Here is a 224,760-nt window from a genome sequence, read left to right as displayed (position 1 = left end):
TGGAGTTCTTCGACGAGCTCGCCGTCATGGTCGACACGTTCCGCCCGCTCGAGCTCGGCGAGGCCGGGACCGCGTCGGACGACGGCCTCTACGTCACCTCCTGGGTGCGGGGGGCGACCGAATGATTCCCCTCGTCCTTGATGACGCCGCCGTCTTCCCGCCCGGCAACCTGCCGCTCGCCGAGGCGGTCGTCGCCCACCGACGCCACCGGGAGAGCTGGTACGCCGACCTGGTCGGTCCGTTGGTGGTGCCCGCTGCCGCACTGGCCGCCCTGGCCGGTTCAGGCCCGCTCGACGTCGCTGTCGTCGTACCCGATGCGGAGGGGGCGGCTGCCGCGCTGGATGCCGCACCCGACGGCATCCGCATCGTGGGCCTCGAGGTCACCGACGCCAGCGTCGCCGGGCTGCGTGCCGCGATCGGCGAGCCCGCCGGCGTCACCGTCCACGTCGAGATCCCGCGCGACGACCGACGGGACGCGGTCATCGCGGACCTGGCCGGGACGTCGTACCTCGCGAAGCTGCGCACCGGTGGCGTCCGCGCCGACCTGTACCCCGACGAGGCCGAGCTCGCCGCGACCGTGCAGGCCCTCGTCGCTGCGGGCGTGCCGTTCAAGGCCACCGCGGGGCTGCACCACGCGCTGCGCAACACGGACCCGGACACGGGCTTCGAGCAGCACGGCTTCCTCAACCTGTTGGCGGCAACCGACGCCCGCGACGCCGAGGCCATGGCCGCCGTGCTCGCCGAACGCGCCGCTGCTCCGGACGTCCCGTCCACCTCGCTGCTCCGGTCCATCGGGACCTGCAGCATCACCGAACCGATCGACGAGCTGACCGCGCTCGGTCTCCTGGAGCTGGCCCGATGAACCCCCCGAACGACCTGTACGGCATCACCAACCTCCCCTACGGGGTCTACTCCGTCGCGGGCTCGGCGCCGCGCTGTGCGACCCGGTACGGCGACCAGGTGCTCGACCTCGCGCTGCTCCTGGAGGACGACGTCTTCGCGGAGCCGGGCCTCAACGCGTTCATGGCGCAGGGCAGGCAGCGCTGGGAGGAGGTGCGCACCCTGCTGACCGATCGCGTGCGCGGTCCGCTGCCCGAGGGCTGTGCCCACTCCGTCGACGACGTGACGATGCACCTGCCGTTCGCGGTGGCCGACTACGTCGACTTCTACGCGTCCGAGCACCACGCGTCGAACCTCGGGCGGCTGTTCCGCCCGGACAACCCCAACCCGCTGCTGCCGAACTGGAAGCACCTGCCCGTCAGCTACACCGGCCGGGCCGGATCCGTCGTCGTCTCGGGCACCGACATCGTGCGCCCGTGCGGCCAGCGCCTGCCGGCCGGCGCCGAGGCGCCCGTCTTCGGACCGTCCGTGCGGCTCGACATCGAGGCCGAGCTCGGCTTCGTCGTCGGCACCGGCAACCCGATGGGCACGGCCATCCCGGTCGAGGACGCCGCCGACCACATCTTCGGCGTCGCCCTGTTCAACGACTGGTCGGCACGCGACATCCAGGCGTGGGAGTACGTCCCGCTCGGCCCGCACCTGGGCAAGTCGTTCGCGTCGACGATCGCCCCGTGGATCGTGCCGCTGGCCGCGCTCGACGCCGCCCGCGTCAGCACCCCGACGCAGGACCCCTCGCCCCTGCCCTACCTGGCGATGGACGAGGCGTGGGGCCTCGACATCGACCTGGAGGTCGAGTGGAACGGCGACGTGGTCAGCCGGCCGCCGTACTCGTCGATGTACTGGTCGCCCGCCCAGATGCTGGCGCACCTGACCGTCAACGGAGCACCCACCCGCACCGGCGACCTGTACGCCTCGGGCACCATCTCCGGCCCCTCACCCGACCAGGTCGGCTCGCTGATCGAGCTCGGCAAGGGCTTCCTCGAGGACGGCGACGAGGTCGTCCTCCGCGCCAGCGCCCCCGGCGCCAACGGCACCCGCATCGGCTTCGGCGAGGCCCGCGGCCGGATCAGGTCTCGAGACGGTCGCAGCGCGACCTCCTCGACCAACGAAAAGGACCAGAAATGAAGGAACTGCTCGACCGCTTCGAGGCCAAGGCCCCCGAGATCGTCTTCGAGTGGCACGACGCCGAGACCGACGCGAAGGGCTGGGCGGTCATCAACTCGCTGCGCGGCGGCGCGGCCGGCGGCGGTACGCGGATGCGGGTCGGCCTGGACCGCCGCGAGGTCGAGTCGCTGGCCAAGACCATGGAGGTCAAGTTCACGGTCTCCGGTCCGGCGATCGGTGGCGCGAAGTCCGGCATCGACTTCGACCCGAACGACCCGCGCCGCGAGGGCGTGCTCGCGCGCTGGTTCAAGGCGCTGGCCCCGCTGCTGAAGACCTACTACGGCACCGGCGGCGACATGAACGTCGACGAGATGCACGACGTGATCCCGCTGACCGAGCGCTACGGCCTGTGGCACCCGCAGCAGGGCATCGTCAACGGCCACTTCGCCGCCGACGAGCGCGAGCTCGTGCAGCGCGTCGGCATGCTGCGCCTCGGCGTCTCGAAGGTCGTCGAGGACCCGCGGTACACGCCGGACCAGAAGGCGAAGTACACGATCGCCGACCTGGTCACCGGCTGGGGCGTCGCCGAGTCGGTCGTCCACTACTACGCGACGTACGGCGTCGCGCAGGGCCAGTCCCTCGAGGGCAAGCGGGTCATCGTCCAGGGCTGGGGCAACGTCGGCTCGGCCGCGGCGTACTACCTGTCCGAGGCGGGTGCCCGCATCGTCGGCATCATCGACCGCAACGGCGGCCTGATGAACCCCGACGGCTTCACCCGCGAGGAGGTGCACAACCTCTTCGTCAACAAGCAGGGCAACGCACTGGCCGCCGACGACCTGATCCCGTTCGACCAGCTGGACGACGCGATCTGGGACATGGGAGCCGAGATCTTCCTGCCCTGTGCGGCGTCGCGCCTGGTCACCGTCGAGCACGTGAAGCGCCTCGTGTCCGCGGGCCTGGAGGTCATCTCGGCCGGCGCGAACGTCCCGTTCGCCGACCCGGAGATCTTCTACGGATCGACCTACGAGTTCGCCGACCAGCACGTCGCGGTGATCCCCGACTTCATCGCGAACTGCGGCATGGCGCGCACCTTCACGATGCTGATGGAGGGCATCGCGGAGGTCTCCGACGAGGCCATCCTCGGCGACGTCTCGCGGACCATCCGCACCGCGCTGGAGAAGTGCCACGAGCGCTCGCCGCACCCGACGCTGCTCGCGGCCACGGCCCTGGAGATCGCGCTGGACCAGCTGGTCTGATCACCTACCGCCTCGGCAGGGACCGGACGTAGGCGTCGGACAGGTCCATCAGGTCGAGCACGTAGTCGTAGTCGTCCCGCATCCCCTTGATCGGGTACGACGACCCGTCGGCCAGTGACGTCGCCGAACCGTCGTCGAAGCCGCGCCCCGGGGCGAAGATCGCCTGGTCGTTGACGAACGTCCCGGTCGGGGCGTGGAAGCGCTCACCGAACGCGTGCCCGCCGGTGTTGAGCAGGTCGACCCCGAACGCGACGAAGCGCTCCTGGGCCAGAGAGATGCCGAGCAGGTTCGCGATCGTCGGCAGGATGTCGACCTGCGAGGCGACGTGCTCGCTGCGGGACGCCTCGCCGCCGGGGACGTGGATCACCAGCGGGGTGTTGAAACGGCGCTCGAAGCGGTAGTCCGGATCGAGTGCGCGGACTCCCGCGACCGTGTCCTTGTCGTTGAGCCCGGCATGGTCGCCGTACGCGACGAAGAGGGACTTGTCCCAGAGGCCGGTCTGCCGGAGGCCGCGGATGAACAGGCCGAGCGCATGGTCGGCGTAGTTCTGCGCCTGGAGGTAGGCGCCGACCTCGGTGCCCTCGAGCTCGCTGGGCAGCCGCAACCGCACCTTGTCGGCGGGCACCTTGAACGGGCCGTGCCCGGAGGCGGTGACGAGCTGCGTGTAGAACGGCCGGTCGGTGGCGTCGAGCTCCAGGAGGCGCACCAGCGAGCGCCCGTAGAACTCCTCGTCGGAGACTCCCCAGAAGTTGAACTTCGGGCCGGGGTACTCGTCCTTCTCGTGCCATCGGTCGAAGCCGAGCGCGCGGAACAGGTCGTCGTGGTCCCAGAACTTCGCCCAGTTCACGTTGAAGGTCTCGGACACGTAGCCGCGCGGGCGCAACAGCTTGGGCAGGCTCGGCAGGTCGCGGTCGCCGTACCCGGTGGACATGGCGACGTCCCCGACCGGATAGATCGACGTGTTGGAGATGAACTCCGCGTCGACCGTGTTGCCCTTGCCGATCTGCTGGAAGTGGTGCGGGAAGTAGGCGCTCTCGCCGACGAGGTCGTTGAGGTGCGGCGTCACCTCCTGCCCGTCGACCTCCAGCCCGATGACGAACTCCTGCATCGACTCCAGCTGCACCACGACGAGGTTCTTGCCTGCGGCGGCGCCGAACCCGCGGGCGCGGGCCGGGTCGGTGACCGTGGTGTGGTTGCGCGCCTTGAGCTCGGCCACGTCGTCGTACGCCGTGGCGAGGTCCAGCGTCTGCTTCGTCCGGAGCGCCCGGATCAGGGCGTCCGCCTCGTAGCCGAGCACCCCGAACTGCTCGGCGCGGTACTGCTCGTTGCGCACGTCGACGCCACTGCGAAGGACGACCGCGGTGACCAGGATCCCCGTGACCACGACGGCACCCAGGCGGCGCAGTCGGCGGGCCCCTGCCGGAGCGTGCGGTGGCAGCCAGCGGTCCCCGTGGAGCAGGAGCCCGACTGCAGGCGCGAAGGCGAGGTCGACGTAGAAGAACACCAGGCGCCAGTCCAGCAGGCTGGCGATGCTGGCCCGGACGTCGTCGGCCTGGTCGGCCTCGTCGAGCACCGTGAAGGTGGGCAGGGTCTGGTAGTAGCCGAAGTAGAGGACAGCGGCAGTGAGGAAGACGCTGACGGCCGCGTTGAGGGCCCACAACGCCGGAGACGTCGCAGGTCCTGGCGCGATCAGGGCGATCACCCCGACCAGGACGGCTGCCGCAGCCACGTCGGCGAGCAACATCGTGGGACCCGGAACCCCGAAGACCAGGAGCCGGAAGAGCACCAGCTTCGCCACGAGGAGACCCAGGATCAGGCGCTCCGGCCGGGGGCGCCGAAGGGTCGCGGCCATGGAGGAAATCTAGTCGCTGCACCCTCAGCTGAGCCCGGCCAGCCGCACCACCACTCTCGCCAGGTCACCCTCCTCGACCCAGACGGCTCGCTGCCGCGCGGCGCCGGTCCCCACGGCGAACAGCTCGTCGACGGCGTCCTCCACCCGCCCCAGGTCGCCGCTGGCCCCGAGTGCGCCGGCAACGTGGTCGACGAGCGCGTCGACGACTGCCCGAGCCGCTCGAGGTCGGTGCGTGAGCGGGTCCAGGAGGTCCCCGGAGAGTCCCCACCTGCCGGCCTGCCACATCGCCAGCCGCAGCACGGCCACCGGCGCATCCGCCGGAGGCCGGCCCGCGCGCCACTCGTCCGCGGCGGTCTCGACCAGCGCCCGGCACAGGCCGGCGACGAGGACGGCGACCTTCGGGTCCAGGCACACGTCGGCCACCCGGATCTCCAGGGTCGGGTAGTGCCGCGACGGCCGCGCGTCGAAGTAGGCCATCCCCTCGTCCACGGGGACTCCGGTGTCGAGCAACCGCTGCACGTGCGCCCGGTAGGCGCTGGCGGTGCCGTGGACCTCCGGTGGGCCTGCCGTCGGCCACCGGCTCCACACCTGGTTGCGATAGCTCTCGTAGTCCGAGTCGATGCCCTGCCAGAAGGGCGAATTCGCGCTCATCGCCATCAAGGTCGGCAACCACACCCGGATCCGGTCCATGGCCCCCACCGCCTCGTCGTCCGACTCGACCGAGACGTGGACGTGGCACCCGCAGGTCAGCTGCTCGCGCGCCGTCAGCCCGAACTTCCGGGCAATCTCCGCGTACCGCGGCTTCGTGGACGTCAGCGGCCGCACCGGCAGGGGCGAGGTTCCGCTGGCCACGACGAGGGCTCCGGCGTCGAGGGCTGCCGAGCGCGCCTTCTCCCGCCACGTGATCAGGTCGGTCTCCAGGGCCGCCAGGTCGTCCTCGGGTGGGGTGTCCGTCTCGATCATCTGCTGCTGGAGCTCGGGGCCCAGCGAACCTCCCACGGCACCGTGGCGATCGGTGTCGCCCCGGCCGCGTGCGACGCGAAGGACCTGGCTGGCGACCGAACGCGGACAGCCGGTCTCCGCATCGACGAGGAGGAGCTCCTCCTCCACCCCGACTGTCCGGAGCCGGCCGGGGGTACTGCCCGGGGAGCCCATGGGACTCACCACGACCTCGGTCCGGAAAGGCGCTGGGTGAGCTGTCGCAGTAGGGGCACGTCGCTGCGGTACCCCCGAGCCGGATTTCGAACGGACCGGGTGGTTCCGGGTCAGAGCGCGAAGCCCACGCCCGTCAGCTCCTCGCTGAGCGTCCACAGCTTGCGGCCGAGCTCGGCATCGCTGGCGTACGTGCTGAGCCTCGCGGGTCCGACCGGGCCGCGGGTCTCGCGGAACCGGCGCGAACCGCTGTAGGAACCGGGCTCGGCCAGCGTGGCGGCGTACAAGGACGGGTTGGCGCCCTTGGCGGCCGACTGCAGCACGATCGGCAGGACGTACGGCGCCAGGCGGGCCACGAGCTTGTTGGCTCCCATGCCGTCCGGTGACGCCACGAGGTTGGTGGCCGAGACGCCGGGGTGCGCGCCGGTGGAGGTGAGCTTCGCGCCGGCTGCCGTCGCACGGTGGTGCAGCTCGCGCATGAACAGGACGTTGGCGAGCTTGCTGTTGCCGTAGTACGCCTCGGGCTTGTACCCCGCCTCGGGGTTGGCCTCCAGCACCTTCCCGTTGCCGCCGTGGTGGGCGATCGAGGCGACCGTGACCACGCGCGGTGTCGGGGCGGCGAGGAGCGCCGGCAGGAGCCGTCCGGTCAGCGCGAAGTGGCCGAGGTGGTTGGTGCCGAACATCAGCTCGTGCCCGTCCTCGGTGGCCCGGTACGTCGGCGGGTTCATCACGCCGGCGTTGTTGATGAGCAGGTCGAGCGGGCCGTCCCACCTCTCGGCGAACGCCCGCACGGACGCCTGCGACGACAGGTCCAGCTGTTCGACGCGTACGTCGCCCTGCATGCCGGCAGCGGCCTGCTGTGCCTTGTCGGCGTTGCGGCACGCCAGCACGACCGTGGCGCCATGGGCGGCGAGCTCACGAGCGGTCACCTCGCCGATGCCGACGTTGGCTCCCGTGACGACGGCAGTGCGCCCGGTCAGGTCGGGCAGGTCGGCAGGGCTGAAGGTCATGGCGGCCACGGTAGCCCGCGCTGGCTGCTCGGGGGCTCGTCGGCTCCGCACAGATGGAAGCGTGAATCGGCACCAGTCGCCCTCGCTGATGCTGGTTGTCCGCCGTGATCCTCAGCCGAGCTTGCTCAGCGCGATGTCGACGATCATGTCCTCCTGGCCGCCGACCAGGCCACGCCGGCCGCACTCCATCAGGATCTGGCGTACGTCGACGTCGTACTGCTCGGCCGCACGCTCCGCGTGCCGCAGGAACGACGAGTAGACGCCGGCGTACCCGAGGGTCAGCGTCTCGCGGTCCACACGGACCGGGCGATCCTGGAGCGGGCGGACGATGTCGTCCGCGGCGTCCTGGAGGGCGAAGAGGTCGCAGCCGTGCTCGAACCCGGACAGATCGGCCACCGCGACGAAGGCCTCGATCGGGCAGTTGCCGGCACCGGCACCGTGCCCGGCCAGCGAGGCGTCGACCCGGACGGCACCGTTCTGCACGGCGACGACCGAGTTGGCGACGGAGAGCGAGAGGTTCTCGTGGGCGTGGATGCCGATCTCGGTGGCGTCGTCGAGGACATCGCGATAGGCCCGGACCCGGGCGGCGACGTCGTCCATGGTGAGCCGACCACCGGAGTCGGTGACGTAGACGCAGTGGGCGCCGTACGACTCCATCAGCTTCGCCTGCTTCGCGAGCTCCGCGGGCTCGGCCCTGTGGGAGAGCATCAGGAAGCCGGACACGTCCATGCCGAGCTCACGGGCGGCCTCGATGTGCTGGGCGGAGACGTCCGCCTCGGTGCAGTGAGTGGCGACCCGCACCGAACGCACGCCGAGGTCGTGGGCACGCTTCAGCTCGTGGACCGTGCCCACGCCGGGCAGCAACAGGGTGGTGAGCCTGGCCCGCTTGAGCACCGACGCCGCGGCCTCGATCCACTCCCAGTCGGTGTTGCTGCCGGGACCGTAGTTCAGCGAGCCGCCAGCGAGGCCGTCGCCGTGCGCGACCTCGATCGCATCCACGCCGGCCTCGTCGAGGGCGATCACGATGCGCTGCACGTCCTCGGGAGCGATGCGGTGACGGACGGCGTGCATGCCGTCACGCAGCGTGACGTCCTGGACGAAGATCGGAGTGCTCATGCCTGGGCCGCCTTCTCGTTGATGCGGGCTCCCGCGATCCGGTCGGCGACCTGCATGCCGGCCGAGGTCATGATGTCGAGATTTCCGGCGTACGACGGCAGGAAGTGTCCGGCGCCCTCCACCTCGAGGAACACCGACACCTGGTGTGTGGGTCGGTCCGCGCCCTCGGCCACCAACGTCTCGACCGGCTGGTCGGCGGGGATCTCGACGACCTGGACCTCCTGGACGAGGCGGTAGCCCGGGACGTACGCCGCGACGTCCGCCACCATCTTCTCCACGCTCGCGCGGATCTGCTCGTGCTGCGCCGGGTCCGGTGCATTCACGAGCGCGAGAACGGTGTCGCGCATCATCAGGGGCGGCTCGGCCGGGTTGAGGATGATGATCGCCTTGCCCCGATCGGCCCCGCCGACCTGCGTGATCGCCGCCGACGTCGTCTCGGTGAACTCGTCGATGTTGGCGCGGGTCCCCGGACCAGCGGACTTCGAGGCGATGCAGGCGACGATCTCGGCGTAGGCGACGGGCACAACCCGGGAGATCGCAGCCACCACGGGGATCGTGGCCTGGCCACCGCAGGTCACCATGTTCACGTTGGGGGCCCCGAGGTGCTCCTCGATGTTCACGGCCGGGATGACGTAGGGGCCGATGGCAGCAGGTGTGAGGTCGATCAGTCGCTTCCCGAGGGGCTGCAGCAGCGCGGCATTCGCCACGTGGGCCTTGGCCGACGTCGCGTCGAAGACGATCTCGATGTCGGCGAACTCCGGCATCGCGATGAGACCGTGCACGCCCTCGTGGGTCGTGGGGACGCCGAGGTCGCGGGCCCGCGCCAGACCCTCGGATGCCGGGTCGATGCCGACCATCGCCCCCATCTCGAGGTGCTTCGCCGTGCTCTGGATCTTGATCATCAGGTCGGTGCCGATGTTGCCCGAGCCGATGATCGCCACCTTGGTCCTGCCGATGCCGCTCATCGCGACACCTCGGCGAACGTGATCGACAGTGAGCCGAGGCCAGTGATGGTGACATCGACCTGAGCGCCCGGCGCCGCGGGGCGCATCGGCCCGAGCGCACCCGAGAGCACCACCTGCCCGGCGCGCAACGGCTCCCCGAGGTCACGGGCGGTCCGGGCCAGCCACTGCAACGCGAGCAGCGGGTCACCGAGGCAGTCCGCACCGGTGCCGGCGGAGGCCGCCTGGCCGGTCACGGTCATGGTCATCACGGTGTCGCGGGGGACGAACCGTTCGAGCGGCACGCGCTCGCGACCGAGCACGAACCCACCGGCCGACGCATTGTCGGCAACGGTGTCGGAGAACCGGATGTCCCAGTCGGCGATCCTGCTGTCGCAGATCTCGATCGCCGCGACCGCGTGATGGACAGCGTCCGTCACCTGGTCGAGATCGAGGTCGCCCTCGTCGAGGTCCGCCCCCAGCACGAAGGCGATCTCCGCCTCGACCCTGGGCTGCAGGAGCCGGTCGAGCGGGACGGGTACGGCGGCGTCGTACTCCATGTCGGCGAAGAGGACCCCGAGATCCGGCTGGTCCACGCCCAGCTGCTCCTGGACGGCCTTCGAGGTGAGCCCGATCTTGCGACCCACGACTCTTGCTCCCGTCGCCATCCGGGCCGCGTTGACCTCCTGCTGCACGGCGTACGCAGCGCGGATGTCGGTGGCGCCGATGAGGTCGCGCACGGGGTCGCTCGGGGTTCCGGTGGCGGATGCCTCGAGCAGTCGGCGGGCAGCACTCCGGATCGTCGTCGTTTCGTGGGTCAGCTCCGTCATGGGAACACTGTCCGCAGTGGACCCCCGGTGGAGGCAGGCCGTGTTCCAGCCAGCGGCACTCGGACCAGCCACGAGGTGGGTCAGGGCGTGCGGGCGGCGCCGCAGTCGCCGGAGGTGCTGGGGCTGCCCGGCTTGAGCAGTTGTCCAAGACCGTCGAGCGTGCACGCCAGGATCCCCCTGGTCGAGGTCAGCAGGCTCTCGAGCGGGGCGGTCGGCGAGCCCGGAATGGGCGCGGGAGCATCGGGCGCTTCGCCGGCAGTCGATCCGCCACTCGGGCCGGCGGGCTTCGCCGGTGCCGGTGCGGGCAGCTCCGCCTTCACTCCGGACTTCCTCGCGCCGGACTTCCGGGCGTCCCCGTGGCGGGCCGGAGCAGCGCGCACGGCCGAGCCCGTCGGGGAGACCACCCGTCCTGCGGCGGTCGGCACGAGGCCGCCCACGGCATAGGAGTCAGCGGTCTCGAGCACCAGGTCGGCGTACTTCAGCGAATGGTTGTAGCGGAGCACCGCAGCCCGCTGGCCTGCCGTCGTCGACAGGTCCTCGTCCCCGGAGCAGAGATAGACGGCAGCGGCGAGCGCCGCGTCGTCGACGTCCTGCGGGTTGCGCTCACTGTCGCTGTCGCCGTCGACCCCCACGACCGCCCAGGTGCTCGGGACGAACTGCATCGGGCCGACCGCACGGTCCCAGGCCTTGTCGCCGTCGAGCCGACCGCCGTCAGTGTCCGAGACCCTGGCCGTGGCTCGCGAGCCGTTGAGCGCGACACCGATGATGCCGGGAACGGCGACGCCGTCGTCACGCAGCTGATTGCCGTTGGCGTTGCCGTGATTGGACTCCACCTTGCCGATCGCGGCGAGGAGCGGCCACGCCAGGCCGCACTTCTCGTCTGCTTCGCGCATGACCGTCGACGCGCGCTGGTAGGCCGAGAGGGCGGGCGAGGGGATCAGCTCCGAGGTCAGGTTCGAAACGGCGACCAGGCGAACGGGCCGCGCGACCTCGGCGGATCCGACACTGACGCTGGCCGGCGACTCGACCGCCTCGTCCGGCATCGACACCTGGGGCAGCTCGGCGGCCGAGGTACCGAGGCCGGCGACGGGCACCACGCCGGCGCCTGCGATCGCGACCGTCCAGGACACCGACACCACGCCCAGGGGAAGGAGCATGGCGGCGCGGCGTACACGGCCATTGGCTGGCCGGCGGTGGCGGGCTGCTCGGAAACTCATGACCCGACGCTAGGCGGCGCAGCAGTCGCACACATCCGGCCCTGAGAGGAGATCCCTCTCTCTTACGGTAGGTGCGGCCGCCTCAGACGTCGGTGATGCGGACCCCGGCGTGCGCCTTGTAGCGCTTGTTCATCGCGATCAGGTTCGCGGTCAGCGCCTCGACCTGATGGGCGTTGCGCAGTCGACCGCCGAAGACCCCACGAACGCCGGGCAACAGCGCCGACAGCTCGATGACGACGTCGACTGCCTCGGCGTCGTCGCCCAGGACGAGAACGTCGGTGTCCAGGCTCGCCACGGTCGTGTCCTCGAGCAGCGCGGCGCTGAGGTGGTGGAAGGCACCGACCACCCGACTGTCGGGCAGCAACGCCTTGGCCTGCTCCGCGGCCGATCCCTCGAGCACCTGCAACGCGTAGGGACCCTGCTTGTCGAAGCCCAGCGGGTTGACGCAGTCGATGACGATCTTGCCCGCCAGCTCCGGACGCAGCTCGGTGAGCAGCTGGGCATGGCCGTCCCAGGGCACCGCCACGATCACGATGTCAGCGGCCGCAGCGGCAGCGCGGTTGTCGATGCCGACCACGCCGACGCCGTCCTCGCGCATCTCCTTCGCCACGACCTCCGCCCTGGCGGCATCGCGGCTCCCGATCACGACCTTCGCCCCGCCGAGCGCCAGACGCCGGGCGAGGCCCCGGCCCTGCGGTCCGGTACCTCCGAGGACAGCGAGAACGGTTTCAGGATTCATGGGCCCCAGTTTACGACAGAATGGTCTGACCATTCAGTGACGACCGTCACTGGCCGCCCTGCGCCGCGCTCCTGAGCTCGGGGAAGTCCTCGTCGCGCCACTCCTTCGTGAGTCGGTCGTCCGCATGGTCGTTCTCCCGCGCGCGGAGCTCGACGCGGCGGATCTTGCCCGAGATGGTCTTGGGCAGCTCGTAGAACTCCACCCGGCGGACCCGGAGGTACGGCGCCAGGTTCTCGCGCGCGTGGCGCAGGATCTCCAGCGCTGTCTCCCGGGTCGGCTCGTGGCCCGGCGCGAGCGCGACGTAGGCCTTCGGAACCGCGAGCCGGACCGGATCCGGGGCCGGCACGACGGCCGCTTCGGCGACCGCGGGATGCTCGATCAGCACGCTCTCGAGCTCGAACGGGGAGATCTTGTAGTCCGACGCCTTGAAGACGTCGTCGGTCCGCCCGATGTAGGTGATGTAGCCGTCCTCGTCGCGGGCCGCGACGTCTCCCGTGTGATAGAAACCGCCGGCCATCGCCTCGGCGTTGCGCTCCTCGTCGCCCTGGTACCCGGTCATCAGCGCGAGTGGTGAGGCCGCGAGGTCCAGGCAGATCTCGCCCTCGCCGACGCCGTCGACGAGCTCGCCACTGACCGGGTCGACCAGCACGCTGGGGATCCCGGGCAGCGGGCGGCCCATGGAACCGGGCTTGACGAGCGCACCCGGGGTGTTGCCGATCTGGCAGGTGGTCTCGGTCTGGCCGAAGCCGTCGCGGATGGTGAGTCCCCAGTGCCGGTCGACCTGCGCGATGACCTCGGGGTTGAGCGGCTCCCCCGCGCCGACCAGTTCGCGCAGCGCAGCCGGCTTGGTGCCGAGATCTGCGTTGATGAGCATCCGCCACACCGTCGGCGGGGCACAGAAGGACGTCACCCGCTCGCTGTCGAGTCGCCCGAGCAGCGAGCCGGCCTCGAAGCGCTGGTAGTCGTAGACCACGATCGTCGCCTCCGCGTTCCACGGTGCGAAGAAGCAGGACCACGCATGCTTCGCCCAGCCGGGCGAGGAGATGTTGAGATGGACGTCGCCGGGGCGCAGGCCGATCCAGTACATCGTCGACAGGTGCCCGACCGGGTACGACGCCTGGGTGTGTTGCACGAGCTTGGGCCGTGACGTCGTACCGCTCGTGAAGTAGAGCAACAGGGGGTCCTCGGGCGTCGTGACCGGGTGCTCCACCTCGGCAGCTGTCCCGTCGGCGGCGTCGGAAAGGGACTGCCAGCCAACGCGCTCGCCGACCACGATCCGGAGGTATTCGCCCGGGACCTCGTCGAACTTCGCCGCGTCCCCCGGGTTGCAGACGACCACACGCGCCCCGGTCCGTTCCATCCGGTCGCGCAGGTCGGCCGGGCCGGCAGCCATCGCGGTCGGCACCAGCACGGCGCCGAGCTTGATGACGCCGAGCATGACCTCCCACAGCTCGACCTGGTTGCCCAGCATCACCAGGACGGGGTCGCCCTTGCGCACGCCGCGCGAGGCGAGCCAGTGGGCGACCCGGTCGGACCGGGTGACCATGTCGTCGAAGGACACCGCCGTGCGCGAGCCGTCCTCGGAGAGCACCACCAGGGCGTCGCGGTCCTGACCACGTGCGATGACGTCGAACCAGTCGTGGGCCCAGTTCCACTGCGGCCCGACGTCCGGGAAGGCGAAGCCGGCGACGGCCGCCTCGTGGTCGCCCCGAAGGTCCAGCAGCTGGTCGCGCGCCTCGCGGAAGCGGGCACTGGCCCCCGTGCTGGACGCAGCGTTCGATGTCATCGGGCGCTCACTCCCCCAGGCCGAGGAACTGACCGATGACGTCGTTGAAGTCAGCGGCGCGCTCGATCTGCGTCCAGTGGCCGCAGCGCGCGAAGACGTGGAGATCGGCGTCGGGCAGCAGCCGCAACATGTTCAGGGCGATGTCGACCGGGACGATGTTGTCCTCGCGGCCGTGCACGAGCAGCGTCGGCCGGGTGACAGCGCGGACCTGCTCCTCGGAGATGGCGAGCTCGGCACCGGCGTGGTCGGGGTGGAAGAACATCAGCCGGTAGGCCTCGTGCGCGCCCGGAGCTGCGCTGGCCTCGTACCGGATCTGCACCAGTTCGTTGCTGATCAGCGACGGGTCCACGGCGAAGTGACCGCGGAGCAGGTCGCGCATGTTGTCGGGCGACGGCTCGTAGGCACGCAGTGCCTTGAGGCCGTCGGTGAGCGTCATGCCGACACCGGGCGAACCCATCAGGACCAGCTTGTCCAGACGGTCCTGGTCGTCCTCGGCCATCTGGAGGGCGATCCGGCCGCCCAGCGAGTTGCCGACGACGGAGACCTTGTCGATCCCGAGCGCATCGAGGTAGCCCCACACGTGGTCGGTCCAGGTCCGCAGGGAGTACCGCACGTCGGCAGGACGCTCGGTGTGGCCGAAGCCGACGATGTCGAGCGCCAGGGCGCGGGCGTTCTCCGCGACCACGGGCAGTGCGTGCTGCCAGTTGGCCCAGGCGGACACGCCCGGACCGGAGCCGTGCAGGAACAGGACCGGCGTGCCCTGCCCGAGGTCGTGGTGGTGCGTGGACGTCCCGCGGACGTCGATGAAGGCGCCGCGCGCCGCGTCGGGTGCCGGGGCTGCAGAGGTCGAGCTGGATGTCGTGGTCACGCGACCGACGCTAGGCACGGGCGAAGGCGGTCACAACGAGCGGTTCCAGCGACTAGAAAGGCGGAGCGGCGAGCCCGGCGGATGCCCGCCGGAATGCATCCAGCTCGATCTCCAGACGCCGGGGATCGCGGATCTGGGCCACCAGGTTGCGCCGACCGAGGCTCGCCGGGGCGGCGTCGTCGAGGAAGTGCCGGCGACGTTGCTCCGCCCACCGGGCGACCGCATCGTCGGGGTCACCAGCCAGCGCGCTCGTGAGAACCGGGGCCAGGGTGGCGGCATCGCACCAGCCCGACAGCGAGGTGTGTCCGGTCATCGGATGGGTGACGTGGGCCGCGTCGCCGACCAGCACCACCCGACCCGAGCGGTACGACGTGGCGCTCCGCTGGTGCATCCGGGCTGCGGACCACTCGAGGACCTCGGGCCGGGTTCCGGTCACTTCCTCCAACACCTCGACGACCCGCTGCTCGACGGCAGACTCCTCGTGCGACAGGGACTCCTGGAAGAGATACCGCCATGTGTGGTGGCCGGCCCGCTCGACGACCGCACCCCGGTGGCCGTCGATCTGGAACGTGGTGTCGGAGTACCCCATGGCACCGAAGTCGTGGCGCACCAGCGCGACGACGCAACGCTCGGTCCACGTCGTGCCCTCGAACGCGAGGCCGGCGTGGCGTCGTACGGCGCTGGCCGGACCGTCGGCTCCCACGACCCAGCGCGCACGCAATGACTGCGGACCGGACGCGCCCCCGTCCAGGAGGAGGTCGACGGTCTCCTCGTGCTGACGCAGGGTCTCGAGGTGCACGTCGTCGATGACCTCGACGTTCGGCAGGGCGAACAGCGCCGCGCGCAGGATCCCACGCAACGCGGCGGGTTCCAGGCGGAGGTTGAACGGGAGTCGCACCTCGGGACCGAGCTCGCGGACGTCGTACACATGACGCTCACCGGTGGCCAGGACGTGGAGTCCCCAGTGCGCGGTCGCCTCACCGGCGAGGAGGGCGTCGTCGAGGACGCCGAGCCCTTCGAGCACGGGGAGCACCGACCAGTGGTGAACGGCAGTCCAGGGCAAACGCGGCGCAGGGACCGTGTCGAGCACCGTGACGTCCACCCCGGATCGGGCGAGCCCGAGTGCCGTCGCGAGGCCGGCGGTGCTTGCCCCGACGACCGCGACGTCCGTCGTCCGCGACGTCACGCCGGCACCGCGGATCGGCGGAGCAGGTCCAGTCCGTTCGTACGGAACACCCGTTGGGCACCACCGGTTCCGAGAGCGCCGTCGAGTTCCGCGCCGGCGAGCATGCCCCGCGCTTCCGCCGTGAGCTCGGGGAAGAAGGGGTGGTCGGTGCCGAGCACGATGCGATCGGCACCGAACCGGTGCACGAGGATCCGCAGGTGCTCGGGGTCCAGGACCAGGCTGTCGACGTACAACGACCGGACACGTTCGTCGATCGCTCCCGGCGAACGGCCCTGGAGCAGCTCGGCACCCAACCGCAGCCGGGGATAGGACCACGCGAACCCGCCACACCCGTGCGCGAGCACGACGCGAAGTCCGGGGAAGCGCTCCAGGACACCGCCGAACACCAGCGCCCCCGCGGCAAGGGCAGTGTCGGTGTGCATGCCGAGTCCGAAGTCGTAGGGCTGGCCCGAGCGTCGAATGGTCCCGGACCCGCCGTCCGACGGATGCACGAAGACGAGCGCCCCGAGCGCCTCGGCTGCCTCGAAGAACGGCAGCAGCCGGGGGTCGTCGAGCTCGAGGCCCGCGACGCGTGCGCCGATCTCGACTCCAGCAAGCGGCTGCGCTCCGCCCATCACGTCCGCCAGTACGGCGACCGCGCGGCCAGCGTGGAGCAGCGGCACCGTGCCCAGCCCGGCGAGACGACCGCCGCTCCCGGCGACGGCGCGGGCGATGGACGCATTGGTGGCTTCGGCGTATGCCGTCGCTGCACCGGCATCGTCGACGTAGGGGAAGGTGACCGGGACCGGCGAGATCACCTGGAGCTCGACGCCCGCGGCATCGAGGTCCCGCAGCCGCGCGTCGACGTCCCACAGCGAGGGACGGACGTCGCGGAACGGACGGTCGCCGATCAGGATCCGGCCTCGTTCACCGGAGTCGACCACCAGTCGCGGCCAGTCGCCGGGCTCCTCGGCGGCAGTGAACACGTCGGTGCCCATCCAGTGGGCGTGCAGGTCCACACCACCGGTGAGCTCGCCCGCGTCCATCCCGACACGGTGCCCGCTGGGAGCCGATCCGGCAGGAGGGATTTCCGGGGACCGGAACGCAGGGCTGCCGCGCGCGACCGCGCAGAGGTACAGTGACGAGCATCACGGCAAATGGTTGGACCAAGGGGGTGGGCCCGTGACCCAACAGGTGATGTCGGAACCCGAACAGGACGCAGGAGCCGCTCCGGCCGCTCCGGCCACCGAGCCGCCGAGCATCCTGACCAAGGCCTTCGACCTGCTGCGTGCGTTCAACCCGCACGAGCGGGTGATGACGCTGAGCGAGCTGGCTCGCGCCGCGGCGCTGCCCAAGTCCACGGTCCACCGCCTGCTCGCACGACTCGTCGAGCTCGGTGCCGTCGAACACCACCGGTCCGGCTACAAGATCGGTCTCGGCCTGCTCCAGCTCGGTGCTGGCACGCCGGCCGGCTACATGCGCGACCTCGGCATGCCGCACCTCGGCCAGCTGCACCGCTGGAGCTCGGCGACGGTGCACTTCGCCGTGCTGAGGCAGTTCGACGTCGTCTACCTGGAGAAGCTCGCCACGCGTGAGTCCCCTGCCTCCATCACCAGCATCGGCGGCCGGTTGCCGGCCAACTGCACCGCGATCGGCAAGGCCCTGCTGGCCCACGAGAACTTCGACGACCTCGCCGACTTCCTGCCCAACCCGCTTCCGGGCATGACCACCCGGTCGATCACCGCCGTCGACACCCTCATCGCCGAGCTCCGCAAGGTCCGCGACGCGGGCATCGCCCGCGAGGAGGGCGAGGCCCAGCCGGGACTGAGCTGCATCGCCGCACCCGTCCTGCTCAACGGCTTCGCCATCGGCGCCGTCTCCCTCGGTTTCGCGACCGGGACCGAGCTGCCCCCGCAGGCCGAGCGGGCCCTCACCCTGACCGTTCGCCGCATCGCCGAGGACGTCGACAACGGACTGGCCGAGGGCCGCGAGCACTGGTTCCCCCGCGAGATCTGACCTACCGGGTCTCGAGACGGTTGCTGCGCAACCTCCTCGACCAACGAAGGGCCCTACCGGAACAGGGCGAAGGCCTTGTTGGAGTTGAAGATCTCGGTCACGACCCAGTCCGACCAGGACAGCTCCAGGCCGAGCTCGGACATCGCCCCGAGCAGGCAGAACCAGTTGAGCATCTCGTGCTGGCCGGAGTCGACGACCTGACGGCTCGTACGGGCGTTCCACGTGTCGTAGTCGCCAGCGAGCATCGCGTCGTAGAGCGCCTGGTCCGAGGCCGTGTCGGGACGGAGGTGCCACCCGGCGTCGTACAGGAAGGCATGCGACCAGCTGGACGAGGCCACCAGTGCGACCCGCTTGCCGCTGGCGGCGACCGACCGGCCGACGGCACGGCCGAACTCGAAGCAACGCTTCGGGCTGGGGCCCGGCGGGTCGAGCTGCTCGCCGGCGTTGATCTCGGCGAACCTGGCGATGCCGCCCTTGCGGGCGATGACGTGCTCGCCGTAGCAGTTCACGGCCATCGGCACGACCGGGTACGGGAACTTCGCGCCGACGTTGTCGTAGTCCAGGAACAGCTGGGTGTTGCCGAAGGCATGGGGGAAGTAGATGCCCTGGCGCGGCTCGTAGGAGTAGGCGACGTCGATGCCGTCGTTGAGCACGTCGATGGTGACCTGCTTGGCGAACTGGGGGTCGCCCTTCATGGTGAAGGTCGTGTCGGCCGGCAGCCCCCACACGTTGGGCACCTTGAGCTTCTGGGTGAGCACGCCGAAGGGCTCCACGACCGTGTCGTCGTAGGCGAGCATGCAGAAGGACGGAATGACCTCCTCGCGGAAGTTCTCGTACTGGTCGTCGCCCCACACGAGGAGCACGTCCGGCTCGAACTCGTCGATCGCCTCGCGGCAGATCCGCATGTCCTCCAGCAGGCGCGCCCGGTGCGCGGCAGCAGCGGCGGTGCCGCCGTCGTCGCCCCATTCCTCGCGGGCCAGGTCGCTCCAGGCCGCGCGGTCCTTGAACTCCTCGGGGATGTCAGGATCCTTGAGTGCGCTCTTGAGCAGGTTCGCCATGTGCTCGTCGGCTCCGGCGAGCGGGGGGTAGTGGGTCAGCCCCACACCAAGTACGTCGGCCACGTCGATGTCTCCTTCGATGGTGTTGTTCAGGCCGAGGTGGTGAGCAGCGACTGCTCGACCTCGGTGACGGGTGCGCCGGCGCCGATCGCCTTGCGCACCTTCATCAGCAGACGGGGGTCGTCGACGACCAGCGCCCCGACGATTCGACCGTCCGGGGCGGCGTACAGCGCGACCAGGTCGCCGCTCGCCATGCCGCCGTGGAAGACCGTGGCCTTGCCCTCGGACGGGCGGCCCACGATCTGGATGCGGTGACCGTACTGGTCCGACCACACGTAGGGCAGCGGTGCCGCCGGCCGCGGTCGGCCGGTCAGGTGGGCGGCCATGATCTGCGCGTGGTCGCCGGCGTTGGTCCAGTGCTCCATGCGGATCGGCCGGTCGTACGACGGGTGCGGCCAACGGGCGATGTCACCCACGGCGTACACGCCGGGGAAGCCGAGGACCTGGAGGTCCTCGTCGCAGTCGATGCCGTCCTGGACGGGCAGTCCCGAACTTGTCAGCCACTGTGTCGCGGGCGTGGCACCGATGCCGACCACGACCATGTCGGCGGCCAGTTCCGCACCGTCGTCGAGCCGGACTCCGACCGCTCGGCCGTTCTCGGTCAGCACTTCGGCGACGGTGCGGCCCGCGCGCAGGTCGACGCCGTGGGCCCCGTGGACCGAGGCCACCTCGGCGCCGACCTCGGCACCGAGGACGTGTTCGAGCGGAGCAGCCTGAGCCTCGACCACCGCGACGTCCATGTGCCGGGCGCGGGCCGCCGAGGCGAACTCCGCGCCGATGAAACCGGCACCGACGACCACTGCGCTGCGGCCGGCACCCATCACGGCCTGCAGCGCGAGTGCGTCCTCGAGACGACGGATCACGTGGACGCCGGCGACGCCTTCGGCTGCCGGGAGGCGGCGGGCCTCGACGCCGGTCGCGATCACCAACGCGTCGTACTCGATCTGCTCGCTGGTTCCGTCGACCTCGATCGTGAGGACCCGGGCGGCCGGATCGAGAGCCACCGCCCGTTGGCCCAGGCGGAGGTTGACGTCGAGGGACGCCACCTCGGCGCGCGTCAGCAGCGGGACCGGTTCGTCGGTCGCGTTCGCGAAGAGCATCTCCTTGGACAGTGGCGGCCGGTCATAGGGCAGGTGGGACTCGTCCGAGACGAGGACCAGCCGGCCGTCGTACCCGGCCCGGCGCAGGGCCTGGACCGAGCGGACTCCACCGGTCGAGCCACCGACCACGACAACGGTGCGCATCAGAGCACGTAGACCTTGCCGTCGTCGACGACGACCTCGAAGGTGGCCAGGGCGACCGTGGCGGGGAAGCACAGGGCCTCGCCGCTGCGGATGTCGAAACGTGCCATGTGGAGCGGGCAGACGACCTCGTTGCCCTCGAGGTCGCTGTCCTCGCCCAGGGACCAGTCCTCGTGGGTGCACGTGTCGGCGGTCGCGTAGTAGGCGCCGTCGTCGTTGCGGTAGACCGCCACGGCCACCGTTCCGGGCCCACTCCGCGGCACCGTCATCGACTCGCCCGGCGCCAGCTCCCCGTCGTTGCAGGCAAAGCGCCGCTCGACCGTCTGCACACTCTCCATCGGACTTCCTTCCATCTCCGGAGTCCCACTGTCGTCAGCGTGCGGGCCGGTCACCACGGCCCGTTCCGGCGTCCGGAACCACGCGATGCCCTACCGCTGCGGTTGCTGCACGGTGATCGCAATCCACTCTCAGAGACAAAGGAGTCGTCCGGTGTCCACCTACGTGAACGACGACCGTGAGACGCCGCGCTTCCAGGTGAACCGCGCGACCATGGTCGACCCCGAGGTCTTCGCGCTGGAGCGCGACAAGATCTTCAACCACACCTGGCTCTACATCGGCCACGAGACCGAGCTGAAGAAGAAGAACGACTACAAGACCCGCTCGGTCGCGGGCCGGCCGCTCATCTTCGCCCGCGACGCGAAGGGGGAGGTCAAGGTCTGGATCAACTCGTGCCCCCACCGCGGCGCGATGTTGTGCCGTGAGGACAAGGGCAACGCCCGCTTCCTCACCTGCTTCTACCACGGGTGGAGCTTCAGCACGGCGGGCGAGATGGTCTCGATGCCGAGTGACGAGTCCTACGGCGAGAACTTCGAACGTCCCGGGCTGGCGTCACCGGCGAAGGTGGACTCCTATCGCGGATTCGTCTTCATCAGCTTCGACCCCGACATCGTGGACCTCTCCACCTACCTCGCCGGCGCGAAGGAGTACCTCGACCTCGTCTGCGACCAGTCCGCGGTCGGCATGGAGGTCCTCGACGGCACCCACGAGTACTCCATCAAGGCCAACTGGAAGCTGCTCGTCGAGAACAGCATCGACGGCTACCACGCGGTGTCGACGCACCAGCGGTACTTCGAGATGGTGCTCGCCGCGCGCGGCAAGCTCGACCCGAAGGCGCTCGGCGACTCCCGGGGCATCGACCTCGGCAACGGCCACGCCGTGGTCGCGGGCGCACCCGCCACCGAGGGGCTCTTCGGCCGACCGCTGTCCGACGCGGGTGCCGCCGAGCGCGAGGCCCGCTTCGAACAGTTCGCCGAGACCTACGGACCCGGTTGGGTCGACCGCATGAAGGGCAACCGGAACCTGGTGATCTTCCCGAACCTGGTGATCGTGGACCTCGTCATGGGTGTGGTCGTTCGCAAGATCGACCCGATCACCCCCGACTACATGGAGGTCACCGCCTGGGAGCTCGCGCCGCCCGAGGAGGGCGACGAGCTCCGCAAGCAGCGCCTCGACAACTTCCTCACCTTCTGGGGTCCCGGCGGCCTGGCCTCGCCCGACGACGTCGAGGCGCTGGAGACCTGCCAGGTGGGCTTTGGTTCGGCCAGGGAGCTGGTCTGGTCCGACATCTCGCGCGGCATGAACAAGCCGGTCTGCAACACGACCGACGAGCTGCAGATGCGCACCTGGTGGCGCCGCTGGAACGAGCTGGTGACGGGCGAGCAGCTCCCCGCCGAGCCGAAGGCCCCGCTGGACGCGACCTTCACGGCACCGCGACAGGAGCGCGCCCCGGTGACGTCACCCGCGTCCTGACAGCAACGCACGAAGGCCGCCCCGCAGATCTGCGGGGCGGCCTTCGTTGTTCCGTGCTGCCGTTCAGGCGGCGCGCGACTGCCGCTCCCGCCACGACACGGCGAAGGGGGTGAGCCGGGCCGCCACGCGGGCGAGCAGCCACTCGACCGTGCGCTGCCATCCGTCGTACGACGCAGAGAAGCTGATGCCGTCCTCGGTGCGCCGGTGGAAGTCGGCCCCGACCCCGGGATAGACGACCACCCGACTGAAGATGTCTGAGCCCTCGTCGAGGACCTTCTGGAGCCGGACGAGCTCTGTCGCCGTCACATCGCCGGCGCCGGCCCCGAACAGGCCGAGCCACGGCGTACTCAGGACCGGTTCGGCAGCGACCGATGCGACGTCGGGAACGGGCGACAGGCTGACCGCGGCACCGAACTGCCGGGTCCGGGCCAGGTCGAGTGCGAGCGTTCCGCCTGCACCGATACCGACGATCCCGATCTGCTCGGCAGACCACCCGCACATCTTCGCCCGCGCTTCGGCGAGCGTCTCGACACCGGGCGAGACCCGCAGGGCGAGCGACTCGAAGCCCTCCATGGCGAAGGTGTTCATCGCCTCGATGACCTCGACCTCCGGGGTGGCATCGTCGGTCAGCAGCACGATCAACCCCCGCTGCGTGCCCCCGAGCCGGATCTCGAGTGCGGGCACGCCGTCGGCCAGCTCGGTTCGACTCGGTTCGATCAGGATCACGTCGGACATGTCTGCCTCCGGGGGCTCAGTTGGTCAATCAGCTCGTCGTTCAGTCGGTCGGGTGCGGGATCCACGGCCAGTACTTGGCCGTCGCGCCCGCATCCACGGTGATGTTGGTTCCGGTGACCATCGCCGACTCGTCGGACGCGAGGTAGACGACGGCACCGACGTAGTCGTCGGGAGTGGGCAGGCGCCCGAGCGGCAGCTGCGCCACGAAGTCGTTGCGGTACGCCGAAGGGCGGGCCAGCAATGCCTCCATGGCCTGCCGTGCTTCCGGGTCGGTCGGCGCGGTCGCCGTGGGGGTGAAGCCGTTGACGCGGATCCCGTACTGCGCCAACTCCATCGCGGTCGACCGGGTGAAGTTGATCAGCCCGCTCTTCCCGGTGGAGTAGCCGACGTTGCCGGGCTGGCCCTGCCAGGCCGCGGTCGACAGCACATTGATGATGCTGCCCTCGCGCTGCTGCTCGATCATCGAGCGGCCGACGGCCCGGGTGAAGAGGAAGGATCCACCCAGGATCACGTCGAGCTGGCGCCGGAAGGCGTCGTACTCCATGTCGAGGACGCCCTGCTGCTGGAAGAACACCGCGTTGTTGACGAGGATGTCGATGCCACCCCAGCGCCCGACGGCCAGGGCCACGGCTGCCTCTGCGTGCGCGGGGTCGGTGACGTCACCGGAGAGGTGGATCGCGTCGCCTCCGGCGTCGATGATGCGACGGGCTGAAGCGGCGGCCACCTCCTCGGACAGGTCGGTGCACAGCACCACGGCGCCCTCCGCTGCGAGACCGGCAGCGAGGGTGCCTCCGATGTTGGGGCTCGCGCCGGTGACGATCGCGACCTTCCCCTGCAACCGGTTCACAGGATGATGCTGACCTTGCCGTGCGGACGCAGGGCGGACAGATCGAGCACCGAGCGGCGGACGAGGTAGCGCAGGGCCCCGGTCTCGTCGCGCTCCAGGACGTGGCGGTAGCAGCCGACGTACGTGTCGAACGCCCCGTTGCGCATCCGGAAGACGGCGAAGTTGGCCCGGATGTGGACCCGGCCCTCGTCGTCCGCCCCGGCAACGACGTTGCTGATCATCCGGCGGGTGCGCGAGTGCGGGTACTCCGCGTGGGCCGAGCGCTTCATCAGCGAGCCGATCCGCTGCTCCAGCAGGAACCTGTCGTCCTGGACCATGAAGAGGTCCCGGCCGGGGTCGCCATCGGGCAGATCCGTGGACGGCACGAGGTACTGCCCCTCCGGCAGGAACAGCTCCAGCCACTCCGGCAGCCGCCAGTCGTCGAGGAGGTCGGCCTCCTCGTACAGGAAGTGTTCGGCCTCGGCCGAGAGCGCTGCGTCGTACACGGCGCGGAAGGAAGTCGTGGTCACGTCGGTCTCCTCGGGTCTGGCCGTCCCGGCGCGGCCGGCGGCACCCTCAGGTTGCCGCGTCGGCCGACGCCGGTGAACCAGGCGTTCCGGGGTCCGGAACCGACCGGACTGGTCGGCGTCAGACCCGCCGGAACAGGGCCGCCAGCGCCTGCCCACCGCCGATGCACATCGTGACGATGCCGAGCTCGAGGTCACGGCGCGCGAGGTCCTTGGCGACCCGCAGGGAGAGGATCGCGCCGGTCGCGCCGACCGCGTGACCGAGAGCGATGGCGCCTCCGTACGGGTTCACCTGCTCCGACGAGAGCCCGGCGTCACGGGCCACCGCCACCGCCTGGGAGGCGAACGCCTCGTTCAGCTCGATGATGCCGATGTCGGAGGGCTTGGTGCCGGTCTTCTCGAACAGCGACTGCAGCGCCAGAACGGGGGCGTAGCCCATCAGCTCGGGCTCCATGGCTGCCGTGGCGACCGCCTCCAGCGCCACGAGCGGCCGCAGCCCGCGCTCGGCGACTGCCGACTCCCGCGCCAGCACCACCGCTGCCGCTCCGTCGTTGATGCCCGAGGCGTTGCCGGCCGTGACCGTGCCGTCCTTCTGGAAGGCCGGGCGCAGCCCGGCCAGCGTCTCGATCGTGGTGTCGGGCTTGGGGTGCTCGTCCTCGGTCACCGTGTACGGCTTCCGGCCGCCCACCTCGACAGGAACGATCTCCTCGGCGAAGACCGCCTTCGCCTCCGCGGTCGCCGCGCGTCGCTGCGACTCGAGGGCGAACTCGTCCTGCTCGACGCGCGAGACGCCGTACTTCGCCGCAACGTTCTCGGCCGTGATGCCCATGTGGACACCGTGGAAGGGGTCGGTCAGCATCATCACGGTGCCGTCGACCAGGGACCGGTCGCCGAGCTTGTAGCCCGCCCGCGCACCGAAGTCGTAGAACGGCATCCGGGTCATCGACTCGTCGCCACCGGCAAGGGTGATGTCGAGGTCGTTCCAGCGCATCTCCATCGCGGCCGACCAGATCGCCTGCAGGCCCGATCCGCACAGCCGGTTGACGGTGTAGGCCGGAACGCTCTTCGGCAACCCGGCAGCGATCGCAACGCGACGGGCGTTGTAGGCGTCGGGACCGACCTGCCCGATGCAGCCCATCACCACCTCTTGCACGTCCTCGGCGGCGACGGCGGACCGCTCGAGAGCGGCCCGCGCCGCTGTGGCACCGAGCTCGAAGCCCGGGGTGTCCTTGAACACGCCGCCAAAGCTGCCCACCGGCGTCCGTGCGCCGTCCACCAGAAGAATCCGGTCGTTCATCACCACTCCTCGATCACCTTGTTCTTGCAGTCCCGGCACATCTCGACGCCCGGAGCCGACCCTGCGGGCAGCGGGAACGGGAGGTCGAGGATCCGTCGCCACGAGTAGGCCCACACACCACAGGCGGTGGTCAGCGTGCCCATCTCCTTGGCGTGCGCCAGGGAGACCGGAAGCGTCACCAGCGTGCCGCCCTCGTTACGGTGCTGGACGAACGCCGCCGTCACGTACCAGGGCCCACCTCGCAGGCGCCATCTCGTCGGCGCTTCAACTCCTGCGGTCACCGCCATGGGGATCACCTCATCTTCCACAGGGGTGCGCGCTTCTCGCGGAAGGCCGCGACGCCTTCCCTGATGTCTTCGGTCGTGAAGGCCAGCGCGAGCTGCGACTGCAGCGCCGTGAGCGCAGCGTCGAGACTCATGTCCCTGGTCGCATTGATCGCGTCCTTGCCCAGGCGCATCAGCAGCGGCGACTTGGCTGCCAGGCGATGAGCCCAGTCCCGCACCGTGGCGTCGAACTCGTCAGCGGGCACCACGACGTTCACGATGTCGAGGCGCTCTGCCTCGGCCGCGTCGATCGGTTCACCCAGCATCATCAACTGGTTGGCACGCATCCGCGGGACGTTGCGATAGATCAGCGCGGAGATCATGAAGGGGAAGACGCCGACGTTGATCTCGGGACAGCCGAACCGAACGCCCTCCTTGGCGATCACCAGGTCACAGGCCAGCGCGAGGCCGAAGGAACCAGCCAGGACATCGCCACCCGCCGCACAGATGACGGGCTTGCCCAGCCCGCCGATCAACCCGTAGAGCCGGGGGAAGCGGTCGAGTCCGGCGTACTTCTCGATCGTCGGCGCATCGCTCGCGAAGGCCTTCAGGTCGCCACCCGCGGAGAAGATCCGCTCGTGGGACGATCCGAGGACCACGACACGTACGCCGGCGTCGTCGCGGGCCCCCGTCAGCGCGCCCAGCAACTCGTCGAGCAGCGCGTCGCTCAGCGCGTTGCGGGTCTCGGGTGCATCCAGGGTGACGTAGGCGACCCCGTGGTCGTCGACCTCGTAGCGGACCTGGCTCATCTGCGCTCCTGGCTCAGATCTCGAGGACGACTTTGCCGAAACCGGCGCCGGACGCGAGGTAGGTGTGGGCATCGGCGGCGCGGTCCAACGGGAACGCGCGGTCGATCACGGGCGGGGGTACGTCGTGCTCGGCCATCAGGCCGAGCAGCCCGGCGAAGTCGTGCGGGCTGCCCATCGTGGTGCCGAGCAGGTCGTACTGGCCGAAGTAGAACGGGCGGATGTCGATCGGCGCCTGTTCGGCGCGGCTCGCGCCGAGCACGACCAGCCGGCCACCGGGACGCAGGGCGCGAATCGACTGCGTCCAGGTGCCCACGGAGTCGAGCACCACGTCGAAACCCGCCCCACCGTTGAGTTCCCGCGCGTCCTCCGGCCAGGAGTCGGCCCCGCTGCCGTCGTACCGGACCCCTCCGGCGGCGCCGATGTTCCGCGTCTGGTCGATCTTCTCGTCGGCCGAGGAGGTCACGACGACGCGAGCACCCACGGCAGCAGCGAGCATGACCGCCGTGGTGGCCACGCCACCCCCGGCGCCGAGGACAAGGAGACTCTCGCCCTTCTGGAGCCGGGCACGGGAGAACAGGGCGCGGTAGACCGTCAGGCCGACCAGCGGCAGTGCGGCCGCCTCGGCCCAGCTGAGGCCGGTGGGCTTGGGCGCTATGCACTCGGTCGGTACGGCGACACGCTCCGCGTAGGTGCCGGGACGGTGGTCGCCGAGGATCTCCCACTTGCTGCCGGGCGCGGACTCGTCGCCTCCCCACCACAGCGAGGGCAGGATCACGACCTCCTCGCCGGTGCTCAGGTCGATGCCGGCTCCGTCGGCACCGGGTGTGTGCGGCAGCGGGGAGGAGTACTTGCCCTCCCGGACCAGGACGTCGTGCCAGTTGAGTGCCGCAGCGCGCAGCTCCACCACGGTCCATCCGTCCCGGGCCTGCGGGTCGGGGCGATCGGCGAGGCGCAGGACATCCGGGGCGCCGTAGGCCTCCTGGATGATCGCCTTCACGAGACCGACACCAGTGAGCCCAGCCGATCGCGGACCTGGCCCGAGAGCTCGATCGCTTCGTCTGCGGAGTCGGAGATCGGGATCAGCGTGATCGTCCGCGCACCGCCCTCGATGTACGGGGCGATGAACTCGGCCACGTCGTCCGGCGTTCCGGCAGCGCTGATGTGCTGGAACTTCTCGGGAGGAAGGTTGTAGAGGGAGGACATTGCCCCGCCCAGTGCCTCGCGTGCCCGATCGGCGTCCTCACCCAGGCCCACCCAGATGTTGAGGCCGGCAAAGGTGGGGCCGGTGCGGTCGCTCTGCTCGAATCCGTCAACGATCTGCTGGTGGGTGGACGCGTAGCGGCGGGCCGAACACCACATGCCGAGCCAGCCGTCGCCGTACTCCACGGTCCGTCGGACAGCGACGTCGCCGCCACCACCGATGACGATCGGGACACGCGTCTCGGGCGCCGGAAGGATGCTCGCGCCCTCGAGCTGGAAGAACTCGCCGGCGTGGTCGATCACGTCGCCCGAGGCGAGGCGACGCAGCAGTCCGAGCGTCTCGTCCATCCGACGGCCTCGAGACGCCGGGTCCACGCCCATGTTGGTGACCTCGCGGCGGTCCTCGCCGGCAACTCCGACGCCCAGGGTCAGACGGCCCGGCGCGAGCTGGCTCAACGTTGCGATCTGGCGCGCGGTGCCCATCGGGTGCCGCAGGCCCGCGAGGTAGACGCCCATCAGGACATTGAGGCGCTCGCTGGCAACCAGCGCCGCTGTCGCCGCGACGAAGCCGTCGAAGCCGACCCCGCCGTGGAAGCTGATGTGGTCGCCGACGGTGAGGTGGTCCAGGCCGACCTCTTCCATCCTGGCGAGCAACGCGCGGCGACGTGCCGGGTCGGACACCAGGAAGTCGTCATTGAGGGCGATGCCGACCTCGATCTCGGAGTTCATCTGGCGATGCTCGCTCATTGTCGTCCACCTTCACAACTATTGGTCTGACCAAAAACTGGAGAACTCTCCAACCCGGCAAGGACCCCGGCGAACGCCTGGACCTCCCTTGCAAGGAGGCCCGGCACCTCGGCCGCGGCGAAGTGTCCGCCGCGGTCCAGCTCGCGCCAGTACCGCAGGTCCCGGTACTGACGTTCGACCGCGGATCGCGGGGGCCGGATGATCTCGCCCGGGAAGATCGAGCAGCCGGCGGGGACCTCGACCGGCGCCAACTGGCTGCGCCAGTTGACCTCGCGGTAGAAACGGGCAGCCGAGGCGCCCGTCGCCGTCAGCCAGTAGATCGAGACCGTGTCGAGGACGTCGTCGCGCGACAACAGCGAGGTGCCGTCCGGCCCGGTGTCCGACCAGGCCCACAGCTTCTCGACGATCCAGGCACACAGGGCCACGGGCGAGTCGACGAGGGCGTAGCCGATGGTCTGTGGGCGCGATCGCTGCAGCTGCGCATAGGCATAGCCGTCCTTGCGGTAGCGGTCCTCGCGCTCGAGGCCGCGCCTCTCGCTCTCGGACGCTCGAGCGCGGTCCTCCTCGGTCGCCATCGACACCGGAAGGGTGAGGTGAATTCCGCGCACGCGATCGGGGTGCCGGCGGGCGAGGGCGGTGCTGACCACCGCACCCCAGTCGCCGCCATGGGCGACGAAGGTCGGATACCAGAGGGTGTCCATCAGTGCGGCCCACGCGTCGGCCGTCCGCTCGATCCCCCAGCCGGCACTGCTCGGCCGCTCGCTCCAGCCGTAGCCGGGCAAGGACGGCGCGACGACATGGAAGGCCTGCCCCTCGACCGGGTCGGTGAGGAGCGAAATCAGGTCGAGGAACTCGAAGCAGGTGCTCGGCCAGCCGTGGGTCAACAGCAGGGGTACGGCGTCCGGCCGGCTCGAACGAGCGTGGATCGCGTGGATCCCCAGACCGTCGATCTCGACCCGGACCTGCGGCACGGAGGCCAGCCGCTTCGCCAGTCGGTCCCAGTCATACCCGTCACGCCAGTGGACGACCAGGTCCTGGAGATCACTCAGGGCGGGCCCCTGCGCCCCGCCGGGCTCGGTCGCCTCTTCGGGCCACCGAGTGCGCGCCAGCCGTTCCCGGAGGTCGGCGACCTGACGGTCATCGACCTCCGGGACGAAGGGCTGTGGCAGGCCTGTCTCCGGCAGCGGCAGGACGGGCATGGCGGGTGTCGAACGATCAGGCGTCGACGGGAGCAAGCTTCGACGCGATGTCGGCGCGCAGCAGGTGCTTCTGCACCTTGCCCGTCGCCGTCATCGGCAGCGTGTCCACGATCTCGATGCGCTCCGGGAGCTTCGGGGTCGCGACGTTGTGCTCGCGCAGGTAGGTCGTCAGCTGCTCCAGCGTGATCTCGTTGCCCGCGGCGGCCGGGACGACATACGCGCAGACCTTCTCGCCCAGGCGCTCGTCGGGCATGCCGACGATGGCGACGTTGGCGATCGCGTCGTGGGCGAGCAGGTGCTCCTCGAGCTCCCGGGCGCTGATGTTCATGCCGCCGCGGATCACGATGTCCTTGAGGCGCCCGGTCACCCGGACGAAGCCGTCAGCATCCATCCGACCGAGGTCACCGGAGCGCGAGAAGCCGTCCGGCGTGAACAGCGCCTCGGTCTCCTCGTCGTTGCGGAAGTACTCGATCATGTGGCTCGGGCCGCGGTAGGAGATGTCGCCCTCCTCGCCCCGTGGCACCTCGTGCCCGTCAGAGTCGACGACCTGGATCGCGGCACCGTCGAGCGCGGACCCGTCCGAGCTGGCCGACCGGGAGGCGTCGTCCTTGACCGTGCACATGGTCGTCAGGAAGTTCTCCGAGCGACCGTAGAGCGAGAGCGTCTGGCAACCGGCGAACAGCTTGCTGGAGGCCTCGACGACCGAACCGGGGATGGGCGATCCCGCGCAGACCCACAGGCGCAGGCTCGACGCGTCGTGCTTCGCAGGGTCGTAGGCACCCATCAGCATCTGCAGGAACGGGGTCGCGGTCACGGCGGCGGTACAGCCGTGCTCCTTGATCAGGTCGTGCGCCAGCACGGGGTCCCACGACTCCATGAGGTACGACTTCGCGCCTGCCAGCAGGGGCAGCAGCACGCTGGTCACCAGACCGGTGCTGTGCGTGATCGGGGAGGGACCGAACTGCACGTCGTCCTGGGTGTACTCCAGGCTCTTCGCAATCGCGGCCGCGCTGGACCGGACAGTGTTGAACGAGTGGAAGCAGCCCTTGGGGCGCGACGTGGTGCCCGACGTGTAGACGATGAGGAAGCCGTCGTCCGGCGACGAGTCGGTGCCGAGCTCGGCCTCCAGGTCGGCGACGTCACCCTCGACGAAGAGGCCGGACAGGGGACTGCCGTTCGTCGAGTCGTCCGAACGCGCCACGAACAGCTCGCGCACGCCAGGCGCACCAGCACGCAGCTCGGCGAACATCGCGGAGTGATCGAAGCCCTTGAACTCGCCGGACGTGACGGCGATGGAGGCCCCGGAGTGCTGGAGGACGTAGCCGACCTCGTCGCCGCGGTAGATGGTCATGATCGGCACCAGGATCGCGCCGATGCGGGAAGCCGCTGCGGCGATGATCGGGAACTCGACCCAGTTGGGCAGCTGGACCGCGATCCGCTCACCGCGCTGGAGGCCGGCCCGCTTGAGGCCGACGGCCATGCGCAGCACGCGGTCGGCGTACTCACCGAAGGTCAGCGTCGTGGAGACGTCAACGAGGAAGGGGGCGTCGGGGGTCGCGGCCGCCTGTGCCGTCACAAGGCCGTAGAAGCTCGATTCCTGCCAGTACCCCTGGTCATAGAACGACGCGATGTCCTCCTCGGAGTACCGATCGCGAACCGTCTTCAGCTGCTCAGCCATTCCGTAGCCCTCTTCCCAAGTGCGAGATGCACATCACACGATGTACGTCGCAGAATATAATGGTCAGTCCTTTAATGCAATGGGCTGTGCGACGCCCGGCACCCCACGTACTAGGACGTCGCGCTCGCCGTGCGGGAGGCGTCGAAGCCGGTCCGCGCGAGCCCGACGGCCACGCCGGCGAGGACCGCCACGACCGTGGTCAGGAACAGCTGCAGCAACGGCAGTTCGCCTGCTCCCGCCCGCACCAGGGGAATGATCATGAAGTAGCTGCCGACGGCCGCGACCGGCGCCTGCCGCCAGGCGAGGACCGGCGTTCCGCGCGGTGTGGCCGCGACAGCAGCGACCACGAAGGCGACCACTGCGACGAGCGGAAGCCACACGTAGCCGAGCGGCTCGACGAACTGGGCCACGGCCGGATGCACGAGCCCGCCGACCAGCAGGATGCCGAACCCGCGGAAGGCACCACGGATCACTGCGGCGTATCCGAGGGCGCGAGTGCTCATGCTCGGAAACCTAGATAATCACGCTCGCCGGGGCATCGCCCCTGGGGCGGATGCCCGTCACCCGAATGGATCAGACGACGGCGAGGACGGCCGCTCCGAGGAGCACCAGCCCCGCCAGGTAGCACGCGAAGGCACCCCTGCGCAGCGACCGGATCTTGCGCTCACGCTCGTAGACGCCGTAGTGCTCCGGCACCAGGACCAGGGCATTGGCCCGCCCCCAGTAGCCGAGCGCCCAGACCCCAGCGCCCACCAGCGCGAGCACCGCGGCGTGCAGCAGTTGCTCACCCATGGCTCAGTCCCCAGGGGTCACATCGGCCTGGTCGATGTCCGGAACCGCGCCCGGGTCGTCCGGCAGGTAGGCATCGGCGTAGGTCACCTCGTGGTCGGCAATGACGTCCGCGAGCCATGAACGCCACACCTTCAGGGACTTCTCGGCGAGAACGGTCTGGCGCAAGGCGTCGCGCAGCTCGGCGTACTTCGCCGGGGCCGCAGGGAGCTCCCTCTGGACCTTGCCCACGTTCCATCCCGACTCGGTCTGCACGGGTCCGAACAGCCCGCCGACGGGCGCCTTGAATGCCGCCTTCGCGTAGGCATCCTCCAGGTTGTCGGCAGGAAGGACACCCAGGTCGCCGCCGCTGTCGCGCGTCGCGGAGTCGAGACTGGTGGCCTTCGCGACCGCCGCGAACGGCTCGCCGGACCGGAGCTGGCGCAGCACCTGCTCGGCGGCACCGCGGTCGGCCACCACGATGTTGCTCAGCTTCCGACGCACCGGTGTGGCCAGCTCCTCCTTGCGGTCCTCGAACGTTTCCTTGAGCTCGGCCTCCTCGGCCGACACATCACCGGCGACGTCGTCGAACAGCTTGGAGACCAGGAGCTGGTCCCCGATCTCGCCGCGGACCTGGTCCTCGGTGGCGCCGAGCTCCCCGAGCGCCGCGACGAAGGCAGTGCGTCCGCCGTCCGGGTAGCGCTGATCGATCAGGCCCTGGAGCGTCTCGTCGATCTCCTTGGCCGCGATCACGATGCCCCGCTCCTTCGCTTCGTCCTGGAGCATCAGCTGGACGGCCATCGACTTCGCCGCATCGCGGAGGAAGTCCGACTTCTCCGACTCCGTCTCCGGAGCCTGCACGCCGTAGAGCGCCTCCAGCGCATCGATCCTGCGGTCGACCTCGTCAGCGGTGACCACCTGGTCACCGAGTCGGAACGCCGCGCCGTCCGGCAGGTCGTCGCGCTGGACGAACCACCACGACGCCGCACCGGCAACGACCAGGACGAGAGCGACCAGGACGGCGAGCGTGCGGCGGTCCGTCCCGCGAAGGCGGTCGGCCCAGCTCGTGGTCGTCTCGACCTTCACGACGGACACGGTGGCCTCGTCCGTCGGGGGTGTGTCAGTGGTGGACGGGCTCATGGTGCGCCTCCGGTGCGTTCGAGGAGAGGGGGACGGTGGAGGGCGGCGTCAGTTGCCCCGCCCGGAGGGTCGCCAACGCCAGGGCGATGAGGACCGAGATTGCCACCGAGCCGGACAGGGCGAGCCCGAGCTCGCGAAGGACGGGCAAGGAGGACGTCAACAGGACGCCGTAGCCACCCAGGGAGAGAAGGACGGCCAGCATGACCGAGCGTTGCATCGCCGGGTCCTCAGCGCGGCGGGCTGCGAGGAGCAGGACCGTGAACTCCGAACCGACGGCCGCCGTGAGCGCACCGAGAGCCAGGGTCAGCGGGTTCAGCGCGCCGATCACGGTCACCAGCAGGGCGATCGACAGTCCGGTCGCGATCGCGGCCGCGAACAACGCCAGCAGGGCGTCACGTCGATCGGGTAGGAGCACGACCAGCGCGAGGGCCGCTGCAAGGAGTGCGACCACGCTGGCCTCGTAGCGCTCACCGTCGACCAGGTCGTAACCGCGCTCGGCGGCAGCCGGAAGTCCGGAGACCTCCACGCTGTAGCCCGCCGGCGGGGGCGGCAACGCGTCCTTGACCGACTGCATGAGGTTGCGGTCATCGGCCAGGTCCGTCCAGGCCACGCCATAGCTCGCCAGGGCCTGGCGACGATCGAGCGAGACCACTGCCGAGGTGACGTACGACGGCAGGGCATCGATCCCGGCCTCGACCTGTTCGGCACTCGGCGCCTCCCCCAGGAAGGAGAGGAGCCCGCTGACCGTGACGACCGGCTGGACCCGGTCACCGAACTGGGTGACGATCTCCTGCTCGGCCGTCCGGGACCAGGCGAGCGCTTCGGGCGTGAGCACGTTGGCGCCGACGAGGCGGACGTCGACCTCCGCGCTGAAGCCGATCACCTCCTCGACGTGGACTGCTTCCTCGAGGGCGGGCAGCCCGGCCAGCAGCTGCTGCGGGTCCGTCTTCAGGTCGGTGACGGCCAGCGCACCCCAGCCGATGGCCGCGCCGAGCACACCGATGATGGCCACGCCGATCGCGAACCCACGGGGCATGGACCAGGACCCCTTCGGGGTCTGCCCTGCAGCAGGTTCCGGGGCGGTGTCGAGCAGACCCGGGCGCACCCAGGCCGCCAGCAGGCTGAACGCGACCACCAGGGCAAGACCGAGCGGCACGGCGTAGCCCAGCTCGGCCACGAAGGGCAGCGGCGACAGCAGGAGCCCGGCGAACGCGAGAACGGAGGAGACAGCGACAGCCAGGACCACTCGGCGGTGGCCGGTGCGCGAGAGATAGACGGGGTAGTAGCTGCCGAGGCCGAGGATGATCGGGAGGAAGGTCGCAGCTCCCAGCGAGAGGGGTTCGTCCCGCCAACCGAACGAGCCCAGCGTGCCCGCGGTCGCTCCGATCATCACCAGGAGGGGAGCGAGCCGCCAACGACGGCGGGTCCACGGCACCAGCAACAACGCAAGCGCGACGACCGCGAAGGCCGTGACTGCCAGGCGCGGGACCTCGCTGCGCAAGCGGTCAGCGAGACCGACGCTGACCACCGGAGCACCGGTGACCGTCAACTCGGCACCGTCCGGAACAGCACCGTCCTCACGCAGCACCTCGCGGACGTCAGCAGCCAACGCGGCGGCCGCGTTCTCGTCGAGGCTCTCGCGCGGCCGGAGGTAGATCGCCACCGTTTCGTCCGCAGGCAGGTACTGGCGCCACTGGGCGCGCACCCGTCCGGTCTTCGGGTCCTTCACGACGGACTGGACGAAGTCGGCGTTGCTCAGGGTCGGCAGGCCTGCAGGAAGTGCCTGGACCATCAACGCCCCATAGCGACGTTCGAACTGCTTGAGCTCCTCGGTCCGGCCCGCCTGCTTGAGGGCGTCGCGTTGGCCGCTCAGGTCAGCCAGCAACTGCTTGACCCGCAGCGCGATCTGGTTCAGCGTCGTCGCCGGTCCGAACGTCGCGACGACGTCGTCCAGCGCCGAGAGCTCACCTTCCAGCTGCAGAAGTCGCGGCAGCCGCTCCTTGTCGAGCGGGTCTCCGCCGCCCTCGACGAGCACCACGACCGGGTCCCCGCCGAACTGCTGCGCCATCCCCGCCAACGCCTCGACTGCCGGATCGTTGGCCGGGAGCAGCGACTCCAGGTCACTGTCGACCTCGAGCCGGCTCAGGCCGACGGCAGCCCACACTCCCGCCGTGACCACGAGGGCCACGGCGATGAGGAGACGCAGGCGGGTGCTCACTCCTCGTCCCGCTCCACATGCGGGTACGTGCCGGTGAACGGACCGGGGGTGACGGACTCACCCGGCTTCGGGTACCCGTTCGACTTGTCCAGGATCCCCGTGTTGAGCGGCAACGGGTTGCCCTTGAACGAGCCCTCGTTGAGGACCGGGAAGATCCGGAGGTAGTGACCGTTGACGTCCGAGTTGCCCAGCATGGCTGACCAGTTGGCGATGAACGCCGCGAGGTCGGGGCCGTAGGGCTTCATGAACGCCAGCATCGGGTTCACGTCTGCGAGCGCCGCACGCGTCGTCGGAATGATCCGCACGAGCTCCGTAGCCACGTCCGGGACCCGCTTGAGCGTGGCCGGTGCCTTGTCCAGCGTGGCATCCAGCGACGGCAGCAATCCGCGGAGGTCCCGCGTCGTTCCCGGCAGGTACGCGAGGGCCCTGGTCAGTGCGGGCGCCGCTCCGTTGATGCCCTTGGTCACCGGTCGCAGATCCGCAGCCAGCACGGACAGCTGGGTGGTGGCCTCACGGGCTGTGGACAGCACACCGGGCAGGGCCCGGACCGTGGCCTCGATGTCGCTCTTCTGCGACGCGGTGCTCGAGGTGAGCAGACCGGCGTGTTCGACCAGGTCGACGATGCGGCCCTGACCGGAGTCCAACGCGGTCATCACGCGACTCGAGGTCGACACCAGTCGCTGAAGGTCCTGGGACTGTGCCTCGAGGGCGTCGAGGACGTCGTACCCCTCGCGGCCGAGGTTGCCGAGGCCGGTCAGCGTCTGCTGGAGCTGCGCGCCGGTCTGTTCGGTGGAGGCACCGAGGGACTGGAGCGAAGCGATCAGGTCGGCGCGGGTGTCCTTGTCGAGCGTCGCCAGCAGGTCGTCGAGCTGCACGCTCGGGACCAGGGCGTCGGCCGGCAGGGCGACGCCGTCGGGCAGCTCGGCGCCGGATCCGTCGACGATCTCGACGTACGTCTCCTCGATGAGGGACTTCGAGCGCAGGTGCAGGCGAGCGCCCTCGTGGAGGGGCATCGCTGCGTCCTCGTCGATCTGGAGGAGGACCGTCGCGGTCCCACCCTCGGCATCGAGCTTGCGGACCTTGCCGACGCGAACCCCGGCAACCATGACATCGGAGTCGTAGACGAGGTTGTCGACGTCCCTGGCCTCGAACGACACCTGGTAGCCATCGCTGGACACCAGTGGCAGCCGGCCACCCATGTTGAGCCACAGGTAGCCGAACAGGAGCGTGCACGCCGAGATGAAGGCGATCACGGTCACCGCGCGAAGGCGCGGGATGGCGGCGTACGGGATGCGCATCAGTGGTCCTTTTCGATCGGGATTCCCAGCGTCGAGGTGTTGATCGAGGTCTGGCCGCGCAGGATGCCGCCGTTGGCGTCCTGGAGACTGACGAACGACGCGGTGTTGTAGACGAACGCCTGGAGGTCGACGAACCGCGACAACAGCACCTGGGTGCCGCGATCCAGCCGCGACGCAATCGGTACGACGTCGTTGAGCGTCGGCTGCAACGCGTTGACGAACGGCCGCAGGTCTGCGACCACCGGACGCAGCTGCTCGACGACGGGTCGGGCACGGACTGCCGTGTCCTCGACTTCCTGGGCCACGTCGCCCAACGACTCGAGTGCAGACGGCAACTCCCCGGACGCCTTCTTGAGATTCGCCAGGGCGGGGTCCAGCTCGGCGCTCAGGCCGGTGACGGCGGACGTCGCTTCGCGCAGCTCGTCGGTCGCTCCGGGCAACGCCTTGAGCGAGGCGCGGATGTCGTCGTCGTGCTCTGCCAGGGTCGCGATGGTGGTCGCGAGCGAGGTCACCAGGTGCTGCAACCGCTCGTCGTCCTTGCCGACGGCCGACGCGATCTGCTGGAGGGCAGTGACCAGGGAGGCGATCGACTCGCGACGCTGTGCCATCGCCTTGACGACCGGGCGGAAGGTGCCGAGCGTCTCGTCAGCAGCATCCAGACCCTTCGGCAGGTTGGTCGCCGCGTTCGCCAACGCCATGTCGGACTCCCCCAACAACGAGGTGAGGGCGGCCCGGGTGCTCTCGTCGAGGTGGCTGAGCACCTCGTCGATCTGGACCGGGTTGGAGGTCTGGTCAACCGGGATGACGGACCCGTCCTTGAGCTCGCCCGCCTGCTCGGTGCCCTGGCTCATCTCGACATACATGTCGTTGAGTGGCGTCTTGGGCCGAAGGACGAGGTGCGTGTCCTTGTAGACCGGGTGACCGGGATCGAGCGAGAGGGTCAGTCGCGCCCGACCGTCGTCGCTCACCTTGGCCTCGGTGATCCGGCCGACCGTGACGCCCGCGATCCGGACCTCCTGGCCGTTGCCGGGGCTGATGGCGGGGACGCTACGGAAGTCAGCCTTGAGGATGACCTCGTCCTGCCAGGGCCATTGCACCCGCTGCTTGGCGAGGATCACGCCGGCGACGAGCAGGCCCGCAAGGATCAGCGCCACGATGGCGGTGACGTCGCGGCCAAGACCCGGGACCGTGCGCGCACGTTCCCATCCACGGATGAAGCGGTTCCTGGTCACGGTGCCCCCTGGGGATAGGCGAGCTGCATCAGCAGCTGCTCGAAGCTGATGGGCAGGTTCGACACGGAGCCGACCCCGAATCCGGGCTGGAAGTGGATGGTCGAGCCGTTGCGGTCCGTCATCTTGCCGGCGTTGTTCATGCCGGCGATGAGGTCGCCGAACTCCTTGTAGAAGACCGTGTCGTTGCCACCGTCCTTGTACATGCCCTTGCCGGTGAAGCCGCTGTTGATCCTGTCGACGATCGGCCCCTTGATGCGGTCGATGGGCTTGCCGTCGATGTCGTCCAGGATCGTGGTGGCGTCGATGGCGGACGGAACCAGGTCGTCCATGAGCGGACGCAGGTCCGCCAGTGCGGGGCGCAGGTCCGCGAGGACCGGCTTCAGCTCGCGCAGCGCCGGGTTGAGCGCCCGGAGCGTGGAGCTGAGCCGACGGGCAGTCGGTAGCGCGTCGTCGGAGACGTCGCGCAGCTCGGTGAGGGTGTGGTCCAGCGCGCCGAGACCTGCCCGCGTCGTACGCAGGGTCTGGGGCAGGTCCTCGACCGCTTCGGCGACATCCGGGGATGAGGCAGCCAGGGTTCCGCTGACCTCGGCCAGGCCCGCAAGGGCGGAGTCCAGGCTTCCCTGCTCCTGGTTCAGGGTCCGCGCGGTGTCATCGAGGGACGCCACCAGCTTGCGCAGGTCGGCGGGCTTCTCCCCGCGGGCAGCGGAGAGGGTCACACCGAGCGGACGCAGCGTGTCGGGGGCGTCGTCGATGAGGCCGTGCACGGCCGCCTGGCCGTCCTTGTCCAGCGTCGCATCGAGATGACGGATGGTGCGCTGGGTGCTCTGGCGAGCCTCGGGCTTCAAGGTCTCCAGGACCCGGTCGAGCTCGACGGGCGTCGTCGTGCGGTCGACACCGATCGCGTCGACCTCGCCGGGGTCGCCGCCGGGCGCGAGCTCCACGTAGTAGTTGCCGCCCAGGAGCGTCGTCGGCCGGATGGCGGCGGACGGGTCCTTGCGGAGCTTCTTCGTGATGCCCTTCTCCAGGTGCAGGGTGGCAACTGCGGTGCCATCCTCCTTGTGCTCGACCTCGGTCACGATGCCGACAGGAACACCAGCGACCTTGACCCGCGTGACGTGGCTCCGGAGCTGGTAGTCCCGCGCGAAGGCGACCTTGATGTCGTCACCCGGGCTGAGGAACGTCTGGATCTGCGTCTTCTGGAACAGCGTGACGCCGAACACCATCAGCAGGGTGATCACGACCACCCCCACGCGGGGTGAGGAGAACCGCTCGAAGCGGTGCAGTGCCCTGATCAACATCATCGGCTCCCGAGGAGGCTCGTGGCGCGGTCGTTGTCTGCCTGACCGGGCGCCGGGTACGGGTTGCGGTGGACGAACGGGTCCCGCACGGGAACCACGCCGGTGATCGACTCGGGTCGCACCACCAATGCGATGCGCAGGGAGTGGCCGGACTTGTCGCCGTACTGGTTGGCGCTGTTCCAGCGCTCGAAGAACCGGATCAGTTCAGGGGTGTAGGGAGCGAGGACCGCGGTCGGCTCGGCCGTGCTGTCCAACGTCTTCTTGAGACGGGACACGAGCGGCCGCGCATCGTCCATGGCGCCTGCGAGCGAGTCGACAGCAGGGACCGCCTTCTTCGCGACGCCGGGCACCTTGTCCAGGACCGGCTTGCTCTCGCGCAGCACCGCACGCAACGTCGGAGTGGCCTGGCCCAACGACTTCGCGCCGGGACGCAGGGCGCGCATTCCGCTGTCCAGCTGCTGCAGCGGCTCGCGCAGGTCCCTCATGGCCTTCGTGGTGCTGTCGAGTGCGGGAGCGGCCTCTTCGATGGTCTGCTCGAGCGGCGCACCTCCGTCGACAGCCAGCGCGTCCATGGTGGTCGCCAGGTCCTCCATCAGGCGGCCGACCTCGTCGGTCCGCCCGTCGAAGCGACCCGACAGGGTCTCCGAGGACTGGAGGAAGGCATCGAGCTCGGTGTCCGGAGCGGCGAGGGTCTTCGCCACGACCCGCAGGTCGGCCAGCAGCTCGGGCGCCCGGGCGAGGAAGTCCGCGAGGTCCGGGGCATGTCCGGCCGCGCCGGTGCCGGTCTCGTAGAGCAACGAGGCGGTGGACTTGCGGGTCGGCTCGTCGAGCGCCGACAGGACCTGGTCGAGGTTGACGGGCGAGGTGACGCCCGCGTCGTCCAGCTTGCCGTCCTGCGGCATCTGCCCCGCGTCGGCCTTGCCGGGATCGATCATCACGAAGTTCTGGCCCAGTGCGGATCGGGCGACGATCACGGCCGTGGCGTCGCGATACACGTCCTGGCCGGAGTCGAGCTGCATGTCGACCCGCGCCTTGCCGTCCTCGTAGGTGATCGTGCGGACCTGTCCGATCCGGACACTGGCCGTGCGGACGTCGTCGCCTTCACGCAGCCCGCCGATGTCGTCGAAGGAGGCAGTGGTGGTCCGGAAGGACTGACCGGGAAGGCCGGTGCTCGCCGTGAGGGAGAGGTAGAGCGCAAGGGACAGTCCCAGAACCACTGCGAAGCCGACGAGTCGGAGGGTGTTCGTTCGTGCGAGGCGCATGGCTCAGCGCCCTCCGATCAGGTACGAGAGGAGGTTCTGCTCCTGGGACGAGGTGAGGCCGGTGGCGCTACCGCCCGAAGCGGCCTTGCTGGGCGACTTGCCGCCGAGCAGACCGCCAAGCACTCCGTCGAGCGGGTCCAGCAGACCGCCGACACCGTTGAGCAGGCCGCCCAACGGCGGGACCAGCTTGCCGTCCTTGGTCTTGGTGGGAGCGGCCGGGACTGCGCCCTTGGGAACCAGACCGGTCAGCACCTCGGTGGTCACGACCACGTGGGCACGGAAGTAGTGGGACAGGCCGTCCTGACCGTTGGTCGTGAGCGCCCAGTACTTCACGAAGTCGAGGATCGTGGTCAGGTTGTCGAGCGCTCCGGTGGCGATCCGGCGACCGTTATGGGCCGTGGACTTCATGTCGGGCGACAGGCTCGCCAACGACTGCGCGACCGGACGGGCCCGCTCGAGGAGCACCTCGGCCTTGTCGAGGACGGGGTCGAGGCCGTCGAGCGCGGGCTCGGCACTCTTCGCGAAGGCCTTGAGCTCCCGGCTGATCTTCACCAGGTTCTCGGTGGCCGGCCGGAGGGCGGCGAGCACGGGCGCTGTCGAACCGGCAGCACCGGACAGCGCGGACAGGGTCGACCGCGCTTCGCGCAGTGCGGCCGGGAGCCGCTCGAGAGTGTCGGCGAGGTCGCGATCGCTGCGCGCCGTCGCGCCGAGGGTCTTGTCGGTGGCGTCGACCAACTGGTCCAGTGCCTGGCCGTTGTCGGTCGCGAGCTGCTCGGCGACAGGGGTGACCGAGTCGACGAGCTCCTGGAGCACGGTGTTCTGATCGGCCAGGATCTGGCCCAGCCGATCCGTGTCCTGCAGTGCGGGAGCCAGAGCCTTGATGGCGCGGTCGGCATCCTCGCCGTGCCCCAGCATTCCCTGACCGAGCGTGGTGATCAGCATGGAGAGGGCCGTGCCCGTGGGCGCGTCCACCATGTTGAGGACCTCGTCGAGGTCGGTCGCACGCGTGGTCTGGTCGAGCGGCAGCGAGGCGCCGTCAGCCAACACCTCAGCATCGGGCGTGCCGCGGTCGAGCTCGACGAAACGCTCACCGAGCAGGCCGACGGGGCGAACCCGTGCGGTGGCGTCCTGGTGGATCGGGAGGACCTCGTCATTGAGGATCAGGCCCACCTTGGCGACGCCGTTCTCGACCTCGATGGAACCGATGGAGCCGACCTTGACGCCGGAAGCCTTGACGTCGTTGCCCTTGATGAGCGGACTGGCGTCAGCGAAGTAGACGTACATGTCGGGATCGTCGGTCGACATCATGTCGATCGTGGTCCGGCCGGTGATGGCCAGGCCGAGGACGGCCGCGATGGCCACCGCCGCGAATCTGGTCCGGGTCGCGCTCATCACTGCATCTCATTTCCGTGGGCATCGGTCCAGCGCTGTCCCTCGGACTCGCCCGGGTACCGGGTCAGGTGCTGGGTGACTCCGGGCGGCAGGATGCCGGGGTTGTTGACCAGGCTCGTCGGGCCTTCTTCGATGAACGCGCGCAGGTAGTGACCGTTGGCGTCGTAGTTGGCAGCGGCCGAACCCCAGTTGGACAACCAGCCCATCAATTCAGGCGTGTACGGCCGCAGGTAGGTCAGCGCAGGGCCCAGGTCACCGAGGACCTGGTTCGCCTGCGGCAGCACGCCCTCCGCACCGTCGAGCAGTGCCGGCGTGTGGTCGAGCAGCGTGCGGGCCGACGCGAGGGTCGGGCGGAGCTCGGCGATGGTGGGTCGCAGGTCGCGCAGCACCGGCTCCAGCTGCTTCGCCACACCGGGCAGCTGCTCGAGGCCGGGAGCGAGCGCCCTGAGCAGCGGGCTGGCGGCATCCACCGTGCCCGGAACCTGCTTGAGAGTGGCCTCGGCCGTCTTCAGGGTCTCGGGCAGCTCCGCGAGCGCCTTGGACAGCTGGGCGCGGTTGGCCGCGATGGTCCCCGTTGCCGTGGTCAGGTCCGTGATCGTCGACTCGAGGTCGGTGTCGTGCTTCTCCAGCGTCGCCATCAGGTTGGACAGCCGGGTGATCAGCTTGCGAATGGTCGGGCCGTCGTTGCCGACCGCGTCCAGCACCTGGCCGAGGGCCTCGACCGCCGGACCGAGAGTCTGCAGGGTGGACTGGACGTCGCCCTCCTTGCCCTTCAAGGTGCCGGAAAGACGGTCGAGCAGGCTCTGCAGCTTCTGCCGGGTGGGCTTGTCCAGGGCGGCCAGCACCTGGTCCAGCTCGACCCGGTCGACCGAACCCTCGACGAGCGCGCCGTCGGCCAGGGCAGGAGCAGCGTCCTTGCCGGGGAAGAGCTCGAGGATGCGCTCGCCGAGCAGCGCCTTGTAGGACACGCGCGCCGTCGTACCGTCGTGAAGAGGGGCGTAGTCCTCATCGAGGGCCACCGTGATGACCGCCTTCCCGTCACGGGTCTCGAGCTCCTTGACACGGCCGGCGGTAGCACCGTCGATCTCGACCTCCGAACCGGGCACGAGGTTCGTCGCGGCAGGCAGGACGACGTCAACCGTGTAGTCGTCACCGGTGCCGGTGATGACGACGGCCGACACCGCGAGGATCGCGCCGGCGCTGAGTGCTGCAATGAGTGGTCGAGGCATCTCAGTCCATCCCGAGCGGGCCGGCGGACTCGCCGGCCAGGAACTGCCGGACGAACGGGTCGTCGCTGTTGAACGCCTCGTCACAGTCGCCGTAGTGCACGAGCTTGCCGCCCCAGATCATGCCGACGTAGTCACTGACAGCACGCGCGGCAGCGATGTTGTGGGTCACCAGCAGGTAGGTCCCGCCGTGCTCTTCGTGCATCTGCTGGATCAGGTCACAGAGAAGGCTGGTGCGGACCGGGTCAAGGCCGGAGTCGGGCTCGTCGAAGAGCACGATGTCGGGGTTCATGATGAGCCCGCGCGCGAATCCGGCGCGCTTGCGCATCCCGCCGGACACCTCCGTGGGCAGCTTGTGGGCAGACCGCTCGAGCCCCACCTCCTGCAGGCGGCTCATCACCAGGTCACCGATGTCGGACTCGGACATGTCGGTGTGCTTGCGCAGCGGGAACGCGACGTTGTCGAAGATGTTCATCGACCCGAAGAGGGCACCGTCCTGGAACAGGACTCCGAAACGCTTGCGGAGCTCGTAGCGCTCGTCCTCACTGGCCTTCCAGATGTCCTGCCCGAAGACGACCACCTCGCCCTGGTCGGGCTCGAGCAGTCCGACGAGGTGCTTGAGCAGCACGCTCTTGCCCGTGCCGGACGGCCCCATCACCGTGGTGATGGCGTCGTCCACGAACGCGATGTCGAGGCCCTGGAGCACCTTGAAGTCGCCGAACGTCTTGTGCAGGTTGTGCACCTGCATGGTCGCGGTGCGTCCCGCCATCGCAGCATGGAGACCTGCGGTCGCCGCTGCAGTGGTGTCGAGAAGTGTGGTGTTCATGGAAACTCCAGAGGTCGGAGGGAGCGAGGGTCAAGCGCGGGGCGGCCGGGGTCCCGGCGGCTAATTCGCAATCGGAGCGTTGGGCGACAAGCCCCAGAAGAGTTGGGTGGTCAGCAACCCGATGACATGGATCAGGACCATGTTCACCATCATCGATTTCGCCGTGTTGATGCCGACGCCGGCCGGTCCGCCCTTGGCCGTGTAGCCGTAGTAGCAGCCGACGATGACGATCACCGTCCCCATCAACATCACCTTGATGAGCGAGAAGAGGAAGTCGTACGGATTCTGGAAGAGCCAGAAGATCAGCGAGTAGCCGCCGGGCGAGACGCTGCCGTACTGGAAGACGACGATCATCCACTGCGAGAGGTACATGAAGCCCAGGCCGACGACGTACAGGAACGGCATCGCGATCCATGCGGCGACCAGGCGGGTGCCGATGAGATAGCTGCGCGACTTGATCCCCATGACCTCCATCGCGTCGATCTCCTCGGCGATGCGCATCGAACCGATCTCTGCGACCAGGCCGCAGCCGACCTTCGCAGCCAGGATGTAGCCCCACATGTAGGGCGCCATCTCGCGGAGGCTGCAGTACGCCGTGAACACCCCGGAGTAGAGGGGCGCGCCGATCGCGCGAAGGGTGTAGTTCGCCTCGGTGCCACAGACGGTGCCGATGACGAACTCCATCATCCAGATGATCAGCGCGCTGGCGAGGATCAGGATGCCGCACTGACGGAACACCTCAGCGGTGTACATCCGGACCCGCGGCAGCTCGCGGAACGTCTGGGCAGCGAACTGGGCGATCTCGCCCGCGGTGCCGAACCCGGCCCTGATGCTGGCCATCATCGAGGAGGCGCTGACCTCGATGTCCTCCTTCTTCGGAGGCGAGAGGGGCGCGTCGTCGTCGACGGGGCGATTGAGCTCGATGGTCACTGAGCCGGCCTCACTTGTAGACCTGCATGTCGGGGTTGAGCCCGAGCAGGATGGCGGTGAACAGGGAGTTGATGATGAAGATCGCGGCGAAGGAGATCACCACGGCCTGGTTGACAGCGCGGCCCACGCCGATCGGCCCGCCCTTGACGGTGAGGCCCTTGTAGCAACAGACCACTGCGATCACGAGGCCGAAGATCGTGGTCTTCAGCACGCTCCCCCACAGGTCGGTGACCGTGGCGTTCGCGAAGAAGCTGGAGAGAAAGGCTCCCGAGGAGGCTCCGAGAATGGGAACCGCTGCGATGTAGCCGCCGATGCAACCGAAGATCAGCGCGACCAGGTCCAGCAGACCCGTCATGATCGTCACGGCAATGACCCGGGGAACGATGAGGTCGCGGATCGGATCGACGCCGAGGACCTCCATCGCATCGATCTCTTCACGGATCTTTCGGGCACCGAGGTCGGCCGTCATCGCAGCGCCCACGACGCCCGCGACGACCATGGCGTTGATCCAGGGGGCGAACTCACGGACGCTCGCCATGATGAAGAACGAGCCGAGTCGCTCCGGGATGCCGAACAGGTTGTAGATGTTGCCCCCCTGGAGACCCGGGGCGCCGAAACCGAACGTGACCGTCGAGATCACCATCGGGATCCAGCAGAGCTTGAGCATGCTGAACATCAGGTCGCGAACCTCGCCCCAGTAGCCCCGGGGGTGGCGCACTGCGCTCCAGACGACGACGCCCAGCAGGACGCCCATCTCGCCGGCAGGCACGAGAACGGTGTCGAACAACTTCGATCCGCCGCCACGCTTCGCGGTGGGACCGGCCGGCTCGGAGCCGGCGGTCACCGGTGGGGGCATCGTCGCGGTCATGGTTCTCCTTCGGCCGATCAGGCGGGTGTGTCCGCCGTCACCAATCTCGTTCCTGTGGACCATTCGGGGCATCCCCCCTCGGGCAGAGGGTGCTCCCCCGTGCGGTTCGGCTGTCGCGTTCCCCGCCAGTCAGGAAACGAGATCGCGCAGCGGGACCGAGGGGTCACCGAGCTGCACAGCGTCGACGTGGCCTGACGAAGCGATGAGCTTCTTGCCCACCATGAAGTCCGGCGCGCTGTTGACCGTCTCGACGGCCACCACCGCGTCACCCGCCAGGTGGAACACCGCGAACTTGCCGGCGGCCACGTCGCCGCGGACCACCGCGCGGTCGGCAAAGCCGACCAGTCCGGCGATCTTGATCTTCAGGTCGTACTGATCGGACCAGAACCACGGCACTTCATGGGCCCGGACCGGCTCGCCGAGCACGTGGGCCACGACCTGCTTGGCCTGCTCGACCGCACTCGGGATGCTCTCCAGCCGGTGCCGACCGGGGAAGTGGTCGAGAGGCCGCCGGGTGACGTCACCGACCGCGTAGACACCCTCGACGGAAGTGCGGCCGCAGTCATCCACCAGGACTCCGCCGTCACAGGCGACACCGGCCAGTTCAGCCAGTCCGGTCCGCGGGATCGCACCCACCCCGACGAGGACCGCGTCGCACTCGTGACGTGTCCCGTCACCGAGGACGACAGCGGCCACCTTGCCGGAGGCGTCCCCCTCCAGACGTACGACGTCGGCGCCGGTGCAGATCTCGGTGCCCCGGGCGGCGTGGTAGCCGGCGAGGAAGCCGGCCAGATCCGCTCCCGCAACCCGGGCCAGGGCACGGTCCTCACGTTCGAGAACGACGACCGATGCTCCGAGGTGGTGCGCAGAGGCAGCGACCTCGAGACCCACGTAGCCCCCGCCGACGATCGCGATCCGGGCACCGGCCACGGTCTCCGCAGCGATCCTCAGCGCGTCGTCGTGGTTGCGCAGGTAGTGGACTCCGTCCAGAGCGGCACCGTCGATCGTCAGGACTCGCGGAGCCGCTCCTGTCGCGAACACGAGGGCGTCGTAGGTGAGCGTCTCGCCACCCCCGAGAGTCACCGTGCGAGCCTTGGCGTCCAGGGCCTCAACTGCGTTGCCGAAGCGCGCATCGATGCGCTGGTCGGCGTAGAAGTCCTTGGGCTTGATGAGGAGTTCGTCCTCGCTCATCACACCCTTGAGGTAGTCCTTCGACAGCGGTGGACGCTGGTAGGGCCAGGTGTCCTCGTCGCCGACGAGGATGACCTCGCCCTCGTAGCCGTGCTGTCGCAGGAGCGCAGCAACGTTCGTGCCGCCGTGACCGGCACCGATGATGACGATGCGGCCAGGGTGAGTGGGCTGAGTGCTGTTCATGACGGAACTCCTGGGAGGGTGCGCGCTGCGCGATCCCTGATCGCTACAAGCTGGCGGTAGAACGGAAAGGCCTGTTCGAGGACGGGCAGCACCTTGAGCGCCTTGCTCACCTGGCCCTTGGCATGGACCTCCCCGCGGGCAAGGGCCTCCACGAGGTCGCGGTCCCCACGCATGAACCCGTCCAGGAACTCGGACGCACAGCTGAGCTCGACGTCCGCCGACCGGTCGGTCTCGTTCCACGAGACCGTGACGGGGTCGTGGAGATCCAGGGTGATGTGCGCGGGCACATCGGTGCAGGTCAGGCGGAGCGTGAGCGATGCAGAGGCGAGCTGCGGACCCAGGCAAGGGTCGATCGCAGCCAGCCTGAGCACCCCGCCCACGTAGCAGTCGACTTCGGCAGCGCTGGCGAAGAAGGGCATGTGACGCTCCGGTTCATCGGCGTCCCCCGGCGGGTTCCCGTCGGGAGTGCCGTCCGGAGGGACGGGCACGTCCGCAACCTAGGCGCGCAGGTGCCGTCCCCGAATCGCCCGTGGGGCGGATATCCGTACGTCGATCGACGTCAGGCGGAGGTCAGACCGAGGTCGGTGTGCGTCGTTCGCCGACCCAGGCAGCGACCTGTGACCGGGAGTGGAATCCCAGCTTGGAAAGGATGTTCTCGACGTGCCCCTCGGCCGTTCGCTGGGAGATGACCAGCTTCTCCGAGATGGCACGGTTCGACAGGCCGTCGGCGACCAGTTCGGCGATCTGCTGCTCACGCCGGGTCAGCTTGACGGCGCCGGAGTCGGCGAGCGAGGTGGGTGTCGGCACTTCCTTGCGTCCCAGTGCCAGCGCAATCGCATCTGCGCGTTCCATCTCGACGCCGGCCCGGAAGGCGGCGTCGAAGACGCGATCGCCGAGGTCTGCACGGCACAGCGCCTCGGCCTCGTGCATGCCCTCCAGCCAGTCCTCGGACCCGAACAGCCGGAGGCCGAAACTCGTCCAGAGGCTGTCGGCGGCGCCGAGCAGGCAGGCAGCATCCTGGAACCTGCCGGCATCGGCCTGAGCCCAGGCCAGCAGGTCCATGGTGGTCGAGAGTCCACACAGGTCACGGAAGAACCACTTGATGTCCAACGCCTCACGAGCCAGCGTGATCGCGACTTCCGTTTTGCCTTCCAGCTTCTCGACGAAGCCGAGCCCGTAGAGCGCGTAGGACAGCAACCATCGCTCACCGGTGAGGGTGCACAGGTCGCGGCACCAGTCGAAGTGCGCCCGCGCCTCGTCGAGCTCACCGCAGTAGAGATGGGCCAGGGCGAGCTGGATCCGGAGGCCCACGACCTGGTCGTCGAGCACGTCGTGCCCCGCGTACAGCGCCAGCGCCTTCGACAACAACGCCTTGGACCTGGGCGAATCGCGGAAGAGCTCGGACAGTCCGGCGACATGGGTGGCGTACGCCTCGACCCGGACGTCGGCCTGATCAACGGCGATCAAACGGGCCTGTTCGGCGGCGTCGTCCGCCCGACTCTGGTCGCCCTGGAGGCTGGCGATGTAGCTGAGCGTGCCCAGCGCGACGGCACGATTGATCGTCGGCTCGGGGCAGGCGGCCACCGCACGCTCCAGCCATTGCCTCCCCTCGTCGAGGAACATGGCGATCCAGAGGAACCACGGAGCTCCCACCAGCGTCAGCGAGCGTTCACGGCAGTCCTCGTGCGCCAGGCAGTGCTCGGCGGCGGCGCGAATGTTGGCCTGCTCGAGGCGCAGGATGGTGCACCACAGTTCCTGCAGCGGCCCGAACCACTGCAGACAGGCCTCACCCAGGAGCGCCTCGATCCACGACAGGTGTCGGTGGACCACCTCGTCGTACTCACCCCACGCCTGCAGGCGTTGGTGGCCGTGCTCCCTCAGTGGTTCGAGCATCCGGAAGCGCACGTGACCCTGGGTCTCGGTGCGACTGATGATCGACTTCTCCAACAACCCCTGGAGCACGTCGAGCACGGCGTGTCGCGGCAAGGACTCTCCGGCACACACGATCTCGGCCGCGTCGACGCCGAAGCCACCGGTGAAGACCGATGCGCGGGCCCACAAGGTGCGCTCGTCGTCGGTACAGAGGTCATAGGACCAGTCGATGGTCGCCTCGATGGTGCGGTGTCGTGACGGGCCTGTCCGCGACGAGTAGCGCAGCACCTCGAGCCGGGCGTCCAGCCGCTCGACGAGGTCCTCCAGTCCCAGCACGCGGAGCTTGACGGCCGCGAGCTCGATCGCCAGGGGGATTCCTTCGAGCTTGCGACACAGCTCGACGGCAGCCGCCTGATTGTCGGCGGTGAGCTCGAACCCGGGTACGACGGCGGCGGCTCGCTCGCGGAACAGCGCGAGCGACGGGAACAACGAGGCCACGCCGGCCTCGTCCGCCCGCTCTTTCGGCGGCACCGGGAGCGGCGCGACGCACAGCACCGTCTCCCCCGGTACGCCCAGGGTCTGGCGGCTCGTGGCCAGCACCCGCAGACCCGAACTGTGCCTCAGCAATTCGTCGACCATCTCGGCGACGTCGAGGAGCACGTGCTCGCAGTTGTCCAGCACCAACAGCATGCGGGTCCCGGCGATGTGCTGGAGCGCGACAGCCCAGGTGTCGCGGCCCGGCAGCTCCGGCAGGCCGAGCGCCTCGACCACACTCTGCCGGAGCATCCGCGGATCCCGGAGATCAGCGAGCTCCACCCACGCGACGCCGTCCGGGTGGCTGCGGGTGAGCTCTCGTGCGGCGCGGAGAGCGATCCGGGTCTTACCGACTCCCCCGAAGCCGGTGAGAGTGAGCAACCGGGTGTCGCCGAGCAGCTGCTTGACGTTGCTGAGGTCGGAACGGCGACCTTCGAAGCTGGTCAGGTCTGAGGGCAACCGGACGGCGGGCCCTGCGCGAAGGGTGTCGGGCGCGCTCACAGAACCCCATTTGTGCTCCGCCATGACGACCTCACTTCGCGTACCACTCTCAGCGCCCAGTTTCCTACAAATGGTCGGACCAAACAAGGCCCTACGCCGGGATACCTGGAAATCCTACTCAGGTACCTGTCCGGGGTGACTCCACGTGGCCTGGGTCATTGAAGGGGAGCATCGTGACGGTCGTCACAACATTTGGTCCAACCGTTTACTTCAGGAGGAATCGTGACCGCGCTCCCCGTGTCCACACCCCTACTTCTCGACCGGGTCGACCGACGTGATCACTCCCCGGCAGCCGCGCTCCGACGGGTCACCCGGGCGCTGGACGACCTCAAGGCCCTGACGACCGTCGACCAACTCGTGCAGCGGGCACCGGTTGCCCTGTGCCGGGTCGGCTTCGACCGGGCGATGATCTCCCGCGTGGTCGACTCGGACTGGGTGGTCGAGCGCTTCCACAGCGAGGTCGACCCCGTCCAGGCAGCGGAGATCACCGCTGCGGCACGCACCGAGAACCAGCGGCTCGGGCCGAATGTCATCGAGCTGGAGATGGTCCGGCGCCGGGTGCCGCTGCTCGTGGTCGACGTCAGCCGCGAGTCCCGCGTGAACCCCCGACTGGCCGCGATGACGGGCTCGAGCTCGTACGTCGCCGCCCCCATCGCACCTGATGGGGAAGTGGTCGGCTTCTTCCACGCCGACCGCCTCTGCGCCGCGCCCGTCACCGACTTCGACCGCGAGATCATCGCCCTGTTCGCGCAGGAGTTCGGGAACCTGATCGCGGCGGCCAGCCTGCGCGAACGTTTCGACCGGCTGCGCACGACGGTGGACAACCTCCGCTCGTCCCTGGGGGGGATGGTCGACGGATGTCTGGACGGTCCGATGGACCTGGTCAGCGAGAAGCAGGTGACGGGCGTCGCCGCCCACACGTCCGGACTGGCGCCCATGACGGGCCAGCGGCTCACCGGCGCCCCCGAGATCGACCGCCTGCTCTCCGAACGCGAGCGCGAGGTGCTCAAGCTGATGGCACTCGGCGAGACCAACGGACGCATCGCCAGCCGTCTGGTGATCACCGAAGGCACCGTCAAGTCCCACGTCCGGCACATCCTGCGCAAGCTCAATGCCGCCAACCGTGCCGAGGCGGTGTGCCGCTGGCTCCAGCGCCCCGGCGTGACTGTCTGAGCAGATCGACCACACGACCCCGGAGCCGGAGGCTTCGGGGTCGTGTTCCGTGCTGCAGCTCCTGGCTGCGTCTCGCGGCACGACGAAAGGCCCCGAACCCGGCAGGGATTCGGGGCCTTTGTCGGACCGTGTTCGTCAGCTCGTCGGTACGACGACCCGGGCGCCGCCGTTGCCTTCGCCCATGATCAGCTGGCAGGCCAGCCGTGAGTTCGGCTGCGAACCGTCGGCGAACTCGAGCAGGTCGCGCTCCTCGTCGGTCACCTCGTCGAAGTGACCCTCCCAGGCAGCGTCGACGTACACGTGGCACGTGGCGCAGGAGCAACTCCCGCCGCACTCGGCGACGATGCCCGGAAGGTTGTTCCGGACCGAGCCGTCCATGACGCTCTGGCCGGACGGGACGTCGATCGTCAGCTCGCGACCGTCGGCGAGCACGTAGGTCACCTCAGGCATGACTGGCCTCCTCGTCCTTCGCCAGCCGGAGAGCGCCGGTCGGGCACTCGTTGACGGCGTTCGTGACCCGCTCGAGGTCTCCCTCGGCGATCTCGGCGATCGCGACCTGGGTCTGGCCGTCCTCACCGATGACGAAGTAGTCCGGGGCGAGCTCGACACACGTCTCGACCCCACCGCAGGTGCCCTGCGTGTGCACGACCTTCATCGTCGTTCCTCCTTCTCCTGCGAGACGATCAGTTCAGCTCGAGGCGAACCGGGAGCCGCTTGATGCCCCCGACGAAGTTGGTCTGGGTCAGCTTGCGACCCTCGAGCAGCTCGATCGACTCGATACGGGGCAGGAGCTCTTCGAACATGATCCGGAGCTCCTGCTTGGCCAGGTGCTGGCCGATGCACATGTGCGGGCCGTAGCCGAAGGCGATGTGCTTGTTGGGACGGCGCTCGAGGTCGAACGAGTCCGGGTCCTCGAAGACGTCGACGTCCCGGTTGGCCGACTGGTAGAGCGGCATGATCCGGTCGCCGGCCTTGATCTCGACGCCGCTGAGCACGGTGTCGACACGGGCACGACGCATGAAGTGCTTGACCGGGGACGCCCAGCGCAGCGCCTCGTTGACCAGGTCCGGGATGAGTGCCGGGTTGGCCTTCACCTTGGCGAGCTGGTCCGGGTTCTGGCCGAGTGCCTCGATCGCGCCGGTGATGGTGGCCGACGTGGTGTCGTGCCCGGCCGTGGCAATCGCCATGAACCAGCCGTAGGCGAACGTGTTGGGGTAGAACTCCCCGTTCTCCATCTTGGCGTTGGCGATGAGCGACGACAGGTCGTCGCGCGGGTTGGCGCGACGATCGGCAACCATGCCCTCGAAGTACCCGCAGAAGTCCTGGAAGGCCTGCGCGAACTGCTGGGCCATTGCCTCGGGACTCTGGACGACGTCGTCACGCTGCAGGTCGGGGTCAGCGACTCCGAAGAACTCCTGGGTGAGCTTCATCATCCGCGGCTCTTCCTCCTCGGGAACACCGAAGAGGGTCATGATGACGTGGAGCGGGAAGTACAGCGCGAAGTCCTCGATGAAGTCGATCTCGTTCGTACCCTTCTTCAGGTACTTCTCGATCGCCTCCGTGGCGAGGGTCCGGATCTGGTCCTCCCACTGCTTGAGGTTGGTCGGACGGAACCAGGCACCGGCGATGTCCTTGACCGCGGTGTGCTCCGGCGGGTCGAGGTAGGGAAGCGCGTCCATGATCCGGAGGCTGCCGCCGGTCAGGCTCTTGGTGAAAGCGTCACCGGCCTGGTTGGTCAGGATCGGGTTGTGGTCGCCCGGCTCCTCGTGGCCACCCGCGGTGAAGAGCTCCGTGTTGCGCTCGACCTCCATGATGTCGGCGTGGGTGCTCACCAGCCACAGGTCGTCGAAGCCCTCGACGCTGGCCTTGCCGACCGGCATGTTCTCGCGCAGCCACTGGTAGGCCGCGAACAGCTTGTCGTGGTCGGAGTGACCCTCCGGCAGCACGATCTGTGCCGCGATGTCGTCCGGGACGATGTGCGTCGTCGTCTCATCGATGACAGTCATCTGGTTGCTCCTCGGTTCAGTTCGCCACGACGGGCGGGAGGTAGATGGTCTGGAGGGTCTGGAACGCGACGAGGCCCTCGGGGCCCAGCTCGCGACCCATTCCGCTGGACTTGATGCCACCGAACGGTGCGGTCGGGTCGTTGACGTAGTGGTTGACGCCGATCGTTCCGGTCCGCACCTTGCGCGCGAACGCCTCGCCACGCTCCATGTCGGCGGTCCACACGGACCCACCGAGGCCGTAGTCGGTGCCGTTGGCGATCTGCACGGCCTGCGCTTCGTCGCCGTAGGGGATCACCGCAAGGACGGGACCGAAGATCTCCTCCTGGGCGATCGTGTGGTTCGGGTCGACGTCAGCGAAGACCGTCGGCTGCACGAACCAGCCCCTGTCGCGGTCGGCAGGCCGACCACCACCCGCGACGAGCTTGCCGCCGTCGGAGCTTCCCTTGACGATGTAGGACTCGACACGCTCTCGCTGGCGAGCCGAGACGAGCGGGCCGATCTGCGTGGTGCGGTCGAGCGGGTCGCCGATCACCAGGTTCGACGCCAGACCGGCGATGGTGTCCACGACCTCGCTGTAGCGGCTCTGCGGCGCGAGGATCCGCGTGCCGAGCCAGCAGATCTGGCCGTTGTTGAGCAGGGTCGAGGCGAAGAAGCTCTCGATGTTGCCGAGCAGGTCCGCGTCGTCGAGCACGATCGCAGCGGACTTGCCGCCGAGCTCGAGCGTGACAGGGCGGAGAAGGCGGCCGCAGGTCTCGGCGATCGCCCGACCAGCGGCGGTCGAACCCGTGAAGCTGACCTTGTCGACACCGGGGTGCTCGACCAGGTAGGCGCCGAGCTCGCGACCGCCGGGGACGATGTTGAGGACACCCTCGGGCAGTCCGGCAGCAACAGCAGCCTCCGCCATCAGGAACGCGTCGAGCACGGTCTCGGGGGCGGGCTTGAGCACGACGGTGCAACCTGCGGCCAGCGCAGGCGCGATCTTGAGGAACGTGATCCCTTGCGGCACGTTCCACGGAACGATCGCAGCGACGACCCCGATCGGCTGGCGGCGAATGACCGCGGTGCCACCGAGCATTCCGGGACGACGCTCGTCGGCCTGGTCGACGACCAGCTGGCTGTAGTAGCGCAGCAGGAGGGGTGGGAAGGGGATCTCGAAGGCCTCGGCGACGACGATCGGCATGCCGTTCTGCTGGCTGACGCGCGAAGCCGTTTCGGGTCCGCGCTTCTCGAGCTCGTCGGCGAAGCGCAGCAGCACTTCCTGGCGACGAGCCGGCTCCCAGTTGCCCCAGGAGTCAGGTCCGTCGAACGCCCGGCGGGCGGCGTCGACTGCCGCGTCGATGTCGGCCTCGACACCCTCGGGAACGGAGCCGATCGTCGCCTCCGTCGTTGCCGAGCGGACGTCGATCCGGGCCGATCCGGCCGGCGTGCGCCAGTCTCCGGCCACGTAGAGCTTGTCGTATTCCATCGTGCTCATCTGGTCACCTCGTGAAGTCGTGGGGATGGGGGGTCAGCCGTGGGTGAGGACGATCTTGATGCCCTCACCTGCGTGCTGGGCCGCGATGGCCTCGTTGAGCTCGCTGAACGGCCGCTTGGTGATCAGGCGGTCGAACGGGAACTTGCCTGCGGAGTGCAGAGCGAGGAGCTCGGGGATGAACTCGTCCGGGTTGGAGTCGCCCTCGACGATGCCGATCACCTTGGCGCCGAGCACCTGCGCGCCCATCATCGGAACGAACATGACGGCTTCGGGGTCGGCCGGAACACCGATCAGGCCGATCGTGCCGCGGTAGCCCAGCGACGCGAAGGCCTCACCGAGTACGGCGACGTTGGCCGTGGTGTCGAGGACGTAGTCGACGCCCGCGGGGATGATCGCGCGGACCTGCTCGGAGACCGGACCGGCGGCGGGGTCGATGGCGTGCGTGGCGCCGAGCTCGAGAGCCAGCTCGCGGCGGGCAGCCACCGGCTCCACGACGATGATGGTGCTCAGGTTGCGGGCGACGGCGGCCAGGGCGCCCGAGAGGCCGACCGAACCGCCGCCCATGACGAGGAGTGCCTCGCCCGCCTGGGCGTCGAAGCTGTTCATCACCGCACCGGCACCTGTCTGCACGCCGCAGCCGAGCGGTCCGACGATGCTGAGGTCCGCGTCGTCGGCCAGCTTCACGACGTTGCGCTGGTTGGCGATCGCGGCCGTGGCGAAGGACGACTGGCCGAAGAAGTTGCTACCGAGCGGCGCGCCGCCCTGGGACAACGCAGAGGTGCCGTCGGGGCGGACGCCGCCGAAGTTGAGGGCCATGAAGCTGGCGCAGTAGCCGGGCTCGCCCTTCTTGCAGGACGCACACTCGCCACAGTTGTTGAACGACATGGCGACCTTGTCGCCGACGGCGACCTTCGTGACACCGTCACCGATCGCCTTCACGACGCCGGCACCTTCGTGGCCCACGACGCCGGGCATCGGGAAGGGCAGGTGCCCGTGCTGCGCGGCAACGTCGGTGTGGCACAGGCCGACGGAGGCGATCTCGACGAGGACCTCGCCGGACTGCGGGTCGCCGATCTCGACGTCCTCGATGACGAAGTCGCCACCGATCTCGTGAATGACGGCTGCCTTGATCTGCATGGCTGATCCCTTCGTGAGGTGCTCGAGAGTGTGCGGATGCCGGGCGGCCCACCGCCGCTCCAGGAACTCTTCGAAGTGTTTCCTCCGTCACATTGGCCGGGCATCCCCCTTCAGGCAGATCGCCATGTGCCGTTGGGCCCGCGAGAAGTGGCCGAGGTGTCTCGTTCGGGGGCTCCGGGTGGCGAGATCTCCATCGCCGGGCAGCCGTCGGCGTTGCCACGGATCGACACCTGCACGACAGTGAGGACGTGACGACACGAGGCATCACCGTGCTGGCCGGAGGGCTGGCGGAGACGGTGGAAATCACCAAGGCAGCCGACCAGGCCGGATTCGACGGCGCATGGTCCGGCGAGTTCCTCAACCGCTCTGCCGTGGTGTCGGTGGCCGCGATGGCGGCTGCGACGGAGAAGATCGGCGTCGGCACCGCGATTGCGTACGCCGTCGGCCGCTCGCCGCTGGTGCTCGCCAATGACGCGCGCTTCCTCGACGAGATGAGCGGCGGCCGGCTCACCCTCGGCCTCGGCACCGGGACCCGCGGCATGATGGTCGGGTGGCACGGCGTCACCGACCCCGACGGACCTGCCAGCCGCATGGAGGAGCTCATTCCCCTGCTGCGCCGGCTGTGGAAGCTGCACGAGGGTCCGGTCAAGCACGAGGGCCGCTTCTACACCTGCGACATCACCCCGACCGCCGACATCGAAGCGCCCCTGCGGCCCGAGATCCCGATCTACACGGCCGGGGTCAACGCACGGATGATCGAGGTCGCGGGCCGCGTGTCCGACGGGTTGATCTGCCACCCGACGCTCACCGACCAGTACCTCGACGAGATCGCGCGCCCGGCCATCGAGAAGGGGGCGCAGGTGACGGGCCGCAACGCGGCCGACGTCCACCTCAAGGGCGTCATCATCACCTCGATCCACGACGACCCAGCCGTTGCCCGGCGCGAAGCCGCAGCGCAGCTCGCGTTCTACATTGCACCGAAGGCCTACGGCCCGGTGATGGAGGCGTCCGGCTTCGGCGACGAGGCGGTGGCGATCCAGGCGGCGTTCCGTGCCAAGGACCACGAGGCGATGATCGCTGCGGTTTCCGACCGGATGCTCGACGAGATGGCGGCCGCCGGCACCCTCGACGAGGTGCGCGACCGCGTCGCACTGCTGGAGAAGCGCTACGACCACGCAGCGCTCTACTCGCCCAGCTTCACCATGGCCGCGGAGCGGGTTCGCGAGAACACCTTCGCCATCATCGAGGCCTTCCGCCGCTGAGGATGGACCGAAAGGCGGAGCGCTCCACCCCCGCGGGCTGATTCGACACCTCGGCGCTCTTCGTAGCGTGGCCGACATGACCACGAACCTCCGCCACGCGGCGTATCTCATTGCCGGAATCGTCGCCCTCGTGCTGACCTGGCCGCACGCCTTCGACTGGATGGACGACGGCGGCAACATCCTGAACCCGCTCGACTTCTTCGGCGATGCCATCGACGCCGGAGGGACCGCAGCCTTCCTCAGCATCGACATGCTGATCGCGTGGGCGGTCTTCATGGTCTGGGTCGTCACCGACAGCGTGCGCATCGGCCTGGGACAGAAGTGGGGCTGGTTCTTCGTCGTGCTGTCCTACATCGGCGTCTCGATGGCGTTCCCGGTCTACCTGGTCACGCGCGAGCGCTTCCTCGACCGCCAGGGGCAGCAGCACGGCGAGGCTTCCCTCACGCTGGCTGCGAGCGATCAGTCTCTCGGATAGGTCAGGTAGATCGACTCCCCGACCATCGCAGGGCGATCCTGGCCGTTGACCTCCACCTTCAGCGCGACGCGGTACTGGACACCGCCGTCCTCTCGACGTACGCCTTCGGGGATCGACGCGGTCAGCCGGATCTCCGCATCGACGGGCACCGCTGCGGTGAACCGCACCTTGTCGAGGCCGTAGTTCGTGCCGCGGCCGTGGTCGGTGATGACCATCAGCTTCTTCAGCATCGACGGCACCAGCGAGAGCGTGAGATAGCCGTGCGCGATGGTCTTGCCGAACGGCCCCTCGGCGGCACGCTCGGCGTCGACGTGGATCCACTGGTGGTCATCGGTCGCGGTGGCGAAGGTGTCGATGCGTTCCTGCTCGAGCCGCTGCCACGGAGAGGAACCCAGGTCCAGGTCCTTGGCTTCGGCGAGTTCGGCAACAGTGATCTCCAGCGTCATGGCCCCACCGTGGGCCAACGCGGCGCCGGGGTCAAAGAAGGAGTCACCCGGCGGCTGTCGCGGTCCACAGTGATGCGGCCCGCTCGGCGCGCCAACGGGCACAGCCACGTTCTAGGTTGCAGGGATGAGCACCACCGCCTTGCCGTCGTACGACGAAGTCCGCGAACTGCCTGCGCTGCTGGAAGGCGAGGTCACGCCCGACTTCATCGATCTCAACGGCCACATGAACATCCGGCACTACCTCGACGCCGGCGCCCTGAGCGCCGACCACCTGTGCCGCCAGATCGGGATCGACGACGCCTACCGCGCAGAGCGGCGCCTCGGTGTGTTCACCGCCGAGCACCACATCCGCTACTTCACCGAGATGCACGAGGGCGGGAGGTTCACCGTGCACACGACGCTCGTCGACCGCTCGGCACGGGCCGCACACCTGCTGTCACTCATCCTCGACCGAGAAGCCGAGGCCTTGTCGTGCACGGTCGAGATCCTCCTGGTCGGTGTGGGCATGGACACCCGCCGGCCGGCGGAGTTCCCGGAGGACGTCGCCGCCCGGATGGACGCCTTGATCAGGCAGGGCGCCGGACTCTCCTGGCCACTCCCGTTGTCGGGCGCGATGGGAATCCGGCGCACGGCCCGGACGTAAGACCGCGGAATTCCAACGCGTCGGGGCTTGTGAACGATCGTTTACAGGCCTATTGTTACAAATGGTCAGGCCAAAGCCGACCCCCGAAACTGCCGCCGACGGCAATCGACGAGAAGGACCGCCACCATGGACAACTTCACCGACATCACCTACGAGGTCGAGAACGGCCTCGCCTGGATCACCATCAACCGCCCCGACCGGTTCAACGCGTTCCGCGCGCAGACCGTCGACGAGCTCGTCCTCGCCTTCAAGCGGGCCTGGGCGAGCAACGAGGTCGGCACCATCTGCCTGACCGGCGCGGGCGACAAGGCGTTCTGCGCCGGCGGCGACCAGAAGCAGCGGATGGAGACCGGTGACTACGGCCCGTCGGTGAGCGGCCTGTTCGAGGTCGAGGCCCTCCACCGCGTGATGCGTGACGTCCCCAAGCCGGTGATCGCAGCCGTCAACGGCCTCGCCATCGGCGGCGGCCACGTCCTGCACGTCCTCGCGGACCTCACCATCGCCGCGGACACCGCCAGCTTCGGCCAGAACGGTCCCCGCGTCGGAAGCTTCGACGCCGGCCTCGGCTCGGGTTACCTCGCGCGCGTCGTCGGCGAGAAGCGCGCCCGCGAGATCTGGTTCATGCTCCGTCGCCTCAGCGCCGAAGAGGCGCTGGACTGGGGCCTGGTCAACAAGGTCGTCCCGGCCGCCGACCTCAAGGACGAGGTCCGCGCGTGGGCCGACAACATGAACTCCTTCTCCCCCACTGCACTCAAGGTGCTCAAGCAGTCGTTCAACCAGGACACCGAGCACTTCGTCGCCCTCGGCCAGTCCGCGGTCACCACCCTCAAGCTCTTCGGCGAGACCCCCGAGGCCAAGGAGGGCATCACCGCGTTCAACGAGAAGCGCAAGCCTGACTTCTCGCAGTACCGCGGAAACTGAGCGCCCGCGATGAGGTTGGACAGCGACCGCCTCGAGTTCGCCGAGCACGTCCACAACTTCAGCGAACGTGAGTGCGGCACCCTCGCGCAGCGTGATGCCCTCACCGACAACGAGACCAACGCGACCAGTTTCGAACTGCTCGCCAAGATGGCGAAGCTCGGTTGGCTCGGCGTCTCGCTGCCTGAGGAGTACGGCGGCGGTGGTGCCGGTTTCGTCGACGAGTGTGTGTTCATCGAGGAGGCGCACCGTGGCCTCATCCCTGGCCTCCTCGCCTACACGACAGGGCTGACGGCCGCTCAGACGTACCTCAAGTGGGGCAACGAGGAGCAGAAGAAGACGATCGTCACCAACCTCGCCTCGGGCAAGGTCGAGGCGATCGCACTCTCCGAGCCGGGCACCGGCTCGGACCTCGGCGCCGTCACCTGCAAGGCCACTCGCGACGGGGACGAGTACGTCATCAACGGCCAGAAGACGTGGATCTCCGTGGCCCATGTGGCCGAGCACATGCTCGTGCTCGTCCGCGAGGACTCCTCCGGCCCCAAGCACACCGGGCTGACCCTGCTGATGGTTCCGTGCGACACCCCGGGCATCGAGATGCGCGAGGTGCGGACCATGGAGGCACGCACCTGCAACGACGTCTTCTTCACCGACGTCCGGGTTCCGGTGTCGGCGGTCGTCGGCGAGGCCGGACAGGGGTGGAAGCACCTGATGCGTGGCCTGAGCGTGGAACGAATGATCATCGCGGCGTTCAGCATCGGTGCTGCACGACGCTCGCTGGACGATGCGGTCGCGTACATGCGCGAGCGTGAGGCGTTCGGCCAGTCGATCGCCTCCTTCCAGGCGCTCCGGCACCGGGTGGCGGACCTCGCCACCGACATCGCCACCACACGCGCGTTCATCTACGACATCGCCCAGGCGATCGACGACGGCCAGGAGGACGAGCTCGCCTCGGCCTCCGCCATGGCCAAGATGCGCGCCACGGAGGTCGCGAAGGCGGCTGCCCTCGAGGGCATGCAGCTGATGGGGGGCGCCGGCTACACGCGCGAGTACGGCATGGAGTTCCAGGTCCGTCGTGCCCTGGCCCCGCCGATCTTCGGCGGCACCAACGAGATCCAGCGGGAGATCATCGCCAAGGCGATCTTCTGAGTTCGAACGCAGAGCGCCTCCCCGTCTCCGGGGAGGCGCTCCGTGCTGTTCAGACCCCGACCGCCACGGGCACCTGCAGCGAGGCGACAAGGCCCTGAAGGACGTCGGCCGCCTCCTGCGCCATCCGCGGGACGAACTCGGCGACGTCGACGAGCTCGTTGATCGCCGAGGCCACCTGTCCGGTCATGACCAGGCTGTTGACGGTGTCGCCGGTCGTCTGCGCGCGCTGCATCGACTCGATCTTCCACCGGACCATGGCGACCGGATCGGCGGGAGCGTCGCTGTCTCCGTGGGCGAGCAACTCCTCGGACGCCGCGTTGCGCAGGCCGCGGCACGGTCCGTAGACACCGTCGAAGGCGACGTCGTCACCTTCCTTCGCGTCGAGCAGGGCCTGGATGTAGTCCGGGTGCCAGTCCGAATTCGCCGTGCTGGTGATGAAGCGGGTCCCCATCGCGACGCCGTCCGCACCCATGGCGAGCGCAGCCGCCAGTCCACGCCCGTCGCGGGCACCCCCGGTGAGCAGGACCGGTACGTCGACAGCCTCGGTGATGCTCGGCACGAGCACGTAGGTGTGGACCTTGGCCGCCGGCGCGTGGCCACCCATCTCGAATCCCGCTGCGATGACGACGTCGACACCGGCCTCTGCTGCCTTCACGGCCTGCCGGGTCGCACCCACCTTGTGCTGATGGATCATCCCGGCGTCCTTGATCATCGCGATGTAGTCGCCGGGGAAACCCGCTGAGGTCGTCATCACGGTGAGCCGACGAGCGATCTCACTGTCGTTGCGTCGCGCCTCGAGCACCATCCGGATGTAGCTGTCGGTGAAGGGGAGGACCTTGCCAGCCGCATCGACGCCGACGGGGATGTTGACGGCGAACGGTCGGTCCGTCAGCGACGCGCACTCCTCGATGTGCTCGCGGAACGTCCGCGCCCCGCTCTCGATGTCCTCGGGCATGCCGGGCATGGAGACCGTGCCGAGACCACCGGCGTTGGACACCGCAGCTGCGAGTCGCGGGGTCCGGAACGGCCCGAGACCCTCCTGCACGATCGGGTGCTGGACGCCGACGAGACGGGTCCAGCGGTTGCTGATGGGGCCTGCGTTGATGCTCATTCATTGCTCCTCAGGGGTTCACGAACCTTGTCCTCATGTTCTACACTCATGGTGACTGAATATCCAGATCCGTCAAACATGAATCTCAGGAGTGACACCCAGATGAGCGCCGGAACCACAGCACTGGAGGCATTGCGGGCCGTCGCCCGCGACCCACGAAGCCACATCCAGTCCTGGCGAGCTGCGCACCCGGACCGCAAGGTGCTCGGGGTCCTGCCGATGAACTTCCCGCGCGAGCTCGCCCACGCCGCCGGCGTACTCGCGGTGATCGTTCCCGACGACCAGGAGCCGGTGACCGAGGGCCGGGCGTTCCTGCCGGAGTTCTACTGCGGCTACACCCGCAACCTCGCCGACCAGGCCGCCACCGGCCGCTTCGACCTGTACGACGCCCTGTTCGTCGCCGACCACTGCATCCAGCTGCTCGGCTCGGCCGACGTCGTACGCGCGCTGGAACCGACCCGGCCGGTCTTCCTGGGCCAGCTCATCAGCTCCATGAGTGACCCGTGGGCCGGCCGGAAGACGGCGGAGATGATGGGCAACCTCCGCCAGGAGGTGGAGACCTTCGCTGGAGCGGCCATCGACGACAGCGCACTGCAAGCGAGCATCCGCTCCTTCAACCGCGACCGCGACCTGATGCGCCAGATCTTCGACGCACGCACCGCCGGGGACACCTCGTTCAGCCCGGTCGAGCTGCAGGACATCGTCGCCTCGGCGCAGGTCATGGACCCCGACGAGCACCACGACCTGCTCGCCCAGGTGGTCGCCGACCGCACGCCCCGGACCCGCGACGGCCGGATCCGGGTGCACCTGTCCGGCCACCTGTGCCACGCGCCGCGCCGCGAGCTGCTCGAGGTCATCGAGGAGGTCGGCGCCGTGATCGTCGACGACGACCTGTGGACCGGCCGCCGGTATCTCCAGACCGGCATGGACGAATCGCTTCCCCCGATGGACGCCCTCGCCCAGTGGTACGGCGGCCGCAACACGGCACTGCCCTGCCCGACCCGTGTCCAGCACGACGTCGACTGGGACCGCTGGCTCCTCGATGCCGTCCAGCGCAGCGGAGCCGAAGCCGTCGTCCACCTGATGCCGAAGTTCTGCGAGCCGCACATGCTCTATTACCCGGAGCTGCGCCGCGCCCTCGACGAGGCCGGCGTTCCCCAGCTCCTCATCGAGACCGAGCACGAGGGCATCCCCCTCGAGTCCTTCCGCACCCGGCTCGAGGCGCTGATCGAGCGCACCCATCGCAACCGTCCTGCCTACGCCTGACCCGATCGAGGAGTCCTGATGACCGCCACCCTGAACACCCCCGACGCCCCCACGACCGACCGCACGAACCGCCTCACCTCCACCCGCCAGGGCGGCCGCATGGTCGCGGAGTACTGGGACGACCTCTTCACCGCACGCGAGCGAGGCAAGCAGATCGTCTGGTACAACGGCGGTGCCTTGAACCCGATCTTCCAGGCTGCGGGCCTGGCCTGGTGCCACGGCGAGGCGTTCGCCGCCCGGCTGGCGGCCCAGGGGCTCGAGGGTCCGGCACAGCTCGCCGGAGCGGAACACGGCTACAACGCGGAGCTCTGCTCCTACTCGCGCACCCACCTGGGCTGCGCGGTCCTGACCGTCCAGGGCGACGAGGGCATCAACACCGGCGTGGTCGGCGCGCACGACCAGGCCGAGCTCGCCGCGCGACTGCCTGCCCCGGACTTCTTCGTCAACAACTACGCAGGTTGCAGCACCGGTCAGCAGTGGGACGAGATCTCGTACCGGGTCTTCGACAAGGAGGTGCCGATCTTCAACATCTCCCACCCGTTCCTGTGGGGAAACAAGCCCGACTCGGGCTACCTCAAGGGCGAGGAGTGGGAGTCCGCGTCCCACTACGTGCGGGACCAGCTGCTCGACCTGATCAAGTGGCTCGAGGAGAAGACCGGCAACCCGTTCGACTGGGACATGCTGCGCGAGTCGATGACCTACATCAAGAAGGCCGCCGAGCTGCGCCGCGAAGGCCTCGAGCTCTGCAAGGCCAAGCCGGCGCCGGCGACCTTCTGGGACTGGATCTCCGCCATCGCCCCGATCAACTTCCTGCCCGGCAACCAGGAGCTCGTCGACTACTTCCAGTCGGTTCGCGACGAGATCCAGGACCGCGTCGACAAGGGCATCTCCGGCGTCGAGAACGAGAAGTACCGGGTGTACTTCGACGGCATCATGAACTGGAACAAGCTCGGGTTCCTGTCGCGCAAGTTCGCCGAGCACGGCGTCGCGGTCATCGCCGGCCGCTACATCACCAACGCCTTCTGGCAGGAGCCGCAGCTGATCGACACCGAGGACCCGCTGCTCGGCATGGCCCAGCACTACCTGCTGTGCCCCACCAACCACGGCACCAAGACCCTCGACTACCTCACCCTGCGCGACTGCGAGGAGTACGGCGTCGACGGCATCGTCTTCCACTCGACCCGGACCTGCCGGGCGTTCACCGGACCGCAGCGCCTGCTGGCCCGATCAGCCCAGAACAACCTCGGGATTCCCTCGATCTTCTTCGAGGGCGACGTCGCCGATGCCTCCTTCTACAAGGAGGAGATCCTCGAGAGCCGGCTCGCCGCGATGCTGGAGGGGATCGACGTCAAGAGGACGCAGAACTCATGACGACAGGCCCGTTCTATCTCGGCGTCGACCTCGGATCGACGACGGCCAAGGCCGTCGTGATCGATGGCGACGGCGAGATCGTGTCGTCGAGCACCATCGCCATGGGCGCCGTGTCGCGGGCCGGCATGCAGAGGGCCGTCGACGAAGCGCTCGCCTCCGCCGGGATCACCACCGCCGACCTGTCCGGCACCATCTCGACCGGCTACGGCCGGCGACTGGTGCCGGGCGCGCAGCGGACCTTCACCGAGATCACCTGCCACGCCCGCGGCACGTCCGCGATGGTCCCGGGGGTGCGCCTGGTGATCGACATCGGCGGACAGGACTCCAAGGCAATCACCGTTGACGATGACGGCCTGGTGCAGGAGTTCGCCATGAACGACAGGTGCGCAAGCGGAACCGGCCGGTTCTACGAGGTGCTGGCCCAGTCCATTGACGTGCCGCTCGAGGAGGTCGGCGCACTGGCCCTGACCGGGAGCAACGACCTCGAAGTGTCGACGATGTGCGCCACCTTCGCGGAGACCGAGATCGTGTCGCTGCTCGCACAGGACGCCCCGATCGCGGACATCGCTTCGTCCGTCCACCGCGCCATCGCGGCGCGAACCCTCGCACTGGTGGCCCAGGTGGGGCGCCACACTCCCGTGGTGCTCACCGGCGGAGTCGCCCAGAACCCCGCAGCAGTGGCCTTCCTGGCCCGCGCGCTCAACACCGAGGTGCTCGTTCCCCCGCACCCGCAGATCACCGGTGCGTACGGCGCCGCACTTCTCGCCCGGGACGCCGACAAGCGCGGACGTGTCGTGGTGGACGACGTCGCCGGTGCGGACGAGCTCTTCCCGCGTCCCAGCCAGCCGCACTCGTGCGGCTCGTGCGACGGAACCCTGACCAGCGCCAGCACTCCCACCAGCGTGGACCTGGGACTGCCCATCCGCCTCGGCGGCTGACCCCAAACGACAACGCGCCCCGTCCGGTCCGGACGGGGCGCGCTGTCGTCGTTCGCGGCTCAGGACGCAGGCTGGCGCACCTCGTCGAACTGGAGGGCGCCGGCCGCGGCCTGGTCGCGCAGCAGGAACTTCTGGATCTTGCCGGTCGGCGTCATCGGCAGCTCGTCGACGAACGACCAGTACGTCGGCGTCTTGTGCGGCGCGATCTGCTCGCGGACGAACGCCGTCAGCTCCGCCACGGTCGGCCGCTCGTGGCCGGCGCGCAGGCGCAGCACGGCGCCCACCTGCTCGCCCCACCGTGCATCCGGGACACCGATCACGGCAGCGGTCTCGATCGCAGGGTGCTCGATCAGCACGGCCTCGATCTCGGCCGGGTAGAGGTTCAACCCGCCGCGGAGGATCATGTCGCGCACCCGGCCGGTCACCTTCAGGAAGCCCCGTCCGTCCATCGAGCCGACGTCGCCCATGTGCAGCCAGCCGTCGGCATCGATCGTGTCCGCGGACTCCGCGGGCATCTCGTAGTAGCCGCGCATGTTCTGGTAGCCGCGCACACAGATCTCGCCCTCGGCCCCGATGGGGACCGGCACCCCCGTCTCGGCATCGGCGATCTTCACCTCGAGCTGGGGAAGCGGCTGGCCGACGGTGTCGGCCTGGTCCTGTGGAGCGTCAGTGACGCGGGTCTGGCTGATCACGCCGTGCGTCTCGGTCTGGCCGAACAGGATCGTGAAACCGCAGTCGAGCTGAGTCGTCGTACGGCGAACGAGGGCCGCCGGCACGGAGGCAGCGCCGCTGAGGATGGTCTTCACGGAGGTGAGATCGCGGGTCGCGGAATCGGGGTGGTCGAGCAGCGCGATCAACATCGTCGGGACGACGAGCGTGTGCGTGCCGCCGTACGACTCGAAGGCCTCGAGCAGCTGCGCGGGGTCGAATCCGGGGAGCAGCACGAAGGTCCCGCGGCGGGCCCAGGCCCCGAAGGACGTCACCGCGCCGCCGCCGATGTGGTACATCGGCATGGCGTTGACGTAGACGTCGCCGTCGTCGAACGCGGCCCGGTCGGCGACGAAAGTGGCCTCGTTGACCAGGCCCATGTGGTGCAGCATCGCGCCCTTCGGGAAGCCCGTGGTGCCTGAGGTGTACTGGATCTGGATGATGTCCTCCGGATCGATCTCCGGCAGCACGGTTGCGGGATCTGCGCTCTCGAGGAATGCCGACCAGTCGCTGAACGAGTGGACGTCGTGCAGCTCGGGAAGGTCCCCGCGGATGCTCTCGACCATCGCGCGCATGTCGAAGCCACGGAAGTCGTCGACACAGAACACGGCGCGCGCGCCGGACTGCTTCAGGACGAAGGCCATCTCCCGGGTGCGGTAGGCCGGGTTGAGGGCGACGAGGACCATCCCGGCCATCGCGACGCCCTGCTGGAGGATGATCCAGTCGGCACTGTTCGGCGCCCAGACCGCGATCCGCTCACCGGGCTCATAGCGCTGGGTCAGGGCGCGCGCGACGCGCTCCACGTCCCCGACGAACTGCGCATACGTCCAGGTCCGGCGCTCCGCCGGATCGACCACGCAGTCCACGAGCGCAAGGCGCTCGGGCACCGTCTCGGCGGCGTGCCGCAGCAGGTCGCACACCGTGACGGCGCGTACCTCACCCGGCTCCGCGGGCCAGTGGGAAGTCTCCAACATCGGTCTCTCCTGAATGCAGCACCTGGATCGTCGCCCGCCCGAGTCGAGTGACCTGTGTCACGCCTACGTTAGGTTCAGAACACTAGACATGCAAGGGAACTCAGTTACCATTTCTGTAGAAATCAACAGGAGGTCGCCATGCCCACTCCCCTCGTCCGAAGCTACGCCGATTCAGCGGTGCTCATCGCGGGTGGCACGTCGGGCGTCGGCCTGGCCACCGCCCGCGCCTTCGCCGATGCCGGCGTACGACGAATCGCGCTCCTCGGGCGGGATTCCGGGCGAGGAGCGGCAGCTCGCCAACAGGTCGCCGAGCACTGCCCGGATGCCCAGGTCGAGTTCCTCGCGTGCGATGCCGGTGTGCTGGCACAGGTCGAGGACACCGTGAGCCGCGCCCACGAGCTGCTCGGGGGCCTCGACGTGCTGGTGAGCTCGACCACCGCGGCCTACCGTCCCGACCTCCTGCACCGCACCGACCCGGCTGACCTCGAGGCCATCCTCGTCGGCCAGGCGCTGCCGCCCATGCTGCTCACCCGCATCGTGCTGCCGTACCTCCAGGAGCAGGGCGGCGGCAGCATCATCAACATCGCCTCGGACGCAGCGAAGGTACCGACGCCCGGCGAGGCTGCTCTCGGCGGGGCGATGGCGGCGATCGTGATGTTCACGAAGGTGGCCGCCCTCGAGGCCAAGCGCAACGGTGTCCGGGTGAACGTGCTGACACCCTCCCTCATCGCAGGCACCACGACCGCGGCGAACGTCCTCAGCGACGGCTTCAGCAAGCGACTGTTCGAGAAGGCCGCCACCCAGGCGCACCTGGGCGTCGCCGAACCGGAGGATCTCGCCGCGATGGCGGTCTTCCTCGGCGGCCCCGCGGCGGCCCGGGTCACCGGCCAGACGATCAGCGTCAACGGCGGGGTCTCGGTCGCATGAGCGGCGCACCCACGGCACCGCTCGTCGTCCTGCCGGTCGGCCCCGAGGCTGCCTTCGGCGTCGGCGCCGTCTCACTCGGGCCCGACGGCGTGCACGGCACGATGCCGACAGGCCGTCCCTACCTCGGCCCCGACGGCCGTCCCTCGGTCGGAGCCCTCGGGGTGCTCGTCGACGACGTCACCGGATATGCGGTCATCCACGGCCTGATCGACGGCGCTTGGTCGGTCAGCACCGAGATCTGGCTGGACCTGCTCGGCCCGCTTCCCGACAGCGGCACACTCTCGGCGAGTGCCCGTGTCGTCCACGCGACCACGGTGTCGGGGTTCACCGAAGGATGGGTGGCTGACGACAGCGGTGTCCGCATCGCGCAGTGCCGCCAGCGGGGTCGTGCGATCCCGGAGACCCCCTTCGACCTCGAGCCGTCGAGCTACCACGTACGCACGGGCGCAACGGACGTGGCGGAACTGATCGGCCTCCAGACCGTCGACGGGCGTACGACCCTGCTCAGCATCACGCCGGACCTCGAGAACCCACGGCACATGCTGCACGGCGGTGTGTCGCTCTGCGCGTCCGAGGTGACGGCCGTCCTGAGCCGCATGGCCGCAGGCGTCGACCTGCCGACGAGCTCGGTCCACATCGCGCACACCCGCGGCATTCCCGCAGGGTCGGAGGTGCTCTTCCGGGCCGAGACCAGGCACGCCGGTCGGACGTTCTGGATCACCGAGGTGACCGGCTGGGTCAACGGCAAGGTGGCCTGCGTGAGCACCGTGTCCGCCCAGAAGCTCTGAAGCCAGTAGGCCCCGGAGTCAGGCCGACTCGTCGACGAGCTGCCAGAAGCGGGCGTGCGCCTGCTTCTCCCATGCGTGCCGCCGCTCAGCCAGGAGCGCGGCCGCTTCGTGACCGACCCACTCGGGAAGCAAGGTGGCCGGCAGCTGCGGGTCTCGCCGCATGAACCGCTGCTGGAGGTTGAGCAGGTCGAGATAGGTCAGCAGGATCTCGTCCGGGTCCGTCGGCTCCGGCGCGGAGCTCTCCTGATCGAGGAGGCGGCGGTACTGCGCGGCCAGCTCGCTGAGGTCCCAGGACTGCTCCACCAGCTGGGCGTCGGTCAGGCCGACACCCGCGGTGGGGCCAGTGATGGCGACCGCCGTGTCCTCGAGGCCGAGGTCGGTGACCAGTCGGCGCAGCTCGGGTGCCCGTTCGTTGTGCGGCGTGACCCACAGGCCGGGGGTCGGGTTGCCCATGCCGAGCCAGTCGAGCCCGCCGTACAGGCGCTTGCGGGTGGTCCGCTGCTGCTGGGGAACGCTCACCCACAGGAACAGCCAGCTGCCGTCCCACGTGTCGTCGGTCCCGAGGTAGGTCTCGGAGCGCCGCACACCTTCGGCGACCAGCTCGCGGCCGCGAGCGGCCAGGCGCCACCGGACGGCGCGTCCGACCCGTTCGCGTTCCAGCCAGCCCGAGGCGGCCGACCGCGCCAACACCTGACGACCCGCGTGGTCCTCGACGCCGAGGCCACCCAGGACCTTGAGCAGCGCGGTCGTCCACGCGCCCTCCGGACGGTCGGGCAGCATCTCGCCCGCCAGGGTCAGCAGCAGCGATCGCGCGCTCGGCGGGGGCAGCAAGGAGTCCGCGCCCCGCTGGCTCGGCAATACAAGTGCATCGGACATAGAGGACATGGAATCAGCCCGGCCTACCTGTTCGTCGGAGGGTCCACCTGGTGCGCGTGGCCGGTCCAGTCCAGGCCGCCGACGACTCCTTCGCCGACGGGGATCTCGTCGGCGACCACATTGACGTAGGCCTCGACGTGGGCTGTCATCCGTCGCTGGGCCAACTCCTTGTCACCAGCACGAATGGCGGCAGTGATGGCCTGATGGGCACGACAGGTCTCCGCCCGAACGTGGCCGTCGACGCTGCCGACGTAGCCGGTGGAGTCGTAGATCAACTCGGCCAGCGCCTCCATCAGGCCCGACAGCAGCTCGTTGCCAGCGGCCCGGGCCACGGCCATGTGCCAGTCGACGTTGGATCGCAGGAACCGGTTGACGTCCTGTGCCTCGGCCATCACGAGGTTGGTCGCGTCCATCGCGAGCAGGTCGGCTTCGGTGTGTCGTACCGAGGCGAGTCCGGCGCACGCCGGCTCGATCGTGGCCCGGGTCTGGAGCAGGGCCGCGAGCGACACCTGGGTGCCGCGCACCACCAGGCGCACCGTGCTGGCGATGTCGTGGCCGCTCGGGCGGCGCACGAAGGCACCGCCCGAGCGGCCTGATCGGATCTCGACGAAGCCCCGGATCTCGAGCACCCGCAATGCCTCGCGCACCGAGGTGCGGCTCAGGCCGGTCTGCAGGACCATTTCCCGTTCCGGTGGGAGGACGTCGCCCTCGCGGAGCTCACCCCGGCTGATCCGGCCGGCCAGTTCCTCCGCCAGCACGTCGCTGGCCTTGGGGACCCGGAGCGGGTGCAGCGGCGCCATGCTGTCAACCGCGTCGGGCGGAGGTGCCACCTGCGCACCATCGATGCTCATCGGGTCACCTCCGCCCTCGTCACAGCCTGTCCCGGATCAGTCGAGCTGGCAGGCCGGGTTGGGCTCCGGGTTGTTCTCCGAGGCCGGGATCGCGGCGGTCGCGACCAGGGCCAGCTTGCCGTCGTCACCCTTCTTGACGGTTCCGACGTACGTCGGCGCCTCGATCTGGTGGTCCGCGGCGCGCATCGTGACCTCGCCCTGGATCGAGTTGTAGGTCAGGCCTTCGAGGGCCTTCGCGACGTCGCCCGGAGCGATGCTGCCTGCCTCCTCGACTCCAGCGAAGAGGGTCTGCATGCCGAGGTAGCCGTTGCCCACATTCTCGGCCGGAGCGTGGCCCTTCTTCTCGGTGTAGGCAGCAACGAATGCCTTGGTCTCGGCGTTGTCAGCAGTGGGCATCCACGAGTTGGTGCCGAGCGCACCGATCAGGCGCTCGTCATCGAGAGCCTTGAGGGTGGCCACCGAGAGACCGGTGTTGACCAGCACGGTGTCGTACTTCTGGAGGACGCCGAACTGGAGGCCCTGCTTGAGGAAGTTGACCGCGTCGCCGCCGGCGAGCGACACGACGAGACCGCCCTTGCCGCTGAGCTGGCTCAGGTAGCTGCCGAAGTCCGCGGTGCCCAGCGGCGAGAAGAGCTTGGCGTTCAGCTTGCTCCCCTCCGCCTTGATGGTCTTCTCGACTCCCGCCGTGCTGTCCTTCCCGAAGGAGTAGTCGGCCGCGATGCTGTCCCACTGCGACTCGTCCTCCTCCTTGAGCCAATAGGCGAGCGTGTTGACCCCCGCGGTGTCATTGGCAGTCACGCGGAAGTATCGCGACGTGCACGACTTGCCGGTCAGGTCGTCGCTCTGCCCCTGGGTGCCGATCATCAGGGCGTCCCAGGCCTCGAGCTTGGGGGTGACCGCAGCCATCTCCGGAGAGGAGACCAGACCGATCACGAAGCGTGCGTTCTTCTCCTGGACCAGCTTCTGCGTTGCGGCGAGCGCTCCCTCGGCGGTCCCGAGGTCGTCGGCGAACTCCAGCTCGATCTTGTGTCCATCGATGCCACCGTTGGCGTTGGCCTCGTCGGCAGCGAACTGGATGCCCTCGCGCTGCTCCTCCCCATAGGCGGCGTACGGCCCGGACTCGGGTGTGACGACCGCGATCCGGATCGGGCCGTCGGCATCCTGTTCACTGGTGCTCGCCGCCCCTCCCGAACAGGCCGCGGTGACGATCATCAGCCCGGTCAGTGCAGCACCGAGGCAGACTCGTGTGTTCTTCATCTGGATCTCCAATCAGGTCGGCCGGACGGCCGGGCCAGGGGTGGGTGAGGAGTGGGAGTGGCGTGGGTCAGACCCCGACGAGATCGCGAAGCGACTCGCTCGAGGTGTCTTCGATGCGGCCCTCGGCGACCGTCTCGCCCTTGAGCAGTACGGCGTACCGGTCAGCGAGTCGGGTGACGAGGTCCAGGCGTTGCTCGATGAGCAACATCGACGTGCCTGCCGCCTTGAGGTCAGCGAGGCAGTCCCCGAGAAGGTCGATGACCACCGGCGCGAGTCCCTCGGACGGTTCGTCCAGGAGCAGCACACGCGGGTTGGACATCAGGGCACGTCCGATGGCCAGCATCTGCTGCTGGCCACCACTCAGGTGCGTGCCGAGCGAGCGCCGCCGCTCCTTGAGGTCGGGGAAGATCCGGTAGACCGCGGCGAGGTCCCACGGTCCCTTCCGGTTCGGCGCGGACCCGATCTGGAGGTTCTCCTCGACGGTGAGCGAGGACAGGATCCAACGCCCCTGCGGCACCAGGGCCGCACCCAGACAGGCCGCTTCATGAGGGGACTTGCCGCGCAATGACTTGCCGCCGACGGCGATGGTCCCGCCCTTGAGGTGGGCGATGCCGAACATCGTGTTGAGGCTGGTGGTCTTGCCGACGCCGTTGGGACCGAGCAGCGCGAAGGACTCGCCCTCGGCGACCGCGAAGGACAGCCCGTCGAGGATGAGCGCGTCGTCGTAGTAGGCACGCACGCCGTCGAAGGTCAGCACGTCGCTCATGCCGCACTCCTTCCGAGGTATGCCGCCATGACCTCGGGATCACGGCGAACCTGTTGCGGGTCACCGTCAGCGATCACGGCACCCTGGGCCAGCACGGTGAGCCGGTCGCAGACGCGGTAGACCACCTCGAGGTGGTGCTCGACCAGGACGACGGTCATGCCGCGCTCGCGCACCAGTGCAGCCAGGTGATCGGCCAGCGCGATGCTCTCCTCCCGGGACAGGCCGGCGGCCGGTTCGTCGAGGAGCACCAGGGCCGGGGCGCCGAGCAGGGCCAGGGCGATGTCGACGCGACGCTGCTCGCCGTACCCGATCTCGGCGGGCGTGTGCGGCAGGCACGGACCCAGCGCGAGAGCAGCGACGACGGCGTCGACGTCAGGCTCCCCCACCAGGTGGGCCGCGACGTCGAGCTGATCGGCAACGGTCAGCTCCGGGTAGACGCTGATCCGCTGGAAGGAACGGGCGATCCCGATGTGGCGGCGACGCGGCCCCGCCATCCGGGTGATGTCGCGACCCTGGAAGTGCACCGTTCCGGCGGTCGGCCGGAGTCGACCGGAGATCAGGTCGATGCAGGTGCTCTTGCCGGCACCGTTGGGGCCGATGAGTCCGTGGATGGAGCCCTCGGCCACCTCCAGCGACACCTGGTTGACGGCCTTGACGCTGCCGTAGGCGAAGGTCAGATCATCGAGTCTCAGCACGACGGCCTCCTCGAGTCGAGTGCGGGACGGTGGACGAATCGGGTGTGTCGCGCCGCGCGCGCAACCGGGAGGTGACGGCCGTGAAGCCTCGTTCGAGGATCTCGACGCATCCGCCGGGTGCCACCAGGACCACGACGATCAGGACGGCGCCCAGCACTGCCTGGTAGTGGTTGCCACTGCCCGCGAGGTAGTTCTGGAGCAGGATGAAGAGCACGGCACCGAGGGGCGGGCCGAGCACGCTGCGCACGCCACCGATCACCGCCACGATGAGGGCGAGTCCGGAGGTCGACCAGAACAGCGCGGTGAGCGAGATGAAGCTGGTCGTCACGAGGTTGAGGGAGCCGGCGATGCTGGCAACCAGGCCGGAGACCGTGAACGCCACCACCCTCGGCCAGTAGGTGGCATAGCCGGAGAAGCGCATCCGCTCCTCGTTGTCGCGGATCGAGGCGAGCCGTCGTCCCCACATGGTGCGGCTCAGCACCCACAGTGCGGCCATGGTGATCATCAGTACGCCCCACACGAGCGGCCACGCCTCGACCGGGTTGCCGTACATCACGACGTCCTTGCCGAGAAGTGAGCCTTCGAGCTGGACGTTGAGGCCATCGGCCCCGCGGGTGATCGAGTGCAGCTGTCCACCGGCCACCCAGGCGAGCATCCCGATGGCGAGGGTGAGCATCGCGAAGGCGATCCCGGGAACCCGGATCGTCACCAGCCCGACCACCAGGGCGGCGACCGTGCCGCCCCCGATTCCGGCGAGCAGGGTCAGCCCGATGGGGAGGTCGGCATGCTGCGCGACGTACGCAGTGCCGTAACCAGCGATGCCGTAGAAGGCAGCGTGGCCAAAGCTGAGCTGGCCGGTCTGGCGCAGCAACCAGCCGATGCTGAGGGCGAGCAGGCCCATCACCATGGCCTGCTGTGCCAGCTGCAGCTGGTACAGGCTGATCAACCACGGCGCCCCCAGCCCGGCCACGGCCAGGACGAGCCAGCCCAGCACCTGCCAGCGGGCCGAGCGGTTGGCGTGCCGCAGGGTCCCGGCAACGGTCTGGCCGGGAGCCGGCGGCGGAGTGACTGCGATGGGCTCGGCCACGTCGCCAGCGGTGATGTCGGTCAGGGAGCTGATCACAGCGCCGTCCTCCTTCCGGCAATGCCCTGCGGTCGCAGGAGCAGCACCACGAGCATCAGCAGGTAGGGCACGTACGCGGCGAGCGTGGGCAGCTGCACCGTGGCCAGCGCGTTGGCCATGCCGATCAGCAGCGCGGCGATCATGGGCCCACCGATGCTCCCGAGACCGCCGACGACCACGACGATGAAGGTGGTGATCAGGATCTCGGTGCCCATGGCGGGCGACAGCGTCAGATACGGACCAGCCAGCACCCCGGCCAGGCCGGCGAGGCCGAAGCCGAGGGCCACGACGGTGGCACTGACCCGGTCGACGTTGACACCCATCGCTCCCGCGGTCACCCGGTCGTCGCCCGAAGCACGCACGAAGAGACCGGTGCGGGAGAACTTGAGCCAGGCCATCAGGCCGGCGCAGACGAGGAGCCCCATCGCGATCACGAACAGGCGGTACGTCGGGTAGGTCGCGAACCCGAGGTCGGTCGTTCCGGCCAGCACCGCCGGCGGATCGATCGTGCGGGCCTCAGTGCCCCACACCGTCTGCACGACGTCGGCCACCACGAAGGTGATGCCGAAGGTCAGCAGCACCATGTCGAGCGGGCTGCGTCCGACCAGGAACCGCAGGCCGTAGCGGTCGACCAGCAGACCCGCGACAGCCAGGAGGATCGGCACGGTGACGAGGGCGATCCAGAACGAGGTCCGTTCAGAGATCGAGAGGGCGACGTACGCCGCCAGCATGTAGATGGCACCGTGAGCGAAGTTCACGACGCCGCGGAGTCCGAAGATCAACGCCAGTCCCGAGGAAAGGACGAGGAGGAGGACGCCGAACGCGAGGCCGTTCAGCACCTGGACAAACATGAAGCCTCCAGTGGATGGGACACAGATGTTCTGAGTGGGGTGGGCAGGGTGAACCATCCGGGGACCCGGGCGGGTCCGCGGTGGCGAGGGAGGAAACGGCGGCGGTGCCGGGCTACCCGTCGTTCTTCGTGGTCATCGAGCCACCTCCGCAAGCCTGATCCGGGTGGCGAACTCGAAGCCCGTCGCCGCTCGACGCAGGTCGTCCTCGACGGTCGGGTCGTGCAGGACGATGTCGACGCCGAGCCGGGACCCCGACTGGTCGAGACTGACCTCGGCGCCGGGATCGAACGAACGGGCGAGGTCCTCGACGACGCGGGTCACCGCGTCGGCGCGCAGCGCTGGCTTGGAGACCTTGCCGACCGGGGTCAACGGGATCTCGTCGATGACGACGACCTCGACCGGCACGGCGGCGCGCTCGTGCACGTGGGTGCGGCAGAACTCGAGCAGTTCCGCGGGATCGAGGGTCGCGCCGGAACGCGCCTCGACGTAGGCGATCGGCAACTCGCCCTTCGCGAGGTCGGGTCGGCCGATGGCCGCCACGAGGTGGACGTCCGGATGCTCGGCGAGGACGTCCTCGATCGCCCGCGGGTCGATGTTGTGTCCGCCGCGGATGATCAGGTCCTTCGCACGGCCGAACACCCAGATGTAGCCGCTCTCGTCAACGCTGCCGAGGTCACCGGTGTTGCCCCACCGCCAGCCCTCGGGCATCTCACCGGGCACACCGCTCGGGAAGTAGTCGCGGTCCAGCTCGGCATTGGCGTAGCCGGACATCACGGTCGGGGTCGCGGTCAGCAGCACACCGCGTTCTCCCGGCGCACAGTCCCGGACCCAGCGACCGTCGCCGTCGAGCTCGACCGCCTTGACCCTCACGAAGGGCAACGGTCGACCGACCGAACCCACGCGGGGCTGCGTGCCGTCGTTGAAGTGGCCGGTCGTCGTACCGTGCAGCTCGGTCATTCCCCAGTTCTCGCGCAGCCAGATGCCGAAGCGCTCGTGGAAGGCGAGCACCAGCTCCATCGGCGCGGCGCTGCCGCCGACATGGAAGTCACGGACCACGCAGCCCTCCGCGTTGCCGTCGCCGTGCAGGAGCGCGAGGGCCGTGGTGGGCGTGGCGAGGAGCGAGGTCACCCGGTAGTGGCGGGCGATGTCCCAGAAGGACGCCACCGCTTCGCGCGACCGGAAGCCGACCTGGGTGAGGGTGAGGAGCGTGCCACCGAAGATGACGGTACGCAGCCCGAGGGAGATCGTGCCGCCGCAGTGGAAGTTCGGCATCCCGTGCGCGGTGACGCCGTCGGGCTCGTTCCCCATCAGTGCGGCGACGTTCCATGCGACGTGCAGTTGTCCGGCCTGGTTCATCCGCACCAGCTTCGGCGTTCCGGTCGTGCCGCCGGTCGGCTGCATCAGGGAGTCACGTCGCGGATCCTGGTCGAACTCGGCGTCGAGGTGGCCGCCGTGATCGGCTGCCCGGCACCTGAGGTCCAGTGCGGGATCGACGTCGTCGACGTACAAGACCTCGAGGAGGGAGGGCACCTCGGCACGAAGCGCCGCAATGCTTCCCTTGGACTCGAGCAGGTCACGCGTCGTGACCAGCACGGTCGCCCGGGTCTCCCGCAGGATCGCCGCGACGGGCGCAAGGTCCAGGAACGGATTGAGGGGTACGCCGACGCCGGCCGCCTGCGCTCCCCACAGCGCGCTCAGTCCTTCGGGCACCATCGGCAGCATCAGCCCGACCACCGAGTCGGCCTCGCCGGCGATACGCCGGAACAACCCGCCCGTCGCCTCGACGTCCGCGACGAGCTCGCGATAGGTGACCGTCCGGTTCGGCGTGAGGAAGTCGGGCGCCTCGACCTGGATGATCGCCGGCTTGTCCGGGTGCTCCGCGGCGACGTACTGCAGGCAACCGAGGATCGTCTGCGCGGGGAGCAGGTCGCTCGCGTCGTACGTCGCCTCGATCTCGGCGACGTCCTGCGCACTGCGGATCCGCTTGCGGACCAGGGTCGGCTCAGACAACGGAGATCCCCCCGTTCACGCTGACGACCTGTCCCGTGATCCGGCGCGACCGGGGCGACGTGAGGAACAGTGCGGCATGGGCAAGGTCGCTGGGCTCGGTCATGCCGAGGGCGGCCTGGCGGGAGATCTTGTCGAAGATCTTCTTGCTGAACTCCTGCGACATGGCCCGGTCGAAGGACGCCGTGTCGGTGATCAGGGAGGGCGTCAGGACGTTCACGCGGATGCCGTCGCGCTTCGCCTCCACGGCGAGGGTCTGGGAGAAGGTGACGATCGCGGCCATCGCCGCCCCGATGCCGGTCTCGCCGGGCGTCGGCACCTTGGCCGCGTCGCTGGCGATGTTGACGATCGCGCCGGACCGCTGGCTGCGCAGGTAGGGCAGCACGGCCCGGGTCATGAGCAGCGGCCCCAGGGCCTGCTCGACGAGGATCTCGCGCAGCTGCTCGATGGCGATGTCGTGGAGCAACGTCGGTTGGTACGGCGCAACGGTCGAGCAGACGAGGACGTCGATCCGGCCGAGCAGGCGGTGCGCCGTGTCGGCCGCCTCCACCGCCGACGCGGGGTCGTTGAGGTCAGCGGAGATGAACTCGACGTGGGCCGAGGGTGCGTGCTCGAGCACCGCCTCGACCGCGCGCTTGCCGCGCTCCTCGTTGCGTCCGATGACCACCAGTTCCGTGCAGCCGGCGCGGACGTACTCGATCGCCGTCGCCAGGCCCACGCCCGAGGTTCCACCGGCGATGACAACGCCCTGGCCGGCGAACTCGCCTGCGGACTCCGTGGCACTCATCGTCTTCCTCCATCAACGTCGTCTGGTCCGACCATTCACTTGGTGCAAAGTGACGTACACCACTGACCAATGGAAACGAACCTAGACTGACGTTTGACAGTTATCAACCCCCAATGCACGAAATTGTCCAACCAAATGAAATCGGCCGCCACCGACTGTCGACTTTTCCAGCCACCACGGCCCCGCCCTCGGCCCGATCAGGACTCGCAGTGACACCATGGCGGCCCCCGATCCGAGGAGACCACCATGCCTTCGACCGCCACCTTCACCTCACCGAGCGACGGCACCGCCATCGCCACGTACACCTGGGGCGAGGAGCTCGAAGATCCCCGAGGGGTCGTCCAGATCGCTCACGGGCTTGCCGAGCACGGCTGGCGCTACGACCGGCTGGCCCGGGCGCTCGTCGCCGCCGGCTATCGGGTGCACGCCGTTGACCACCGCGGCCACGGCAACTCGGTCGCCTCGGCCGACCAGCTCGGGCACTTCGACTTCACGGCCCTGGTCGCCGACGTCGCAGCCTTCGGTGCCTCGCTGAAGGAGCAGTCCGACCTTCAGCTCTTCCTCGTCGCGCACTCGATGGGTTCCTTCGCCGCGCAGACGGTCATCCTCGACCACTCCGACCAGTACACCGGAGTGGTGCTGTCGGGCTCGACCGCACTCGATGTCCTCGGAGCCGAGCTCGCGAAGGCCGAAGGCCCCGTCGGCCTGGAGGCCTTCAATGCCGGATTCGAGCACCGGACCGGCTACGAATGGCTGTCACGCGACGACGCCGAGGTGGACAAGTACGTCGCCGATCCCCTTTGCGGCTTCGACCTGCCCGACACCGCCGTTCCCCAGCTCTTCGCGGGTGCCGCTCGACTGGGCGACCCGACGGCCCTGGCCGGCGTGCGCAACGACCTCCCGATCCTCGTCACGTCGGGCGACGCCGACCCACTGTCCGGCGGCGGCCAGCTGGTCCAGCTGCTCGGCCAGCGCTACCGGGACGCCGGGGTCACGGACCTCACCGTGAGCCTCTACCCCGGGGCCCGCCACGAGATCTTCAACGAGACCAACCGCGACGAGATCACTGCCGACGTGATCGAGTGGCTCACCCAGCGCAGCTGATCACCCGACCGCCGGGGTCCGTTCAGCCAACGTGTCCCGACGCATCCATAGTGCTCGCAGTGGGGCCACCTCAGGCCCAGATGCCGCCCGGTCGACCGCCATCGGCGGTGATCACGGCACCATTGGCCAGCCGGCCGCGGGGCGAGGCCAGGAAGGCGACGAGATCGGCCACATCGGCGGCCGAGACCGGCCGCCGCAGCGAGTTGCCCGACGCCAGGTCGGCATAGGCAGCGTCACCCTCGGTGCGTTCGGTCACCGTCAGTCCGGGGTGCACGCAGGTCACGGCGATGCCGTCCGGTCCGAGGTCGTCGGCGAGGTTCTTCGTCAACGCCACCACGGCGATGTTGCGCACCGAACCCGCGATCGATCCGGTGGCTCGCGCGTTCATGCCGCTGATGTTGACGATCGCACCGCCCTGGCGGCGCAGGTGAGGAACCGCCGCCCGCGCAACCCTCAGGTACCCCAGCACCTTGGTGTCGACGTTGCGGAGCAGGTCTTCGTCATCGAGGCCGGCAAGACCGGGGACCTGGCCGGGCAGCGCCCGTGGGGCCGCACAGTTGACGACGACGTCGAGGCGGCCCAGCAGCGCGGCGGCCTCGTCCACGGCCGCGCGGACCGAAGCGTCGTCGGTGGTGTCGGCCGCGACGATGCCCGCGGCCCCCACCTCGGCAGCGGCCGTGGTGAGCGTCGCGCGGTCACGGCCGAGCAGGACCACCTGAGCGCCTTCGCGTGCAAGTGCCGCTGCCACGGCCTTGCCGATACCGCGATTTCCGCCAGTGACGAGGGCGCCGAGTCCGGCAAGTCCGAGGTCCATCGGCTCAGTCAACCCGGTCGGTCAAGGCACTCAGACCAGCGTCGCCCGATAGCGGTACGACGACGAGCGGGTCAGTGCGAACTCGAAGATGCCCGAGCCCGGGCTGCCTGCCCAGTCGAACGAGCAGAGCCGGTCGGTCAGCGAGGAGTCGAGGGTCCGCTGGGTGACGGAGCCGTCGAGCGGGTACACCTCGCCCTCCACGTGGTCGCGACCGAGCGGCTTGCCGTGGTGGCCGCCGTACCCGCCGCCGGCCATGTAGCCGCCACCGGCAGAAGCGTCGGTGTCGATGGGATAGACGGCACCGGATGCGGTGGTGACCTGGACGCGCCCGGACTTGAGGTCGAGCTGGTCGTCGAAGACCAGGTCGTGCTGCACGTCGACGATCTCGTCGAGGGTGCCGTCGGTGTGCATGACCGCGCCCTCCAGCAGGATCCGGCCGCCGTCGCGCGACTCCACCAGGAGGAAGCCGACGGAGCGGTCCTCGAACTGTGCCTGGTACCAGATGTGCAGACCCTGCCCACCGGCCATCGTGCGGACGCCGCGGGACCGGTCGCGCTGGCTGTACCAGCGCTCCACCCGCTGCTCCACGCCGTCGATCGTCAGGGTTCCGGACGCCCAACCCGACTGGAAGAGGTGGGAGAACGAGGTCATCTCACCGGACGAGTTCGTCACGTCGATGTCGCCCCACCACGCGGGAGTCCGTGCCTCCCAGGTCAGGTCGAAGGTCATCCCGGTGGGGTTGTCGGAGAGGGTCGCGCGCCAGGTCTTGTTCGGCTCCACGACCTCGAAGCTGAACGGACCGCAGGTGCCGGGTGCCGTCGCCGAGAGCTCGGTCGAGTAGCGCGCATTGCGCTGCTCGGTCGGGGTCGAGAGGATCGCGAACCCGTCGACCGTGTCGCGGACGGGGTGCAGTCCCAGCCCGAAGAGCACCGACGGTGCCGTGGCATCGGTCGGGTGCACGTTGAAGACGAACCGGTCGAAGAACCGATCGGGCAGGCCCGCCGCCTCCTCGGCGCGAATGATCCGGTCGTGGAACGTCTCGTGGAAGCGGGTGCTCATCGGGTTTCCTCCAGGTCGGGTTCGGGTGGCGGCGGCAGGCCGGCCGTGCGATGGGCGTCCACCAGGAACGCCTGCACCAGGGCCTGGTCGGCGTAGTAGGGATCACCGACCCCGCGGACGGCACGCCTGCGGCCGTACTCGTAGAGCACCGCCAGCTTCCAGAGAGCGAGTGTGGTGTACCAGTTCAGGGCGGACAGGTCGGCGCCCGTGCGCTCGGCGTAGCGCGCCGCCAGCTCGTCGCGCGTCGGGTAGCCGTCCTCGAGCAACGCGGTGCTGAGCTCCTGGGTCGGGTTGACCGGAGCCCCGACCGGCACCGAGGCCAGGAAGTAGCCCAGGTCGAAGAGCGGGTCCCCGAGCGTGGCCAGCTCCCAGTCCAGGACTGCGGCGATCGTCCCGGGCGACTCGGCTGAGCACACCACGTTGCCGATGCGGAAGTCGTTGTGGACGATCGTGGCGCCCGACTCGGGAGGAACCCGGTCGCGCAACCACGCCTCGGCGGCGGCGAAGTGGGCCGGTGGATTCCCGTACTCGTCCGCCACCAGTCGCGCCATCCGGGCCAGGTGGCGGGCATTGAAGCCCTCCGGCCGACCGAGGTCGCCGAGACCGACGGCCTGCCAGTCCACGGCGTGCAGGTCGGCGAGGGTGTCGACCAGGGACTCCCCCAGGCGCCGACGCACCACGGGGTCGTCGAGTGGGGCAGGGGTGTCCGTGGTGATCACCGGGCCGGCCGAGAAGCCCATCACGTAGAAGTCCACGTCCAGCAGCTCGCCCGCAACGGAGGTGGCAAGGAGCTCAGCCACGGGCACCGGTGTGTCCGCCAGGGCACCGATGATCCGGGCCTCGCGCAGCATGTCGTGTCCGCCCGGCGGAGTCGGCGGCGGCGGCGGACGCCTGAGCACGACCTGGCTCCCGCTCTCGTCGGACACCAGATAGGTGAGGTTGGAGTGCCCGTCACCGATGGGCTTCGTCGTCACGGTCCCGGTGGTCAGGCCGCGCTTCTCCAGGAAGACAGCCAGGTCGTCGCGTTGGTCGGGCGACCAGTCCCAGTCACTCATCGGGACTCACTGGCCGGTGAAGCGAGGGGCCCGCTTCTCCTTGAAGGCCGCCAACGCCTCGGGCATGTCTGCGGTGCGTGTCATCAGTGCCTGGCCACGGTTCTCGAGCTCGAGCGCCGCGGCGTAGGACGAGATCTCCAGGTTGCGCTGGATCGCCCGCTTCGACATCCGCACACCCGCCGGAGAGTTCTCGGCGATCTGCTGCGCCAGCGCGACGGCGGCGTCGAACAGCTCGTCGGTCGGCACGACCCGGTTGACCAGCCCGATCCGCTCGGCCTCGTCGGCACCCACGACCCGCGCGGTGTAACCGATGTCCGCAGCCCGAGCCGGCCCCACCAGTCGGGTCAGGTGGTACGACGTCCCGAGCTCGCCCACGGACAGGCCGACCTTCACGAAGGCGGCGCTGAACTTGGCCGCCGGGTCGCACAGGCGGATGTCGGCAGCGAGCGCAAGCGCGAGCCCGCCACCCGTCGCCGGTCCGTGGACCGCCGCGATGACGGGGAACGGCAGGAAGTGCAGGCCCTGGATGCCGCCGGTGGCGGTCTCCTGGAACTTCAGGAACTCCCGCACCCCCATCTCGGTGATCTGGTGGATCTGCTCGAGGTCGAAGCCGGCGCAGAACGCACGCGTGCCGGTGCCGGTCACGATCAGCGCCCGCAGCGGCGCGTCGCGCAGCGCGAACGCCGCTTCGCCGTACTCGCTGAACATGCGGATGGTCTGGCTGTTCATCCGGTCGGGCCGGTTGATGCGCAGCACGCCGATGTCGCCGGGCAGCACCTCGAAGGTCAGTTCCTGGAGGTCAGGGAAGTCGATCTGCACAGCGGGCCTCTCGTCTGTCACGGTCATGACTGGTCACTCCCCCTTGAAGACGGGCTTGCGCTTCTCCTTGAAGGCCGCGAGGGCCTCGGGCATGTCGGTGCTGCGGGTGAGCAGCGCCTGTCCGCGGTTCTCCAGCTCCAGGGCGGCGGCATACGAGCCGATCTCCATGTTGGCCTGGAGCGCCCGCTTCGAGAGCTGGACGCCACCGGGACTGTTGGCGACCATCTGGCCGGCCAGCTCGAGTGCGTCCTCGATCAGCTTGCCGGGCTCGCTGATGCTGTTGACCAGCCCGATCCGGGCGGCCTCCTCGGCGTAGACCATCCGGCCGGTGAAGCAGATCTCGCTGGTGACCGCGGGGCCGACCAGGCGGGTCAACAGCCACGACGTGCCGAGGTCGCCAGCGGTCAGGCCGATCTTGACGAAGGCTGCGTTGAACTTCGCCTCCGGCGCCGCGAGCCGGATGTCGGCCTGCAGGGCGAGGGCGAGCCCGCCACCCGCCGCAGGGCCGTTCACTGCGGCGATCACCGGGACCCGGATGCTGCGGACCGAGACCAGCGACCGCGCTGCGCGCTCCTGCTGGTTGAGCATCTGGATCGCTCCGAGGTCGGCGAGGCCGTCGGCGTCGGCGAGGTCATAGCCACCGCAGAAGGCCGCGCCAGCGCCGGTCAGCACCAGCGCCCGGAGGTCATCCTCCTGGTCGAGGTCGAGCGCGGCCCGCTCGAGCTCGACGAACATCTCGTTGGTCATCGCGTTGTAGCGCTCGGGACGGTCCAGCGTGAGGACCACGACGCCGGGCGTCGCCTCCTCGAGCGTGAGCGTCTCGTAGCTGCGGTCAAGGCTCTTCATCGGGCAGCACTGCCTTCCTGGGTTGGTTCCCGAGTGATCGGCGTGGTCTGCGCGATGGCGCCCGCGGCCTCCCACTCGTCGATCTTCCGGGTGGGAATGCCCCATCCATCGAGGGCCTCCCGGGTGTTCTCGCCCGGCGCCGGCGGGGCGCTGTCGACGTACGCCGGCGTCCGGCTGAACCGGGGCTGGGGCGAGGGCTGGGTGACGCCGGCGACGTCCACGAAGGTCCCGCGCGCAAGGTTGTGGGGGTCGGTCCACGACTCCTCCACCTCGAGCACGGCCGAGATGCAGCCGCGACCGGCCGCGCGCTCGATCCATTCGTCACGGGTCCGCCTCCGTACGGCGTCGGCGAACACCTTCTTCAACTGTGGCCACTGCGTCCGGTCGTTCTGGTCGGGCAAGGCAGTGGGGTCGATCCCGAGGATCTCCAGCAGGTCGGCGTAGAAGTGCGCCTCGAGCGCACCGACCGCCAGCCACCTGGCGTCGGCCGTCTCGTAGGCGTCGTAGAACGGTGCGCCCGAGTCCACGATGTTGGTCCCTCGCTCGGTGTCCCAGGTGCCGGTGCTGACGAACCCGTGGAAGGCGGCGGCGAGCAGGGCTGAGCCGTCCACCATCGCCGCATCGATCACCTGCCCGAGACCCGAGCGCTGTGCCTCCCACACGGCGGCCACGACACCGAGGGCGAGGACCGCACCACCGCCGCCGAAGTCACCGGCGAGGCTCAGCGGCGGCGTGGGCGCCTGGCCGTTGCGGCCGAGGAGCGCGAGCACTCCGCTCTGGGCGATGTAGTTGATGTCGTGTCCGACGGCCTGGGCCATCGGTCCGTCCTGGCCGTAGCCGGTCATCCGCCCGTAGACGAGCCGGGGGTTCACGGCGGCACAGTCAGCGGGCCCGATGCCGAGCCGCTCGGTGACGCCGGGCCGGAAGCCCTCGATCAGTACGTCGGCACCCGCGACGAGGTCGAGGACCACTTCTCGGCCACGAGGGTGCTTGAGGTCCACGGCCACCGAGCGCCGGCCGCGGTGCATCACTTCGGTGCGGAAGTCGGCATTGGGTCCGACGAGGGCGGCCCCGCTGGTGCGGTCGACCCGGATCACGTCGGCACCGAGGTCGGCGAGCAGCATCGCGCAGTACGGCCCGGGGCCGATGCTCCCGATCTCGACCACCCTGAGCCCCACCAGGGGCCCGGTGAACGATCGTTCCGCGACGGTCGCAGACATCCCATCACCTCCACGGCGAGCGTAAGTCATGAACTAATGGTCAGGCCATACTTTTCCGGAGTCGAAGTGGAGACAATTCCATCCGCCTCAGCCCGGATCAGGCTCAGAGCGCGATCAGTTCCTGCACCGCACGGTCACTGAGCTGGGACACCGGCCCCTCGCCGGCCAAGCGCCCCTTGCGCAGTGCGAGGTAGCGGTCGGCGACCTTCTGGATCATCCCGATGTGCTGCTCCACCAGCAGCAGGGCGGTACCGCGGGACCGGATCTCCTTCAACGCTTCGACGATCGCGTCGATGATGACCGGAGCCAGCCCTTCGGTGGGCTCGTCCAGCATCAGCAGCGACGGCCCTGCCATCAACGCACGCGCAATGGCGAGCATCTGCTGCTCGCCGCCGGACAGTGACGTGCCCGGCCGCTTCTTCCCGCGTGCCAGGTTCGGGAACAGCTCGTAGAGATCGGGAAGGGTCCAGGTGGTCGGGCGGCCCGAGGCCTGGCCAAGGACGATGTTCTCCTCGACCGTGAGGTTGCCGAAGATCCGCTTGCCCTGTGGCACGAGGGAGACACCCCGGGCGGTGGGCACGTGGGCCTTGCGCCCGATCGGCTCGCCGCCGACGAGGATCTCTCCGGACACGGTCGGGACGCCGTACACCGACATCAAGGTGGTGGACTTGCCGGCACCGTTGCGCCCGACGAGGCCGACGGTCTCTCCCTCGCTGATGGAGAAGGACAGGTCCTGCAGGATGATCGATCCGGCATAGCCGGCGGTCACGCCACGGAACTCCAGGATCGGCGTCGTCATGCTGCGCTCCCGAGGTAGGCACGGATCACGTTCTTGTCGGCGCGGACCGCCTCGGGCGTACCGCTCGCGAGCACCTTGCCGAGGTCCAGCACGGTGATCACGTCGCAGGTGCGGAACACACCCTCGACGTCGTGCTCGACGAGCAGCGCAGCAACATTGCGTTCCTTGCAGACGTCGCGGACGTGCTGGAGCATCCGCACCGATTCGTCGTGCACCAGGCCGGCGCACGGCTCGTCGAGCAGGACGACCTTGGGCTGGCCGATCAATGCGATCGCCAGGTCCACCGATCGCTGGGTTCCGTAAGCGATCTCGGAGCAGACCCGGTCACGGATCCCGTCGAGACCCAGCGTGGCGATGATCCCGTCGAGATCCGATTCGTCGTTGCGGCGGGCGACCATGTCGAGCTGGTCGCCGACCGTCATCGATCCGAAGACGCTGGTGCGCTGGAAGGAGCGCGACAGGCCCTTGCCCCGCCGCCACCGCACCGATCGGCGGGTGATGTCGGAACCCTCGAACGTCACCCGTCCCGATGACGGACGCTTGCGTCCTGACAGGGCATCGATGAACGTCGACTTCCCTGCGCCGTTGGGGCCGATCACGCCATGGACCACACCGGGCTCCAGCGCGATGTCGACGTTGTCCAGTGCGACATGGGCGCCGTACTTCACGGTCAGGCCGTGTCCTTCGAAGATCGTCATCGCTGTCCCTTCCTCAGTCGGTGGTAGAGCTTCTGGAGCGTGCCGGTGATGCCACCGGGCATGAAGACGAGCACCAGGATCAGCGTCAGTCCGGTGAAGAGGTGGAGATTCCCACCGAAGTTGAAGTTCGCCTGCGCATAGACGTAGAGGAACGTTCCGACGATCGGCCCGGCCAGGAGGCCGAACCCACCGATCAGGGCGGCAATCAGCGAGTCGCCCGCTCGGGCGAAACCGAGGATGTCGGGCGAGATGTAGCCGGCGTTGATTGCGAAGAGCGCTCCGCCGATCGACGCCACGGCCCCGGAGAGGACGAAGGCCAGCAGGCGCGGAAGGAACGTGTCGTAGCCGGAGAAGCGCATCCGCTCCTCGTTCTCCCGGATCCCCTCCAGCGTGGTGCCGAACCGTGATCTGCCGACCAGCCAGAGCAGGGTCGCGCAGACGACGAGGGCGATCCAGGCCATCGGCCAGAACAGGCCCGGGTTCATCACGTCGGCCTGGCCGAGGCCGAGGAAGGTCATGTCCCGGTCGTAGGCCAGCAGCTTGCCGTCGTGGGCACCGGTCAGCGGCCGCGCCGATGTCTGCACGCTCAGGGCGTAGAGCGCCTGCGACAGTGCCAGGGTCAGCATCAGGAAGCCGAAGCCGGACGCGCGGACGACGAGCAGGCCCATCAGCAGAGCCATGCCGGTGCCGACGAGGATTCCGAATCCGACGGCGGCCGTCGGAGTCCAGCCCCAGTTGGTGGTGGCGATGCCGACGCCGTACGCAGCGGCACCGAAGAAGGCGCCGTGGCCGAGGCTGATGATGCCGAGGTGCCGGGCCAGGAACCCGATGCCGATGGCCAGCAGGCTCAGGATCGTGCCGTCGAGCACCAGGCTCATCTCGTAGGTGTCGGTCACCACGTGGGGCACCGCCAGCCCGGCGAGCAGCACACCCAGGGCGAGGCCGAGTCCGATCAGGGTGCCCTTGCGCCGTCCACGGGCCGGCGGGAGCACGTCCAGCATCGTCTCGGTCACGTCATCGGTGGGGGTCGTCGTGGTCATGACACCCTCTTTCCGGCAAGCCCGGTGGGCCGCCACAGCAGGACGATCGTCAGGGCGACGTAGGGGACGACCACCGCGAAGCTCGGGGACCACACGGTCGCGACGCTCTGGATGATGCCGAGGCCCATTCCGGCGATCATGGCGCCGGCGATGCTCCCGATGCCGCCCACCACCACCACGATCAGGACGGTGATGAGGAAGGCATTGCCCATGCCCGGGTCGAGCGCGACATAGGGCGCCGCGAGTGCACCGGCCAGGCCGGCGAGCGCGGCGCCGACGGCGACCACGACCAGGCTGACCTTGTCGACGTTGATGCCCATGATGGCTGCCGTCTCGATGTCCTGACTGGCGGCACGGATGTGGAGACCGATCGAGCTGCTCCGCAGCCAGACGATCAGCCCCGCGGCCAGGAGGAGGGCGATCACGATGATCGCGAGTCGGTAGCTCGGGTACTCGACACCGAGGAAGTTCGTCGTCCCCTGCAGGAACTCGGGCGGGTTGACCCGCAGGGTGCGCTCGCCCCAGACAAGGACCACGACCCGCTCTGCGATCAGCGCCAGGCCGAACGTGATCAGGCCGAGCTCGATGTGGGAGCGGTGCTGAAGGGGCCGGAAGAAGACGAGCTCCAGGATCGCGCCGACAACAGCCAGCGCGAGCGGCACCACGAGCAACGCAACCCAGAAACCGGCCACGTCAGCGACCGAGTAGGCGATGTAGGCCCCCGACATGTAGAGCGCCCCGTGGGCGAAGTTCGCCACACCGCGGAGCCCGTAGATCATCGCCAGGCCCGAGCTCAGCACCATCAGGAGCGACCCCAGGGCCACCCCGTTGAGAAGTTGTGCTGCGTTCACTTTCGTCCTCTCCTGACACCGGGACGCCGGTGTGCGGTTCCCCGCACACCGGCGTCCGTGCGCATCAGAACTTGCAGTCGGAGTTCGGCTCCGGGGTGGTCAGGTCGGGCGTGGTGTTGGAGAGGATCTCGAACGCGAGCCCGCCGTCACCCTTCACGACCTGGCCGACGTAGGAGTCGCGCAGGACCTGGTGGTCAGCGCCACGGACGGTGACCTCACCGACGATCGTGTCGACCTCGAGGTCGTCGATGGCCTTGGAGACCTTCGCCGGGTCCGAGCTGCCGGCCTCTTCGATCGCGGCGAAGAGGGTCTGCGCAGCGAGGTAATTGTCGGCCGGGACGTAGTACGGCGCGGACCCGTTGTCCTCGGTGTAGGCCTCCACGAACTCCTTGTTGAGCTCGTTGTCGCCCGCGGCGTCGTAGCCGACATTGTTGTAGTAGCCGACGATCGTGTCGCCCAGGGTCTTGAAGAGCGGCTCGGAGACCATGTTGAGCCCGAGCACGGTCTTGAGCTGCGCGTCGAGGTTGAACTGGTCGGCCTGCTGGACGAACGCGACGCCGTCAGCACCGAACTCGACGGCGAACACAGCGTCCGCACCGCTGTCCTTCAGCTTGGTGATGTAGGAGCCGAAGTCGGTGGTGTTGAGCGGAGCGAACTGCTCGAGCACGACCTCCTTGCCGGCCTTCTTCGCGGCGGCCTTGAACTTGTCGGCCGCGCTGTGACCCGTGGCGTAGTCCACCGCCTGGATGGCCCACTTCTCGCCGGGCAGCTCTGTCAGGGAAGCAGCGAGTGCGTTGACGTCCATGCTCGTGCTCTGCACGACGTGCACGGCGTACGGCGAGCACTGCTCACCGATGAGGGCGTCGTCCTTGCCGAGAGCGTTGAACGACATCGCGCCGAGGCCCTCGAGCTGCGCGTTCAGGGCACCGTGCTCCGGCGAGGTCATCACCGCTCCGATGAACTGGGCACCGTCCTTGGTCACCGCTTCCTTCGCGACCCGAAGAGTGGTCGCCGGGTCGGCGTCGGTCGACTTCACGACGAGCTCGATCTTGCGGCCGTCAATGCCGCCCTTCTCGTTGATGAGGCGGACCGCGGTCTTCCAGCCCTTCACCGCGTCGGTGCCGAACTGAGCCAGGGCTCCACTGGTCGGCGGGATCAGCGCGACCTTGATGGGGCCGTCCTCACTGTCACCACCCGAACTGTCGCTGGCCGCCCCGCAGGCGGCCATGGTCATTGCCAACGTGACAGCACTTGCAGCCGCCAGCAGTCGTCGCTTCATGCAGAAGATCCCCTCGGGTTTCGACACGACCGCCCATCGGTGTGTCTCACGTCACCAAGTATGGTCTGATAATTAAATCGGTTCGACCCTATAAGGGGGGGTTCTTCTATCCCCTAAGAGGTAGGCGGAACCCCCACCAGCCTGGAAACGGGCCGGATCAGCCCGGCGCGATCGTCTCGGGGACCCGCGTGTTGGCCGCGGCGCGCCGCTCGGAACTGATGATGAGGACGACCGCGCCGACCACGGCGCCCCCGCCCACCAGGACTCCCGGCCCGATCGGTTCGGCAAGGACGAGCCAGCCGAGGAAGACCGCGACGACCGGATTGACATAGGCGTGGGTCGCGACCAGGGAGAGCGGCACGTTCGCGAGCAACCAGGCGAAGGCGAGGAAGGCCACGATCGAACAGGCCACCACCAGATAGGCCAGCGCGAACCAGCCCTGCGCGGAGTAGTCGGTGCTGAACTGCTCGCGCGTCGCCAGGGCGAGCGTGGTCGAGCAGCCGGCGGCGACCAGCTGCTGATAGGCCGCGACGGCGACGATGTCCTGCGGCAGGCGCAGGCTGCCCTGGAGGAACGAACCGACGGTCCAGCTCACGCTCGCCGCCAGGCAGAAGACAGCACCCAGCAGGGGCAGCGCCTCCCCGGTGGTCTGCCCGACGCCGATGAGGGCCGCGAGGCCGGCGAAGCCCACCGCCACACCGCACAAGGTCGCCACCGGCGGACGATCGCCCGTCACCAGTCGGAGCAGTACGGCCCAGGCCGGCACCGTCGCGACGATCAGGGCGGCCACACCCGACGGGAGCCCGCGGACCTGCGCGAGCGCCTGGAAGCCGTTGCCGAACCCGAGGAGCAGGATGCCGGTCGCGAGCAGGCCGACCATCTCCGGTCGGCTCAGTCGCAGCGTTCGCCAGCCCTTGCGGAGGACGGCGATACCGGCGAGGACCAGCCCGGCCACGAGGTAGCGCTGGGCCATGGCCTGGAAGGGGTCGACCTCGTCGACGACCAACCGGATCGCCAGGTAGACACTCCCCCACAACAGCCATACGGCAGCCATGCAGACCACGAGGGTCCTGCGGTTGACCGCCTGCAGCCCCTCAGGCACGGAGCCGGGTCACGCGAAGTTCGGAGCGCGCTTCGCGATGAACGCAGCGATGCCCTCGGCTGCTTCACCGTCCTCGAAGAGGCCCTGCTCCTGCAAGCGTTCGAAGGCGATGCCCTCGGCCAACGGCATCTCGAAGGCGGCATCCACCGTGCGTACGACGGCCAGCTGGGCCGGGAGAGAGGACGTCACCAGGTCGCCGGCGAGCTCCAGCGCCGCCGCCACGGCGTCGCCGTCGGTGAGCCGGTCGACCAGTCCGATCCGGAGAGCTTCCTCGGCATCGACCTGGCGGGCGGTGAGCATGATGTCGAGCGAACGACCACGACCCACCAGCTGCGTCAGCCGCTGCGTGCCGCCGGCACCGGGAATCAGGCCGAGCTTGACCTCGGGGAGGCCGAGCTTCGCACGTGGTCCCGCCACCCGCATCGTGCAGGCCATGGCGAGCTCGAGGCCACCACCGAGGGCCAGTCCGTCGACTGCGGCGATCGAGAGCCAGGGCGACGCCGCGAGCCGGTCGTTCACCGCGCGCATCTTGTCGCCGTACGCCAGGAAGGAGTCGGCGTCGATGGTCGACATGTGCTTGATGTCCGCGCCGGCAGCGAAGAAGCCGTCACGGGCGGAGGTGAGCACCATGACCTTCACGTCGCCGGCCTTCTCGGCGGCGTCGATCGCGGCATGCATGCCGTCCAGGATCGGGATGCCCAGGGCGTTGGCGGGCGGCCGGTCCATGGTCACGACCGTGACGCCGGGCGAATCGGTGGTCCAGGTGACGACGGGGTTCTCGGACATCGGGTTCCTGCTTTCGGGGTTCGTCGATCAGGTACGGCGAGCGGTCAGGGCCGCCGCGGGAAGCGGGTGAACTCGGGGGTGCGACGCGCCTTGAACGCCTCGCGTCCCTCCTGGGCCTCGTCGGTGCCGTAGAAGAGGAGGTTCGCGTCGTGGGCGAGCTGCTGGATGCCGGCGTAGCCGTCCTCGTGCGCATGGAAGCTGAGCTTCGACATCCGCAGCGCTCGTGGCGAGAGCTCCAGCATCTGGCGACACCACCGCACGGTTTCGGCCTCCAGTTCGGCCAGCGGTACGACGGTGTTGACCAGGCCCATCTCCAGCGCCTCGCGTGCGTCGTACTGACGGCACAGGAACCAGATCTCCTTGGCCTTCTTGGGACCGACCAGGTCGGAGAGGATGCTCGATCCGTAGCCGCCGTCGAAGGAACCGACCTTGGGACCGACCTGGCCGAAGACGGCGTTGTCGGCGGCAATCGTCAGGTCGCAGACCAGGTGGAGCACGTGGCCACCGCCGATGGCCCAACCCGCCACCATGGCCACGATCGGCTTGGGGCACCGACGCATGGCGACATGCAGGTCGGTGACGTGGAAGCGCCCGGTCGCGTGGTCGTCGAGCTTGTAGCCGCTGTCCCCGCGCACCCGCTGGTCGCCACCGGAACAGAACGCCTTGTCCCCGGCGCCGGTGAGGATGATCGCGCCGACGGTCTCGTCCTCGCGCGCGACCATCAGCGCCCGGTCGACCTCGACCAGGGTCTGCGGACGGAAGGCGTTGTGGACCTCCGGCCGGTTGATCGTGATCTTCGCGATCCCGTCGTGGCTGGTCTCGTAGACGATGTCGTCGTACTGGCCGCTCGCGGTCCAGTCGACGGTGTCAGCGGGGTGGGTCATGGTCTCCTCGGGACGGGATGATCAGGCGCCGTAGCGGCGCGCGTAGGAAGGCAGGGCGGGCTCGCGACCGGTCCAGGTCAGGGGGTTCAGCAAGCCCGTCGTGAAGCTGACGGTGATCGGCGCAAACGACAGGCTCCCGACCAGGTCCGCCTTCGGCAGGACCACCCGCGAGCACACGCGCGTGTCGACCCTCGCGGCGCGGGCCGTGCCACGGTGCCTGATCGCGTCGATCATCAGGGCATAGGCAACCGGGTCGCTGGAGAGCAACGCGTGCTCGGCCACGTGGCCGGGACACACGTCCTGGACGAGGATCGTCCGGATCCCTCGACCACTGCTCGCCGACGGTTGCGGCGTGATCAGCTCATCGAGCCGCGTCGCGATCGACGTGACGGCCAGTCCCTGCGGCATCGGCGCCCGCTCCAGCGCCCGCATGGTGTGGCCCCCGCGGGACATCTGCCAGGCGATCGGAGCGCACCGGCAGGTCGCGCACAGTGCGTTGGCGACCGCCGTACCGCGCAACGGCCCGGCGATCGGTACGACGTCCGAGGCATGCCGCGCGACGTCGGGCCAGAACTTCGCGACCCACAGCACCATCGCGCCACCCTGGCTGTGCCCGACCAGCGCCACCTTGCGACCACTGCGTCGATGGGCCACCCGGGCGGCGTGCACGGCGTACTCCGCGGCGACGGTGAAGTCACCCAGCGCCCGCTTCGGCAGGCGCACGTCACACCAGCCGTAGCCGTCGGCAGTGAGCTGGCGTTCGAAGGCCCAACCCCAGACCTCGTCGGGTTCACTGGCCGTGCCGTGGACAAGAAGCACCGTAGGTCTGGGGTTGGAGCGGTTGGCCAGACGACTGCATCGCACGGCAGCGTCCAGACGGGCACGGGGCGTGCGGAGCACGGGGCTGGCGTCGCCGCCGCCGAGCGCGTGAGCGGAAGCGGCCCCCACCTGACTTCCTGCGCCAGGAGGCGACGGCGGCGACACCAGGACCAGGAGCGCGACGGTCAGCAGCGCTCCGATCCATCCCCGTACGGACATGTCGCTGTCCGTCAGGCCATCGTGAGGCCGCCACTGACGGACAGCGTCTGGCCCGTCACGAAGCCGGCGCCGTCCGAGGCGAAGAAGGAGACAGCCGGGCCGATGTCGTCCGGCGTGCCGAGGCGCTTCATCGGGACCGCGTTCGTCATGCCGGAGATGACCTTCTCGGCGTCGCCGCCGCCAGCACCGTCGGCGAACTTGCGCAGCGCCGGGGTGTCCGTCGGGCCGGGGCACACCGTGTTGGCGGTGACACCCTTGCGCGCGACCTCGCGGGCGAGGGTCTTGGTGAAGGCGATGATGCCGCCCTTGGCGCCCGAGTAGACCGCCTCCATCGACGAACCCACGCGACCGGCGTCGGAGCCGATGTTGATGACGCGTCCGAAGCCGCGCTCGGTCATGCCCGGCACCACGGCGTGGATGACGCGAAGTGCGCCCTTGTAGTTGATGTCGATGACCTTGTCCCAGAACTCCTCGGTCGTCTTCACGAAGGGCATGAAGTCGTCCCAGCCGGCGTTGTTGACCACGACCTCGATCGGGCCGAGCTCCTGCTCCACGGTTGCGACGGCGGCCTTGACCGACTCCGTCGACGTCACGTCGATCTGGACGGCGATGGCCTCTCCCCCGGCGGCGCTGATCTCCTTGGCGGTCTCCTCGGCGACGGCAAGGTTCAGGTCCGCCACGACGACCCGGAACCCGTCCCGACCCAGCGTGGTGGCGATGCCCTTGCCGATGCCCTGGGCACCACCGGTGACCAGTGCGACGCGGTTGCTCATTGTGTTCTCCTTCGAGTGGTGGGTTCAGCTGGCCGGGGACCAGATGACTGGCCCGGCGATGATCGAGTGGCTGGTGAGCTTGCGCCCGAGGGTGCTCTGGGCGTCGCGGGCGGCGTCGATGATCCGCTCGAGGTCGAGCCCCGTGTCGACGCCCATCTCGTGGAACATCGAGACGAGGTCCTCGGTGGCGATGTTGCCCGTCGAACCGGCCGGAACGGGGCAGCCGCCGAGCTCGCCGAAGCTGGACTCGAAGCTGCGGCAGCCGGCTTCCAGGGCGGCGTACGCATTGGCGAGGCCCTGGCCGCGGGTGTTGTGGAAGTGCGCAGTGATCTCGACTCCGGGCAGTCGTTCGATCGCAGCGGCGAAGAACCGGTGGGCGTACGCCGGGTTGCACATCCCGGTCGTGTCGCCGAAGCCGATCTCGGTCGCACCGGACTCGGCGAACTGCTCGGCGAGGTCCAGCACCCGATCCATCGGCACGGCACCCTCGAAGGGACAACCGAAGGACGTGGCGATCACCGCGCAGTAGGTGAGGTCCTCGGCGAGGATCCGTTTGCCCATCTGCATGACGTCATCCATGGTCTCCTGGACGCTGCGGTTGATGTTGCGCTTGTTGTGCGTCTCGCTGGCGCTGACGAAGAGGGCGATCTCCTCGAACAGATCACGGTGCCCGAGGGCGTTGTCCAGACCCTTGCTGTTGGGGACCAGGACCATCCGCTGGACATCAGCGGGGACGTCGATGCCCTGGAGCACCGCGACCCCGTCGGACAGCTGGGGGATCACGTCGGGGCGCACGAAGCTGGCGACCTCGATCCGCTTGACACCCGACTGACCAAGCGCGTTGATCAGCCGGATCTTGTCCTGGGTCGCGATCGTTTCCGGCTCGTTCTGGAAGCCGTCCCGGGGGCCGACCTCCCGGACGTGGACGGTCCGGCGCTCGTCCTCGGCACTGTTGGGGAACGTCACGGTCTTCAGGGGGGAATTCATCGGGTCTCCTGCTCTGCGAGGCTGCGTTCGAGGTGGTCACGGTGTTGGGGTGCGGCGACCTCGATGAGGCGCAGCGCCCGCTCGGCAACCGTGCAGCCGGTGAGCATGGCGACACCATGCTCGGTCACGACGGCGTCGACGTCGACGCGCGCTGTGGTGACGACTCCGCTGGCCAGGGTCGGCACGATGGTGGACTGCTCGCGCTCCCCTGAGCCGACCGTCGAGCGCAGCGCGATGATGGACCGCGAACCGGTCAGCGCTGCGGCCCGACTGAAGTCGACCTGGCCACCGACCGCACCGATGTGGACACCGCGCGCGAGCTCGGCGCCGACCTGGCCCAGCAGGTCGACCTCGATGGCGGAGTTGATCGAGATCAGGGAACCCAGGCGCGAGAGCACGGACGGAGAGTGCGTGTAGCTCGCGGGCCGGAACTCGACCGGGAAGTCGCCGAGCCGGTGGTAGCCGTCGGTGCTGCACAGGGCCGCACCGGTGACCACGATGCCGGCATCGATCTCCTTCTCACCACCGGTGATCACGCCCTTCTCCACCAGCGTCAGCACACCGTCGGTGATCATGCCGCTGTGGAAACCGAGCTTGCGGTGCCCGGAGAGCGCTTCCAGGACGGCGGACGGCAGCGAGCCCACCCCGATCTGGAGGGTGGCTCCGTCGTCGACGATGCCGGCCACGTTGGTCGCGATCGCCCGCTCGACGTCGTCGGCGGGCTTCGACGGCGCCTCTCGCAACGGCCGGTCGGTCTCGATGACGGCCGCGAAGGTCGACAGGGGCAGCCTCGGGCCGCCGGTGGTCCGGGGCATCTGCTGGTTGATCTCGGCGATGAGGGTGCGCGTGTGGTGCAGTGCGTCGGCGACGTACTCGACACCGGTGCCGAGGGTGACCATGCCGTCGCCGTCGGGGGGCGAGACCTGCACCAGGCCGACGTCGTTGGGGAGCTGGCCGGACGCGAACATCCGCGGAATGGCCGAGTAGTGGCACGGCACGACGTCGAGCTGGCCCTGCCGGCTCAGGCTCCGCAGCTGTCCCAGGCCGCCGTACGAGACGACGGTGAGCTTCTCCGGCAGGTCGCCCGAGAGTCGCTCGTTCCACGTTAGCCCCGAGAAGGCCCTGATCGGCCCGACACGGTCCACCGCGTCGAGCACCTGGTTGACGAGGGGCTCGGGCTCGGCACTGCCTTGCCCCCACCACACCCCGTCACCCGGGTTCAGGAAATCCGCCACGTCGAACATGTCGGCCTCAGACGCGCTGAACGAGAGTCGCCGTGCCGAGGCCGCCGCCGCAGCACATCGTGACCAGTCCGACCTCGACGTCGCGGCGTTCCATCTCCGCCAGCAGCGTGGCGAAGAGACGCGAACCGGAGGCACCCACCGGGTGGCCCAGGGCGATCGCGCCGCCGTTGACGTTGACCTTGTCCATGTCCGGCTTGAGCTCGCGCTCCCAAGCGAGGACGACGGAGCTGAAGGCCTCGTTGATCTCGACCAGGTCGATGTCGTCCATCGTCATGTTGTTGCGCTCGAGGAGCTTGCGGGTCGCAGGGATCGGACCGGTCAGCATGATCAACGGGTCCACGCCGACGGTGGTCTGGTCGAGGATCCGGGCGCGCTTGGTGAAGCCGTGCCGCGCCACCGCGTCGTCGGAGGCCAGCAGTACGCCGGCAGCCCCATCCGTCAGCGGCGAGGACGAACCAGCGGTGACCGCACCGACCTCGGGCCGGAAGATGGTCTTCAGGTCGGCGAGGCCCGCCACGCTGGTGCCCGGCCGGACGCTCTGGTCGCTCGTGCGGACCGAGCCGTCGAGCTCCATAGGGATGAGTTCGCGCTGGAACCGGCCGGCCTCGATGGCGGCCGCGGCCAGTGCGTGCGAGCGGACGGCGTACTCGTCCATCTCGAGGCGGCTGATCCCCCACCGATCGGCGATCCGCTCGGCGCTCTCGCCCATGGCCGGGAAGTCGTAGAGGGCCTTGAGCTCGGCGGGCCAGGCGGCGCCGTACAGCTCCTCGATCCTGACGACCGCGTCCATCGGGACGTGTCCCATGTTCTCGACGCCACCGGCGATGACCACGTCATGGGTGCCCGACGCAATCAGTGCAGCGGCCATCTCGACCGCGGTCTGGGCTGAGCCACAGCGGCGGTCCAGGACCGTTGCCGGGACCTCGGCGGGGTAGCCGGCCTGCAGCCAGGCGTTGCGGGCGACGTTGCGGGACTGCTCACCGAACGGCGCGGTGCACCCGATCAGGAGGTCCTCGACGTCGGCGGGCGCGAGGCCGGTGCTCTCGAGCAGGGCGGTGTAGACCGTGCCGAGCATGACGTTGGGGTGCACGTCGCGGAACCAGCCGCGGTCCGGGTGCGCGCGCCCCATGGGCGTGCGAAGCGCTTCGACGATCCAGGCGTCGCGACCTGTCAGCGGCATGTCAGATCACCGTCCCGCCGTCGACGGCCAGCACCTGGCCGGTGATGTACGACGCCGCGTCGGAGGCGAAGAACACGAAGGTCGACGCGATCTCGTCCGGTTCGGCCCACCGGCCGAGCGGGATCCGCGCGAGCGTCATCTCCGCGAGCTTCTCGTTGCTGCGGATGTTCTCGGTCATCTTGGTCGCCGCAAGCGGCGCGACGGCGTTGACCGTGATGTTCTTGCGGGCCAGTTCCTTGGCGAGGGACTTGGTGACGCCGATGATCCCGGACTTGGCGGCGCTGTAGTTGACCTGGCCGATGGTGCCGACGAGCCCGGCGGCCGACGTGACGTTGATGATGCGGCCGGCTCCGTTGGTGGCCAGGAACGGCAGGGCCGCCTGGCTGACGGTGAACGCCCCGCCGAGATGGACGCCGACGACGAAGTCGAAGCCTTCCTTGTCCATCTTCGCGAACATCGCCGGCGCGATGGCGCCTGCGTTGTTGACGACGATGTGCAGTGTCCCGCCAGCGAGGTTCGCGGCCTGCTGGGCCGCGGCAGCGGCACCCTCGGCGTCACGGACGTCGAGGGCGGCCGATTCGGCGCGACCACCGGCGGCCACGATCTCCGCGGCCACCGCAGCAGCCGAGTCCTTGTCGAGGTCGGTCACCATCACAGCCGCTCCGGCGCCGGCGAATGCCTTCGCGACCGCTGCGCCGATGCCACTGCCGGCACCCGTGACGAGGGCGGCCCGGCCGGTCAGGTCGAAGGGGGAAGTCATCAGTAGCTCCTGGGAAGGCCGAGGACGTGCTCGCCGAGGTAGTTGAGGATCATTTCCTGCGAGATCGGGGCGATCCGGGTCAGTCGCGCTTCCCGGAAGTAGCGGGCGACGTGGTACTCCTCGGCGTACCCCATACCGCCATGTGTCTGCAGCGCGCGGTCAGCGGCGTCGAAGCCGGCGTCGGCACACAGGTACTTCGCCATGTTCGCCTCGCGGGCGCAGGGCAGGCCCTGGTCGTAGAGCCAGGTCGCCTTGCGCAGGATCAGTTCGGCGGCATCGAGCCGAGCCAGCGAGTCAGCCAGCGGGAACTGGAGACCCTGGTTCATGCCGATCGGGCGGCCGAAGACCTCCCGCTCGTTGGCGTAGCGAACCCCGCGCCGCAGCGCGGCGCGGCCGATCCCGAGCGCCTCGGCAGCCACCAGGCACCGCTCGGGGTTCAGGCCGTCGAGGATGTACTTGAAGCCCTGGCCCTCCTCGCCGATCCGGTGCTCCTCGGGGATCCGGAGGTCGTCGATGAAGAGCTCGTTGGACGTGACGGCGTTGCGGCCCATCTTCTGGATCGGCCGGATGTCGACGTGCGCGCGGTCGAGATCGGTGAAGAAGAGGGTGAGGCCGTCGGTCTTCTTCGGGGAGTCCTCGAACCTGGCGGTGCGGGTCAGGAGCAGGATCTTCTCCGACTCCATGGCCTTCGAGATCCAGACCTTGCGCCCGTTGACGACGTAGTCGGAGCCGTCCCGCTTCGCGAAGGTGGTGATCCGGGTGGTGTCGAGCCCGGCACCGGGCTCGGTGACGCCGAAGCAGACGTGCAGGTCGCCGTTGACGATCCGCGGGAGGTTCTCCTTCTTCATCTCCTCCGAGCCGTGCACGATCACCGGGTGCATCCCGAAGATCGACAGGTGCATGGAGCTGGCGCCGTTCATGCCGGCGCCCGAGGCCGCCACCTCCTCGAGGAGGAGCGAGGCCTCCGTGATGCCGAACCCGTGGCCGCCGTACTCCTCGGGGGTGGTGATGCCGAGCCAGCCACCTTCAGCGAACGCGTTGTAGAACTCGGTCGGGAACTCGTGCCGGGAGTCCTTCTCGAACCAGTACTGGTCGTCGAACTTGCCAGCAAGGTCAGCGACCGCCTTGCGGATGGTCTGCTGATCGTCATTGAGATCGAAATCCACGGTGGGTCCCGTCCTGATCGGAGATGAAGGGGCCGACTTCACGCCAGCCGAAGACTTATGGATTGACTATAACAAAAGGTATGACCAATAACTAGATGACTTCGGACTCCCCGAGGACCAGGTGGAGACCGTCGGCAATGCGTTCGTTCCAGGCCGCGACGGGGCCGAAGAGCTCCGCATCGAGCCGGGCCCGCTTGTAGAACAGGTGGAGGTCGTGCTCCCAGGTGTAACCAATCGCTCCGTGCATGGTCAGCGCCGCGTCAGCGGCTCGTCCGGCCGCTGCCGTCACCTGGGCCTTCACCGCAGCCGCGTGCAGACCGCAGTCCGGGAACTGGCCATCGACCGAGGCCGCGGCGTAGTAGACGCCCGACCGGCCCGCCTCGAGGTCGACCAGGATCGTCGCCGCCGCGTGCTTCACCGCCTGGAAGGAACCGATGGGTACGCCGAACTGCTGCCGCTGGCCGCTGTACTCGACCGCCAGGTCGAGCATCCGCTGCATCGCCCCGAGCGCGTCGGCGGCCGTCACGACGCCGGCCATCTCGGTGATCCGTGCGAGCGCGACCGCGGGATCGACGTCGAGCACCTCGCCGGGCGCGCCGTCGAGGCGGACGTCGGCCACCGACCGCGACCGGTCGAGAAGAACGTGGGGTGTCAGCGTCACGGCGGCATCCCCTGCGGCGACGGCGTGGAGCCTCGCAGCGTCGCCCTCGCCCGCCAGGACCACGAGCACACCGGCCCGGTCGGCACCGAGCACACGGGGAACAACGCCGGTGATCCGGCCGTCGTGGTCGATCGCGAGCGACGGCGCGGCGTCCGGCAGGCACTCGGCGGCAACGACGACGGCGGCGTGTCCGCCCTCGAGGGCTGCCTTCAGCAGGTCCGGGCGACCCTGCAGTGCCGGAACAGCAAGGGTCGTCGCCAGCCAGGCCGCACTGGGCGCTGCGACACGAGCGAGCTCCTCCGCCGTGATGGCGAGCTCGACCAGCCCGCCCCCCTGGCCACCGAGCTCCTCCGCGACGCCGACACCCGACATCCCGTCGCCCACGAAGCGCTCCTCGAACGCGGACGGATCGGCCGCACCGTCGTCCGCGCCCTCGACACCCAACCAGGCGCGGACCTGCGCGGAATCGGCGACGTCACCGAGCCAGCCACGAAGCGCTTCGCGGTAGGCCTCCTGCTCCTCAGAGAACTTCCACTGCATGGCGCTGCCTTTCCACTGTGCACTCGTCCAGCCCGGCCAGCCCGGCGTTACCCGCCGTGAACGTGCCAACTGTTAGTTTGGGTATGACCAATGAAGCGGATGGGTCCGCGAAAGAACGGTAGGAAATGACTGATTCCACGAGCGCCCCCACAACGCCCGCCAGCGTGCGGGCCGCGGTCCAGCTCTCGCCCATGCAGGTCCCGAAGGCGTCCGACGTCCTCGCCGACGACCTGCGCGAGCGGATCCTTCGCGGCGACTTCCCCGAAGGCACCGCGCTTCCACCCGAGCGTGAGCTCGTCGCGCAGACCCGGATGAGTCGCACGACGGTGCGCGAGGCGCTCCGCATCCTGGAGGTCCAGGGCCTGGTGCAGATTCGCACCGGCCGGTCCGGCGGAGCATTCGTGCAGAAGCCGGGCGAGGAGTCGATCGCCAGCACGGTCAGCCTGCTCATCCGCGGGCGCCAGGTGCGGCTCGCCGCGCTGCTCGAGACCCGCGAGGCCGTCGAGCCCGCCTGCGCACAGCTCGCCGCGAAGTACCGCACCGACGCCGACCTCGAGGCGCTCGACCGCGCCAACGGCGCGATCGCACTCGAAGGGCCGCTCGGAGAGTTCCTCCAGGCCAACGTCGACTGGCACGTCGCGGTGGCGGTCGCCTCGCACAACGAGCTGTTGACCGGCTTCATGGGCGCCTTGTCGCGAGCCATCTACGCCGCCACCGACAACCAGGGCTTCATCAATGCGGAGGTCCGCAAGACCACGCTGCAGGCGCATCGCAGCATCACCGAGGCGATCCGCAAGCGCGACGCGACAGCCGCCGGACGCCGGATGACCCGCCACGTCCACGAGTACGCCTCGGCCGTCCTCGAGGTCGAGGAGCGCACCGAGATCGACGTCCCGGACTGACAGGTCACCACGGCGGGGTCAACCCAGACCCGGGCCGAGCTTGAACTCGGCTTCGGTCTTCGACGTGAGCTCGTCGAGCGAGACGCCCGGTGCGATCTCCAGCAGGGTGGCGCCCGTGCCGCCTCGTCGATCGATCTCGAACACCCCGAGGTCGGTGATCAGCATGTCGACCACGCCCTTGCCGGTCAGCGGCAGGGTGCACTCGGGCTTGAACTTCGACTCGCCGGTCTTGTCGCAGTGGTCCATCACGACCACGATGCGACGGACGCCGGCGACCAGGTCCATCGCGCCGCCCATGCCCTTGATCATCTTGCCGGGCACCATCCAGTTCGCGAGGTCCCCGTTCTGGGACACCTCCATGCCGCCCAGGATCGACAGGTGGACGTGGCCGCCGCGGATCATCGCGAACGAGTCAGCACTGGAGAAGTAGCTCGAACCGGGCAGGTCGGTGATGGTCTGCTTGCCGGCGTTGATGAGGTCAGGATCCAGCTCACCCTCGTAGGGGAACGGACCGATGCCGAGCAGTCCGTTCTCCGACTGCAGGGTCACGGTCATGCCCTCGGGCACCATGTTGCCCACCAGGGTCGGGATGCCGATGCCGAGGTTGACGTAGTAGCCGTCGCGCAACTCCCTGGCGGCGCGCTCGGCCATCTCTTCGCGGGTCCAGGCCATCACACGTTCTCCTTCACGACGGCCGGACGCGTGGTCGGGCGCTCGATGTGCTTCTCCGGGCCGGTGGACAAGACGATGCGGTCGACGAAGATGCCGGGCGTGTGCACGGAGTCGGGATCGATCGAGCCCACCGGCACGATCTCCTCGACCTCGGCGATCGTGAGTCGCCCGGCCGTCGCGATCATCGGATTGAAGTTGCGCGCGGTCTTGCGATAGACGAGGTTCCCCTCGGTGTCGGCCTTCCAGGCCTTCACCAGCGAGACGTCGGCCGTCAGGCCGGTCTCCATGACGTACCAGTCGAGGGTGCCGTCCGGGTTCGGGAACTGCCGCGTCTCCTTGCCGTCCGCAATGATCGTGCCGTAGCCGGTGCGGGTGAAGAACGCAGGAATGCCCGCCCCACCGGCACGGAGGCGCTCGGCCAGGGTGCCCTGCGGGTTGAACTCGATGTCGATCTCGTTGCTCATGAACGCCTCGGCGAGGATCTTGTTGTCACCGGCGAAGGACAGGATCACCTTCGCGATCTGGCCGTTCGCGAGGACGTGCCACATGCCGTGGTCGTCGCAACCGACGTTGTTGCCGATGACAGTGAGCTGCTGCGCGTTCGAGTCGCGCAACGCCATGACGAGGTCGACCGGAACACCGCAGAGGCCGAACCCACCGGCCGCGACGACCATCCCGTCCTGCACCTGGTCGGACAGCGCCTCGGCGGCGCTGTTGAAGATCTTCGTCATGATGCGGCTCCTGCTCGGGGCATGCCGAGGATCCGCTCGGCGGCGATGTTGCGCTGGATGTAGGTGGAGCCGCCCGCGATCGCGGTGCCACGGCTCTGGTTGGCCAACCGCAGCCAGGCGCGGCTCGCGGCGAGCTCGTCGTCGTCCTCGGCCAGGTCGAACTGGCCGCCGAGCGGCGCCAGGGACAGGCGGAAGTCGGCGAGGTCCTCGACGAGCGGGCAGAAGTAGAGCTTCCCGATCGAGGTCACCGGGCCGGGAGGCGCACCCGCCGCTGCGCCGGTGACGACGCGCTGGCTGATCGTCTTGTGGATCAACGCCCGCGACCACAGGTCGGCAACCTTCTGCCGCACCTTCGGGTCAGCACCCAGGGGCCGACCGGAGGCGTCCTGCATGCCACGGATGTCGGCAACGATGTCGGTCACGGCCTTGGTCGTGTTGACCCGACCGGTCGCGATCGCCACGCGCTCGAAGGCGAGCGTGCCCATGGTGACCTTCCAGCCACCGTCGACCTCGCCGACGACGTACTCGTCGGGAACGAAGACGTCGTCGAGGAAGACCTCGTTGAACTCGGCTTCACCCAGCATGTGCTGGAGCGGCCGGACGGTGACACCGTCGGTGTCCATCGGCAGCAGGAAGAACGTGATGCCCTTGTGTCGCAACTTGCCCGGGTCGTTTCCGCCCGTGCGCGCCAACAGGATGGCGTGGGCCGCGATCTGCGCCCGACTGGTCCAGATCTTCTGACCGCTGATCCGCCAGCCGCCGTCGACCTTGACAGCCTTGGTCCGCAGGCTGGCCAGGTCGGAGCCGGCGCCGGGCTCGGAGAAGAGCTGGCACCAGATCTCGGCGCCCGTCAGGATCGGCTTCAGCAGTCGCGCCTTCTGCTCGTCGGTCCCGAAGTGGGCGATCGTCGGACCGCAGAAGTCCTCGCCGATGATGTTGAGTCGCTCGGGTGCACCGGCGAGATCGCACTCCTCGCCGAAGATGGCGCGCATCCGCTCGTCCAGGCCCTGGCCGCCGTACTCCCGGGGCCAGGTGAGTCCGGCCAGGTCGGCGTCGCACAACATCTGCTGCCACTGCCGCCAGAAGGGGAGCTTCTCCTCCAGACCGGGAGGCTCGGGCCACGCCAGCTGCGGCAGGGCCTCGGCGAGCCACGCGCGCACGCGGGTGCGGAAGGCTGCCTCGTCGGGGGCGTCAGCGAGATCCATGGTACCGAGATTACAATGGTCAGACCGAATAGGCAATGGGGTCGACGCCCCGCGTCAGTCCTCGCGCGCGCCGATCGTCAGGCGGAGGAACTGCGAGATCGCCTCGGCACGGTTCTCGACCCGGAGCTTCCGCAGGATCTGCTTCACGTGTGACTTCACGGTGCCGGTGGCGATGACGAGCCGCTGCGCAATCCGCTCGTTGGTGGCCCCGGTCGCCATGAGGGTCAGCACCTCGAACTCGCGGCTGGTCAGGACCCGCTCGAGAGCCTGCGGGCGTTCGATCCCCACCGGCGGCGCATTCCTGCTGACCACCACGGCCGCCTCATCGCGCCGGGTCAGGTCGATGGCGCTGGTCGCGAGGTCGTCGAGCACCGCATCGACGGAACGCATCGCCTCCATCACCTGCGACCGCTGCTCGCGCAGCCGCGCCAGGAGGACCGCTCGCTCGAAGACCTGCGCGAACCCGATGGCGAAGAACCACAGGATGTCGCGATCGAGCTCGACCACTTCGGCGTCCCTGTTGTCCGCATGCAGCAGGCCGATCACCCGTTCACCCGACAGGATCGGCGCGACGACGTACGACGTCAGGCCGGAGGCCTGCGCCATCGGACCGTAGACGCGGGCGTCGTCGTCGGCGCGCAGCACGATCGCAGGTTCCCGGCGACGCACCAGCTCACTCTCGAGCAGCATGTGGGACAACCGGATGCCAGGGACGTCGCGGATCCAGTCACGGAAAGCGCGCTCGGTCTCACCCATCGTCGTGGCGTGGCTGCGCCACGGCCGCCAGGTTTCTTCGTCGACGCGCGAGAGCATCACCCGGTCGAAGCCGCCAGCGTCCGCTGCCACCTCACAGACCATCGCCAGCAGCTCGTCCTGGTCGGTGACGGTCCGCAGGCGGCGCAGGCCGCGGTCGAGCCGGTCCAGCCGTCGCAGTCGCTCGTGTCCGACGTGATCGTGGATGGCAAAGCGCACGGTGTGGATCTCGTGCAGCGCCTGACTCACCTCGACCACCTGGTCGGGTCGGTGGTCCCGGCCCTGGTCCAGCAGGCACTCCCGCAGCACGCCACCGAGAATGGCCAGCTGTCCGTCGACGATCCGGATCTCGTCGGAGGGAGTCTGCTCGATCTCGTCCGCGTCCTCGAGATCGTCGAGCACGTCGAGCGCGCGAAGCAGGTCGACTCCGGCCACGTGGGCCCGTGCCGCCTGCGCGACCAGCTCGGCCCGTCGTCGCGCTGATGCGGCGCTGCCCGAATCCATCACTCCACCTGTCCGCCGACGACGCTGGCCGCCGACCGTCTGCGTGAACGATCGTTCCGTCATCATGGTAGTCTCCTTTCGTGCCGCGTGACCGCCGGATTCTCGACACCGCCGCAACGGCGTTCCACGAGAAGGGCTTCCACGGCGTCGGCATGGACGAGCTCGGCCGCCGGGCCGGACTGAGCGGGCCGTCGCTCTACCGCTACTTCTCCGGCAAGGACGAGATCCTTGCGACCTTGCTGAACGAGGCGATGGACGAGCTCCTCGGCGCCACCCGTCCCGTCCAGGACGAGCCCGTCGCGGACCTGCACCGTGCCCTGCGGCACCACATCGACTTCGCGCTGGCGAACCGGCCCCTGGTCACGCTCTACCAGCGAGAGGTCCGCTCGCTCGTCGAACCGTGGTCGAAGAACTTCACCCGGCGCCGGGCCGAGTACTCCCGGGCCTGGGAGGCCCTGGTGGCCCGGGCACACCCGGGCCTCGACGAGGTCGCGGTTGCTGTTGCCACCCAGGGCTGGCTGGGCATGGTGTTCTCCGTTGCCACCTGGCCCGAGCGGGTGCTGTCCACCCCGCAGGTGGCCGACCGGATCCTCGGCCTGCTGACCCGCGGGGAGACGGACGCGCCCTAGGCCTTCGAGCGGAAGTCCCACATACCGGCGGCGATGCGGCGGTACTGCAGCTCGTCGGAACCCTCGGTGATCCGGTAGCGCCGGTGGTGCCGGTAGATGTGCTCGAACGGGTGATGCCTGCTGTAGCCGACGCCGCCGTGGATCTGCATCGCGCGATCGGCCGCGTCACAGGCCAGCCGGTTGCCCCGCACGTTGACCATGGAGACCTTGTCGCTGACCGCCGTCTTGCCGTGGACGTCCATCTCCCACGCCGTCTTCATGATGGTGTTGCGCACCAGTTCCGCCTCGGTCTGCAGCTCGACGAGCTGCCACTGAAGGCCCTGGTAGTCCCGCATCTGCTGGCCGAAGAGCGTGCGCTCCTCGGTGTACTCGACGGACCTGTCGATGCAGAACTGCGCGGCACCCAGCGAGCTCGCGGCCTGGCGGATCCGGTTCTCGTGGACGAACAGCTGCGCGCAGTCCAGGCCCCGGCCCTCCTCGCCGATCATGGCCGAACCCGGCACCCGGACGCCGTTGAGCCGGACCTCCGCATGGTCGGTCGGCATGTTGAAGGTCCACCAGTAGAACGGGACCTCGAAGCCCTCGGCGTTCGTCGGCACCAGGAAGGCCGAGATCCCCTCGGCCTTGCCGTCCTCGCCGCCGGTGCGCGCGAAGACGAGGTCGACCTCGGCGACGTCGACGACGCTGTTCCAGCGCTTGGCGCCGGTGATGATCCAGTCGTCACCGTCGCGCACGGCGCGGGTCTCGAGCCAGGTGGCGTCGCTCCCGTGATCGGGCTCCGTGAGACCGAAGGCCATCTCCATGTCGCCCGACACCAGGCGCTCGAGGTACCGCTCCTTCTGCTCGGGCGTGCCGTACTCGTGCAGCACCAGCGCCAGCGGGACGTTGGCGACCATCGACGCCTCGTGGCTCAGCTCAGCGTGCAGGCCGGGCCCACGGCGGGCGAGGTGCTCCCGGATCAGGGCCATCGCGACGTTCGAACCGTCCTGGCCTCCCAGCTCCTTCGGCAACGGGTAGCGGTAGAAGCCGGCCTCGTCGGCCAGGACCCGTGCCTCGTGCATGATCTCGCGCCACCGGCGGGTCGGGATACCGCCTCGCTCGACGTCGGTGCGCGTGAACTCGCGGGTGTGGTCGAAGTGCTCGGGGTTGGCCTCCTCGATCGGCTTGATCTTCGTGTCGATGAAGTCATCGAGGTCGGCGATGAACGTCGTGACGTCCTCGGGGATCGACCAGTCCATGGGTGTACTCCCTGCTGTGGTTCGCGGACCGCCGACGCTAGGCCGGAAACCCGGGACCGGCGTCAGGGGCGGACCGAACCGGTGTGGGGATCTCCACCACCTGCCCGCCGACTCGTCGCGCGGCAGCCACCGTCCGACGACGATGCGGACATGAGGATTCTCAACAGCGTGGACGAGCTCCGAGCGCTCGTGGGCGAACGGCTCGGCACCAGCTCCTGGCACGAGATCACGCAGGAACGGATCCAGGCGTTCGCCGACGCGACCGAGGACTGGGAACGGATCCACGTCGACCCCGAGAGAGCCGCCGCGAGTCCCTTCGGCGTGACGATCGCCCACGGCCTGTTCACGCTCTCGCTGGGCCCGAAGTTCCAGTACGAGATCTTCGAGATGAACGGCCACTCACTCGCGCTCAACTACGGCTACGAGAAGGTCCGCTGGATCACGCCGGTCAAGGTCGGCTCACGCCTGCGGATGACCCAGGACCTGCTCGCGGCCGAGCCGCTCGAGGGCGGCTCGAACTTCCGGACTCGCCAGACCTTCGAGATCGAGGGCCAGGACGGGCCGGCGTGCGTCGCCGAGTCGCTCTTCGCCTACTTCGACTGACCCCCCCGACCCGAGGAGAAACAACGTGCGCGCTGTCGTCGTCGAGACACTGGACGGACCCCGTTCCGCCACCGTCCAGGAGGTACCCGCACCCGAGGGCGCTCATCGTCGCGCGGAGGGACGGCGGCTGTTGGTCGACGTCCACGCCGTCGGGCTCTCCTTCATCGACCCGCTCCAGACCTGGGGCAGGTACCAGGGTGGGGTGGAGGCGCCGTACGTCTGCGGATCGGAGATCTCGGGCCAGGTGGTGGAGGCACCGAAGGACTCATGGGTCAAGGTCGGCGACCGCGTTGCGGGCATCGTCTGGCAGGGCGCGATGGCTGAGCAGGCGCTGGCCATCGACGACTTCCTGATCAGGATCCCGGACTCGATGTCCTACGCCGAGGGCGCCTGCATCTACATGAACTACTCGACCGCCTGGTACGCCCTGGACCGGGCCGGCGCGCAGCCCGGCGAGACCGTGTTGATCACCGGAGCCGCCGGCGGCGTCGGCACCTGCGTCCTCGACCTCGGCGAAGCGTTCGGCGTCTCCACGATCGCGCTGGTCTCCAGCGACGCGAAGGAGAAGGTGGCCCGCGACGCCGGCGCCACCCATGTCGTCCGCTCCGACGGGGACTGGCTCACCCAGGTCCGCGAACTGACCGGCGGGCGCGGCGTGGAGGTCTTCGTCGACATGGTCGGAGGTGACGGCTTCCTCGACACCGTCCGCTCGCTGCGGATCGGCGGCCGGGGCGTCATCGTCGGCTTCGCGGGAGGCAGCATCCCGGAGCTCCGGATGAACCGGCTGCTGCTGCGCAACCTCACCCTGACCGGCATCACCATGGACGTCATGGAGACCGAGCACCCCGGCACCCTGGAGCGAGTACGACGAGGGGTGCAGGAGTTGCTCGACGCGGGCCGACTCACCCCGGCGATCGGTGCGGTCTACCCGTTGGACAGGGCATCGGAGGCGCTGGCCTCGCTCGACGACCGGACCGCCGTGGGCAAGGTCGTCGTCACCGTCCGCTGAGCGGGGCCTGATCAGCTGCGGTCGAGCGCGGCGTGACCTGCCGCGAGCACGGCGTCGAGGTGTCGCTCCGCCACGACGATCTTCGGGTCCGGGTCGTCGCGCTTGCGCTCCCGCTTGTGGATGACGGCGATCGTCGAGGCGACCTTGTAGTGGCAGACGGCCAGGAACCACGCAAGGTCCTGCTCCACCGCTGCGACATCGGCGGTGCCGGCACCGTGTTCGACCCGGGCCGCGGCGTACGCGGCGACCACCTCGGCCCGCGGGGGCATCCCCTCTCCCGCGGCGACATCGGCGGCCGGACGGTCCTCGTGGAAGACGTGTGCCGGGGCCAGGTGCATCAGGAGCCAGGCGAGGTCTGTGCGCGGATCGCCGACCGACCAGATCTCCCAGTCGATGACCGCGGTCAGGCGGGGACCGTCGAAGAGCATGTTCGCCAGGCGGTAGTCGCCGTGCAGGAGGCGGGGAGCGCACCCCTCGGGAATCCGCCGGGACAGCCGGGCGTGGAGCTCCTGGTGGCCAGGAGCGATGTCGGCGTCGACGGTGGCGAACAGCCGGTGCCATCTCCCGAGCTCCTCGTCGACCGGGGCGACGGGCTCCTTTCCCAGGCCCAGGGCGGTCGGCGTCTCGGACTGGAGCCTGCCCAGGGCACGCGCGGCGGCCAGCATCCGTTCGCCGACGACCTCGGCGGTGGGAGGTGCGGCGCCGACGTCGAGCAGCGGCTCGTAGGAGTCACCGCCACACAGCTCCATCGCGAACAGTGGCGGTACCTCGGGCGGCCTCCCGCCGTCCTCGAAGAGCACTTCGGGCACGGGAAAGCCGGGCAGTTCGTCGAGCCGACGCAGGACACGCGCCTGGCGCAGGACGTCCCGGTTGCGCGCCGGCGCGAGGCCCGCCGGCGCGACCTTCAGCACGACGGGCCGCTCGCTTCCGGCACGGACCAGCGTCGAGGCGAAGGTCAGGCTGGACACCCCACCCTCCAGGCGGCGGGCGTCCTCCAGACGTGCATCGGGCCAGGTGCTTCGCGCCACCGCGGAAGCACGCTGGACGAGGGCCTCGAGTTCATTGTCCTGCATCCCACCACTCTGTGACCCACGACGAAACGCGACAACGGATGGTCCGGTCAGCGGTGGAGAGGCCCACATCAACCGGTCCCGCGACGATCGTTCGGTGGTGCTGCAGCGAGTAGAACCGGTCCATGGACAACCACACCCCCAGTCAGTACGACGGCCCCGCCTGGCAGAGCCGTTTCCGGCTGGACGGCAAGGTCGCAGTCGTGACGGGTGCCTCGAGCGGGCTCGGCGTCGCGATCGCCCAGGGCCTCGCCGCCGCCGGAGCGGACGTTGCCATCGGTGCACGCCGCCTGGCGATGCTCGACGAGACCCGGGCGCTGGTCGAAGGCCTGGGCCGCCGCTGCATCGCGGTGGAGACCGACGTGACGCAGGTCGACGAGTGCGACCGCCTCGTCGCTGCGGCGGTCGAGGAGCTCGGTGGCTGTGACGTCCTGGTCAACAACGCCGGCATCGGCGGGGACTACAACGCTGCGACCGACGACCCGCCCGAGCACTTCCGCAGGGTCGTCGACGTCAACCTCTTCGGCTCCTACTGGATGGCCCAGGCGGCCGGCCGGGTGATGCCGCCCGGCAGCTCCGTCGTGAACCTGTCCAGCGTGATGGCCGTGACGACCGCGAAGATGCCGGCCGCCGGCTACAGCTCGGCGAAGGCAGGGGTCCTCGGAATGACCCGCGACCTCGCAGCTCAATGGGGCAGCAAGGGGATCCGGGTCAACGCGATCCTCCCCGGGGTGTTCCTCACCGAGGCGACGGCCCACTACAGCCCCCGCTACCAGCAGAAGATCATCGACGCCCGGGTCCCGGCCGGGCGCCTGGGCGATCCATCCGAGATCGCGAGTACGGCGGTGTTCCTCGCCAGCGATGCCTCGGCGTACATCACCGGTGCCAGCATCCCGGTCGACGGCGGCGTCCTGCTGCTGTGAACCGGGCGTTCAGAGCTCGATGACGACCTTGCCGTGGGCCTCACGGCGGTCGAGGACGCCCAGAGCGTCCACCGCCTGCTCGAACGGCAGCCGGTGGCCGACGTACGGGGTGACACGGCCTTCCGCGGCCGCCGCCTCGAGCCCGGCGACGAGTTCCGGCGCATAGCCGGGGAAGCGCTGCTCCCACGGGTCGAGGGCGACGCCCATCACGCTCAGGTTGCGCAACAGCAGCCGGTTGACCTTGACCTCGGGGATCGCCCCGTCGGCGAAACCGACGACCATCAGCCGTCCGCCGACATCCAGCGCCCTCAGCGAGTCGGTGAAGCGGTCACCGCCCACGGGGTCGACGACCACGTCGACGCCGTGCCCGGTGATCTCCCGGACCCGGTGCGACCAGTCCTCGTCGGTCCGCAGCACCTCGTCCGCACCGCAGACGCGGGCGACCTCTGCCTTCGCGTCCGAGGAGACCACCGCGATGCTCGGCTGGGCCCGACCCCTGAGCAGGTCGAGCATGGCCGTACCCACGCCGCCGGCGGCGCCGTGGACGAGCACCGATTCGCCGTCGGCGAAGCCCGCGCGGCGCAGGGTGAACGATGCCGTCGCGTAGTTGAGGAAGAAGGCCGCACCGGATGCCCAGGGCATCTCGTCCGGGATGCGCACGGTGTAGCGCGGGATCGCCAGCACCCGCTGGGCCGCGGCTCCCCACACGCAGAAGCCCGCCACCCGATCGCCGGGACGGAATCGGGAGTCCGCGGGTGCTTCGAGCACCACGCCGGCGTACTCGCCTCCGGTGACGTACGGCGCCGGGACTCCGTGCTGGTAGGCGCCCCGGCTCTGCAGCAGATCGGGGAACGACACCGCGGCGGCACGGACCTCGACGAGCAGGCGCTCGCCTGCGGCCCACAGGTGTGCGCCCTCCGGCTCCGGCAGGTCGTCGGACACGGCGACGGCGGCCGGGCCGGTGGTCTCCCGGACGACCAGCCCACGCATCAGCGGCGAGCGACCGAGGAGGTGACCGAGCGGGTGTTCAGCTCGTCGCCCCCGTCGACGGTCATCAGCTGACCGGTGACCATGCCGGAGGTCTCGCTGGCGAAGAAGGCCACCCCGTTGGCGATGTCATCGGGTGCGACGAAGCCGTTGGGCAGGCTCGCCAGCCAAGCGTCCTTGACCTCCTCGGGCATGCCGAGAATGCCGGAGGACGCGGTCATGCCGGGCAGCACGCAGTTGGCCGTGACGCCGGTGCGGACGTTCTCGGCAGCAACGGTCTTGACCATCCCGATCAGTCCCGCCTTGGACGTGGCGTAGGAGACCTGTGCGGGCATGCCCTGCGTTCCCGACGTGCTGGAGATGACGACGATCCGGCCGTACCCGCGCTCCCGCATCCCGCGCAGGCACTGCTGGAGCACCCGGAAGGTGCCGGTGAGGTTGATGTCGAGGTCGAGCTGCCACTTGTCGAGCGAGAAGTTGTGCGCCGACCCGAAGAGGGTGGTGATGGCGGCGTTGCCGACGTAGACGTCGATCTCGCCGAAGTCCGGGAGCTCGTCGCGGGCGATGTCGACCTGCCAGGTGCAACCCGGCTCCTTGTCGAGGGTGACGACATCGAAGCCGTCGTCCGTCAGCCGTCGTACGATCGCCTGCCCGATCCCGCCTTCCCGACCTGCTCCGGTCACCAGTGCTCGGCGCCTCCTCATGCGGTGTCCTTCCCTCGTTCTGCCTTGTCCGCGATGACGAGCGACTCCCCGAAGGCCGGGATGGCGGGGTGGCCCTCCAGGCGCAGCACGAGCAGGGCCGTCTGTGTCGAGAGCTGGTCGTTGGCATTGGCGGCAACATCGAGGCCGGTGAGGTCGTGGACCTTGGCGAGGCGCAACCGCACGGTGTTCTCGTGGATGCCGAGCCGTGCTGCCGACTCGCGGACGCTGCGTCCGGTGTCGAAGAAGCACTGCATCGTGCGGAGGAGGTCCGCCTTGCCCGGGCCGCCGTCGAGCAGGGCCCCGACCACGTCCTGGACATAGCGGCGTACGGCAGCGAGGTCCCCGTTGGCCACGAACAGTCGCGCTGGACCGAGGTCGTCGACGGCGATGACCCGTTCGCCCGTCCGGGAGAAGCGGTCGACGCAGAGCACGACCTCTCGCGTCTCGCGATAGGCCCTCTGGAGCGCGGTCGCCCGTGTCACGCCGGAGACCCCGACAATCGCGTTCGGGTCGCCGATACCGGTCATCAGCCGGCGCATTGCCTGCTTGACCTCGTGGACGAACGAGACGTGGGCCAGGTCGCTGGGCGCCTCGATGAGCAGGATCATGCCCTCGCGGCCACGGGTACCGAGGACCTCCACGCCGAGGTCGGCCGACGCCAGGGCGGAGACCTCTTCCTCGTCGCGGGACTCGGCGCCGGGTGCGTCGGCGATGTACACGAGGACGCGGTCCGCGTCGGCCTGGACCCCGAGGTACTCCGCGGCGTCCGTGATGTCGTCGTCGCGGGTGTGGCCGCGGACGAGCTGCCGGGCGAGGGTGGCTCGGGCATTCCACGAGGCCCGCGCGACCCGCCGCTGGACGACGTACTCGCTGGCGAGGTGGAAGCCGGCGCGGCTCAACAGCGCGAGGTCGTCGCGCCCGAGTCGACCGGACACCTCCGCCATGACGAGCCATGCGAAGAGTGAGTCGTCGCGCCGTACGGGCATCAGGAGGTGGCGACGATCGACGCGACGCGCCGGTTGGGCGGCCACCACGAGCGGCTTCCCGGACTCGAGGTCGGCAGGTCCGTGCTGGGCGAGCAGGTGGTCGACGTCCGGAACCCGGAAGTCGGATCCACGCGCACGGCCCGAGCGCGAGACGACGCGATGCTGGGGGTCGATCAGCCAGACCGGGTTCGCGGTGAGATCAGCGACTGCCTGCACGAGGCCGGAGATGCCGCCACCGGAAGCGGCCACGGAGGAGAGGCGCAGCTCGACGCCGTACCGACGGCTGAGCTCCTCGTGCCGATGGCGGAGCTCGTCGGCGGGGATCGCTGCGACGGCGTCGGCCACGATCGTCATGGCTGTCGCCTCACGTCGTGCGCGTGGGCGTGCCGCGAACGATCCCGTCCGGGGCGGTTCGGAGCGGCCATGATTGTCTCCCTCTCGGCGCACGATGCTTGGGGCCCAATGCTCCGAGATTAGAATGGTCTGACCGTTTAAGCAAGAGCGAGGCTGCACCGTCAGCCCTCCAGCATCGCGTCGCGAAAGTTCGAGATCTCCACGTCCGGAGCACCGTGGTCGAGCAACCAGCCCTCGGCTCCACCCCGCTCGCCGAGCCAGTCGAGCAGTGCGTGCATGTGCTCTGCGCGCGGCTCCTGGTCCTCGGCGGTACTGCCGGCCAGCATCGCGGCATACAGCTCCATCCCGACCAGACGGTCGAGAACCGGCCCGACGCTCGGCGCCGAGAGCACGTAGTCGGCGACGATGTCGTCGGCCGGGACGCCCAGCACAGCTAGCAAGAGCGCCGCCACCACGCCCGTCCGGTCCTTCCCGGCCGCGCAGTGGAACAGCACCGCATGACCCTCCGGCGACATCACCCCGCGGACCGCCCCCACCACCGTTTCCGGGCGGTGGACGAGGTACGCCGGGTAGCGCGCGTGCCAGGAGCTCCCGCGCCCGGCGGTCAGCGGCCACCGCTCGCAGATCACCCCGCGCGATTCCCAGTCCACGCGCTCGACGGCGGCCTCGGTCCCCCGACGGAGGTCGATCACGGTGCGCAGCCCGAGCTCCCTGAGCGCCCCGGTGTCGGCGTCCGCGAATGCCGGGTAGTCACTTCGGAAGACCTGCCCTGTCCGGACCCGGAGCCCGGATGCGGTCGCAAGACCGCCGAGGTCGCGCACATTGTGGGAACCGGCGAGGGTGCGCAGTCTCGGGGTCTGCGTGGTGGGCTCAGGCGTCACGGCGCCAGACTCGCGCGCTGCGGGCCGGGCGGCCACGACGCTCCCGGCGGGACATGTGGACTCCGACAGTCAGGGCACCACGAGTACGCCGAAGGGCGGACGTGCGTCATCCCTGGGGGAGTCGCCCCGCGCCATCGAGAAGCGCACCATCGAAATGTGCTCGACGAGCGAGCACCCCGGTCCACCAAGGGGGGATCACGATGACATGGCACACCTCGACGATTGCGCGAGACAAGCTGGAGCAGCTGATCCGTGAGATCAGGAGCCAGGGAGGCACGGTGGCGAGCTGTCGCCGATGCACGCTCGGGCTCCTCGTCACCTGGTTCACGCTCTGATCCCGGCGGGCCACCATGTCACCTCCACGCAGCTACGTTCGCTTTGCCGCCCTGGGCGATTCCGTGACCTATGGGCTGGGTGACCGTGCTTCGGAACGGTCCCGTGGCTGGGCGCGCCTGTTGTGCGAGGCCATCGCCCGCGACCACCACGTCTCCTTCTGCAATCTCGCCCACCCGGGCGCGACGGCCGGCGACGCCCGATCCATGCAGCTCAGCGAGGCACTCGACCACAGTCCACACCTGGCATCCCTGATCATCGGACTCAACGACACGATGCGCTCCACCTGGGACAGCGCAGCCGTCCGTGCGGACCTGCTCCACGCCGCCAGCCGCCTGGCCGAACAGGGGACGCTGCTGCTGACGGTGCGCTTCCACGATCACAGCCGGGTCTTTGGCCTCCCCGGCCGTCTCGCTCGGCCCCTTCGGCAGCGGATCGACGAACTCAACGCCACCTACGACGAGATTCACCGACTCCACGGTGGGTTGCAGGTCGACCTGGCCAGCCATCCCGGCGTCTATGACCGCGAGTTCTGGTCGATCGACCGACTGCACCCTTCCGAGCTCGGGCACCGGGCCCTGGCCCACGAATTCTCCGCCCTGCTCAGCCAACACGGGCTGGCATTCGATCCACCAGCCCTGGATCTTGACGGGGATCCCACCACGCGTCTGGGTGAACTACGCACGCTCGCGGTCGAGGCAGCGCCCTGGGTGGCCAGGCGCGTTCGCGACCTCGCCCCCTCACTCGGTCGAAAGGCCCTGCAGGCGGCTCTTCGCCGGCCGCACTCCTCGCGTGGCAAGGTCATGAAAGGCGACCTCGTTCAGGTCGTGCGCGGTGGCCACCCGTGATCAAGCACCGCAGGACCGTCGCCAAGACCGACCTGGATGCCTGCTCGGACGGACATGCCCGCACCTACGCCACCACCGGGGTTGAGCAGAAGGACCACGAAGGTCTCGACCCCGAGCAAGCAGCCGAACTTGCGGCCTGGTGGCTACAGGCATTCGAGGCACCCAACGGGACTGCCCGCCTCGGCTGACGCCCAGGCTTACGCCGAAGGGCGGACGTGCGTCATCCCCAGAACGCGTCCTCGGCGGCGCCGTCCTCGGAGAACAGGTGCACCTCGATGATCCTGCCGTCACGGACGGTCAGCAGGTCCACTCCGGCCATGTCCATCGACGCTCCCTCGCGACGGCCGGAGAAGCGCACGGGCACCGCGACCAGCTCGCCGTTGACCATGGCCGGGCCCGTCACCGCGAGCTGGAAGCTCCCCTGGCTGACCTCCATCATCCCGCCCAGCAATGCCCCGACGGCCTCGAGGCCCAGGTGGTCGCCGGAGAACCGGTTGGCGCCCGGCTGGTGCCAGATCACTGCCTCGTCGAACTGCGCCAGGGCAGTCGGCACGTCACCGCGGCCCAGTGCGTCGAAGTAGGTGGCCGCCACGACAGCGGGGGTCTGCTCGGACATCTCTGATCTCCTCAGGTTTACGAGTGGAGATCCAATGGTTACATTCGGTAACCTGTCACCTCAACGTAACCAATGGCTCCCGACCGAAGGTATTTCGATGACCAACCCAGCATGGGACGTGCTGGTCGCGACCTGCCCCTCACGGACCTCCCTGGCGAAGATCGCGAACAAGTGGACCGCCATGATCGTGATCGCGCTCAACGACGGGCCGCTCCGGTTCGGCGCGCTCCGCGAGACCGTCGACGGCATCAGCGGCAAGGTCCTCACCGAGACCCTGCGCGACCTCGAGCGCGACGGGATCCTCACCCGCACCATGTACAACGAGATGCCACCACGCGTGGAGTACGAGCTCACCGCCCTCGGTCAGACCCTGCAGGGTCCCCTCGCTGCGCTCGGGCGCTGGGCCGAGGAACACATCGAGCTGGTCCTGCGCGCCCGCGAGGACTACGACCAGCGCCCGGATCGATCATGAACCGGAGAGCTGGGGGTACAGCTGCTCGAGCGGTCCCGCCAGCGCCTGCTTGACCTGCCGGGAGACGTCGTCGGCGAGCACCTCGTGGGCGCCGGCCAGCAGGCCGTCGTACGCCTGGGCGACGACGTCGGCCGGATCGTTCTTCTCGACGTCGAGACCCGCCGTCATCGGGGTGTCGGTGTAGCCCAGGTGCAGGGCCGTGACGAGCGTCCCGTTCGCGGCCAGCTGGAGGCGCTGCGTGTTCGTCGCCGACCAGAGCGCCGCCTTGGTGGCGCTGTAGCCGTCGCCGATGCCGATCCACGACAGCACGGACAGCACGTTGAGCAGCGCTCCGCCGCCGTTGGCGGCCAAGGTGGGAGCGAAGGCGTCCGCGACCGCCAGGGGAGCGAAGAAGTTGACCTCGAAGAGGTCGCGCAGCGCGTCCGGCGACCCGAGCACGGAGGCTCCGTTCGACGCCCCGGCGTTGTTGACGACGAGTGTCACGTCCGGCGCGGCATCGACCGCGGCGGCCACGGACGCGGGGTCCGTGACGTCGAGGGCGAGCGGTACGACGCGCTCGTCCGCCCAGTCCTTCGGGTTGCGGGCGCTCGCATAGACCTTCGTCGCGCCGCGGGCGAGGGCCTGGTGCACGAACTCGGTGCCCAGTCCCCCGTTCGCGCCGGTGACCAGGACGACGTCGGTGATCGGCATGTCAGATCCTCTCGATGATGGTGGCGTTGGCGAGACCGCCGGCCTCGCACATGACCTGCAGGCCGAAGCGGCCCTCGCGCTGCTCGAGCACGTTGAGCAGGGTGGTGGTCAGGCGTGCGCCGGAGCCGCCGAGCGGGTGCCCGATCGCGATTGCGCCGCCGTTGACGTTGACCTTGTCGAGGCTGGCGCCGGTCTCGGCCTGCCAGGCGAGCACGACCGAGGAGAACGCCTCGTTGACCTCGAAGGCGTCGATGTCGTCGATGGTCAGGCCGGCTCGCTCGAGCACCTTGCGGGTGGCGGGGATGATGCCGGTCAGCATGAAGAGCGGGTCGTCGCCGGCCACGGCGAACGAGTGGACCCGCGCCCGGGGCGTGAGCCCCAGCCGCGCCGCGGCCTCCTCCGAGGTGACCAGGAGGGCGGCCGCGCCGTCGTTGACCGGCGAGCTGTTGCCGGCCGTGACCTTCCAGTCGATCTCGGGGAAGCGCTCGGTCCACACGTCGTCGGCGAACGCGAGGCGAAGGCCCGCCAGGCCCTCGGTGGTCGTGGACGAGCGGATCGTCTCGTCGATCGCGAGGTCATTGACGCGTGCGATCTCGCCGTCGAACAGGCCGTCCTTCCATGCCCGGGTGGCCCGGTCGTGGGAGAGCGCAGCGAACTCGTCGAGCTGGGTGCGCGAGAAGCCCCAGCGCGCCGCGATCCGCTCGGCCGCGATGCCCTGCGGGATCAGCGAAGGCGCGTAGCGGGCCGCCACCGCCGGGCCGGCGAAGTCCGCCCCGAGGGTCTGCGAGCCGATCGGGACGCGCGACATGGACTCCGCACCGGAGGCGACGGCGACGTCGTACGCACCGGCGATGACGCCCTGGGCGGCGAAGTGCAGGGCCTGCTGGCTCGAGCCGCACTGGCGGTCGACGGTCACGCCGGGCACCGACTCGGGGTAGCCAGCCGCCAGCAGTGCCCACCGCGCGGTGTTGCCCGACTGCTCGCCGACCTGGCCGACGGCACCACTGATGACGTCGTCGACGACGACGGGGTCGATGCCGGTGCGCTCCACGAGGGCGCGCAGCGGGACGGCATGCAGGTCGACGGGGTGGATGTCGGCGTAGGCGCCACCGGGCTTGCCCTTGGCAACCGGGGTGCGGACGGCGTCGACGATGACGGCTGACGACATGGTGGATCCCTTCGTTGGGCGACTGGTGCCCCCACCGTAGGCCAGTCAGTTGGTTTTTCCAACTAACTTGGTTGTGACTTCCAACCCACTTAGACTGGCGGCATGTCCACCGACGTACGCCCCTGCTCGATCGCCCGCACCCTCGAGCTCGTGGGCGAGAAGTGGACCCTGCTGGCCGTACGCGAGATGGTCCTCGGCAACCACCGCTTCGACGAGTTCGTCCGCTACACCGGAGCGCCGCGCGACATCCTGACCAACCGGCTGCGCAAGCTCGAGGACGCTGGCCTCGTGCACCGGACCCAGTACCAGGACCGACCGCCGCGGTTCGAGTACCACCTCACCGGGGCCGGCGAGGCCTTGCGTCCGATCATCGCCACGCTGCGCGAGTGGGGGGACCAGTACGTCGCGCCCCCGGGCGGGCCGCCCATGGTGTTCACGCACACCTGCGGCGAGACCTTCCACGCTGCCGTGGCTTGCCGGGCCTGCGGCGAGATCACGCAACCCGGCTCGGTCACCCTGGTCACCGACGCCAGCTGATCAGGTCATGCAGGCAGAAAGCCCACGCCGAATGACGTGGGCTTTCGCGGTGAGTCGATCTGCGCCGGTAGCGATTCGAACCCAGACCTGCTGATCCGTAGTGCGAATCAGAAGGACTTCGAGGTGTCTGGCGCCGACTCGACGCCCTCCGTGCGGTCCTCGGCGAGCAGGCCGGCGAGCCGGCCGACGTGGTCCACCCGGTCGGCCGGCGTCGCGGCCATCGGGTTGACCAACAGGGTCCGCACACCGGCCTCGCGGAACTCCGCGAGCTGGCGGCGCAGCGAGTCCTCGTCACCCATCAGCGTCACCGCCTCCACCAGGTCCTGGGGTACGACGGCTGCCGCCTCGGCCTTCCTGCCCGACAGGTAGAGGTCCTGGATGTCCCTGGCCTCGGCCTCGTAGCCGTAGCGGCAGGCGAGCTGGTTGTAGAAGTTCTTGTCCCGCGCACCCATGCCACCGATGTACAGCGCCAGCTGGTTGCGCACCGTGGCCGTGATCTCGGGCGTCGGCTCGCCGACGTGGAAGCTGACCTGGAGCTGGATGTCGAGCTCGCCGAGCGCGGGATCGCGCTTCGCGAAACCGGCCGCCAGGGACTCGCCCCACGCCTGCTGCGCCTTGAGCGGGTGGAAGAACAACGGCTGCCAGCCCTGGGAGATCTCCGCGACCAGCTCGACGTTCTTCAAGCCCAGTGCGGCAATCGAGACCGGGATGTCGGCCCGCAGCGGGTGGTTGATGAGCTTGAGCGGCTTGCCCAGGCCCGAACCACCGTGCTCCTTGGTGAGCGGCATCCGGTAGTACTTGCCGTCGTGGTCGAGCGGTTCGCGTCGCCAGACCTTGCGGCAGATCTCGACCGCCTCGCGCGTGCGACCCAACGGGGCGTCGTACTTGATGCCGTGGAAGCCCTCCACGACCTGGGGGCCACTGGCGCCGAGGCCGAGCGTGAACCGGCCACCCGACACGAAGTCGAGGCCGGCCGCGGTCATCGCGGTCAGGGCGGGGGTCCGGGAGTAGACCTGCAGGATGGCTGACATCAGCTCGACCTTCTCGGTCTTCGCCGCGACGAAGCCCAGCTGACTGACGGCGTCGAAGGAGTAGGCCTCCGGGATCGCCACCATCTCGAGGCCGACCTGCTCGTACGCCTGGATCAGTTCGACGCTCTCGTCGAATCCTCCGGCGTAGTCGATGATCATGCCCAGCTTCATCGGCCGGCCTCCTTCGGGTAGCGGCCGGCGATGTCGCGGCCGATGATCTCCTTCATGATCTGGCTGGTGCCGCCGTAGATCGTCTGCACCCGGCAGTCACGGAAGGCTCGGCCGATGGGGTACTCGTTCATGTATCCGTAGCCCCCGAACAGCTGCAGGCAGCGCGACGTCACCCGGACCTGCATCTCGGTCGCCCACAGCTTCGCCTTCGACGCCTCGGCCGCGGTGAGCGTGTGGTCATTCAGCGCCAGCGCGGCGTTCTGGATGTAGGCACGGGTCATCTCGACCTCGGTCTCGATCTCGGCCAGCTCGAACCGGGTGGCCTGCAGGTCACCGATCCGCTTGCCGAACGCCTCGCGCTCGAAGACGTAGTCCTCGGTCCACGCCAACGCCGCCTCGGCGCCGGCGAGCGCCTGCGCCGCCAGCGAGAGCCGCTCCTTGGGCAGGCGCTGCATCAGGTAGATCAGGCCCTCACCGATCTCGCCCAGCACGTTCTCCGGAGCGACGCGCACGTCCTCGAACACCAGCTCCGCGGTGTCCTGACCGGCGAGGCCGACCTTGTCGAGCTTGCGTCCCCGGGAGAAGCCCGGGTCGTCGCGCTCGACGACGAAGAGGCTGTAGCCGCGGGAGCCGGCGTCGGGGTCGGTCCTCGCGAAGACGATGACCAGGTCGGCGTTGATGCCGTTGGTGATGAACGTCTTCTGTCCGTTGAGCACCCAGCTGTCGCCGTCGCGCACCGCGGTGGCACGAATGCCCTGCAGGTCGCTGCCCGCGCCCGGCTCGGTCATCGCGATCGCGAGCACCTTCTCGCCCGACACCGCACCGGGCAGCCAGCGCTGCTTCTGCTCCTCGGTGCACAGGTCGAGCAGGTAGGGCAGCACGATGTCGTCCTGCAGCCGCAGCCCCAGGCAGTACGACGTCGCGCCGATCGCCGCGAGCTCCTCGGCCACCACCATCGGGTACCGGAAGTCGGGCTCGCCGCCGCCACCGAACTCCTCAGGCACGGCGAGACCGATGATGCCGTTGGCACCCGCGGCCGTCCACGCGTTGCGCGGGACGAGGCGCTCCTCCTCCCACTCGAGGTGGAAGGGCTCGACCTCGCGACGGATGAACTCACGGACGGAGGCCCGGTAGGCCTCGTGGTCCTCGGTGTAGAAACCGCCACGCGCGTTGAGCGAGACCGGCTTGCTCATCGCGGAGCCATCCGGATCGCGCCGTCGAGACGGATGGTCTCGCCGTTGAGCATCGGGTTCTCGACCACATGGGCGGCCAGGGCGCCGTACTCCTTGGGGTCGCCGAGACGCGAGGGGTGCGGGACCTGCTGGCCGAGGCTCTTGCGGGCGTCCTCGGGCAGCGAGGCGAGCAGCGGGGTGTCGAACAGGCCCGGCGCGATGGTGACGACGCGGATGCCGATGGTCGACAGGTCGCGCGCGATCGGGAGGGTCATGCCGACCACGCCACCCTTCGAGGCTGCGTACGCCGCCTGGCCGATCTGGCCGTCGAAGGCCGCCACCGAGGCGGTGTTGATGATGACCCCGCGCTCCTCACCCTGCAGCTCGAGGCCGGCGATGTGCGCGGCGGCGAGGCGGATGACGTTGAAGCTGCCGATCAGGTTGATCTCGATGATCCGCTGGAACTTGTCGTACGGGTAGGGGGTGTTGCCCTTGCCGACGGTCTTGATCGCATCGCCCGTGCCGGCGCAGTTCACGACGACGCGCAGCTCCCCGAGCTCGGAGGCGGCGGCGATCGCGGCCAACACGTCGTCCTCGCTGCGCACGTCGCCGGGAACGAAACGGACGGCGTCGCCGAGCTCCTTCGCAGCGACCTCGCCCGGACCACCCGGGAGGTCGAGGATGACGGCCTTGCCGCCCTTGGCGAGCAGGGCCTCGACGGTGGCGCGGCCCAGGCCGGAGGCGCCGCCGGTGACGAGGGCGACGGTGTTGTTGATCTGCATTGTTCTCTCTTTCGGTGGTTGAGGTGCGAGCGCAGCGAGCCTCGAAACCCTCAGACTCGTTCGATGATGGTGGCGTTGGCCATGCCTTGGGCCTCGCACATGGTCTGGATGCCGTAGCGTCCGCCGGTGGCCTCGAGGTGGTTGACGAGCGTGGCGAGCAGGCGGGTGCCCGAGGAGCCGAGGGCGTGGCCCAGGGCGATCGCACCACCGCGGGGGTTGAGCTTCGCGGGGTCGGCACCCAGGTCGTGCGCCCAGGCGAGCGGGACGGACGCGAAGGCCTCGTTGACCTCGTAGGCGTCGATGTCGTCGATGCCCAGGCCTGCCTTGGCGAGCGCCTTCTGCGTCGCGGGGATCGGACCGGTCAGCATCATCAGCGGGTCCGAGCCGACGACGGCGTACGACACGAAGCGGGCCCGCGGGGTGAGGCCGAGCTTGCTCGCCATCTCCTCGCTCATGATCAGCGCCGCCGAGGCACCGTCGGTGAAGGGCGAGGAGTTGCCGGGGTGGATCGACCACTCGACGTCGGGGAAGCGGGCGGCGTACTCGTCGGTCCGGAAAGCCGAGTTGAGCCCACCGAGGCCCTCGGCCGTGGTGCTCGCCCGAACCGTCTCATCGACCGTGTGAACGACGGCATTGCCCTCGGCATCGGTCACGGTGATCGGGACGATCTCCTTGTCGAAGAAGCCCGAGGCGATGGCCTGGGCGGCACGCCGGTGCGACTCGGCGGAGTACTCGTCGAGGGTTGCGCGGTCGAACTTCCAGTCACGGGCCACGAGCTCGGCGGACACACCCTGATTGACCAGCCCCTCGGGGTAGCGCGCGTGCAGCTCGGGGCCGAAGGTGTCCTTGCCCTGCGTGGTGCTGCCCATCGGCACGCGGCTCATCGACTCGACACCGGCGGCGATCACGATGTCGTAGGCGCCCGCGGCCACGCCCTGGGCAGCGAAGTGGACCGCCTGCTGGCTGGAGCCGCACGCCCGGTCGATGGTCGTCGCGGGGACGGACTCGGGGAAGCCGGCGCCGAGGACGGCGGTACGGCCGATGTTGAGCGCCTGCTCGCCGCCCTGCATCACGCAACCGGTGATCACGTCGTCCACGAGCACCGGGTCCAGGCCGTTGCGCTCGACGATCGACTTCAGGACGTGGACCAGCAGCGACGTCGGATGGGTGCCGGACAGGGCGCCACCCATCTTGCCCTTGCCGGACGCGAGACGGACGACGTCGACGATGACGGGAGTGGGCACCGCGCACCTCCAGGTTGTAGGTTTTAGTTAACCAGTCAGTCCTGACTGGTTAGTGCACTGTAGCCTGTCGCCGCCGCCCTGTCACCCACGAGGCCATCCACGAGAAGGACGAGGACCCGATGCCCGGTACGTCGTCCACGGACCACCCGTCCGAGGAGAGGACGCCCCCGAAGCGCGCCCTCCAGAGCCGCACCGTCGACGTGCAGCGCCGGATCCTCGACGCGGCCGTCGACGTACTCCTCGAGGACGGGTACGGCGGCGCCACCACCCTGCGCATCCAGGAGCAGGCCGGCGTCACGCGCGGTCGACTGCTGCACCACTTCCCGTCCCGCGACGCCCTGCTGACCGCGGCAGCCCACCACCTGGCGAACGCCCGCGTCGGCGAGATGGCCGCCGACCAGACCTGGCCGACCGACGCCGGCGAGCGCATCGATGCCGCGATCGAGGCCATGGCGCTGACGTTCACCCAGGGCTACTTCTGGGCGGCCACCGAGCTGTGGATCGCAGCGCGCCACAACGACGAGCTCCGCGCAGCCCTGCTGCCCGGAGAGCGCGACCTCGCCCGGGTGATCCGACCCGGCCTCGACGCCTTCTTCGGCCCCGAGCTCAGCGCGCACCCGGCGTACGAGGACCTGCGCGAGATCCTCTTCACCAGCCTGCGCGGCATGGCGCTGACGACTGCGTTCGACCCGCGGGAGGAGCCGACCCGCCGTCACATCGCCAGGCTCAAGCAGCTGGCGCGCTCGGTCCTGCTGGACTGAGCAGGGCCACGAGCGTCTCGACGACAGCACTCCGGGCGGGACGGGCGACCGGGCTGGTCGTGGACGTGCTGTTGAGAGCCCCCACGACGAGGTCGCGCAGCACCCGGAGATCCACGTCGTCGCGCACGACTCCCTCGTCCCTTCCCCGGGAGAGGACGTCGAGCCAGACCTTCCCGAACCGGCGCTCGTGCTGGACGTGGTCGGCGCGCAGGTGCGGGGGAAGCGTCTCCACCATCCGGACCACCGCGGAGGCGCGGTCGTCGCTGGCGTGGAGGGCATCGAGGTGTCCGCGCAGTGCGGCGCGCAGTCGATCGACGGGCGTGGCGTCAGCAGGGACGGCGGCGACGGCGCCGGCCAGCGCCTCGCGTGCCGAGTCGACACCGTCCCGTAGCGCAGCCGCCACCAGGTCGTCCTTGGTCGCGAAGTGGAACGCCAGGCTCCCCACCTTGAGGTCGGCCGCGTCGGCGATCCGGCGCAGGCTCGCGCCGCCGTACCCGTGCAGCGCGAACTCGTGCGCCGCCGCGGCCAGGATCCGCTGCCGGGTGCGCGCGGCCTTGCTCTCGGAAGCAGTCCCGGAAGTGGTCACTTCCGGAGTCTAGCGAATCTGACGCTCGTCCGATTACACTGAATCGTACAGTCGTCCGATTCCGAGGAGTTCCCCATGAGCGTCGCCCGCACCCAGGACCGCATGTCCCACGACGTGTGGCTGCCCGAGGAGACGCGCGGCGTCCGCACCCAGGTCCGCGAGGCCGTCGCCCGACACCTGGCCCCGGTGGCCCGCGAGATCGGTGAGCGCGAGGAGTCGCGGGACAGCTTCGCGTGGCCCGCCTTCCGCGGCCTGGCCTCCGAAGGCGTGTTCGCCCTCCCCTTCGAGGCCGAGTACGGCGCCGGCCTGGAGTTCCCGATGCTGGCGACCTGCACCGCCACCGAGGAGATCGCCTACGAGTCCTCCTCCATGGCCGGCGTGTACGACGGCCAGTGCATCCTCGTCCCCCAGACACTCACCTTCGCGACCCCCGAGGTCCGGGCCCAGCTGGTCCCTGACCTCGTGTCCGGCGAGACCGCATTCTCCTTCGCCACCACCGAACCGGCGACCAGCTCGGACCTGACGGCCGAACGTCTCGGAACGGTGGCCATCCAGGCGGATGGCGGGTGGATCGTGAACGGCCGCAAGCGCTGGATCACCAACAGCGTGGTCGCCGGCTGGGCCTCGATCCTGGTCCGCGACGGTCACGACGGAAACCGCGCCACCATGCTGCTCGTCGACCTCAACGCGCCGGGCGTCCGGATCGGAGAGCCCGACCTCAAGATGGGCCACCGCGGCCAGATCACCGCCGACATCGTGCTCGAGGACGTCTTCGTCCCCCACACCCACGTGCTCGGGGAACCCGGCCGAGGCATGGGAGTGGCGCTCTCGGCGCTCGTCCGTGGTCGCATCGGCATCGGCGCCGCCGGCGTCGGCGTCGCCCAGGCGGCGATGGACCTGGCCGTGCACCGACTGCAGACCCGCGAGGTCTTCGGTGCGCCGTTGGGCGCCATGCAGCACTGGCAGTTCACCCTCGCCCAGCGCGCCACCGAGATCGAGTGCGCCCGCAGCCTCTACCAGAAGGCGGCGTACCTCCTCGACACCGGCGACGCCACCGCCGAGCCCGAGGCCGCGATGGCCAAGGCCTTCGGCACCCGACTGGCGGTCGACATGGTGCGTGACGCCATCCAGGTCCACGGCGCCCTCGGCTTCGCCCGCAAGGTCTCCGAGTCCGGCGAATCGGTCCGCCTCGAGGAGATGTACCGCGACTCCAAGATCCTCGAGATCTTCGAAGGCGCCAACGAGCTGCAGCAATGGATCGTCGCGCGACGCCTGATCGGTCGCGACATCACCGGCTGAGCCGTCTGGTCACGCGCCGCCGAGGTGCGTGACCAGCTCGACCTGGAGCTCGCCGACCAGGAACCCGAGCAACGCGCCGACACTGATCATCAGCCACTCGTCGTCCTTGAAGATCGGCCGCATGATGCCCTCGAACTGCTCGGTCGACAGCTGCGCCATCTTCTCCGCCAGCACGTTCTCGACGTCGAGCACCCGAGCGGCATAGTCCTCGACCTCGGGCATCTCGGGCAGCAGCGTCAGCACGCGTCGTACGACGGTGGCCTTCATCTGGTCGTAGCGCTCGGTGCCGATCCCGACGGCCACCAGCGACCTGGCCGGACCGAGGGACCTGGCGACGACGTCGTCGACCTCCCGCTGGACCATCACGAACAACCGATCAGCGCCGGGACCGGTCAACACCGACTCCAGCAGGGCGGCTGGCTGGAACAGGTCGGCGGCCATGATGCGTGCGTAGTCGCGGGTGATCTGGTCACGGCTGGCGTGCAGCACACCGTGCATCCGCTTGCCGAGGATCCGTCGCGGTTCACTCGGCCGGAACAGCAGGGTGAGCGCGATCCAGTCACTGAGGAAGCCGGTGACCAGGCCGAAGACCGGCATGATCCAGACGTTGTGCCAGTAGGCCCAGGCCACGGTCTGGACCAGGCCGATGGCGAAGCCGAAGACCAGTCCCGTCCGCCGCAGGAACAGCATCGAGCTGCCGGCGGTCTGGCGCATCATGTCGTTGAGGCGGTGCTTGTGCTGCACCAGCGTGGTGACGGTGAGGTAATGCAGGTCGATGAACTGGTCGACGTCGCCGCGGATCTCCGCAATCAGTCGATCCACGATGCCGGGCGCCTGTTGCTGGACCCGGGCGCGCACCAGACGACGGACGGGGTCGGGCAGGGCATCCCAGCCGCCGGGCGTGATCTGGTCGACGACCTCCCGTGCCACCTCGTCCACTGCACGCGCCAGTGGCACACGGAGCTCGTTCACCGCATCGGCGCCGTCGAACCGCGCCAGCAGGTCCTCGGCCCGCAACAGGTTCTCGGTGAGCAGGCGGATGGTGACGGCAGCGACCTTTCCGGCCCGTCGCGGCACCAGTCCCTGCCATCCGAACGGCCCGATGCCGACGAACTTCATCGGCCGGTAGAGCATCTCGATCGCAACGATCTTGGTGACGTACCCGATCAGCGCCGCGATCAACGGCATCGACGCGTAGATGTACCAGTACTCGGCGACGTCCGCGCGGATCTCGGGCCAGGTCTGCACCGCGGCAACCAGGTGCGCCCTCACACGGACTGCCCCACGGCCCGCGGCCCGACCTGCCGGGCAGCCCACAGCTCCCGGCCGAGGTCGGACAGCTCGATCCCACCCCTTCGGATGCGGGGCCCCAGCGGACCGCGAGCGGCTGCGCGGATCGCATCCAGGACGTCGGGCTCGGCGAGGAGCACTTCGTACTCCTGACCGCGGTCCTCGCGCTCGGGCGTCGCCACCACCAGTCCGGTGTCGAGCAGTCGGGTCACATAGGTCGGCGTACGTCGGACCAGGGCGATGCCCGCCTGGCGCCCGATCAGCGAGGCGTTCCGCAGGCCCAGGTGTTCCTCGCCGTCACGGCGAGCTTCGACATGGACCAGCGGACTCCAGTCGCGAGCAGCCAGGGCCGCAATGATCCGGGCCTCGTCGGGGACCAGGCCTCGCACCAACGCGTCCAGCAGGGAGTCCTCCGCCTCCGCGCTCGACTGGCTCAGCGCCCGTTCGAGCAGTACGCCGAGCCGGCGGGCCGACGCACGAACCGGCGCGACGCTCCCCAGCTCCGCCGCGACGGGGCGCGGCGAGGCGCCCAGGAGCCGGCGGCTCCCTTCACCGGCCAGGTTCGCGGTCGCGCGGAGCAGGGCTGTGGAGGCATCGACCAGCGGTCGCAGGTCATCGGCGGCGGCCATCGTTCACCTCGCGACGGCCTTCTCCAGCGCCTCGAGTGCACCGTCGAGGTGGATGAGCATCCGCTGCAGGTGCGGCAGCGCCTTGCGGTCTCCCACGATGCCGAAGGTCATCTGGTTGTCGTAACGCGTGAGGGTGATGTTCATGGCCTGGGCCTCGGAGATCATGGACACCGGGTAGATGTCGGTCATCTGCGCGCCGTTGTAGTAGAGCGGCTGGTTGGGTGCGGGCACGTTCGAGATGATCAGGTTGAACGGATGCCGGGGCAACGCCGTGATGCCGGTCAGCGAGGAGACGATCGCGCCGCCCATGATCAGCTTGCTGACGGCGAGGATCTCGGCCGCGGACATCTTTGCGAAGCGTTCCTTCGCCGCGCGGGTCTGTCCCCGGATCGAGTCGACGCGCGCCACCGGGTCGTCATGGTTGGTCCCGAGGTCGCAGAGCATCGCACCGAAGGCGTTGCCCTCCCCTTCCGGGATGCCGTCACCCTCACGGCGGACGGACACCGGCACCATCGCGATCAGCGATCGGTCCGGCAGGCTTCCGAGCTCGTCGAGGTAGGCCCGGAGGGCGCCGCCGGCCATGGCCAGCCCGACGTCGTTGACCGTCCCGCCGACCACGTTGGCGACGGTCTTGAGCCGTTCGAGCGGCCACTGGTCACCGGCGAAGCGTCGGGCGCCGCCGACCTTGACGTTCAAGGGCGACGGCGGCGCCTCGAAAGGCACCGTCGCGCTGTCGTCACGCCCCATCTCGATCAGCGACTTCACGGCGGTGGCGCCGCGCAGCACGGGCGCCAGGCTCAGGCCACTGGCCGCGACGGAGGCCCGACGCGGTCGCTTCGGGCCCGCAGCCCAGGGCGGCAGGCAGCTCCGGTCGTCAGGGTCCGGGGTCAGGCTGCCGAGGACGTGCTTGGCCAGCGACATCCCGTCAGCAATGGCGTGATGGGTCTTGAAGGCGGTGGCGAAGCGACCGCCTTCGAGGCCTTCGAAGACGTGGAACTCCCACAAGGGACGGCGCCGGTCCAGCTGGACCCCGTGCTGCACGGACACCGCTTCAAGGAGTTCGCGGACCCGGCCGTGGCCGGGGAGCGCCGAGTGCCGCACGTGGTGGTCGAGCTCCACCGGCTCGTCGTCGATCCAGCGCAGCGTGGAGGGCGAGAGCAGCCTGCGCGCGGGACGCCGCTTGAACACCGTCTTGAGGTCGTCGCTGGCGAGCAACTGCTGGAAGTAGCTGGTGACCCACTCCTGCGGGTCGGCATCGACCGGCGGGCGGTACAGCTGCAGCGTGATGACCTGAGCCGGGCGGCCGGCGGCCTCGCCCAGCAGGAACATCGCATCACCGATGGCGATGTTGTTCATGACGTGACCTCCGCTTGCCCCATGGCGGCGAGGGCTGGCGCCCCGCTCACGGCTGAGCATAACTTGACTTATGGTCAGTGGCAACATGCTTCCCGCCACCCCAGCAGGACGCCGACGACCGGCCTTGACGCGGACAGCCCGCCGGGGTCCAATTCTATGGCACCGTAAATTCGAGGTAGCGGATTCGGCAATCTTTCTCTAATCTGGAATAGAAAACACGATCCACCTCCCCGCACCGAGGAAGCCCGCCATGCCGCAGACCGACCAGACTCCCCGCGAAGCCGACGTCGTCGTCGTCGGCTCCGGCCACAACGGCCTCGTGGCCGCCGCCTACCTGGCCAAGGCCGGACTTGACGTGCTCGTCGTCGAGGCCTCGCCGACCGCCGGCGGCATGACGTCCACGAACCCATTCCCCGAGGCCCCGGAATACATGATGAACGAGGCCTCCATCCAGGCCTCGTTGTTCCGCACCACCACCATCGACCGGGATCTCGAGCTCTCCTCGCGCTACGGGCTGCGCCAGACGGTCATCGACCCCGCGCACTTCCAGCTCGCAGCCGACGGGTCCTCGCTGGGCCTGTGGCGCGACCCCCGCAAGACCGCCGCCGAGCTCGAGTACTTCTCCAAGAAGGACGCCCGGGCACTGCTCGAGCTCTACGAAGTGATCGACGCCGCCGTCGAGCTGGGCCTTCCGATGATGCAGACCAGCCCGACCAAGCCCGAGATCATGAACGTGCTGAAGTCGGCCAAGGGGCTGGTCAAGAACCGCAAGCAGATGGCAGCCCTGGGCCGCTGGATGACCTCCTCCCAGGCAGAGGCCATCGAGGAGTCCTTCGAACACGACATGATCCGGGCTCCCCTGCTCACCTCCCTCCCCTTCATGCCGTTCGACGCCGATCTGTCCGGCTGGTCATTGATCTACCTCGGCGTCCTCAGCAAGTACGGCGTCGCGATGTTCCACGGCGGCACGGGCTCCCTGCCCAAGGCCCTGATCAAGGTCATCCGCGACAACGGCGGCGACGTGATCACGTCGTCGCCGGTCGAGGAGATCCTGGTGACCAACAACCGGGCGGTGGGCGTCCGGATCGCTGGAGGCGTCGAGATCAAGGCCAAGCGCGCCGTCCTCACGGCCTGCAGCCCCAAGACGACCCTCACCAGGCTCCTGCCCCGCGGCGTCCTCGCACCCAAGGTCCAGAACGCCGCCGATCACATCCCCACCAAGAAGCGCGGGATCTCCGACCTCAAGGTCAACGTCGCCCTTTCGGGCAAGATCGACATGAGCAAGCACGAGAAGTGGCGCGGCGACGGCATCGACCTGCGCATCGCCTGCAACTGCTACCACACCTACGAGCAGGCGCTGGCCGCCGCGCGCTCGTGTGTGCGTGGCCAGGTCCCCGACGCCATCCCCGGCCTCGCCCAGGTCACCAACGCCTTCGACCCCTCCATGTCGCCCGAGGGCAAGGACCTCTTCTGGTTCTGGAGCGGACTTGCACCCTCGATCCCCGAGGACGGTTGGGACGTCGCGCGCAAGCAGATCACCGACTCGGTCATCAGGGACGCCGACGAGTACTACAAGGGTGTCGACGAGATGCAGGTCGCCGTACGCCCCCTGGTCATGCCCGACATCGAGGAGCGGTTCTGGGCCATTGACGGCTCGGTCTACCACGTCGACCCGACCCTGAGCCGGTTCGGCCCGAACAAGCCCGTCGCGGGCCTGGCCGGCTACAAGACCCCGGTGGACGGCCTCTTCCTCACCGGGTCGGGCACCCACCCCGTCGCCGGCATCAGCGGCATGCCCGGCCAGAACGCCGCCCGAACGATGCTCAAGCAGTTCGGCCTGGAGGACAAGGGCGGCCGGATCGGCCAGCTCAGGTCCAAGCTCACCCAGGACCGTCGCAGCAGCAAGGGCGACGACTACACCTCCGGCCAGAACGACCCCTTCCCGGGCCGCTGAGGACGTGTCGAGCGCGCTGGCCCGCCCTCGACCACGAACCGGCCCGGAGCTGCCCGACGGCAGCTCCGGGCCGGCTTCGTCTCGGCATCGGAAACTGCGCGTAAATTTATCTAGCCTTAAAATCACACAACTTGTACGATCAACGAACACACTGTTCGAATCCGCCTTCGTCGGCCACGATCATGAAGGACGCACACGATGCTCTTCGGCACCGACAACATCACCGATCCGGTCCCCGTACCGCCGGGCTTCGAGCCCGGGTACTCCCCCATCGACGGCTACGGGAACCTGCTCCCGCACCCATCGCCGATCATCGCCAGCGACTTCGATGCCTGGTTCTTCCTCTTCTGGGCCGGTCTGCTCGTCGTCGGCCTGGCCGTCCCGTGGGCAACGGTCCGGCTCTTCAAGCACAAGGACCCACTGCCCTGGCTGATGCTGCTCGCCGGCTTCGGCACCTCGCTCGGCGAGCCCATGCTCGACCTGGTCGGCCACCTGCGCTGGTCGGAGAACATCCACGGCCCGGCCTTCACCAACTTCGGCATCCCCGTGCCCCTGCTGATCCCACCCTGCTACGCCCTGTTCATGGGCCTGGAGGCCTACTGGATCTGGTCGATCATCCAGAAGGGCATCAACAAGCGCGCCTTCTTCCTGATGTTCGCGGCCGTCGGCATCAGTGACGCGATCATGGAGCACCCGGGCGTGATCATGGGCGTCTACGAGTACTACGGCCAGCAGCCGTTCGAGTTCTACAAGTTCCCGTTCTACTGGTCCTTCATCAACGGCGCCGCCATCTGCTCGATCGCCGTCGTGCTCCACTACGTGTGGCCGCGCGTCCAGGGCAAGGGCCTCAAGATGCTCTGGGTCGTCCCGATCGGCATCGTCGCCACCACGGCTGCAGAGTTCGGCACCGGCTTCCCGGTCTTCCTGGCCATCAACGCCGACATCCCGGTCTGGCTGCAGTGGGTCATCGGATCCGGATCGCTGTTCCTCGCTGTCTTCTGGATCAGCAAGCTGGGTGACCTCGTCTGCACTGAGTCGAGCCTGAACTGGACCTTCTGGGGCCTGTTCAAGTCGCGCTTCATGACGCCCTCGGCGCGCCACCGCTACATCGAGAGCATCGGCTGGAACGCCGACATCGAGCCGCCCTCCTCGGAATGGCCGCCTGTCCGATGGGTCGAACGTGCCGTCTCACCGACGACGACGTCGACGCCGGGCAGCACACCCCCCGAGAAGGTCGGTGTCTGACCAGCACGCCCCGTCCCTCGGCCCGTCGCACCCGCGGCGGGCCGAGGGCCGTTCGTCATTCGGCGTAGAGGGCGCTCCACATGAGGTTCGCGACGGCCTCGAGCTGCCGTTCGCTCTCGTCGCCACTGGCGTCGGCAACCAGGTGGTACAGCCCGCGCTCGAGCATCCAGACCAGCCACTGCCCCGTGCGGTCCGCGTCGAGGTCCGCTCGGACCAGGGCCCGCAGATGGAGCGTGAGTCCGTCGGTCGCCCGCGCGACGAGCGCCGAGTGCAACTCACGGATACCCGGGTCGTACGACGCCGCGTCGGTGATCGAACGCAGGATCTGACGGTGCTCGCGGTAGGTCACGAACAGCGGCCGCAGTGCATCGCGCACGGCATCCGGACTGTCCGGAACTCCCAGCTCGAACCACGGAGCCCCCGCCTCGGCGAGGTCGATCGTCACGTCCTCGGCCATCGCCGCCAACAGGGCTGCCTTGTCGGAGAAGTAGGAGTAGAACGTCGAGCGCGACACACCGACGGCCGTGATCAGTCGCTCGACGCTGAGGTCGGAGTACTGCTCCCCCGCCTCGAGCAGCGGTGCGACCACCCCGATGAAGTGGCGAGCCAGGACCAGCCGCCGCTTCTCCCGGGAGGGCTGCAGCGGATTCGCCGACTCCTTCACGCGCGCCATGCGGGAACCCTACCGACCCGCGGGACCGAATCGAACACCGTGTACGACTTGTCGGCCCGGGCGGTGAGTGCGTCGTGGTGACCTCCACCCAGGAACGTGCAGGGATCGCGCAGGTGGTCGAGCACCGCCCCGGTGGCACGGCCACCCGCATCCTCGACGCAGCGGCCCGGCTCCTCGCCGAGAAGGGGTACGGCGGCCTGCGGATCTCGGACGTCGCGAAGGCCGCGGACGTCCGGCCCGCTGGCATCTACTACTACTTCGCGTCCCGCGAGGTACTGGTCGAGGAAGTGCTCTGGTTCGGCATGGCCCGACTGCGACGCCACGTCGAGGAGACCCTGCTCGCCGCCGGCGACGAGGTCCCCGCGGTCGACCGCCTCCTGCTGGCCGTGGAGATGCATCTGCGCTACGAGCTGGAGATCTCCGACTACACGCAGGCCTCGATCCGCAACGCCGGCCAGGTGACCCCAGAGATCCGCGAGCGGCAGCGCCAGGAGTTCCGCGCCTACCGCCAGCTGTGGCTCGACCTCGTCGACGCCGCTGCCAACGAGGGTGGTCTGGCCCCCGACGCCGACCGACGTCTCGGCGTGATGCTGACGATCGGGGCCCTCAACGGGACGGTGGAGTGGTGGCGCCCGCACCGCGACGACCTCCAGACGGTCATCGACCATGCCTGCCTGCTGGTGCGGCACGGCCTGCTCGGCCCTGCCGGCACCGCTCCGGCATCCGCTGCCCCCGCCGCGCCCCCGACTGCCCCGGTGTCCTCCGAGACTCGCGACCGGATCCTGGCGGCGACGGCCGCCACCCTGCGGGCCCGGGGCTACTCGAAGTGCCACTTGTCGGAGATCGCCGAACGCGCCACCGTGCAGGCGCCAGCGATCTACCACTACTTCACGTCGCGCGACGCCCTGATCACCGAGGTGCTCTCGCTCGGCCAGCGCGCTGTCGGCCACCACATGCGCGACGCGGTCGAGGCGCTCCCGGCAGACGCGGATCCCCGGCACCACGTGGCCGCACTCACCGAGGCCTACCTGCGGGTGGAGCTCGAGCTCAGTGACTTCGCGACCGCTGTGACCCGCAACGCGGGACAGGTACCGGCGCCCATCCGCGCTGCCCTCCGGGTCGAGGGCGACCGCCTGCACGCCCTGTGGCACGCGCCGCTCGAGGACGCCGCCGCGATGGGGCTCCTGCGCCCGGGCCTCGACCCGACCATCACCCGGATGCTCGTCCTGGGAGCGCTGAACTGGGTCCCGGAGTGGTGGCACCCGGACGTCCCTGTCGACCGGCTGGTCCTGGCGGCCCAGGGCCTGCTCGGAAACGGACTGTTCCCGTCACCCCTGACCACCGCACCACCTCGAGGAGACTGACATGGCTCAGCTGGCCCGGCTCGACATCGAGCAGATCACCCCTGCCACGCGACCGGCGAGCAAACCGGTGTTCGTCTGGGCGGGCATCGGCGTCGTCTGGGCGATCGTCGCCGTCGTGACCCTCTACGGCTGGGTCACCGGCGACGACTTCGGACCTCCCGAGGTCCGCGGCCCGGACCAGATGGACGCCGGCAAGCTCATCGGACTACGGATCGTCGAGGCGATCAGCACCGGCGTGCTGGCGATCGCCGTCTACTTCCTGGCCTGGAAGCCGTGGCGGCGCACCCGGCACATCACCTTCGATGCGCTGCTCCTGCTCGGTGGCGTCAGCGCGTTCGTGATGGACTGCTGGCTGAACACGCAGTCCTTCCTGTTCGCCTTCAACTCCCACTCGGTGAACCTCGGCGCCTGGTCCTCCTCGCTGCCCTTCCACGACGACTCCGTGCCCAGCCACTACGCAGAGGCGCTGCTGTGGGGGATGCCGATGTACATCTACTTCTGCTCAGCGCTCGGTTTCGTGAACACGTTGGCTGCTCGTCGACTCCGGGCCAGGTGGCCAGGGCTGTCGACCCAGGGCATCCTGGCAATCCTCTTCGTCGGCGACCTGGCCTTCGACTTCGTCGTCGAGAACGTCATCATCCGCACCACCGAGGCGTACTCCTTCGTCCAGACCAACGGCCCACTGACGATCTGGGACGGGGAGCAGCACCAGTTCCCTCTCTACGAGACCTTCCTCGTCGCCTGCATTGCGATGTGCTTCACCTACGCACGCTGGTCGGCGGACTGGGACGCCGACGGCCTGTCGGTCATCGAGCGCGGCGTGCTGTCCGTACCGGCGTCGTACCGACTGATCGTGCGCATGCTCGCTGCGATCGGGTTCTGCGCCGTGGTCCTGATGATGTGCTACCACCTGCCGTTCAACTGGATCAGCCTGACGGGCGACTCGTTCGCCGACCTGCCCAGCTATCTCGCACCAGCGGGGCTGACCCTCCCGTAGCCGGCGGTCCGGCGTCCCTAGACTTGCGACCATGGCAGGCAAGGGCGGCGGACGGGCCGATCGGACGACGACGGCGAAGTCCGAGGCCACCCGCGCGCGGGTGCTCGACGCCGCGGCCCGGGTGCTCGCCCGGGAGGGCTACTCCGGCACGAAGCTGACGGACGTCGCGCGCGAGGCCGACATCCAGGCCCCGGCGATCTACTACTACTTCGCCAGCCGTGAGGACCTCATCGAGGAGGTCGCCGCAACCGGGGCCACCACGTTGCTGGAGAAGGTGAACGCGGCGATCGCTGAGCTCCCGGCCGACGCCGGTCCGCTGGACCGCATCGACGCCATGACCGAGGCCCATCTCCGGTTCACGATGACGGCTCCCGACTACGCCCGCGCCGTGCTCCGCAACGGAGACCAGTTCCCCGAGGACATCCCGCTGCGCCACGTTGCGGTCATGCAGCGCTATCACAAGGTGTGGACCACCCAGCTGCGCGAGGCCCAGAAGGCCGGGCTGCTGGACGCCGGCGTCGACCTGACCATCGCGCGACACCTGACGATCGGTGCCTTGAACAGCACGATGGACTGGTGGACCCCGGGGCGCTCCTCCATCACGAAGGTCATCGCCCAGACCCGCTTCCTCCTCCGCCAGGGCCTCGGCGGCTGATCACTCCGTCGCTGCGGGGGTCTGCGGTGCTGAGGGCGTCTGGTTCGCGGGCGACGGGGTGGAGCTCGCCGGCGGCGAGGCCGGGTCGTCGGGGAGGTACCCGTCGGCGTACTCGACGTCGGCGCGCTTGAGCTCCTCGGCGAGGAAGTCGCGCCACACCTTCAGGCTGGCCTCGGCCGAGAGGCGCTGGACGATCTCGCCCTTGACGTCCTCGAAGCTCACGGGTCGTGCCTTCACCACTTCGGCGACCTGGCCGACGTTCCAGCCGTAGCTGGTCCTGACCGGGCCGAAGATCTCGCCCACGGCTGCCGAGAAGGCAATCTTCCCGTAGCCGTCCTCCAGCTGGTCGGCGGTGACGAGGCCAAGTCGACCGCCGTCGTCCTTGGTGCTGCCGTCGAGCGACCACGTGGCCGCGAGCGGGCCGAGCTTGCCGGACTTGCGGGCCAGGCGGGCCACGCGGTCCGCATCGGCGCGGGTCTCGACGACGACGTTGACGAGCTGGCGCCCCTCCGGGGTGACCATGTCGCCCTCGTTGTCGTCGTACTTCTTCTGCGCCTCGGCCTCGGTCGCCTCCGGGACGTCCGCTGTCACCTCGTCGACGAGCCGGGACGTGGCGAGCTGTGCGCGGATCTCGTCGAGCACGTCGCGTTCCGAGATCCCGCTGGTCGAGAGGAACTCGACGAACGCGTCGCGACCGCCCGTGAGCTGCTGGTCGATGAGCTTGTCGAGCTCGGTCTGCGCTTCCTTGTCGGAGATCACGATGTCGCGCTTCGCGGCGGCGTCCGCGAGCACCAGGCTCACGACCATCGACTTCGCGGAGTCGCGGTTGAAGTCGTCCGTCCTCGAGGCGTCGTCGGGACGCTTCACGCCGTACAACGCCTCGAGGACCTCGAGCCGGTCGTCGAGCTGGGTCGTGGTGACCACGCGGTCGCCGTACCGGAACGCGGCGCCCTCCGGCAGGTCATCGGCCTGCGCCACTCCGAAGGCGATCCCGCCCCCAGCCAGGGCAATCGCCAGGACACCGGTGACCAGTCGGCCACGAGTCGTGCCGAGCACCTGCTTGAGCCTGTCGATCACGACGACACCTCCACCAGTTCTTTTTCGGGTACGTCGGCCTGTTCCGCGTCCTCGGGGTTCTCGCGCAGGACCACCCGGTCGACGAGCAACGCGGCCACGAAGGAGCACACCACGCCACCGGCGAGCAGCAGGCCGAAGTCGCGGAGCACCGCCAGCTCCGACAGAGCGAGCACCAGGTAGCCGGTGGTGCCGGCGAGAGCGGCTGTTCCGACGGCGCGAAGATCGGCCCCTCGTCGCAACATCACGGAGAACTCACAACCGGTCGCGGTCACGAGGGATCCGAGCGCGATGGTGAGCGGGTTCAGGGAGCCGGTGGTCGCGGCGGCGAGGAGTGCGACCCAGCCGGTCGACACGACCACGGTCAGCACGGCCCTCATCGCGTCGTCGCGGGAGCGGAGTCCGATCCAGATCGCGGCGCCGGCGAGCCCGATGCCGGCGAGGTTGATCCACAGCCGTCCGTCGCCGACGAGCTCCAGGCCACGGGCCGCGGAGACGGGGAGGCCGACGGTGTCGACCTCGACCCCGTCGGGCGGGGTGCCGACCGCCTCGTCGAGGTCGTCGAGCAGGTCGCTGAGTCCGGCGACGTCGTCGAACTCGACGGCGAGGACCACGACTCCTTCGGCGCGGTCGGACCGGAGCACTGCCGAGGAGAGGTAGCGCGGCATGACGGCGACGGCGGCCTTGATCTGGTCTGCGGTCGGCTCGGCGCCGAGGAAGCGGAGCAGGTCAGCGACGCTGAGGACCGGGTGCACGCGGTCGCCGAGCTCGGTGACGATCCGGGTCTGGGCGTGCTGGCTCCAGGCCAGGACCTCCGGAGACGTGACGTCCTCGGCCTTGATCACCAGGCTCACCTCGCCCGCGGATCCGAGCAGGTCCTCGGCGTACTGGGCGTCATCGAGCTCGGGAAGTCCGGCGGCCAGCTCGTCGGGTTGGGCTTCGACCGCCAGTCCGGACAGGGCGATCCAACCAAGTCCCGCGGTGACGACGAGGGCGGCCGTGACGATGCCGCGTCCCAGGCCGGCCCGGGGCCAGGAGAACGCCGGACCGTCAGCGGACGTGCGCTTCGCCGGCGCCGGGTCCGGGACGGGACCGAAGTGCCACCGGACCGCGAGGGCCGTGGCGACGGTGAGCAGGATGCCCACGGCCAGGGCGATGCCCAGCTCGCGAACGAACGGGAGCGGCGACAGGGCCAGTGACCCGAAGCCCAGCATCGCGGCCAGGGCGGTCACCAGGACGGCCCGGTCGGACCTGCCGCGGGAGAGGTAGAGCGGGAAGTCGCTGCCGATGCCGAGCAGGATCGGCAGGAAGGCGACCACTCCGAGGGACAGTGGCTGGCCGGCCCATCCGAAGCAGGAGAGGGTGGCCGCCGTACCGACGAGGGCTGCGGCGGTGGGCCGCAGGCGCGAACGACGTCGGGAGGTCCAGCCCACGAACAGGAAGATGAGGCCGACGGCACCGACAGCGACGGCGCCGAGGACCGGGAGCTCGGCACGGCCGCGGTCGGCGAGGCCGGATGCGACCACCGGTGCGCCGGTGACGGTGGTGCGGCTGAGCTCGAGGTCGACGTCCTTGACGGCCGATCGCACTCCGTCGACCAGTCGAGTGGTGCCTTCGGCGTCGAGCCCGGCTCGCGGACGGACGAGGACGGTCACGCTGGTCGGGGAGGGCACCAGGTAGCGCCACTGCGGACGGGCCTCGAGGTTCTCCTCCTCGAAGAGGACGGTCTGCACGAAGCGCGGGTTCTTCAGCGTGGGCAGCCCGGCCGGCAGGCCCTGCACCATCAGTGCGCCGTACCGCTCGTCGAAGCGGGCGAGCGCGGCCTCGCCGAGCTCCTTGACCTTGTTCTCGGGGATCCCGCGCTCGCGGGCCCTGGCCATGACTTCCTGGCGGTAGCCGTCGCGCCGGCCGGAGATCTGGGCGAGCATGTCCTGGGCCGCACCGGCGGTCTGGTTCAGGACCGTGCCAGGTCCGTAGACCGCGGCGACGTCGGGCAGGTTCGCCAACTGACCCTCGAGTCCTACCAGCCGCACCAGCGCTTCCGGGTCGTTGAACAGCGCACGCGGTTCGCTGGTCTCGAGGACGACGATGACGGGGTCTCCCCCGAAGTCGTCCGCCTTGGCAGCGAGCGCCTTCTCGACGGGATCGCCCGCGGGCAGGAACGAAGCGGTGCTCGTGTCGATCTCGACCCGCAACAGGCCGAGCACGATCACCGCACCCAGGGCGAGGGCCCCCAGCAACGCCGTCCACTGACGACGCTGCCGGGAACCGGTGTCACCGCTTCGATCGATCACGACCCCATCACCTGATCAGCGCTTCTCGACCCGGGGGTAGTCGCCCTTGCCGAACGGCCGGGGCTGGTCGACATTGCCGGGCAGCGGGTACGGGTTGTTCCACATCAGACCGCCCTTTTCGCTGGAGACGATCTTCAGCGGGTTGCCGCGCACCGTTCCGGGGCCCTCGGCCGTTGCCGTGAGCCGGATCGGGATGATGCCGTCCTCGGCGCGGACGTCGAACGACCCGCCGAAGCTGGCGAACAACGCACCCAGGTCGAGGCCGTACGGCGCCAGGTAGCTGAGCATCGGCTGGACATCGGCCAGGGTCCGCTGGGCATCGGGCACCAGGTGCTGCACGGTGGTGCCGAACGGCTTGACCTTGGTGAGCGTCGCCGGTGCCGATGCCAGGACTCCGTCCAGGTCGGGCAGCAGCGCGCGCAGGTCGCGCGAGACCGGGCGCAGGTTGGTCAGCGCCCGGGACAGGTACGGCGAGGCGGCGCGGAGGTCGGCAGCGATCGGGGTCAACGGGACGCTCAGCTCGCTGAGCTTGCCCGCGGCGGTGTCGACGTTCGCGACGACCGACGGCAGCAACCGCACCGTCTCCTCGATCTTGTCCTGGTTGTCGGCGGTCGCCTGGGTGAGCTCCTGGGCATCGCTGACCAGACCCACGATCTGGCCCTGTCCGGTGTCGAGGGCATCGAGCAGGAGGCGCGCCTCGACGCTGAGCTCCTGGAGGTCGTCGCTCTGCTTCGCGAGGGCGTCGAGGACGGTGCTGCCCTCGGTCCCGACGTGCCCGAGACCGGTCATCAGTCCGTCGAGGTCCGCGCCGCGCCCACGGGTGGCCGTGTCGAGGGCCTGGACGGCGCTGCTCAGGTGCACCCGGGTGGGTTCGTCGAGGGTGTCGAGGAGCTCGTCGACGTCGACCGACGGCGTGACCGCGGCACGGTCGAGGACGGTCTCGTCCTCGAGCTCGCCGCCCTCGCCGTCGACCACCTCGACGAACGAGGAGCCGACGAGCGACTTGACGCCGATCCGGACGTTCGCTCCCTCGTGCAGTGGCGCGGCCTGCTCCTCGATGCTGATCGTGACCTTGACGTGATCGCCGTCCTGCTCGGTCGACTCCACACGTCCGACGCGCACGCCGGCGATCCGGACCTCACCGAACTCCTTGAGGTTCTTGACGTCTTGTGACTGGAAGGTGATCTCGTAGCCGCCGCGGTCGGCGACGATCGGGATCTGCCCACCGGCCTTGACCCACAGGAAGCCGAACCCGAGGACACAGGCGAGGGCGAACAGGACGACGGTCCGCAGGCGCGGGTCGTGCACGACCGCTCCGACGCCGTTCCTGACTGCTGCACTGGGACTCACGACAGACCACCTCCGGTGGGATCGGTGACCTTCACGACGACGTTGGCGCGACCGAGGCCGCCGTTGACGTCTCCGAGGCTGAAGGAGGAGGACGTGTTGTAGACGAAGCCGCCGAGGTCGTCGAGCCACGGCACGAGGCGCTCGGTTGCTTGCGGCAGGTTGGCGAAGACCGGGCTGAGGTCGGCCAGCGCCGAGCTCAGGTTGCGGGTCAGCGGCCGCAGGTCGGCGACGACCGGGCGGGCCTCGCGGACGACAGGTCCGGCCTTGGCGACCAGGTCGCGCGCGTTGCTGACCGTGTTCGACAGACCCTTGATGGTGCCCGGCAGGTCCTCTGCCGAATCGTGCAGCTTGCGCAGCACCGGGCTCAGCTCGTCGGTGAGCTTCTTCGCATCCGTCATCGCCTTGCGCAGCGTCGTGGTCACGCCGGGCAGCCGGGCCAGCGAGGTGCTGAGCTCGGCGTCGCGGGCGCTGACGACTGCCAGGGTGTCCTGGAGCGCGTTGACCAGCTCGTCGAGGCGCTTGTCGTCCTCACCCGCTGCCGTGGCGATCTGGGACACGGACGTGACCAGGTGGCGCAGGTTCGCCCGGCGCGTCTGCAAGGCCTCGATGACTCCGGTGAAGTTGTTGGCGGCCTTGTCCATGGCCTTGACGCCGGGTGCAAGGTCCGTCGGCGCGGAGGCGAGCGCGACATCGGCCTGGGTGACCAGGTCCGTCAGGGCAGCCCGCGCCCGGTCATCGAGCTCATCGAGCAGCTCGTAGGGCTGCAGCACCCGCTGGGTCTGCGACACCGGGATGACACCGCCCTCGGCCAGCTTGCCCGCCGACGGGTCACCCGGATCGAGCATCACGTACATCACGTTGAGCGGGGTCTTGGACCGCAGCACCAGCTTCGCGTTCTGGTAGACCTCGTGCCCCTCGTCCAGGGTGAACGTCAGCCGGGCGTTGCCACCATCGGTCGGTGCAGCGTCGGTGACCCGGCCGACGGTGACGCCGGCGATCCGGACCTCCTGGCGACTGGCCAGCTGGATCGCGGGTGCCTCGTCGAACTCGGCAGCGAACCTGTAGTTGTCGTCCCAGGGCTTGATGACCTGGTACTGCCCGAAGATGTAGCTCATCACGACGACTCCGGCCACCAGCAGCGACACCAGCAGTACGACGTCGCGGCCCAGGCCCGGCGTGTTCCTCATCCGCTCGATGGCGGTCTCGAACTTCATCACGGCACGAGCCCCAGGTTCTCGAAGACCGACGAGCGCAGCGCGCCGGTGATGCCTGCCTGGTCCAGCGCCAGGGTGACCAGGCTGTCCAGGTCGAACGGAAGGCCGGACAGCGAGCTGAGCCCGACACCAGCCTGGAAGGCAAGCGTGGATCCCCGCTGGTCCTGGGACATCGACGCCCGGTCGATGTTGGTCGCCATGTAGGCCAGCTCCTCGTAGAACTTGTGGTCGGCGAGGTAACCGCCCCCGCCGCCGTCGTACTTGCCCTCGCCCTTCCACGGGCTGAGCACGAAGTCGGACACCGGACCGTTGACCCGGTCCAGCACCGGTCCGTGCAGGTTCTTCAGGACTCCGGTCGCGCGAGCGGCCGTCGGGACCAGGTCCTGGACCGCTGGACGAGCATCACGCAGCAGGGGCTTGAGGTCAGCCATCAGCGGGACAGCATCCTTCAGCAACGGGTCGAGCTCCTCGATCAGGTCAGCGATCTCGGGAGCGGAGGGGCGCAGCTCGGCCGCGGTGCCCTCGAGCTCGGTGACGGTGTCCGTCAGGCCGTCCAGCCCGACGTGGGTCTGGTGGATGGTGGCGGGCAGGTCGGCCAGCGTCTCGGAGAGCTCCCCCCGCCGCTCGGCGAGGACACCACTCGCGACGTTGAGGTTGCGCGCGATGTCCTTGAGCTGTCCGTCGCGGCGCGTCAGCACGTCGGCCGTGGTGTCGAGGTCCGCCACCAGGGCGGGCAGGTCGGTGCCGGGGCGGCTGCCACGGGCCGCTTTCACCACGTCTGCGCCAGGGTCCAGGACGCCGGGCGCCGTCTTGAGCAGCGCGTTGAGCTCGTCGTCGCTCTGCTCCAGCGTCTCGGCCGCAGAACCGCTCAGGCCCTGCAGCGCCTCACGAGCGGTGGCCGGCAGCGCCTCGGCGATGCGATCGAGCTCGACCGGCGCAGACGTGCGAGCCAGCGGAATGACCCCGTCGAACCTGCCCTCGCCGCCACCCGCGTGCAACTCGATGGCATAGCGACCACCGAGCAGCGTGCGCGGCTCGATCCTGGCGATCGGCTTGGAGCCCACCGTCGCGAGCGCGGCCTCCTCGACCTTCATCGTCACGATGCTGGTCCCCTCGTCGGTCCGTTCGATGTCCGTCACGGTGCCCACCGTCAGGCCGGCGATCTTCACCGATGAATCGTTCGCTCGCAGCTTGTAGCTGTCCGCGAACTCGGCAGAGATGGTCTGGCCCCCGCTGAAGTACGACGAGATCTCGGCCTTGGCGGCGAGCAGCCCCAGGACCAGGACGAGCAGCACGTAGAACTGCACGCCCAACCGGAAGTTGCGTCCCTTCGCGTACTCGGCCTTGGCAGCCGCGCCCGCTCCGAGCTCGGGTGCTGGATGACGCCTGGACATCAGTTGGCTCCTCCGCTGCAGTCGGTGACCGTGGCGTGGTCGTAGGACGTGCCGGGGCACGGGTAGAACTCGGACCGGTAGAGGGGGTCCGGGATGCCGGCGACGCTGAACAGTCCGACGCCGGTCAGCTGCGCGGCGAAGTAGTGCTGGTTCGGGTCCCCGTCGAGGATTCCCGACAGGAGGTCGTTCTGCGAGAAGAACCGGGCGACGTCGTTCGTGTACGGCACGAAGCGGTACAGCAGGTGCTCCAGGCTGTCGACCGACGCCTTGAGGGGAGCCAGCAACGGCCGGGCGTCCTGCAGGGTCTCGGTCAGCGAGGACAGGGCCGGATCAGCGGCCTTGGCCACGCCGGGGACCTTGTCGAGGGTGTCCGGTGACTCACGGAGGAAGGCCCGCAGGTCGGGGGTCGCGCCGCCGAGTGCACGCGCGCCGGGCTCGAGCTCGTCCAGGGCAACCTCGGCGTCGCCGAGCGGTGCGTAGAGGTCGTCCAGCGCCGTCTCCACCGTGGTGAGGGCCGCGGGGAGCCTGGCGATGGTCTCTGCGAGCGGCTTGCCGTTGTCGACGCCGAGCGCCTTCACGGTCCGGTCCGCGTTCTCGACCAGACCCTTGATCTCGTCGGTGCGTCCGTTGAACCGGTTGACGAGACGGTCGGCGCTGACCAGCAGTGCGGCGATGTCCATCCGGTCGCTGCCCGCAGCCTCCATGACGGTCTCGAGGTCCTCGAGCAGGTGGGGGGACGCGGCGAGCACGGCGTTGAGGTCCTCGCTGTGACCGGTCGTGCCCACGGCAAGCTCGCCCACGGCGTGCTGCAGGGAGGCACGGGTCTTCGGGTCGAGTGCCGAGAGGACGTCCTCCAGCGAGGTGGAGCTCCTGGTGGCCTCGAGAGCGATCACCTGCTCACCGAGCTCACCGGCTTCCGGCGTGCCCGGGTCGAAGCCGAGGTACTTCTTGCCCAGGGCGGAGGTGTTGCCGACGAACGCGCTGGCGTCCCGGTAGACGTCGACCTTGCCGTCGAGCCGTAGCGTCACCTCGGCCACGCCGTCGACGTACTCGATCTTGCTGACGGTCCCGACGCGAAGGCCGTCCTGCTTGACGTCCTTGGCGGTCTTGAGGATGCCGACGTTCTCGAACTGTGCCTTCACCTCGGTGTAGCGCTTGCCGGGGAGTGCGCCACCGGTCTGGACGATGCCGCCGACCCAGCCGACGACGACGAGGGCGAGGAGCATGGCCACGCCGACGACGACCTTGCGGGCGACGTCTCGGTGGACGGGGCGGTGGACGGGGCGGCGGACGGGAAGGTTGCTCACTTGTTTCCTCCCAGGAGCTGACCGAGCAGGTTCTGTTCCTGCAGGGCGGTGAGGCCGAGGGCGCTGGTCGGGTCGGTGGCCGAGCTCGCCGAGGCCTTGGGCGGCTGCTTGCCGAGCAGGCCGAGCAGGCTTCCACCGAGGCCGTCCAGAAGCCCGTCTACGGTCTTGCCGAGGTCCGGAAGGCCGGGCAGCACGTTCGGGGCCTTGTTGCCCTTCGCGGCGGGCGCCGAGCCCTTCGGCAACGCGCCGACCGGGACGAGCGACTGCGCCAGCTGACTGAGCGTCGAGGGCGTCACGTAGACGACACCTCGGAAGTAGTGCGACAACCCGTCGCGCCCGTTGGTGCTCAGCGCCCACTTGCGGACGAAGTCCATGACGTCCTGGAGGTGGTTGTCGAGCAGCGCACGGCTGAGCGGCTTGAGGGAGGCTGCTGTCGAAGCCAGGTCCGGACCTGCCTGACGCAGCGTCGCGATCACCGGGGCTGCCGCATCGAGCAGCCGGTCGGCCTCGTCGAGCACCGGCTTGAGCGAGGCGAGTGCCGGGTCGGCGGAGTCGGCGAAGTTGCGCAGCTCCTCGACCACGTCCTCGAGGTCGCCGGTCAGCGGCCGCAGGGCCTTGAGGGTGGGGGTTCCAGCCCGGGCCGTCGCGCCGAACCTGCCGAGCGTGCGCTGGGCGGCGAGCAGGGTGCCGGGCAGCTCCCGCAGGGTTGCCTCGAGCGCCACCTGCTGATTTCCGAGAGCGGCCAACGTGTCCCGAGTGGACTCGACCAGGGAATCGAGGGTCTTCCCGCCGTCGGCAGCCAGCGCAGCCGTGACGGGGTCGGTGGCCTTGACCAGGCTGGCGAGCACCTCGTTCTGCTCGGACAGGATGGCGCCGACCTTGCCGGTGTCCTGCATGGCCGGCGCGAGCACCTTCAACGCCTTGGCCAGCTCGGCACCGTTGTCGTCGAGGCCCTCGCCGAGGGTCGTGACGAGCGAGGCGAGTCCTGCGGCGGTCGGATCCTCGAACGTGTTCAGCACGTCCTGCAAGGTCACGGCCACCGACGTCCGCTCCTCGGGGATCACCGTGGAGTCGGCGAAGGCCGCCTTGTCGGAACCGGCGTCGAGGTCGATGTAGTTCTCGCCGAGCACGTTGACCGGACGCATGGTCAACGTCGCGTCATCATGGAGCGGGAGCACACCGTCGTTCACCTCGATCGTGAGCCGGGCCTTGTCGCCGACCAGCACGATGTCGGAGACCTGACCGATGCGGACACCGGCCGAGCGGACCTCGGCGCCCTTCTCCAGCTGCCCTGCGTCGGCGATGGTGGTCGTGATCTGGTTGGCGTCGTTGTCTCCGCCTGACAGGACGAGACCCGCGGCGACAACGGCCACGGCCGTCACTCCGACGGCACTGCGGCGGAACAGGTTCGGGGCACTCATCGGACACCATCTCCGTTCGCGTCGGTCCACGGCTGCTCGATGAGCGAGCCCGGCTCGGGCTCCTTGGCCTGGAACATGAAGGGGGGCAGGATCCCCGGGTTGCTGTTGAACGAGCTGACCGACGCCGGGATGAGCGCGCGACCGAAGTGGCCGGCACCGTTCTTCGCCGAGAACAGCGACGCCCAGTTCGTCAGGAAGCCCACGATCTCGGGCGTGTACGGCCGCAGGAAGCTGACCGCCGGCTGGAGCTGCGTGAGCGCGGTCTCCAGGTCCGGGACGGTCTGCGTGGCGATCGACAACAGCCCGGGCGTCTGCTCGAGCAGCTCGTCGGCCGCATTCAGGGTGGGGCGCAGCTCGGCGACCACCGGCCGGAGGTCACGGAGCACGGGATCCAGACGCCTGGCCACCGACGGCAGCTTCGCGATGGCCGGCTGGAGGTCCTCCAGCAGCGGGACGGTCTCGTCGACCGCGCCGGGCACCTTCCCGAAGAACTTCTCCGCCGAACGCAGGGTGGCGGGGACCTCGTCGAGCGCGGTCCGCACCTGCCCGGCCTGTCGTACGGCGACCGCGACCAGCGCACGCAGGTCGCGCACCGTGCCGGCGACGTCGGCGTCCCGCGACGACAGCGCCTGCGTGACCTGGTGCAAGTTGGTCACGAGCGCCGAGATCGCATCGCCGTCCTTGCCGACGCCTTCGAGGATCTCGCCGAGACCCTCCACGAACGGGCCTGCCTCAGCAAGGGTGGTGTTGAGGTCGGCGTCGCTGCGGTTGAGCGTGGTGTCCAGCTGGCCGACGAGCTTCTTCACCTTGGCGCGGGTGGGCTCGTCGAGTGCCTTGACGATGTCGTCGAGCTCGACCCGTTCGGTGTCGGCCTTGAGCAGCTTGCCCTCCGGGAGGGCCGGATTGCTCTGCGGACCGGGCAGCACGTCGACGTACCGTCGGCCGACCACGGAGCTCCACCGCACATTGACGGTCGTTCCCGCGTGCAGCGGGGCGCTGTCGGGATCGAGGTCGAGCGCCAGGCGAGCCTGGTTGCCCTCGACCGTGACCTCGGCAACCCGGCCGACGTCCTGTCCGCCGATCCGGACCTTGGTGCCGGTGCTCACGCCGTCAGCGGCGGGGGTGAGGACGTCGAGCCGATAGGTGTCCTCCCCGGAGGCGGACTTGAGCCCGACCACTGCGACGACGGCAATGACGCCGCCGACCAGCCAGGGTCGGAGATTGTTGAACACAGCAGAAGAAGCCACGGGTCAGTCCATCCCCAGGGGGCCGTCAGCGGCGCCGGCCAGGAACTGGCGGACGAAGGGGTTGTCGGAGCCGAAGGCTCCGTCGGCATCGCCGTAGTGGACCATCTTGCCCTTCCAGATCACCGCGACGTAGTCGCTCACCTCGCGCGCGGTCGGGATGTCGTGGGTGATCACGATGTAGGTGCCACCGTGTTCGGCGTGGACCTTGGCGATCAGCTGCGACAGCAGCTTGGTGCGCACCGGGTCGAGCCCGGAGTCCGGCTCGTCGAACAGCACCACGTCGGGCTTGAGGACCAGGGCGCGCGCGAATCCGGCACGCTTGCGCATGCCGCCGGAGATCTCGTTCGGAGCCTTGTCGATGGCCTTCTCCAGACCCACCTCGACGAGGTTCGACATCACGATGTCGCGGATCTCGCGCTCGGACTTCTGTGTGTGCCGGCGCAGGGGGAACGCGACGTTGTCGTAGAGGTTCATCGACCCGAAGAGCGCGCCGTCCTGGAACAGCACGCCGAACCGCTTGCGCAGTTCGAACCGCTCCTCCTCCGAGGTTCGCCAGATGTCGGTGCCGAACACCTTGACCTGCCCAGCATCGGGCTCCAGCAGACCGACGATGTGCTTGAGCAGCACGCTCTTGCCCGTACCTGACGGCCCGAGCACCGTCGTGATCGCGTCGTCCTTGAAGTCCACGGACAGCCCGTTGAGGATGTGCGACGAGCCGAAGCTCTTGTACACGTCACGGATCTCGATGGTGTGCTCAGCAGCCTGGTCGACATGGGCGACCCGGTCATCGAGCGGAAGCACGGCGGTCATGGAATCTCCTGGAGACATTGCAGGTGCAGTGGAAGCGGTGGAAGCGGGAGCAGGGGTCGGCGCCGCGAGACCCGGCGTCAGGTGCCGAAGGCCTCGGTGAGTGCGTTGCCGTAGAAGATCTGCGCCATGATCGTGGCGATCACGCTGATCAGGACGAGGTTGACCAACATGCCCTGGGCTGTGGCGCGACCCACCCCGACGGGGCCACCGGAAGCGTTGTAGCCGTAGTAGCAGGCGACGACGGTGATCACGAACCCGGTCACCGTGCCCCACACCACCGCAGCAAGGAAGTCGCGCGGGCTCTGCAACAGGAACAGGATGTAGTTGAAGCCGCCGGCGGAGACCGAGCTCATCAGGTCGACGAAGAACAGCTTGCTGGCGACGAAGAAGATGCCGAGCGAGGTGACGAACAGCGCCGGCAGAACCAGGACGCTCGCGATCACCCGGCAGCCGACGAGGTACGGCAACGACCGCACGCCCATCACGTCCATGGCGTCGATCTCCTCGCTGATCCGCATCGCGCCGAGCTCGGCAACGATGCCGCAGCCGTACTTCGCAGCCAGCACCCAGCCGAAGACGATCTCCACGACTCCGCGCATCATTGGGACGGCGGGAATGGCCGCGACATAGCTCTCGAGGCCGATGCCCTCGAAGAGGAAGCTGCCGGTGATACCCATCAAGGCACCCAGCATGAACAGCATGAACAAGATGACCAGCGCGTTCGAACGGATCAGGGTCGCGCACTGGCGCAGGATCTCGCCGGGGTAGAGCCGCACACAGACGGGCAGTTCCTTGACCACGCGGATCCCGAAGGCGACGAGCGAGCCGGTGTCCTCGAACGGGCCGCGCATCTTGCTCGACTCGGCTAGACGCAGGGCAGTGCGCTCAGATCGCGTCGAGCGTCGGGCCGGGCCCTGCTCCCTCTCGGCAATCTCGGTAGAGCGGTCGGCGGTGTCGGTCACTTGAAGGCCCCCAGACCCGGGAAGAAGCCGAGAATCACGGCGTTGTAGCCGAGTTGCATGATGAAGAGCGCGAGGAACGCAATGACGACGGCCTGGTTGACCGCCTTGCCGAGGCCCATCGCGCCGCCCTGGGCGGCAAGACCCTTGTAGCAACACACCGCGCCGATCAACAGGCCGGCAAGGAAGCAGTTGAACATCAAGGTGACCAGCTCAACGGTACTCATCGTCGACCAGAGGAAGCTGTAGAAGTCCACCCTCGGGATACCGCCGACGAACCAGGCGCCGAACTGGGACGACAGCACCGTGATGATCTCCGCCGGGATCGCCAGCAGGGTGGTGATCAGGGTGATGGACACCATCCGCGGCAGCACCAGCGTGCGGATCGGATCGATCCCCATCACTTCCATGGCGTCGAGCTCTTCGCGCACCTTGCGCGATCCGAGCTCGGCAGTCAGCGCGGCACCGATCACCCCGGCAACCAGCAGCGTCGCCACCCAGACCGTGAAGGTGCGCGTCGACTGCACCAGCAGCAGCGGGCCGTAGAGCTCACCGACGCCGGCCAGGTTGACGAACTGCATCGACGGCACCGAGAGCGCGAGCAGGAAGCCGAACAGCGCGATCGAGATCGAGAGCCAGGAGCGCTTGATGGTGAAGTGCATCTCGTCGAGCACGTCGTTCCAGTACCCGCGGGGGTGGCGGATCGCGCTCCACAACACCTTCCCGAGCAGCAGCGTCATGCCGCCGGCTTCCGCCGTCACCGAGCGGATCGGGCCGGGAACATTGGCCACGAACAGCGAGAGCTTGCTCCCGTAGGGGCCGTCGGGCTCGATCGGCGGCCCGTCGTACACGGGTGCCTCAGCCTCGAGGTGCTGGCTCACCGACTACTCCTTCGCGCTCGCCGTGATGACGGGCAGGTTTTTAATAGGTCTTAAAATCGAAGGTACATTAGAAATGCGGGGCAGATCAACCCGCCGAGACCAATTCGCGCTCGGTGATGCCCGCGAACAGCTCCAGCAGGGCGGCTCCCTCTCCGTCCATCACGATGTCGCCGGCGGCGAGCGCTGCAGCGAGGTCGACCTGGCCGCGGCACACTCCGACGGCGGTGCCTGCGGCCATCGCGACGAAACCGGTCACCCCCGGCTCGCCGCGACGTCCCGGCCGCACCTCACCACTGCCGCAGTCGACGAGCAGCACGCAGTCCGGATCGATCAGACCGAGACGGAGCCGTTTCGCGTGGCCGTGGTGGCTCGCGGCGTACGCCGGGGCGCGCAATGCTCCCTGGATCGCGTCTCCGACGTACTGGACGTCCTCGTCCGTACAGGTGACCAACATGGCTGACCTCCGGTTCTCCGGCGAGCAGGGCTGCCCGACGGTGCAACACTGCGTCGCCAAGGGGGTCGAGTGGGCCCGGTCACATACGTATTTCGATACGTATGTGAGTCGCCGCAGACCGTTGACCGAGAGGCAGCCGAGCAACCGGGTCTCGCGCGATATCGTGAGAGACCCCGGTCACACACGCCCGTCACACCAGGAGACGTGGGTCGTTGACAGATCGAGGGACACATCGGCCAGGGCGAACGAGGGTGATTGCACGAATGACCTCGGCGACGGACGTCGGTCCGGAGACCAGTCAGCTACCTGTCGAGGTGACCTCCTTCGTGGGGCGCCGCGCCGAGCGCTCCGACCTTCGTGAGCTGCTGGCCGGCAACCGACTGGTGACCCTGACCGGCTTCGGCGGCATCGGCAAGACCCGGCTGGCGCTCAAGGTCGCCGCGGAGGTACGCCGCGCGTTCAAGGACGGCGTCGTGTTCGTCCCGCTCGCCTCGCTCACCGAGCCGGACCTGCTCGCCAACACGATCGCCGCTGCCCTGGGACTCGAAGGGCGCTCGACGCGCGCGGCCGCCGCGGTCACCGTCGAGTACCTCAGGGGCCGCGCCACCCTGCTCGTCGTGGACAACTGCGAGCACGTCGTCGACGCGGTGGCGATCCTGGCCGACACCCTGCTCCGCACCTGCCCGGACCTGAAGATCCTCGCCACCAGCCGGGAGCCGCTGCGCATCCAGGGCGAGGCGATCCACGCCGTGCAGCCCCTGAGCGCACCACGACGCGGTGACGGATCCCCACTGCAGGGCTACGAGGCGGTCGAGCTCTTCCTCGAGCGCGCACGTGCACTCGTGCCGGACATGGAGGTGACGCCGGAGAACCGCGACGCCATCGGCACCATCGTGTCCCGGCTGGAAGGCATCCCCCTGGCCATCGAGCTGGCAGCCGGACGCCTGCGGGCGATGACGCCCCAGGAGATGGAGCGCAACCTCACCGAGCACTGGGAGCTGTTGAGCCGTGGCAGCCGCACCGCGCCACAGCGCCAGCGCACGATGGCCGCCTGCATCGAGTGGAGCTTCGACCTCTGCACGGCAACCGAGAAGGAGCTCTGGGCGCGGCTCTCGGTGTTCGCCGACGGGTTCGGGATCGACGCAGCGCGCGAGGTGTGCGCCCCCATCGACGAGGCCTTCGACGACGTGCTCCTCGACCTGGTGGACAAGTCGATCGTGATCCCGCTCGCCGGCTCCGAACACACCACCTTCCGGATGCTGCCGCCCATCCGGCACCGCGGCATCGCACAGCTGGAGGCGCAGGACGAGCTCGCACACTGGCGGCGCCGCCACCGGGACTGGTACACCGCCTATGCCCGCAAGGTCGCCGCCGAGTGGCCGAGCGCCGCACAGGTCGGACACCTCGAGCGGTTGCGACGCGAGCGCCCGAACATCACCGCGGCCATCGAGTTCTCCACCATGACCCCGGGCGAAGTCCAACCGGCGCTGGAGATCGGCGCCTGCCTGCTGGAGTACGGCGAGGCCGACGGCGTCTATCGCGACAGCCGGGTCTGGTTCGACCGGCTCTTCGCCCAGGACCCCGAGCGCACCGAGATCCGCGCCCGGGCGCTGCGCGCCGCCGCCTGGTTCGCCGCCATGCAGGGTGACCTGGACCGCGCGGGAGTCCTGCTCGAGGAGGGCCGCAGCATCGCGCACGAGTTCGGTGGACACACCGACGTGCTCCTCACCCAGGCAACGGCCTTCGTGGCGATGTTCACGGGCGACGCCGACGGCGCCGCCCGCCTGTTCGACGACGCCATCGTCGGTTTCCAGAAGTACGACGACGTGGGCCAGGAAGCGCACACGTTGGCCCTTTCGGCGCTCAACCACGTGATCCGGGGCGACCTCGGCGCTGCCCTCGCCGCCCACGAACGCTGCCTGGCCCTGACCGAGCCGGCCGGCGAGCTCTGGTACCGCTCCTACTCGCTGTGGATCATCGGCATGGCCCTGGTCGTGGCAGGGCGCGCCGACGAGGGCAACGCGGCCCAGCGCGAGAGCCTGCAGATGAAGCGCTCGACCCGCGACAACCTCGGGATCGGAACCTCGGTGGAAGCGGTCGCCTACGCCTGCGCCGAGGACCTGCCGGAGCGTGCCGCCGAGCTCCTCGGCGCGGCCGACGCCATCTGGTCACGCATCGAGACCTCCACCGCGGCGCTGCCTGGCCTGCACGCGCTGCACCTCCAGTGCGAGACCACCGCACGCGCACTGCTCGATCCGGCCGTCTACGACGAGGCGTTTGCCCGAGGGCGCGCACTGACTCCCGACGCGGCCATCGACCTGGCGCTGGAGGAATCGACCCCCACCGCGCCGCGCAAGGCCGCCGGAGCGCCCCGTCGCAGCACTCGACGGGCGGGACCGTCGGGAGCGTTGACCCCGCGCGAACGTCAGATCGCCGAGCTGGTGGCGACCGGCGCGACCAACAAGGACATCGCGAGCACGCTCGTCATCTCCAAGCGCACCGCCGAGACCCACGTCGAGCACATCCTGACGAAGCTCGGGTTCACCAACCGCGGTCAGATCTCCGCCTGGGTGACCGAGCACTCGGACTCCTCCAGCTGAAGGTAGGCCGGTTCGACCACCCGGACCAGCGCCCCCCAGAGGTCACCCAGCGCGCGCCTGACCGGCGCCGAGCAGCCGGCACCGTCGACCACCACCAGGGCCAGGCGGGGCGGCGACAACCGCAGCACCCGATCTGCGCCCAGGCCGGTGATCTCGATGGCGGCATCGCTGGTCAGGTGCACCACCGTCGCGTCGACGGCGAATGCCGTGCGCAACACCTCGACGCCGGTGGGTCGACGCGGTACGGCGACGCCGCCGCGTCTCGCCAGGACAGCGGTACCAAGCTGCGCCGCCACGGTGGACAGGACGGGAGCCGAACCCACGAGGACGGTGTCCGGGCCGACCTCGACGTCTCCGAACAGCTCGCGGGCGTGCGCGCGACCGAGCGCGTCGTCGACGGGGTCCGGCAGACGAATCTCCACGGGGCGGTGCGACGGTCCGATCACGTGGTGCAGCGTCCCCGACGGAGCCGCGTCGACCACGCGCACCGGGGCCGCACTGCGCGCGAGCGGCAGGCTCCGGTGGTCCGGGAAGTCCGCATCAAGCCCGTAGCGGGCGCGGATGTACGGCGTCAGCGACACCAGCGCCCGGGCGGTCGCCTGCTGTCCGGTCGAGGCGACGACGACGAACGCGCCGCTGGTGTTGATGGCGAAAGCCATCTGCTCGAGCGTGTGCGCCGGGTCGAGGACCATCAGCACCAGCCCGGCCCGTCGTACGCCGACGAGGAACTCGTAGACGCCGGTCGAGTGCTCCGAGAGCAGGGCGACCACGTCACCGCGCTGCAGGTCGTGCCCCGCGAACAGCGACGCGAGCAGCATTGAGCGGCCGGCCAGGGTGACGTGGTCGAGCTCGGGGGCACTGTCACTGGACAGCAGCGCACAGCCGCGGAGCGCCGCGACGCCGGCTTCACTGATGCTCACGAATTTCCACCCTCCTGACCACTTCAGATGTTCCCGGTTGCCCGGGCACTGACGGATCGGGGTGAATACCTACGTACGTACGTATCGGCGAAGCGGCCGGGTCAGGCCACGAGGTAGATCACGACGAGCGCGACGAAGGTGATCCCGACATAGCCCTCGACGAGGAGCCGCAGCGGGAGCGGCGCCTCGCGGATCTCCATGAAGTGCAGCGCCACCAGCCGGATCTTGACGAAGGCGATGGCCAGCAGCAGTAGACCGACGGCCGCCGTACCGCCGTGCTGTTCGAGACCGACCACTGCGGTGAGCACCGTGGCGGCGACCAGGATCATCCACACGTTGGTCTGACGGTTGCTGAAGAGTCGCGCGAGCATGGCAGTCACCTCACCGGATCAGGTACAGCAGGGGGAACAGGACCAGCCACAACAGGTCGACCATGTGCCAGTAGATGGCGCCACACTCGGCGAACTTGCGCTGCCCGGCGCCCAGCTGCACCCGCCGCGCCGTGCGGATCATGAAGGTCATGATGATCGCGCCGATCACCAGGTGCGCCAGGTGGATGCCGGTGAAGACGAAGTAGTACATGAAGAAGTCGTTGCTGCCGCCGGTGTAGCCCTCGTTGACCAACAGGGTGTACTCAGCGGCCTTGATGGCGGCGAAGCCCAGCGCGCAGGCCAGCGTCAGCGTGAAGAACCGGCTCGAGGCCCGCGACCCGTCACCCAGGCGACGCAGTCCGTGGATCACGAACAGCGAGCCGGTCAGCAACAGCGCGGTGTTGATGATGCCGAGAACGGGGTGGAGTTCGTGCTGCGCTGCGGCGAACATCCCCGGGTCGTCCCCGCGAGTGACGAGGATGGTCCCGAAGAACAAGGCGAACACAGCCATGTCGCCGAGGATGAAGACCCACAGGCCCTCCTCCCCGGGGATCCGCTTGCCGTCAGCACCTCTGCTGTCCGGCGTCACGGATGGTGCCGTCTGGACGCTCACGTCGCGGCCATGGCGTCAGCGCCACGCTCGACGGGCGTCTCCACCGGCGGCACTGCGCGCAGCAGCATCACCGAGCCGACCAGGAACCAGCCGCCGAACAGTGCTGCTGCCAACCAGAAGGAGAGCAGGCCGTTCCACGCGAAGGGACCCGTCTTGAAGAAGAGCAGCAGGAAGGCCGGCAGGAAACAGAAGGCCGCCCAGAAGTTGAAGTAACCGAACCAGCGCGGGAACGGCGGGTTCGCGCGCTTGTCGGAGAGGATCGCGACGCCCCACGAGACGCACTGCAGGATGGCCGGCGGCCCGTTCATGATGAACGGCACCCAGGCGAGGTCGATCAGCATCCGGAGCAGATCGGGGTCGCGGTCGGGACGGAACGCCGCAGCCCCGAAGATCAGCACCGGCAGCGAGATGGCGAAGAGCCCGCCGGCGGAGCCGATGATCTGGATGTAGGCGAGCGGCGAGAAGTCGCCCTCGATCCGTTTGATGTGAGCGGCGATGAGCGCCCCCATCGGCACCGTGAAGCCGGCACCGAAGAGCATCAGGACTGCGCCGAGCCGGATGCCGTTGTAGTCCTCGGCGATCTGCCGAGCCACCTCGTCGGCGGTGTCAGACGGCGAGGGCGGGGGCATCCATCCGGCGGCGATCAGGCCACCGAACAACAGCACCACGAGCATGAAACCGCTGCAGGCGCAGGCGATCTGGACGGGCCGCGACATCATGGCGTCTCCTCAGACTTCGTTGTCCGAACCACGGACTTTCTATGGCTCACTAATTTTTAGTCTAAAGTAGATTCTTGTGAATGGGCAACCGGTTGGCGGAATGCTGCCGCGCCGCGACGCTCCCGCCCGGGTCCTCCTCCTGCACGGGATGGGCTGTGGCCCGTGGGTCTGGCGCGACGTCGAACAGGCGCTGCCCACCCACCTCACGGCCCTGCCGGTGGTCATCGCAGGTCATCGCGGCGGGACCCGGCTGAGCCGCACCGCTGCGAACACCGTGCCCGAGCAGATGGTCGACGACCTGGAACGCCAGCTCGACCACCTCGGCATCGACCGGATCCACGTCGTCGGCAACTCCCTGGGCGGCTGGCTCGCGCTGCGCCTCGCCGAGCGCGGCCGCGCGTTGAGCGTGCTCTGTCTCGCGCCGGCCGGCGGTTGGCGCCCTGGTTCGGTCGGCGAACGGCTCGTGGTGTCACGCTTCGTGATCGGCCACCGCATCGCCCGTCGCCTGGATCGCAAACCGCGCCTGCTGCGCGCCACCGGGGTACGACGCGCAGTGCTGGCGCCCGTCGTCCACGACCCGATGTCCGTGGAGCTCGCGGACGCTGTCAGGTTCGTCCAGGACCTCGCCGACTGCCAGGCGTTGCGGGCCGCGATCGTTCACCCGCCGGCGCGCGAGCTGAACGCGATCCTCCGGATCGGCGCCCCCACCACGATCGCTTGGTCCGGCGACGACCGGGTGCTCTCTGGCCCGTGGGCTCGAGAGGGCTTCCGGCACCTGCTCGTCAACGAGGTGGACATTCCCGACGTCGGACACCTGCCGATGCTCGACGACCCCGGCGTCGTGGCCGGCCTGATCGCGAATCGGGTCAGGAGCGCAGCTCCGCCGTCGCCGTGACAGCCATCAGGTCATCCTGCTCGAGCTGGCCCAGCGCCCGCCATGTCAACCAGGTCCCGAGCGCGGTGAAGAGGAAGAACTCCACGAAGACGACCCAGAAGCTGATGCCCCCGTGCCACGCGAACAGCCCCGTCTTCACGAACGGCATCACCGTCAGCGGGAGGTAGCAGAACGCGGTGAAGAACGAGACGTAGGCGAACCAGCGCGGGTAGAGCGTCGTCACCCTGCGATCGCGCAGGATCGCGGCGCCGATCGCCACGCTCTGCAGGGCAGAACACACGAAGGTGGTGTCGAAGAACATCCAGCCGAAGTCGTAGAGCGTCTGCACCATCTCCGGCGAACGCTCCTCGACCCGGAACGCGGCCGTGATCCAGATCGTCGCCGGGACGAAGGTGACCACACCGGTCAGCAGTCCGCCGATCACCTGGATGCCGGCCAGCGGGCCCATCGGGCCCTCGATCCGTCCGATCACCTTCGAGATCGCCACGCTCCAGGTGACGTAGAAGGGGCCAGCGAACGCCATCAACACCATGCCGAGGGTCAGCCCGGTCTTGTGCTCGACGAAGTAGGCGTGGATCTGGTTCGCCGTCCAGTCCTCGCCCGGCGGGGGCCAGAAGCCCGCGCACACGGCGAACCCCAGCAGGCCGAACACGACATAGCTCCCGACGAGCAACAGGGCGACCCGCAGCGTCACGTAGTCCCCGTGGATCCGTGCCCGATCGGCCGTGGCACCAGGGCTCTCGGTCAATGTCATCAGATCTCCTCGATCCTTCTCAGCACTTCGCGGCATCGCCTTCGCGACGCCCGGGGTCGGCCGGACACGGGATGTTGCGAGCTCCGCGCACACCGCGCGGGTCGCTGGTCGGCAACTTGCAGTAGGAGAGCGGCGTCGTCCGTGTCGATTCGTCGAACGGTGACGCCCACTTCCCGGCAGGGAGGAAGCCCTTCACGCACATCGGGGGCTTGTCAGCGTTGGCGAGGGTCAGGCGGACGGCGTGGCTGCTGAGCGCCGGCAGCGTGACCGACTGGACCGTCGCCACCGCGAGTGGGTAGTCCGAGAGGATCTGGGCGAGGTGGCTGTCGTAGGTGCGCAGAATGCCGAGGACGGGGTTGGCGCGTTGCACCAGGGGCGGCAGCGAGATCGAGAGGTCGTCGACCAGTCCGACGGTCTCGGTCGTGAAGGTCGGCCCGTCAGCGAGGAGCTTGCGTAGGTCAGCGTCGCCGGCCCGGAGCTCCGCAGTGACCTGGTCGAGGTTCCGGGTGAGTCGGGCGATGCCCTCGCCTTCGCCGTTGATCGTGCCGAGCACGGGTTCGATGTCGCGCAGCAGGTCGGCGGTCGGTCCGAAGTTCGCGTCCGCGGTTTCGATCAGGTTCGAGCCGCTGTCCAGCAGGGTCTGCAGGTCTCCGGCCCGGCCGGAGAGCGCCTGGCCGCTCTCGTCGATGAGGAGGGACAGCTTCTCCTCGTCGAGGCTGGACACCAGCGCCTGGACGTTGTCGAGCACTGGTCCGATCTCCACCGGGTACGACGTCCGGTCGAGCGGGATCAGATCTCCGCCCGCCAACGGAGCGCCCTCGGCGGCGGGCTCGTCACGAGCGGGGACCAGGGCGACGTACTGCTCCCCCACCGCGGATCGGCTGTGGATCTCCGCGGTCACCGACGCCGGGATGTCGACGTCGTCAACGAGACTGAACCTTGCCACCATCCGGTCGCCGGCGAGCTCCAGGTCCTCGACCTTCCCGACCGGGTGGCCCAGGTAGGTCACCTCGGCACCGGGGTAGAGCCCGGCCGCCTGGGCGAACTCCGCCGACACCTCGTGGCGGCCGATGCCGAGCTCTTCGGGAACGCGCAGGAAGGAGACCGCGAGGATCACGGCGCCCACGACTGCCGCGATGGCGAAGGCGATCAGCTGCTTCCGGATGATCGGTGCTGCCCCCTTGAGGATCATCGTCCGCCTCCCAGCAGGCCGCCGAGGAGTTCCTCGAGGGTGTCGGCGATGTCGGGGCTGCTGCCCGGATCGCGCGTGGTCGGGGCCTTGCCGTCCGAGCCGGCCTTGTCAGTCGAGCCGCCGGCGCGGGTGCCGCCCGTGAGGCCGTTCAGCAGTCCGGTGACACCGTCGAGCGTGCCGCTGAGGAGGGCGCCGAGGTTCGGAAGGCCGGGGAGTCCCGGGATGCCGATGGAGCCGTCTGGACGGATGAAGCCGTTGAGGAGCGCCGAGTTGGTCAGGTCGACCATCGCCGTGAGGTTGCAGTACGACCCGCGACAGGCGTTCTGGACGGTCTCGGGAGCGAACGGGAAGGTCACCGCGAAGCCCAGGGCTGACACTGCCGAGTTGCCCGCCGCCGTGACGGCCTCCAGCACCGGGACCAGGTCCTGGAGATCGGCCAGCAGGTCCTCCTTGACCCGTCCGACGAGCGGGGTGGCGACGTCGCTGAGCCGGGTGAGGGCGGTGAGCGCCTTGGTGAGGTCCGGGCGGTTCTTCGCGAGGACCTCGAGCGCGGGGCCGATCTCGTCGAGGGCGGTGGTCAGGACACCACGGTTCTTCGCGAACCGCTCGGAGAGGCGGGCCATGTCCCGGACAGCCGCGAGGATGTCCGTGCGCTGGTTGTCGAGTGTGCCCACGAAGGAGTCGAGCCGCGGCAGGAGGCTGGCCACTGCCCGGTCGTTGCCACCGAGGACCTTGTTGAGCTCGGCGGTGATCGTCGCGATCTGCTCCAGGCCGCCACCGTTGAGCGCGAGCGAGGCCGCCGACAGCACCTGTTCGGTCGACGGGTAGGCGCGGCCACGGTCAAGGGTGATCCGGTCGCCGCTGCGCAGGGCGCCCGCAGCCTGACCATCAGCCGTGGCCGGCGCCACCAGCTCGAGGTAGGCGGCACCGAGCAGCGTGTTGACACCGACCTTGGCGAGGGTGTTGGCGGGCAGAGCGACATCGGGCTCCAGCGTCAGCTCGGCGACGGCGTGCCAGTTCTCGACCCGGACGTCGGTGACCGTCCCGACGGCTACGTCGTCGACCTTCACGTCGGCGTTGACGTTCAGGGTGCCGACATCCGGGAGCTCGACCGTGAGCTTGATGGCGTCGTCACCCTTGCCCTTGCCGCCCGGCAGGACCATCGAGTCGATCCCGTCGAAGCGACAGCCGGACAGGAGCACGACCAGGGCGAGCACGCACACCAGTGCGAAGCGTCGTGCGGTGGTGGACCTCATGACCCGGCCCCGGCAATCAGGAGCAGGAGGGCGTCGAGCAGCTCCTGGGACTGCGGGCTGTCCACGACCTGGCCGAGCAGGTTTCCGAGAAGGTCGTTGCAGAGCTTCTCGGTGCCTGCCTCGTTCGTACCGGCCGCGCCCCCGATCGCGCCACAGATCAGCGACCCGGGCGAGAAGATGTTCGCGGAGTTCAGGTTGACCCCGACGGCGTTCTGGCCCTCGTGGTACGACTCGGTCAGGTTCTCGAGCGCATTCGGTGCAACGTGCAGGATCTGCGCGAGGTCGCCCTGCTGCTTGTTGACGACCTGGACGATGTCCGAGAGCCGGGTGACGGCGGTGTTCAGTCCGGCCCGGTTCGCCTTGATGAATCCTTCGACGTCGCCGACCGCAGCGCTGAGGTTCCGCAGGGCGCTGCGCACCAGACGCTTGTCATCGACGAGCATCGCCGAGACCGCGTCGAGGTTCTGGATGAACTTCTTCATCTGCCCATCACTCTGGGCGAGCGCTGCGACGAACACCTGCAGGTTGCGCACCACCGAGAACGCGTCGTCCCCGCCGCTGTCGAGGACGCCGACCGCGTTGGAGAGGTCGGCGATCGTCTGGTTGATCGTGGCGCCCTGGCCCTCGAGTGCCTTCGACCCCGCACCCACCACGTCCGAGAGGGCCCCGGACTTGTTCGCGCCCCGCGGACCGAGCGCCTCGGCCAGCCCGTTGAGCTGCTCCTTGATGTCGTCCCACTCGACCGGGACAGCGGTGTCGGCGAGCTCGATGGTCGATCCGTCGGCGAGGACCGGCCCGCCGTCGTACCGCGGCGTCAGCTGTAGGTAACGGCTGCTGACCAATGAGGGCGCGACGATGACCGCCTTCGCGTCCTTCGGGATCTTGACGTCGGCGTTCACGTGGAAGGCCACCCGGACCTTGGTGCCCTCGGGATCGATGCTGTCGATCTTGCCGACCGGCACACCCAGCACCCGGACCTCGTCGCCGGCGTAGATGCCGTCCGTGCTCGGGAACCACGCCACCAGGTCGGTGCTGCCCTTGTCACGGAAACCGACCGTGAGGACGGCGACGGCAACCACGGCGAGCGCAACGAGCATGCGCAGCCGCGGCGTTGCGAGGATGTTCTTGATCGTGCTCATCGGCCGATCCCCTCACCGAAGAGACCCGGCGGGCCGAGCTCGGAGAGCTGGGGCTGGAGCATGTTGCCGGGCAGCAGGTTCTGGAGGTACGCCGAGAAGAACTCGCCGCTCGACACGACCTCGCCGAGACCGGTGGCATACACCGACAGTCCGCGCAATGTCTTGCTGATGTTGGCCTTGTTGGTCTGCAGGGTGCCGATCACGGCGTTGAGCTCCTCGAGAGCGGGTCCGATGGTGTCCTTGTTGTCCGCGACGAGGCCCCGCAGCTCGGTGGCCATGGCGGAGAGGTTCACGAGCAGCGCCGTGATGTCCTGTCGTCTCTTCAACAGCTCGGTGAAGAGCACGTTGCCGTCCTTCATCAGGGCGGTCAGGTCGCCGCTGCGGTCGGCGAGCACGTCGCTGAACTGGTCGGCGTTGGCGAGCAGGCTGCGCAACGAGTCGTCGCGGCTGCTGATCGTCTTCGACAAGCGGCTCACTCCCGTGATGGCGTTGCCGAGCTCGGGGGTGGCCCCCTCAAGGGTCCCTGCCACCGTCTCGAGTGCGGCCGCGACCTTGTCGACGTCGATGTCCTCGGCCTCCTGCTGGAGATCGGCGAGCGCGTCGGTCACTTCGTACGGGACGCTCGCCCGCTCGATCGGTATCCGCGCGCCCTCGGCGAGCGTGCCGCCCCCTTGCGAGGTGAGGACGAGCGCCTTGTCGCCGAGGACGGTCTCGACGCTGACCTGGGCCGTCGTCTCCGTGCCGAGCTCGATCCCGGTTTCGGTGAGGCCGAACTCGACGAGGACGCCTTCGCCCTCCAGGCTCACCTCGCCGACGCGACCGACGGTGAGACCGCTGACCCGGACCGGGTCGCCCTGCTTGATGCCCGCCGCTTCCGGCAGCATCACGCTGTACTTGCGTCCGAAAGCGCCCACGACGCCGTCGATGTTGAGCACGAGGAGCATCGTCATGACCAGCCCCACCACCACGACCAGGCCCAGGGGCAACGGGTTTCGTTCACGGAACATCTTCATCGCTCGCCCCTCCTCTCCGGATCGTCCTGGCAGCGTTCGACCTGGCTGCGGACCATGGGTGTCTTGATGGGCTTGCCACCCGGTCCACTGATCACGACCTGCACCGCACAGAGGTAGAAGTTGAAGGTGTTCCCGTGGGAGGCGATCCGGTCCAGCACCTGGTAGGCGCCGGGCAGGGACTTCAGGACCTTGTTCAACGTCGCGGTGTTCGTGTTGAGCAGCTTCGCCAGGTCCTTGACCGCAATCAGGGTCTCCTTGAACGGCTGGCGCCCATCGTTGAAGAGGTCGGCCAGCGCGGCCGCCATCTTGTTGATCGAGGTCACCGACTTCGCGATGGGGTCCTTGTCCTTCGCCAGCCCGGAAACCAGTTCCTGGAACTGTCCGATGGTCTGCCGCAGCTGGACGTCCCGGGTGTCGAGGCTGCCCAGCAGGACGTCGAGGTTGTCGATGAGCGAGGTGATCGCGGTGCTGTCGTCGGCCAGCCCGTTGGTGAGGCTCGACGTCTTCGCGAGGAGCGACTCGACCGTGCCGCCGCGCCCCTGGAGGGTGGCGATCAGGTTCTCGGCCAGTTCGTTGACCTCGGCGGGCTCGAGTCCGCGAAAGAGCGGACGGAAGCCATTGAGCAGTACGTCGAGGTCCAGCGCCGGTGTGGTGCGGTCGGCCGGGATCGTGGCTCCGTCAGCGAGTGGCTGGCCCTGGTCCGGGGACTGCTGGAGCTCGAGGTAACGGTCTCCGAGGAGGTTCTCGTAGCGCACGAGCACCTCGGTCGCGTCGGTCAGGGTCTGGCCCTCGTCGACATGGAACGCGACCTCGACGCGGTTGTCGTCGACCACGTCCAGGCCGTCGACCTGGCCGACCCGGACCCCGGCGACCCGGACCACGTCGCCGCCCTGCAGCCCGCTCACGTCGGTCATCACGACGCGGTAGCTCCGGGTCGGCCCCAACCGGGTCTCACCGAGCGTGAGATAGAGCAGGCCGAGCACGAGCAGGCCGACGATCGCGAAGATCGTGAGTCGGATGGCTTCTGCGTGGATCTTCACTGGGGTGTCCCCCTCTCCGGCATCGGAATCTGGCTGTTCTTCAGGCGCGGCAACCCGTGGCAGTCGGGGCCGCGATCCTCCGGTTGCCCCGGAAGGTCCTTCGGCACCGTGTAGTGCGAGAGCTCGGAGCGAACGCTCACCAGCGCACGCAACGAGGCGTCCGTACCGCCGATGACGTCGGCCATCACCTTGCGGGTCTCGTCGAGGCCCTTGAGGAAGCACGGCAGCTCGGTCGAGTACGCACGCAGCGTGGCCGCCGTGGGACGGGCGGAGTCCAGCAACCTGGCGAGTGCATCACCGTTGTCACCGAGGAACTCCGCTGCGCGGCCGCCGAGGAGCGAGAGATCCACGAGCAGGCGATCCAGCGCCTGCTCCTCGTCGGCGATCGTGCCGGCCGTCACCGTCGCGTTGCGCAGGATCGCCAACAGGGCCGGCGAGACCTCGACCGCAAGGCGTGCGAAGCGCGCCACCTCGTGCAGGTCCCTGCGCAGCTGCGGAAGGAGGGGCTCGAGCTTGGTGAGGTAGGCGTCCGCCTTCTGCGCAATCGCGGCGATGTCGTCACCACGACCCGACAGGGTGGTGGCCAGGACGGTCAACGTGCCGTTCAGGCCGGCGATGTCGATGCCGTTCAGCACCCGGTCCAGGCCGTCGAAGACGGTGTTGATCTCCGTCGTCACACCCGAGGCATGGATGGTCGCGCCGTCCTGGAGCGAGGCGCCCCCGGACTGTTCCGGCGGGATCAGTTCGACGTACTTGGCACCGAAGACGGTGGTCGCCCGGATCTCGGCGACGACATCGGCAGGGATGCCGTCCAGCTCGTCCCGGTCGATCTCCAGGGTGATCTCGACGGCATCACCCACCGAACGTACGGCTCCGACCCGACCGATCTCGACGCCGCGCATCTTGACCTTGCCGCCGGGATCCATCACCAGGCCGGCACGGGAGGTCTGCACGGTGATCTCGGCCGGGTTGCTGAACGCGCGCACGTACAACGCCCCGGTGAGCGCCACCGCGGCGACCACGACGAGGACCAGCCCCACCCCGGCGATCCGGAGCGTGCGGGGGGAAGTGACTCTGCTGCTCACGTGCTCAACCGCCCAGGTGGAAGGTGTTGAAGTTCGAGTAGATGGCCATCGCGATCAGCAGGTTCACGACCATCACGCCACTCAGCGAAGCGCGCACGGATCGACCCACGGCCTCCCCGACGCCGGCCGGACCACCCTTGGCGTTGTAGCCGTAGAAGGTGTGCACGAGCATCACCACGATGACCATGCCGAGCACCTGGATGTAGGAGAAGACGATGTCCATGGGGTGCAGGTAGAGGAAGAAGTAGTGGGAGAAGTTGCCGGCGCCGACGTCGTAGAAGAAGACCAGCAGCAGGTAGTCGGCCAGGAAGCCGCCGAGGGTGGCGAAGATGTAGAGCGGGGTGATCACGATCATCCCCGCGGCAACACGCGTGGTGGCGAGGTAGGGCAGCGACGGGATGGCCATCACCTCGATGGCGTCGATCTCCTCGCTGATCCGCATCGCGCCGAGCTGCGAGGTCGTCGCGGCTCCGAGCGTCACGGACAGCGCGACGCCAGCCAGAAGCGGCGTGGAGAGTCGGGCCGTGAAGAACGCGGCCAGGAGCGGGCTGAGGGATCCGACGCCCAGGCTGGACGACGACTCGAAGCCCTGCGCCGCAGCGACCGCGCCGGCGAAGAAGGTGATCGAGGCGACGATGACGATCGAGCCACCCACGAGCGCGAGGGCACCGGTGCCGGTGCCGAGCTCCGCGATCAGCTTGACGATCTCACCCGGGTGACGGCGCAGCGCGCGCGGAATCCCGGTCAGCACGCGCGCATAGAAGAGACCGTGCGCACCGATCGCGTCGAGAGTCCGGAGCGGCGCGCGACGTACGGCTTCCAGCTTGGGAGAAAGGACAGACATCAGGGCCTCAGAGGATGGCGAACTGGATCAGGCTGATGGTCAGGCTGACGGGGACGAGCACGGCCACGGTGATGACCACGGCCTGATTGACGGCGTCACCGACGCCCTTGGAACCACCGGCCACGTTGAGACCGCGGTAGCAGGCGATGATCGCGGCGATGAGACCGAAGACGAAGGCCTTGACCATGGAGAACATCAGCTCGGGGATGCCGGTGAACAGCGGGATGCTCGCGACGTAAGCCCCCGGGTTCACGCCCTGGAGGTAGACCGAGAAGAAGTAGCCACCCGCCAGTCCGCCCGCACAGATCAGGACGTTGAGGACGAGGGTCACCAGGACGGCGGCGACGATCCGGGGGACGACGAGCCGCTGGATCGGGTCGATACCCAAGACCTGCATGGCCGCGATCTCCTCACGGATGGTGCGCGCCGCGAGGTCCGCGCACATCGCCGTGCCGCCGGCGCCGGCCACCACGACGACGGTGACGAACGGTCCGATCTGCTGCACGGACGCGATGCCAGCGATGCCCCCGGAGAGGTCAAGGGCACCGAGGTCCTTGAGCAGCAGGTTGACCTCGAAGATCACCAGCAGCGTGAAGCCCAGCATCACCAGCAGCGTCGGGACGAGCGATACGCGGGCGATGAACCACGCCTGCTGGACCGCCTCGCGCCACGAGAATCGCTTGGTGAACATGATGACGAGTGCGTCCAGCGTCATCGCCAGGATGCCGCCCAGCTCTCGCGTCGGCTTGGCCGCAGCCTCGACCATTGACGCCATCGCACTCCCCCTGGGACTTCCGGTAAATTTGAATCTGGATTAACGTAACTCTACTTATGGAACGCTAGATGGGTCGGCGCGGCGTGTCAAGCGTCACGCCGGAGATCGACATGGCCCGCCTCGAAGGAGCACAGATGGACCTGGGACTGAAGGACAAACGCGTACTGATCACCGGAGGCGCGTCCAACATCGGCCGCGGCATCGTGCACGCCTTCGCCGCCGAGGGCAGCCGGATCGTGCTCTCGGACATCGACGGCCAGCAGGCCGGGAAGGTCGCGGCCGAGGCGCTCGACCGCGGCGCCGCGGGCGTCGAGGTGGTCGTCGGCGACCTGACCACAGAGGGCGAGGCGCAGCGCGCTGCCGATCGCTGCATGGAGGCCTGGGGCGGGGTCGACGTACTCGTCAACAACGCGGGCTGGAGCGTGCCCGGGTTCATCGCGAAGAACACCGACCGTGCCAACTGGCAGAAGACCGTCGAGGTCAACTTCTTCACCGCCATCGCGGCGACCCAGGCCGTCCTGTCTCCCATGCGCGAGCAGGGCCAGGGCTCGATCGTCTTCATCGCCAGTGAATCGGCCTTCGGCCAGATCCGTCAGGGCGTGTACGGCGCCACGAAGGCGGCGGTCGTCGCCCTGGCCCGGACGACCGCGCGCGAGCACGGCCGGCACGGCATCCGTTCCAACATCGTCTGCCCGGGCCTCGTCGTCCCCGACGGCCCCGACGCCGTCGGCGCCAGCAGCCTGTGGGCTGTCGGAAAGGACAACGTCTTCAACGACGACCAGGCGGAGTACCTGCTCAAGGACACCCCGCTCGGCCGGTTGACCAGCGCCGAGGACGTCGCCGCATCGGTGCTCTTCCTCGCCTCAGAGAAGATGTCGCGGCAGGTGACCGGCCAGCTCTTCAGCGTCAGCGGTGGCTACACGATGCCGTGAGGTCTCGAGACGGTTGCTGCGCAACCTCCTCGACCAACGAATCACGCGAGGACGGAGAACTTCCAGTCCAGGACGGGGCGCTCGCCGTCGGCGGTGACCTCGGCACGCAGGTCGAGGACCTGCCAGCCGCCGGCCGCCGGGGCGGCATGCTGCACCGTGAAGCGCGTCGTCAGGGTGTCGCCCTCGTGGACCGGGCCTGTGTGGTCGCAGGACTCCCACGCCAGGATCGTCGCGAGGTCTGGCAGGGCACGCGTCAGCTGGGACGCGGCGATCGCGATCGTGTGGCCGCCGTAGACCAGGCGCTGGCCGCCGCCGGCGGCGAACCGGTCATGGTGGACCGCGGCAACATTGAGCGTCAGTCGGGCGAGCTCTGGGGCGCTGGAGACGACGTCACCCGTGGCCACCTCGAGCACCTCCCCCGCCTCCGGGAGTACGCCGACAGTTCGGCCGTCCACGTAAGCCGCGCGGTCCCACGCGGGGATGAGTGCGGTCGGTTCGACCGGGGGGAGGTCGGCGCCGATCGCGTCGAGATCATCGGCGCGGCCAGTGGGGCCGGCGTCGCGACTCAGCGGAAGCATCGCGCACCGGTAGAAGTCGAGCACCGGGCGACCGTCCTGGTCGATGGTCTTCATGTGCAGCGCCGCAAGACCGGTCGGCGGACGACCTTCACGCCGGGCGTTCTCGCGCAGACCGACGACCGTGGTCGTGGTGCGGAGGGTGTCGCCGATGAGGGGCTGCCGCAGCAGCGCCAGTCGGCGGTAGAAGAGGTTGGCCCGCACCCGCTGGGTGGCGAGCGTCGACTGCCCGATCGCGACGTTCCACACGAGGGCCGGGCTGACGAGCGGCGCTCCGGCGACTTCCCGCGCAAGGTGGTCGTCGAGTGCGAGGCGCCACCGGTCGCCGACGATCGCCTGGTGCTGGGCGGCGCGGCCCTGCGTCAGCGTGCAGCCGGGCGCAGTGCCGAAGACCTGGCCCACCTCGAGCTCGTCGAAGTACGGTCCCCCGACCTGCCGCGCGGTCACTGGCCGACCTTCGCCAGGATCTGCCGGGCAGCGCGCGCCATCGCCTCGTCCACCAGAGCCCCGTCGACCACGGCCGCCCCCCGGCCGGCCGTGGCCTCGTCTTCCAGGGTCCCCAGCACGCGCCGGGCATGGTCGACCTGGGCTTCCGACGGCGTGAAGCCGTCGTTCACGCCCGCCACCTGGCGCGGGTGGATCACCCACTTGGCATCGAACCCGAGCGCAGCGGCATCCGCGACAGCAGCCCGGAACGTCTCGTCGTCGGCGACGCCGAGGAAGGGGCCGTCGATCGCAGCCACCTGCGCGGCCCGGGAATGCAGCACGATCGCGTCCTGGACCGCCCGCCACGCAGCGGGTTCGATGTCACGGGCGCGACCCAGCGACGCGGCCAGGTCGGCATAGCCGACGATCACCGCGGTCAGCCGCCGGACATCGGACACGATGTCGGCCAGGGCAACGACACCGGCGGCGGTCTCGACCAGGGCCTGAACGCCGACCTCTTCGGTCCGGCCGACCTCGGCCTCGAGACCAGCGAGAAGGCGTTCGACGAAGCCGAGGTCCGCCCGCGACTCCACCTTCGGCAGCACGACCGACGACACCCGAGTGATCGACGCCGCAACCTCCAGGTCGCGGTGACACCAGGGAGTGCCGATCGCGTTGACCCGGACCGCGACCTGCGGACCCCCGGCGGGCCAGACGAAGGTGGCCAATTGTGCGCGGGCACGGTCCTTGTCGTCGTACGCGACGGCGTCCTCGAGGTCGATGACGACCTCGTCGGCGCCGGACTCCAGCGCCTTGGTGAGCTTGCGGTCGTCACCGGCCGGAACACAGAGGGCGGAGCGGCGGGTGACGTGCGCGACGTTGACCACGGACATTCTTTTAATCTACATTAAACAGTGTTCGGCAAGCAATCGAGTCCCGGAGGAACGAGCACACCATGGCGAAGCTGTCGTCGGAAGAGCAGGAAGTCGTCGCCCTGGTGCGCGACTGGATCGACCGGGACGTGCGCGGCAAGGTGGCCGAGATCGAGCACGCCAACGAGTACCCGGAGAAGTGGATCGAGCAGATGAAGCAGCTCGGCATCTTCGGGCTCGCCATCCCCGAGCCGTACGGCGACGTGGCCGTGTCCATGCCTTGCTACGTCGAGGTCACCACGGAGCTGGCCCGCGGCTGGATGAGCCTCGCCGGCGCGATGGGCGGCCACACCGTCGTCTCTAAGCTGATCCTGCAGTTCGGCACCGAGGAGCAGAAGCAGCGCTACCTGCCGCGGATGGCGACCGGTGAGCTGCGCGCCACCATGGCCCTCACCGAGCCCGGCGGCGGTTCGGACCTGCAGGCGATGAAGACCGTCGCACGCCTCGACGGCGACGAGTACGTCGTCAAGGGCTCCAAGACCTGGATCAGCAACGCCCGACGCTCGGGCCTGATCGCGTTGCTCTGCAAGACGGACCCCAAGGCCGAGCCCCGCCACAAGGGCATCTCGATCCTGCTCGTCGAGCACGGGCCCGGCCTGACCGTTTCGCGCGACCTTCCCAAGCTCGGCTACAAGGGCGTGGAGTCCTGCGAGCTCTCGTTCGACGACTTCCGCACGCCCGTCGACACGCTCCTGGGCGGGGTCGAGGGCAAGGGCTTCGCGCAGATGATGCGCGGCCTCGAGACCGGACGCCTGCAGGTCGCCTCCCGTGCCCTCGGCGTCGGGCAGGCCGCGTTCGACGACGCACTCGCCTACGCCCAGGTCCGCGAATCCATGGGCAAGGCGATCTGGAAGCACCAGTCGATCGGCAACTACCTCGCCGACATGGCCACCAAGCTCACCGCAGCACGCCAGCTGGTGCTGTTCGCCGCCGAGAAGTACGACGCCGGAGAGCGCTGCGACATGGAAGCCGGGATGGCCAAGCTCTACGCCTCCGAGATCGCCATGGAGATCGCGCTGGACGCCGTCCGCATCCATGGCGGCTACGGCTACTCCACGGAGTACGACGTCGAGCGCTACTTCCGCGACGCGCCCCTGATGATCGTCGGCGAGGGCACCAACGAGATCCAGCGCAACGTGATCGCCGCCCAGCTGGTCAAGCGCGGCGGGCTGGGACGCTGACCCGCGCGGGTCGAGCATGTGAATCTGTGAAGCACGATTAGAATCCGGACATGGCGAAGAATCCCGGGAGCCCGACGCTGACACCCGCCCGTGAGGGCAAGGCAGGCGACAAGAAGTCCGCACGCACCCGGGTGCGGATCCTTGACGCAGCGGCGCAGGTGCTGAGCGCCAAGGGGTACGCCGGCATGCGGCTCAGCGACGTCGCGGAGGTCGCCGAGCTCCAGGCGCCGGCGATCTACTACTACTTCCCCTCGCGTGATGACCTCATCGAGGAGGTCATGTGGGTCGGCCTCGCCGAGATGCGGGAGTACCTCACCCAGGCCCTCGCCGCGGCTCCCGCCGAGGCGACCGCGATGGAGCGGATCCTGATCGGCGTCGAGACACACCTTCGCCACGAGCTGGAGATCTCCGACTACACCACTGCGGCGATCCGCAACGCCGGCCAGCTCCCGGACCAGATCCGGGAACGCCACGACGCCGAGGAGAAGAAGTACGGCGCCGTGTGGCGCGAGCTGTTCAAGGCCGCCGCCGCATCCGGCGAGCTCCGCGAGGACCTCGATCCGTACCTTGCCCAGATGCTCGTGATGGGCACCATCAACTGGACGGCCGAGTGGTGGCAGCCGAACCGGGCCACCATCGACCGGGTCGTCGCGAACGCCCAGTCCTTCGTGGAGAACGCACTCTCCCCGACCGCCCGAACAGGGCTCAGGCCTGCGCGCTGAGCTCCACGCAGCGGGCGGCCACGGCAGCAGCCTCGTCGACCCCGAGACCCAGCAGGCGCAGGGTCAGCTCGGCCTGGACGGCGATCACCGACCGGTCGTGCTGCTCGCCGTCGAGGATCCGTCGAATCAGGGCGAGTGACCCTGCGACGACGTTGTGAACGACGACGTCGGCGTCCGGCACGATGAAGCGCCCGGCGTCGACACCTGCACGAACGACCTCCATCGCCTGCGGCCCCATCGCCCTGGAGTAGACCAGGTCGGAGTGGTCGAGGTGGACCAGCAACCGGGCGAGGTCGGGGTCCGTGAACGCGATGCCGACGATGCGCAACACGGCCAGCGCCGTGGTGACGGCCGGGTCCTGGTCGCGATTCGCGTCGTTGATACCTGCCGTCGCGGCCATCTCGGCGAGGGACTCCTCGACCACCGCCTCAACCAGCTCCTCCTTGTTGGAGAAGTAGTTGTAGAACGACCCGAGCGCGACGTCGGCCTCCTCGGTGATGTCCTGGATCTTCAGACCCGCGACGCCATGGGTGCCGATCAGCGTGCGTCCCGCAGCAACAAGGACACCACGCGTGCGCACCCGGCGCCGGTCGTAACGACTCTCCCCCGCAGAAGCCCCAGCCATGGAGATCAGACTACGGCCGGCATCTTCGGCCCCGAACCGATGGTGATCTCGGGAGGCGGCACGGAGCCCTCAGGCACTCCGAAGATCGCTGCCTTGACGATGGCGAGCTTGCCCCTGACCGCGACCTCGTCATCGGGACGGCAGACGACGAACGACAGCACCCAGACGCAGGTGAGGGCCAGCCCCACGGTCACCAGGAACGCCACGTGGCTCACCCAGAGCGGCGCATCCAGGTTGAGCGCGGTCCACACCGGCCACGCCGCGGCACCGTTGCCGATGCCGTCGGCCATCGGGATGAACGGGATCACCAGGGCGATCCGCCATCCGGGCAGGTACGGCTTGAGGCGGTAGATGAGGGCCCCTGCCGTGAGCGGCATGATCGGGTTCACGAAGACCCACCACAGCGGCAGACCCCAGAAGTTCATCGGCTGCGGTCCGTAGTACTCGTAGGCGCCCATCAGCACGCCCGGGCTCTCCAGCCCGATGTTGATGAACACGTCCATCAGGTACAGCTGGAACAGGCCGCTCACCGTGATGCCGTTGGAGAAGACCCGGTAGGCGAGATAGGCCAGCCCGCCGACGTACCAGATGTAGACGAAGTTGATGAAGAGCGGGAAGTCGCGCCCCATCGACGTGAACGTCGTCAGGTGGGCACCTTCGCGGATGTAGCAGAGCCCGAGCGTGTCGACGATCGGCTCGAAGAGGCAGGCGATGCCGCCACCGACCAGGCAGACAGCGAGCAACGGACCGCGACCGGTCACCAGGTGGCGGACTGCGAAGAACACCCCGATGACGACAGGGATCCCGAGAAAGACCGTGAAGGCGATCTCGGGACCGTACGGCATCTCGGTGGTCGGGTGGGCCGGGATCTCCCGGGCGGCAGTGGCAAGCATGCGTCGCACCCTAGTTCTAAACTGAGATTAATTTCAATATTGAAAAGTTGTTCATTCTCTGCCAGTGTGGTGGCCGTCACGATCGCCGCCACCCGCAGGAGTCCTCATGAACCACGCCGTCCACCCGCCCGAGACGGACCTGCTCCTGCCCCTGCCGGAGACCGGCGCGCAGTGGGACCCCCACACGATCCACACCCATTACTTCGGGTTCTCCGTGCCCCAGGCGTCGATCGGCGCCTTCCTCTACATCCGCTACCAGCCGACCTTCCCGCTGAGCCAGGGCGGGGTGGCGATCTTCCAGGGCCTCGACAACCTCAACGTGCTCGACATCGCGCACCTCGACTACGAGGTCACCATGCCGTGGCCGGACGTGGACGGGAACGTCATCACCACCGCCAACGGGCTGCGCGTCGAGTTCCTCGAGCCCGGCCGGATCGCGCGGGTGAGCTACACCAGCAAGGACGGGCGTACGTCGTTCGACGTGACCCAGACGGCCGTCACGCCACTGCTCGCCCGCGGTCACGTGATGCCCGGCGAGGACGACCACCACGGCGACCCCGGTCGCGTCCCCGGCGGGAGCGAACAGTTCATGCACTGCGTCGGCTCACTGGTCCTCGACGGCGTGGAGCACGACGTCGACTGCTTCGCGCCGCGCGATCGCTCCTGGCGCCAGGTCCGCACCGAGGACCAGGGCGGCGTGCCGGTCCCGCCGGTCGGCTGGTCGCCGATGTACTTCGGGGAGGACCTGGTGTTCAACCAGATCAGCTTCGAGGCGCCGGACACCGACCCCGGCTGGGCCGGCGTCTACGACGTCCCGGACGGCGCACCGACCCACCACTTCGCCTGGTTGATCAACAAGGGCGAGACCCGCCAGGTCACCCGGATCCGCCGCAACGTCGTGGAGCGCCAGCCGCACACCTTCGCCACGCTGCGCCAGGAGGTCGAGGCCACCGATGAGGACGGCCGGGTCTGGCGCTTCACCGGCGAGGCGATCGCCACCGCCACCATCCCGGCGTGGCCCAACGTCTCCTTCCACGACAGCGTCTTCCGCTGGACCGACGAGGAGGGCCGGATCGCCCACGCCACCTACCAGGAGATCTGGTTCGACAAGTACCAACGGGCGATGGCCGCCCGCGCCGCAGAGCCCACGACCGAGCCCACCACCCGCATCGAAGGAGACAACTGATGGCCCTCGCGAACACGGACCCGGCAGAGATCCGCGGCGCACTCGAGACCTGGCTTGCCGGACACCTGACGCGAGCCGTGATCACCGACTGCGATGTCCCCGCTGCCAGCGGGATGTCGAACCTCACCGTGCTCTTCAGCGCCACGTGGGAGGGCGGAACGGGCGACTTCGTCGCTCGCGTCGCCCCGTCCGGGCCGGCCGTCTTCATGGAGTACGACCTCCCCAAGGAGGCGACGGTCATGAATGCCCTCGCCGGTGTCGGGCTGCCGGTTCCGGTGGTGCGCTGGGTGGAGACGGACCCGGCCGTGCTCGGGGCGCCGTTCCTGGTGATGGAGCGCGCGCTCGGCCGGGTGCCGGCCGATGACCCGCCCTTCACTGCCACCGGCTGGGTCCTCGACCTCACCGACGACGAGCGCGGTCGCCTGTGCGTCAACTCGCTCCAGGCGATGGCCAGCATCCACAACGTCGACTGGCGCCACCACGGGCTGGACCTTCTCGCCCCCGCGGACGGCTCCGATCCCTTCGACGCCGAGCTGGAGAAGTGGGACCGGATCGATGAGTGGGCCCGTGCTGGCGACACCAATCCGACCACCGCCGCCGGATTCGCCTGGCTTCGCGACAACCGACCGCTCGACGACCGCGACCCCGTGCTGCTCTGGGGCGACGCGCGGATCGGCAACATGCTCTTCGGCGACGACCTCCAGGTGAACGCCATCCTCGACTGGGAGATGGTCGGACTCGGACAGCCCGACGCCGAGGTCGCCTGGTGGCTCTTCCTGCTGCGCCATCACACCGAAGGCATCGGTATGCCCTACCCGGGCGGATTCCCCAGCCGCGACGAGGTCGTGGACATCTACGAGAAGGCAGCCGGTCGCTCGATCGACCATCTCGACTACTACGAGGTCTGGGCAGCGGTGCGCCTGTCGGTCCTGATGCACCGCGCAGGGAACCTGATGGTCGAGATCGGGCTGCTCCCGGCCGATGCGCCGATGAAGTACAGCAACCCGGCGAGCCAGCTGCTGGCGAAGCTCATCGGCGTACCGGCGCCGGGCGGCGACGCCCAGAGCTTCATCGGCAACAGGTGAGGAGACAACGGTGACGACCACCCACCTGGACACGGCCTGGGGCGCGCTGTCCCAGCCGGTCCACGTCGACGCGGCCGGCCCGGCCGATCCGACCTGGAAGGACAATGCCTACCTGTCCTTCTGGGACGTCGAACGCCGCACCTTCGGCTCGTTCCACGTCTCGACATCTCCGAACGCCCTTGCCGGTCGGCGCGCACGGTGCTCCTTGCAGCTCCCCGACGGCCGGTTGGTCGAGATCGTCGAGGACCTCGACCCCGGGACCTTCGCCAGTCGGTCCATCTCCTTCGGACTCGACGGTGTCGTCACCGTCGCGCATCCCGACCTGACGGCGCGGTTCGTGAATGTTCCGCTGCACACCGCCGCGGACTACTCGGCCACCGACCTGATCCCCGCACTGGTGGCCGGGCAGCCGCTCCAGCACTTCCAGCAGGGCTGCGCAGTCTCGGGCTCGTTCGAGTCCTCCGGCCAGCAGTGGCTCGTGGATGGCTTCGGCATGCGAGACCGGACCTGGGGGTTCCGTGACGAGACGGCGCAGTGGATCGAGTACGCCGGCCTCGTCGGGGTCTTCGACGGCGTGTTCATCACGGCGATGAAGTTCCTGTCCGCGGACGGGTCCCTGAAGGCCGACGGCTTCCTCATCGACGCGACGGGGAGCCACCGGATCACGGCGATCGCCTTGCGTCGTACGGCGGCCGCGCAGTTCCTGCGCGCGACGCTGACCCTCGTCGACGGCTCCAGCCGGGTCGTGGCCCTGGTCGACCGAGTGGCCGGGTTCTTCGTGCCCATGGGCGCCGAGACCGACGGGCCTGCGTTCGGCGCCCATGACGACTTCATGCTCCTGGAGCTCGACGGATCCGCCGGCGGCGGCTTCCTCGAGCAGGGCATCCTGCACCGGGTCTGCTGAGCCATGGACGAGATCGACACCCGACGCCGCGTCCAGGTCGCCATGGCCTGGTGCGGGCCGCTGTTCACCCTGTGCCTCTTCGGTGGTTGGGGCCTGCTCGGGGGCTTCATCCCGCTGGTACCGGCCACCGACTCGGCGGCCGAGGTGGCCGAGCACTACGCAAACAACCAGTCACTGCACCTGACCGGCCTCACCATTGCGATGGCCGGCGCGTTCCTGACCCTGCCGTTCTCCCTCGTGGTCAGCATGCAGATGCGACGCGCGGAGAGAGGCTTCCCGGTCATGTCCGTGCTGCAGTTCGCGTCCGGGATCATCGTCACGATGGTGCTGACAGTGCCGATCGTGTTCTTCATGGTCGGCTCGTTCCGGCCGGAGCGGCCAGCCGACATCACGCTCGCCTTCAACGACCTGTCCTACATCCTGCTGATCATCCCGTGGCCGCCCGTCGTCGGGCAGCTCGTTGCCATTGCGCTGGCCACCCTCGGCGACCGCTCCCCCGATCCGGTCTTCCCCCGCTGGGTTGCCTGGTTCAGTCTCTGGCTGGCCTTCCTGGTCCTGCCCGCAACCCTCATCGCGTTCTTCGCAGACGGTGTCTTCGCCTGGACCGGGCTGATCGGGTTCTGGATCCCGGCTGCGGCCTTCGGTGCCTGGTACCTCGTCATGACCTGGGTCCTCCTCCGCGCCATCCGCCACGAAGCCGCCACCACCACTGCCACCGAACTGGAGCTCTCCCATGCCTGACCCGAAGGCACCCGCCGACGTCCTCGTCATCGGCGCCGGCCACAACGGCCTGGTCGCCGCCTGCTACCTCGCGAAGGCCGGCATGACGGTCGAGGTCGTCGAGGCCTCGCCCACCATCGGCGGGATGATCTCGACCAACCCGATCTTCCCCGACGCCCCCGGCCACCTGATCAACGAAGGCGGCATCCAGGCCTCGCTCTTCCGCTCCTCGGGCATCGAGGACCACCTGGAGCTGAAGAAGTACGGCTTCAAGCAGATCATCGCCGACCCGTTCCACGTCCACCTCGACCCCGAGGGGCCGTCACTGGCGTTCTGGCACGACCCGGCGAAGACGGTCGAGGAGCTGCGCCACTTCTCCCCCAGGGACGCCCGCGCCTACGAGGCCTTCGCCCGCTCCCTCGACGCCGCCATGGACCTGGCGATTCCCTACATGAACGGTCACCCGCTGCGCCCCGGCTCCGAACTGATCCGTGAGCTGCCGAAGGCGCTGAAGAAGCGCAAGGAGCTGCTGCCGCTCACGACCTTCCTCACCACGTCGCACAAGGAGTTCATCGAGGAGCGGTTCGACACACCCCTGCTGCGGGCGGCCCTGGCCTCGATGCCGCCGTTCTGCTGGATGACGCAGGACGGTACGGCGTGGGCACTGATCTACATCGCGATGTGCCACCGGACGAACTCCGCCCGCTTCCAGGGCGGCACCGGCGCGCTCACCAACGCGCTCACGCAGTGCCTGATCGAGCACGGCGGCTCGGTGCGCGTGAACAGCCGGGTGTCCGAGCTGGTCATGCGCGGCGACACCGTGGCCGGCGTACGACTGGACAACGGGGAAGAGCTGCTCGCGACGACGACCCTCGCGTCCTGCAGCCCGAAGGCCACGCTGGCCCAGCTGCTGCCCGAGGGCACCCTGCCTGATCACCTCGAGCGGAGGGCGCTCGCGATTCCGACCAACGTGCTGGAGACGACGACCCTCAAGATCGACGTCGCGGTGTCGGGTCGGCTGACCATGCCCCGGCACAACGCGTGGCGCAAGGACGGCCTCGACCTGACCGAACCGATCGTGAGCTGGCAGACCTACGAGGACCACCTCGACGCATGGAACAGCGCCGTACAGCGGGTCTATCCGGAGAACGAGTGCTTCATCGGCATCGTCCCGTCGCGCCTGGACCCCACGCAGGCACCGGACGGCCAGGACACCTTCTGGGCGTGGTCCGGCATCTTCCCCCGCAACCCGAAGGTGCCGTGGGAGGAGATGCGCGAGCAGATCGGCAACAAGGTCCTCAAGGAGTCCTCGCTCTACTACGAGGGCCTCGACAGCATGGAGATCAGCCGACGGGTGATGTCAGCGCCCGAGCTCGAGGAGCGCTTCAACGTCCCGGACGGCAACGTCTATCACGTGGAGCCAGTCGGGATGCGGTTCGGCGGACTCCGTCCGGCGCAGGGATTCGGTGGCTACGAGACCCCCGTCCCCGGCCTGTGGATCACCGGCGCCGGCACCCACCCGACGGGCGGAATCTCCGGCCTGCCGGGCAAGAACGCCGCCGAGGCGTTGATCCGCGCCAACCGAGACGGTGCGCTGACGCGGTTGAAGAAGCGTTTCGCCTGACGTCAGGTGAGGCGGCGGAGGAACCGGTCGATCCCGGCGTCGCTGGCCCCATGCGCCAGGAACCAGCCGCGCGGACCCTCGGGGTGGCCGGTGACGTCGGCGATCACGAGACCGATCGCATCGGCCGGTGTCGCCGCCCACTCGGGTTGCCAGTGGTCGGCGTCGATCGCGCCGCGGTCCACCAGTCGGGCGAGCACTCCCGCCATCTCGGGCTCGGTGCGCTGGTAGTCGGCGACGACCTCGTCCTTGGGGACGCCGACGAGCAGCAGCAGCGCCGCGATGCTCGCGCCCGTGCGGTCCTTGCCGGCGGCGCAATGGAGGTACGTCGGTCCGTCGCCGATCAGGTCGAGCAGGCCGGCGATGCCCGGTCCGGCCTTCGCGACCAGGTCGCGATAGACGGCCAGCAGGGCTCCGTGGCGCGGCATCGCGCCGAGCTCGGCGGCGTCGAACAGCTCGCGAACCACCCGCGTGGTCCCTTCCGGCCACGTGTACGGCGACCGGGCTCGCTCCTTCGCGGACCGCAGGTCGATCACGGTGGCCGGCGGCCAGGTCACGTGCGCCGGTGGCTCGTCGCCGTCGTACAAGGCATCACCGCGGAGCAGCACTCCGCTGCGGGTGACGCCGCCGCCGGTCAGCGGCAGCCCACCGACGTCGCGCACGTTGACCGGACCAGTCACCCGATCACCTCGACCGTTCCCGCGTCGCCGTCCAGCCGCAGCAGCTGGCCGTCCTGGATCCGGTGGCTGCCCGTCTCCGTGCCGCACACGCAGGGGATGCCGAGCTCGCGCGCCACGATCGGTCCGTGGCTGAGCAGCCCGCCGTGGTCGGTGACCACACCGCCCGCGACGAGGAACAGCGACACCCAGCTGGGGTCGGTGGTCTCGCAGACGAGGATGTCGCCGTCGTCGAGCTCCACCTCGTTGGGATCGCGTACGACGCGAGCCCGGCCCTCCACGACACCGCCACTGGCGGCCACGCCGGTCACCACATCACCCAGAACAGCAGCCGCACCCGCGCCGTCGCCGGCCTTGACCACGTCGGGGACGCCGGACCAGGCGTGGGGGAGCCGCAGTCCCTGGCGGACGTCGTAGTCAGCGGCACGGCGGGCGACGAGGTCGCGCTGGTCGGTGCTGACCCCCGCGACCAGCTGGTCATGGCGCAGATGGAAGACGTCGTCACGCGCGGCGATCACGTCGCGCTCGACGAGGATCTCGCCGAGACGACGGGTCGCCGCACGTGCCACGTCGAAGGTGAGCAGGTAGCCGGCCTTGCCCTGTTCGCGCAGGGCCAGGAACCGGGACGTGACCCGCAGCAGGAACGCTGTCGGTCTGCGCTTCAGCCGCGGGGTCGCCGTCAGCAAGGTGGCAATCGCCTGCTCCCTCACCGCCACCTGCGCTGCACTCCGCACCTTCGGCGACCGGGGCGATCCTGGCGCGATGGCGCGGTAGTCGTCGAGCCGGGCCAGGATGGGCGCCGGGTTCTCCCGCCAGACCGATCCGGCGAGCTGGCCCTCCCCCGGCCCGTGGTAACCGTGCCGGTCGGAGAACTCCGTCATCGTGATCTCGCCGTGGGCCAGCGCCCAGAGGTCGTGGGCGACCTCGTTCTCGTCGGACCCGACACCCGAGAGCAGCTGGCCCTCGAGCCCCTCGTGGCCGGCCGCCTTCGCCGCGTCGGCGACCTTGTCGGCGAAGCTGGAGCTGATCATCGCGACACCCATGTGGATCGACATGACGTCCTCGAACCGCTGACGCGCGTCGTCCAGGAGGGCCAGGCAACCAGCCTCGTCGAGGGTGGCGATCCGCGGGAGCTGCTCCAGCCGCCAGCGCCGCAGCTCGGCGAACATCACGTCGTGGCGCCTCGGCACCCCGATCAGCCAGCGCGGTGCGCGGGCGATGATCGCCGGGTAGCGGTTGCGCACGTTGGCGTCGACGGTCTCCGGCCGCACGAAGCCGAACAGCTGCTGCTCCACGGCCGACGCAGAGGTGCCCGGCATGACGTCGGCGATCTCGCGGAACTTGTCGATGTTGCCCGCCCCGCGGCCCGCGAAGACCGACCAGAAGCAGTCGTCGATCTGCGTCGGGACGTGGACGTCAGCATCGGTGTAGACGCCCAGGTCGCGGAACATCCGCCGGAACGCCAGCTCCATCGGTCCGAAGGTGAAGCTGAGACCGAACGCAGTGAAGACACCCGGGAACGCCTCGGCGACGTTGCCGGTGGTCCAGGTCGTCTCCGCCCGCGGAGCGGGGGTGTCGAGCAGGTCGATCATCTCGTCGGTGGCGGTCATGCCGTTCCTTCCTCTTCGCGCCAGGCGCGCAGTGTCGCCAGTACGGGGTCATCAGATGCGGTGGGAGGTTCGACCCGGAGCACCCCGAGGTGCACCGCGCCGTTGTTCGCGTCGACCGTGACCACCTGTCCGGCGAGGCCCATCAGGCTGTCGATGCCCGTGCCGACCACGCACGGGATCGCGAGCTCACGACAGACCACGGCGGCGTGGGAGGTCGAGCCCCCGATCTCGGTCAGTACGGCGACGGAAGCGGCCATGCCGGCGACGTCATCGGGGTCGGTGGTCGGCCGGGCGAGGATCACGTCCTCGCCGTTGTCGGCGCGGTTCTCGGCCTCGTCGGCGTCGGTGACCAGCACACCGGTCGCGATGCCGGGGCAGGCCGGCTTGCCGACCGCAACCGGCGGTGAGGCGAGCAGGTCGGCAGCGGCAAGATGCGGCTGGAGAAGGGCGCTGACGTCCTCGGGACGGATCCGCTCGAGCGCCTCCTCCCGCGTGATGACGCCAGACTCGGCGAGGTGCACGGCCGAGCGAACCGCGGCCTCGGGCGAGCGCTTCGCCGGACGTGACTGCAACAGCCACAACTTCCCGGACTGGACGGTGAACTCGATGTCCATGACGTCACGGCCCTCGGCTTCAAGGGTTGCGGTGGCCTCCATCAGCTGCGCATGCACGACAGGCTGGGACGCGGCCAGCGCGCCGAGCGGCAGCGCGTCGGACCGACCCGACACGACGTCCTCGCCCTGCCCGCGGGCCAACCATTCGCCGTACACCTCGGGGCTGCCGGTGAGGGGGTCACGCGAGAACAGCACCCCGGTGCCGGAGTCGTCATCGAGGTTGCCGAAGACCATCGCCTGCACCGTGACGGCCGTGCCGCCGGTGTCCGGGATGTCGCGCGCGGCGCGGTAGGCGACCGCTCGCTTCGAGAACCAGCTGTCGAGCACGGCGCAGACCGCGAGACGCAGCTGCTCCCACGGGTCCTGCGGCGCCGTCGTACCGACGACCTTGACGAACTGCTCCTCGAAGCGGTGCCGGGTGTCGGCGGCGTACGACGGGCTGCCGGTCTCGGCCGCGAGACGCTCCTCGATGGCTTCGTTCATGCCGAGGTTCAGGACCGTGTCCATCATGCCGGGCATGCTGTTCGATGCCCCGGAGCGCACGGAGACGAGCAACGGCAGCGCGCCGCCGAAGGTCCGACCGACCGCAGTCTCGATGCCGGCGACCGCGGCCACGACCTGCTGCCAGATCTGCTCGTCGAGGCTCCGCCCGGCGCGGTGGTAGTCACGACAGACGTCGGTGGTGACCACGAACGCCGGCGGCACCGGGATGCCCAGGCCGAGCATCTGCTGGATGCTCCATGCCTTGCCGCCGATCTCCTCCCGCGTGTGACTGCCGCCAGCGGCGAGCGCGACGACAGAGCTGGTCAGGGTCGGCGCGTTCACAGCGCCCTCCCGGCGGCGGCCTCGTCGGCGCGGGTAAGCCCGGCCAGACCGATCAGGTCTTCGTGGAGCTCGAACCACACGGTGTGATAGCTGTCGGCAAGGGGCCGCGCGAACCAGCTGTGGTCACCTTCAGCGATCTGTGCGAGCGCGTGACCGAAACGGGCGGGGTAGTGCCCCAGCCGCGGGGCGAGCTCGACGAAACGCGCCAGTAGCGGAGCGAACGCCGCGTCCAGGCTCACGAGGTCATCCACGACGGCCTGGTCGTAGGCCGGGTCGGTGTGGTCGTTCGGGGTCGTCGCGTCCTTGAGCTGCCAGCGGGTCATCAGCCCCTTGAGCGCGTCGTTGTGCTCGTCGAACTCGTGGTAGCCAGCCACGAGTGCCGGGGCGTCCACGCCGGCCCGCTCCTCGGCAAGCCGCGCGTCGAGGGCTGCCCGTCCGCCGGCGGTGAGCTTGAGGCGCTCACGCGCCTCCTCGACGTGCCCGGCGTCCTGCAGGTCGGCCAGGATCGGCGCGGCCGCGTCGGCCGACAGGCCTGCTGCGGCGGCGAGGTCTTCGGGCTTCGCACGGCCCTTGAGCCGGACGGCCTGGAAGAGCCGGAGTGCTTCGTGGTTCATGGGTGTCTCCTGATCAGTACACGCGGTGGACGATGCCCTGCTCGAAGAAGCCGGCACCGGTCCCTCCGTCGAGCTCGAGCTGCATGAAGTCGTCGTAGGTGCCGAAGGCCGGTCCGTCGGTCTCGGCGCCCATCGGCACGAAGAAGCCGGCGAGGCGGTCGGTCAGCGTGACCACCCGCACCGAGCCGTCGGCCAGGGTCAGCGTCCCGGCGAGGAACTGCGCCGCCGCCGTACGACGGAAGCCGATCTCCGTGATCGAGTGCGACCCGTCCGCGTCGATCACGAACCCGTCGGCCTTCATGACGCCGTCGGTGCCGAGGAACTTCATCGCCGTCACGAACACCTGGTCGTCGCCACCGTCGAAGACGCCGACCAGGCCGGCGTACTCGGCCCACTGGGCCGACTCGTCGCGGAAGCCCCAGGTGCGGTCCCGCATGCCGAAGCCGTCGACGTCGTACTGCACGCCCACGGCGTCGAAGGTGCCGACCAGGCGGCAGGCCTGCTGGAAGTGCTGCAGGGGCTTCCCGGGCACGAGCGCCGGGATCAGGTCGGTCGTCGAGTAGTCCGCCGGCTGGTGGATCGGTGAGTTCTGCAGTCGTGCAACCAGGTCAGGGTGGTCAACAGTGATCGTGCCGTCCAGGCCGAACGAAATGCTCTGACTGGTGAAGGTGCCCGGCTCGAGATCCTCGATCACCTCGACGACACGGCCACCCTCGCCTCCCAGCAGGACAGAGCAGCGTGCGCGGCGGGCGCCGGTCCCGTTGGGCGACGTGGACACGTGGAAGGTGCCGAAGACCTGGCGCTCGACGTCCCAGAAGGACAGATAGCCGTTGTCCTTCCACACCGGATCGCCCGGGCCGGCCTCGTCGTTGTGGATCGGCTCGGCGAGCGGTCCCCAGAGGGTGGCGGCGGGACTGGCCGTCGTGGCGGTCGTGGCGGTCATGCGAGTGCTCCTTCTTCTTCGGTGGTGGTCAGCGAGGCCCGTTCGAGGACCTCGACGGTGCCGGCCCGGCCGTCCACGCGGACGACGTCGCCGTCACGCAGGGCGCGGGTGCCGTTGCCGGTGTTCATGACGCAGGGGATGTCGAGCTCGCGGGCGACGACGGCCGCGTGGCTCATCAGGCCGCCGATGTCGACGACGAGGGCGCCGGACAGGAACATCAGTGACACCCAGGCGGGGTCGGTGGTGTGGGCAACGAGGATGTCGCCCTCCTCGATCTCGACATCCGACGGATCGTGGGCAACGACGACCTTCCCCTTGACGATGCCCGGGCAGGCGCCGATGCCGGTCAGGGTCAGCGCTCCGAACGACTCGTCCGCCAGAACGACCGCCTCGGGCTCCGGCTGCCCGGTCCACGCCGACGGCACCGTCAGCTGCTGGAACTCGTGCCGCTGCGCCTTGCGCGCCTCGACGGTTGCCCGGAGGTCGGGTCGGTGGCGGAGGAACGGATCACCGAGCTCCTGGACGGTGAGGTACGTCGTGTCGTCGGCCTCGTCGAGCCGGCCAGCAGCAACCAGGTCGGCGCCGACCTGGCGAGCAGCCGCACGGAGGACGTCGAGGCTCTGCAGGTAGGCCACCTTGCCGACTCCCCGCAGCGGGATGAAGCGCCGTGCCAGGCGCAGGACGAGGCGTGCCCTGAGCCGACCCGTTGCGCCGCCGGCCGCGGCCATCACGGCGGCCTCGGCGCGGGCGCGCCCGGCCCGGTGGTCGGCATCGCGAGCGTCGGGCGCCTCGTGGTCGGGCTTGCCTGCGTACTGGGCAACGATCCGTCGTACGGGCTCTGGGTCCTCACGCCAGACGCGGGTGGCGACCTCACCCTCCCCCGGCCCGTGGTAGCCGTGCCGGCGGAGGAATTCAGTCAACGACAGCGACCCGCGCGAGACCCGCCAGAGGTCCATCAGGACGACGTTCTCCTCGTGCGGCGTGCCCCGCAGCAGGGTCGACGCGTCAACACCTGCGGCATCGGCGAGCTTGTCGAGCTGCTCCTGGACCGGCTGGATCGCAGCCGCGCTGATCAGGGCCTGGGCCGCGAGGTTCTCCGCGAACCGGCGGTCCGCCTCGATGACGAGGCGCTGGCTCGCCGCGAGATCCAACCCGTTCACCCGGGCGATCTCGACCCGCCACCATGCGTCGGTCCGCGCGCGCAGCTCCTCGATGCGGCGGGCGATCGTGGCGAAGGTGCGGGGGTAACGCGCCAGGATGAAGGGGACCCGGCGCAGCGACGGGTTGCTCTCGTAGCCGGGAGGCACGTAGCCGAAGAAGTCGCGGGACAAGGCCTCGCCACTCTGTCCGGGCACGAGGTCGCCGATCTCGCACAGGAAATCGACACGGACGGCCATCCGCCCGAAGAAGGCGTTGGTGATCCGGTCGGCCGGGTCGGCCGGGATCTCCTTGCGCGCCGTTTCGAGCACGCCCATGGCGTGGAACGGCAGGCGCAGTCCGGTCTCGCTGGCCGGGACCCAGGCGCTGGCGGTCAGCGGTGTCATCACGCCCGGCACGGCCTCAGCGAGGTTGACCGAAGACCAGGACGAGCCCGGCTGTGCGATCGCGTGGAGGACGGCGACATCCTCGTCGGCGGAGAGTTCCAGCATCTGACGCATCCTTCGTTTTTAATAACCTCTAAAAACGAATGTACGCTGTACAGTTGGCCTTGGCAAGCAGATTCTGAGACCAGGGTCACGAGAGGAAGTCATGGCACGCATTGCAGGGCTCGACGTCCCAGGGATCGTGAAAGCGGCGCTGACCATCGCCGACCGCGACGGCCTCGACAAGCTCACGATGCGCCGACTCTCGGCCGAGCTCGGGGTCACGCCCATGGCGACGTACCACCACGTCAGCGGCAAGGAGGAGCTGCTCGACCTCGTGATCGACGAGTCGATCGGCCAGCTCGGCTTCGACCATCGCAGCGACGACCCGGAAGCAGCCATCATCGACTGGTTCGTGCGCCTGCACGACCTGCTGATCGAACACCCGGCGATCGCACAGGCGTCAGCGGGTCGCCAGATCGTCGGCCCGCAGGCGAGCACGGCAGGCTTGGCCCTGAGCCGGATGGGAGAGCAGGTCTGCCACGACCTCGACCGCGCCGCCCAGATGGTGGTCGCCGCTTTCTGGCTCACGCTCGGCAGCGGCCTGCACCGCGCCTCCCGCTACCCCGGCGGCTACGGCGCCGAGGACCTGTCCGATCCCGGCGACCCGGGCTCCGAGACCGAGACCGCCCTGCGGGCGCGCGTGATGGCCACCGCCGGCAGGAGCGACCAGTTCCGCCACAGCCTCACCCTGCTGATCCGCAGCCATCTCCACCCCTGATGCGGCCCGCGTCTCATGGGCGAACCCACCAACCGGGTCGGTGCCGATGTCAGGTCAGGGGCGTTCGCGGTAGTCGATGACCCGCCAGACGACCTCGGTCACGGCGTCGACGACCCTGACCTCACTGTCGGGGTCCTCGATCATCTGGCGCGCACAACGCTCGAACATCCACGACAGGACACGTCCCAGGGTCTCGACGTCCCCGACGGGTCGCCCTTCGAGCTCCCACCGCGTGCGCATCAGCGCGGCGCCCATGTCACCCACCTCGTCGATGGCGTGCACCCACACCTCCCGCATCGCGGGATCCTGCTCTGCCAGCCGGACGATCGCGTGCAAGAGTGGGGCGTCCTCGGCCCACCGGCGAGCCATGTCGGCGACGATGACCCGCATCTGCTCGCGGCTCATCGTCGGGTCGGAGACGAGATCCGCCCCGATCTCGAAGCGCTGCGCGACGATCCGCTCGGCGAGCTCGGCGATGATGTCGCGCTTGTCCTTGAAGTGGAGGTACAGCGTCGCGCGTGACACCGACGCCGCCTTGGCGATCTCCGCCATCGACATCGCATGGAAGTCCACGCCGTCGACAAGGAGCTGCTCTGCCGCAGCGATGATCAGGGCCCGGGTGGCGCGACGGCGCCGCGCCCCCGCCATGGCCTGCACAGATGTGCTGGTCACTTTCCTCCCGTTCCGTGCTGGAGCTGGTCAAGGTGCTGCGAAGGGCAGTCCGGCTTTCCGTCGACACCGCAGAATGCGCTGGGGCTGAGGTACGACGGCAGGTCGACGTAGGTGTCTGCCGTCATGGTCGCCGCGGAGTACGGCAGGAAGTAGCCCAGGGCCGCGGCCGTGCAGAAACCGGTGACCGCCATGAACGAGGTGGCGTGACGCCGAAGGGGCGAGAAGCCGAGGTCGTCGACGCCCCGCTCGACGGCCGATCGACCCGTCGCGTCGACCGAGTCCCGCAGCCACGTCACCATCGTCGCGAAGACTGCCGCGAAGAGCGCCTGGTAGAGCGGGAACTGGTAGATCTCGCCGGCGAACAACGAGAACTTCTCGGGGACCCCGGGGAACATGTACAGCTGGGGGTAGACGATGAACACCATCTCGACGACGACGTCCGCCAGGGCGAAGGTCACGAAGAGGATCGCGTAGAGAGTGGCGACGCTGGCTCTCCGCATCCGGGCCCTGAGGAGCCTGAGGACCTGGCAACCGCCCATCGCCGCCAACAGCCCGAAGTACATGTACAACGGCTGGGCCCACAGCAGGCCTTCGGCGAATCGTTCCTGCCCAGGGCTCGGATAGCCCGGCATGAATCCCGCCCACGAACCGAAATTGACCGCATGGGCGTTCATGGCGAAGGCGGGGTTGAAGACGTTGAGGATCGGGTCGACGTAGTAGGCGATCATCATGCCGAGCAGGATCTTGCCGTCGATGGGCACTCGCCTCTCCCGACGCCACGGACGCACGACGAACCAGCCGATCATCGCGACGCTGACCACCACGCTCACGACCTCGAAGGTCCGCAGGTACCAGAGGAACCGGTAGTGGTCCTCGCCCGGGTCGACGCGCTGGAAGTCGCCGGAGAAGACCCAACTGATCCAGGCGTACGCCGCGAGTGCGGTCACCAGCACCCCGAAGGCCGACCAGAAGACGAGCGCCCCCGGCTTGCGTTCCAGCACGGCCGGGTCCGACTCGGTGGCGGGCGCGTGGGTCGTCATCGCCCCCACCGGTTCTTGAGTCGCGCAGAGATCGGGCGCCTCAGCACCTCACGGGCCACCATGTAGCCGGGCGCGCCGGTGATGCCCCCGCTCGGATGAGCACCGCTCGCGCCGAGATAGAGACCAGGGACGGGCATCTCGTAGCCGGCCAGGCCGCGCACCGGCCGCCGCGGGCCGCCCCTGCTCAGCACCATGTCCACGTGCGTGATGTTGCCACCTGTCGCACCGACCTCGCGGGCGAAGTCCTCATTGTTGAGGACCTGGCGCCCGATCTCGAGGGTCTCCACGCCGTCGTAGAACTTCGCGAGCTTCGCCACCACCGAGTTGCCCGCCCGCTCGCGCAGGGTGACGCCGTCCGGGCCGGCGGCATCCCACGGCTCCTCCGGCGCGTACGGCGCGACGGCGAGGTAGCAGTAGAAGTTGTCCTGGCCATCGGGAGCCTGGCTCTGGTCGTTGCCGGTGGGAATGACGTTCCACATGCTCCAGTCGTCGTCGTACGGCAGCAGGCCCGCCTTCGAGCGCGCGAACGCCCGCTCGATGCCGTCCTCGGTCGCCAGGACATGCATCGGCAGTCGCAGGTCGAGGTCGTCACCGCGACGCTTCTCGTAGCGTTGGAGCGAGAGTCGCCCGCTGAAGGCCAGGTCGACCTTCATCTGGCCGTAGCCCCCGTTGCGGACGGGGATGTTGTCGACCCGCTTCTCGAGGATCGGCTCCAGCGTTCCCCGCGGCAGCAGACGACCCAGCGCGGTGTGCGGATCGCACGCGGCGACGACCGCTTCGGCCGCATGGAAGGCCTCGCCGCCCCGGAGACGCACCCCCGCGGCCCGCCCTCCGTCGAGCAGGATCTCCTCGACCGGTGACGAGACCCGAACGGTGCCGCCGACCGATTCAAGGCGCCGGGCGAGGGCGTTCGGGAGCGACTGGATGCCACCGACAAGGTGCTGGTGAGCGTGCCGGTGCTGGTTCGCGAGCCAGAGGAACCCGGCTCCACTGCCGTCGGCAGAGTTCGGCGTGGTCGAGCCCGCCGCCGCATGCAGCGCATTGCGGACAACTGGATGTTCGAAACGCTCCGCGATCGCCTCGACCACGGAGCCGGTGGCTAGGGCCGCGACGTCACCGAGGTGCTTCCGGTGACGAGCCGCGTGCCTTGCCGTCCGCGCGAGGCCGGGAAGGTCGAGGCGTCCCGGGTTGGTCACGAAGTAGGACAGGGCCACATCGCTGAAGGCCTTCAGCAGATCGGCGAACTCGAGATAGGCCCGAGCGTCCTTGCGGGAGAACCGGGCGATGTCATCGGCCGTGGCCTGGGGGCTCTCCCAGAAGGCGAGCGACGCGTCCTCGGGGTCGAGATAGACCAGTCCGGGGTCGACCCGAACGCGCTCAAGTCCATGCTTGTCCAACTGGAGCTCCGTCGCGGCAGGGAAGGAGTCCCAGAAGAACGGGTCGAACGAGTAGGGATGCGCCAGGTGATCCGGGGCTCCCGGGATCGACTTCCTTGATGCCGTGAAGCCGCCGATCGTGCCGGCCGCCTCCAGGACCAGGACACGACGGCCCGCGTCGGCGAGGTAGTTCGCCGCCACGAGGCCGTTGTGGCCGGCGCCGATGACGATGACGTCGTACTCAGTGCTCATTGCCGTCACCGGTCCTGGTCCAGGAAGGGCGCCTTGGGGACGTCGATCCCCGGAGGTACGACGAGCTCACCGTCGGGCCCGATGACGATCGACTGGTCACCGCGAGGGAACGGGACTCGCGGGTCCGGGCAGGCGACATCGCTCCACGGACCGCACATCTCGGTGACGAAGTAGGAACGCTCCTGGACGTCGTCGGACCAGGCGTCGCCGCGGAGCGCGATCATCGCGTTGGGCACGTGGTAGAAGACGAAGAAGATGCCGGTGATCGCACCAGAGACTGCGAAGAACCGCAGCCAGCCCTTCGCACCGTTGGAGACCCGCAACTGGTCGATGCCGCGCTCCGCGAAGCTGCGCCCCTGGTCGTCGCGGAAGTAGCGCATCGCACCCCAGGTCGTGTACAGCAGGCTGGCGGTGATGCCCTGGTAGACGGGGAAGGCGTAGTAGTGCCCCGCGTTCAACGTGACCTCGTGGATCGCGGAGGCATACGAGTGCGAGCCCATCACCATGAAGGCGGCTTCCCACAGCGTGCCCACGACCATCATCGGGACGAAGGCGATCAGCCACATGCTGACCGGGCTGATGCTGGGCCACCGCTCGCGCGTCTTCCGGAAGATCCAGTTGACGATGATCACCATCAGGAAGAACGCACAGGTGTAGACGCCGGGCAGCCAGAGGAGCGGTTGCGGGATCTCCGTCGGGTTCGGCGACATCCAGCCGGGGACGTGACCCACCCAGGACCCGAGGTTGATGAAGTACGCGTTGTAGTTGAACCCGGGTGTGAAGTAGTTGTAGAGCGGGTCCGACCACCACATCACCGCGAACGACAGGACCATCAGGCCGTCGAACGGGATCGAGCCCGTCCGCAGGCGCGGGCGGATCGCCTTGAACCAGATCAGGGCCAGCATGCCGGCGAACAAGCCCCACTGCTGGATGCCGAGCACCACCTTCATCCAGGTCGGCACCGGCGTCGGTCCCGTGCCGACACTCTCCGGCTCCCCGGCCGCGACCCAGGCCACGATCAGGTAGGCGGCGAAGGCCAGGAAGGCGAAGCCGAGGCCAGCCCACCAGGAGATGGCACGGTTGCCCTTCGGGGCCTCCGACTCCTCGACTGGTGATGAGCGGAACAGGTCGGTCGTCATCGGGATTCTCCGGTCTCGTAGGTCGTGATGAGTGCGACGAGGGACGCCATGAGTCCCTCGTCGTCGGTGAGTGGCGAGGCAATGGCAGCGGTGCACGCGTCGGTGAACCCGAGCCCCTGGACGATCAGGGTCGCGGCGGACACGAGGGTGCGGGTCGAGGCGACCTCGCGCAGCCCGATGGCGTCGGCGCGACGGAGCGCCTGGGCCAGGCGCACCAGGTCCTCGACAGGCTGCCCCTCGAGGCCCGTTTCGCGACGAACGACCTCCCTCTCGACCTCCGGGGAGGGGAATCCGAGGTCGATGGCCACCATCCGCTGCCGGGTGGACGGCTTGAGGTCCTTGAGGACGCTCTGGTAGCCGGGGTTGTAGGAGACGACGAGCTGGAACCCGTCAGCCGCCGGGACGGTGACACCTCCCAGGCGTTCCAGGCTGAGCTGGCGCCGGTGATCGGTCAGCGAGTGGATCGCGACGATGGCGTCAGCTCGTGCCTCCACGATCTCGTCGAGGTAGCAGATCCCTCCCTCGCGGGCCGCCGTCGTGAGGGGGCCGTCGACCCATCGGGTCTCCCCACCCGTCAGGACGAACCGCCCGAGCAGGTCGGACGCCGTCATGTCCTCGTGGCACGACACCGTGTGCAACGAGCGGCCGAGCCGAGCCGCCATGTGCTCGACCAGACGCGTCTTGCCGCAGCCGGTCGGACCCTTCAGGAGCACGGGAAGGCCAGCCCGAGCGGCGGCCTCGAAGACCAGCACCTCCGTGCCGACCTCTCGGTAGTACGGCCTCGGATCTTCTGTGGTCAGCGCCAGAGCCGGCGGGGTCAGGACAGTGTCGGTCACCATCAGGGCCTCCTTTCGTCGTTCGTCTGGCCAGCGCGGAGCGCGACCTGGCCGAGTGCGTGGGTCAGCAGGGGCGCGATCTCGCCGGCGAGACGGTGCGGGTCGCGCGCGATGCGGTGGCCGTCGGCGCCCCACAGGTCCTGGAGCGCGTACGACGGCCGGGCCGACAGAGCGACGCACGCGACTCCGCGGCGGCGTGCCTCCGCAAGTGCCCGGGCAGTGTCCGCCGATGCGTACCCGCCCTCGTACCCGTCGTCGTACGCGATGCCGTCGCCGATGACGACGAGCACCCGGTGCCGAAGACCTGGCTGGTCGGCGAGCATCGCCGTGCCGTGCCGCAGCGCCGCACCGAGCCGGGTGAAGCCGGACGGTGACAGGCCCCAGAGACGCTGCCGTCCCGCGGCGTCCCAGCGGTCAGAGAACCCCTTGCACCGGAGGAACCGGACGTCGTGGCGACCGCGGGTCCGGAAGGCGTACGTCGCGGCGTGCACGTCGAGCGAGTGGAGAGCACCAGAGAGAACATCAGCAAGGAGGCGGTGCTCGTCGAACAGGGTCGTCTCGCTGCGCGGGCCGCTGGTGGACTCGGTGGCGTCCAGCAGGACCAGGACTCCGATCTCTCCGGCCCGACGCTGCTCACCGACGTGGACCCTGGGGTCGGGGGTGTACCCGGCGGCAAGCGCGACCTGGAGGTCGACAGCCGCCGTCAGGTCGATGTCGGGGCCGTCGAGCGATCGTGGCCGGCGAGCCCAGGACGGCGCGACGCGCATCAGGCTGCGCGCGACCGCTCTCTCCTCGGTGGACATCCGCCTCGGCGCCGGGGCGGCGGTCGCGGTGGTCCCGGACGGGTCGAGCGTCGCGACCGTGCACCACGCCGGGCGGTGGGCCCCACGGACGACGTCCCACTCCGGGTACACGTGCCCGACGACCGAGGTGGTGGCGGTGGCCATCAGCGAGGGAGGCAGGGCACTGACGGGCACGGCACCGACCGGCGGTCGACCCGAGCGACGGCTGACACCACCTCCAGTTGCGAAGCCAGTCACCCCCGAGCCTTCCGAGCGGCGTGCGCCGAGCATGTTCTGGAACGCGCGACCGACGGGCCCGGAGAACGGGCCGGCGAGCTTCTCCAGCAACGTGCTGCGCTCGCCTTCCTCGTCGGCGTCGTCCTGCGACGGCTCGGCCTGTTCCCGAAGGGAGACCGCGAGCTCGGCCTGCGACGGCGGATCCGCCGGGTGGGCCCGGGCACGCCGACGTACGGAGTCGAGGTCGAGGTGTCCGCACCAGCGAGGCAGGTCGGGCGCCTGACAGACGGCCAGTGCCCGGTGAGCCGATTCGCGCGACGATGCTGTCGCCGTCGTGACACCGAGGTCGCGGTCGATCAGCATCGCGAGCTTGCCCGGGAGCACCTCGCGGAGCTCGCGCCGTGCTCGTCCCAGCTCGAGCGCCAGGAACTGCCGATGGGCGTCAGGCGACGCGCCCCTGAGCAGCTGGACGACGTCTGGCACGAGGCTGCCGACAGCCACCAGGCTCGCCTGTGCCATGACGAGGAGCTCCACCTCGTGGTTCGACAGCTCGGCAGCGTCCGGGCCGAGCGTGATGCTCCAACCGTCCGAGTGAGTCGGCCTGCGCCCGAGGCGGAGCTCGACGAGGCGGCCGGCCACGGCCGAGGCGAGTAGAGCGACCGAGGTGAGCGGGTCGGCCGGACCCCCGACACGGGGCGGGTGCAGAGCGGTCGTCGTACTCATCGCACCTCCTCCGGAGCCGTTTTGGACGGTGTGTCCAAAGCAGTGTCACCGTAACAGGGGAGAGCGCCGGACCGGAAGAGTTTTTTACGACCTCATCGAAAAAAGAAGAACGGCAGGGATCCGATCAACCTGCTGCTTGATCAGATCCCTGCCGTTCCCAGCCGGGTCAGGAGTCAGACGGCGGCGAGCTTCTCCTCGTGGGCGATCCGGCGCTTCTCGGCGAAGGCGAGGGCGTCGTCCCAGGAGCCGCCCTTCATGATCTGCACGCGGTACTTCATGATCTCGGCCTGGCCGTTGACGGTCAGGGCACCGATCAGGCGGTCACCGCGGCGGTAGAGCGCGACCCAGCGCGACCCCGCACCGGGATCGCCGTCGACCAGCACGACCTCGTCGGCCTCGGGCGAACCCACGAACTGGATCCGGACGTCGTACCAGTCGGACCAGAAGTACGGCACCGTCCCATAGGGCTTGGCGTTCTCGGGGTCCAGCGCGTTGCGTGCAGCGGCGGCGCCCTGCTCGGCCGCAGCCGTCCAGTTCTCCATCCGCTGCCGCTCGCCCAGGGTCGGGTTGACCCAGCTCGCGACGTCGCCCGCGGCGTAGACGCCCGGCACGCCGGTCCAGAGGTTCTCGTCGCAGACGATGCCCCCGATGTTCTTGTCCATGGTCAGGCCCGAGCCCTCGAGCCAGCCGACGGACGGGATGACACCGATGCCCACGACGACGAGGTCAGCCTCGATCGAGGTGCCGTCGGCGAGGACCACCCGCTCGACCTTCCCGTCACCCTCGATGGACGCGACACCCACGCCGCAGCGCAGGCTGGTGCCGTTGAGCTCGTGCAGGGCCGCGATCGCGGCGCCCATCTCGTGACCCGTCGCACGCACCAGTGGCGTCGGCAGGGCTTCGATGATCGTCGCCTCCAGCCCACGCTTGCGGGCCGTGGAGGCCAGCTCGGAGCCGATGAAACCGGCGCCGATGACGACGGTACGAGCGCCGGCCTCGAGCTTGTCGCGTACGGCGAGCGAGTCGTCGAGCGTGCGCAGGGGGTACACACCGTCGAGACCATCGGTCCCCGGCAACAGGCGGGCGTGGGCGCCGGTGGCGATCACCAGGGCGTCATAGGCGATCTGGTCGCCCCCGACGGTGACGCGACGGGCGACGGTATCGAGAGCCGTGGCCGGTGACCCGAGCCGTACGTCGACGCCGAGCTCGTCACGCAATGTCTCCTCGGTGCGGAAGAACGGCACCTCGGCCAGCTCACCGGACTCGTCCGCCGCACCAAGGAAGGCCTTCGACAGCGGCGGCCGGTCGTACGGCAGGTGCTCCTCGGCGCCGATCAGCACGATCTCGCCGTCGAAGCCGGTCTTGCGGGCGGCCTCGACCGCGCGCAGGCCGGCAAGCGAAGCGCCCACCACGACCAACCGGCGCGGGTCCGTGCCCACTGCCAGGCTCACAGCGAGACGATCTTCAGCGCCTCGGTCGGGCAGCCAGCGACGGCCTCCTCGACCTCCTGCAGCTCGCTGTCGCTGATCTCCTCCTTGAGGACGAGCAGCTCACCGTCGTCGTTGACCTCGAAGAAGTCGGGCGCGAGCGACTCGCAGATCCCCAGGCCCGTGCACTTGTCGAAATCGACCGTCACACACTTCATCGTCATCTCACCTTCTCGCTGGACTTCCTTGCCACCATCATAACTCGACTTATGTTCGGTGGCGAGACTTCCGTATCGTCTTTTTTTCTGCTCGTTAGAAACAGTTCAGGCAGTGGCAGGGACGAACGCCGCGGCGATCTTGGCGACCACGATCTCGGCGGTCTCCGCGCAGGCGGTCGTCCCGCCGTTGGCGTACTCCTTGACCGCGTCACCGACGTTCCACAGACCGGCGAACGGGGTGTCGTGGGACATGTCGAAGCCCGCCACCGCACGCTGCGGCGGCCAGCCGTCGCGCGTGGTGACCTTGCTCAGGATCCGGGCGCGCTCGTCGAAGCCGGGGATCGTCTCCCGCAGGTCCTCCATCAGCAGGCCGTACTCGGCATCCTCGTCGAAGTCCCCGACCGACGGCTTCGGGACTGCCGTGCCGACATACAGGTGCCAACCCGCGGGGGCCATCTCCGGGCAGCTGTCGGTGAAGTTCGCGATGTACGCCAGGCGGCGCGACGTGGCGAAGCTGAGCATCCCGGGAGCTTCGATCAGCCGCTCCTGGCTGGCGAAGTTGACGGTGATCATGGCCGTCGGACGGTCGTTGCGCTTGACCGTGTCCTGGTAGTCGGCCGGCACGTTGGCCTCGCCGAGCAGCGCCAGGGTCGCGGCCGGGCCGATGTTGCTGACCACGACGGGCGCCGTGATCGTCTCACCGCCCGCCAGCACCACTCCGGTGATCCGGTCGCCATCGAGGGTGATCTGCTCGACCTCGGTCGAGAGCCGCACCGTCCCGCCGTCACGCTCGATCGCGCCGGCCAGTGCCTTCCAGACGCCGATCGAACCCTCGGGGTGGAAGCCGAAGCGCTTGAAGGCGCTCTTGCGGGTGAAGTAGGTCAGGAACACCCGGGCCGGGAGGTCCTCCGAACCAACGGCGAACACCGACGCCGCCATGTTGCGGAAGATGCCGTGCACACCCTCGTTCTTCGTGTACTTCGACAGCCAGTCCTGGAGCGTGATCTGCTCCTCCGGGAGGCCCTCGTCCTTGCGGGCCGCGCCGATGCCGCCCACGACCTTGGCTCCCTGACGGGTCAGCTTCTGGAGCAGGAAGCCCCAGCCGCCACCGGTGACGTCGACGTCCTTGCCCTTGATCCGGTAGAGGATCGGCGGGCTGGGCTCGCGGATCTCCCACGGGATGTCGAGCTCCTCGAAGGTGCGCTCGGTGATGCCGCCACACTCGATGACGATGGCGCCGTCATTGATCTTGAAGCCGTCGACGTCCGTGGTGGACGCGCGACCGCCGACCTTGTCGAGACGCTCGACGACCAGCGTCCTGTACCCCTGGTGCTGCAGGCGAGCGGCGGCGAACAGGCCACCAGCGCCGGCCCCGATGATGATGGCGTCGTACGACGCCGGGTTGGTCTGATTCATTGCAGGACTCCTGATCAGTAGGACCGCGGCAGGCCGAGCGAGGTCTGCGCGACGAAGTTGAGGACCATCTCCCGGCTGACCGGGGCGGTCCGCATGAGGCGGGTGACGAACCAGAGCTCGGAGAGGCCGTACTCATGGGAGAGGCCGTTGCCGCCGTGGGTCTGGATCGCCTGGTCGAGAGCCTTGAGCGCCGCCTCAGCGCCGACGAACTTGGCGATGTTGGCCGCTTCCGCGACCCCGGCATCGCCCTCGTCGTAGAGGACTGCGGCGTTCTTGGTGGCGAGCCGGGCCACCTCGACATCGATGTGGGCAGCGGCCAGCGGGTGGGCGATTCCTTGGTGCTGGCCGATGGGCGTGCCCGCCCAGACCGCCCGGGTCTTCGCGTACTCGGCGGCCTTCTCGATCGCGTAGCGGCCGACGCCGGTGGTGATCGCGCCGACCAGGATCCGTTCCGGGTTGAGGGCAGCGAAGACCTGCCGCAGCCCTTGGCCGGCTTCGCCGACGAGCGACTCGGGACCGACGTACACGTCGTCGAGGAAGACGCTGAACTGCTTGTCGGGCGAGACGATGGAGGTGTCGATCCTCTGGTAGCTCAGACCCGGGGCATCGGTCGGGATGACGAAGATCGAGAGACGCTTCTTCTCCGGTGTCGACAGGTCGGCGTCGCGAGCCACCAGCAGGAGGGCATCGGACTGGTCGATCGCGGAGATGTAGTACTTCGAGCCACTGATCCGCCAACCGTCCCCGTCGCGGGTCGCCGTGGTGGCGACCTCATGGCTGTTGGAGCCGGCGTCAGGCTCGGTCAGCCCGAAGGCGACCTTCTTCGTGCCGTCGGCGATGCCGGGGAGCCACTCCTGCTTCAGTGCATCGGACGCATGGGTCGCGAGGATCGAGCCGATCATGGCGGGCGAGATCACCCACACCAGCATCGGCATGCCGTGGGCGGCGAGCTCCTCGACCACCACGACGGCTTCCTGCATGCCGGCTCCCCCGCCGCCGTACTCCTCGGGGAGGTGGACGCCGAGCAGGCCGGCCTGGCCCAGCTCGGCCCAGAGCTCGGTGATGTCCTCGTTGTTGCGGGACTTCTCGAGGAAGTACTGCTGGCCGTAGCGGGCGCAGATCTTGGCGACGCTCTCGCGGATGGCGCGGTGGTCGTCGCTGTCGCGGATGAGTCCGGGCACGGTCAGGCTCCTTGCAGGGTGGGCTCGAGGACGAGCGTGTGGTTGGCGCGACGGCACGCCCAGGACATGACGAACAGGAAGACGGTGTAGGTCGTCAGAGCCAGCCAGAACACGAAGATCCCGTTCCAGGCGAAGGGACCCGTCTTGAAGAAGAAGGCGAGCACGTCGGGGATGAAGGAGAACGCGACGAAGAAGTTCAGCCACGCGACCCAGCGCGGGAAGGTGGCCGTCGTGTCGCGCAGGATCGCGATCCCGATGGCGACGTTCTGCACCATGAACGGCGCGATGCCCGTGAAGAGCATCAACCACGCGAGGTCGTTGAGCAGCACGATGTCGCCGGGATCGCGGTCGGTCCGGAACGCAGCGATCGCGAAGATCAGCTGCGGGAACATGTTGATGACCATCGTGGCGGCGGCCGTGACGAGCTGGAGGAACGCCAGCAGGGGATTGGCCCGGTCCATCCGGTAGAGGTGGAGGGAGATGAGCGCCAGCATCGGCAGCATCAGCACGACGCCGATGGAGGAGATCACGAACCCGGCCTTCACGCGGTTGGCGTCGTCGACGAAGAACGCCACGATGTCGGCGGTCGACTCGCCCGGGCCCATCGGCAGGGGCAGCATTCCGGCGACCAGCCACCCGGTCAGCGTGACCAGGACGGCGATCGGGCCGGTCACGGCGGCGTAGTCAGCGAGCTTCTTCAAGGGTTCTCCTGGATGATCAGAGGCCACGGAATGCCGGGCGCTGCTTGGTGAGAAAGGCGTCGATGGCGCCGCGGGCGTCCTCGGTGCGGGCCGAGGTGACGAGAGCTTCGACCTCGGCGTTCAGTTGGTCAGGGAGGCTGCGGTCCCACGATGCGCGCAGCAGGGCACGCATCTGCGCAAAGGCGCGCGTGGGTCCAGCCGCGAGACGGCGCGCGATCTCCTCACCCCGAGCGCGGGCGTCAGCGGTCGGCGCGATCTCTGAAACCAGGCCCCAGTCGTAGGCCTGTTGTGCGGTGATCGGCTCATTGAGGAGGTAGGCACGAGCGGCGCGGGCCGGGCCGATCCGGCGCGGCAGGTGCCAGGTGCCGCCGCCGTCGCCGCTCAACCCGATGGCAGCGAACGCGGTCACGAAACGTGCGTCCTCGGCCGCGACGACGATGTCGGCTGCATAGGCGAAGCCGATGCCACCGCCGGCCACCGCACCTTGCGCCACCGTGACGATCGGCGCGTCCAGAGTGGCCAGCACCTGGAAGGCCAGGTGGAAGGGCGTCGTCATCTGGCGCAGGGTCGCACCGAGGTCGTCGCCGGCCTGCTCGGTGAAGTACCCGATGTCGCCGCCGACCGTGAGGTCCGGCCCCTCACCGCAGATGAGTACGGCGCGGACGCTGGTGTCCCCGGCGATCCGGACGACAGCCACGAGGAACTCGTCGGCGAGACGCTGGTCGATGGCGTTGCGGTCGTCAGGCCGGGCCAGGCAGAGCGTGGCGATGCCGTCGGCGACGGTGAGGTCGATCGTCTCGAGGTCGTCCTGGCTGGCCGATTCGCCCAGAGCGGCGAGGAATCGGGCTGAGTCGGTCAACTGGGTCAGGCCGCAGATCAGGCCGTCACGGAGCTCCCAGAGGTGGATGAACCACGCCTCGAAGGGCGTGCCGCTTGCTCGGCCCTTGCCACGGTAGGTGCCCTGCACCTGGAGCCGACCATCGGCCAGCTCCGTGAAGACCTGGTCTGACGCCCGCACCCGCCAGTGGGTGCCGATGGCGAACCAGCCCTCACGAATCATCGCGTCGGGACCGTGGTGTTCGCCGCCGATGCCGAACGGCAGACCCGGCGTCAGCCGGCCGACGAAGTCCGGGGTGAGCGCCTTCTCGATGCCGGCACGATCTCCGGACGCCAGGGCGTCGTACAAGCGCTCGACCAGGGCACGGGCCGCCTGGGGCGCCACGGAAATCTCGCTCACCTAATTGAATATAGATTAAATACGCTGACCGCGACAAGCCCCGAGGCGCACAACACAGGGACGCCGGTGCTTCGCACCTGACGAATCGGCTGCGGAACCGGCGAGCTCGCGACAGTCTCGTCAGGTGCGCGGAGCGGGCGCCACGACCCGCGCCCACACGAACGTCAACGTCGCCGAGATGCCCGGGGTCGGCACCCCGGACTCGACGATGCGACGGACATCGCGCCGCATGGCCTCCACCGTTGCTCCCACCATGAACTCGGCCAACGCCTCGACCGAGAGTCCCTCGAGTCCGAGTTCCGGGCCGACGTCGCGGCGCAGGCGATCGGCTGCGCGAGCAGTGAGCTCTTCGACCCACGAAGCCATCAGGTCGGCCGCCTCGGCATCGGCGGCCGACGCCCTCACCACCGCGTCGAGGAGGCGGGCATGCGAGCGCCACAACGCGATCGTCGCGTCGAGCGCCTCCGGGATTCCCGCCGCAGGATCGCCCCCGGCGTGGTCGTACCAGGCGGTGGCGACCGCGATGAACTCGTCACGGAGCTCGTCGAGCGCGGCCCCGAGGACGGCCCCCTTGTTCGGGAAGTGGAAGTAGAACGCTGGCCGGGTGATCTCCGCGCGACGCGTGATCTCGGCGATGGAGATCCGGTCATACGACTCGGCCTCCAGCAGGTCGGTGACGACCTCGAGGATCCGCTGGCGCGTCCGGTCGCCCTTGGTCATCACGGCCCTTGTCTACCGGAGAGACACTCTCCAAGTCATAATTGACGCGCGTAAATTCTTGACCTATGTTTTTGAACACACATTCAAGAACGTCGCTCAGGAGGACCCGTGCTCTCAGCAGTCACCGCTCTCAAGGACGCCGCACTCGGTGCGGCTCCATGGACGCCCGGACACGGGCGCTACGGCCTCGACTCGTTGCACCCCGCGGAGTTCACCGCCGCCCTCGGCGCAGCGACTCCGGACGCTCGCGTCCAGGGGCTCCGGGTCGAGATCGACTCCCGCGGCACGACCGACCGTGCCCGGATCCATCTCGACTGGAACACCGCCGGCCGGGACGCCGGACTGCCCCCGACTGCGTTCGCGAAGGGCACGTCGAGTCAGCTCGCACCGCGAGTGATCGTGTCCGGGTTCGGCTGCCACACCTATGAGACCCGCTTCTTCGAGCAGATCCACCCCGCCGTCGCCGACCTCACCATCACGCCGTACGTCACGCGCTCCGGTGCGGGTGGCCGCTACGTGCTGGCCTTCGAGGACCTGGCGTTGCGCAAGGGAGGCGTCACCTTCTACAACGCCGATGACGAGGCCCCAAAGCAGCACGCCGAAGCGGTCGTCGACCTGCTCGCCACCCTGCACGGCAGGTTCTGGCGCTCACCGCGCTTCGCAGGTGACCTGGCCTGGCTCGAGACCTACGCCCGCCGTCCCGGAGGGACCCTCATGAAGCACTTCTTCACGTGGAGCGAGAAGCGGTTCATGAAGCAGGACCGCGTCGTCCCCGATCCGGTACGCCGCCTGACGAAGACGTACGTCCAGAACCAGCCCGCACTCACGCGGCTGTGGGAGTCGATGCCCCAGACGCTGTGCCACGGCGACACCCACCTCGGCAACACCTACGCGAACGCCGACGGCTCTGCCGGCATCTACGACTGGCAGGTCTTCCACAGGATGAACGGCCTGCGCGACTTCGCGTACTTCCTCATGCACTCGATCCCCACCGAACTGCGCCGCGCGGAGGAGAAGAACCTGCTCGAGCGCTACCTGCAGGTCCTCGCCGACAGCGGCGCCGGAAGCGACGTGCCGTCCTTCGCCGAGGCGTGGGACACCTACCGGCTGCTGACCATCGACGGCTGGATCGCCATCGTCTTCACGCTGGCCGCGGGCGGCATGCAGCCCGATGACCGGATGGAGGTCACTGCGGTGCGCGCGATCAACACCCTCACCGACCTCGACGTCGAGCAGGCGCTCTCCTCGGCCCTGTGACCGTGGGGCGTCAGCCGCGCTCGTTGCCCACCACGGAAACGAAGGAAACGCACCCACCCGGGCGTCCGCCGAGGTTGTGGGTCAGCGCGAGGCGGGGGTCGGCGAGCTGCCGCTCCCCCGCTTCGCCGCGCAGCTGCAGCCAGGCCTCATAGAGCATTCGGAGACCACTCGCGCCGACCGGGTGACCGAACGACTTGAGGCCACCGTCGACATTGACCGGCATCCGGCCGTCCAGGTCGAAGTCCCCGCCGAGCACGTCCTTCCAGGCCTGACCGCGATCGGCGAACCCGAGGTCCTCCATCAGCACGATCTCGGTCGGGGTGAAGCAGTCGTGCACCTCCGCGAGCGACAGCTCCGAGCGCGGGTCGGTGATGCCCGCCTGTGCGTACGCATCGGCGGCGGAGTGGACGACCTCGGGGAAGGTCGTGAAGTCGTACGCCGGGTCGAGCCCGCCGCGCATCGGGCCGGAAGCCAGGGCGAGCGCCTTCACGAAGATCGGGCGGCCCGTGTAGTCGTAGGCATCCTCGGCGCGGACGATCATCGCCGCGGCCGCGCCGTCGGAGACGCCGGAGCAGTCGAAGATGCCGAGACGACCGGCGACCTTCAACGCTCCTTCGATCGTCTCGCGCGAGACCTCCTTGCGGAACTGCGCCTTCGGGTTGCGGGCGCCGTTGACGTGGTTCTTCCACGCGACGTGGGTCATCGCCTCCCGCATCGCGACCGGGTCCACGCCGTACTTGGAGGTGTAGGCCGGGTCGAGCAGCGAGAACGCGGCAGGCGCGGTCAGGGAGAGCTCCGCCGCGGTGCCGTCCGAGGGCGGGTCTGCGCGCAGGAGCCCCGAGAATCCGGAGTCCTTGAGCTTCTCGACACCGACGGCCATCACCCGGTCGTAGGCGCCGGAGGCCACGGCGTAGCAGGCGTTGCGGAAGGACTCGGAGCCCGTGGCGCAGTAGTTCTCGACCCGGGTCACCGGCTTGTAGTCGATCCCCAGGGGCCGGCTGAGCGTCAGCCCGCTCTGGCCCGAGCCAAGGGTTCCCAGCCACCAGGCGTCGACGTCGTCGCGCTGCACCCCCGCAGAGCCGAGCGCCTCTCCCACGGCTTCGAGCAGCAGGTCGTCGGTGGAGGACTCCCAGCGCTCACCGAACCGGGTGCAGCCCATGCCGACGATCGCGACGGCATCCTTGATCCCCTTGCTGGCCATCAGCGGACCCGTGCCTTCCAGAAGTAGTTGTGCACGGCACCGGCAGTGAACAGGCGCCGGAACACCAGGTCGACCTCGGAGCCGACGTCGACCCGCTCCGGATCGGCATCGGCGACCTCGAGGGTCGTGCGGCCACCACCGTCGAAGTCGACGACCACGTCGATCACCGGCGGAGACGGCGAGAACGCCAGCCGGTCGATGGTGAACGTCGCCACCGAACCGGTGCGATCCGCCAGCGACACCGTCTCCATCGCGTCGACGGCACTGCAGGACCGGCACACCCGCAACGGCGGCACGTGGAGGAACCCGCACGCCGTGCACCGGGTGCCGGCGAAGCCGAACTTCCAGGCCCCCGCGCGCGCCGACGGCGGCCCGGCGGGCCGGTCCGGTTCAGGACGGCGGGGCAGCTCGCGATCGAGCAGTCCTCGCCAGGAGAGGTACGTGACGTACGGAATCGCCCGTCCCTCCGACAGCTGCTCCGCCACGGACCGCGCGGCCCGACGGGTCGCGAGCAGGTCGGTCGTGCGCAGCAGCAGTCCGTCACAACCGTCGACGGCCGAGAGCACCAGCACCGTCTCGTCCGGACCGGCGACATCGAGCACGGCAGCCAGGCCGAGCAGCGGATCCACGGCACCGGAAAAACCGATCGGCGACCCGCCCGAGGACAGGGCGCCCTTGACCAGAGCCCCGGCCCGCTTGGTGATTCCCGAGTTCCCGCTCGTCACGACGACGTGGTCGGCCTCCGCGAGACCAGCGGCATCGAGCAGTCGGGCAGCAACGACACGGACCAGGTCGGCGTACTGCTCGAAGCCGAAGCGCTCCTCCCACTGCTCCCCCGTCGTCCGCTGCGGGTCACGCCAGCGGTCGAGCACCTCGAGGGTCTCGCTGGCGACGCCGAGCACGTCGGCGATCGCTTCGCCGTCACCGAACAGCAGGGCTGCGGCGCCGTCACCACCGGCCTTCTCGTCAGCGGAACCGGGCTTGCCGACGCGGACGTCGGCAGCGACCACCAGGCCACCCGAGGCCAGCGCGGCGCGGACACCCGCGAAGGTCGAGCGTGCCGATCCGACGAGGTCTGCTGCCGGGACGGCGGAGGGCAGTCGCAGAGCGGCGTGGACCGCAGCGGCGTTCGTCTTGTCGAGGTACGGCGGCGACGTGCTGGCCCACCACAAGGACCCCGGCACGGTGTCGGTGAGCCCGCGCGCAGCTTCCACGGCCATCGTCGTGGCGTCCTCGTCGAAGGACGCGACGACTCGCGTCCCACGGACCCCGCTGTCGCTCCCGAGGCGGTACGACGGCAGGTAGGTGCCGTAGCCCAGCAGACCGACTGCGGGCCTCACTGCGGCGTTCATCCGTGGACTCCCCGGAACAGGGCGGCGATGCCCTGGCCGCCACCGATGCACATCGTCTCCAGCGCGAGGCCGCCCCGGCGCCGGTCGAGCTCGTGCAGCATCGTCGTGAGGATCCGTACACCCGTGGCGCCGATCGGGTGGCCCAGCGAGATTCCGGATCCGTTGACGTTGAGGCGGGAGTCGACCTCGTCGAGCTTCACGCCCCAGCCGGCCAGCACGGCCAGCACCTGCACGGCGAAGGCCTCGTTGACCTCGATCAGGTCCAGGTCGTCGAAGCCGACGCCGGTGCGTGCGAACAGCCGCTGCACGGCGGCGACGGGACCGATGCCCATCATCGAGGGCTCGACGCCGGCGGCGGCCCAGCCCTCGAACCAGGCCATCGGCTCGAGGCCGAGCTCCTCGAGCCTGTCCTCGGCGACGACCAGGCAAGCGGCCGCAGCGTCGTTCTGCTGGGCCGCGTTGCCGGCCGTGACGGTGCCGCCGGGGCTGATCGCCCGGAGCCGACCGAGCGTTTCCATGGTCGATTCCGGACGAATGCCCTCGTCCCGGTCGAACACGACAGCGTCCCCACGGCGCTGCGGGACCGAGACGGGAACCACTTCGTCCGCGAAGACCCCGGACTCCCACGCCGCAGCGGCGAGCCGATGGCTGCGCACGGAGAACGCGTCCGCCTCTTCGCGGCCGATTCCGTAGTGGGCGGCAAGGTTCTCGGCCGTCTCGATCATGCCGCTGATCGGACCGAAGCGCTCCTCGGGCTGCGAGCGTTCGCGGCCCCGGTCGAGCCGGTCGTAGAGGGTCTGGTTTCCCGAGCGCGAACCCCAGCGTGCCGTGGTCGTGTAGTGCTCGATGTTGCTCATCGACTCCACGCCACCAGCGATGACGACGTCGGCCGCACCGGTCTGCACGGTCATCGCTGCGGTGATGACAGCCTGCAGCCCACCGCCACAGCGGCGATCGACCTGGAAGCCCGGCACCTCGATCGGCAGCCCCGCCGCGAGGGCAGCCCAGCGGCCGATGCACGGCGCTTCGGAGTTGGAGTAGGACTGCGCGAACGCGACGTCCTCGATGACCGTCGGATCGACGCCGGTGCGCTCCACGAGCGCACGGATCACGTCAGCGGCGAGCTCCTCGGCGCGGACCGGCCGCAACGTTCCACCGAAGGTGCCCACTGCCGTCCGCACGGGACCGACGATGGCGACGCGTCTCAAGCTGGTCATGGTTGCTGCTCCTAGGCCGATGCCAGCACGCTGTCGGCGCGGGCATCGAGCTCTGCTCGGTGGGCCGGGTCGGCGACGGCGATCATCCGCTCGACCCGCTGGCTCAGAGTGGCACCGCGGAGGTCCGCGATGCCGTGGTCGGTGACCACGACGATGCCTTCGGACCGGGGCGTGGAGACCGGTCCGGACAGCCGGCTGACGATCCGGCTCTGCCCGCGGGCGAGGGACGGCAGTGCCACGATCGGGATGCCTCCGGCGGACCGGTCAGCCCCACGGAGGAAGTCGACGGCGCCACCGACAGCGCCGACGTACCGGCCCCCGGCGAGCTCGGCGTTGACCTGGCCCGTCAGGTCCACCTCGATGGCCGCGTTGATCGCGACGAGCTGGTGGGAGGAGGCCAGGACGGCGGGGTCATGGGTGTACGACGTCGGCCGCAGCTGGACGGCCGGGTTGCGGTGGGCCCAGCGGAACAGCTCGTGGGTGCCGCCGAAGAGTCCACCCACGGCAACTCCGGCGTCGTTGGTCTTGCGGGATCCGTTGGCCACGCCCGCCTCGACCAGCCGCATGGCGGTGTCATTGATGATCCCGGAGTGGATGCCGAGATCGCGGTGGCCGTGGAGCTCGGCGAGCACCGCCTCCGGCAGCGCCCCGATGCCGAACTGGAGGGTGGCGCCGTCCGGAACGAGCTGCGCCACCCGACGGGCCACTACACGGGTGTCGTCACCCACCTCAGGCATCGGCAGCTCTCCCGGCGGCCGGGACGTATGGATCGCCGCGGTCCACTGGTCGGCCCTCAGCGTGCGGGCGCCGTACGTGAAGGGCACCTGGTCGTTGATCTCCGCGATCACCGTTCGCGCGGTGTCGAGCGCGGCCGAGAAGTAGTCGTCCGCGAGCCCCAGGCTGTGCCGCCCGTTGTCGTCGGGCGCTGAGACCTGGACGAACACGACGTCGCAGTGGAAGTCGCCTCCGGACAGCAGGTTCGGAAGCGTTGAGTAGTGCACAGGCCAGATCTCGAGCCGCTCCGCGGCGTGCAGCCGGGCATTGGTCCCGGCACCGCAGTAGGAGTGGACGGTCAGCGCGTCCGGGACGGTCTCGGAGGTCAGCGCACTCTGCGCCGGGATGCCGACGAAGCAGCGGAGGTCTCCGATCCGGTCGGCCTGCCGCACCAGCTCCTCCACCAGTGTCGTCGGCTCCGCGCAGGTCTGACCCCACGTGATCGTGTCACCGGGCCGGATCAGCCCGGTCAGGTCGATCGTGGAGGCGAGTCCGCTCACCCGCGCCACCGTTCATGCGATGGATCGAGCAGCTGGGCCAGGTGCCCCTCGGCCAGCCAGACCAGGGACTCCAGCTCCAGCGCGTCGAGGAAGCGGACCCGTCCGGTGCGCAGGTCCTCCACCCGCAGCCGGACGGAGTTCCCTTCCTTGTCGAGCCTGACGGCCACCGAGGCGAACTCGCTCTCGATGATCTCGCCGGCAGGGTGGATCTCGGTCATGGCACGCGCCTCAGATCAGGAAGCCGAGAGTGGGGACGGCCTGCTCGTTGTCGACCAGGACGACCTTCTTGTAGACGAGCCGGATCTGCCCGTCCACGCGACGCAGGCGGTACGTCGTACGACCGCCCCACAAGGTGTTGCCCCGCGGACGCGACTCGAAGGCCAGCACGTTCGCGCTGATCTCGAGGTCGACGCCACCGTCGGAGTTGGCCCGGCCGCCGATGAGCTCGACGTTGCCGATGATCCGGCGCAGGTTGGACGGCGGTGCCTGCGCGTAGCGCTTGCCGGTCTTGACCTGCTTCATCCGGGTGGAGATGCGGTTGCGGTTGTCGAAGATGATCGACACGGTCGCCCGGGGGTGGTCTCCCTCGCCATCCACCGGCACCCAGTAGATGGCGTCATCGGTCCACAGCGCCTCCCAGCCGTCGTAGTCGTTCTCGTCGGCGAGCCGCGCTTCGCGATACAGGAACTGCTCGACCTCCCGGGCCTCCCACCCGTCCGGGATCTCGAGCAGCTCGGTGCCCGTGTCGGGGCGCGGCGGCAGCCCCTGCTCCGTCGTCAACTGCGTCATCAGTCCTCGGCCTCCATCAGCGACTTGTAGTGGTTCCAGAACCCGCGCATGCCGGTCTCGTCGGTCGCGGACCCGATCGTGAAGCCGTTCTCGTCGAGGCTCTCGCGCAGCAGTCCGCGACGCACGTCGAGCCATTCGGGATCCGCCATCTCGACCCCGCGCTGGTTCCGCTCGTACATCTCGGTGTCGTCGGCCAGCAGCATGCCCGCGGGGCCGACCGAGCCGATGGACTGCGACACCATCCGCTGGTTGAGCTCGTGACCACCGTCGAACTGCACGGCGGTGGCGTACTGCACGCACTCGCCGACCGCGACGGGCTGGATGTTGAAGACCTGGATCTCGGCGATGAACAGGTTCGGGAAGATCATGACGTGCGGTGCGCCCTCGATCATCCGGCGCTCGGCGTCGTCGCCGTAGGTCTCGTTCATCGCGTCGACGTAGTTCGGCACCCGCTCGGGGGTCGTGCCGAACCAGCGCATCGGCTCGGCGAAGCCGCGGAACTCCGGGCGCAGGTCGTTCTCGCTGTGCCCGTTGCCCAGGTTGCGGGTGACCGCCGTCGAGTTGTCGCTGTACAGGGCGCCGATCGGGCTGCCCGTCACACCGAAGATCGACCCATGGACGAACTGCGGGTGGTAGCCGTCGGTCTCGTTCTCGGCGAGGAACTTCCAGTTCGACCGGGTCTTGTGCCGCAGCCATCCGGCGTCGAGCGACACCTTGCCGTCAGGCGCCAGGCCGACCAGGCGGTCGATCTCACCCTTGGCCGCGCCGAGGTGCTCGTCGAGGCTGGGGCCCTCCTCGGCCATGCTGCCGAAGACGAAGCCCTGGTACGACGCGACGCGCGCCACCTTGCCCATGCCCAGCGGCAGCTGCTTCTTGCCGCCGTACCCCTTGTTGTAGGGGTAACCCAACAGCTCACCGGTGTTCCGGTAGGTCCAGCCGTGGTAGGGGCAACGGAACGAGCTGGAGTTGCCGGACTTGTCGTCGCAGACCTGGAGGCCACGGTGGGCGCACCGGTTGATCAGCAGGTGCACCTCACCTTCCTTGTCGCGGGTCATCACGACGTCCTGGTCAGCGAGCTGCTTGCGCACGTAGTCGTTGGGCTGCGGGACCTCGCTCTCGTGACCGACGAAGACCCAGGTCTTGTGCCAGATCTTGCGCAGCTCCTCGGCAAAGATCGACGGGTCGGTGTAGAGCGTGCCGTGCACCCGGGCGGGCTGGATCAGCCGGTCGTAACGGCTGCCGCCTTCCTGGACCTCGGCCTCGACATCGACATCGGAAGGGGAAGGGGACGGGACCACAGCGGTCATGACTTCTCTCCTTGGGGCGGGACGGACTGGGCGACCAGTTCGACGAGCCGGAACTTCTGGACCTTGCCGGTCGCAGTCGTGGGCAGCTGAGTGGCGTCGAGGAACTCGACGCGCTTGGGGACCTTGAACCGGGCGAGGTGCTCGCGGGCGTGGGCGATGACGTCTTCCGCAGTGAGTGCGTCGCCCTCGGCACCGGGCGCCCGGACGATGACGGCGCAGCCGATCTCACCCCAACGGTCGTCCAGCACTCCGACGGCGTAGACCTGGCTGATGGCGGGGTGCGCGCCGAGGACCTCCTCGACCTCCTTGGGCATGACCAGTTCGCCACCGGACTTGTAGACCTCCTTGCTCCGGCCGGTGAGGACGAGGTAGCCGTCCTCCCGCACCTGGCCGAGGTCTCCGGAGTGCAGCCAGGTGGTGCCGTCAGCCGAGGAATGCAGCGCTGCGGCGGTCTCCTCGGGCTTGGCGAAGTAGCCGAGCATCGTCGTCGGTCCCGAGGACGTCAGCTCACCGACGGCACCCTCGGGCAGCACGTCGCCGGAGGTCGGATCCACGGTGCGGTAGACGCACAGCGTGCCGTGGCTCGCCACGCCGGCGGAGCCCGCCAGCTTCGGCCGCCCGACGGTGGTGGAGGTCAGCACCAGGTCGTCCTCGGGAAGGGTGAGTGTCATCGCACCGCCGCACTCGGTCATGCCGTAGCCGGTGACGATCTCGCTGACGCCGAATTCGCGCTCGACCTGTTCCCACAACCAGACCGGCGCCGGCGCGGAGCCGCAGAGGATCGCGGTCAGGCTGGACAGGTCGGCACCGGTCCGGAGCGGCGACTCGACCAGGGCAACCGCCATCGTCGGCACACAGAGCATGTCGGTGGCGCGGTGCTTCTCGATCGCGGTGAGGTAGGCCTCGGCACTGAAGGACGGCAGCATGATGATCGCGCCGCCGACGTACGTCGCCGACAACAGGCCCTCGACGTAGCCGAACATGTGGTAGCAGGGCAGTGAGAAGAGGATCCGCCGGCCGTCCTCGTAGGCACGGGTCAGCGCAGACGCGTAACCGGTGCGCAGGACGGCGTCGTGGGTGACCTGGACGCCCTTCGGCGAGCCGGTGCTGCCCGAGGTGTAGAGCAGGTCGGAGACGTCGTCCGGGTGGTGGCCGGCACCGGCAGACGCGCCCTCGTTCTCAAGAGCGATCTGGACCAGCGTGGTCGCCGTGAACGCTCCGGGACGGACGGGGAGCTCGGGGCGCTCCACGAGAACCACGTGGCGCAGCCCATCGGGCGCGCTTCCTCCGACCATCGGGCGATCAGGGAAGTCAGGGGTGTCCCAGCCGGGCACGATCTCGTCGAGCATGCCGGCGTGGTCGAGGTGCCCGCTACCCGTTCGATACCCGGCATTGGTGACCAGGACCTTGCAGTCCGACTGCTTCAGGACGTAGCGCAGCTCGTCGGTGCGGTAGAGGAAGTTGAACGGAATCGCGACGGCTCCGGCCCGCGCGATCGCGAACTTCCAGGTCACGAACTCGGCGTAGTTGGCCATCAACAGGCCTACCCGGTCACCCCGGCGGACACCGAGAACGGTCAGCCCGTCAGCCAGTCGGCGCGATTCGGCGGCCACGTCGGCGTAGCTGAGGACACGTTCGTCGGTGACCACGAAGTCCCGCTCGGGGTACTCCTCGGCACAGACGTCGAGCCACGCGTCGAGGGTCCGCGGGGTCCACTCGCTGAACCGCTCACCCAGGGCTGCACGACGTTCGTTGATGGTGCCGGTGTTCGAGAGAGTCATGATGTCCTCCGTTCTTTAATCTAGATTAGATTAAGAGATGACCTCGCGCAACGCCCGGGTCCCGATCAGGTCGGGAAGCCTGAACTTCTGGACCTTCCCGGTCGGTGTCGCCGGCAGCTCGCCGGCCACGAACCACCGCGTCGGCACCTTGTACGGCGACAAGCGCTCGCGACAGTGCGCGACGAGCGCGGCCACCAGCGCTGCCGGGTCCTCCTCCAGACGCGCGTCCCGCAGGTGGACCGCCGCAGCGACGATCTCGCCCATGCGCTCGTCGGGCAGCCCGAAGACGGTGGCATCGAGGACCGCCGGATGCTCGGCCAGGCAGGACTCGACACCAGCAGGCGCGATGTTCTCGCCGCCACGGATGATCAGCTCCTTGAGCCGTCCGGTGAGCGTGATGTAACCGCGTTCGTCCATCGCGCCCAGGTCGCCCGTGTGCACGAACCCGTCAGCATCCACCGTCGCCGCAGTGGCGGCGGGGTCATGGAGGTACTCGATCAGCTGCTGGTAGCCACGGGCGCAGATCTCTCCGGGCTCCCCCAACGGCTGCACGGCCCCGGTGACCGGGTCGACGACCTTCACGTCCACGCGAGGTAACGGGTGGCCCACTGTCACGAGCTTGTCCTCGCGCGTGTCACCGGGACGGGTGGCCGTGAGCACAGGCGCCAGCTCGGTCTGGCCGAAGACATTCGTCACGGCCGCGCCGAAGATCTGTTCAGTCGCCTCGATCAACACTGCGGGCACGTTCGCTGCTCCACCGAGGGCGACCTTCAGCCGGGGCGCCGGCTGATCCGAAGCACGCTGCGCCTCGACCAGCGCGCCAAGGACCGCCGGCACGAAGAAGAGCACGTCGACGTTCTCGCGACGCATGGTCTCCAGCACCGGTGCGGGCGCGAACTGCTCGACCAGCACCTCGGTGCCACCGAGCCACAGCGGTCCCAGGGTGCCGATGACACAGGCCGCGGTGTGGAACATCGGCAACGGGTTGATCGTCACCGCACCGGCCGGCATGTCGACGTACTCCATGGTCAGCTTCGCGACGTTGACCAGGGAACGGTGTCGCAGCAGTACGCCCTTGGGGTTGCCGGTGGTACCCGAGGTGTACTGCAGCATCACCGGAAGATCGGGGTCCGACGGCGCCTCGGCAACGACCGTCGGGTCGATCGCGTCGGCGCGCCACTGGTCGCCGTCGGCGAGGCTGATCAGTCGCAGGTGCGGGCGATCGGAGGCCACCTCGCGCGCCACGGCCGCCATGTCGTAGTCACGACTGCGGTCAGCGTGCAGGAGCACGGTGCAGCCCGAGTGGTCGACGGCGTAGGCGAGCTCAGGCACGCGCAGCACCGGGTTCAACGCCACCAGGACGACACCCGCCAACGCCGCGCCATGCTGGATCAGCACCCACTCCACGACATTGGGGGCCCACAGTGCGACGTGGTCGCCGGGGCGTGCGACCCGTCGAAGAGCCGTCGCGATCCGCTGCGCGTCGTCGTAGAGCTCGGCGTAGGTCAGACGGACCTCGAGACCGTCGCCGTGTCGAGAGCCGACCAGGGCCAGCCGAGCGGGGTACGCCGCCGCACAGTCCGCAAGCAGGGCGGGGACCGTGAGGTCGCTGAGCTCGACGCTCGTGTCGGCCGGCAGGTAGGACGTCGTGATGAGCGACATCAGTTCTCCTGGGAGGACGTGGCACCGAAGACCGGGCGACGCTTCTCGGCGAATGCGGCCACGCCCTCGGCGAAGTCGTCGCTGTCCCAGAGCATGGTCTGGTTGCGGACCTCGAGGTCGAGCACGGCGAGCGGGTGGCGCGGCTCCCCGGAGAGCATCTGCTTGATCACCCCGAGCGCCAGGGGCGGGCCGACGGCGAGCACCGCTGCGTCCTCGAGGGCGGCGTCCAGTGCCTTGCCCGGCTCCACGACCCGATCGACGAGGCCGATGACGCCGGCCTCGACGCCCTTGATCCGCGATCCCATCATCAGCATCTGCCGGGCGCGCGGTGCCCCGACCCGGGCGGGCAGGGAGGCGAACACGCCCATGTCGCCGGCCAGTCCGACGCCGGTGAAGGTCGTGGCGAAAGTGGCGTCGCTCGCCGACACCACGCGATCGCAGGCCAGTGCCAGGGCGACGCCGGCCCCGAACGCAGGGCCCTCCACGGCAGCGACGACGGGCTTGGGCGTGTGCCACAGGGCCCGGATGATCCGCTGGGCGGCCTGTGCCCGAGGGGTCGTCTCGTGGCGTGGCTGCCGCTCCATCGTGGACACGTCGCCTCCGGAGCAGAACGCGCCGCCAGCGCCGGTGAGCACGATCGCCCGGACTCCGGCATCAGCGTCAGCGGCCTCGATCGCCTCGGCCAGCGCGTAGCGCAGCGGCAGGTTGACGGCGTTCTTCAGGTGCGGCCGGTTGAGGGTGATGATGCGGACGGCGCCGCGGTCCTCGACCAGGACCGGGTTGTCCTCGACGACGCTCATCGTCCCTCGTAGGTGCCGGTCCGACGCTCGATCACGGCGGCGAGCGCCTCGCGGCTGTCGGCGGTGCCGGACAGCTCGGAGACGACGCGGGCCTCCTCCGGAAGCCGCTCTGCGACGGTGGACCCGAGCCCGTCCCACACCAGGCGCTTGGTCGCGGACAGCCCGAGCGGCGGCTGCGCGGCGAGCTCGGCAGCGAGCTGGTCCACAGCGGCAGCGAGCTCGGCGTCAGGCACCACCCGCGAGACGATTCCGATGTCACGCGCCTCGGCCGCGCCCAGCGTGGGGTTGGTCAACAGGATGTCCATGGCCCGGCGGAGGCCGACGATCCTGGCCAGGGTGACCGTCGTACCGCCATCGGGCGCCATCCCGACACGGACCGCACCGGAGAAGAACTTCGCGCCCTCGGCAGCGACGACCAGGTCGGCGGCGCAGACGAACCCGAAACCCGCTCCACCGGCTGCGAATCCCTGCACCTGCGCGATGACCGGCGCCTTGAGCTGGATCAGCGCAGCCGTGGCGAGCTGCAGCCAGGCGGTCGCCTCCCGGAGGTAGTCGGGAAGGTCCTCGCCCTTGCTGGCGAAGGTCTTGACGTCGCCACCGGCACAGAAGTTGCGGCCCTCACCGCTGAGGATCACGACCCGCACGGACGGCTCGGCGTGGCACCGCAGCACGACCTCGTGCAGGACGCGCAGGAGATCGGCGTCGACCGCATTGGCCGACTCCGGCCGGTTGAGCCGGATCCGGGCGATGCCGTCGGCGATGTCGAGGAGCACCGGGCCTTCGGAGACGAGCGAGGTCACGAGGGGCCTTCCTTCCGGCCGGCGAAGGCCGACACGCTGGCACCACCGGCGTCGCCGGCGATGTGGGACACGACGGCTTCGAGCTCGAGGTCGAGCCCTGCCGCCAGATCAGTGGCGAGACCCTCGCGGACCAGCCCCTTGATGGTGCGTACGGCGTCCGGCCGGCGCGCTGCGAGGCGACCCACGAACTGCTCCACCTCGGTGTCGAACGCCTCCGCAGGGAAGGACCGGTAGGCGAGGCCCCACTCGACGGCGTCGACGCCGGTCAGCCGGTCGCCGGACAGCAGCAGGCCGAGCGCACGCTGGGTGCCGACGATGCGCGGAAGCCGCTGCGATCCGCCGCCTCCAGGCACCATGCCGAAGTTGACGTGGTTGTCGCTGATCCGGGCGTCGTCGCGCACCAGGACGACGTCGCAGGCCTGCATCAGCTCGAAGCCGCCAGCCATCGCGATGCCCTCCACGACAGCGATCACCGGCTGCGCGATCGCGGAGACGGCCTCGCAGGCACCCCGGAACGCCTCGAAGAGGCTGCGCAGCGCTTCAGGTCCTTCGTCGCGCAGTCGCTGCACCTCGGCAAAGTCGCCGCCGGCACAGAAGTTGGCGCCGGCACCGCGGATCACGACCACGTTGACCGACGGGTCCTCCCCGGCGACGCGGATGGCCTGCTGCAGCGCAACTGCGAGTGCCGTGGTCACGGCGTTCATCGCGTCGGGTCGATCGAGCGTGATCCGCGCGATCCCGTCCGCGATCTCGAGCCGCACGGGCGGCGTCCCGGTCGCGGCTGTCACATGCCTCTCCCGCCGGAGACCTCGAGGACCGCGCCGGTCATGTAGCTGGAGAGGTCGGAGGCAAGGAAGGCGACCACGTTGGCGATCTCCTCGGGTTCGCCGGCACGACGCATCGGGATGGTCGCCTCGGTCGCGGCGTACGCCTCCGGCGTCATCGCCTCGGTCATCGGCGTGCGGATCAGGCCGGGCTGGATCGCGTTGACGCGGACGCCGTGGTGGGCCAGCTCCTTGGCTGCCGCCTTGGTCATGCCGACGATCCCGGCCTTCGCCGCGCTGTAGTTGGTCTGGCCCGGGTTGCCGCTCTTGCCCGACATCGACGAGATGTTGATGATGCTGCCGCGCTTCGCCTCGCGCATCACCTCGCTGGCGGCGCGGATCCCGAGCCAGGTGCCCTGCAGGTGCACGGTGATGACGGCCTGGAAGCTCTCGAGCGTCATCTTCTTCAGGGACGCGTCGCGGGTGATGCCGGCGTTGTTGACGATCACGTCGAGGCCGCCGTACGCCGCGACGGCGCCGGCGACGAGCTCAGCGACGCTCTCCTCCGAGGTGACGTCACAGGCCACGCCGCGCGCAGCAGGCCCGATGCCAGCAGCGGCAGCTTCGGCCTTCGCGCCATCCAGGTCCGCGATGGTGACCCGCGCCCCGTGTCCGGCCAGTGTGGTCGCGATGGCCAGCCCGATCCCCTGGGCGGCACCCGTGACGATCGCGGTCCGACCCTCGAGCAGGCCGCTTCCCTGGGCGGTCATGCGATGTACCGCACGATCGAGTGGACGACGGCCGCAGGCTTCTGGGTGCCCTCGATCTCGAAGGTGCTCTCGAACGTGGCCTGCACGGCACCGTCGAGCGGCGTCACCGCGAGCACCTTCGCGTTCAACCGGATCCTGCTCCCGACGGGGACCGGAGCCATGAAGCGCACCTTGTCGAGGCCGTAGTTCACCGCCATCCGGACGTTGTCGACCCGATAGAGCTGGTTGAGCAGGGGCGGGAGCAGGGAGAGCGTGAGGAAGCCGTGGGCGATGGTCGCCCCGAACGGTCCCTCCGCGGCCCGCTCGGCGTCGACGTGGATCCACTGGTGGTCGTCGGTGGCGTCGGCGAACCTGTCGATCCGTGCCTGGTCGATCTCCAGCCAGTCCGACGTTCCCAGCACGTCGCCCTCTGCGTTCGCGAAGCCCGTCACGCCGTCGTACACCTTCACCTGTGTGTCCTGTCTCGCTCGGTCAACCATAGATTTTGAATCCAAACTAAATTATAGTCTGGATTCAAGAACGTCAACACAGGAGGAATCCATGTCCGAGGCCTACATCGTCGAAGCCGTGCGCACGCCCGTTGGGCGACGCAAGGGCGGATTCGCCGACGTCCACCCCGCCGACCTCGCCGCGCACTCGCTCAAGGAGCTCGTCGCGCGCGCCGGAGTCGACCCGGCGGCCGTCGAGGACGTCGTCCTCGGCTGCCTCGACAACATCGGCGCCCAGGCCGGCGACATCGCCCGTACTTCCGCCCTCGCGGCTGGCTTCCCCGAGACCGTGCCCGGCGTGACGATCGACCGCCAGTGCGGTTCCGCGCAGCAGGCGGTGAGCTTTGCCGCCATGGGCGTCAAGAGCGGGATGCAGGACCTCGTCATCGCCGGCGGCGTCCAGAAGATGAGCCAGTTCCCGATCCTCTGCGCCTTCGCTGCAGGAGAGCCCTACGGATCCATCGACCCGTGGACCGACAACCAGGGCTGGCAGGCGCGCTACCCCGGCGAGGAGATCTCCCAGTTCCGCGGCGCCGAGATGATGGCCGCCCACTGGAAGCTCACCCGCGACGACTGTGAGGAGTGGGCCTTCCAGAGCCACCAGCGCGCGCTGGCCGCGATCGACGCGGGCTACTTCGACAAGGAGATCGCCGCGTTCGCCGGCGTCACCACCGACGAGGGCCCGCGCCGCGACACCACGCGCGAGAAGATGGCGACCCTCCAGACCCTGGTCCCGGACGGCGTCCTGACCGCCGGTGTCGCGTCCCAGATCTCCGACGCCTCGGCTGCCCTCCTCATCGCTTCCGACGCGGCAGTCAAGGAACACGGCCTCACGCCGCGGGCCCGGATCCACCACGCCTCGGTGCGCGGCGACGACCCGGTGATGATGCTGTCCGCGCCGATCGCGGCGACGCAGTACGCCCTGAAGAAGGCCGGCCTGACCATCGACGACATCGACGTCGTCGAGATCAACGAGGCATTCGCCCCGGTCGTCCTCGCGTGGAACCACGAGCTCAACGCCGACCCGGCCAAGGTCAACCCCAACGGTGGCGCGATCGCCCTCGGCCACCCGATCGGCGCCACCGGCGCCCGGCTGATGGTCTCGATGCTGCACGAGCTCGAGCGCACCGGCGGCCGTTACGGCCTGCAGACCATGTGCGAGGGCGGCGGCCAGGCCAACGTCACCATCATCGAGCGTCTCTGAGAGCGGGCAGGACGATGGAACGCACCCTCTTCAACGAGGACCACGAGTCCTATCGCGCCACCGTGCGGGAGTTCCTCGCCCGCGAGGTGATCCCGCACAAGGACCAGTGGGACGACGAACGCTGGATCCCGCGCGAGGTCTTCAAGGCGGCGGCCGAAGCCGGCCTCTACGGCCTCCAGATCCCCGAGGAGTACGGCGGCAGCGGGGTCAGCGACTACCGCTACCGCCTGGTCGTCGGCGAGGAGGTCGCCCGCGCCAACGCGATCTCGTTCAGCGTCACGCTGGGCCTGCAGGACGATCTCTTCCTCGCCTACCTGCTGGGCCGCGCCGACGACGAGCAGAAGAAGCGCTGGCTCCCCGGCTTCGCCGCCGGCGACCTGATCGGCGCGCTGGCCATGACCGAGCCCGGCACGGGCAGCGACCTCCAGGGCATCCGCACCTCGGCTCGCCGCGACGGCGACCACTTCGTCGTCAACGGCCAGAAGACGTTCATCTCCAGCGGCATCATGGCCGACCTGATCGTGCTCGCGGTCCGGACCGACCCCGAAGGTGGCTCCAACGGCTTCAGCCTCCTGATGGTGGAGGCGGACAAGACGCCCGGGTTCGAGCGTGGCCGCAAGCTCGACAAGATCGGGCTGCCCGCGCAGGACACGGCCGAGTTGTTCTTCACCGACGCCCGCGTGCCGGTGGAGAACCTGCTGGGCGAGGAGGGCCAGGGCCTGAAGTACCTGATGAGCCACCTGCCCCGCGAGCGCCTCGGCGTCGCCAACCAGTCGATCACCACGGCGCGGGCGACGCTCGACCAGACGATCGCCTACCTCAAGGACCGCACGGCCTTCGGCAAGCGGCTGATCGACTTCCAGAACACCCGCTTCGAGCTGGCCGAGATGGACACCGAGCTCGACGTCGCGCAGGCGTACGTCGACGCGTCGGTGCTCGCCTTCAACGCGGGCACGCTCACGCCGGTCGAGGCCGCCAAGGGCAAGTGGTACGTCAGCGAGCTGCAGAAGCGCGTCATCGACCGCTGCCTCCAGCTCCACGGTGGCTACGGATTCATGCGTGAGTACGCCGTCGGCAAGGCCTACATCGACACCCGGATCCAGACCATCTACGGCGGAACCACCGAGATCATGAAGGAGATCATCGGCCGCGACATCGCCGGTGGTCGCTGACAACCCTCGATACCCTGAGGACCTGATGACCACCGACACCACGACCGCCGACACCACGACCGCCGACACACTCGAAGTGGTCCTCTCCTCCCGCTACAGCTGCCGCGGATTCCTTCCGCAAACCGTCGACCCCACCGACCTGCGCCGCCTCTTCACGATGGCCCAGCGCACGGCTTCGTGGTGCAACTCGCAGGCCTGGCAGGTCGAGCTCCTCGACGGCGACGCCGTGACCGCACTGTCCGAGCGACTGCTCGCCCACGTCCCCGTTTCCGCCGAGTCACCGGACATTCCGGGGCCCGAGCGCTACGAGGGGGTCTACCAGGACCGCCGCCGGGCCTGCGGATTCGAGCTCTACAACGCACTCGGCATCGCACGTGAGGACCAGACCGGACGCCTGATGCAGATGCTGGAGAACTTCCGGTTCTTCGGTGCACCGCACGTCGCCATCATCACCAGTCCGAAGGCGCTCGGCACGTACGGCGTCATGGACTGTGGCGGCTACGTCGCCACGTTGCTCACGGCGGCCGAGTCGCTCGGCATCAACGCGATCGCCCAGGCGGCCATCGCGATGTACGCCGACGTCGTTCGCTCCGAGCTCGGCATCCCGGAGGACCGGTCGGTCGTCTGCGCGGTCTCGCTCGGGTACGCCGACCCGGACCACGCGGCCAACACCTTCCGCACCGCGCGAGCCGACGTGGACATGGCCGTCACTGGCCTGCCATGACACTGACTCGCATCACCGAGCGGGTCACTGCGATCGATCTGCCGCTGCCACTGGAGGGGCTCACCAGCGTCAACTGCTACGTCCTGCGGGGTGATCAGGAGACGGTGCTGGTCGACCCCGGCTGGGCGTCTCCTGAGTCCGAGCGGGCCCTGCTCGACGCCTTGGCGGAGCTCGGCCTTGCGCGCGCGGACATCGGCCGCGTCCTGACGACCCACCACCACTGGGACCACTACACGCAGGCGATCACCTGGCAACGCAGGCACGGGATCCCCGTCCACCTCGGCCGTGGCGACGAACCCAGCATCAACGCCTGGCACACCCTCGAGGGCGCGTTCCCCCGTCAGGTCGACCTGCTCCGGCAGGCCGGAGCGGCAGCGATGGCCGCAGAGGTCCTGGCCATGCCGGCCGAGGTGCACGAGCAGGACATGGCCTTCGACCTGCCCGCGGGCTGGATCGACGACGGCGACGGGTTCGATCTCGGTGGCCTCACGGTCCGCGCCCTGGCCACCCCGGGGCACACGCGCGGCCACGTCTGCTTCGAGATCGTCGGCGAGGACCTGCTGCTGAGCGGCGACCACGTCCTGCCGCGGATCACGCCATCGATCGCCTACGAGCGCGAACCGTCCGCGGACTCCCTGACGTCGTACCTCGGCTCGTTGCGGCTGGTCGCCGACCTCTCCGAGGCCCGCCTGCTCCCCGCGCACGGCGCCATCGGCGACAGTGCGGCGCTCCGCGCCAAGGAACTGATCACCCACCACGACGAGCGACTCGACGTCATCCGCGACCTGGTCGACCGTGGTCACTCGACCGCGCACGACATCGCCGCCGCGATGACGTGGACCCGACGCGAGCGCCGCCTCGAGGAGCTGGAACTCATCCACCGGATGACCGCCGTGCTCGAGGTCGCCGCCCACCTGACGGTGCTGCGACAAGACGGCCACGTCACCCTTGAGGCGAACTCCGGCGTCGAGCACCACACCGTGGCCTGACCGGCCGGGTCAGCCGACGGGGTTCTTGCCCACCGTCACGTCGTCGAGGTCGGCGATGTCGCTCCACCGCTCGGACACCTCACGCAGCGTGGGCGGCTCGGTGAAGACTGCGCCCTTGTTCTGGAACTGGGCGACCCGATAGACCTGCCCGCCTCCGGCCACGAAGACCGCGCCGGTGTCAGTGGACTCCTCGGTGAGCAGGTAGGCCACCACCGGCGAGACGTACGACGGCGGGAGCTTGTCGAGCAGCTCTTGCGGCGCAATGTCCGCGGTCATCCGCGTGGCGGCCATGGGGGCGATCGCGTTGACGTGGATTCCGTCGCGGGCGCCCTCGATCGCGAGCGTGTTGAGCAGACCGACCAGTCCCGCCTTCGCGGCGCCGTAGTTGGCCTGGCCGAAGTTGCCGAACAGGCCACTGGTGGAGGTCGCCATCACGATCCGGCCGAAGCCCTGCTCCCGGAAGTACGGCCACACGGCCTTGCTCATGAAGTAGCCGCCATCGAGGTGCACCGCCTGCACGAGCTTCCAGGCATCGGTGTCCATCTTCGAGAACGACGTGTCGCGCAGGATCCCGGCGTTGTTGACCAGGCCGTGCACGGCGCCGAAGGCGTCGATGGCGGTGGCGACGATGGCCGCAGCACCCTCCTCGGTGGCGACGCTGTCGTAGTTGGCGACGGCCTCGCCGCCGGCGGAACGGATCTCCTCGACCACGACGTCGGCCATCGTCGTACCGGCGCCACTGCCGTCCCGGGAGCCACCGAGGTCATTGACCACGACCTTCGCCCCCACGCTCGCCAGGAAGAGCGCGTACTCGCGCCCGAGTCCGCCGCCTGCGCCGGTCACGATGACGACCCGGCCTTCCACTCCTGCCACTGTCCACCCCTCGGGTTACGATTCATTTTTGAATACAGATTAAGAATACTGGAACGGCAGCCCGTCCGCCACCGCGGGCAGGGTCGAAAAATGGAAATCCTGCGGCCCGGGTTTCCCCCACCGGGCCGCAGGATGCTGGATGGGTCAGACGACGACGAGGTCGTCGCGACCGGCCGCCTGCAGGGTGGCGACGTACTTCGGGAAGAGCTTCTTGCCGAGCGGGGCCAGCTTGAGCAGGCTCGCGACGTTGCCGTCGACCTTGATCTTGCCGCGCGCCATCGAGAGGGGCAGGTTGACCTTGCCCTGCCAGTAGGCGCTGCCGAGCTCGGCCGTCATGCGCATGGTCGCCACCGGGGCGGCCATGCCTTCACCCGGGCCGATCTCCTGCTTGCCCATGTCGATCACCAGGTCGGTGTCCGGGTCGGAGAAGACGAACTTCACGACGATGCCGGTCGCTTCCATCTTCGGCCCGATCTCGGGGTCGTCGAACCCAGCCTGGAACACGCTGCCGATGTAGTGGCGAACCTCGTCCGCATCCTTGAAGGCCATCACTGGGCCCCTTCCCCTTCGGGAGCCACCCGGCGTGCGCTCCTTCACGGGAACAACCGTAACATAAGTTAGGTTATGGTGAAAGCGTTGCGCCCCACCCGGTCCGCGGCGTTGTGGAACCACCTACGATGACCGTCGACAGTCGAGGAGAATCCGATGACCGAACGTCCGGTCCGCCGCAACGAGGCACTGCGTGCTTCCTGGTTCGAGGGCGCCAACGAGATCCTGGCGACCGATGGCTACGGCGCCTTGAAGCTCGCCCCCCTGTGCAAGAAGCTCGGTGTCACGACCGGCTCGTTCTACCACTCGTTCGACAACTGGCAGGACTTCACCGACGCGCTGCTCGACGCCTGGCTGCACGACCGCACCCAGCAGACCGTCGAGATCGTCAGCAAGACCGAAGACCCGGTCGACCGTCTGCTGCAGCTCGCCGACGCCACCACTGAGCTCCTGCACCAGAGCGAGGCGGCCATCCGGGTCTGGGCGGGCACGGACGAGCGGGTGGCGATCGTCCAGCGCAAGGTCGACGAAGGCCGCTACCAGGTGGTCCTTGAGGCGATGACGCAGATCGTCGGCCCCGAGCGCGCCGAGAGGTACACGCTCTGGGGCCTGAGCACCCTGATCGGCTACGAGATGATCTCCGCCGAGCACGGCAACGAGCACCTGCTCTGGTCGCTGCAAAGCGTTCTGGCCGCCGCCCAGGCCGACGCCTGAGCGGCGGCCAGGGCCGACCACATCGGGCTCAGAACAAACGGCGCATGAGCGCGCGTGCCTTCGGGCCGTACGGCGGGTAGACCAGCGACGGATCCGGCCGGAAGCCCTTCACGGCCACCGACTTGCGGTGACTGAGGGCCTGGAAGCCCCACTCGCCGTGGTACGCACCCATGCCGCTCGCTCCGACGCCACCGAAGGGCAGGCTCGGAATGAGGTAGTGGATCGCGCAGTGGTTCACCACGGCTCCACCCGCAGGGACCTGCTCGACGATCCGGTCAGCGATCGCACGGTCCTTGCTGAACACGTACAGGCCAAGCGGCTTGGGCCGTGCGTTGACGAAGCCAATGACCTCGTCGATGGACTCGAAGCTGCGCACCGGGAGGATCGGACCGAAGATCTCCTCGGTCATGGCCGGTTCGTCGGGGTCTGGATCGACCAGGATCGTCGGCTCGATGGTGAGCGCCTTCGCGTCCGTGCCTCCACCCGCGACGACCGTGCCCTTGGTGCTCGCCAGGTATCCGGCCAACCGGTCGAACTGGCGCTGGTTGACGATCCGCTTCGGACCCTCGTCGGCGGTGAAGGTCGCGATCGTGTCGCGGATCCTCGCGACCAGTTGCTCCTTGACCGACTCGTGCACGAGCACGTAGTCGGGCGCGATGCAGGTCTGGCCGGAGTTCATCAGCTTGACCCAGGCGATCCGGCGGGCGACGACATCGAGGTCGGCGTCGGCGGTCACGATCGCGGGGCTCTTGCCGCCGAGCTCGAGGATGACCGGCGTCAGGGTGTCCGCTGCTCCGGCCATGATCTTGCGACCGATCTCGGTGCCGCCCGTGAAGAAGGCGTGGTCGAAGCCGAGCGCGAGGAGCGCCTGGGTGACGACCCCGTCGCCCTCGACGACCGCGACGGCGTCCTTGTCCAGGTACTCGGGCAACGCCTCAGCCATCAGGCGCGATGTCGCTGGCGCAACCTCTGACGGCTTGAGGACCACGCAGTTGCCAGCGGCGAGTGCCGCGACCATCGGGCCGAGCGACAGGTTGACCGGGTAGTTCCACGGGCCGATCACCAGGGCCACGCCGAGCGGCTCGTACTGGATGCGTGCGCTCGCCGGCATCTGGGTCAGCGGAACCCGGCGACGCTGCGGGCGCATCCACCGCTTGAGGTGCTTGATGGCCAGCTCAGCCTCACCCTTGGGCGGTGCGATGTCGCCGAACCATGCCTCGAACGAGCTCCGGCCCAGGTCGGCGGCCAGCGCCTCGGCGATGTCGGTCTCGCGCTCGGCGCAGAACCGCAGCAGGCCTTCGAGCTGCGCCTTGCGCCACTCGTAGGTGCGGGTGCGTCCGGTCGCGTACGTCGCGCGGAGCCGGCCCATGAGGGCATCGAGCTCGGCGGTGTTGCCCTTCACGGAAGGGGTGGCAGTCATGGCGATTCTCCGATCACTGCAGGATCATTTGAGGGTGTAGGGCATCCGCTTGACGGCGCGGACGAAGTTGCCGACGAGGTACTCCGGCTCGCCCAGCACCAGGTTCGGAGCGCGATGCAGGAGGTTGTCGAAGATCTCGCGCAGCTGGATCTTGGCGACGAAGTTGCCCATGCAGAAGTGCGGCCCGCCGCCACCGAACCCGACATGCGGGTTGGGGTCGCGCAGGATGTCGAAGACGTCGGCGTTCTCGAAGACGTTCTCGTCCCGGTTGCCCGAGGAGTAGATCATCGCGATCCAGTCTCCTGCCTTGATCTGCTGGCCGCCGAGCACGGTGTCCTGCGTCGCCGTACGACGGAAGGTCATCACCGGGGACGCCCACCGGACGAACTCCTCGATCGCCGTACCGATGCGGCCCTCGTAGTCCTCCAGGAGCAGCGCCTTCTGCTCGGGGAACTGCTGCAGTGCCCGCATGGTGAGGCTGATCGAGTTGCGGGTCGTGTCGTTGCCCGCCACCGAGAGGAGCACGAAGAACGCGCCGATCTCGTCATCGGTGAGCTTCTGCCCGTCGACCTCGGCGTTGACCAGTCCGGTCATCAGGTCGTCCTGCGGGTTGTTCCGGCGCTCCTCGGCCAGCTCCATCCCCATCATGAGCAGTCCGACGAGGGACTCGTTGAGGACCTCGCCCGGCTCGCGACCTGCGGCCACCTCCTCGTCCGCCCAGGAGACCATGCCGTCGGCATGGTGGGCAGCCTCGAGCCGCTTCTCGACGTCGGTCAGCCCGACCATCTCGTAGATGGTCCACATCGGCAGCCGCTTCGAGACCATCTCGACGAAGTCACCCTCGGGGTGCTCGAGCAGGTTGGTCACGATGTCGTGGGCCTGGCGCTTGATCTGGTCCTCGATCGCCTTGACCCGCTTGGGCGTGAAGGCGGAGCTGACCAATCGGCGCAGCACCGGGTGCCGCGGAGCGTCCATGCCGAGGAAGCTGCCTGCCGCCTCATTGACGTCCTCGGGAACCTCTTCCATCTGGAATCCCTGACCAGAACAGAAGAGCTGGGTGTTCTTGCTGACCTCCTGGATCAGCGCGTGGCTGGTCACCACCCAGACGCCCTCGTTCTCCGAGGGGATGAGGGCGCCCTCGATGGGCCGGTGCCAGCTGATCGGCGCCTCGGCGCGCAGCTTCTGGAAGGTGAGCTCACGCTCCTCGGCCGTGCCGGCCCAGAAGGCCAGCTCGGAAATGCTGTCGGGGTGGAAGGTGCGGGCAGCGCCGCCGTCGGTGATGGTCATGTTCAGACTCCAGAGGGAACGTAGAGCTTCTCGAGCTCGCGCTTGACGAGCTTGCCGGTGGGGAGCCGAGGGATCTCGGCGATGAAGTCGACGGTGCGCGGCGCCTTGAAGCGGGCGATCCGTTCACGGGTGTAGTCGATGAGTTCCTGGGCCAGCTCATCCGAAGCAGCGGACGGGTCCTTGAGCTGGACGACCGCCTTGACCTGCTGGCCCATCTCGTCGTCGGGCACGCCGATCACCGCGACGTCGTAGATCGCGGGATGCAGGGTGAGCACGGCCTCGACCTCGGCCGGGTAGATGTTCACGCCGCCCGAGATGATCGTGAATGCCTTGCGGTCGGTCAGGAAGAGGTAGCCGTCCTCGTCGAGGTAGCCCAGGTCGCCGACCGCGGTCCACGTGTCGTGCTGTGGGTGCGTCGCCTCGGCCGTCTTCTCGGGGTCGTTGTGGTACTCGAAGGGGCGGAAGTCCCGCTCGAAGTAGACCGTGCCGAC

The 224,760-nt window shown here is 69.1% G+C and carries 221 protein-coding genes (2 of these 221 running past the window's edge); 52 read left to right on the top strand and 169 right to left on the bottom strand.

Annotation, left to right across the window (positions count from 1 at the left end):
• The 4 genes in view from ACOACQ_RS12990 to ACOACQ_RS12975 are tightly spaced (each overlapping or abutting the next) and all read left to right on the top strand, a layout consistent with a single transcriptional unit that may run on beyond the window.
• On the top strand, window positions 1-125 hold the 3' portion of the coding sequence (locus ACOACQ_RS12990) for a homogentisate 1,2-dioxygenase (RefSeq protein WP_420288432.1). It extends 1,084 nt beyond the left edge of the window; only the last 125 of its 1,209 coding nucleotides appear in the window; its start codon lies beyond the left edge, outside the window; it ends in the stop codon at window positions 123-125.
• Window positions 122-862: a hypothetical protein gene (locus tag ACOACQ_RS12985; protein ID WP_420288431.1), complete on the top strand. Its 741-nt coding sequence runs from the start codon at window positions 122-124 to the stop codon at window positions 860-862. The genes ACOACQ_RS12990 and ACOACQ_RS12985 overlap by 4 nt, the downstream gene beginning before the upstream one ends.
• A complete protein-coding gene (fahA, locus tag ACOACQ_RS12980) occupies window positions 859-2,025 on the top strand; it encodes a fumarylacetoacetase (protein ID WP_420288430.1) in 1,167 nt (388 codons plus the stop codon). Before ACOACQ_RS12985 ends, fahA begins: the two co-directional genes overlap by 4 nt.
• On the top strand, window positions 2,022-3,260 hold the full coding sequence (locus ACOACQ_RS12975; RefSeq protein WP_420288429.1) for a Glu/Leu/Phe/Val dehydrogenase dimerization domain-containing protein: 1,239 nt from the start codon (window positions 2,022-2,024) through the stop codon (window positions 3,258-3,260). Before fahA ends, ACOACQ_RS12975 begins: the two co-directional genes overlap by 4 nt.
• 4 nt (window positions 3,261-3,264) lie before the next feature.
• On the opposite strand, the gene ACOACQ_RS12970 is transcribed toward ACOACQ_RS12975, so the two are convergent.
• The 12 genes from ACOACQ_RS12970 to ACOACQ_RS12915 all read right to left on the bottom strand — a co-directional run bounded on the left by ACOACQ_RS12970 (window position 3,265) and on the right by ACOACQ_RS12915 (window position 16,982).
• Window positions 3,265-5,112 (bottom strand): LTA synthase family protein, encoded by a 1,848-nt coding sequence (locus ACOACQ_RS12970; RefSeq protein ID WP_378607462.1) that lies wholly within the window; start codon window positions 5,110-5,112, stop codon window positions 3,265-3,267.
• A 24-nt stretch (window positions 5,113-5,136) separates the two neighbouring features.
• Window positions 5,137-6,267: a carboxylate-amine ligase gene (locus ACOACQ_RS12965; RefSeq protein WP_378607459.1), complete on the bottom strand. Its 1,131-nt coding sequence runs from the start codon at window positions 6,265-6,267 to the stop codon at window positions 5,137-5,139.
• 110 nt (window positions 6,268-6,377) lie between these two features.
• Window positions 6,378-7,274: an SDR family NAD(P)-dependent oxidoreductase gene (locus tag ACOACQ_RS12960; RefSeq protein WP_420288428.1), complete on the bottom strand. Its 897-nt coding sequence runs from the start codon at window positions 7,272-7,274 to the stop codon at window positions 6,378-6,380.
• A 111-nt stretch (window positions 7,275-7,385) separates the two neighbouring features.
• Window positions 7,386-8,390, bottom strand: coding sequence for a 4-hydroxy-2-oxovalerate aldolase (gene dmpG / locus ACOACQ_RS12955; RefSeq protein WP_378607453.1), 1,005 nt, complete (start codon window positions 8,388-8,390; stop codon window positions 7,386-7,388).
• Window positions 8,387-9,355 carry an acetaldehyde dehydrogenase (acetylating) gene (locus ACOACQ_RS12950; RefSeq protein WP_420288427.1) on the bottom strand — a complete coding sequence of 323 codons (969 nt, stop codon included), beginning with the start codon at window positions 9,353-9,355 and terminating at the stop codon, window positions 8,387-8,389. The genes dmpG and ACOACQ_RS12950 overlap by 4 nt, the downstream gene beginning before the upstream one ends.
• A complete protein-coding gene (locus tag ACOACQ_RS12945) occupies window positions 9,352-10,161 on the bottom strand; it encodes a 2-keto-4-pentenoate hydratase (protein WP_420288426.1) in 810 nt (269 codons plus the stop codon). The genes ACOACQ_RS12950 and ACOACQ_RS12945 overlap by 4 nt, the downstream gene beginning before the upstream one ends.
• Before the next feature lie 80 nt (window positions 10,162-10,241).
• A complete protein-coding gene (locus tag ACOACQ_RS12940; RefSeq protein WP_420288425.1) occupies window positions 10,242-11,378 on the bottom strand; it encodes a lytic transglycosylase domain-containing protein in 1,137 nt (378 codons plus the stop codon).
• Window positions 11,379-11,460: 82 nt separating this feature from the next.
• A complete protein-coding gene (gene npdG, locus ACOACQ_RS12935; RefSeq protein ID WP_378607441.1) occupies window positions 11,461-12,117 on the bottom strand; it encodes an NADPH-dependent F420 reductase in 657 nt (218 codons plus the stop codon).
• A 46-nt stretch (window positions 12,118-12,163) separates the two neighbouring features.
• Window positions 12,164-13,903, bottom strand: a complete 1,740-nt coding sequence (locus ACOACQ_RS12930; RefSeq protein WP_420288424.1) for an AMP-binding protein — start codon at window positions 13,901-13,903, stop codon at window positions 12,164-12,166.
• A 7-nt stretch (window positions 13,904-13,910) separates the two neighbouring features.
• Window positions 13,911-14,771, bottom strand: a complete 861-nt coding sequence (locus ACOACQ_RS12925; protein ID WP_420288423.1) for an alpha/beta fold hydrolase — start codon at window positions 14,769-14,771, stop codon at window positions 13,911-13,913.
• A 52-nt stretch (window positions 14,772-14,823) separates the two neighbouring features.
• Complete coding sequence (locus ACOACQ_RS12920; RefSeq protein ID WP_420288422.1) at window positions 14,824-15,957, bottom strand: FAD-dependent oxidoreductase; 1,134 nt, start codon at window positions 15,955-15,957, stop codon at window positions 14,824-14,826.
• A complete protein-coding gene (locus ACOACQ_RS12915; RefSeq protein ID WP_420288421.1) occupies window positions 15,954-16,982 on the bottom strand; it encodes an amidohydrolase family protein in 1,029 nt (342 codons plus the stop codon). The genes ACOACQ_RS12920 and ACOACQ_RS12915 overlap by 4 nt, the downstream gene beginning before the upstream one ends.
• Window positions 16,983-17,118: 136 nt before the next feature.
• Here ACOACQ_RS12915 and ACOACQ_RS12910 point away from each other — a divergent pair, with 136 nt between their 5' ends.
• Entirely contained in the window at window positions 17,119-17,952 is an 834-nt protein-coding gene (locus ACOACQ_RS12910) for an IclR family transcriptional regulator (protein WP_378607426.1), read from the top strand.
• Window positions 17,953-18,005: 53 nt separating this feature from the next.
• Here ACOACQ_RS12910 and ACOACQ_RS12905 read toward each other — a convergent pair whose 3' ends face one another.
• From ACOACQ_RS12905 to ACOACQ_RS12895, 3 genes are read right to left on the bottom strand one after another with little or no spacing between them, the layout of a single operon-like run.
• On the bottom strand, window positions 18,006-19,073 hold the full coding sequence (locus tag ACOACQ_RS12905) for an extradiol ring-cleavage dioxygenase (RefSeq protein ID WP_420288420.1): 1,068 nt from the start codon (window positions 19,071-19,073) through the stop codon (window positions 18,006-18,008).
• A gap of 26 nt (window positions 19,074-19,099) precedes the next feature.
• A complete protein-coding gene (locus tag ACOACQ_RS12900) occupies window positions 19,100-20,314 on the bottom strand; it encodes an NAD(P)/FAD-dependent oxidoreductase (protein WP_420288419.1) in 1,215 nt (404 codons plus the stop codon).
• The gene (locus ACOACQ_RS12895) at window positions 20,314-20,649 is read right to left on the bottom strand and encodes a non-heme iron oxygenase ferredoxin subunit (protein ID WP_420288418.1); all 336 of its coding nucleotides are present in this window, start codon (window positions 20,647-20,649) and stop codon (window positions 20,314-20,316) included. The genes ACOACQ_RS12900 and ACOACQ_RS12895 overlap by 1 nt, the downstream gene beginning before the upstream one ends.
• 151 nt (window positions 20,650-20,800) lie before the next feature.
• Between ACOACQ_RS12895 and ACOACQ_RS12890 the strand changes: the two genes are divergently transcribed.
• Entirely contained in the window at window positions 20,801-22,120 is a 1,320-nt protein-coding gene (locus ACOACQ_RS12890) for an aromatic ring-hydroxylating oxygenase subunit alpha (RefSeq protein ID WP_378607413.1), read from the top strand.
• Between the two features lie 63 nt (window positions 22,121-22,183).
• On the opposite strand, the gene ACOACQ_RS12885 is transcribed toward ACOACQ_RS12890, so the two are convergent.
• From ACOACQ_RS12885 to ACOACQ_RS12760, 26 genes are all read right to left on the bottom strand, one after another.
• Window positions 22,184-22,855, bottom strand: a complete 672-nt coding sequence (locus ACOACQ_RS12885) for a dienelactone hydrolase family protein (RefSeq protein ID WP_378607410.1) — start codon at window positions 22,853-22,855, stop codon at window positions 22,184-22,186.
• Window positions 22,856-22,895: 40 nt separating this feature from the next.
• A complete protein-coding gene (locus ACOACQ_RS12880) occupies window positions 22,896-23,702 on the bottom strand; it encodes an SDR family NAD(P)-dependent oxidoreductase (protein WP_378607407.1) in 807 nt (268 codons plus the stop codon).
• Window positions 23,699-24,211, bottom strand: coding sequence for an aromatic-ring-hydroxylating dioxygenase subunit beta (locus tag ACOACQ_RS12875; protein WP_378607404.1), 513 nt, complete (start codon window positions 24,209-24,211; stop codon window positions 23,699-23,701). Before ACOACQ_RS12875 ends, ACOACQ_RS12880 begins: the two co-directional genes overlap by 4 nt.
• A gap of 118 nt (window positions 24,212-24,329) precedes the next feature.
• The gene (locus ACOACQ_RS12870) at window positions 24,330-25,505 is read right to left on the bottom strand and encodes a thiolase family protein (RefSeq protein ID WP_378607401.1); all 1,176 of its coding nucleotides are present in this window, start codon (window positions 25,503-25,505) and stop codon (window positions 24,330-24,332) included.
• Window positions 25,505-25,792: a hypothetical protein gene (locus ACOACQ_RS12865; protein WP_420288417.1), complete on the bottom strand. Its 288-nt coding sequence runs from the start codon at window positions 25,790-25,792 to the stop codon at window positions 25,505-25,507. The genes ACOACQ_RS12870 and ACOACQ_RS12865 overlap by 1 nt, the downstream gene beginning before the upstream one ends.
• 5 nt (window positions 25,793-25,797) lie before the next feature.
• Entirely contained in the window at window positions 25,798-26,577 is a 780-nt protein-coding gene (locus ACOACQ_RS12860; RefSeq protein ID WP_420288416.1) for an enoyl-CoA hydratase/isomerase family protein, read from the bottom strand.
• 13 nt (window positions 26,578-26,590) lie between these two features.
• Entirely contained in the window at window positions 26,591-27,574 is a 984-nt protein-coding gene (locus ACOACQ_RS12855) for a zinc-binding dehydrogenase (protein WP_420288415.1), read from the bottom strand.
• Entirely contained in the window at window positions 27,571-28,524 is a 954-nt protein-coding gene (locus ACOACQ_RS12850) for an LLM class flavin-dependent oxidoreductase (RefSeq protein ID WP_378607388.1), read from the bottom strand. Before ACOACQ_RS12850 ends, ACOACQ_RS12855 begins: the two co-directional genes overlap by 4 nt.
• On the bottom strand, window positions 28,521-29,723 hold the full coding sequence (locus tag ACOACQ_RS12845) for an epoxide hydrolase family protein (protein ID WP_420288414.1): 1,203 nt from the start codon (window positions 29,721-29,723) through the stop codon (window positions 28,521-28,523). The genes ACOACQ_RS12850 and ACOACQ_RS12845 overlap by 4 nt, the downstream gene beginning before the upstream one ends.
• A 16-nt stretch (window positions 29,724-29,739) precedes the next feature.
• Complete coding sequence (locus ACOACQ_RS12840) at window positions 29,740-31,401, bottom strand: AMP-binding protein (RefSeq protein WP_420288413.1); 1,662 nt, start codon at window positions 31,399-31,401, stop codon at window positions 29,740-29,742.
• Window positions 31,402-31,511: 110 nt separating this feature from the next.
• A complete protein-coding gene (locus tag ACOACQ_RS12835; RefSeq protein ID WP_378607373.1) occupies window positions 31,512-31,904 on the bottom strand; it encodes a hypothetical protein in 393 nt (130 codons plus the stop codon).
• Between the two features lie 70 nt (window positions 31,905-31,974).
• A complete protein-coding gene (locus ACOACQ_RS12830) occupies window positions 31,975-32,193 on the bottom strand; it encodes a hypothetical protein (RefSeq protein ID WP_378607370.1) in 219 nt (72 codons plus the stop codon).
• Window positions 32,194-32,196: 3 nt separating this feature from the next.
• The gene (locus ACOACQ_RS12825) at window positions 32,197-33,264 is read right to left on the bottom strand and encodes a peptidylprolyl isomerase (RefSeq protein ID WP_420288412.1); all 1,068 of its coding nucleotides are present in this window, start codon (window positions 33,262-33,264) and stop codon (window positions 32,197-32,199) included.
• Window positions 33,265-33,289: 25 nt separating this feature from the next.
• Window positions 33,290-35,527, bottom strand: coding sequence for an RND transporter (locus ACOACQ_RS12820; protein ID WP_420288411.1), 2,238 nt, complete (start codon window positions 35,525-35,527; stop codon window positions 33,290-33,292).
• A complete protein-coding gene (locus ACOACQ_RS12815) occupies window positions 35,524-36,825 on the bottom strand; it encodes an MlaD family protein (RefSeq protein WP_378607361.1) in 1,302 nt (433 codons plus the stop codon). The genes ACOACQ_RS12820 and ACOACQ_RS12815 overlap by 4 nt, the downstream gene beginning before the upstream one ends.
• Window positions 36,825-38,057: an MlaD family protein gene (locus ACOACQ_RS12810; RefSeq protein ID WP_378607358.1), complete on the bottom strand. Its 1,233-nt coding sequence runs from the start codon at window positions 38,055-38,057 to the stop codon at window positions 36,825-36,827. The genes ACOACQ_RS12815 and ACOACQ_RS12810 overlap by 1 nt, the downstream gene beginning before the upstream one ends.
• Window positions 38,054-39,355 carry an MlaD family protein gene (locus ACOACQ_RS12805; RefSeq protein ID WP_420288410.1) on the bottom strand — a complete coding sequence of 434 codons (1,302 nt, stop codon included), beginning with the start codon at window positions 39,353-39,355 and terminating at the stop codon, window positions 38,054-38,056. The genes ACOACQ_RS12810 and ACOACQ_RS12805 overlap by 4 nt, the downstream gene beginning before the upstream one ends.
• Window positions 39,355-40,617 carry an MlaD family protein gene (locus tag ACOACQ_RS12800; protein ID WP_378607352.1) on the bottom strand — a complete coding sequence of 421 codons (1,263 nt, stop codon included), beginning with the start codon at window positions 40,615-40,617 and terminating at the stop codon, window positions 39,355-39,357. The genes ACOACQ_RS12805 and ACOACQ_RS12800 overlap by 1 nt, the downstream gene beginning before the upstream one ends.
• Before the next feature lie 3 nt (window positions 40,618-40,620).
• Window positions 40,621-42,009, bottom strand: coding sequence for an MlaD family protein (locus tag ACOACQ_RS12795; RefSeq protein WP_420288409.1), 1,389 nt, complete (start codon window positions 42,007-42,009; stop codon window positions 40,621-40,623).
• The gene (locus ACOACQ_RS12790; protein ID WP_420288408.1) at window positions 42,009-43,238 is read right to left on the bottom strand and encodes an MlaD family protein; all 1,230 of its coding nucleotides are present in this window, start codon (window positions 43,236-43,238) and stop codon (window positions 42,009-42,011) included. The genes ACOACQ_RS12795 and ACOACQ_RS12790 overlap by 1 nt, the downstream gene beginning before the upstream one ends.
• A 1-nt stretch (window position 43,239) precedes the next feature.
• The gene (locus ACOACQ_RS12785) at window positions 43,240-44,061 is read right to left on the bottom strand and encodes an ABC transporter ATP-binding protein (RefSeq protein WP_378607343.1); all 822 of its coding nucleotides are present in this window, start codon (window positions 44,059-44,061) and stop codon (window positions 43,240-43,242) included.
• A gap of 60 nt (window positions 44,062-44,121) precedes the next feature.
• Window positions 44,122-44,991 (bottom strand): ABC transporter permease, encoded by an 870-nt coding sequence (locus ACOACQ_RS12780; RefSeq protein WP_378607340.1) that lies wholly within the window; start codon window positions 44,989-44,991, stop codon window positions 44,122-44,124.
• 10 nt (window positions 44,992-45,001) lie between these two features.
• Window positions 45,002-45,859: an MlaE family ABC transporter permease gene (locus ACOACQ_RS12775; RefSeq protein WP_378607337.1), complete on the bottom strand. Its 858-nt coding sequence runs from the start codon at window positions 45,857-45,859 to the stop codon at window positions 45,002-45,004.
• Between the two features lie 129 nt (window positions 45,860-45,988).
• Entirely contained in the window at window positions 45,989-47,233 is a 1,245-nt protein-coding gene (locus ACOACQ_RS12770) for an NAD(P)/FAD-dependent oxidoreductase (protein WP_420288407.1), read from the bottom strand.
• Window positions 47,230-47,721 (bottom strand): SCP2 sterol-binding domain-containing protein, encoded by a 492-nt coding sequence (locus ACOACQ_RS12765; RefSeq protein WP_420288406.1) that lies wholly within the window; start codon window positions 47,719-47,721, stop codon window positions 47,230-47,232. The genes ACOACQ_RS12770 and ACOACQ_RS12765 overlap by 4 nt, the downstream gene beginning before the upstream one ends.
• 82 nt (window positions 47,722-47,803) lie before the next feature.
• Window positions 47,804-50,140, bottom strand: coding sequence for an ATP-binding protein (locus ACOACQ_RS12760; protein WP_420288405.1), 2,337 nt, complete (start codon window positions 50,138-50,140; stop codon window positions 47,804-47,806).
• A gap of 222 nt (window positions 50,141-50,362) precedes the next feature.
• Between ACOACQ_RS12760 and ACOACQ_RS12755 the strand changes: the two genes are divergently transcribed.
• The gene (locus ACOACQ_RS12755; RefSeq protein ID WP_378607325.1) at window positions 50,363-51,313 is read left to right on the top strand and encodes a LuxR C-terminal-related transcriptional regulator; all 951 of its coding nucleotides are present in this window, start codon (window positions 50,363-50,365) and stop codon (window positions 51,311-51,313) included.
• Window positions 51,314-51,448: 135 nt separating this feature from the next.
• On the opposite strand, the gene ACOACQ_RS12750 is transcribed toward ACOACQ_RS12755, so the two are convergent.
• The 5 genes from ACOACQ_RS12750 to ACOACQ_RS12730 are packed head-to-tail and all read right to left on the bottom strand — an operon-like array spanning window position 51,449 to window position 55,930.
• Window positions 51,449-51,763, bottom strand: coding sequence for a 2Fe-2S iron-sulfur cluster-binding protein (locus ACOACQ_RS12750; RefSeq protein ID WP_378607323.1), 315 nt, complete (start codon window positions 51,761-51,763; stop codon window positions 51,449-51,451).
• The gene (locus ACOACQ_RS12745; protein WP_378607321.1) at window positions 51,756-51,968 is read right to left on the bottom strand and encodes a ferredoxin; all 213 of its coding nucleotides are present in this window, start codon (window positions 51,966-51,968) and stop codon (window positions 51,756-51,758) included. The genes ACOACQ_RS12750 and ACOACQ_RS12745 overlap by 8 nt, the downstream gene beginning before the upstream one ends.
• Before the next feature lie 28 nt (window positions 51,969-51,996).
• Window positions 51,997-53,319: a cytochrome P450 gene (locus ACOACQ_RS12740; protein ID WP_378607319.1), complete on the bottom strand. Its 1,323-nt coding sequence runs from the start codon at window positions 53,317-53,319 to the stop codon at window positions 51,997-51,999.
• A 16-nt stretch (window positions 53,320-53,335) separates the two neighbouring features.
• Complete coding sequence (locus tag ACOACQ_RS12735) at window positions 53,336-54,793, bottom strand: aldehyde dehydrogenase (RefSeq protein ID WP_420288404.1); 1,458 nt, start codon at window positions 54,791-54,793, stop codon at window positions 53,336-53,338.
• Window positions 54,794-54,826: 33 nt separating this feature from the next.
• A complete protein-coding gene (locus tag ACOACQ_RS12730) occupies window positions 54,827-55,930 on the bottom strand; it encodes an NAD(P)-dependent alcohol dehydrogenase (protein ID WP_378607315.1) in 1,104 nt (367 codons plus the stop codon).
• 248 nt (window positions 55,931-56,178) lie between these two features.
• Between ACOACQ_RS12730 and ACOACQ_RS12725 the strand changes: the two genes are divergently transcribed.
• On the top strand, window positions 56,179-57,192 hold the full coding sequence (locus tag ACOACQ_RS12725) for an LLM class flavin-dependent oxidoreductase (protein ID WP_420288403.1): 1,014 nt from the start codon (window positions 56,179-56,181) through the stop codon (window positions 57,190-57,192).
• A gap of 76 nt (window positions 57,193-57,268) precedes the next feature.
• A complete protein-coding gene (locus ACOACQ_RS12720; protein WP_378607310.1) occupies window positions 57,269-57,667 on the top strand; it encodes a DUF2834 domain-containing protein in 399 nt (132 codons plus the stop codon).
• Here the strand turns inward: ACOACQ_RS12720 and ACOACQ_RS12715 are convergent.
• Entirely contained in the window at window positions 57,652-58,113 is a 462-nt protein-coding gene (locus ACOACQ_RS12715; RefSeq protein WP_378607307.1) for a MaoC family dehydratase, read from the bottom strand. The two genes, ACOACQ_RS12720 and ACOACQ_RS12715, sit on opposite strands and share 16 nt — an antisense overlap.
• Window positions 58,114-58,237: 124 nt before the next feature.
• Between ACOACQ_RS12715 and ACOACQ_RS12710 the strand changes: the two genes are divergently transcribed.
• From ACOACQ_RS12710 to ACOACQ_RS12700, 3 genes are all read left to right on the top strand, one after another.
• Window positions 58,238-58,756, top strand: coding sequence for a thioesterase family protein (locus ACOACQ_RS12710; RefSeq protein WP_378607304.1), 519 nt, complete (start codon window positions 58,238-58,240; stop codon window positions 58,754-58,756).
• 126 nt (window positions 58,757-58,882) lie between these two features.
• On the top strand, window positions 58,883-59,677 hold the full coding sequence (locus ACOACQ_RS12705) for an enoyl-CoA hydratase-related protein (protein ID WP_378607301.1): 795 nt from the start codon (window positions 58,883-58,885) through the stop codon (window positions 59,675-59,677).
• Window positions 59,678-59,686: 9 nt separating this feature from the next.
• Window positions 59,687-60,823 carry an acyl-CoA dehydrogenase family protein gene (locus ACOACQ_RS12700; RefSeq protein ID WP_378607298.1) on the top strand — a complete coding sequence of 379 codons (1,137 nt, stop codon included), beginning with the start codon at window positions 59,687-59,689 and terminating at the stop codon, window positions 60,821-60,823.
• Between the two features lie 49 nt (window positions 60,824-60,872).
• Here ACOACQ_RS12700 and ACOACQ_RS12695 read toward each other — a convergent pair whose 3' ends face one another.
• Window positions 60,873-61,934 carry an NAD(P)H-dependent flavin oxidoreductase gene (locus ACOACQ_RS12695; protein WP_378607295.1) on the bottom strand — a complete coding sequence of 354 codons (1,062 nt, stop codon included), beginning with the start codon at window positions 61,932-61,934 and terminating at the stop codon, window positions 60,873-60,875.
• Between the two features lie 102 nt (window positions 61,935-62,036).
• Between ACOACQ_RS12695 and ACOACQ_RS12690 the strand changes: the two genes are divergently transcribed.
• From ACOACQ_RS12690 to ACOACQ_RS12680, 3 genes are read left to right on the top strand one after another with little or no spacing between them, the layout of a single operon-like run.
• The gene (locus ACOACQ_RS12690) at window positions 62,037-63,200 is read left to right on the top strand and encodes a 2-hydroxyacyl-CoA dehydratase subunit D (RefSeq protein ID WP_378607292.1); all 1,164 of its coding nucleotides are present in this window, start codon (window positions 62,037-62,039) and stop codon (window positions 63,198-63,200) included.
• 18 nt (window positions 63,201-63,218) lie between these two features.
• Window positions 63,219-64,571: a 2-hydroxyacyl-CoA dehydratase subunit D gene (locus ACOACQ_RS12685; RefSeq protein WP_378607289.1), complete on the top strand. Its 1,353-nt coding sequence runs from the start codon at window positions 63,219-63,221 to the stop codon at window positions 64,569-64,571.
• On the top strand, window positions 64,568-65,509 hold the full coding sequence (locus tag ACOACQ_RS12680) for an acyl-CoA dehydratase activase (protein WP_420288402.1): 942 nt from the start codon (window positions 64,568-64,570) through the stop codon (window positions 65,507-65,509). Before ACOACQ_RS12685 ends, ACOACQ_RS12680 begins: the two co-directional genes overlap by 4 nt.
• Before the next feature lie 59 nt (window positions 65,510-65,568).
• Here the strand turns inward: ACOACQ_RS12680 and ACOACQ_RS12675 are convergent, their stop codons facing one another.
• Window positions 65,569-67,191 carry an AMP-binding protein gene (locus ACOACQ_RS12675; protein ID WP_420288401.1) on the bottom strand — a complete coding sequence of 541 codons (1,623 nt, stop codon included), beginning with the start codon at window positions 67,189-67,191 and terminating at the stop codon, window positions 65,569-65,571.
• A 138-nt stretch (window positions 67,192-67,329) separates the two neighbouring features.
• On the opposite strand from ACOACQ_RS12675, the gene ACOACQ_RS12670 reads away from it, so the two are divergent.
• Both ACOACQ_RS12670 and ACOACQ_RS12665 read left to right on the top strand, forming a co-directional pair.
• Window positions 67,330-68,118 carry an SDR family NAD(P)-dependent oxidoreductase gene (locus ACOACQ_RS12670; RefSeq protein ID WP_378607280.1) on the top strand — a complete coding sequence of 263 codons (789 nt, stop codon included), beginning with the start codon at window positions 67,330-67,332 and terminating at the stop codon, window positions 68,116-68,118.
• Window positions 68,115-68,906 carry a PaaI family thioesterase gene (locus tag ACOACQ_RS12665; RefSeq protein ID WP_420288400.1) on the top strand — a complete coding sequence of 264 codons (792 nt, stop codon included), beginning with the start codon at window positions 68,115-68,117 and terminating at the stop codon, window positions 68,904-68,906. The genes ACOACQ_RS12670 and ACOACQ_RS12665 overlap by 4 nt, the downstream gene beginning before the upstream one ends.
• 18 nt (window positions 68,907-68,924) lie before the next feature.
• Here the strand turns inward: ACOACQ_RS12665 and ACOACQ_RS12660 are convergent, their stop codons facing one another.
• The 9 genes from ACOACQ_RS12660 to ACOACQ_RS12620 all read right to left on the bottom strand — a co-directional run bounded on the left by ACOACQ_RS12660 (window position 68,925) and on the right by ACOACQ_RS12620 (window position 78,119).
• Window positions 68,925-69,782, bottom strand: a complete 858-nt coding sequence (locus ACOACQ_RS12660) for a PaaX family transcriptional regulator C-terminal domain-containing protein (protein ID WP_378607274.1) — start codon at window positions 69,780-69,782, stop codon at window positions 68,925-68,927.
• Between the two features lie 23 nt (window positions 69,783-69,805).
• Entirely contained in the window at window positions 69,806-70,633 is an 828-nt protein-coding gene (locus ACOACQ_RS12655; RefSeq protein WP_378607271.1) for a FadR/GntR family transcriptional regulator, read from the bottom strand.
• Window positions 70,634-70,669: 36 nt separating this feature from the next.
• A complete protein-coding gene (locus tag ACOACQ_RS12650; RefSeq protein ID WP_420288399.1) occupies window positions 70,670-71,890 on the bottom strand; it encodes an ABC transporter substrate-binding protein in 1,221 nt (406 codons plus the stop codon).
• 67 nt (window positions 71,891-71,957) lie between these two features.
• Window positions 71,958-72,656, bottom strand: coding sequence for an ABC transporter ATP-binding protein (locus tag ACOACQ_RS12645; protein ID WP_378607265.1), 699 nt, complete (start codon window positions 72,654-72,656; stop codon window positions 71,958-71,960).
• Window positions 72,653-73,351 (bottom strand): ABC transporter ATP-binding protein, encoded by a 699-nt coding sequence (locus tag ACOACQ_RS12640; RefSeq protein ID WP_378607262.1) that lies wholly within the window; start codon window positions 73,349-73,351, stop codon window positions 72,653-72,655. Before ACOACQ_RS12640 ends, ACOACQ_RS12645 begins: the two co-directional genes overlap by 4 nt.
• A complete protein-coding gene (locus ACOACQ_RS12635) occupies window positions 73,335-74,474 on the bottom strand; it encodes a branched-chain amino acid ABC transporter permease (RefSeq protein ID WP_420288398.1) in 1,140 nt (379 codons plus the stop codon). The genes ACOACQ_RS12640 and ACOACQ_RS12635 overlap by 17 nt, the downstream gene beginning before the upstream one ends.
• Window positions 74,471-75,325 (bottom strand): branched-chain amino acid ABC transporter permease, encoded by an 855-nt coding sequence (locus tag ACOACQ_RS12630; protein ID WP_378607257.1) that lies wholly within the window; start codon window positions 75,323-75,325, stop codon window positions 74,471-74,473. The genes ACOACQ_RS12635 and ACOACQ_RS12630 overlap by 4 nt, the downstream gene beginning before the upstream one ends.
• A 132-nt stretch (window positions 75,326-75,457) precedes the next feature.
• Entirely contained in the window at window positions 75,458-77,335 is a 1,878-nt protein-coding gene (locus tag ACOACQ_RS12625) for an AMP-binding protein (protein WP_378607254.1), read from the bottom strand.
• A complete protein-coding gene (locus ACOACQ_RS12620; protein WP_378607251.1) occupies window positions 77,328-78,119 on the bottom strand; it encodes an SDR family NAD(P)-dependent oxidoreductase in 792 nt (263 codons plus the stop codon). Before ACOACQ_RS12620 ends, ACOACQ_RS12625 begins: the two co-directional genes overlap by 8 nt.
• 246 nt (window positions 78,120-78,365) lie before the next feature.
• Here ACOACQ_RS12620 and ACOACQ_RS12615 point away from each other — a divergent pair, with 246 nt between their 5' ends.
• Window positions 78,366-79,223: an alpha/beta fold hydrolase gene (locus ACOACQ_RS12615; RefSeq protein WP_420288397.1), complete on the top strand. Its 858-nt coding sequence runs from the start codon at window positions 78,366-78,368 to the stop codon at window positions 79,221-79,223.
• A gap of 70 nt (window positions 79,224-79,293) precedes the next feature.
• On the opposite strand, the gene ACOACQ_RS12610 is transcribed toward ACOACQ_RS12615, so the two are convergent.
• The 22 genes from ACOACQ_RS12610 to ACOACQ_RS12505 all read right to left on the bottom strand — a co-directional run bounded on the left by ACOACQ_RS12610 (window position 79,294) and on the right by ACOACQ_RS12505 (window position 100,824).
• Window positions 79,294-80,037: an SDR family NAD(P)-dependent oxidoreductase gene (locus ACOACQ_RS12610; RefSeq protein WP_378607245.1), complete on the bottom strand. Its 744-nt coding sequence runs from the start codon at window positions 80,035-80,037 to the stop codon at window positions 79,294-79,296.
• A gap of 30 nt (window positions 80,038-80,067) precedes the next feature.
• A complete protein-coding gene (locus ACOACQ_RS12605) occupies window positions 80,068-81,096 on the bottom strand; it encodes a DUF7064 domain-containing protein (RefSeq protein ID WP_420288396.1) in 1,029 nt (342 codons plus the stop codon).
• The gene (locus ACOACQ_RS12600; protein ID WP_420288395.1) at window positions 81,093-82,151 is read right to left on the bottom strand and encodes a phosphotransferase family protein; all 1,059 of its coding nucleotides are present in this window, start codon (window positions 82,149-82,151) and stop codon (window positions 81,093-81,095) included. Before ACOACQ_RS12600 ends, ACOACQ_RS12605 begins: the two co-directional genes overlap by 4 nt.
• A gap of 6 nt (window positions 82,152-82,157) precedes the next feature.
• A complete protein-coding gene (locus ACOACQ_RS12595; protein ID WP_378607236.1) occupies window positions 82,158-82,997 on the bottom strand; it encodes an enoyl-CoA hydratase/isomerase family protein in 840 nt (279 codons plus the stop codon).
• 6 nt (window positions 82,998-83,003) lie between these two features.
• Window positions 83,004-83,816, bottom strand: a complete 813-nt coding sequence (locus ACOACQ_RS12590; protein ID WP_378607233.1) for an enoyl-CoA hydratase/isomerase family protein — start codon at window positions 83,814-83,816, stop codon at window positions 83,004-83,006.
• On the bottom strand, window positions 83,813-85,036 hold the full coding sequence (locus ACOACQ_RS12585) for a CaiB/BaiF CoA transferase family protein (RefSeq protein WP_378607230.1): 1,224 nt from the start codon (window positions 85,034-85,036) through the stop codon (window positions 83,813-83,815). Before ACOACQ_RS12585 ends, ACOACQ_RS12590 begins: the two co-directional genes overlap by 4 nt.
• 103 nt (window positions 85,037-85,139) lie before the next feature.
• Window positions 85,140-85,835: an ABC transporter ATP-binding protein gene (locus ACOACQ_RS12580; protein ID WP_378607227.1), complete on the bottom strand. Its 696-nt coding sequence runs from the start codon at window positions 85,833-85,835 to the stop codon at window positions 85,140-85,142.
• Window positions 85,832-86,533: an ABC transporter ATP-binding protein gene (locus ACOACQ_RS12575; RefSeq protein WP_378607224.1), complete on the bottom strand. Its 702-nt coding sequence runs from the start codon at window positions 86,531-86,533 to the stop codon at window positions 85,832-85,834. Before ACOACQ_RS12575 ends, ACOACQ_RS12580 begins: the two co-directional genes overlap by 4 nt.
• Window positions 86,530-87,573, bottom strand: coding sequence for a branched-chain amino acid ABC transporter permease (locus tag ACOACQ_RS12570; RefSeq protein WP_420288394.1), 1,044 nt, complete (start codon window positions 87,571-87,573; stop codon window positions 86,530-86,532). Before ACOACQ_RS12570 ends, ACOACQ_RS12575 begins: the two co-directional genes overlap by 4 nt.
• Entirely contained in the window at window positions 87,570-88,424 is an 855-nt protein-coding gene (locus tag ACOACQ_RS12565; RefSeq protein WP_378607218.1) for a branched-chain amino acid ABC transporter permease, read from the bottom strand. Before ACOACQ_RS12565 ends, ACOACQ_RS12570 begins: the two co-directional genes overlap by 4 nt.
• A gap of 64 nt (window positions 88,425-88,488) precedes the next feature.
• Entirely contained in the window at window positions 88,489-89,703 is a 1,215-nt protein-coding gene (locus ACOACQ_RS12560) for an ABC transporter substrate-binding protein (protein ID WP_378607215.1), read from the bottom strand.
• A 157-nt stretch (window positions 89,704-89,860) separates the two neighbouring features.
• Window positions 89,861-90,805: an EamA family transporter gene (locus ACOACQ_RS12555; protein WP_378607212.1), complete on the bottom strand. Its 945-nt coding sequence runs from the start codon at window positions 90,803-90,805 to the stop codon at window positions 89,861-89,863.
• A gap of 9 nt (window positions 90,806-90,814) precedes the next feature.
• On the bottom strand, window positions 90,815-91,591 hold the full coding sequence (locus tag ACOACQ_RS12550; protein ID WP_378607209.1) for an enoyl-CoA hydratase/isomerase family protein: 777 nt from the start codon (window positions 91,589-91,591) through the stop codon (window positions 90,815-90,817).
• A gap of 44 nt (window positions 91,592-91,635) precedes the next feature.
• Window positions 91,636-92,475, bottom strand: coding sequence for a 1,4-dihydroxy-2-naphthoyl-CoA synthase (gene menB, locus ACOACQ_RS12545; RefSeq protein ID WP_378607206.1), 840 nt, complete (start codon window positions 92,473-92,475; stop codon window positions 91,636-91,638).
• Window positions 92,476-92,496: 21 nt separating this feature from the next.
• Window positions 92,497-93,294 (bottom strand): esterase/lipase family protein, encoded by a 798-nt coding sequence (locus ACOACQ_RS12540; protein WP_420288393.1) that lies wholly within the window; start codon window positions 93,292-93,294, stop codon window positions 92,497-92,499.
• 230 nt (window positions 93,295-93,524) lie between these two features.
• Window positions 93,525-94,286: an SDR family NAD(P)-dependent oxidoreductase gene (locus ACOACQ_RS12535; RefSeq protein ID WP_378607200.1), complete on the bottom strand. Its 762-nt coding sequence runs from the start codon at window positions 94,284-94,286 to the stop codon at window positions 93,525-93,527.
• Window positions 94,287-94,310: 24 nt separating this feature from the next.
• On the bottom strand, window positions 94,311-95,273 hold the full coding sequence (locus ACOACQ_RS12530; protein ID WP_378607197.1) for a hydroxymethylglutaryl-CoA lyase: 963 nt from the start codon (window positions 95,271-95,273) through the stop codon (window positions 94,311-94,313).
• A complete protein-coding gene (locus tag ACOACQ_RS12525) occupies window positions 95,270-96,508 on the bottom strand; it encodes an acetyl-CoA hydrolase/transferase family protein (RefSeq protein ID WP_378607194.1) in 1,239 nt (412 codons plus the stop codon). Before ACOACQ_RS12525 ends, ACOACQ_RS12530 begins: the two co-directional genes overlap by 4 nt.
• A 16-nt stretch (window positions 96,509-96,524) precedes the next feature.
• On the bottom strand, window positions 96,525-97,697 hold the full coding sequence (locus ACOACQ_RS12520; protein WP_420288392.1) for a thiolase family protein: 1,173 nt from the start codon (window positions 97,695-97,697) through the stop codon (window positions 96,525-96,527).
• A 1-nt stretch (window position 97,698) separates the two neighbouring features.
• The gene (locus tag ACOACQ_RS12515; protein WP_378607188.1) at window positions 97,699-98,457 is read right to left on the bottom strand and encodes an SDR family NAD(P)-dependent oxidoreductase; all 759 of its coding nucleotides are present in this window, start codon (window positions 98,455-98,457) and stop codon (window positions 97,699-97,701) included.
• On the bottom strand, window positions 98,457-99,623 hold the full coding sequence (locus ACOACQ_RS12510; protein WP_378607185.1) for an acyl-CoA dehydrogenase family protein: 1,167 nt from the start codon (window positions 99,621-99,623) through the stop codon (window positions 98,457-98,459). Before ACOACQ_RS12510 ends, ACOACQ_RS12515 begins: the two co-directional genes overlap by 1 nt.
• Before the next feature lie 91 nt (window positions 99,624-99,714).
• Window positions 99,715-100,824, bottom strand: coding sequence for an acyl-CoA dehydrogenase family protein (locus ACOACQ_RS12505; RefSeq protein ID WP_420288391.1), 1,110 nt, complete (start codon window positions 100,822-100,824; stop codon window positions 99,715-99,717).
• A gap of 125 nt (window positions 100,825-100,949) precedes the next feature.
• Between ACOACQ_RS12505 and ACOACQ_RS12500 the strand changes: the two genes are divergently transcribed.
• Window positions 100,950-101,726: a FadR/GntR family transcriptional regulator gene (locus tag ACOACQ_RS12500; RefSeq protein WP_378607179.1), complete on the top strand. Its 777-nt coding sequence runs from the start codon at window positions 100,950-100,952 to the stop codon at window positions 101,724-101,726.
• 18 nt (window positions 101,727-101,744) lie between these two features.
• On the opposite strand, the gene ACOACQ_RS12495 is transcribed toward ACOACQ_RS12500, so the two are convergent.
• Genes ACOACQ_RS12495 through ACOACQ_RS12480 form a run of 4 tightly spaced genes read right to left on the bottom strand, consistent with a single transcriptional unit; the run spans window position 101,745 to window position 105,657 of the window.
• A complete protein-coding gene (locus ACOACQ_RS12495) occupies window positions 101,745-102,398 on the bottom strand; it encodes a CoA transferase subunit B (protein ID WP_378607176.1) in 654 nt (217 codons plus the stop codon).
• On the bottom strand, window positions 102,398-103,129 hold the full coding sequence (locus tag ACOACQ_RS12490; RefSeq protein WP_378607173.1) for a CoA transferase subunit A: 732 nt from the start codon (window positions 103,127-103,129) through the stop codon (window positions 102,398-102,400). The genes ACOACQ_RS12495 and ACOACQ_RS12490 overlap by 1 nt, the downstream gene beginning before the upstream one ends.
• A complete protein-coding gene (locus ACOACQ_RS12485) occupies window positions 103,126-104,334 on the bottom strand; it encodes an acyl-CoA dehydrogenase family protein (protein ID WP_378607170.1) in 1,209 nt (402 codons plus the stop codon). Before ACOACQ_RS12485 ends, ACOACQ_RS12490 begins: the two co-directional genes overlap by 4 nt.
• Before the next feature lie 54 nt (window positions 104,335-104,388).
• On the bottom strand, window positions 104,389-105,657 hold the full coding sequence (locus ACOACQ_RS12480) for a LuxR C-terminal-related transcriptional regulator (RefSeq protein WP_420288390.1): 1,269 nt from the start codon (window positions 105,655-105,657) through the stop codon (window positions 104,389-104,391).
• A gap of 14 nt (window positions 105,658-105,671) precedes the next feature.
• Between ACOACQ_RS12480 and ACOACQ_RS12475 the strand changes: the two genes are divergently transcribed.
• Window positions 105,672-106,220 carry a TetR/AcrR family transcriptional regulator gene (locus ACOACQ_RS12475; protein WP_378607164.1) on the top strand — a complete coding sequence of 183 codons (549 nt, stop codon included), beginning with the start codon at window positions 105,672-105,674 and terminating at the stop codon, window positions 106,218-106,220.
• On the opposite strand, the gene ACOACQ_RS12470 is transcribed toward ACOACQ_RS12475, so the two are convergent.
• Complete coding sequence (locus ACOACQ_RS12470; protein ID WP_420288389.1) at window positions 106,217-107,458, bottom strand: acyl-CoA dehydrogenase family protein; 1,242 nt, start codon at window positions 107,456-107,458, stop codon at window positions 106,217-106,219. The two genes, ACOACQ_RS12475 and ACOACQ_RS12470, sit on opposite strands and share 4 nt — an antisense overlap.
• A 150-nt stretch (window positions 107,459-107,608) precedes the next feature.
• Here ACOACQ_RS12470 and ACOACQ_RS12465 point away from each other — a divergent pair, with 150 nt between their 5' ends.
• On the top strand, window positions 107,609-108,061 hold the full coding sequence (locus tag ACOACQ_RS12465; RefSeq protein WP_378607155.1) for a MaoC family dehydratase: 453 nt from the start codon (window positions 107,609-107,611) through the stop codon (window positions 108,059-108,061).
• 25 nt (window positions 108,062-108,086) lie between these two features.
• On the top strand, window positions 108,087-109,070 hold the full coding sequence (locus tag ACOACQ_RS12460; RefSeq protein ID WP_420288388.1) for an NADPH:quinone oxidoreductase family protein: 984 nt from the start codon (window positions 108,087-108,089) through the stop codon (window positions 109,068-109,070).
• An 11-nt stretch (window positions 109,071-109,081) separates the two neighbouring features.
• Here ACOACQ_RS12460 and ACOACQ_RS12455 read toward each other — a convergent pair whose 3' ends face one another.
• Entirely contained in the window at window positions 109,082-110,143 is a 1,062-nt protein-coding gene (locus ACOACQ_RS12455; protein ID WP_420288387.1) for a phosphotransferase family protein, read from the bottom strand.
• A 122-nt stretch (window positions 110,144-110,265) separates the two neighbouring features.
• On the opposite strand from ACOACQ_RS12455, the gene ACOACQ_RS12450 reads away from it, so the two are divergent.
• Window positions 110,266-111,063 (top strand): SDR family NAD(P)-dependent oxidoreductase, encoded by a 798-nt coding sequence (locus ACOACQ_RS12450; RefSeq protein WP_378607146.1) that lies wholly within the window; start codon window positions 110,266-110,268, stop codon window positions 111,061-111,063.
• Window positions 111,064-111,072: 9 nt separating this feature from the next.
• Here ACOACQ_RS12450 and ACOACQ_RS12445 read toward each other — a convergent pair whose 3' ends face one another.
• The 4 genes from ACOACQ_RS12445 to ACOACQ_RS12430 form a co-directional block, all read right to left on the bottom strand.
• Window positions 111,073-112,053 carry an NADPH:quinone oxidoreductase family protein gene (locus ACOACQ_RS12445; RefSeq protein WP_420288386.1) on the bottom strand — a complete coding sequence of 327 codons (981 nt, stop codon included), beginning with the start codon at window positions 112,051-112,053 and terminating at the stop codon, window positions 111,073-111,075.
• Entirely contained in the window at window positions 112,053-112,754 is a 702-nt protein-coding gene (locus ACOACQ_RS12440) for an SDR family oxidoreductase (protein WP_378607137.1), read from the bottom strand. The genes ACOACQ_RS12445 and ACOACQ_RS12440 overlap by 1 nt, the downstream gene beginning before the upstream one ends.
• Window positions 112,751-114,094 (bottom strand): PucR family transcriptional regulator, encoded by a 1,344-nt coding sequence (locus ACOACQ_RS12435; protein ID WP_378607134.1) that lies wholly within the window; start codon window positions 114,092-114,094, stop codon window positions 112,751-112,753. Before ACOACQ_RS12435 ends, ACOACQ_RS12440 begins: the two co-directional genes overlap by 4 nt.
• A gap of 161 nt (window positions 114,095-114,255) precedes the next feature.
• Window positions 114,256-114,975 (bottom strand): tyrosine-protein phosphatase, encoded by a 720-nt coding sequence (locus ACOACQ_RS12430; RefSeq protein WP_420288385.1) that lies wholly within the window; start codon window positions 114,973-114,975, stop codon window positions 114,256-114,258.
• Window positions 114,976-115,175: 200 nt separating this feature from the next.
• On the opposite strand from ACOACQ_RS12430, the gene ACOACQ_RS12425 reads away from it, so the two are divergent.
• Genes ACOACQ_RS12425 through ACOACQ_RS12415 form a run of 3 tightly spaced genes read left to right on the top strand, consistent with a single transcriptional unit; the run spans window position 115,176 to window position 116,344 of the window.
• Complete coding sequence (locus ACOACQ_RS12425) at window positions 115,176-115,310, top strand: hypothetical protein (protein WP_420288384.1); 135 nt, start codon at window positions 115,176-115,178, stop codon at window positions 115,308-115,310.
• 15 nt (window positions 115,311-115,325) lie between these two features.
• A complete protein-coding gene (locus ACOACQ_RS12420) occupies window positions 115,326-116,156 on the top strand; it encodes an SGNH/GDSL hydrolase family protein (RefSeq protein WP_420288383.1) in 831 nt (276 codons plus the stop codon).
• Window positions 116,153-116,344, top strand: coding sequence for a hypothetical protein (locus ACOACQ_RS12415; protein WP_378607124.1), 192 nt, complete (start codon window positions 116,153-116,155; stop codon window positions 116,342-116,344). The genes ACOACQ_RS12420 and ACOACQ_RS12415 overlap by 4 nt, the downstream gene beginning before the upstream one ends.
• A 32-nt stretch (window positions 116,345-116,376) precedes the next feature.
• On the opposite strand, the gene ACOACQ_RS12410 is transcribed toward ACOACQ_RS12415, so the two are convergent.
• Window positions 116,377-116,772 (bottom strand): nuclear transport factor 2 family protein, encoded by a 396-nt coding sequence (locus tag ACOACQ_RS12410; protein WP_420288382.1) that lies wholly within the window; start codon window positions 116,770-116,772, stop codon window positions 116,377-116,379.
• A 97-nt stretch (window positions 116,773-116,869) separates the two neighbouring features.
• Between ACOACQ_RS12410 and ACOACQ_RS12405 the strand changes: the two genes are divergently transcribed.
• A complete protein-coding gene (locus ACOACQ_RS12405) occupies window positions 116,870-117,244 on the top strand; it encodes a winged helix-turn-helix transcriptional regulator (RefSeq protein ID WP_420288381.1) in 375 nt (124 codons plus the stop codon).
• Here ACOACQ_RS12405 and ACOACQ_RS12400 read toward each other — a convergent pair.
• Both ACOACQ_RS12400 and ACOACQ_RS12395 read right to left on the bottom strand, forming a co-directional pair.
• Window positions 117,239-117,934, bottom strand: a complete 696-nt coding sequence (locus tag ACOACQ_RS12400; protein WP_420288380.1) for an SDR family oxidoreductase — start codon at window positions 117,932-117,934, stop codon at window positions 117,239-117,241. The genes ACOACQ_RS12405 and ACOACQ_RS12400 overlap by 6 nt on opposite strands.
• A 1-nt stretch (window position 117,935) precedes the next feature.
• Window positions 117,936-119,102 carry a thiolase family protein gene (locus ACOACQ_RS12395; RefSeq protein ID WP_378607112.1) on the bottom strand — a complete coding sequence of 389 codons (1,167 nt, stop codon included), beginning with the start codon at window positions 119,100-119,102 and terminating at the stop codon, window positions 117,936-117,938.
• Between the two features lie 102 nt (window positions 119,103-119,204).
• Here ACOACQ_RS12395 and ACOACQ_RS12390 point away from each other — a divergent pair, with 102 nt between their 5' ends.
• Window positions 119,205-119,639, top strand: a complete 435-nt coding sequence (locus tag ACOACQ_RS12390; RefSeq protein ID WP_378607109.1) for a winged helix-turn-helix transcriptional regulator — start codon at window positions 119,205-119,207, stop codon at window positions 119,637-119,639.
• Window positions 119,640-119,746: 107 nt separating this feature from the next.
• Here the strand turns inward: ACOACQ_RS12390 and ACOACQ_RS12385 are convergent, their stop codons facing one another.
• The 4 genes from ACOACQ_RS12385 to ACOACQ_RS12370 are packed head-to-tail and all read right to left on the bottom strand — an operon-like array spanning window position 119,747 to window position 124,039.
• Window positions 119,747-120,841, bottom strand: a complete 1,095-nt coding sequence (locus tag ACOACQ_RS12385; RefSeq protein WP_420288379.1) for an LLM class F420-dependent oxidoreductase — start codon at window positions 120,839-120,841, stop codon at window positions 119,747-119,749.
• Window positions 120,838-122,034 (bottom strand): acyl-CoA dehydrogenase family protein, encoded by a 1,197-nt coding sequence (locus tag ACOACQ_RS12380; RefSeq protein ID WP_420288378.1) that lies wholly within the window; start codon window positions 122,032-122,034, stop codon window positions 120,838-120,840. Before ACOACQ_RS12380 ends, ACOACQ_RS12385 begins: the two co-directional genes overlap by 4 nt.
• A complete protein-coding gene (locus ACOACQ_RS12375) occupies window positions 122,031-122,795 on the bottom strand; it encodes a 3-hydroxyacyl-CoA dehydrogenase (protein ID WP_420288377.1) in 765 nt (254 codons plus the stop codon). Before ACOACQ_RS12375 ends, ACOACQ_RS12380 begins: the two co-directional genes overlap by 4 nt.
• A 50-nt stretch (window positions 122,796-122,845) precedes the next feature.
• Window positions 122,846-124,039 (bottom strand): thiolase family protein, encoded by a 1,194-nt coding sequence (locus tag ACOACQ_RS12370; protein WP_420288376.1) that lies wholly within the window; start codon window positions 124,037-124,039, stop codon window positions 122,846-122,848.
• A gap of 119 nt (window positions 124,040-124,158) precedes the next feature.
• Between ACOACQ_RS12370 and ACOACQ_RS12365 the strand changes: the two genes are divergently transcribed.
• Entirely contained in the window at window positions 124,159-124,800 is a 642-nt protein-coding gene (locus ACOACQ_RS12365; protein ID WP_378607089.1) for a TetR/AcrR family transcriptional regulator, read from the top strand.
• On the opposite strand, the gene ACOACQ_RS12360 is transcribed toward ACOACQ_RS12365, so the two are convergent.
• Window positions 124,766-125,386, bottom strand: coding sequence for a TetR/AcrR family transcriptional regulator (locus tag ACOACQ_RS12360; RefSeq protein ID WP_420288375.1), 621 nt, complete (start codon window positions 125,384-125,386; stop codon window positions 124,766-124,768). The genes ACOACQ_RS12365 and ACOACQ_RS12360 overlap by 35 nt on opposite strands.
• A 75-nt stretch (window positions 125,387-125,461) precedes the next feature.
• On the opposite strand from ACOACQ_RS12360, the gene ACOACQ_RS12355 reads away from it, so the two are divergent.
• Window positions 125,462-126,685 (top strand): acyl-CoA dehydrogenase family protein, encoded by a 1,224-nt coding sequence (locus ACOACQ_RS12355; RefSeq protein WP_378607083.1) that lies wholly within the window; start codon window positions 125,462-125,464, stop codon window positions 126,683-126,685.
• Window positions 126,686-126,694: 9 nt separating this feature from the next.
• Here ACOACQ_RS12355 and ACOACQ_RS12350 read toward each other — a convergent pair whose 3' ends face one another.
• From ACOACQ_RS12350 to ACOACQ_RS12340, 3 genes are read right to left on the bottom strand one after another with little or no spacing between them, the layout of a single operon-like run.
• Window positions 126,695-127,933, bottom strand: coding sequence for a DUF445 domain-containing protein (locus ACOACQ_RS12350; RefSeq protein WP_378607080.1), 1,239 nt, complete (start codon window positions 127,931-127,933; stop codon window positions 126,695-126,697).
• A 20-nt stretch (window positions 127,934-127,953) separates the two neighbouring features.
• Window positions 127,954-128,604: a hypothetical protein gene (locus ACOACQ_RS12345; protein WP_420288374.1), complete on the bottom strand. Its 651-nt coding sequence runs from the start codon at window positions 128,602-128,604 to the stop codon at window positions 127,954-127,956.
• A 3-nt stretch (window positions 128,605-128,607) separates the two neighbouring features.
• Window positions 128,608-129,960 (bottom strand): WS/DGAT/MGAT family O-acyltransferase, encoded by a 1,353-nt coding sequence (locus ACOACQ_RS12340; RefSeq protein ID WP_420288373.1) that lies wholly within the window; start codon window positions 129,958-129,960, stop codon window positions 128,608-128,610.
• Between the two features lie 250 nt (window positions 129,961-130,210).
• Here ACOACQ_RS12340 and ACOACQ_RS12335 point away from each other — a divergent pair, with 250 nt between their 5' ends.
• Both ACOACQ_RS12335 and ACOACQ_RS12330 read left to right on the top strand, forming a co-directional pair.
• Window positions 130,211-131,914, top strand: a complete 1,704-nt coding sequence (locus ACOACQ_RS12335; protein ID WP_420288372.1) for a phytoene desaturase family protein — start codon at window positions 130,211-130,213, stop codon at window positions 131,912-131,914.
• Window positions 131,915-132,112: 198 nt separating this feature from the next.
• Window positions 132,113-133,159 carry a hypothetical protein gene (locus ACOACQ_RS12330; RefSeq protein ID WP_378596770.1) on the top strand — a complete coding sequence of 349 codons (1,047 nt, stop codon included), beginning with the start codon at window positions 132,113-132,115 and terminating at the stop codon, window positions 133,157-133,159.
• Between the two features lie 55 nt (window positions 133,160-133,214).
• On the opposite strand, the gene ACOACQ_RS12325 is transcribed toward ACOACQ_RS12330, so the two are convergent.
• Window positions 133,215-133,832 carry a TetR/AcrR family transcriptional regulator gene (locus tag ACOACQ_RS12325; protein ID WP_378596769.1) on the bottom strand — a complete coding sequence of 206 codons (618 nt, stop codon included), beginning with the start codon at window positions 133,830-133,832 and terminating at the stop codon, window positions 133,215-133,217.
• Window positions 133,833-133,906: 74 nt separating this feature from the next.
• Between ACOACQ_RS12325 and ACOACQ_RS12320 the strand changes: the two genes are divergently transcribed.
• Genes ACOACQ_RS12320 through ACOACQ_RS12310 form a run of 3 tightly spaced genes read left to right on the top strand, consistent with a single transcriptional unit; the run spans window position 133,907 to window position 136,848 of the window.
• A complete protein-coding gene (locus ACOACQ_RS12320; RefSeq protein ID WP_420288371.1) occupies window positions 133,907-135,196 on the top strand; it encodes a TetR/AcrR family transcriptional regulator in 1,290 nt (429 codons plus the stop codon).
• A gap of 1 nt (window position 135,197) precedes the next feature.
• Entirely contained in the window at window positions 135,198-136,193 is a 996-nt protein-coding gene (locus ACOACQ_RS12315; RefSeq protein WP_378596767.1) for a spirocyclase AveC family protein, read from the top strand.
• 31 nt (window positions 136,194-136,224) lie between these two features.
• Window positions 136,225-136,848, top strand: coding sequence for a TetR/AcrR family transcriptional regulator (locus tag ACOACQ_RS12310; RefSeq protein ID WP_420288370.1), 624 nt, complete (start codon window positions 136,225-136,227; stop codon window positions 136,846-136,848).
• Here ACOACQ_RS12310 and ACOACQ_RS12305 read toward each other — a convergent pair whose 3' ends face one another.
• The 12 genes from ACOACQ_RS12305 to ACOACQ_RS12250 all read right to left on the bottom strand — a co-directional run bounded on the left by ACOACQ_RS12305 (window position 136,849) and on the right by ACOACQ_RS12250 (window position 151,253).
• Window positions 136,849-137,925: a peptidyl-prolyl cis-trans isomerase gene (locus ACOACQ_RS12305; protein ID WP_420288369.1), complete on the bottom strand. Its 1,077-nt coding sequence runs from the start codon at window positions 137,923-137,925 to the stop codon at window positions 136,849-136,851.
• Complete coding sequence (locus ACOACQ_RS12300) at window positions 137,922-140,216, bottom strand: RND transporter (RefSeq protein ID WP_420288368.1); 2,295 nt, start codon at window positions 140,214-140,216, stop codon at window positions 137,922-137,924. The genes ACOACQ_RS12305 and ACOACQ_RS12300 overlap by 4 nt, the downstream gene beginning before the upstream one ends.
• A 15-nt stretch (window positions 140,217-140,231) precedes the next feature.
• A complete protein-coding gene (locus ACOACQ_RS12295; protein WP_378596763.1) occupies window positions 140,232-141,566 on the bottom strand; it encodes an MlaD family protein in 1,335 nt (444 codons plus the stop codon).
• Window positions 141,563-142,780: an MlaD family protein gene (locus tag ACOACQ_RS12290; protein ID WP_378596762.1), complete on the bottom strand. Its 1,218-nt coding sequence runs from the start codon at window positions 142,778-142,780 to the stop codon at window positions 141,563-141,565. The genes ACOACQ_RS12295 and ACOACQ_RS12290 overlap by 4 nt, the downstream gene beginning before the upstream one ends.
• Entirely contained in the window at window positions 142,780-144,174 is a 1,395-nt protein-coding gene (locus tag ACOACQ_RS12285) for an MlaD family protein (protein WP_378596761.1), read from the bottom strand. Before ACOACQ_RS12285 ends, ACOACQ_RS12290 begins: the two co-directional genes overlap by 1 nt.
• Complete coding sequence (locus ACOACQ_RS12280; protein WP_420288367.1) at window positions 144,174-145,481, bottom strand: MlaD family protein; 1,308 nt, start codon at window positions 145,479-145,481, stop codon at window positions 144,174-144,176. The genes ACOACQ_RS12285 and ACOACQ_RS12280 overlap by 1 nt, the downstream gene beginning before the upstream one ends.
• Window positions 145,478-146,902 (bottom strand): MlaD family protein, encoded by a 1,425-nt coding sequence (locus ACOACQ_RS12275; RefSeq protein WP_420288366.1) that lies wholly within the window; start codon window positions 146,900-146,902, stop codon window positions 145,478-145,480. Before ACOACQ_RS12275 ends, ACOACQ_RS12280 begins: the two co-directional genes overlap by 4 nt.
• Window positions 146,899-148,149, bottom strand: a complete 1,251-nt coding sequence (locus ACOACQ_RS12270) for an MlaD family protein (protein WP_420288365.1) — start codon at window positions 148,147-148,149, stop codon at window positions 146,899-146,901. Before ACOACQ_RS12270 ends, ACOACQ_RS12275 begins: the two co-directional genes overlap by 4 nt.
• Window positions 148,150-148,152: 3 nt before the next feature.
• Entirely contained in the window at window positions 148,153-148,959 is an 807-nt protein-coding gene (locus ACOACQ_RS12265) for an ABC transporter ATP-binding protein (RefSeq protein ID WP_420288364.1), read from the bottom strand.
• 77 nt (window positions 148,960-149,036) lie between these two features.
• Window positions 149,037-149,810 (bottom strand): MlaE family ABC transporter permease, encoded by a 774-nt coding sequence (locus tag ACOACQ_RS12260; RefSeq protein WP_420288363.1) that lies wholly within the window; start codon window positions 149,808-149,810, stop codon window positions 149,037-149,039.
• 107 nt (window positions 149,811-149,917) lie between these two features.
• Window positions 149,918-150,799: an MlaE family ABC transporter permease gene (locus ACOACQ_RS12255; protein WP_420288362.1), complete on the bottom strand. Its 882-nt coding sequence runs from the start codon at window positions 150,797-150,799 to the stop codon at window positions 149,918-149,920.
• Window positions 150,800-150,884: 85 nt separating this feature from the next.
• On the bottom strand, window positions 150,885-151,253 hold the full coding sequence (locus ACOACQ_RS12250) for a hypothetical protein (RefSeq protein WP_378596752.1): 369 nt from the start codon (window positions 151,251-151,253) through the stop codon (window positions 150,885-150,887).
• 263 nt (window positions 151,254-151,516) lie between these two features.
• On the opposite strand from ACOACQ_RS12250, the gene ACOACQ_RS12245 reads away from it, so the two are divergent.
• Window positions 151,517-153,853: a LuxR C-terminal-related transcriptional regulator gene (locus ACOACQ_RS12245; RefSeq protein WP_420288361.1), complete on the top strand. Its 2,337-nt coding sequence runs from the start codon at window positions 151,517-151,519 to the stop codon at window positions 153,851-153,853.
• Here ACOACQ_RS12245 and ACOACQ_RS12240 read toward each other — a convergent pair.
• The 4 genes from ACOACQ_RS12240 to ACOACQ_RS12225 all read right to left on the bottom strand — a co-directional run bounded on the left by ACOACQ_RS12240 (window position 153,808) and on the right by ACOACQ_RS12225 (window position 156,476).
• Window positions 153,808-154,773 carry an AMP-binding protein gene (locus ACOACQ_RS12240; protein WP_378596750.1) on the bottom strand — a complete coding sequence of 322 codons (966 nt, stop codon included), beginning with the start codon at window positions 154,771-154,773 and terminating at the stop codon, window positions 153,808-153,810. The genes ACOACQ_RS12245 and ACOACQ_RS12240 overlap by 46 nt on opposite strands.
• A gap of 101 nt (window positions 154,774-154,874) precedes the next feature.
• Window positions 154,875-155,144, bottom strand: coding sequence for a cytochrome C oxidase subunit IV family protein (locus ACOACQ_RS12235; RefSeq protein WP_378596749.1), 270 nt, complete (start codon window positions 155,142-155,144; stop codon window positions 154,875-154,877).
• Window positions 155,145-155,154: 10 nt separating this feature from the next.
• A complete protein-coding gene (locus tag ACOACQ_RS12230) occupies window positions 155,155-155,757 on the bottom strand; it encodes a cytochrome c oxidase subunit 3 (RefSeq protein WP_378596748.1) in 603 nt (200 codons plus the stop codon).
• Window positions 155,754-156,476 carry a hypothetical protein gene (locus ACOACQ_RS12225; RefSeq protein ID WP_378596747.1) on the bottom strand — a complete coding sequence of 241 codons (723 nt, stop codon included), beginning with the start codon at window positions 156,474-156,476 and terminating at the stop codon, window positions 155,754-155,756. The genes ACOACQ_RS12230 and ACOACQ_RS12225 overlap by 4 nt, the downstream gene beginning before the upstream one ends.
• A gap of 100 nt (window positions 156,477-156,576) precedes the next feature.
• Between ACOACQ_RS12225 and ACOACQ_RS12220 the strand changes: the two genes are divergently transcribed.
• Window positions 156,577-157,371 (top strand): alpha/beta fold hydrolase, encoded by a 795-nt coding sequence (locus ACOACQ_RS12220; protein ID WP_378596746.1) that lies wholly within the window; start codon window positions 156,577-156,579, stop codon window positions 157,369-157,371.
• On the opposite strand, the gene ACOACQ_RS12215 is transcribed toward ACOACQ_RS12220, so the two are convergent.
• Genes ACOACQ_RS12215 through ACOACQ_RS12175 form a run of 9 tightly spaced genes read right to left on the bottom strand, consistent with a single transcriptional unit; the run spans window position 157,343 to window position 166,469 of the window.
• Window positions 157,343-158,125: a hypothetical protein gene (locus tag ACOACQ_RS12215; protein WP_378596745.1), complete on the bottom strand. Its 783-nt coding sequence runs from the start codon at window positions 158,123-158,125 to the stop codon at window positions 157,343-157,345. The genes ACOACQ_RS12220 and ACOACQ_RS12215 overlap by 29 nt on opposite strands.
• Window positions 158,126-158,144: 19 nt before the next feature.
• Window positions 158,145-159,317 (bottom strand): MCE family protein, encoded by a 1,173-nt coding sequence (locus tag ACOACQ_RS12210; RefSeq protein WP_378596744.1) that lies wholly within the window; start codon window positions 159,315-159,317, stop codon window positions 158,145-158,147.
• Window positions 159,314-160,573 (bottom strand): MCE family protein, encoded by a 1,260-nt coding sequence (locus ACOACQ_RS12205; protein WP_420288360.1) that lies wholly within the window; start codon window positions 160,571-160,573, stop codon window positions 159,314-159,316. The genes ACOACQ_RS12210 and ACOACQ_RS12205 overlap by 4 nt, the downstream gene beginning before the upstream one ends.
• Entirely contained in the window at window positions 160,570-161,712 is a 1,143-nt protein-coding gene (locus ACOACQ_RS12200; protein ID WP_420288359.1) for an MCE family protein, read from the bottom strand. Before ACOACQ_RS12200 ends, ACOACQ_RS12205 begins: the two co-directional genes overlap by 4 nt.
• Window positions 161,709-162,725 carry an MCE family protein gene (locus ACOACQ_RS12195; RefSeq protein WP_420288358.1) on the bottom strand — a complete coding sequence of 339 codons (1,017 nt, stop codon included), beginning with the start codon at window positions 162,723-162,725 and terminating at the stop codon, window positions 161,709-161,711. The genes ACOACQ_RS12200 and ACOACQ_RS12195 overlap by 4 nt, the downstream gene beginning before the upstream one ends.
• Complete coding sequence (locus tag ACOACQ_RS12190) at window positions 162,722-163,765, bottom strand: MCE family protein (protein ID WP_420288357.1); 1,044 nt, start codon at window positions 163,763-163,765, stop codon at window positions 162,722-162,724. The genes ACOACQ_RS12195 and ACOACQ_RS12190 overlap by 4 nt, the downstream gene beginning before the upstream one ends.
• A complete protein-coding gene (locus tag ACOACQ_RS12185; RefSeq protein WP_378596736.1) occupies window positions 163,762-164,850 on the bottom strand; it encodes an MCE family protein in 1,089 nt (362 codons plus the stop codon). Before ACOACQ_RS12185 ends, ACOACQ_RS12190 begins: the two co-directional genes overlap by 4 nt.
• 4 nt (window positions 164,851-164,854) lie before the next feature.
• Complete coding sequence (locus ACOACQ_RS12180) at window positions 164,855-165,694, bottom strand: MlaE family ABC transporter permease (RefSeq protein ID WP_420288356.1); 840 nt, start codon at window positions 165,692-165,694, stop codon at window positions 164,855-164,857.
• A gap of 7 nt (window positions 165,695-165,701) precedes the next feature.
• On the bottom strand, window positions 165,702-166,469 hold the full coding sequence (locus tag ACOACQ_RS12175) for an MlaE family ABC transporter permease (RefSeq protein ID WP_378596864.1): 768 nt from the start codon (window positions 166,467-166,469) through the stop codon (window positions 165,702-165,704).
• A 134-nt stretch (window positions 166,470-166,603) separates the two neighbouring features.
• On the opposite strand from ACOACQ_RS12175, the gene ACOACQ_RS12170 reads away from it, so the two are divergent.
• A complete protein-coding gene (locus ACOACQ_RS12170; RefSeq protein WP_378596733.1) occupies window positions 166,604-167,401 on the top strand; it encodes an SDR family NAD(P)-dependent oxidoreductase in 798 nt (265 codons plus the stop codon).
• 41 nt (window positions 167,402-167,442) lie between these two features.
• On the opposite strand, the gene ACOACQ_RS12165 is transcribed toward ACOACQ_RS12170, so the two are convergent.
• Complete coding sequence (locus tag ACOACQ_RS12165; protein WP_420288355.1) at window positions 167,443-168,423, bottom strand: MaoC family dehydratase; 981 nt, start codon at window positions 168,421-168,423, stop codon at window positions 167,443-167,445.
• Window positions 168,420-169,295 carry an HpcH/HpaI aldolase/citrate lyase family protein gene (locus ACOACQ_RS12160; RefSeq protein WP_420288354.1) on the bottom strand — a complete coding sequence of 292 codons (876 nt, stop codon included), beginning with the start codon at window positions 169,293-169,295 and terminating at the stop codon, window positions 168,420-168,422. Before ACOACQ_RS12160 ends, ACOACQ_RS12165 begins: the two co-directional genes overlap by 4 nt.
• A 62-nt stretch (window positions 169,296-169,357) precedes the next feature.
• On the opposite strand from ACOACQ_RS12160, the gene ACOACQ_RS12155 reads away from it, so the two are divergent.
• Window positions 169,358-170,515: an acyl-CoA dehydrogenase family protein gene (locus ACOACQ_RS12155; protein ID WP_378604315.1), complete on the top strand. Its 1,158-nt coding sequence runs from the start codon at window positions 169,358-169,360 to the stop codon at window positions 170,513-170,515.
• 50 nt (window positions 170,516-170,565) lie between these two features.
• Complete coding sequence (locus tag ACOACQ_RS12150) at window positions 170,566-171,237, top strand: TetR/AcrR family transcriptional regulator (protein ID WP_420288353.1); 672 nt, start codon at window positions 170,566-170,568, stop codon at window positions 171,235-171,237.
• Here ACOACQ_RS12150 and ACOACQ_RS12145 read toward each other — a convergent pair.
• Together ACOACQ_RS12145 and ACOACQ_RS12140 are read right to left on the bottom strand one after the other, a co-directional pair.
• Window positions 171,221-171,862 carry a TetR/AcrR family transcriptional regulator gene (locus tag ACOACQ_RS12145; protein ID WP_420288352.1) on the bottom strand — a complete coding sequence of 214 codons (642 nt, stop codon included), beginning with the start codon at window positions 171,860-171,862 and terminating at the stop codon, window positions 171,221-171,223. The two genes, ACOACQ_RS12150 and ACOACQ_RS12145, sit on opposite strands and share 17 nt — an antisense overlap.
• 5 nt (window positions 171,863-171,867) lie before the next feature.
• Complete coding sequence (locus ACOACQ_RS12140; protein ID WP_420288351.1) at window positions 171,868-172,755, bottom strand: hypothetical protein; 888 nt, start codon at window positions 172,753-172,755, stop codon at window positions 171,868-171,870.
• Window positions 172,756-172,861: 106 nt separating this feature from the next.
• Here ACOACQ_RS12140 and ACOACQ_RS12135 point away from each other — a divergent pair, with 106 nt between their 5' ends.
• The 5 genes from ACOACQ_RS12135 to ACOACQ_RS12115 are packed head-to-tail and all read left to right on the top strand — an operon-like array spanning window position 172,862 to window position 178,274.
• A complete protein-coding gene (locus ACOACQ_RS12135) occupies window positions 172,862-173,941 on the top strand; it encodes a DUF7064 domain-containing protein (protein ID WP_378604303.1) in 1,080 nt (359 codons plus the stop codon).
• Window positions 173,941-175,026, top strand: coding sequence for a phosphotransferase family protein (locus ACOACQ_RS12130; RefSeq protein ID WP_378604300.1), 1,086 nt, complete (start codon window positions 173,941-173,943; stop codon window positions 175,024-175,026). The genes ACOACQ_RS12135 and ACOACQ_RS12130 overlap by 1 nt, the downstream gene beginning before the upstream one ends.
• Before the next feature lie 10 nt (window positions 175,027-175,036).
• The gene (locus ACOACQ_RS12125) at window positions 175,037-175,930 is read left to right on the top strand and encodes a hypothetical protein (protein WP_378604297.1); all 894 of its coding nucleotides are present in this window, start codon (window positions 175,037-175,039) and stop codon (window positions 175,928-175,930) included.
• A 3-nt stretch (window positions 175,931-175,933) separates the two neighbouring features.
• Window positions 175,934-176,671, top strand: coding sequence for a hypothetical protein (locus ACOACQ_RS12120; RefSeq protein ID WP_378604294.1), 738 nt, complete (start codon window positions 175,934-175,936; stop codon window positions 176,669-176,671).
• Entirely contained in the window at window positions 176,664-178,274 is a 1,611-nt protein-coding gene (locus ACOACQ_RS12115) for a phytoene desaturase family protein (protein ID WP_378604291.1), read from the top strand. The genes ACOACQ_RS12120 and ACOACQ_RS12115 overlap by 8 nt, the downstream gene beginning before the upstream one ends.
• Window positions 178,275-178,276: 2 nt before the next feature.
• Here the strand turns inward: ACOACQ_RS12115 and ACOACQ_RS12110 are convergent, their stop codons facing one another.
• From ACOACQ_RS12110 to ACOACQ_RS12085, 6 genes are read right to left on the bottom strand one after another with little or no spacing between them, the layout of a single operon-like run.
• Window positions 178,277-178,951 (bottom strand): tyrosine-protein phosphatase, encoded by a 675-nt coding sequence (locus ACOACQ_RS12110; protein ID WP_378604288.1) that lies wholly within the window; start codon window positions 178,949-178,951, stop codon window positions 178,277-178,279.
• The gene (locus ACOACQ_RS12105; RefSeq protein WP_378604285.1) at window positions 178,948-180,558 is read right to left on the bottom strand and encodes a PEP-utilizing enzyme; all 1,611 of its coding nucleotides are present in this window, start codon (window positions 180,556-180,558) and stop codon (window positions 178,948-178,950) included. Before ACOACQ_RS12105 ends, ACOACQ_RS12110 begins: the two co-directional genes overlap by 4 nt.
• Window positions 180,555-181,997 (bottom strand): pyruvate, phosphate dikinase, encoded by a 1,443-nt coding sequence (locus ACOACQ_RS12100; protein ID WP_378604282.1) that lies wholly within the window; start codon window positions 181,995-181,997, stop codon window positions 180,555-180,557. Before ACOACQ_RS12100 ends, ACOACQ_RS12105 begins: the two co-directional genes overlap by 4 nt.
• Window positions 181,994-182,611 carry a hypothetical protein gene (locus tag ACOACQ_RS12095; RefSeq protein WP_378604279.1) on the bottom strand — a complete coding sequence of 206 codons (618 nt, stop codon included), beginning with the start codon at window positions 182,609-182,611 and terminating at the stop codon, window positions 181,994-181,996. The genes ACOACQ_RS12100 and ACOACQ_RS12095 overlap by 4 nt, the downstream gene beginning before the upstream one ends.
• Window positions 182,612-182,624: 13 nt before the next feature.
• Window positions 182,625-183,554, bottom strand: coding sequence for a DUF7065 domain-containing protein (locus ACOACQ_RS12090; protein WP_378604276.1), 930 nt, complete (start codon window positions 183,552-183,554; stop codon window positions 182,625-182,627).
• Complete coding sequence (locus tag ACOACQ_RS12085) at window positions 183,551-185,203, bottom strand: PEP-utilizing enzyme (RefSeq protein WP_378604273.1); 1,653 nt, start codon at window positions 185,201-185,203, stop codon at window positions 183,551-183,553. Before ACOACQ_RS12085 ends, ACOACQ_RS12090 begins: the two co-directional genes overlap by 4 nt.
• A gap of 100 nt (window positions 185,204-185,303) precedes the next feature.
• On the opposite strand from ACOACQ_RS12085, the gene ACOACQ_RS12080 reads away from it, so the two are divergent.
• A complete protein-coding gene (locus ACOACQ_RS12080; RefSeq protein WP_378604270.1) occupies window positions 185,304-185,918 on the top strand; it encodes a TetR/AcrR family transcriptional regulator in 615 nt (204 codons plus the stop codon).
• Between the two features lie 54 nt (window positions 185,919-185,972).
• On the opposite strand, the gene ACOACQ_RS12075 is transcribed toward ACOACQ_RS12080, so the two are convergent.
• The 13 genes from ACOACQ_RS12075 to ACOACQ_RS12015 all read right to left on the bottom strand — a co-directional run bounded on the left by ACOACQ_RS12075 (window position 185,973) and on the right by ACOACQ_RS12015 (window position 199,875).
• On the bottom strand, window positions 185,973-186,590 hold the full coding sequence (locus tag ACOACQ_RS12075; protein ID WP_378604267.1) for a TetR/AcrR family transcriptional regulator: 618 nt from the start codon (window positions 186,588-186,590) through the stop codon (window positions 185,973-185,975).
• A complete protein-coding gene (locus tag ACOACQ_RS12070; protein WP_378604264.1) occupies window positions 186,587-187,630 on the bottom strand; it encodes a spirocyclase AveC family protein in 1,044 nt (347 codons plus the stop codon). Before ACOACQ_RS12070 ends, ACOACQ_RS12075 begins: the two co-directional genes overlap by 4 nt.
• Window positions 187,627-189,258, bottom strand: coding sequence for a phytoene desaturase family protein (locus tag ACOACQ_RS12065; protein ID WP_378604261.1), 1,632 nt, complete (start codon window positions 189,256-189,258; stop codon window positions 187,627-187,629). The genes ACOACQ_RS12070 and ACOACQ_RS12065 overlap by 4 nt, the downstream gene beginning before the upstream one ends.
• Window positions 189,259-189,263: 5 nt before the next feature.
• Window positions 189,264-190,397 (bottom strand): spirocyclase AveC family protein, encoded by a 1,134-nt coding sequence (locus ACOACQ_RS12060; protein ID WP_378604258.1) that lies wholly within the window; start codon window positions 190,395-190,397, stop codon window positions 189,264-189,266.
• Window positions 190,394-191,236 (bottom strand): CbbQ/NirQ/NorQ/GpvN family protein, encoded by an 843-nt coding sequence (locus ACOACQ_RS12055; protein ID WP_378604255.1) that lies wholly within the window; start codon window positions 191,234-191,236, stop codon window positions 190,394-190,396. The genes ACOACQ_RS12060 and ACOACQ_RS12055 overlap by 4 nt, the downstream gene beginning before the upstream one ends.
• Entirely contained in the window at window positions 191,236-192,975 is a 1,740-nt protein-coding gene (locus tag ACOACQ_RS12050) for a nitric oxide reductase activation protein NorD (protein ID WP_378604252.1), read from the bottom strand. Before ACOACQ_RS12050 ends, ACOACQ_RS12055 begins: the two co-directional genes overlap by 1 nt.
• Before the next feature lie 173 nt (window positions 192,976-193,148).
• Window positions 193,149-194,426 (bottom strand): NAD(P)/FAD-dependent oxidoreductase, encoded by a 1,278-nt coding sequence (locus ACOACQ_RS12045; RefSeq protein WP_378604249.1) that lies wholly within the window; start codon window positions 194,424-194,426, stop codon window positions 193,149-193,151.
• Window positions 194,423-194,626 (bottom strand): ferredoxin, encoded by a 204-nt coding sequence (locus ACOACQ_RS12040; protein ID WP_378604246.1) that lies wholly within the window; start codon window positions 194,624-194,626, stop codon window positions 194,423-194,425. The genes ACOACQ_RS12045 and ACOACQ_RS12040 overlap by 4 nt, the downstream gene beginning before the upstream one ends.
• Window positions 194,627-194,725: 99 nt before the next feature.
• A complete protein-coding gene (locus ACOACQ_RS12035; RefSeq protein ID WP_378604243.1) occupies window positions 194,726-196,036 on the bottom strand; it encodes a phytoene desaturase family protein in 1,311 nt (436 codons plus the stop codon).
• Between the two features lie 14 nt (window positions 196,037-196,050).
• Window positions 196,051-197,217 (bottom strand): acyl-CoA dehydrogenase family protein, encoded by a 1,167-nt coding sequence (locus ACOACQ_RS12030; protein ID WP_378604240.1) that lies wholly within the window; start codon window positions 197,215-197,217, stop codon window positions 196,051-196,053.
• Between the two features lie 2 nt (window positions 197,218-197,219).
• On the bottom strand, window positions 197,220-197,918 hold the full coding sequence (locus tag ACOACQ_RS12025; RefSeq protein ID WP_378604237.1) for a hypothetical protein: 699 nt from the start codon (window positions 197,916-197,918) through the stop codon (window positions 197,220-197,222).
• A 16-nt stretch (window positions 197,919-197,934) separates the two neighbouring features.
• Entirely contained in the window at window positions 197,935-199,155 is a 1,221-nt protein-coding gene (locus ACOACQ_RS12020) for an enoyl-CoA hydratase-related protein (RefSeq protein ID WP_378604234.1), read from the bottom strand.
• A 120-nt stretch (window positions 199,156-199,275) separates the two neighbouring features.
• Entirely contained in the window at window positions 199,276-199,875 is a 600-nt protein-coding gene (locus ACOACQ_RS12015; RefSeq protein ID WP_378604327.1) for a TetR/AcrR family transcriptional regulator, read from the bottom strand.
• Window positions 199,876-199,983: 108 nt separating this feature from the next.
• Between ACOACQ_RS12015 and ACOACQ_RS12010 the strand changes: the two genes are divergently transcribed.
• A complete protein-coding gene (locus ACOACQ_RS12010) occupies window positions 199,984-201,132 on the top strand; it encodes a phosphotransferase (RefSeq protein ID WP_378604231.1) in 1,149 nt (382 codons plus the stop codon).
• A gap of 10 nt (window positions 201,133-201,142) precedes the next feature.
• Here the strand turns inward: ACOACQ_RS12010 and ACOACQ_RS12005 are convergent, their stop codons facing one another.
• The 14 genes from ACOACQ_RS12005 to ACOACQ_RS11940 are packed head-to-tail and all read right to left on the bottom strand — an operon-like array spanning window position 201,143 to window position 215,298.
• A complete protein-coding gene (locus tag ACOACQ_RS12005; protein ID WP_378604228.1) occupies window positions 201,143-202,333 on the bottom strand; it encodes an acetyl-CoA acetyltransferase in 1,191 nt (396 codons plus the stop codon).
• Complete coding sequence (locus ACOACQ_RS12000; RefSeq protein ID WP_378604225.1) at window positions 202,333-203,685, bottom strand: OB-fold domain-containing protein; 1,353 nt, start codon at window positions 203,683-203,685, stop codon at window positions 202,333-202,335. The genes ACOACQ_RS12005 and ACOACQ_RS12000 overlap by 1 nt, the downstream gene beginning before the upstream one ends.
• The gene (locus ACOACQ_RS11995; RefSeq protein ID WP_378604222.1) at window positions 203,682-204,902 is read right to left on the bottom strand and encodes an acetyl-CoA C-acetyltransferase; all 1,221 of its coding nucleotides are present in this window, start codon (window positions 204,900-204,902) and stop codon (window positions 203,682-203,684) included. The genes ACOACQ_RS12000 and ACOACQ_RS11995 overlap by 4 nt, the downstream gene beginning before the upstream one ends.
• Window positions 204,903-204,913: 11 nt before the next feature.
• The gene (locus ACOACQ_RS11990) at window positions 204,914-206,176 is read right to left on the bottom strand and encodes an acetyl-CoA hydrolase/transferase family protein (RefSeq protein ID WP_378604220.1); all 1,263 of its coding nucleotides are present in this window, start codon (window positions 206,174-206,176) and stop codon (window positions 204,914-204,916) included.
• Window positions 206,173-206,394, bottom strand: coding sequence for a hypothetical protein (locus tag ACOACQ_RS11985; protein WP_378604217.1), 222 nt, complete (start codon window positions 206,392-206,394; stop codon window positions 206,173-206,175). Before ACOACQ_RS11985 ends, ACOACQ_RS11990 begins: the two co-directional genes overlap by 4 nt.
• A gap of 10 nt (window positions 206,395-206,404) precedes the next feature.
• The gene (locus ACOACQ_RS11980) at window positions 206,405-206,965 is read right to left on the bottom strand and encodes an aromatic-ring-hydroxylating dioxygenase subunit beta (protein WP_378604214.1); all 561 of its coding nucleotides are present in this window, start codon (window positions 206,963-206,965) and stop codon (window positions 206,405-206,407) included.
• Window positions 206,965-208,272, bottom strand: a complete 1,308-nt coding sequence (locus ACOACQ_RS11975) for an aromatic ring-hydroxylating oxygenase subunit alpha (protein WP_378604211.1) — start codon at window positions 208,270-208,272, stop codon at window positions 206,965-206,967. Before ACOACQ_RS11975 ends, ACOACQ_RS11980 begins: the two co-directional genes overlap by 1 nt.
• Window positions 208,269-210,053 carry a class I adenylate-forming enzyme family protein gene (locus ACOACQ_RS11970; protein ID WP_378604208.1) on the bottom strand — a complete coding sequence of 595 codons (1,785 nt, stop codon included), beginning with the start codon at window positions 210,051-210,053 and terminating at the stop codon, window positions 208,269-208,271. The genes ACOACQ_RS11975 and ACOACQ_RS11970 overlap by 4 nt, the downstream gene beginning before the upstream one ends.
• A gap of 30 nt (window positions 210,054-210,083) precedes the next feature.
• Window positions 210,084-211,715 (bottom strand): class I adenylate-forming enzyme family protein, encoded by a 1,632-nt coding sequence (locus tag ACOACQ_RS11965; RefSeq protein ID WP_378604205.1) that lies wholly within the window; start codon window positions 211,713-211,715, stop codon window positions 210,084-210,086.
• Window positions 211,715-212,515, bottom strand: coding sequence for an enoyl-CoA hydratase/isomerase family protein (locus ACOACQ_RS11960; RefSeq protein ID WP_378604203.1), 801 nt, complete (start codon window positions 212,513-212,515; stop codon window positions 211,715-211,717). Before ACOACQ_RS11960 ends, ACOACQ_RS11965 begins: the two co-directional genes overlap by 1 nt.
• Window positions 212,512-213,315, bottom strand: coding sequence for an enoyl-CoA hydratase/isomerase family protein (locus ACOACQ_RS11955; RefSeq protein WP_378604201.1), 804 nt, complete (start codon window positions 213,313-213,315; stop codon window positions 212,512-212,514). Before ACOACQ_RS11955 ends, ACOACQ_RS11960 begins: the two co-directional genes overlap by 4 nt.
• Window positions 213,312-214,103 (bottom strand): enoyl-CoA hydratase/isomerase family protein, encoded by a 792-nt coding sequence (locus ACOACQ_RS11950; RefSeq protein WP_378604199.1) that lies wholly within the window; start codon window positions 214,101-214,103, stop codon window positions 213,312-213,314. The genes ACOACQ_RS11955 and ACOACQ_RS11950 overlap by 4 nt, the downstream gene beginning before the upstream one ends.
• Entirely contained in the window at window positions 214,100-214,849 is a 750-nt protein-coding gene (gene fabG, locus ACOACQ_RS11945) for a 3-oxoacyl-ACP reductase FabG (RefSeq protein ID WP_378604196.1), read from the bottom strand. The genes ACOACQ_RS11950 and fabG overlap by 4 nt, the downstream gene beginning before the upstream one ends.
• The gene (locus ACOACQ_RS11940) at window positions 214,846-215,298 is read right to left on the bottom strand and encodes a MaoC family dehydratase (RefSeq protein ID WP_378604193.1); all 453 of its coding nucleotides are present in this window, start codon (window positions 215,296-215,298) and stop codon (window positions 214,846-214,848) included. The genes fabG and ACOACQ_RS11940 overlap by 4 nt, the downstream gene beginning before the upstream one ends.
• A 91-nt stretch (window positions 215,299-215,389) precedes the next feature.
• Between ACOACQ_RS11940 and ACOACQ_RS11935 the strand changes: the two genes are divergently transcribed.
• From ACOACQ_RS11935 to ACOACQ_RS11920, 4 genes are read left to right on the top strand one after another with little or no spacing between them, the layout of a single operon-like run.
• Window positions 215,390-216,541 (top strand): acetyl-CoA C-acetyltransferase, encoded by a 1,152-nt coding sequence (locus tag ACOACQ_RS11935; RefSeq protein WP_378604190.1) that lies wholly within the window; start codon window positions 215,390-215,392, stop codon window positions 216,539-216,541.
• A gap of 14 nt (window positions 216,542-216,555) precedes the next feature.
• Window positions 216,556-217,713, top strand: a complete 1,158-nt coding sequence (locus ACOACQ_RS11930; protein WP_378604187.1) for an acyl-CoA dehydrogenase family protein — start codon at window positions 216,556-216,558, stop codon at window positions 217,711-217,713.
• Between the two features lie 25 nt (window positions 217,714-217,738).
• Complete coding sequence (locus ACOACQ_RS11925; protein WP_378604184.1) at window positions 217,739-218,437, top strand: nitroreductase; 699 nt, start codon at window positions 217,739-217,741, stop codon at window positions 218,435-218,437.
• Window positions 218,434-219,426, top strand: a complete 993-nt coding sequence (locus ACOACQ_RS11920) for an MBL fold metallo-hydrolase (RefSeq protein WP_378604182.1) — start codon at window positions 218,434-218,436, stop codon at window positions 219,424-219,426. The genes ACOACQ_RS11925 and ACOACQ_RS11920 overlap by 4 nt, the downstream gene beginning before the upstream one ends.
• Before the next feature lie 9 nt (window positions 219,427-219,435).
• On the opposite strand, the gene ACOACQ_RS11915 is transcribed toward ACOACQ_RS11920, so the two are convergent.
• On the bottom strand, window positions 219,436-220,299 hold the full coding sequence (locus ACOACQ_RS11915) for an SDR family oxidoreductase (protein ID WP_378604179.1): 864 nt from the start codon (window positions 220,297-220,299) through the stop codon (window positions 219,436-219,438).
• Window positions 220,300-220,443: 144 nt separating this feature from the next.
• Window positions 220,444-220,848, bottom strand: coding sequence for an SCP2 sterol-binding domain-containing protein (locus ACOACQ_RS11910; protein WP_378604176.1), 405 nt, complete (start codon window positions 220,846-220,848; stop codon window positions 220,444-220,446).
• A gap of 156 nt (window positions 220,849-221,004) precedes the next feature.
• Here ACOACQ_RS11910 and ACOACQ_RS11905 point away from each other — a divergent pair, with 156 nt between their 5' ends.
• Window positions 221,005-221,562, top strand: a complete 558-nt coding sequence (locus tag ACOACQ_RS11905; protein ID WP_378604173.1) for a TetR/AcrR family transcriptional regulator — start codon at window positions 221,005-221,007, stop codon at window positions 221,560-221,562.
• Between the two features lie 28 nt (window positions 221,563-221,590).
• Here ACOACQ_RS11905 and ACOACQ_RS11900 read toward each other — a convergent pair whose 3' ends face one another.
• The 3 genes in view from ACOACQ_RS11900 to ACOACQ_RS11890 are tightly spaced (at most 24 nt apart) and all read right to left on the bottom strand, a layout consistent with a single transcriptional unit that may run on beyond the window.
• Window positions 221,591-222,982 carry an aldehyde dehydrogenase family protein gene (locus tag ACOACQ_RS11900; RefSeq protein ID WP_378604169.1) on the bottom strand — a complete coding sequence of 464 codons (1,392 nt, stop codon included), beginning with the start codon at window positions 222,980-222,982 and terminating at the stop codon, window positions 221,591-221,593.
• Between the two features lie 24 nt (window positions 222,983-223,006).
• The gene (locus tag ACOACQ_RS11895) at window positions 223,007-224,269 is read right to left on the bottom strand and encodes a cytochrome P450 (RefSeq protein ID WP_378604166.1); all 1,263 of its coding nucleotides are present in this window, start codon (window positions 224,267-224,269) and stop codon (window positions 223,007-223,009) included.
• A 2-nt stretch (window positions 224,270-224,271) separates the two neighbouring features.
• A protein-coding gene (locus ACOACQ_RS11890) for an acyl-CoA synthetase (RefSeq protein ID WP_378604163.1) crosses the window boundary here: on the bottom strand, window positions 224,272-224,760 show its final stretch. It continues 1,047 nt past the right edge of the window; the window shows 489 of its 1,536 coding nt (coding positions 1,048-1,536); the start codon falls outside the window, past its right edge; the stop codon is at window positions 224,272-224,274.

The sequence above is a fragment of the Nocardioides sp. CPCC 206347 genome, assembly GCF_048654605.1.
Lineage (GTDB): Bacteria > Actinomycetota > Actinomycetes > Propionibacteriales > Nocardioidaceae > Nocardioides.
This window is presented reverse-complemented; position numbering and strand designations above follow the sequence as displayed.

Bases quoted from the DNA above. Each gene is read 5' to 3' on its own strand.
- ACOACQ_RS12130 (WP_378604300.1), top strand. From the start codon at position 173,941: ATGGCCCTCGCGAACACGGACCCGGCAGAGATCCGCGGCGCACTCGAG.
- ACOACQ_RS12035 (WP_378604243.1), bottom strand. From the start codon at position 196,036: ATGAATCAGACCAACCCGGCGTCGTACGACGCCATCATCATCGGGGCC.
- ACOACQ_RS12220 (WP_378596746.1), top strand. From the start codon at position 156,577: ATGCTGCCGCGCCGCGACGCTCCCGCCCGGGTCCTCCTCCTGCACGGG.
- ACOACQ_RS11910 (WP_378604176.1), bottom strand. From the start codon at position 220,848: ATGGCCTTCAAGGATGCGGACGAGGTTCGCCACTACATCGGCAGCGTG.
- ACOACQ_RS12900 (WP_420288419.1), bottom strand. From the start codon at position 20,314: ATGCGCACCGTTGTCGTGGTCGGTGGCTCGACCGGTGGAGTCCGCTCG.
- ACOACQ_RS12700 (WP_378607298.1), top strand. From the start codon at position 59,687: ATGAGGTTGGACAGCGACCGCCTCGAGTTCGCCGAGCACGTCCACAAC.
- ACOACQ_RS12840 (WP_420288413.1), bottom strand. From the start codon at position 31,401: ATGGCTGAGCAGCTGAAGACGGTTCGCGATCGGTACTCCGAGGAGGAC.
- ACOACQ_RS12665 (WP_420288400.1), top strand. From the start codon at position 68,115: ATGAGCGGCGCACCCACGGCACCGCTCGTCGTCCTGCCGGTCGGCCCC.
- ACOACQ_RS12560 (WP_378607215.1), bottom strand. From the start codon at position 89,703: ATGAAGCGACGACTGCTGGCGGCTGCAAGTGCTGTCACGTTGGCAATG.
- ACOACQ_RS12070 (WP_378604264.1), bottom strand. From the start codon at position 187,630: ATGACGACCCACGCGCCCGCCACCGAGTCGGACCCGGCCGTGCTGGAA.
- ACOACQ_RS12115 (WP_378604291.1), top strand. From the start codon at position 176,664: ATGCCTGACCCGAAGGCACCCGCCGACGTCCTCGTCATCGGCGCCGGC.
- ACOACQ_RS12985 (WP_420288431.1), top strand. From the start codon at position 122: ATGATTCCCCTCGTCCTTGATGACGCCGCCGTCTTCCCGCCCGGCAAC.
- ACOACQ_RS11970 (WP_378604208.1), bottom strand. From the start codon at position 210,053: ATGACTCTCTCGAACACCGGCACCATCAACGAACGTCGTGCAGCCCTG.
- ACOACQ_RS12455 (WP_420288387.1), bottom strand. From the start codon at position 110,143: ATGCAGGACAATGAACTCGAGGCCCTCGTCCAGCGTGCTTCCGCGGTG.
- ACOACQ_RS12105 (WP_378604285.1), bottom strand. From the start codon at position 180,558: ATGACCGCCACCGACGAGATGATCGACCTGCTCGACACCCCCGCTCCG.
- ACOACQ_RS12790 (WP_420288408.1), bottom strand. From the start codon at position 43,238: ATGCCTCGACCACTCATTGCAGCACTCAGCGCCGGCGCGATCCTCGCG.
- ACOACQ_RS11985 (WP_378604217.1), bottom strand. From the start codon at position 206,394: ATGACCGAGATCCACCCTGCCGGCGAGATCATCGAGAGCGAGTTCGCC.
- ACOACQ_RS12090 (WP_378604276.1), bottom strand. From the start codon at position 183,554: ATGACCGCCACGACCGCCACGACGGCCAGTCCCGCCGCCACCCTCTGG.
- ACOACQ_RS12390 (WP_378607109.1), top strand. From the start codon at position 119,205: ATGTCCACCGACGTACGCCCCTGCTCGATCGCCCGCACCCTCGAGCTC.
- ACOACQ_RS12055 (WP_378604255.1), bottom strand. From the start codon at position 191,236: ATGGTGACCGACACTGTCCTGACCCCGCCGGCTCTGGCGCTGACCACA.
- ACOACQ_RS12440 (WP_378607137.1), bottom strand. From the start codon at position 112,754: ATGAGGAGGCGCCGAGCACTGGTGACCGGAGCAGGTCGGGAAGGCGGG.
- ACOACQ_RS12960 (WP_420288428.1), bottom strand. From the start codon at position 7,274: ATGACCTTCAGCCCTGCCGACCTGCCCGACCTGACCGGGCGCACTGCC.
- npdG (WP_378607441.1), bottom strand. From the start codon at position 12,117: ATGAATCCTGAAACCGTTCTCGCTGTCCTCGGAGGTACCGGACCGCAG.
- ACOACQ_RS11895 (WP_378604166.1), bottom strand. From the start codon at position 224,269: ATGACCATCACCGACGGCGGCGCTGCCCGCACCTTCCACCCCGACAGC.
- ACOACQ_RS12140 (WP_420288351.1), bottom strand. From the start codon at position 172,755: ATGCTTGCCACTGCCGCCCGGGAGATCCCGGCCCACCCGACCACCGAG.
- ACOACQ_RS12630 (WP_378607257.1), bottom strand. From the start codon at position 75,325: ATGTTTGTCCAGGTGCTGAACGGCCTCGCGTTCGGCGTCCTCCTCCTC.
- ACOACQ_RS12870 (WP_378607401.1), bottom strand. From the start codon at position 25,505: ATGAACGACCGGATTCTTCTGGTGGACGGCGCACGGACGCCGGTGGGC.
- ACOACQ_RS12895 (WP_420288418.1), bottom strand. From the start codon at position 20,649: ATGGAGAGTGTGCAGACGGTCGAGCGGCGCTTTGCCTGCAACGACGGG.
- ACOACQ_RS12610 (WP_378607245.1), bottom strand. From the start codon at position 80,037: ATGGACCTCGGACTTGCCGGACTCGGCGCCCTCGTCACTGGCGGAAAT.
- ACOACQ_RS12485 (WP_378607170.1), bottom strand. From the start codon at position 104,334: ATGGATCTCGCTGACGCCCCCGACGAGGCAGCCTTCCGCACCCGCGTG.
- fahA (WP_420288430.1), top strand. From the start codon at position 859: ATGAACCCCCCGAACGACCTGTACGGCATCACCAACCTCCCCTACGGG.
- ACOACQ_RS12850 (WP_378607388.1), bottom strand. From the start codon at position 28,524: ATGAGCGAGCATCGCCAGATGAACTCCGAGATCGAGGTCGGCATCGCC.
- ACOACQ_RS12620 (WP_378607251.1), bottom strand. From the start codon at position 78,119: ATGAGTGCCACGGAGTCCGCAGGCGAGTTCGCCGGCCAGGGCGTTGTC.
- ACOACQ_RS12885 (WP_378607410.1), bottom strand. From the start codon at position 22,855: ATGTCCGACGTGATCCTGATCGAACCGAGTCGAACCGAGCTGGCCGAC.
- fabG (WP_378604196.1), bottom strand. From the start codon at position 214,849: ATGACCGCCCAGGGAAGCGGCCTGCTCGAGGGTCGGACCGCGATCGTC.
- ACOACQ_RS12945 (WP_420288426.1), bottom strand. From the start codon at position 10,161: ATGACGGAGCTGACCCACGAAACGACGACGATCCGGAGTGCTGCCCGC.
- ACOACQ_RS12940 (WP_420288425.1), bottom strand. From the start codon at position 11,378: ATGAGTTTCCGAGCAGCCCGCCACCGCCGGCCAGCCAATGGCCGTGTA.
- ACOACQ_RS12405 (WP_420288381.1), top strand. From the start codon at position 116,870: ATGACCAACCCAGCATGGGACGTGCTGGTCGCGACCTGCCCCTCACGG.
- ACOACQ_RS12770 (WP_420288407.1), bottom strand. From the start codon at position 47,233: ATGAACAGCACTCAGCCCACTCACCCTGGCCGCATCGTCATCATCGGT.
- ACOACQ_RS12710 (WP_378607304.1), top strand. From the start codon at position 58,238: ATGAGCACCACCGCCTTGCCGTCGTACGACGAAGTCCGCGAACTGCCT.
- ACOACQ_RS12355 (WP_378607083.1), top strand. From the start codon at position 125,462: ATGAGCGTCGCCCGCACCCAGGACCGCATGTCCCACGACGTGTGGCTG.
- ACOACQ_RS12505 (WP_420288391.1), bottom strand. From the start codon at position 100,824: ATGCAGTGGAAGTTCTCTGAGGAGCAGGAGGCCTACCGCGAAGCGCTT.
- ACOACQ_RS12520 (WP_420288392.1), bottom strand. From the start codon at position 97,697: ATGCCGCTGACAGGTCGCGACGCCTGGATCGTCGAAGCGCTTCGCACG.
- ACOACQ_RS11960 (WP_378604203.1), bottom strand. From the start codon at position 212,515: ATGAGCGTCGTCGAGGACAACCCGGTCCTGGTCGAGGACCGCGGCGCC.
- ACOACQ_RS12730 (WP_378607315.1), bottom strand. From the start codon at position 55,930: ATGCAGATCAAGGCAGCCGTCATTCACGAGATCGGTGGCGACTTCGTC.
- ACOACQ_RS12750 (WP_378607323.1), bottom strand. From the start codon at position 51,763: ATGCCTGAGGTGACCTACGTGCTCGCCGACGGTCGCGAGCTGACGATC.
- ACOACQ_RS12465 (WP_378607155.1), top strand. From the start codon at position 107,609: ATGAGGATTCTCAACAGCGTGGACGAGCTCCGAGCGCTCGTGGGCGAA.
- ACOACQ_RS12615 (WP_420288397.1), top strand. From the start codon at position 78,366: ATGCCTTCGACCGCCACCTTCACCTCACCGAGCGACGGCACCGCCATC.
- ACOACQ_RS12655 (WP_378607271.1), bottom strand. From the start codon at position 70,633: ATGAGCATCGATGGTGCGCAGGTGGCACCTCCGCCCGACGCGGTTGAC.
- ACOACQ_RS12550 (WP_378607209.1), bottom strand. From the start codon at position 91,591: ATGTCCGAGAACCCCGTCGTCACCTGGACCACCGATTCGCCCGGCGTC.
- ACOACQ_RS12380 (WP_420288378.1), bottom strand. From the start codon at position 122,034: ATGAGCAAGCCGGTCTCGCTCAACGCGCGTGGCGGTTTCTACACCGAG.
- ACOACQ_RS12680 (WP_420288402.1), top strand. From the start codon at position 64,568: ATGACGACAGGCCCGTTCTATCTCGGCGTCGACCTCGGATCGACGACG.
- ACOACQ_RS12645 (WP_378607265.1), bottom strand. From the start codon at position 72,656: ATGAGCGACGTGCTGACCTTCGACGGCGTGCGTGCCTACTACGACGAC.
- ACOACQ_RS12285 (WP_378596761.1), bottom strand. From the start codon at position 144,174: ATGTCCAGGCGTCATCCAGCACCCGAGCTCGGAGCGGGCGCGGCTGCC.
- ACOACQ_RS12580 (WP_378607227.1), bottom strand. From the start codon at position 85,835: ATGACGACGCCGATCCTGGAGTTCCGTGGCGTGACCGCCGGCTATGCC.
- ACOACQ_RS12015 (WP_378604327.1), bottom strand. From the start codon at position 199,875: ATGACCAAGGGCGACCGGACGCGCCAGCGGATCCTCGAGGTCGTCACC.
- ACOACQ_RS12950 (WP_420288427.1), bottom strand. From the start codon at position 9,355: ATGAGCGGCATCGGCAGGACCAAGGTGGCGATCATCGGCTCGGGCAAC.
- ACOACQ_RS11975 (WP_378604211.1), bottom strand. From the start codon at position 208,272: ATGACCGCTGTGGTCCCGTCCCCTTCCCCTTCCGATGTCGATGTCGAG.
- ACOACQ_RS12450 (WP_378607146.1), top strand. From the start codon at position 110,266: ATGGACAACCACACCCCCAGTCAGTACGACGGCCCCGCCTGGCAGAGC.
- ACOACQ_RS12805 (WP_420288410.1), bottom strand. From the start codon at position 39,355: ATGTTGATCAGGGCACTGCACCGCTTCGAGCGGTTCTCCTCACCCCGC.
- ACOACQ_RS12860 (WP_420288416.1), bottom strand. From the start codon at position 26,577: ATGAGCCAGGTCCGCTACGAGGTCGACGACCACGGGGTCGCCTACGTC.
- ACOACQ_RS12040 (WP_378604246.1), bottom strand. From the start codon at position 194,626: ATGACGATGAAGTGTGTGACGGTCGATTTCGACAAGTGCACGGGCCTG.
- ACOACQ_RS12930 (WP_420288424.1), bottom strand. From the start codon at position 13,903: ATGACATCGAACGCTGCGTCCAGCACGGGGGCCAGTGCCCGCTTCCGC.
- ACOACQ_RS12340 (WP_420288373.1), bottom strand. From the start codon at position 129,960: ATGAACAACATCGCCATCGGTGATGCGATGTTCCTGCTGGGCGAGGCC.
- ACOACQ_RS11900 (WP_378604169.1), bottom strand. From the start codon at position 222,982: ATGACTGCCACCCCTTCCGTGAAGGGCAACACCGCCGAGCTCGATGCC.
- ACOACQ_RS12345 (WP_420288374.1), bottom strand. From the start codon at position 128,604: ATGGCCGCCGCCGATGACCTGCGACCGCTGGTCGATGCCTCCACAGCC.
- ACOACQ_RS12975 (WP_420288429.1), top strand. From the start codon at position 2,022: ATGAAGGAACTGCTCGACCGCTTCGAGGCCAAGGCCCCCGAGATCGTC.
- ACOACQ_RS12435 (WP_378607134.1), bottom strand. From the start codon at position 114,094: ATGACGATCGTGGCCGACGCCGTCGCAGCGATCCCCGCCGACGAGCTC.
- ACOACQ_RS12095 (WP_378604279.1), bottom strand. From the start codon at position 182,611: ATGAACCACGAAGCACTCCGGCTCTTCCAGGCCGTCCGGCTCAAGGGC.
- ACOACQ_RS12265 (WP_420288364.1), bottom strand. From the start codon at position 148,959: ATGACCGCCGTGCTTCCGCTCGATGACCGGGTCGCCCATGTCGACCAG.
- ACOACQ_RS12000 (WP_378604225.1), bottom strand. From the start codon at position 203,685: ATGAACGCCGCAGTGAGGCCCGCAGTCGGTCTGCTGGGCTACGGCACC.
- ACOACQ_RS12080 (WP_378604270.1), top strand. From the start codon at position 185,304: ATGGCACGCATTGCAGGGCTCGACGTCCCAGGGATCGTGAAAGCGGCG.
- ACOACQ_RS12315 (WP_378596767.1), top strand. From the start codon at position 135,198: ATGGCTCAGCTGGCCCGGCTCGACATCGAGCAGATCACCCCTGCCACG.
- ACOACQ_RS12325 (WP_378596769.1), bottom strand. From the start codon at position 133,832: ATGGCGCGCGTGAAGGAGTCGGCGAATCCGCTGCAGCCCTCCCGGGAG.
- ACOACQ_RS12155 (WP_378604315.1), top strand. From the start codon at position 169,358: ATGGCGAAGCTGTCGTCGGAAGAGCAGGAAGTCGTCGCCCTGGTGCGC.
- ACOACQ_RS12335 (WP_420288372.1), top strand. From the start codon at position 130,211: ATGCCGCAGACCGACCAGACTCCCCGCGAAGCCGACGTCGTCGTCGTC.
- ACOACQ_RS12400 (WP_420288380.1), bottom strand. From the start codon at position 117,934: ATGCCGATCACCGACGTCGTCCTGGTCACCGGCGCGAACGGGGGACTG.
- ACOACQ_RS12205 (WP_420288360.1), bottom strand. From the start codon at position 160,573: ATGAGGTCCACCACCGCACGACGCTTCGCACTGGTGTGCGTGCTCGCC.
- ACOACQ_RS11965 (WP_378604205.1), bottom strand. From the start codon at position 211,715: ATGTCGCTCATCACGACGTCCTACCTGCCGGCCGACACGAGCGTCGAG.
- ACOACQ_RS12275 (WP_420288366.1), bottom strand. From the start codon at position 146,902: ATGAGTGCCCCGAACCTGTTCCGCCGCAGTGCCGTCGGAGTGACGGCC.
- ACOACQ_RS12660 (WP_378607274.1), bottom strand. From the start codon at position 69,782: ATGTCCGATGCACTTGTATTGCCGAGCCAGCGGGGCGCGGACTCCTTG.
- ACOACQ_RS12835 (WP_378607373.1), bottom strand. From the start codon at position 31,904: ATGAGCACTCGCGCCCTCGGATACGCCGCAGTGATCCGTGGTGCCTTC.
- ACOACQ_RS12385 (WP_420288379.1), bottom strand. From the start codon at position 120,841: ATGAAGCTGGGCATGATCATCGACTACGCCGGAGGATTCGACGAGAGC.
- ACOACQ_RS12445 (WP_420288386.1), bottom strand. From the start codon at position 112,053: ATGCGTGGGCTGGTCGTCCGGGAGACCACCGGCCCGGCCGCCGTCGCC.
- ACOACQ_RS12180 (WP_420288356.1), bottom strand. From the start codon at position 165,694: ATGTCTGTCCTTTCTCCCAAGCTGGAAGCCGTACGTCGCGCGCCGCTC.
- ACOACQ_RS12965 (WP_378607459.1), bottom strand. From the start codon at position 6,267: ATGGGCTCCCCGGGCAGTACCCCCGGCCGGCTCCGGACAGTCGGGGTG.
- ACOACQ_RS12060 (WP_378604258.1), bottom strand. From the start codon at position 190,397: ATGACGACCGACCTGTTCCGCTCATCACCAGTCGAGGAGTCGGAGGCC.
- ACOACQ_RS12600 (WP_420288395.1), bottom strand. From the start codon at position 82,151: ATGAGTGACTGGGACTGGTCGCCCGACCAACGCGACGACCTGGCTGTC.
- ACOACQ_RS12815 (WP_378607361.1), bottom strand. From the start codon at position 36,825: ATGCGCATCCCGTACGCCGCCATCCCGCGCCTTCGCGCGGTGACCGTG.
- ACOACQ_RS12705 (WP_378607301.1), top strand. From the start codon at position 58,883: ATGGACAACTTCACCGACATCACCTACGAGGTCGAGAACGGCCTCGCC.
- ACOACQ_RS12575 (WP_378607224.1), bottom strand. From the start codon at position 86,533: ATGACGATCTTCGAAGGACACGGCCTGACCGTGAAGTACGGCGCCCAT.
- ACOACQ_RS12375 (WP_420288377.1), bottom strand. From the start codon at position 122,795: ATGCAGATCAACAACACCGTCGCCCTCGTCACCGGCGGCGCCTCCGGC.
- ACOACQ_RS12365 (WP_378607089.1), top strand. From the start codon at position 124,159: ATGCCCGGTACGTCGTCCACGGACCACCCGTCCGAGGAGAGGACGCCC.
- ACOACQ_RS12845 (WP_420288414.1), bottom strand. From the start codon at position 29,723: ATGCCCGTCCTGCCGCTGCCGGAGACAGGCCTGCCACAGCCCTTCGTC.
- ACOACQ_RS12500 (WP_378607179.1), top strand. From the start codon at position 100,950: ATGACTGATTCCACGAGCGCCCCCACAACGCCCGCCAGCGTGCGGGCC.
- ACOACQ_RS12425 (WP_420288384.1), top strand. From the start codon at position 115,176: ATGACATGGCACACCTCGACGATTGCGCGAGACAAGCTGGAGCAGCTG.
- ACOACQ_RS12050 (WP_378604252.1), bottom strand. From the start codon at position 192,975: ATGAGTACGACGACCGCTCTGCACCCGCCCCGTGTCGGGGGTCCGGCC.
- ACOACQ_RS12210 (WP_378596744.1), bottom strand. From the start codon at position 159,317: ATGATCCTCAAGGGGGCAGCACCGATCATCCGGAAGCAGCTGATCGCC.
- ACOACQ_RS12120 (WP_378604294.1), top strand. From the start codon at position 175,934: ATGGACGAGATCGACACCCGACGCCGCGTCCAGGTCGCCATGGCCTGG.
- ACOACQ_RS12410 (WP_420288382.1), bottom strand. From the start codon at position 116,772: ATGTCCGAGCAGACCCCCGCTGTCGTGGCGGCCACCTACTTCGACGCA.
- ACOACQ_RS12830 (WP_378607370.1), bottom strand. From the start codon at position 32,193: ATGGGTGAGCAACTGCTGCACGCCGCGGTGCTCGCGCTGGTGGGCGCT.
- ACOACQ_RS12495 (WP_378607176.1), bottom strand. From the start codon at position 102,398: ATGGCCTGGACCCGCGAAGAGATGGCCGAGCGCGCCGCCAGGGAGTTG.
- ACOACQ_RS12800 (WP_378607352.1), bottom strand. From the start codon at position 40,617: ATGCGCCTCGCACGAACGAACACCCTCCGACTCGTCGGCTTCGCAGTG.
- ACOACQ_RS12535 (WP_378607200.1), bottom strand. From the start codon at position 94,286: ATGAGCAACCGCGTCGCACTGGTCACCGGTGGTGCCCAGGGCATCGGC.
- ACOACQ_RS12310 (WP_420288370.1), top strand. From the start codon at position 136,225: ATGGCAGGCAAGGGCGGCGGACGGGCCGATCGGACGACGACGGCGAAG.
- ACOACQ_RS12685 (WP_378607289.1), top strand. From the start codon at position 63,219: ATGACCGCCACCCTGAACACCCCCGACGCCCCCACGACCGACCGCACG.
- ACOACQ_RS12515 (WP_378607188.1), bottom strand. From the start codon at position 98,457: ATGACTTCCCCCTTCGACCTGACCGGCCGGGCCGCCCTCGTCACGGGT.
- ACOACQ_RS12530 (WP_378607197.1), bottom strand. From the start codon at position 95,273: ATGAATTCCCCCCTGAAGACCGTGACGTTCCCCAACAGTGCCGAGGAC.
- ACOACQ_RS12570 (WP_420288394.1), bottom strand. From the start codon at position 87,573: ATGACCACGACGACCCCCACCGATGACGTGACCGAGACGATGCTGGAC.
- ACOACQ_RS12735 (WP_420288404.1), bottom strand. From the start codon at position 54,793: ATGAGCACGATGGAATACGACAAGCTCTACGTGGCCGGAGACTGGCGC.
- ACOACQ_RS11995 (WP_378604222.1), bottom strand. From the start codon at position 204,902: ATGACCAGCTTGAGACGCGTCGCCATCGTCGGTCCCGTGCGGACGGCA.
- ACOACQ_RS12745 (WP_378607321.1), bottom strand. From the start codon at position 51,968: ATGAAGGTCGTGCACACGCAGGGCACCTGCGGTGGGGTCGAGACGTGT.
- ACOACQ_RS12470 (WP_420288389.1), bottom strand. From the start codon at position 107,458: ATGGACTGGTCGATCCCCGAGGACGTCACGACGTTCATCGCCGACCTC.
- ACOACQ_RS12915 (WP_420288421.1), bottom strand. From the start codon at position 16,982: ATGGACGCGGGCGAGCTCACCGGTGGTGTGGACCTGCACGCCCACTGG.
- ACOACQ_RS12170 (WP_378596733.1), top strand. From the start codon at position 166,604: ATGGACCTGGGACTGAAGGACAAACGCGTACTGATCACCGGAGGCGCG.
- ACOACQ_RS12695 (WP_378607295.1), bottom strand. From the start codon at position 61,934: ATGAGCATCAACGCAGGCCCCATCAGCAACCGCTGGACCCGTCTCGTC.
- ACOACQ_RS12225 (WP_378596747.1), bottom strand. From the start codon at position 156,476: ATGATGTCGCGGCCCGTCCAGATCGCCTGCGCCTGCAGCGGTTTCATG.
- ACOACQ_RS12785 (WP_378607343.1), bottom strand. From the start codon at position 44,061: ATGAACACCACACTTCTCGACACCACTGCAGCGGCGACCGCAGGTCTC.
- ACOACQ_RS12865 (WP_420288417.1), bottom strand. From the start codon at position 25,792: ATGGCGGTGACCGCAGGAGTTGAAGCGCCGACGAGATGGCGCCTGCGA.
- ACOACQ_RS12065 (WP_378604261.1), bottom strand. From the start codon at position 189,258: ATGAGCACTGAGTACGACGTCATCGTCATCGGCGCCGGCCACAACGGC.
- ACOACQ_RS12970 (WP_378607462.1), bottom strand. From the start codon at position 5,112: ATGGCCGCGACCCTTCGGCGCCCCCGGCCGGAGCGCCTGATCCTGGGT.
- dmpG (WP_378607453.1), bottom strand. From the start codon at position 8,390: ATGAGCACTCCGATCTTCGTCCAGGACGTCACGCTGCGTGACGGCATG.
- ACOACQ_RS12395 (WP_378607112.1), bottom strand. From the start codon at position 119,102: ATGTCGTCAGCCGTCATCGTCGACGCCGTCCGCACCCCGGTTGCCAAG.
- ACOACQ_RS12175 (WP_378596864.1), bottom strand. From the start codon at position 166,469: ATGGCGTCAATGGTCGAGGCTGCGGCCAAGCCGACGCGAGAGCTGGGC.
- ACOACQ_RS12420 (WP_420288383.1), top strand. From the start codon at position 115,326: ATGTCACCTCCACGCAGCTACGTTCGCTTTGCCGCCCTGGGCGATTCC.
- ACOACQ_RS12490 (WP_378607173.1), bottom strand. From the start codon at position 103,129: ATGACGAAGATCTTCAACAGCGCCGCCGAGGCGCTGTCCGACCAGGTG.
- ACOACQ_RS12720 (WP_378607310.1), top strand. From the start codon at position 57,269: ATGACCACGAACCTCCGCCACGCGGCGTATCTCATTGCCGGAATCGTC.
- ACOACQ_RS12215 (WP_378596745.1), bottom strand. From the start codon at position 158,125: ATGACATTGACCGAGAGCCCTGGTGCCACGGCCGATCGGGCACGGATC.
- ACOACQ_RS11925 (WP_378604184.1), top strand. From the start codon at position 217,739: ATGACCACCGACACCACGACCGCCGACACCACGACCGCCGACACACTC.
- ACOACQ_RS12145 (WP_420288352.1), bottom strand. From the start codon at position 171,862: ATGGCTGGGGCTTCTGCGGGGGAGAGTCGTTACGACCGGCGCCGGGTG.
- ACOACQ_RS12775 (WP_378607337.1), bottom strand. From the start codon at position 45,859: ATGACCGCGACGATGCCCCCACCGGTGACCGCCGGCTCCGAGCCGGCC.
- ACOACQ_RS12670 (WP_378607280.1), top strand. From the start codon at position 67,330: ATGCCCACTCCCCTCGTCCGAAGCTACGCCGATTCAGCGGTGCTCATC.
- ACOACQ_RS12135 (WP_378604303.1), top strand. From the start codon at position 172,862: ATGAACCACGCCGTCCACCCGCCCGAGACGGACCTGCTCCTGCCCCTG.
- ACOACQ_RS11930 (WP_378604187.1), top strand. From the start codon at position 216,556: ATGGAACGCACCCTCTTCAACGAGGACCACGAGTCCTATCGCGCCACC.
- ACOACQ_RS12480 (WP_420288390.1), bottom strand. From the start codon at position 105,657: ATGATGACGGAACGATCGTTCACGCAGACGGTCGGCGGCCAGCGTCGT.
- ACOACQ_RS12085 (WP_378604273.1), bottom strand. From the start codon at position 185,203: ATGCTGGAACTCTCCGCCGACGAGGATGTCGCCGTCCTCCACGCGATC.
- ACOACQ_RS12235 (WP_378596749.1), bottom strand. From the start codon at position 155,144: ATGCTCGCGCGACTCTTCAGCAACCGTCAGACCAACGTGTGGATGATC.
- ACOACQ_RS11980 (WP_378604214.1), bottom strand. From the start codon at position 206,965: ATGACGCAGTTGACGACGGAGCAGGGGCTGCCGCCGCGCCCCGACACG.
- ACOACQ_RS12245 (WP_420288361.1), top strand. From the start codon at position 151,517: ATGACCTCGGCGACGGACGTCGGTCCGGAGACCAGTCAGCTACCTGTC.
- ACOACQ_RS12690 (WP_378607292.1), top strand. From the start codon at position 62,037: ATGAGCGCCGGAACCACAGCACTGGAGGCATTGCGGGCCGTCGCCCGC.
- ACOACQ_RS11920 (WP_378604182.1), top strand. From the start codon at position 218,434: ATGACACTGACTCGCATCACCGAGCGGGTCACTGCGATCGATCTGCCG.
- ACOACQ_RS11905 (WP_378604173.1), top strand. From the start codon at position 221,005: ATGACCGAACGTCCGGTCCGCCGCAACGAGGCACTGCGTGCTTCCTGG.
- ACOACQ_RS12590 (WP_378607233.1), bottom strand. From the start codon at position 83,816: ATGAAGAGCCTTGACCGCAGCTACGAGACGCTCACGCTCGAGGAGGCG.
- ACOACQ_RS12330 (WP_378596770.1), top strand. From the start codon at position 132,113: ATGCTCTTCGGCACCGACAACATCACCGATCCGGTCCCCGTACCGCCG.
- ACOACQ_RS12290 (WP_378596762.1), bottom strand. From the start codon at position 142,780: ATGAAGTTCGAGACCGCCATCGAGCGGATGAGGAACACGCCGGGCCTG.
- ACOACQ_RS12740 (WP_378607319.1), bottom strand. From the start codon at position 53,319: ATGACTGTCATCGATGAGACGACGACGCACATCGTCCCGGACGACATC.
- ACOACQ_RS12200 (WP_420288359.1), bottom strand. From the start codon at position 161,712: ATGAGCACGATCAAGAACATCCTCGCAACGCCGCGGCTGCGCATGCTC.
- menB (WP_378607206.1), bottom strand. From the start codon at position 92,475: ATGACCCACCCCGCTGACACCGTCGACTGGACCGCGAGCGGCCAGTAC.
- ACOACQ_RS12595 (WP_378607236.1), bottom strand. From the start codon at position 82,997: ATGACCGTGACAGACGAGAGGCCCGCTGTGCAGATCGACTTCCCTGAC.
- ACOACQ_RS12260 (WP_420288363.1), bottom strand. From the start codon at position 149,810: ATGCGCGGCCCGTTCGAGGACACCGGCTCGCTCGTCGCCTTCGGGATC.
- ACOACQ_RS11935 (WP_378604190.1), top strand. From the start codon at position 215,390: ATGTCCGAGGCCTACATCGTCGAAGCCGTGCGCACGCCCGTTGGGCGA.
- ACOACQ_RS12005 (WP_378604228.1), bottom strand. From the start codon at position 202,333: ATGGCCAGCAAGGGGATCAAGGATGCCGTCGCGATCGTCGGCATGGGC.
- ACOACQ_RS12675 (WP_420288401.1), bottom strand. From the start codon at position 67,191: ATGTTGGAGACTTCCCACTGGCCCGCGGAGCCGGGTGAGGTACGCGCC.
- ACOACQ_RS12605 (WP_420288396.1), bottom strand. From the start codon at position 81,096: ATGAGCACCCGCTTCCACGAGACGTTCCACGACCGGATCATTCGCGCC.
- ACOACQ_RS12715 (WP_378607307.1), bottom strand. From the start codon at position 58,113: ATGACGCTGGAGATCACTGTTGCCGAACTCGCCGAAGCCAAGGACCTG.
- ACOACQ_RS12585 (WP_378607230.1), bottom strand. From the start codon at position 85,036: ATGTCTGCGACCGTCGCGGAACGATCGTTCACCGGGCCCCTGGTGGGG.
- ACOACQ_RS12195 (WP_420288358.1), bottom strand. From the start codon at position 162,725: ATGAAGATGTTCCGTGAACGAAACCCGTTGCCCCTGGGCCTGGTCGTG.
- ACOACQ_RS12150 (WP_420288353.1), top strand. From the start codon at position 170,566: ATGGCGAAGAATCCCGGGAGCCCGACGCTGACACCCGCCCGTGAGGGC.
- ACOACQ_RS12250 (WP_378596752.1), bottom strand. From the start codon at position 151,253: ATGTTGGTCACCTGTACGGACGAGGACGTCCAGTACGTCGGAGACGCG.
- ACOACQ_RS12160 (WP_420288354.1), bottom strand. From the start codon at position 169,295: ATGTCCGTGGTCAACGTCGCGCACGTCACCCGCCGCTCCGCCCTCTGT.
- ACOACQ_RS12795 (WP_420288409.1), bottom strand. From the start codon at position 42,009: ATGAGCGCGACCCGGACCAGATTCGCGGCGGTGGCCATCGCGGCCGTC.
- ACOACQ_RS12650 (WP_420288399.1), bottom strand. From the start codon at position 71,890: ATGAAGAACACACGAGTCTGCCTCGGTGCTGCACTGACCGGGCTGATG.